The organism is Fontibacillus forbon, from assembly GCF_046559655.1.
Classification (GTDB): domain Bacteria; phylum Bacillota; class Bacilli; order Paenibacillales; family Paenibacillaceae; genus Fontibacillus.
Map to the genome: position 1 here is coordinate 57,672 of NZ_JBKGFV010000005.1, position 230,686 is coordinate 288,357.

Annotated in this window: 201 protein-coding genes and 2 riboswitches (2 of these 203 only partly in view); of the genes, 165 read left to right on the forward strand and 36 right to left on the reverse strand. The window is 50.0% G+C overall.

Going from position 1 to position 230,686, the window contains the following annotated elements:
- Nucleotides 1-2,436, forward strand: partial view of an S-layer homology domain-containing protein gene (locus ACLB09_RS19160; protein WP_410771458.1) — the 3' portion only. 1,893 nt of this gene lie to the left of the window's left edge; the window shows 2,436 of its 4,329 coding nt (coding positions 1,894-4,329); its start codon lies beyond the left edge, outside the window; it ends in the stop codon at nucleotides 2,434-2,436.
- A gap of 70 nt (nucleotides 2,437-2,506) precedes the next feature.
- Here ACLB09_RS19160 and ACLB09_RS19165 read toward each other — a convergent pair whose 3' ends face one another.
- Together ACLB09_RS19165 and ACLB09_RS19170 are read right to left on the reverse strand one after the other, a co-directional pair.
- Nucleotides 2,507-3,472 carry a hypothetical protein gene (locus ACLB09_RS19165; RefSeq protein WP_410771459.1) on the reverse strand — a complete coding sequence of 322 codons (966 nt, stop codon included), beginning with the start codon at nucleotides 3,470-3,472 and terminating at the stop codon, nucleotides 2,507-2,509.
- The gene (locus ACLB09_RS19170; protein WP_410771460.1) at nucleotides 3,433-4,038 is read right to left on the reverse strand and encodes an RNA polymerase sigma factor; all 606 of its coding nucleotides are present in this window, start codon (nucleotides 4,036-4,038) and stop codon (nucleotides 3,433-3,435) included. Before ACLB09_RS19170 ends, ACLB09_RS19165 begins: the two co-directional genes overlap by 40 nt.
- Before the next feature lie 224 nt (nucleotides 4,039-4,262).
- On the opposite strand from ACLB09_RS19170, the gene ACLB09_RS19175 reads away from it, so the two are divergent.
- Nucleotides 4,263-5,330, forward strand: a complete 1,068-nt coding sequence (locus tag ACLB09_RS19175) for a suppressor of fused domain protein (RefSeq protein ID WP_410771461.1) — start codon at nucleotides 4,263-4,265, stop codon at nucleotides 5,328-5,330.
- Nucleotides 5,331-5,400: 70 nt separating this feature from the next.
- On the opposite strand, the gene ACLB09_RS19180 is transcribed toward ACLB09_RS19175, so the two are convergent.
- Nucleotides 5,401-6,195 (reverse strand): hypothetical protein, encoded by a 795-nt coding sequence (locus tag ACLB09_RS19180; RefSeq protein WP_410771462.1) that lies wholly within the window; start codon nucleotides 6,193-6,195, stop codon nucleotides 5,401-5,403.
- Between the two features lie 187 nt (nucleotides 6,196-6,382).
- Here ACLB09_RS19180 and ACLB09_RS19185 point away from each other — a divergent pair, with 187 nt between their 5' ends.
- From ACLB09_RS19185 to ACLB09_RS19195, 3 genes are all read left to right on the forward strand, one after another.
- Entirely contained in the window at nucleotides 6,383-6,616 is a 234-nt protein-coding gene (locus ACLB09_RS19185) for a hypothetical protein (RefSeq protein WP_410771463.1), read from the forward strand.
- Between the two features lie 61 nt (nucleotides 6,617-6,677).
- The gene (locus tag ACLB09_RS19190) at nucleotides 6,678-7,349 is read left to right on the forward strand and encodes a hypothetical protein (RefSeq protein ID WP_410771464.1); all 672 of its coding nucleotides are present in this window, start codon (nucleotides 6,678-6,680) and stop codon (nucleotides 7,347-7,349) included.
- Nucleotides 7,350-7,373: 24 nt separating this feature from the next.
- Nucleotides 7,374-7,556 carry a hypothetical protein gene (locus tag ACLB09_RS19195; protein ID WP_410771814.1) on the forward strand — a complete coding sequence of 61 codons (183 nt, stop codon included), beginning with the start codon at nucleotides 7,374-7,376 and terminating at the stop codon, nucleotides 7,554-7,556.
- A gap of 118 nt (nucleotides 7,557-7,674) precedes the next feature.
- Here the strand turns inward: ACLB09_RS19195 and adhP are convergent, their stop codons facing one another.
- Entirely contained in the window at nucleotides 7,675-8,700 is a 1,026-nt protein-coding gene (gene adhP, locus ACLB09_RS19200; protein ID WP_410771465.1) for an alcohol dehydrogenase AdhP, read from the reverse strand.
- Nucleotides 8,701-8,982: 282 nt separating this feature from the next.
- On the opposite strand from adhP, the gene ACLB09_RS19205 reads away from it, so the two are divergent.
- The 3 genes from ACLB09_RS19205 to ACLB09_RS19215 all read left to right on the forward strand — a co-directional run bounded on the left by ACLB09_RS19205 (nucleotide 8,983) and on the right by ACLB09_RS19215 (nucleotide 11,306).
- Nucleotides 8,983-9,468: an RNA polymerase sigma factor gene (locus ACLB09_RS19205; RefSeq protein ID WP_410771466.1), complete on the forward strand. Its 486-nt coding sequence runs from the start codon at nucleotides 8,983-8,985 to the stop codon at nucleotides 9,466-9,468.
- 2 nt (nucleotides 9,469-9,470) lie between these two features.
- On the forward strand, nucleotides 9,471-10,160 hold the full coding sequence (locus ACLB09_RS19210) for a zf-HC2 domain-containing protein (protein ID WP_410771467.1): 690 nt from the start codon (nucleotides 9,471-9,473) through the stop codon (nucleotides 10,158-10,160).
- Nucleotides 10,161-10,622: 462 nt separating this feature from the next.
- Nucleotides 10,623-11,306 carry a hypothetical protein gene (locus tag ACLB09_RS19215; protein WP_410771468.1) on the forward strand — a complete coding sequence of 228 codons (684 nt, stop codon included), beginning with the start codon at nucleotides 10,623-10,625 and terminating at the stop codon, nucleotides 11,304-11,306.
- Between the two features lie 1,197 nt (nucleotides 11,307-12,503).
- Here ACLB09_RS19215 and ACLB09_RS19220 read toward each other — a convergent pair.
- Nucleotides 12,504-13,370: a sulfurtransferase gene (locus tag ACLB09_RS19220; RefSeq protein WP_410771469.1), complete on the reverse strand. Its 867-nt coding sequence runs from the start codon at nucleotides 13,368-13,370 to the stop codon at nucleotides 12,504-12,506.
- A gap of 187 nt (nucleotides 13,371-13,557) precedes the next feature.
- Here ACLB09_RS19220 and ACLB09_RS19225 point away from each other — a divergent pair, with 187 nt between their 5' ends.
- Nucleotides 13,558-14,481, forward strand: coding sequence for a DMT family transporter (locus ACLB09_RS19225; protein ID WP_410771470.1), 924 nt, complete (start codon nucleotides 13,558-13,560; stop codon nucleotides 14,479-14,481).
- 96 nt (nucleotides 14,482-14,577) lie between these two features.
- Here ACLB09_RS19225 and ACLB09_RS19230 read toward each other — a convergent pair whose 3' ends face one another.
- Nucleotides 14,578-14,790 (reverse strand): hypothetical protein, encoded by a 213-nt coding sequence (locus ACLB09_RS19230; protein WP_410771471.1) that lies wholly within the window; start codon nucleotides 14,788-14,790, stop codon nucleotides 14,578-14,580.
- 198 nt (nucleotides 14,791-14,988) lie between these two features.
- Between ACLB09_RS19230 and ACLB09_RS19235 the strand changes: the two genes are divergently transcribed.
- Nucleotides 14,989-15,582 carry a hypothetical protein gene (locus ACLB09_RS19235; protein WP_410771472.1) on the forward strand — a complete coding sequence of 198 codons (594 nt, stop codon included), beginning with the start codon at nucleotides 14,989-14,991 and terminating at the stop codon, nucleotides 15,580-15,582.
- On the opposite strand, the gene ACLB09_RS19240 is transcribed toward ACLB09_RS19235, so the two are convergent.
- Nucleotides 15,583-16,566, reverse strand: a complete 984-nt coding sequence (locus ACLB09_RS19240; protein WP_410771473.1) for a ketoacyl-ACP synthase III — start codon at nucleotides 16,564-16,566, stop codon at nucleotides 15,583-15,585.
- Between the two features lie 238 nt (nucleotides 16,567-16,804).
- Here ACLB09_RS19240 and ACLB09_RS19245 point away from each other — a divergent pair, with 238 nt between their 5' ends.
- The 26 genes from ACLB09_RS19245 to ACLB09_RS19370 all read left to right on the forward strand — a co-directional run bounded on the left by ACLB09_RS19245 (nucleotide 16,805) and on the right by ACLB09_RS19370 (nucleotide 44,397).
- Nucleotides 16,805-17,215, forward strand: coding sequence for a DUF4183 domain-containing protein (locus ACLB09_RS19245; protein WP_410771474.1), 411 nt, complete (start codon nucleotides 16,805-16,807; stop codon nucleotides 17,213-17,215).
- Nucleotides 17,216-17,442: 227 nt separating this feature from the next.
- Nucleotides 17,443-19,578, forward strand: a complete 2,136-nt coding sequence (locus tag ACLB09_RS19250) for a DNA topoisomerase III (RefSeq protein WP_410771475.1) — start codon at nucleotides 17,443-17,445, stop codon at nucleotides 19,576-19,578.
- A gap of 116 nt (nucleotides 19,579-19,694) precedes the next feature.
- Entirely contained in the window at nucleotides 19,695-19,832 is a 138-nt protein-coding gene (locus ACLB09_RS19255) for a hypothetical protein (protein WP_410771476.1), read from the forward strand.
- Between the two features lie 108 nt (nucleotides 19,833-19,940).
- Nucleotides 19,941-20,204: a DUF1294 domain-containing protein gene (locus ACLB09_RS19260; protein ID WP_410771477.1), complete on the forward strand. Its 264-nt coding sequence runs from the start codon at nucleotides 19,941-19,943 to the stop codon at nucleotides 20,202-20,204.
- A gap of 91 nt (nucleotides 20,205-20,295) precedes the next feature.
- Nucleotides 20,296-20,730, forward strand: coding sequence for a universal stress protein (locus tag ACLB09_RS19265; RefSeq protein WP_410771478.1), 435 nt, complete (start codon nucleotides 20,296-20,298; stop codon nucleotides 20,728-20,730).
- Between the two features lie 439 nt (nucleotides 20,731-21,169).
- Nucleotides 21,170-21,271, forward strand: a riboswitch (purine riboswitch).
- A 341-nt stretch (nucleotides 21,272-21,612) separates the two neighbouring features.
- Entirely contained in the window at nucleotides 21,613-22,119 is a 507-nt protein-coding gene (gene purE, locus ACLB09_RS19270) for a 5-(carboxyamino)imidazole ribonucleotide mutase (protein ID WP_410771479.1), read from the forward strand.
- Complete coding sequence (gene purK, locus ACLB09_RS19275) at nucleotides 22,116-23,354, forward strand: 5-(carboxyamino)imidazole ribonucleotide synthase (protein WP_410771480.1); 1,239 nt, start codon at nucleotides 22,116-22,118, stop codon at nucleotides 23,352-23,354. The genes purE and purK overlap by 4 nt, the downstream gene beginning before the upstream one ends.
- Nucleotides 23,351-24,652 carry an adenylosuccinate lyase gene (gene purB / locus ACLB09_RS19280; RefSeq protein WP_410771481.1) on the forward strand — a complete coding sequence of 434 codons (1,302 nt, stop codon included), beginning with the start codon at nucleotides 23,351-23,353 and terminating at the stop codon, nucleotides 24,650-24,652. Before purK ends, purB begins: the two co-directional genes overlap by 4 nt.
- 231 nt (nucleotides 24,653-24,883) lie before the next feature.
- Nucleotides 24,884-25,783 (forward strand): phosphoribosylaminoimidazolesuccinocarboxamide synthase, encoded by a 900-nt coding sequence (locus ACLB09_RS19285; RefSeq protein WP_410771482.1) that lies wholly within the window; start codon nucleotides 24,884-24,886, stop codon nucleotides 25,781-25,783.
- 62 nt (nucleotides 25,784-25,845) lie between these two features.
- Nucleotides 25,846-26,091 carry a phosphoribosylformylglycinamidine synthase subunit PurS gene (purS, locus tag ACLB09_RS19290; RefSeq protein ID WP_410771483.1) on the forward strand — a complete coding sequence of 82 codons (246 nt, stop codon included), beginning with the start codon at nucleotides 25,846-25,848 and terminating at the stop codon, nucleotides 26,089-26,091.
- Between the two features lie 3 nt (nucleotides 26,092-26,094).
- The gene (purQ, locus tag ACLB09_RS19295; RefSeq protein ID WP_410771484.1) at nucleotides 26,095-26,784 is read left to right on the forward strand and encodes a phosphoribosylformylglycinamidine synthase subunit PurQ; all 690 of its coding nucleotides are present in this window, start codon (nucleotides 26,095-26,097) and stop codon (nucleotides 26,782-26,784) included.
- Nucleotides 26,762-29,005 (forward strand): phosphoribosylformylglycinamidine synthase subunit PurL, encoded by a 2,244-nt coding sequence (gene purL / locus ACLB09_RS19300; protein ID WP_410771485.1) that lies wholly within the window; start codon nucleotides 26,762-26,764, stop codon nucleotides 29,003-29,005. Before purQ ends, purL begins: the two co-directional genes overlap by 23 nt.
- The gene (gene purF / locus ACLB09_RS19305) at nucleotides 28,990-30,468 is read left to right on the forward strand and encodes an amidophosphoribosyltransferase (RefSeq protein ID WP_410771486.1); all 1,479 of its coding nucleotides are present in this window, start codon (nucleotides 28,990-28,992) and stop codon (nucleotides 30,466-30,468) included. Before purL ends, purF begins: the two co-directional genes overlap by 16 nt.
- A gap of 697 nt (nucleotides 30,469-31,165) precedes the next feature.
- On the forward strand, nucleotides 31,166-32,209 hold the full coding sequence (purM, locus tag ACLB09_RS19310; RefSeq protein ID WP_410771487.1) for a phosphoribosylformylglycinamidine cyclo-ligase: 1,044 nt from the start codon (nucleotides 31,166-31,168) through the stop codon (nucleotides 32,207-32,209).
- On the forward strand, nucleotides 32,209-32,832 hold the full coding sequence (gene purN, locus ACLB09_RS19315) for a phosphoribosylglycinamide formyltransferase (protein WP_410771488.1): 624 nt from the start codon (nucleotides 32,209-32,211) through the stop codon (nucleotides 32,830-32,832). The genes purM and purN overlap by 1 nt, the downstream gene beginning before the upstream one ends.
- Nucleotides 32,833-32,923: 91 nt before the next feature.
- Nucleotides 32,924-34,471, forward strand: a complete 1,548-nt coding sequence (gene purH, locus ACLB09_RS19320) for a bifunctional phosphoribosylaminoimidazolecarboxamide formyltransferase/IMP cyclohydrolase (protein WP_410771489.1) — start codon at nucleotides 32,924-32,926, stop codon at nucleotides 34,469-34,471.
- Between the two features lie 208 nt (nucleotides 34,472-34,679).
- A complete protein-coding gene (gene purD / locus ACLB09_RS19325; protein WP_410771490.1) occupies nucleotides 34,680-35,948 on the forward strand; it encodes a phosphoribosylamine--glycine ligase in 1,269 nt (422 codons plus the stop codon).
- Between the two features lie 120 nt (nucleotides 35,949-36,068).
- Nucleotides 36,069-36,974 carry a helix-turn-helix domain-containing protein gene (locus ACLB09_RS19330; protein ID WP_410771491.1) on the forward strand — a complete coding sequence of 302 codons (906 nt, stop codon included), beginning with the start codon at nucleotides 36,069-36,071 and terminating at the stop codon, nucleotides 36,972-36,974.
- A gap of 121 nt (nucleotides 36,975-37,095) precedes the next feature.
- Complete coding sequence (locus ACLB09_RS19335) at nucleotides 37,096-37,317, forward strand: hypothetical protein (RefSeq protein WP_410771492.1); 222 nt, start codon at nucleotides 37,096-37,098, stop codon at nucleotides 37,315-37,317.
- Between the two features lie 169 nt (nucleotides 37,318-37,486).
- Complete coding sequence (ilvA, locus tag ACLB09_RS19340; RefSeq protein WP_410771493.1) at nucleotides 37,487-38,749, forward strand: threonine ammonia-lyase IlvA; 1,263 nt, start codon at nucleotides 37,487-37,489, stop codon at nucleotides 38,747-38,749.
- A 625-nt stretch (nucleotides 38,750-39,374) separates the two neighbouring features.
- A complete protein-coding gene (locus ACLB09_RS19345) occupies nucleotides 39,375-40,343 on the forward strand; it encodes an ABC transporter ATP-binding protein (RefSeq protein ID WP_410771494.1) in 969 nt (322 codons plus the stop codon).
- Nucleotides 40,336-41,100: an ABC transporter permease gene (locus ACLB09_RS19350; RefSeq protein WP_410771495.1), complete on the forward strand. Its 765-nt coding sequence runs from the start codon at nucleotides 40,336-40,338 to the stop codon at nucleotides 41,098-41,100. The genes ACLB09_RS19345 and ACLB09_RS19350 overlap by 8 nt, the downstream gene beginning before the upstream one ends.
- Nucleotides 41,101-41,139: 39 nt before the next feature.
- Complete coding sequence (locus ACLB09_RS19355) at nucleotides 41,140-41,514, forward strand: GntR family transcriptional regulator (RefSeq protein WP_410771496.1); 375 nt, start codon at nucleotides 41,140-41,142, stop codon at nucleotides 41,512-41,514.
- Between the two features lie 29 nt (nucleotides 41,515-41,543).
- A complete protein-coding gene (locus ACLB09_RS19360; RefSeq protein WP_410771497.1) occupies nucleotides 41,544-42,242 on the forward strand; it encodes an ABC transporter ATP-binding protein in 699 nt (232 codons plus the stop codon).
- Nucleotides 42,239-42,991, forward strand: coding sequence for a hypothetical protein (locus ACLB09_RS19365; RefSeq protein WP_410771498.1), 753 nt, complete (start codon nucleotides 42,239-42,241; stop codon nucleotides 42,989-42,991). The genes ACLB09_RS19360 and ACLB09_RS19365 overlap by 4 nt, the downstream gene beginning before the upstream one ends.
- A gap of 32 nt (nucleotides 42,992-43,023) precedes the next feature.
- The gene (locus ACLB09_RS19370) at nucleotides 43,024-44,397 is read left to right on the forward strand and encodes an erythromycin esterase family protein (protein WP_410771499.1); all 1,374 of its coding nucleotides are present in this window, start codon (nucleotides 43,024-43,026) and stop codon (nucleotides 44,395-44,397) included.
- 68 nt (nucleotides 44,398-44,465) lie between these two features.
- Here the strand turns inward: ACLB09_RS19370 and ACLB09_RS19375 are convergent, their stop codons facing one another.
- Nucleotides 44,466-45,167, reverse strand: a complete 702-nt coding sequence (locus tag ACLB09_RS19375) for a DUF1129 family protein (protein WP_410771500.1) — start codon at nucleotides 45,165-45,167, stop codon at nucleotides 44,466-44,468.
- Nucleotides 45,168-45,429: 262 nt separating this feature from the next.
- Between ACLB09_RS19375 and ACLB09_RS19380 the strand changes: the two genes are divergently transcribed.
- The 3 genes from ACLB09_RS19380 to ACLB09_RS19390 all read left to right on the forward strand — a co-directional run bounded on the left by ACLB09_RS19380 (nucleotide 45,430) and on the right by ACLB09_RS19390 (nucleotide 47,492).
- A complete protein-coding gene (locus tag ACLB09_RS19380; protein ID WP_410771501.1) occupies nucleotides 45,430-45,651 on the forward strand; it encodes a hypothetical protein in 222 nt (73 codons plus the stop codon).
- A 115-nt stretch (nucleotides 45,652-45,766) separates the two neighbouring features.
- On the forward strand, nucleotides 45,767-46,594 hold the full coding sequence (locus tag ACLB09_RS19385; protein ID WP_410771502.1) for an alpha/beta hydrolase: 828 nt from the start codon (nucleotides 45,767-45,769) through the stop codon (nucleotides 46,592-46,594).
- 106 nt (nucleotides 46,595-46,700) lie between these two features.
- Nucleotides 46,701-47,492: a DODA-type extradiol aromatic ring-opening family dioxygenase gene (locus tag ACLB09_RS19390; RefSeq protein ID WP_410771503.1), complete on the forward strand. Its 792-nt coding sequence runs from the start codon at nucleotides 46,701-46,703 to the stop codon at nucleotides 47,490-47,492.
- A gap of 20 nt (nucleotides 47,493-47,512) precedes the next feature.
- Here the strand turns inward: ACLB09_RS19390 and ACLB09_RS19395 are convergent, their stop codons facing one another.
- Nucleotides 47,513-48,022 carry a DoxX family membrane protein gene (locus ACLB09_RS19395; protein ID WP_410771504.1) on the reverse strand — a complete coding sequence of 170 codons (510 nt, stop codon included), beginning with the start codon at nucleotides 48,020-48,022 and terminating at the stop codon, nucleotides 47,513-47,515.
- A 153-nt stretch (nucleotides 48,023-48,175) separates the two neighbouring features.
- Between ACLB09_RS19395 and ACLB09_RS19400 the strand changes: the two genes are divergently transcribed.
- From ACLB09_RS19400 to corA, 4 genes are all read left to right on the forward strand, one after another.
- Complete coding sequence (locus ACLB09_RS19400) at nucleotides 48,176-49,255, forward strand: DUF3048 domain-containing protein (RefSeq protein WP_410771505.1); 1,080 nt, start codon at nucleotides 48,176-48,178, stop codon at nucleotides 49,253-49,255.
- Nucleotides 49,256-49,455: 200 nt separating this feature from the next.
- Nucleotides 49,456-50,070 carry a DUF47 domain-containing protein gene (locus ACLB09_RS19405; protein WP_410771506.1) on the forward strand — a complete coding sequence of 205 codons (615 nt, stop codon included), beginning with the start codon at nucleotides 49,456-49,458 and terminating at the stop codon, nucleotides 50,068-50,070.
- Between the two features lie 87 nt (nucleotides 50,071-50,157).
- On the forward strand, nucleotides 50,158-51,147 hold the full coding sequence (locus tag ACLB09_RS19410; RefSeq protein ID WP_410771507.1) for an inorganic phosphate transporter: 990 nt from the start codon (nucleotides 50,158-50,160) through the stop codon (nucleotides 51,145-51,147).
- A gap of 92 nt (nucleotides 51,148-51,239) precedes the next feature.
- Complete coding sequence (gene corA, locus ACLB09_RS19415; protein ID WP_410771508.1) at nucleotides 51,240-52,199, forward strand: magnesium/cobalt transporter CorA; 960 nt, start codon at nucleotides 51,240-51,242, stop codon at nucleotides 52,197-52,199.
- Nucleotides 52,200-52,215: 16 nt separating this feature from the next.
- On the opposite strand, the gene ACLB09_RS19420 is transcribed toward corA, so the two are convergent.
- The gene (locus tag ACLB09_RS19420; RefSeq protein WP_410771509.1) at nucleotides 52,216-52,704 is read right to left on the reverse strand and encodes a hypothetical protein; all 489 of its coding nucleotides are present in this window, start codon (nucleotides 52,702-52,704) and stop codon (nucleotides 52,216-52,218) included.
- A gap of 249 nt (nucleotides 52,705-52,953) precedes the next feature.
- Between ACLB09_RS19420 and ACLB09_RS19425 the strand changes: the two genes are divergently transcribed.
- The 4 genes from ACLB09_RS19425 (at nucleotide 52,954) to rlmD (ending at nucleotide 57,305) form a co-directional block, all read left to right on the forward strand.
- Nucleotides 52,954-53,244, forward strand: coding sequence for a YerC/YecD family TrpR-related protein (locus ACLB09_RS19425; protein WP_114498684.1), 291 nt, complete (start codon nucleotides 52,954-52,956; stop codon nucleotides 53,242-53,244).
- Between the two features lie 71 nt (nucleotides 53,245-53,315).
- Nucleotides 53,316-54,095: a sirohydrochlorin chelatase gene (locus ACLB09_RS19430; RefSeq protein WP_410771815.1), complete on the forward strand. Its 780-nt coding sequence runs from the start codon at nucleotides 53,316-53,318 to the stop codon at nucleotides 54,093-54,095.
- 63 nt (nucleotides 54,096-54,158) lie between these two features.
- Nucleotides 54,159-55,040 carry a diacylglycerol kinase gene (locus ACLB09_RS19435; protein WP_410771510.1) on the forward strand — a complete coding sequence of 294 codons (882 nt, stop codon included), beginning with the start codon at nucleotides 54,159-54,161 and terminating at the stop codon, nucleotides 55,038-55,040.
- A gap of 555 nt (nucleotides 55,041-55,595) precedes the next feature.
- Complete coding sequence (gene rlmD / locus ACLB09_RS19440) at nucleotides 55,596-57,305, forward strand: 23S rRNA (uracil(1939)-C(5))-methyltransferase RlmD (RefSeq protein ID WP_410771511.1); 1,710 nt, start codon at nucleotides 55,596-55,598, stop codon at nucleotides 57,303-57,305.
- Between the two features lie 199 nt (nucleotides 57,306-57,504).
- Here rlmD and ACLB09_RS19445 read toward each other — a convergent pair whose 3' ends face one another.
- Nucleotides 57,505-58,440 carry a ketopantoate reductase family protein gene (locus tag ACLB09_RS19445; protein ID WP_410771512.1) on the reverse strand — a complete coding sequence of 312 codons (936 nt, stop codon included), beginning with the start codon at nucleotides 58,438-58,440 and terminating at the stop codon, nucleotides 57,505-57,507.
- A 148-nt stretch (nucleotides 58,441-58,588) separates the two neighbouring features.
- Here ACLB09_RS19445 and ACLB09_RS19450 point away from each other — a divergent pair, with 148 nt between their 5' ends.
- From ACLB09_RS19450 to ACLB09_RS19480, 7 genes are all read left to right on the forward strand, one after another.
- Nucleotides 58,589-59,179 carry a TetR/AcrR family transcriptional regulator gene (locus tag ACLB09_RS19450; protein WP_410771513.1) on the forward strand — a complete coding sequence of 197 codons (591 nt, stop codon included), beginning with the start codon at nucleotides 58,589-58,591 and terminating at the stop codon, nucleotides 59,177-59,179.
- Nucleotides 59,180-59,731: 552 nt separating this feature from the next.
- Nucleotides 59,732-60,406 carry a response regulator transcription factor gene (locus ACLB09_RS19455; protein WP_410771514.1) on the forward strand — a complete coding sequence of 225 codons (675 nt, stop codon included), beginning with the start codon at nucleotides 59,732-59,734 and terminating at the stop codon, nucleotides 60,404-60,406.
- Nucleotides 60,403-61,773 carry a sensor histidine kinase gene (locus ACLB09_RS19460; RefSeq protein ID WP_410771515.1) on the forward strand — a complete coding sequence of 457 codons (1,371 nt, stop codon included), beginning with the start codon at nucleotides 60,403-60,405 and terminating at the stop codon, nucleotides 61,771-61,773. Before ACLB09_RS19455 ends, ACLB09_RS19460 begins: the two co-directional genes overlap by 4 nt.
- A 122-nt stretch (nucleotides 61,774-61,895) precedes the next feature.
- Nucleotides 61,896-62,885 carry an alpha/beta hydrolase gene (locus tag ACLB09_RS19465; RefSeq protein ID WP_410771516.1) on the forward strand — a complete coding sequence of 330 codons (990 nt, stop codon included), beginning with the start codon at nucleotides 61,896-61,898 and terminating at the stop codon, nucleotides 62,883-62,885.
- A gap of 314 nt (nucleotides 62,886-63,199) precedes the next feature.
- Nucleotides 63,200-64,189: a tRNA dihydrouridine synthase gene (locus ACLB09_RS19470; protein WP_410771517.1), complete on the forward strand. Its 990-nt coding sequence runs from the start codon at nucleotides 63,200-63,202 to the stop codon at nucleotides 64,187-64,189.
- 18 nt (nucleotides 64,190-64,207) lie between these two features.
- Complete coding sequence (locus ACLB09_RS19475) at nucleotides 64,208-64,777, forward strand: SF0329 family protein (RefSeq protein ID WP_410771518.1); 570 nt, start codon at nucleotides 64,208-64,210, stop codon at nucleotides 64,775-64,777.
- Between the two features lie 107 nt (nucleotides 64,778-64,884).
- On the forward strand, nucleotides 64,885-65,199 hold the full coding sequence (locus ACLB09_RS19480; RefSeq protein ID WP_410771519.1) for a hypothetical protein: 315 nt from the start codon (nucleotides 64,885-64,887) through the stop codon (nucleotides 65,197-65,199).
- An 83-nt stretch (nucleotides 65,200-65,282) separates the two neighbouring features.
- On the opposite strand, the gene ACLB09_RS19485 is transcribed toward ACLB09_RS19480, so the two are convergent.
- A complete protein-coding gene (locus ACLB09_RS19485) occupies nucleotides 65,283-65,639 on the reverse strand; it encodes a putative zinc-binding protein (protein WP_410771520.1) in 357 nt (118 codons plus the stop codon).
- 187 nt (nucleotides 65,640-65,826) lie between these two features.
- Nucleotides 65,827-66,753, reverse strand: coding sequence for a DsbA family protein (locus ACLB09_RS19490; protein WP_410771521.1), 927 nt, complete (start codon nucleotides 66,751-66,753; stop codon nucleotides 65,827-65,829).
- Nucleotides 66,754-66,920: 167 nt separating this feature from the next.
- Here ACLB09_RS19490 and ACLB09_RS19495 point away from each other — a divergent pair, with 167 nt between their 5' ends.
- The 5 genes from ACLB09_RS19495 (at nucleotide 66,921) to ACLB09_RS19515 (ending at nucleotide 71,800) form a co-directional block, all read left to right on the forward strand.
- Nucleotides 66,921-67,481, forward strand: a complete 561-nt coding sequence (locus tag ACLB09_RS19495) for a TetR/AcrR family transcriptional regulator (RefSeq protein WP_410771522.1) — start codon at nucleotides 66,921-66,923, stop codon at nucleotides 67,479-67,481.
- Nucleotides 67,482-67,606: 125 nt separating this feature from the next.
- Nucleotides 67,607-68,608 (forward strand): carbohydrate-binding protein, encoded by a 1,002-nt coding sequence (locus tag ACLB09_RS19500; RefSeq protein ID WP_410771523.1) that lies wholly within the window; start codon nucleotides 67,607-67,609, stop codon nucleotides 68,606-68,608.
- Between the two features lie 385 nt (nucleotides 68,609-68,993).
- Nucleotides 68,994-69,908 (forward strand): putative RNA methyltransferase, encoded by a 915-nt coding sequence (locus tag ACLB09_RS19505; RefSeq protein WP_410771524.1) that lies wholly within the window; start codon nucleotides 68,994-68,996, stop codon nucleotides 69,906-69,908.
- 297 nt (nucleotides 69,909-70,205) lie between these two features.
- Nucleotides 70,206-70,838, forward strand: coding sequence for a glycoside hydrolase family 11 protein (locus ACLB09_RS19510; RefSeq protein ID WP_410771525.1), 633 nt, complete (start codon nucleotides 70,206-70,208; stop codon nucleotides 70,836-70,838).
- A 119-nt stretch (nucleotides 70,839-70,957) separates the two neighbouring features.
- Nucleotides 70,958-71,800: a formylglycine-generating enzyme family protein gene (locus ACLB09_RS19515; RefSeq protein WP_410771526.1), complete on the forward strand. Its 843-nt coding sequence runs from the start codon at nucleotides 70,958-70,960 to the stop codon at nucleotides 71,798-71,800.
- A gap of 80 nt (nucleotides 71,801-71,880) precedes the next feature.
- Here the strand turns inward: ACLB09_RS19515 and ACLB09_RS19520 are convergent, their stop codons facing one another.
- Entirely contained in the window at nucleotides 71,881-73,029 is a 1,149-nt protein-coding gene (locus tag ACLB09_RS19520) for an SMI1/KNR4 family protein (RefSeq protein ID WP_410771527.1), read from the reverse strand.
- A 295-nt stretch (nucleotides 73,030-73,324) separates the two neighbouring features.
- Here ACLB09_RS19520 and ACLB09_RS19525 point away from each other — a divergent pair, with 295 nt between their 5' ends.
- Nucleotides 73,325-73,915 carry a 50S ribosomal protein L25 gene (locus ACLB09_RS19525; protein ID WP_410771528.1) on the forward strand — a complete coding sequence of 197 codons (591 nt, stop codon included), beginning with the start codon at nucleotides 73,325-73,327 and terminating at the stop codon, nucleotides 73,913-73,915.
- Nucleotides 73,916-74,207: 292 nt separating this feature from the next.
- On the forward strand, nucleotides 74,208-74,972 hold the full coding sequence (locus ACLB09_RS19530) for a hypothetical protein (protein WP_410771529.1): 765 nt from the start codon (nucleotides 74,208-74,210) through the stop codon (nucleotides 74,970-74,972).
- 222 nt (nucleotides 74,973-75,194) lie between these two features.
- Here ACLB09_RS19530 and ACLB09_RS19535 read toward each other — a convergent pair whose 3' ends face one another.
- On the reverse strand, nucleotides 75,195-76,841 hold the full coding sequence (locus ACLB09_RS19535; protein ID WP_410771530.1) for an AraC family transcriptional regulator: 1,647 nt from the start codon (nucleotides 76,839-76,841) through the stop codon (nucleotides 75,195-75,197).
- 130 nt (nucleotides 76,842-76,971) lie between these two features.
- Nucleotides 76,972-78,012, reverse strand: coding sequence for an ABC transporter substrate-binding protein (locus ACLB09_RS19540; RefSeq protein ID WP_410771531.1), 1,041 nt, complete (start codon nucleotides 78,010-78,012; stop codon nucleotides 76,972-76,974).
- Between the two features lie 284 nt (nucleotides 78,013-78,296).
- On the opposite strand from ACLB09_RS19540, the gene ACLB09_RS19545 reads away from it, so the two are divergent.
- On the forward strand, nucleotides 78,297-79,463 hold the full coding sequence (locus ACLB09_RS19545; protein WP_410771532.1) for a DUF4317 domain-containing protein: 1,167 nt from the start codon (nucleotides 78,297-78,299) through the stop codon (nucleotides 79,461-79,463).
- A 131-nt stretch (nucleotides 79,464-79,594) separates the two neighbouring features.
- Here the strand turns inward: ACLB09_RS19545 and ACLB09_RS19550 are convergent, their stop codons facing one another.
- Complete coding sequence (locus ACLB09_RS19550; protein ID WP_410771533.1) at nucleotides 79,595-80,158, reverse strand: TetR/AcrR family transcriptional regulator; 564 nt, start codon at nucleotides 80,156-80,158, stop codon at nucleotides 79,595-79,597.
- A 176-nt stretch (nucleotides 80,159-80,334) separates the two neighbouring features.
- Between ACLB09_RS19550 and ACLB09_RS19555 the strand changes: the two genes are divergently transcribed.
- The 6 genes from ACLB09_RS19555 to ACLB09_RS19580 all read left to right on the forward strand — a co-directional run bounded on the left by ACLB09_RS19555 (nucleotide 80,335) and on the right by ACLB09_RS19580 (nucleotide 87,053).
- Nucleotides 80,335-81,036 carry an ABC transporter ATP-binding protein gene (locus tag ACLB09_RS19555; protein ID WP_410771534.1) on the forward strand — a complete coding sequence of 234 codons (702 nt, stop codon included), beginning with the start codon at nucleotides 80,335-80,337 and terminating at the stop codon, nucleotides 81,034-81,036.
- Between the two features lie 3 nt (nucleotides 81,037-81,039).
- On the forward strand, nucleotides 81,040-84,624 hold the full coding sequence (locus tag ACLB09_RS19560; RefSeq protein ID WP_410771535.1) for an FtsX-like permease family protein: 3,585 nt from the start codon (nucleotides 81,040-81,042) through the stop codon (nucleotides 84,622-84,624).
- A gap of 212 nt (nucleotides 84,625-84,836) precedes the next feature.
- Nucleotides 84,837-85,154, forward strand: coding sequence for a DUF6442 family protein (locus ACLB09_RS19565; protein ID WP_410771536.1), 318 nt, complete (start codon nucleotides 84,837-84,839; stop codon nucleotides 85,152-85,154).
- A 1-nt stretch (nucleotide 85,155) separates the two neighbouring features.
- The gene (locus tag ACLB09_RS19570; protein WP_410771537.1) at nucleotides 85,156-85,365 is read left to right on the forward strand and encodes a helix-turn-helix transcriptional regulator; all 210 of its coding nucleotides are present in this window, start codon (nucleotides 85,156-85,158) and stop codon (nucleotides 85,363-85,365) included.
- A 162-nt stretch (nucleotides 85,366-85,527) separates the two neighbouring features.
- Nucleotides 85,528-86,166: a TetR/AcrR family transcriptional regulator gene (locus ACLB09_RS19575; RefSeq protein ID WP_410771538.1), complete on the forward strand. Its 639-nt coding sequence runs from the start codon at nucleotides 85,528-85,530 to the stop codon at nucleotides 86,164-86,166.
- Nucleotides 86,167-86,174: 8 nt separating this feature from the next.
- A complete protein-coding gene (locus ACLB09_RS19580) occupies nucleotides 86,175-87,053 on the forward strand; it encodes an alpha/beta fold hydrolase (RefSeq protein ID WP_410771539.1) in 879 nt (292 codons plus the stop codon).
- A 77-nt stretch (nucleotides 87,054-87,130) separates the two neighbouring features.
- Here the strand turns inward: ACLB09_RS19580 and ACLB09_RS19585 are convergent, their stop codons facing one another.
- Nucleotides 87,131-87,877, reverse strand: coding sequence for a glycoside hydrolase family 16 protein (locus tag ACLB09_RS19585; protein ID WP_410771540.1), 747 nt, complete (start codon nucleotides 87,875-87,877; stop codon nucleotides 87,131-87,133).
- Nucleotides 87,878-88,023: 146 nt separating this feature from the next.
- Here ACLB09_RS19585 and ACLB09_RS19590 point away from each other — a divergent pair, with 146 nt between their 5' ends.
- The 13 genes from ACLB09_RS19590 (at nucleotide 88,024) to ACLB09_RS19650 (ending at nucleotide 106,356) form a co-directional block, all read left to right on the forward strand.
- Nucleotides 88,024-88,944 (forward strand): ABC transporter permease, encoded by a 921-nt coding sequence (locus tag ACLB09_RS19590; protein WP_410771541.1) that lies wholly within the window; start codon nucleotides 88,024-88,026, stop codon nucleotides 88,942-88,944.
- 19 nt (nucleotides 88,945-88,963) lie between these two features.
- Entirely contained in the window at nucleotides 88,964-89,848 is an 885-nt protein-coding gene (locus ACLB09_RS19595) for a carbohydrate ABC transporter permease (protein ID WP_410771542.1), read from the forward strand.
- 88 nt (nucleotides 89,849-89,936) lie between these two features.
- On the forward strand, nucleotides 89,937-91,610 hold the full coding sequence (locus ACLB09_RS19600; RefSeq protein ID WP_410771543.1) for an extracellular solute-binding protein: 1,674 nt from the start codon (nucleotides 89,937-89,939) through the stop codon (nucleotides 91,608-91,610).
- Between the two features lie 158 nt (nucleotides 91,611-91,768).
- A complete protein-coding gene (locus tag ACLB09_RS19605; RefSeq protein WP_410771544.1) occupies nucleotides 91,769-93,607 on the forward strand; it encodes a sensor histidine kinase in 1,839 nt (612 codons plus the stop codon).
- Between the two features lie 3 nt (nucleotides 93,608-93,610).
- Complete coding sequence (locus ACLB09_RS19610) at nucleotides 93,611-95,182, forward strand: response regulator transcription factor (protein WP_410771545.1); 1,572 nt, start codon at nucleotides 93,611-93,613, stop codon at nucleotides 95,180-95,182.
- 326 nt (nucleotides 95,183-95,508) lie between these two features.
- Nucleotides 95,509-98,121, forward strand: coding sequence for a family 16 glycosylhydrolase (locus ACLB09_RS19615; RefSeq protein WP_410771546.1), 2,613 nt, complete (start codon nucleotides 95,509-95,511; stop codon nucleotides 98,119-98,121).
- Nucleotides 98,122-98,318: 197 nt separating this feature from the next.
- On the forward strand, nucleotides 98,319-98,945 hold the full coding sequence (locus tag ACLB09_RS19620; protein WP_410771547.1) for a nitroreductase family protein: 627 nt from the start codon (nucleotides 98,319-98,321) through the stop codon (nucleotides 98,943-98,945).
- A gap of 77 nt (nucleotides 98,946-99,022) precedes the next feature.
- On the forward strand, nucleotides 99,023-99,907 hold the full coding sequence (locus ACLB09_RS19625) for a hypothetical protein (protein ID WP_410771548.1): 885 nt from the start codon (nucleotides 99,023-99,025) through the stop codon (nucleotides 99,905-99,907).
- A gap of 117 nt (nucleotides 99,908-100,024) precedes the next feature.
- Nucleotides 100,025-100,612, forward strand: coding sequence for a TetR/AcrR family transcriptional regulator (locus ACLB09_RS19630; RefSeq protein WP_410771549.1), 588 nt, complete (start codon nucleotides 100,025-100,027; stop codon nucleotides 100,610-100,612).
- Nucleotides 100,609-101,112, forward strand: a complete 504-nt coding sequence (locus ACLB09_RS19635; RefSeq protein WP_410771550.1) for a flavodoxin family protein — start codon at nucleotides 100,609-100,611, stop codon at nucleotides 101,110-101,112. The genes ACLB09_RS19630 and ACLB09_RS19635 overlap by 4 nt, the downstream gene beginning before the upstream one ends.
- Nucleotides 101,109-101,747 carry an NADPH-dependent FMN reductase family protein gene (locus ACLB09_RS19640; RefSeq protein WP_410771551.1) on the forward strand — a complete coding sequence of 213 codons (639 nt, stop codon included), beginning with the start codon at nucleotides 101,109-101,111 and terminating at the stop codon, nucleotides 101,745-101,747. The genes ACLB09_RS19635 and ACLB09_RS19640 overlap by 4 nt, the downstream gene beginning before the upstream one ends.
- A gap of 253 nt (nucleotides 101,748-102,000) precedes the next feature.
- A complete protein-coding gene (locus tag ACLB09_RS19645) occupies nucleotides 102,001-102,906 on the forward strand; it encodes a GNAT family N-acetyltransferase (RefSeq protein ID WP_410771552.1) in 906 nt (301 codons plus the stop codon).
- Nucleotides 102,907-103,062: 156 nt separating this feature from the next.
- Nucleotides 103,063-106,356, forward strand: coding sequence for an endonuclease (locus tag ACLB09_RS19650; protein ID WP_410771553.1), 3,294 nt, complete (start codon nucleotides 103,063-103,065; stop codon nucleotides 106,354-106,356).
- A 102-nt stretch (nucleotides 106,357-106,458) separates the two neighbouring features.
- Here the strand turns inward: ACLB09_RS19650 and ACLB09_RS19655 are convergent, their stop codons facing one another.
- Both ACLB09_RS19655 and ACLB09_RS19660 read right to left on the reverse strand, forming a co-directional pair.
- On the reverse strand, nucleotides 106,459-108,234 hold the full coding sequence (locus ACLB09_RS19655; RefSeq protein ID WP_410771554.1) for an ABC transporter ATP-binding protein: 1,776 nt from the start codon (nucleotides 108,232-108,234) through the stop codon (nucleotides 106,459-106,461).
- Nucleotides 108,221-109,996 carry an ABC transporter ATP-binding protein gene (locus tag ACLB09_RS19660; protein ID WP_410771555.1) on the reverse strand — a complete coding sequence of 592 codons (1,776 nt, stop codon included), beginning with the start codon at nucleotides 109,994-109,996 and terminating at the stop codon, nucleotides 108,221-108,223. Before ACLB09_RS19660 ends, ACLB09_RS19655 begins: the two co-directional genes overlap by 14 nt.
- 287 nt (nucleotides 109,997-110,283) lie before the next feature.
- On the opposite strand from ACLB09_RS19660, the gene ACLB09_RS19665 reads away from it, so the two are divergent.
- The 3 genes from ACLB09_RS19665 to ACLB09_RS19675 all read left to right on the forward strand — a co-directional run bounded on the left by ACLB09_RS19665 (nucleotide 110,284) and on the right by ACLB09_RS19675 (nucleotide 114,924).
- Complete coding sequence (locus ACLB09_RS19665; RefSeq protein WP_410771556.1) at nucleotides 110,284-111,519, forward strand: GGDEF domain-containing protein; 1,236 nt, start codon at nucleotides 110,284-110,286, stop codon at nucleotides 111,517-111,519.
- 241 nt (nucleotides 111,520-111,760) lie between these two features.
- Nucleotides 111,761-113,716, forward strand: a complete 1,956-nt coding sequence (locus ACLB09_RS19670; RefSeq protein ID WP_410771557.1) for a GTP-binding protein — start codon at nucleotides 111,761-111,763, stop codon at nucleotides 113,714-113,716.
- Between the two features lie 26 nt (nucleotides 113,717-113,742).
- Nucleotides 113,743-114,924, forward strand: a complete 1,182-nt coding sequence (locus tag ACLB09_RS19675) for a YecA family protein (RefSeq protein ID WP_410771558.1) — start codon at nucleotides 113,743-113,745, stop codon at nucleotides 114,922-114,924.
- Between the two features lie 498 nt (nucleotides 114,925-115,422).
- Here ACLB09_RS19675 and ACLB09_RS19680 read toward each other — a convergent pair whose 3' ends face one another.
- The gene (locus ACLB09_RS19680; protein WP_410771559.1) at nucleotides 115,423-116,169 is read right to left on the reverse strand and encodes a GTP pyrophosphokinase; all 747 of its coding nucleotides are present in this window, start codon (nucleotides 116,167-116,169) and stop codon (nucleotides 115,423-115,425) included.
- Between the two features lie 191 nt (nucleotides 116,170-116,360).
- Between ACLB09_RS19680 and ACLB09_RS19685 the strand changes: the two genes are divergently transcribed.
- From ACLB09_RS19685 to ACLB09_RS19695, 3 genes are all read left to right on the forward strand, one after another.
- Complete coding sequence (locus ACLB09_RS19685; protein ID WP_410771560.1) at nucleotides 116,361-117,137, forward strand: NAD-dependent epimerase/dehydratase family protein; 777 nt, start codon at nucleotides 116,361-116,363, stop codon at nucleotides 117,135-117,137.
- A gap of 181 nt (nucleotides 117,138-117,318) precedes the next feature.
- Nucleotides 117,319-117,882, forward strand: a complete 564-nt coding sequence (locus ACLB09_RS19690) for a GNAT family N-acetyltransferase (protein WP_410771561.1) — start codon at nucleotides 117,319-117,321, stop codon at nucleotides 117,880-117,882.
- A 52-nt stretch (nucleotides 117,883-117,934) separates the two neighbouring features.
- Nucleotides 117,935-119,044: a hypothetical protein gene (locus ACLB09_RS19695; protein WP_410771562.1), complete on the forward strand. Its 1,110-nt coding sequence runs from the start codon at nucleotides 117,935-117,937 to the stop codon at nucleotides 119,042-119,044.
- A 10-nt stretch (nucleotides 119,045-119,054) separates the two neighbouring features.
- Here ACLB09_RS19695 and ACLB09_RS19700 read toward each other — a convergent pair whose 3' ends face one another.
- The gene (locus ACLB09_RS19700; RefSeq protein WP_410771563.1) at nucleotides 119,055-119,810 is read right to left on the reverse strand and encodes a GNAT family N-acetyltransferase; all 756 of its coding nucleotides are present in this window, start codon (nucleotides 119,808-119,810) and stop codon (nucleotides 119,055-119,057) included.
- Nucleotides 119,811-120,390: 580 nt separating this feature from the next.
- Between ACLB09_RS19700 and ACLB09_RS19705 the strand changes: the two genes are divergently transcribed.
- The 4 genes from ACLB09_RS19705 to ACLB09_RS19720 all read left to right on the forward strand — a co-directional run bounded on the left by ACLB09_RS19705 (nucleotide 120,391) and on the right by ACLB09_RS19720 (nucleotide 127,864).
- Complete coding sequence (locus ACLB09_RS19705; protein WP_410771816.1) at nucleotides 120,391-120,708, forward strand: DUF1806 family protein; 318 nt, start codon at nucleotides 120,391-120,393, stop codon at nucleotides 120,706-120,708.
- Entirely contained in the window at nucleotides 120,705-121,457 is a 753-nt protein-coding gene (locus ACLB09_RS19710) for a PIG-L family deacetylase (protein WP_410771564.1), read from the forward strand. Before ACLB09_RS19705 ends, ACLB09_RS19710 begins: the two co-directional genes overlap by 4 nt.
- A gap of 298 nt (nucleotides 121,458-121,755) precedes the next feature.
- Nucleotides 121,756-126,600 carry a S8 family serine peptidase gene (locus ACLB09_RS19715; RefSeq protein WP_410771565.1) on the forward strand — a complete coding sequence of 1,615 codons (4,845 nt, stop codon included), beginning with the start codon at nucleotides 121,756-121,758 and terminating at the stop codon, nucleotides 126,598-126,600.
- 142 nt (nucleotides 126,601-126,742) lie between these two features.
- Complete coding sequence (locus tag ACLB09_RS19720) at nucleotides 126,743-127,864, forward strand: DUF116 domain-containing protein (protein ID WP_410771817.1); 1,122 nt, start codon at nucleotides 126,743-126,745, stop codon at nucleotides 127,862-127,864.
- 59 nt (nucleotides 127,865-127,923) lie between these two features.
- Here ACLB09_RS19720 and ACLB09_RS19725 read toward each other — a convergent pair whose 3' ends face one another.
- The gene (locus tag ACLB09_RS19725; RefSeq protein WP_410771566.1) at nucleotides 127,924-129,171 is read right to left on the reverse strand and encodes a peptidase; all 1,248 of its coding nucleotides are present in this window, start codon (nucleotides 129,169-129,171) and stop codon (nucleotides 127,924-127,926) included.
- 150 nt (nucleotides 129,172-129,321) lie between these two features.
- Here ACLB09_RS19725 and ACLB09_RS19730 point away from each other — a divergent pair, with 150 nt between their 5' ends.
- Nucleotides 129,322-130,233, forward strand: coding sequence for a LysR family transcriptional regulator (locus ACLB09_RS19730; RefSeq protein WP_410771567.1), 912 nt, complete (start codon nucleotides 129,322-129,324; stop codon nucleotides 130,231-130,233).
- Nucleotides 130,234-130,325: 92 nt separating this feature from the next.
- Here the strand turns inward: ACLB09_RS19730 and ACLB09_RS19735 are convergent, their stop codons facing one another.
- Entirely contained in the window at nucleotides 130,326-130,517 is a 192-nt protein-coding gene (locus tag ACLB09_RS19735) for a hypothetical protein (protein ID WP_410771568.1), read from the reverse strand.
- Here ACLB09_RS19735 and ACLB09_RS19740 point away from each other — a divergent pair.
- From ACLB09_RS19740 to ACLB09_RS19820, 17 genes are all read left to right on the forward strand, one after another.
- The gene (locus ACLB09_RS19740; RefSeq protein WP_410771569.1) at nucleotides 130,504-130,632 is read left to right on the forward strand and encodes a DUF2804 family protein; all 129 of its coding nucleotides are present in this window, start codon (nucleotides 130,504-130,506) and stop codon (nucleotides 130,630-130,632) included. The genes ACLB09_RS19735 and ACLB09_RS19740 overlap by 14 nt on opposite strands.
- 127 nt (nucleotides 130,633-130,759) lie before the next feature.
- Entirely contained in the window at nucleotides 130,760-132,022 is a 1,263-nt protein-coding gene (locus ACLB09_RS19745; RefSeq protein ID WP_410771570.1) for an ATP-binding protein, read from the forward strand.
- A 72-nt stretch (nucleotides 132,023-132,094) separates the two neighbouring features.
- Nucleotides 132,095-132,442: a hypothetical protein gene (locus ACLB09_RS19750; protein WP_410771571.1), complete on the forward strand. Its 348-nt coding sequence runs from the start codon at nucleotides 132,095-132,097 to the stop codon at nucleotides 132,440-132,442.
- A gap of 89 nt (nucleotides 132,443-132,531) precedes the next feature.
- Nucleotides 132,532-132,635, forward strand: a riboswitch (TPP riboswitch).
- 161 nt (nucleotides 132,636-132,796) lie between these two features.
- Nucleotides 132,797-133,483, forward strand: coding sequence for a thiaminase II (gene tenA, locus ACLB09_RS19755; RefSeq protein ID WP_410771572.1), 687 nt, complete (start codon nucleotides 132,797-132,799; stop codon nucleotides 133,481-133,483).
- Nucleotides 133,484-133,531: 48 nt separating this feature from the next.
- On the forward strand, nucleotides 133,532-134,374 hold the full coding sequence (gene thiM, locus ACLB09_RS19760) for a hydroxyethylthiazole kinase (protein ID WP_410771573.1): 843 nt from the start codon (nucleotides 133,532-133,534) through the stop codon (nucleotides 134,372-134,374).
- The gene (gene thiD, locus ACLB09_RS19765) at nucleotides 134,371-135,315 is read left to right on the forward strand and encodes a bifunctional hydroxymethylpyrimidine kinase/phosphomethylpyrimidine kinase (RefSeq protein ID WP_410771574.1); all 945 of its coding nucleotides are present in this window, start codon (nucleotides 134,371-134,373) and stop codon (nucleotides 135,313-135,315) included. Before thiM ends, thiD begins: the two co-directional genes overlap by 4 nt.
- Nucleotides 135,316-135,329: 14 nt before the next feature.
- Nucleotides 135,330-136,043 (forward strand): thiamine phosphate synthase, encoded by a 714-nt coding sequence (thiE, locus tag ACLB09_RS19770; RefSeq protein WP_410771575.1) that lies wholly within the window; start codon nucleotides 135,330-135,332, stop codon nucleotides 136,041-136,043.
- 700 nt (nucleotides 136,044-136,743) lie between these two features.
- On the forward strand, nucleotides 136,744-137,073 hold the full coding sequence (locus ACLB09_RS19775; protein WP_410771576.1) for a WXG100 family type VII secretion target: 330 nt from the start codon (nucleotides 136,744-136,746) through the stop codon (nucleotides 137,071-137,073).
- A 50-nt stretch (nucleotides 137,074-137,123) separates the two neighbouring features.
- Nucleotides 137,124-138,308: a hypothetical protein gene (locus ACLB09_RS19780; protein ID WP_410771577.1), complete on the forward strand. Its 1,185-nt coding sequence runs from the start codon at nucleotides 137,124-137,126 to the stop codon at nucleotides 138,306-138,308.
- A 53-nt stretch (nucleotides 138,309-138,361) separates the two neighbouring features.
- Nucleotides 138,362-138,823, forward strand: a complete 462-nt coding sequence (locus ACLB09_RS19785) for a hypothetical protein (protein ID WP_410771578.1) — start codon at nucleotides 138,362-138,364, stop codon at nucleotides 138,821-138,823.
- Nucleotides 138,824-138,904: 81 nt separating this feature from the next.
- A complete protein-coding gene (locus ACLB09_RS19790) occupies nucleotides 138,905-139,129 on the forward strand; it encodes a hypothetical protein (protein ID WP_410771579.1) in 225 nt (74 codons plus the stop codon).
- Nucleotides 139,130-139,141: 12 nt separating this feature from the next.
- Complete coding sequence (locus ACLB09_RS19795; protein ID WP_410771580.1) at nucleotides 139,142-140,503, forward strand: Mbeg1-like protein; 1,362 nt, start codon at nucleotides 139,142-139,144, stop codon at nucleotides 140,501-140,503.
- A 110-nt stretch (nucleotides 140,504-140,613) separates the two neighbouring features.
- Nucleotides 140,614-140,985 carry a hypothetical protein gene (locus ACLB09_RS19800; protein ID WP_410771581.1) on the forward strand — a complete coding sequence of 124 codons (372 nt, stop codon included), beginning with the start codon at nucleotides 140,614-140,616 and terminating at the stop codon, nucleotides 140,983-140,985.
- A 125-nt stretch (nucleotides 140,986-141,110) separates the two neighbouring features.
- The gene (locus ACLB09_RS19805) at nucleotides 141,111-141,803 is read left to right on the forward strand and encodes a hypothetical protein (protein ID WP_410771582.1); all 693 of its coding nucleotides are present in this window, start codon (nucleotides 141,111-141,113) and stop codon (nucleotides 141,801-141,803) included.
- Nucleotides 141,796-143,799 carry an Mbeg1-like protein gene (locus ACLB09_RS19810; RefSeq protein ID WP_410771583.1) on the forward strand — a complete coding sequence of 668 codons (2,004 nt, stop codon included), beginning with the start codon at nucleotides 141,796-141,798 and terminating at the stop codon, nucleotides 143,797-143,799. The genes ACLB09_RS19805 and ACLB09_RS19810 overlap by 8 nt, the downstream gene beginning before the upstream one ends.
- Nucleotides 143,800-143,919: 120 nt before the next feature.
- The gene (htpG, locus tag ACLB09_RS19815; RefSeq protein WP_410771584.1) at nucleotides 143,920-145,800 is read left to right on the forward strand and encodes a molecular chaperone HtpG; all 1,881 of its coding nucleotides are present in this window, start codon (nucleotides 143,920-143,922) and stop codon (nucleotides 145,798-145,800) included.
- 109 nt (nucleotides 145,801-145,909) lie between these two features.
- Nucleotides 145,910-146,791, forward strand: coding sequence for a hypothetical protein (locus ACLB09_RS19820; protein ID WP_410771585.1), 882 nt, complete (start codon nucleotides 145,910-145,912; stop codon nucleotides 146,789-146,791).
- Between the two features lie 88 nt (nucleotides 146,792-146,879).
- Here ACLB09_RS19820 and ACLB09_RS19825 read toward each other — a convergent pair whose 3' ends face one another.
- Complete coding sequence (locus tag ACLB09_RS19825) at nucleotides 146,880-148,688, reverse strand: methyl-accepting chemotaxis protein (protein WP_410771586.1); 1,809 nt, start codon at nucleotides 148,686-148,688, stop codon at nucleotides 146,880-146,882.
- A 248-nt stretch (nucleotides 148,689-148,936) separates the two neighbouring features.
- Between ACLB09_RS19825 and ACLB09_RS19830 the strand changes: the two genes are divergently transcribed.
- From ACLB09_RS19830 to ACLB09_RS19865, 8 genes are all read left to right on the forward strand, one after another.
- The gene (locus tag ACLB09_RS19830; RefSeq protein WP_410771587.1) at nucleotides 148,937-152,005 is read left to right on the forward strand and encodes a hybrid sensor histidine kinase/response regulator; all 3,069 of its coding nucleotides are present in this window, start codon (nucleotides 148,937-148,939) and stop codon (nucleotides 152,003-152,005) included.
- Nucleotides 152,006-152,023: 18 nt separating this feature from the next.
- A complete protein-coding gene (locus tag ACLB09_RS19835; protein WP_410771588.1) occupies nucleotides 152,024-153,160 on the forward strand; it encodes a response regulator in 1,137 nt (378 codons plus the stop codon).
- A 99-nt stretch (nucleotides 153,161-153,259) separates the two neighbouring features.
- Nucleotides 153,260-153,757, forward strand: a complete 498-nt coding sequence (locus ACLB09_RS19840; RefSeq protein WP_410771589.1) for a CYTH domain-containing protein — start codon at nucleotides 153,260-153,262, stop codon at nucleotides 153,755-153,757.
- 221 nt (nucleotides 153,758-153,978) lie between these two features.
- On the forward strand, nucleotides 153,979-154,992 hold the full coding sequence (locus ACLB09_RS19845; protein ID WP_410771590.1) for an ABC transporter substrate-binding protein: 1,014 nt from the start codon (nucleotides 153,979-153,981) through the stop codon (nucleotides 154,990-154,992).
- Between the two features lie 24 nt (nucleotides 154,993-155,016).
- On the forward strand, nucleotides 155,017-156,027 hold the full coding sequence (locus ACLB09_RS19850; RefSeq protein ID WP_410771591.1) for a FecCD family ABC transporter permease: 1,011 nt from the start codon (nucleotides 155,017-155,019) through the stop codon (nucleotides 156,025-156,027).
- Complete coding sequence (locus tag ACLB09_RS19855) at nucleotides 156,024-157,013, forward strand: FecCD family ABC transporter permease (RefSeq protein ID WP_410771592.1); 990 nt, start codon at nucleotides 156,024-156,026, stop codon at nucleotides 157,011-157,013. Before ACLB09_RS19850 ends, ACLB09_RS19855 begins: the two co-directional genes overlap by 4 nt.
- 11 nt (nucleotides 157,014-157,024) lie before the next feature.
- On the forward strand, nucleotides 157,025-157,648 hold the full coding sequence (locus ACLB09_RS19860) for a nitroreductase family protein (RefSeq protein WP_410771593.1): 624 nt from the start codon (nucleotides 157,025-157,027) through the stop codon (nucleotides 157,646-157,648).
- Nucleotides 157,649-157,714: 66 nt separating this feature from the next.
- Complete coding sequence (locus ACLB09_RS19865) at nucleotides 157,715-159,313, forward strand: helix-turn-helix domain-containing protein (RefSeq protein ID WP_410771594.1); 1,599 nt, start codon at nucleotides 157,715-157,717, stop codon at nucleotides 159,311-159,313.
- A gap of 105 nt (nucleotides 159,314-159,418) precedes the next feature.
- Here ACLB09_RS19865 and ACLB09_RS19870 read toward each other — a convergent pair whose 3' ends face one another.
- Nucleotides 159,419-160,177, reverse strand: coding sequence for an SGNH/GDSL hydrolase family protein (locus tag ACLB09_RS19870; RefSeq protein ID WP_410771595.1), 759 nt, complete (start codon nucleotides 160,175-160,177; stop codon nucleotides 159,419-159,421).
- A gap of 285 nt (nucleotides 160,178-160,462) precedes the next feature.
- Here ACLB09_RS19870 and ACLB09_RS19875 point away from each other — a divergent pair, with 285 nt between their 5' ends.
- Complete coding sequence (locus ACLB09_RS19875; RefSeq protein ID WP_410771596.1) at nucleotides 160,463-161,452, forward strand: Gfo/Idh/MocA family protein; 990 nt, start codon at nucleotides 160,463-160,465, stop codon at nucleotides 161,450-161,452.
- A gap of 69 nt (nucleotides 161,453-161,521) precedes the next feature.
- On the opposite strand, the gene ACLB09_RS19880 is transcribed toward ACLB09_RS19875, so the two are convergent.
- From ACLB09_RS19880 to ACLB09_RS19890, 3 genes are all read right to left on the reverse strand, one after another.
- Nucleotides 161,522-162,676 carry a phosphodiester glycosidase family protein gene (locus ACLB09_RS19880; RefSeq protein ID WP_410771597.1) on the reverse strand — a complete coding sequence of 385 codons (1,155 nt, stop codon included), beginning with the start codon at nucleotides 162,674-162,676 and terminating at the stop codon, nucleotides 161,522-161,524.
- 151 nt (nucleotides 162,677-162,827) lie between these two features.
- Complete coding sequence (gene glgP, locus ACLB09_RS19885) at nucleotides 162,828-164,444, reverse strand: alpha-glucan family phosphorylase (RefSeq protein WP_410771598.1); 1,617 nt, start codon at nucleotides 164,442-164,444, stop codon at nucleotides 162,828-162,830.
- Between the two features lie 262 nt (nucleotides 164,445-164,706).
- Entirely contained in the window at nucleotides 164,707-165,273 is a 567-nt protein-coding gene (locus ACLB09_RS19890; protein WP_410771599.1) for an SLOG family protein, read from the reverse strand.
- A gap of 237 nt (nucleotides 165,274-165,510) precedes the next feature.
- Here ACLB09_RS19890 and ACLB09_RS19895 point away from each other — a divergent pair, with 237 nt between their 5' ends.
- Nucleotides 165,511-166,383: a DUF6612 family protein gene (locus ACLB09_RS19895; RefSeq protein WP_410771818.1), complete on the forward strand. Its 873-nt coding sequence runs from the start codon at nucleotides 165,511-165,513 to the stop codon at nucleotides 166,381-166,383.
- A gap of 442 nt (nucleotides 166,384-166,825) precedes the next feature.
- On the opposite strand, the gene ACLB09_RS19900 is transcribed toward ACLB09_RS19895, so the two are convergent.
- Nucleotides 166,826-167,323, reverse strand: a complete 498-nt coding sequence (locus ACLB09_RS19900; protein WP_410771600.1) for a hypothetical protein — start codon at nucleotides 167,321-167,323, stop codon at nucleotides 166,826-166,828.
- 170 nt (nucleotides 167,324-167,493) lie between these two features.
- Here ACLB09_RS19900 and ACLB09_RS19905 point away from each other — a divergent pair, with 170 nt between their 5' ends.
- Nucleotides 167,494-168,489 (forward strand): Gfo/Idh/MocA family protein, encoded by a 996-nt coding sequence (locus ACLB09_RS19905; protein WP_410771601.1) that lies wholly within the window; start codon nucleotides 167,494-167,496, stop codon nucleotides 168,487-168,489.
- Between the two features lie 88 nt (nucleotides 168,490-168,577).
- Nucleotides 168,578-169,573 carry a Gfo/Idh/MocA family protein gene (locus tag ACLB09_RS19910; protein ID WP_410771602.1) on the forward strand — a complete coding sequence of 332 codons (996 nt, stop codon included), beginning with the start codon at nucleotides 168,578-168,580 and terminating at the stop codon, nucleotides 169,571-169,573.
- 88 nt (nucleotides 169,574-169,661) lie between these two features.
- Here the strand turns inward: ACLB09_RS19910 and ACLB09_RS19915 are convergent, their stop codons facing one another.
- Nucleotides 169,662-170,492 (reverse strand): methyl-accepting chemotaxis protein, encoded by an 831-nt coding sequence (locus ACLB09_RS19915; RefSeq protein WP_410771603.1) that lies wholly within the window; start codon nucleotides 170,490-170,492, stop codon nucleotides 169,662-169,664.
- A gap of 278 nt (nucleotides 170,493-170,770) precedes the next feature.
- The gene (locus ACLB09_RS19920; RefSeq protein WP_410771604.1) at nucleotides 170,771-170,983 is read right to left on the reverse strand and encodes a hypothetical protein; all 213 of its coding nucleotides are present in this window, start codon (nucleotides 170,981-170,983) and stop codon (nucleotides 170,771-170,773) included.
- Between the two features lie 183 nt (nucleotides 170,984-171,166).
- On the opposite strand from ACLB09_RS19920, the gene ACLB09_RS19925 reads away from it, so the two are divergent.
- Together ACLB09_RS19925 and ACLB09_RS19930 are read left to right on the forward strand one after the other, a co-directional pair.
- Nucleotides 171,167-171,508, forward strand: a complete 342-nt coding sequence (locus ACLB09_RS19925; RefSeq protein WP_410771605.1) for a sigma-70 RNA polymerase sigma factor region 4 domain-containing protein — start codon at nucleotides 171,167-171,169, stop codon at nucleotides 171,506-171,508.
- Nucleotides 171,460-171,681 carry a helix-turn-helix domain-containing protein gene (locus ACLB09_RS19930; RefSeq protein ID WP_410771606.1) on the forward strand — a complete coding sequence of 74 codons (222 nt, stop codon included), beginning with the start codon at nucleotides 171,460-171,462 and terminating at the stop codon, nucleotides 171,679-171,681. Before ACLB09_RS19925 ends, ACLB09_RS19930 begins: the two co-directional genes overlap by 49 nt.
- A 101-nt stretch (nucleotides 171,682-171,782) precedes the next feature.
- Here ACLB09_RS19930 and ACLB09_RS19935 read toward each other — a convergent pair whose 3' ends face one another.
- The 3 genes from ACLB09_RS19935 to ACLB09_RS19945 all read right to left on the reverse strand — a co-directional run bounded on the left by ACLB09_RS19935 (nucleotide 171,783) and on the right by ACLB09_RS19945 (nucleotide 175,813).
- Entirely contained in the window at nucleotides 171,783-173,615 is a 1,833-nt protein-coding gene (locus ACLB09_RS19935; protein WP_410771607.1) for an Ig-like domain-containing protein, read from the reverse strand.
- Nucleotides 173,616-173,899: 284 nt separating this feature from the next.
- Nucleotides 173,900-174,838: an aldo/keto reductase gene (locus ACLB09_RS19940; RefSeq protein ID WP_410771608.1), complete on the reverse strand. Its 939-nt coding sequence runs from the start codon at nucleotides 174,836-174,838 to the stop codon at nucleotides 173,900-173,902.
- A gap of 105 nt (nucleotides 174,839-174,943) precedes the next feature.
- Complete coding sequence (locus tag ACLB09_RS19945; RefSeq protein WP_410771609.1) at nucleotides 174,944-175,813, reverse strand: LysR family transcriptional regulator; 870 nt, start codon at nucleotides 175,811-175,813, stop codon at nucleotides 174,944-174,946.
- Between the two features lie 141 nt (nucleotides 175,814-175,954).
- Here ACLB09_RS19945 and ACLB09_RS19950 point away from each other — a divergent pair, with 141 nt between their 5' ends.
- The 24 genes from ACLB09_RS19950 (at nucleotide 175,955) to ACLB09_RS20065 (ending at nucleotide 203,930) form a co-directional block, all read left to right on the forward strand.
- Nucleotides 175,955-177,730 (forward strand): ABC transporter ATP-binding protein, encoded by a 1,776-nt coding sequence (locus tag ACLB09_RS19950; RefSeq protein ID WP_410771610.1) that lies wholly within the window; start codon nucleotides 175,955-175,957, stop codon nucleotides 177,728-177,730.
- 29 nt (nucleotides 177,731-177,759) lie between these two features.
- Complete coding sequence (locus ACLB09_RS19955; protein WP_410771819.1) at nucleotides 177,760-179,505, forward strand: ABC transporter ATP-binding protein; 1,746 nt, start codon at nucleotides 177,760-177,762, stop codon at nucleotides 179,503-179,505.
- Nucleotides 179,506-179,694: 189 nt separating this feature from the next.
- The gene (locus ACLB09_RS19960; RefSeq protein ID WP_410771611.1) at nucleotides 179,695-180,138 is read left to right on the forward strand and encodes a hypothetical protein; all 444 of its coding nucleotides are present in this window, start codon (nucleotides 179,695-179,697) and stop codon (nucleotides 180,136-180,138) included.
- 284 nt (nucleotides 180,139-180,422) lie between these two features.
- Nucleotides 180,423-181,805, forward strand: a complete 1,383-nt coding sequence (locus ACLB09_RS19965; protein ID WP_410771612.1) for a helicase HerA domain-containing protein — start codon at nucleotides 180,423-180,425, stop codon at nucleotides 181,803-181,805.
- Nucleotides 181,806-181,808: 3 nt separating this feature from the next.
- Nucleotides 181,809-182,687 (forward strand): hypothetical protein, encoded by an 879-nt coding sequence (locus ACLB09_RS19970; protein ID WP_410771613.1) that lies wholly within the window; start codon nucleotides 181,809-181,811, stop codon nucleotides 182,685-182,687.
- The gene (locus ACLB09_RS19975; protein ID WP_410771614.1) at nucleotides 182,666-183,493 is read left to right on the forward strand and encodes a hypothetical protein; all 828 of its coding nucleotides are present in this window, start codon (nucleotides 182,666-182,668) and stop codon (nucleotides 183,491-183,493) included. The genes ACLB09_RS19970 and ACLB09_RS19975 overlap by 22 nt, the downstream gene beginning before the upstream one ends.
- Before the next feature lie 17 nt (nucleotides 183,494-183,510).
- Nucleotides 183,511-184,980 carry a CpaF family protein gene (locus tag ACLB09_RS19980; RefSeq protein ID WP_410771615.1) on the forward strand — a complete coding sequence of 490 codons (1,470 nt, stop codon included), beginning with the start codon at nucleotides 183,511-183,513 and terminating at the stop codon, nucleotides 184,978-184,980.
- On the forward strand, nucleotides 184,958-185,941 hold the full coding sequence (locus ACLB09_RS19985; RefSeq protein WP_410771616.1) for a hypothetical protein: 984 nt from the start codon (nucleotides 184,958-184,960) through the stop codon (nucleotides 185,939-185,941). Before ACLB09_RS19980 ends, ACLB09_RS19985 begins: the two co-directional genes overlap by 23 nt.
- Complete coding sequence (locus ACLB09_RS19990) at nucleotides 185,938-186,819, forward strand: hypothetical protein (RefSeq protein WP_410771617.1); 882 nt, start codon at nucleotides 185,938-185,940, stop codon at nucleotides 186,817-186,819. The genes ACLB09_RS19985 and ACLB09_RS19990 overlap by 4 nt, the downstream gene beginning before the upstream one ends.
- 30 nt (nucleotides 186,820-186,849) lie before the next feature.
- Complete coding sequence (locus ACLB09_RS19995) at nucleotides 186,850-187,065, forward strand: TMEM14 family protein (RefSeq protein ID WP_410771618.1); 216 nt, start codon at nucleotides 186,850-186,852, stop codon at nucleotides 187,063-187,065.
- A 35-nt stretch (nucleotides 187,066-187,100) separates the two neighbouring features.
- Entirely contained in the window at nucleotides 187,101-187,622 is a 522-nt protein-coding gene (locus tag ACLB09_RS20000; protein WP_410771619.1) for a hypothetical protein, read from the forward strand.
- Nucleotides 187,619-188,137: a hypothetical protein gene (locus ACLB09_RS20005; protein ID WP_410771620.1), complete on the forward strand. Its 519-nt coding sequence runs from the start codon at nucleotides 187,619-187,621 to the stop codon at nucleotides 188,135-188,137. Before ACLB09_RS20000 ends, ACLB09_RS20005 begins: the two co-directional genes overlap by 4 nt.
- 18 nt (nucleotides 188,138-188,155) lie before the next feature.
- Nucleotides 188,156-188,386, forward strand: coding sequence for an EsaB/YukD family protein (locus ACLB09_RS20010; protein ID WP_410771621.1), 231 nt, complete (start codon nucleotides 188,156-188,158; stop codon nucleotides 188,384-188,386).
- A gap of 14 nt (nucleotides 188,387-188,400) precedes the next feature.
- Nucleotides 188,401-189,219 carry a DUF5050 domain-containing protein gene (locus tag ACLB09_RS20015; protein WP_410771622.1) on the forward strand — a complete coding sequence of 273 codons (819 nt, stop codon included), beginning with the start codon at nucleotides 188,401-188,403 and terminating at the stop codon, nucleotides 189,217-189,219.
- A 7-nt stretch (nucleotides 189,220-189,226) separates the two neighbouring features.
- Entirely contained in the window at nucleotides 189,227-193,105 is a 3,879-nt protein-coding gene (essC, locus tag ACLB09_RS20020; protein WP_410771623.1) for a type VII secretion protein EssC, read from the forward strand.
- 29 nt (nucleotides 193,106-193,134) lie between these two features.
- Entirely contained in the window at nucleotides 193,135-193,467 is a 333-nt protein-coding gene (locus ACLB09_RS20025; protein ID WP_410771624.1) for a WXG100 family type VII secretion target, read from the forward strand.
- 30 nt (nucleotides 193,468-193,497) lie between these two features.
- Entirely contained in the window at nucleotides 193,498-193,794 is a 297-nt protein-coding gene (locus ACLB09_RS20030; protein ID WP_410771625.1) for a WXG100 family type VII secretion target, read from the forward strand.
- Between the two features lie 131 nt (nucleotides 193,795-193,925).
- On the forward strand, nucleotides 193,926-194,822 hold the full coding sequence (locus tag ACLB09_RS20035; RefSeq protein ID WP_410771626.1) for a copper amine oxidase N-terminal domain-containing protein: 897 nt from the start codon (nucleotides 193,926-193,928) through the stop codon (nucleotides 194,820-194,822).
- Between the two features lie 71 nt (nucleotides 194,823-194,893).
- On the forward strand, nucleotides 194,894-195,781 hold the full coding sequence (locus ACLB09_RS20040) for a copper amine oxidase N-terminal domain-containing protein (RefSeq protein ID WP_410771627.1): 888 nt from the start codon (nucleotides 194,894-194,896) through the stop codon (nucleotides 195,779-195,781).
- 8 nt (nucleotides 195,782-195,789) lie between these two features.
- A complete protein-coding gene (locus ACLB09_RS20045; RefSeq protein WP_410771628.1) occupies nucleotides 195,790-198,543 on the forward strand; it encodes a hypothetical protein in 2,754 nt (917 codons plus the stop codon).
- 77 nt (nucleotides 198,544-198,620) lie between these two features.
- Nucleotides 198,621-200,981: an NlpC/P60 family protein gene (locus tag ACLB09_RS20050; RefSeq protein ID WP_410771629.1), complete on the forward strand. Its 2,361-nt coding sequence runs from the start codon at nucleotides 198,621-198,623 to the stop codon at nucleotides 200,979-200,981.
- Between the two features lie 6 nt (nucleotides 200,982-200,987).
- On the forward strand, nucleotides 200,988-202,133 hold the full coding sequence (locus ACLB09_RS20055; protein WP_410771630.1) for a hypothetical protein: 1,146 nt from the start codon (nucleotides 200,988-200,990) through the stop codon (nucleotides 202,131-202,133).
- 307 nt (nucleotides 202,134-202,440) lie between these two features.
- A complete protein-coding gene (locus tag ACLB09_RS20060) occupies nucleotides 202,441-203,022 on the forward strand; it encodes a TcaA NTF2-like domain-containing protein (protein WP_410771631.1) in 582 nt (193 codons plus the stop codon).
- A gap of 137 nt (nucleotides 203,023-203,159) precedes the next feature.
- Entirely contained in the window at nucleotides 203,160-203,930 is a 771-nt protein-coding gene (locus ACLB09_RS20065) for a protein-glutamine gamma-glutamyltransferase (protein WP_410771632.1), read from the forward strand.
- 93 nt (nucleotides 203,931-204,023) lie between these two features.
- Here the strand turns inward: ACLB09_RS20065 and pdxR are convergent, their stop codons facing one another.
- Nucleotides 204,024-205,451 (reverse strand): MocR-like pyridoxine biosynthesis transcription factor PdxR, encoded by a 1,428-nt coding sequence (pdxR, locus tag ACLB09_RS20075; RefSeq protein ID WP_461729002.1) that lies wholly within the window; start codon nucleotides 205,449-205,451, stop codon nucleotides 204,024-204,026.
- Nucleotides 205,452-205,574: 123 nt separating this feature from the next.
- Between pdxR and ACLB09_RS20080 the strand changes: the two genes are divergently transcribed.
- The 18 genes from ACLB09_RS20080 to ACLB09_RS20165 all read left to right on the forward strand — a co-directional run.
- Nucleotides 205,575-206,534, forward strand: coding sequence for a DMT family transporter (locus ACLB09_RS20080; RefSeq protein ID WP_410771633.1), 960 nt, complete (start codon nucleotides 205,575-205,577; stop codon nucleotides 206,532-206,534).
- Between the two features lie 309 nt (nucleotides 206,535-206,843).
- Nucleotides 206,844-208,157 (forward strand): S-layer homology domain-containing protein, encoded by a 1,314-nt coding sequence (locus ACLB09_RS20085; protein ID WP_410771634.1) that lies wholly within the window; start codon nucleotides 206,844-206,846, stop codon nucleotides 208,155-208,157.
- A gap of 458 nt (nucleotides 208,158-208,615) precedes the next feature.
- Nucleotides 208,616-211,018, forward strand: a complete 2,403-nt coding sequence (locus ACLB09_RS20090; RefSeq protein ID WP_410771635.1) for an outer membrane protein assembly factor BamB family protein — start codon at nucleotides 208,616-208,618, stop codon at nucleotides 211,016-211,018.
- Nucleotides 211,019-211,055: 37 nt separating this feature from the next.
- A complete protein-coding gene (locus tag ACLB09_RS20095) occupies nucleotides 211,056-211,781 on the forward strand; it encodes a response regulator transcription factor (RefSeq protein ID WP_410771636.1) in 726 nt (241 codons plus the stop codon).
- 2 nt (nucleotides 211,782-211,783) lie between these two features.
- Nucleotides 211,784-213,223 carry a sensor histidine kinase gene (locus ACLB09_RS20100; RefSeq protein ID WP_410771637.1) on the forward strand — a complete coding sequence of 480 codons (1,440 nt, stop codon included), beginning with the start codon at nucleotides 211,784-211,786 and terminating at the stop codon, nucleotides 213,221-213,223.
- Between the two features lie 117 nt (nucleotides 213,224-213,340).
- Nucleotides 213,341-214,099 carry an ABC transporter ATP-binding protein gene (locus ACLB09_RS20105; RefSeq protein WP_410771638.1) on the forward strand — a complete coding sequence of 253 codons (759 nt, stop codon included), beginning with the start codon at nucleotides 213,341-213,343 and terminating at the stop codon, nucleotides 214,097-214,099.
- A 4-nt stretch (nucleotides 214,100-214,103) separates the two neighbouring features.
- A complete protein-coding gene (locus ACLB09_RS20110; protein ID WP_410771639.1) occupies nucleotides 214,104-216,515 on the forward strand; it encodes an FtsX-like permease family protein in 2,412 nt (803 codons plus the stop codon).
- 228 nt (nucleotides 216,516-216,743) lie between these two features.
- A complete protein-coding gene (locus ACLB09_RS20115) occupies nucleotides 216,744-217,748 on the forward strand; it encodes a LacI family DNA-binding transcriptional regulator (RefSeq protein WP_410771640.1) in 1,005 nt (334 codons plus the stop codon).
- A 332-nt stretch (nucleotides 217,749-218,080) separates the two neighbouring features.
- Nucleotides 218,081-219,502, forward strand: coding sequence for an ABC transporter substrate-binding protein (locus ACLB09_RS20120; protein ID WP_410771641.1), 1,422 nt, complete (start codon nucleotides 218,081-218,083; stop codon nucleotides 219,500-219,502).
- A 527-nt stretch (nucleotides 219,503-220,029) separates the two neighbouring features.
- Nucleotides 220,030-221,112, forward strand: coding sequence for a carbohydrate ABC transporter permease (locus tag ACLB09_RS20125; protein ID WP_410771642.1), 1,083 nt, complete (start codon nucleotides 220,030-220,032; stop codon nucleotides 221,110-221,112).
- Complete coding sequence (locus ACLB09_RS20130; RefSeq protein WP_410771643.1) at nucleotides 221,112-222,206, forward strand: carbohydrate ABC transporter permease; 1,095 nt, start codon at nucleotides 221,112-221,114, stop codon at nucleotides 222,204-222,206. The genes ACLB09_RS20125 and ACLB09_RS20130 overlap by 1 nt, the downstream gene beginning before the upstream one ends.
- Nucleotides 222,207-222,250: 44 nt before the next feature.
- Nucleotides 222,251-225,277: a beta-phosphoglucomutase gene (gene pgmB / locus ACLB09_RS20135; protein ID WP_410771644.1), complete on the forward strand. Its 3,027-nt coding sequence runs from the start codon at nucleotides 222,251-222,253 to the stop codon at nucleotides 225,275-225,277.
- Nucleotides 225,278-226,379: 1,102 nt separating this feature from the next.
- Entirely contained in the window at nucleotides 226,380-227,330 is a 951-nt protein-coding gene (locus ACLB09_RS20140) for a LacI family DNA-binding transcriptional regulator (protein WP_410771645.1), read from the forward strand.
- A gap of 77 nt (nucleotides 227,331-227,407) precedes the next feature.
- Complete coding sequence (locus ACLB09_RS20145; RefSeq protein ID WP_410771646.1) at nucleotides 227,408-228,031, forward strand: HAD family hydrolase; 624 nt, start codon at nucleotides 227,408-227,410, stop codon at nucleotides 228,029-228,031.
- A 99-nt stretch (nucleotides 228,032-228,130) separates the two neighbouring features.
- Nucleotides 228,131-228,529, forward strand: coding sequence for a BlaI/MecI/CopY family transcriptional regulator (locus ACLB09_RS20150; protein ID WP_410771647.1), 399 nt, complete (start codon nucleotides 228,131-228,133; stop codon nucleotides 228,527-228,529).
- A gap of 6 nt (nucleotides 228,530-228,535) precedes the next feature.
- Entirely contained in the window at nucleotides 228,536-229,528 is a 993-nt protein-coding gene (locus ACLB09_RS20155) for a M56 family metallopeptidase (protein ID WP_410771648.1), read from the forward strand.
- Nucleotides 229,529-229,723: 195 nt separating this feature from the next.
- Entirely contained in the window at nucleotides 229,724-229,924 is a 201-nt protein-coding gene (locus tag ACLB09_RS20160) for a hypothetical protein (protein WP_410771649.1), read from the forward strand.
- Nucleotides 229,925-230,020: 96 nt separating this feature from the next.
- Nucleotides 230,021-230,686: the 5' portion of a radical SAM protein gene (locus tag ACLB09_RS20165; RefSeq protein WP_410771650.1), read on the forward strand. Its footprint extends 801 nt past the window's final position; only the first 666 of its 1,467 coding nucleotides appear in the window; the start codon lies at nucleotides 230,021-230,023; its stop codon lies beyond the right edge, outside the window.

The following is a 230,686-nucleotide window of genomic DNA, read 5'->3' on the forward strand; positions in this document are numbered from 1 at the left end:
AATGCCCCGGTAATCGGCAAGGAAGTGACCTTGACGGGGCAGAACGGTAACCCGGTTATTCAAACCATCCAGGGGACGACGGATTCCGATGGAAAAGCCATCTTCCGGATCTCCAGCACGAAAGCGGACCGCGTGACCTTTCGTGCGACTAATGTAAGCGATCAATTCGTTTTAACGAAGACGGTGACAGTCACCTTTACGGCGGGGCCGGCGGATGCCGCGCAATCCGAAGTAATGGCATCGTCGTCAACCGTTTCCGCCGATGGGGTTGCGTATGCTGAAATCACCGTTACGGCAAGAGATTCGTACCGGAATCCCGTAAGCGGGACCGGGTTGCGCATAAAGGCAAATGGCGGCAACTCCGTTATTGCCACCGATAACGCGATTACGGATGACTCTGGGAAGGCCGTGTTCCGCGTATCCGACCTGGCGGCTGAACAGGTGACTTATATGGTGGAGTCGGTACCGGATCAAATCGTTCTGTCTCCGGCGGTTACGATTTCCTTTATTTACGGAACGCCTCCGTCTATAGCCGTTCAAAGTACTCCAACAGAGCCTACGTATGGCCCTGTGCGCGTATCGGTTACGGCAGCGGTTTACGGCGAATATAACGGGATTGCCGAACTGAAATGGGCTTCCGGCCAACAGTCCGCGGATTATTTTCATCAAGGCGGCAACGAATTGATCGGGGATGAATTTGAAGTAACGTACAATGGAATATATACGGTTTATGTCAAGGATACGGCCAATAACGAAAATTTGACCGCGTTTGAAGTTTCGAATATTTTGCAGGCGAGCGATCAGGCTGATTTAAGCGATCTGTTTGTGGTAGGGATGGCATATCTTTTAACGCCTGCATTTACGCCGCAGATCACGGAGTATACGGCAAGGGTTTCTCATTCGATATCTTCGGTAGTTATTCGTCCGACGGTTTCCGACCCGCATGCCTCCGTTGTGGTGAATGGGGTGCCCGTCTGGAACGGCGGACCGTCGGGCGAAATTATCTTAACGACCGGCAATAATACCGTAACCATCGTAGTAACGGCTCAAGATGGGGTGGCGAGCAAGACGTACCGGATTACGATCACGAAGGAATCGGCTCCTTCTCCGGGAAATCCGCAGCCGGAGCCTCAGCCACCGACATCCGGTTCGGGGAGTTCTTCATCTTCTGCGGTTACGGTACCCGTACCCGTGAATGAGCCTCAGCCGCAAACGGAAAATTCCTTCTATACCAAAACGGCTTCCAAGGATGGAGGGAAGTCCATCCTTACGCTAACCGTCCATGCGGACAAGCTGAAAAAGCGGCTTGAGGAATTGGGGAAACAACCGAATCTTGTTTTCCCGGCCTTGGAGGAAGCGGATCAAGCCGCCGTGCTGCTGGACGGAAACAGCATCCGGTACTTAATGGATAGCCAGGCAGTACTGCTGTTCCATACGACAAAGGGAAGCTACAAACTGAGAGCGGATCAACTGGAATTGAACCAAGGTTCGGGGAAGGTCGGGAATATGGCGGATCTTTCTTACCGTCTGGAAATCTCGGGAAGTTCTTCCGACAGCATTTCCAAACTCGAAAAGATCGCAGAACAACAAGGCTTTGCGCTCATCGGATTGCCGTTAGATTTTTCGATCCGGGTTCAAGCGGGCGATAAATCCAAAGAAAGTGACGCTTTCGCTTCCTATGTGGAAAGTACTTTGACGATTCCGGCCAATATCGATCCCCGTACGGTAACGACGGCGGTGCGGATCGATAAGGGCGGGAGAATCCGCCACGTTCCAACGTTCGTGACTTCGCGTGACGGTAACAACGTTGCTATCGTCAACAGCTTATCGAACGGTTCGTACGTTTTGATCTCCAACGAGAAGTCCTTTGCCGACATGGCCGGCCATTGGGCTGAAGCTGCCGTGAACGATCTGGGATCGCGGATGATCGTTACCGGCACGGACGATAAGCGCTTTGCTCCGGACCGGTCTGTGACCCGGGCCGAATTTACCGCTATTCTCGCCCGTGCGGTCAGCTTGGCCGGGAAAGAAGCAAGGAATAACTTTAACGACGTTTCCGTTTCCGATTGGTTTTACGACGATATTCGGGATGCCTTCGTATATGGCATCGTATCGGGGTATCAGGATGGGTCGTTCCGGCCGGAGCGGAGTATTACCCGCCAAGAGGCCATGGTCATGATTGCGCGTGCCATGGAGCTTGCAGGGATCGAGGCGACCGATAAAGTCGATAATCAAGGAATGACAAGCTCGGAGCAGGCAGGCGGCGAAGCAAGCCCTTGGGCGATCGAGGCGGTAGAAGCGATCGCGGAGGCTGGTCTTGTGCAAGGGGATAACACCGGAGATCTCGCCTTGAACCGGGAAATTACGCGCGCGGAAACCGCAGTCATCGTGAGCCGGATGTTAATTAAGGCGGGAGTGATCAGGCAAAATTTTTAGGGATAAGAAAATCAAAAGCCGATATACACCAGAGCTTCTGAGTGTTTATCGGCTTTTCTTATGACGTCCCTTACTTCAGTAACTCCTCGGCCAATTGTAAAAATTGTTCTTTGGTTAATCTTTTGTCCCCAAAGCTGGAAAGCGTGTAATAGGCATCTTGCTTTTCGTTGTACCAATTCAGGTAATGATAGGTTATGGAGTCTTTATTTACGCTGTTAAAGACAACTTCTGTTCCGGCGACCGTAACCTTGTCCGTCGTATTGTCTTTCTCCTGCTCCACAACCATATTTCCGCCATGCATGAGGGTAGCTGAAATGCCGATATGGGCATTGCCTTTTGAATATATTCCGTTTATGCTTGACGGTTCCGACCATGGTATGGTCTTCATGAACACCTTTTCCCCCGAAGAAGCTTTGGCCGCTTGATCCTTAAGATCGCTATACACTTCCCGGTAGAAGGAGTCTTTCTTTTGCTCATCACTGGTTGGAAACTTGGGGCTCACCTTTCCGTAATCAAAGGAATAATCCATGGCGGTTTCAGGAAGGTCAGGCGCCCCCGTTCGTTTGATTTCCTTCATGAAGTCGGAATAGGAAGATATCCGCTGCTCTTTATATTCAAAACGCAAATCAGGCTCCGGACTTCCGGAGATGCTGCCGCTTTTGATATAATAAGCGATTAATTGTCCCGGCTGGGCAAAGTTTTGAGCCTGTACTGCGTATTTATCATATGCCGTTGCCGTGCCTGCCGCAGTTTCGCCCGATGCGACATGCTGAACCTTAACTACCCCGTCACGATTACGGAGTTGGATATATTCCGATGCGGCATAGGCGCTAACGGAGACCAGCAGAATCAAGGCGAGTACGCCTCCCAACGCCGTAGTTCCCCTCAGTGTTTTTTTCAAGAACGAATGCCGGCGGTCCTCAATTTCTGTGATACGGTTCATCACTTGACGAGTGACGTCGATTTCAGGCATCACTTCGTTAATCGAGGCTTGCTTTATATCTTCGTATTCATGGGCAATTCGGGTTCGTTCCAAACGATTTCCTCCTTCGATTTCATGGATTTTCGCACCTTCTGCTGGATCCGCTTCATTCTCTTTACAAGCGCATTAGGACTAACCTTCAAAATGGTACCGATCTCCGCAAAGGTTTTCTCTTCAAACACCCGCAGAATGAGCAAGTTTCGTTCCTCCAGCGATAGCCGGGACAGTGCCGCTTCTAATGAAGGCTTATACAATGCGTTATCCAGTTTCTGTTCAGGGCTTGTCGCGGTAGTTTCAGGCCGAACGATCGTCATCACCTTATGATGAATGCGGCGTCTTCGCACCAGATTCAAGCAATGATGATAGGCGATCCGATACAGCCATGCCGAAAAACGGTCCGCTCTCTTGTATTGGTGCAGCGATTGATAGGCTTTAACCAAAATATCCTGCACGGCATCCTCCGCATCCTGCCTGTTGTTCAACATACGGTAGCAATAGCGGAAAATCGGCTGCTGAAATATCCTGACGATCGCTTCATACTCGTTTGTGTTTCCTTGTTGGATGCTGCCAACCAGCGTTTCCAGTTCCTCTGAGTCCATGTATTCCTGCGGCGATGTCAAAACCTCCTTTAGCCTTTTATCCCCTATAACACTTGATGATGAAAAAAAGTGCCTTCAACAAGATAATTTTGATTTTTTTATTCATATTCTGGTTTTTTAGTAGGACAAAAGCATTAAATTTTACTACAACCACCCGCGAAACGCCCGCTTTCCAAAATTTCCTTTATAATGGCATTAATCATAATTCATTTGGAAGAGAGAAAAAAGAAATAGGAGGAACAATAATGAGTGCGGAATCAGAAGTAACAACAGGCTGGGATGCCATTGATCAGGAGTTGGGCAAAATTTACGGGGACCAGGAGCCAAAGCATTACGGGACGCTTATTTCTTATGCGTTAGGGGGGCCGGATCCCTTGGACGGAATTAGTGCGTATAAGGCGGAAGAGCCGGTTCCCCATTGGCATTTCGTGACATATGGATTTTCGGAGTTGTACGAAAAAGAATCGGAGCATGCCGAGGACAGCGGATATGGGTTTGAATTGACCTTTCGGCTGGTCCGGGAGAACGAGGAAGAAGAGCCGCCTGCATGGGCGCTGAATCTGCTTCAAAATATGGGAAGATACGTGTTTAACAGTGGCAATGTCTTTAGAGCAGGGGATTACTTGGACGCTAACGGCCCCATTTGCATGGACGCCGATACGGAACTGACGGCGCTGGCTTTTGTGGAAGATCCCCAGCTTCCGGCAATCGATACGCCGAACGGCCGCGTGGAATTTTTGCAGATGGTTGGGATCACGGGTGATGAGTTGGCGGCGATGCAAACCTGGAATACCTTGGGTGTTCTCTCGACCGGATTAACGTATCTGCCTAAATACATAACCGATCTGACACGGGAATCGCTTCTCGAGGTTCCTGCCATTTCTGCGGAAGTCCAGGCGGGGATGGAACGAGACGGCTCGAATACCGGCTTTCTGTTTGTGGACCAGCTTGCTTTCGAGCCGGCGAAAAAAGGCTTCTTAAGCAAGACCCCTGCCACGCTGAAAATAGGGGCCAAACAAGCCGAAATCGTCGGTAAACTGCTCCGCGGCCGTATTTTGAAAGGAAAGAATTTGAGTCTTGTCGGCCGCGACGTCCGGGTCGTATTCACGCCCGGAGATGAAGCAGGCTACGAAACCGGCACCGACAACGAGACCACTTTCAGGCTCGACGATAAGTCGGCCGCGGAGCTCTCAAGCAAACTGATTCCCAAAGAAAGCCGGTTTGAGCTGACCTCGTTAAGGGGAGTAGCCGTTCATATCCTGAAAACGCATATTACCGATCAAGAAGGGAACGTAGTTCATACTATCGGGTGAGGTAGCTTGATCACGGGCCGAATGTACTAAGGATATATTCAGGTATGCCGAATCTAAGGTATAGCGCCTTTTACTCAGGAAGCCTGGATTCCGCAAGCTTCAGGGTGTTAGCGATAGTTTGCTGCCAGGCAAAGATTTTCTGCTGTGAAGCCTGAATTTGAGTCAGCGCATCGACCATTAGCTCAAGTTCGGCCGCCGCTGCTACGGCATTTCCTTGCTTTACGGCTGTTTTATAGCGCTTATCCGCCGCCGATTTGGTTTTGTTTATCTCCGAAATATGTTGGTTTTCTGCCGTGATTTGCTTCTTGAGGCTTTGTACGCCGAGTAAAGTATCTTTTACTACTTTAGCTTTAGCCGTAGCTTGTTTCCTTGCAGAGGCTAAGACTTTCTTCTTGCCGGCAATCTCCTGGCGAGCCTGATTAACGGAGGTTTTGATAGCGTTCCGTTTGAGATCATAGAGTAGGGCCGATTTTTGGTCCTTGCGTTTCCTTGCTTCGGCCGCTTTTTTTCCAAGGTTGGTATATTCCTTGAGCAGCGGACCATATTTCTGCTGAGCCTGATCCGATATCGATTTTAATTGATCCAGTTTAGACTTATCTATGAGCTGCACGTTTCTATTGATCTCTTTTAACTTGTCATTATTCTCTTTGCTCAAGGACTGGATTTGTTGTTTTTCTAATGCATTGGCTGTTTTCAGGGCCGTGAAGTCGTCATACAACCGGTCGATATTGTTTAATGCGGTATTCCATACGATATCTGAGGCTTGGACTAAGGAAGGCCCGGTTATCCCAAAGATAAAGCTTAAAATAAACATAAAAATGATGACTCTCAAACTGAAAGATTTACCACGACGTGGATTCAACAACTAGATCAACTCCTCAGCGACGAAAGCACAAAAAAGCACCTGCAAGAAAGGCCGATCGGCCTGTCCTGCGAGGTGCTTCTCTCGCTTTTTCGTTCATTTTGATATTAATATTATATTTGATCGAAAGGAATGTCAATACCTTTCGGGAACATTTGTTCCTGTATAGATTGTTAAGGAGGAGAAATTCATGACCGAACGTCTTCCCTGTAAAAGCGAGGGCTGCAAAGCAACGATTTTGCCTGCGACGGCGGCCAAAACAGGCGGGTACTGCATGCCCTGCGTTCAAGAACAAGAACAGAGAAAACGGCAGGCTTATATTGAAGCGCACCGGAAAACGGTAAATCTATTCGAGGGTCTAACCGACCCCGTGGAAATTCTCAAACTGAAGCATGCTCCCAGGCGACATGGAGACGAGCCGTGATATTTTAACCTCACTGGTTTGTTATAGAAACCATAATATTGCTGGTGGCTTGCCGAAGCTTATGGAATGCGGAATGTTCCATCCCGGAGTGTTGTACAAAGATGCCGACGCTCCAGTCAGGGAACAATTGCTCCTGAGGTTGGATTGGGACTCGGATAACCGGAATACCATTCTCCTGGCTTTAAGCTGGATCGGAGACGAGCAGGTCGTGAGCCGGCTTGGGGAATGGCGGGACAACCAACCGTCGTGGGCGGAGCGGTTATATGTCGCACCGGAGATGTACGCCCGGGAAGCAGGCTGGGAACTGACGCCGGAAGGAGAGCGCCGGGATTTGTTCCATAGTCTTGCTTATGCCATCGAAAAAAGCGAGCAACCGTCCCGCTCAGAAGTGGAGGGGGGAGCTCTCTTCTTGAATCCTGCCGACAGCAACTGTCCGTGGTGCGGCGGGAAACTGGATACGCTGATGGATGTGGATACGGCTCATCCGTCGCTGTCTTATTTAAACTTGGCCGAAGATCGGCTTCAGATACAAACCTGTGTGAGATGCGGCTGTTACGGCGTAATTTACATGGAGTACGATTCCAACGGTGTTCCGGGCTGGAGCCGATTTAACCGGATTCCGGATTATCTGCAAGACCTCAGTCCGGAGGAATATGACGGAGAATATTTGGAGGCAGGCCCATTACTGACGCTATCTTCTCAGCCGCGTTCCGCGTTTTATACGACAGAATGAGGGTTATCGCAGCATAATTCCCAAATCGGGGGACATCCAAGCTGGGTTCAGGATGCGGAGTATCCGGCTTGTCCTTGCTGCGCAAAAAGCATGGTCTTTATCGGACAACTGGACTGGGAGGACCTCGAAGAATACGGGGAAGGTATTTATTATATGTTTCTTTGCCATGAGGACAGATTGACCGCCACGGTGTATCAGCAAAGCTAACCCCATCCAATTTAGGCTAGGATCAGGGTCGGGCTGTAATTTTGCTTTAGCGCGCAGGAGAAACACCAAGAAGAAACAGGCTATGATGCCTGGAAGCATCATAGCCTGTTTCTTTCTTCTATCGGGAAGAGGAGGTGAAATCAATGACCATGCGGCCCTGGATTTTGCCTTCTTCCATCTCTTCGAAGATATGGTTGATATCCTCGATCGGACGTTTGCTGACGATCGGCACGACTTTGCCTTCCGCCGCGAAGCGGAAAGCTTCCTTCAGGTCCTCGCGTGTGCCGACCAGGGAGCCGATGACCTGAATGCCGTCAAGAACCAGACGAGGAATATCCAGGTCCATTTTGTCCGTCGGGAGGCCGACGGCCACGACCCGTGCTCCGGCCTTGACTACGTCGATCGCTTGATTGAACGGTTTCTTGGCCACGGCCGTCACGACGGTGGCGTCCAGACCGGCTCCGTTGGTCAGCTCCTTGGCCTTGTCGGCCGGATCTTCCCTCAGGCTGTTCACGGCATAATCCGCACCGACGCTCAGTGCCAGCTCCAGCTTCTCGTCGCTGATGTCGAAGGCAATCACCTTGGCGTTGAACACGTGCTTGGCATATTGCACGGCGAGGTTGCCCAAGCCGCCGATCCCGAAGATGCCGATCCACTGTCCCGGCTGAATGCCGCTAACTTTGACCGCCTTGTAGGTCGTAACTCCGGCGCACGTGACGCTCGTCGCTGCGGCCGGGTCGAGCTGCTCCGGCACTTTAACCGCGTAATCCGCGGTGACGATGCATTGCTCAGCCATCGCGCCGTCTACGGTGTATCCCGCGTTCTTAACTTCGCGGCAGAGCGTTTCCCGGCCTGTCAAGCAATATTCGCACCGTCCGCAGCTCTCGAACAGCCATGCGATGCTAACCCGGTCGCCAACACCGAGACTGGTTACCCCTTCGCCCAGTTCGATGACTTTGCCGATGCCTTCGTGGCCCAGCACTCTTCCCGTCACGTCGCCGAAGTCCGCGTTTTTGACGTGCAGATCGGTGTGGCATACTCCGCAATATTCCATTTGGACCAAGGCCTCGCCGTGCTTCAGGGGACGAAGCTGCTTATCCTCGATGTGAACGTTTTGGTCCTTCGTGACAATTGCTGCTTTCATGGTAGTGGAACTCTCCTTTGACTGATATCATTGGAATCACTGCTGCTTGCATAGGCTACCCCATATCATTCGAATTCCGCATTGGAAATATACCAAGGGCAAAATCAATCTCCTTGCCAGAGGAGAACGAGCCGGTAGCAACGTTGTTTCAACAAGCTAAGGTACTACGGGTTGGGAAAATCGAACAGTAGAGCCGTTATTCGGGCTCTTCTTTTGGATTTTCCTCAGCTTATGTAACGAATTCCGGTTAAGCGGGTCATATAGTCGTGAGGATGTGAAAGCGTGGCTGACTTTGAACAAATCTATAATGAGTATTTTCGCGATGTGTACCAGTTTGTGTATTCCTTAAGCCGGAACGAAGCGCTTTCGGAAGAAGTCACCCAAGAGACGTTTTTCAAGGCGTTAAAAAGCATCGACAGCTTCAAGGGCAACTGCAAGCTCAGCGTCTGGCTCTGCCAAATCGCGAAGAACACCTATTTTACCCATCTGGACAAGCAAAAACGGTATGCACCGGAACAAGAGGGGACTGTAGCGAGCGGGGGAGGAAATCCGGAAGAAGCATTGCTGAAAACGGACGAGACCATGAGAGTTCATCGGGCGCTGCACAAGTTGAAGGAACCTTATAAAGAGGTATTTACCTTGAGAGTGTTCGGGGAGTTGTCTTTTGCGCAGATCGGCGGATTGTTTGAAAAAAGCGAGGGCTGGGCCAGGGTGAGTTTTTATCGTGCGAAACAAAAAATCCAGGAACTGCTGAAGGAGGAAGCATGAACATGAGCAAAATCCATGACAACATCGTCAGGGATCTGCTACCCTTATATATCGACAAGGTGTGCAGCAAGGAAACCATAGCCATGATCGAGGCTCATTTGGAGGGTTCCGAATCTCTGCGGGAAGAGCTCGCTAAAATGCGGGCTGAGTTGCAGATTCCCCGGGATGAGGGGCAGGAGAACCGCAAAGATGCGGAGGCGATTAAAGAGATTTCGCGGTTTTGGAACCGTTCGAAATGGAAGTCTTTTCTGAAGGGAGCGGTCATTTCCGTATTGGCTTGCGGCGTATTGCTGATAGGTTATATCGGCTTATTCAGATGGAGTATCGTTCCCGTTCCTTCCAAAGTCATTGCGATTTCGGACGTAAGCAGGCTGGAGAATGGCAAGATCGCTTATCATTTTAAGCTGACCGATGGTTATGAATCCAACTTATCCAAATTCGAGATGGACGAGGAGGGTAACTTTTACATTGTTCCGTATCGTCCCGTCATTAAATCGAAGGCGAAGGTGGATATTGCAGTCAGTTATTACAGCGCTTTGGATTATGAAAATTATATGTACGGCGAGAGATACGACGGCAAAGAGATCAGCGCCCTATACTACGGCAAGCCGGGGGATAGCGTACTGGTCTGGAAAAAAGGAAGCGATGTTCCCGCTGCCAGCGAAAAGGTGGAGGCTTGGTTTCAGCCGTGAAAGTTGTTGGTGGTCAATTAACCGCAGCCAGCGATTCGACAAGCACCGTAAAGGGAAAATGGAGGTTTACGTCCAGAACAATTGCACCACCAGGACCTATTCTGCTCCTAAGGCAAGGAAAATCTCGATCGTGATGACTGCTCCTCTTTTAGTTCACGGCGATCGTTCTTGCTGTAAAAAAAGAAAGGCTTTCGTGAGGGCTTGGTGGAGAGGTTTCTCGGTCCGCAGCTGCCTAGTTTTTGGCTCACCCTGTTTTTTCCTCTCTCTTTTTTGTGGCCTTTCTCTTAGCTCGGACTGAAGATCCTGCCGATTTCCTATTGTGCCATCCGATGAAAATGTGGCACACTATGGATAGACAAAAGCAAACGTGGCAAAGAATGCCCCGTCTCCTTTCCCATTTGGAATGGAGGCGGGGTTTTGTGGTATTGGAACCATATTCGTGCACAGCGAGGGGGATAGGAAATGGGTTTTGAGCAGGAGCATGATCAATGGTTATGCCATCATCTTAAAAGAAGGAAGGGAGAGCGGCTCGATGCGCTTAATCGCGGTCATGGCTACGGAAACCGATTGTTTGTCGAGCAGGTATGGTGGCCGCTTGCCGGACATTTTCACGGATTGCACCCGGAATATGAAGTTAAGGACTGGCGCGGCAGATCGTACTTTGTGGATATTTTGTGGGAAATCGGAGCGTCGCGCATTGCATTTGAGATCATGGATTTTGGCTCGCATGGCAAGGACCGCAGCAAATACCGTATGGACTTGAACCGCGGCCTTTTTTTGCAGTCACAGGACTGCATGGTGCTTTATATTTCGCTGGATGAGCTGAAAGAAAATCCATCTTTTATCCTCTCTGCTCTGAGGAACATTCTCTTTCCTTATTTGTCAGCGGGAAAATCTGTGAAGACAACCGCTGAGAGAGCCTATTCCAAAATCGAGCGCGATCTGATGCGGTCAGCCATCCGGCACCACCGCGTCCTTCGCCCGGCCGATGCCGCGAGGGAGCTGGAACTGCATACGATGACGGTCATTAAATACTGCCGCATATTAGTGGATAAAGGTAAATTCCGCCCGGTGGCAAGAGGGGCATCTCAGCGGGTTGTATACTATGAATATATTGGTACGCTCCAAAGTCCGGATCTGGTTTGATGATGATGGGAATAGCGGGAAGGTAAACGAGCCGAATGTATGCGAAAAAGCGAATGCAATGTGCCGGCGGGAAGGTAAACGAGCCGATTGTATGCGAAAAAGCGAATACAATGTGCCAGCGGGAAGGTAAACGAGCCAAATGTATGCGAAAAAGCGAATACATTGTGCCAGCGGGAAGGTAAACGAGCCAAATGTATGCGAAAAAGCGAATACATTGGGCCAGCGGGAAGGTAAACGAGCTGAATGTATGCGAAAAAGCGAATACAATGTGCCGCAGGGAAGGTAAACGAACCAAATGTATGCGAAAAAGCGAATACAATGTGCCAGCGGGAAGGTAAACGAGCCAAATGTATGCGAAAAAGCGAATACATTGTACCGCAGGGAAGGTAAACGAGCTGAATGTATGCGAAAAAGCGAATACATTGTGCCGGCGGGAGGGAAACGAGCTGAATGTATGCGAAAAAGCGAATACATTGTGCCGGCGGGAAGGTAAACGAGCCGAATGTATGCGAAAAAGCGAATACATTGTGCCAGCGGGAAGGTAAACGAGCCAAATGTATGCGAAAAAGCGAATACATTGTGCCGGCGGGAAGGTAAACGAGCTGAATGTATGCGAAAAAGCGAATACATTGGGCAGTCGGAAAGGTAAACGAGCCGATTGTATGCAAAAAAGCGAATACATTGGGCAGTCGGAAAGGTAAACGAGCCGAATGTATGCGAAAAAGCGAATACATTGTGCCAGCGGGAAGGTAAACGAGCCAAATGTATGCGAAAAAGCGAATACAATGTGCCGGCGGGAAGGTAACGAGCCGAATGTATGCGAAAAAGCGAATACAATGTGCCGCAGGGAAGGTAAACGAGCCCACGTGTTTGGCCATGCTTCTCCTGGATTTATAATATTTGAATCCGCAAGGCGCGCAGGCCGCGGCAATCCTGGAACAACATTTTCGAAAAATATCCTTGCCGGTTGGATGATCTGCCATATCGGTTCATCTCCGTTTTGCTTATTATGTCTACCCTATAAAGGGCATGACGACACAGAAATCCTTCTTTGACTCCAAGCCCATGTATTGCTGCGAAAAAACAGGCCTGGGGTTCCGATTTCTTTCCTCGCCGTAAATTGCAGGCATAACAAAAAACCGCCCGAAGCCCTTCGACTCCAAGCGGCATATCTACCAAGCTATCCTTGTATAAGGCTTAGCTGCAAGGCTCTTCATTCCCAGTCGCCACCGGATTGTCCGGGTAGCTAACCCAGTCGCTCCAGCTCCCCGCATAGAGCTTCGCCTGCGGGTAGCCCAGCCGGTGCAGCGCCAGCACGTTCGGGCAGGCGCTGACGCCGGAGCCGCAGTAGACGATGGCTTCGCGGCCATCGTCGAGCGCCCGGATGACCGGGGCGAGCTGCTCGCGGAGCGCAGGCTCCGCCAGCCAGGCCCCCTGGTCATCCAGCACGCCCTTCCAGAACCGATTGACCGCGCCGGGAATATGCCCGGCTTTGGCGTCAATCGGTTCTTGTTCTCCCGCGTAACGCGAAGCGTCGCGGGAGTCCACCAGCAGGACGCCGGGATCGCCTAGCGCCCGGCGGACCTCGTCCACGTCCGCGAGCATGCCGCTGCGGACGTTCGGCACGAACGCGGCAGGCACCAGGGTGCGCTGCGCGTCGGTCACTGGAAAGCCGCCGGCCTGCCAGGCGGCGAAGCCCCCGTCCATGACATACACATGGTCATGGCCCAGCCAGCGCAGCATCCACCACAGCCGCGCAGCATACAAGCCGCCCTGGTCGTCATAGGCGACGACGCGGGTGTCGTTGCCGATGCCCGCACGTCCCAGCCGGGCGGCAAGCTCCTGCGGGTCGGGCAAAGGATGGCGGCCGCCGTGGAGCCCGACCGGCGCCGATAGGTCCTTCTCCACATCAAGGAAGACGGCGCCGGGAATATGGGAAGCAAGATACGATTGTTTGCCCTCATCCGGGTTTCCGAGCGCGAAGCGGCAGTCGACGATGACGAGATCCGGCTCGTACATCCGGGCGAGCAGCCATTTTGGCGATACAACAGGATCGATATTCATAAATAAAGCCTCCTTGATCAAAGGTGATGATATGATATTGATTCTGGCCTCAAATTACTCCCAATGTAGCACACCCCGCGAAACTCTTCAAAAAACATTGAATGAACTCGCCGCAATAGTCTATAATTAGGGGCGGTTTGTCAGAACCGCACAAATCTTTTGACTATACAAGACAGGGAGCAGCATCATGAACCCCAAATCGAAATCATTTCTCTCTTACGAGTTTCTTTATATCATCGGGATTATCGCAATTTCATTCTCTTCGATCTTTATCCGCTGGTCGACCGCCGAGGTTTCCGTCGTCGGCATGTACCGTCTCTATCTGACGAATTTGCTGATGCTTCCGATGGTGTGGAAGTACCGGAAGGAGATGTTCTCCTTAACTTCGAAGCAATGGAAGGGATTGTTGTTAGCCGGGGCGATGCTCGGGCTTCACTTTCTCTTCTGGATGGCTTCCCTGCGTCTGACCACGGTGGCAAGCTCGACCGTAATCCTCACGCTGGAGCCGATTCTCGTCATGCTCGGTTCTTTCTTTCTGTTCGGCGCAAAAGTAAACCGGGCCATGCTGGCGGGAATGGCTTTGGCTCTGATCGGTTCCGTGGCTATCGGCTCGGGCGATTTCAAACTGTCCGGTACGGCGCTACAGGGCGACTTGCTGTCTTTGCTGGGCACGGTCGCGGTAGCGGCCCATATGCTTGTCGGGAAAAAGCTTCTTTCGAACATGAGCGCATTCGTCTATAACTTCTGGGTGTTCTTCACCGCAGCGACGTTACTTGCGGGGTATAACGCCGCCCGCGGATTTGAGTTTACCGGTTATGCGCCGAGAGAATGGGGGATATATTTGCTTCTGGCCATCGTGCCGACCCTGTTCGGCCATTATTTGTTCAACTGGCTGATGAAGTTTATCAGCGCCTCCGCCGTCTCCATGGCTGTTCTGGGCGAGCCGGTATTCGCCTCTTTGCTGGCGTGGATGCTGCTTAAGGAAAGCTTGACCTGGTTGCAAATGATTGCAGGGGTCGTCATTTTGTGCGGGGTGTGGATTTTTATCCGTTACGGAAAAGAAACCCCGGCCGCAGAGCCGGAGCTTGGCACGCTAAAAGAATCGGCTTAATCAAGTCCGGTACTACCCGAGAATGTGATAGATAGATATGCCAAAAAAAAGACGCCTCTAGGCGTCTTTTTTAATGGACCGGGTCACAACCCGCATTTATTTTTTTAACTCGAAAAACTGGCTATCCCTGCGGGAATGGTATGTTAATTCACTTACGCCCGTTTGCGTAATCACGGTCTCATCGGTAAAGCGGATGATCAGCGTGTCGTTATCCACCATATGGTCGTTGCGGAAAACGCGGATGCGGAGCTGCCGGTCCAGCGCTTCCTGAAAATCCTGTTCGGTCAATAAACGTCTAATCGTTGGCACGGCGTTTGAAATCTCCTTTTCGTTTGGCTCGTTTAGCGATAAGCATACCAACGTTCAAATATATTTGTCCAGTCACGAAAGATGTGATTCGAAGCCGATATGGACAAACGCCCACCCCCGGAAGCGGGCGCATGCATACGATGCAATAAGGAATTGCACATAGGAGCACGTCCAAGCTTCCAAAGGGAGAGGATAAATATGCAGAAGTACAGGATTTGCAAGCGGAGAATTTCGCGGCGCAGGTTGAAAAGACGGCTTCCCACAGCAGGGCTTTTGCGCAAGGTGGCGTTCGGAATGCTGCCGTTTTATAAGGCGATAGTTAGCAGTCAGGGGTTTGCCGACGCTTGGAGCCATGCGGTGATCGGCGCCGATTTGGACCGCATGCGAAAGTTGTTATGCAGGGTTGATCCGCGGATTGCAGACCACGGTATGGGGACCAACGGGATCGGTTACTTTATATCTTTTAAAACCCTAGGGTCTTACTATTCTTGCGGAATTACGATTCCGCCGGGGAAAGTACAGTTCAATTTCAATCCGAAGGTACATCGGCTGATTGCCCGCGCACTGCTTCCTTTTTTCCGGGAACTGGTCTGCCGGTCACGATATGCGCCTTCACTAGCCAGCGCGATACGCCGGCATGACCGGCGGGCCGTCTCCCGCCTGGTTCACTGCCGGATCAAAACCCCCGCCTTGAGATCGGTAAAAATTGAGGACGCGGGTTTGGTGCTGACCTTCAAGTATCCTTTTAGCAAATATGAGTATACATTTGTGTTGTTCCGGGAGTTTAACTAGTTAGCCCCAAGTGACGATCAGACCGCAGTGCGTCAAGCCGCTGCCAAACCCGTACAGTAAAATCCGGTCGCCGGGGTTTAATTGTTTTGCCTGAATGCCGGCCTGAAGAGCGAGCGGAATCGATGCAGAGGAAGTATTGCCCATATCCTGCACGCTTTGCAGAGTTTTGGCCAAAGGAATGCCGCTTTTTTCGCAGATCGACTCGATCATTCTCAAGTTTGCGCTGTGCGGAACGAACCAGTCGATATCGTCCAGCGTGACTCCAGCTTGCTCAAGCAGGCGGTCAATGCCGGCCGATACGGTGCGAACCGCCCATTTGAACACTTCGCGTCCGTTCTGGACGATCCGGCCTTCGCCCTCCAACTCGGTACCGTCCATTCGGGACGACAGGCCGGAACGGTAAACTTGGATGCCGCCGCTTCCCTGGGTTCCCATGATGGCCGATTCAAACCCCGGCTGATCGGGAGCGTATTCCACAAGGGCGGCTCCGGCTCCGTCGCCGAACAAAATGCAGGTGCTGCGGTCGGTGTAGTCCGTAATTTTGGACATCGTTTCTCCGGCGACGACCAGCACCTTCTTATGGAGGCCCGAGCTGATCATTCCGTTAGCCATGTGAAGTGCATAAGTAAAGCCGGCACAGGTGGCATTCAGATCAATGGCCCCGGCGTTTTCCATTCCGAAGTGTTTCTGGATCCTGCAGGAAACGGTAGGAAAGGAATAGTCGGGCGTCGTTGTTGAAGCGATGATGAGATCGACGTCATCCAGGCTAACGTTATGCGTATCGCGCAGATTTTCAGCGGCCCGAACACATAAATCCGACGTAAACTCATTATCGGCGGCGATATGCCTCTCATTAATGCCGGTGCGTTGGACAATCCATGCATCATTCGTATCGACGAGCCGCTCCAGATCTTCGTTACGGAGTATCTTCTCAGGCACATACGTTCCAAGTGCGGTAATCCGGGCTTTTGAAATCGGGGTCAAGGCGTATCGCTCCTTTATTAATCGATTTAGTACCTGTTACTAATACCAGGTGTTATTTTGAATTGTAACAGCATTCCGAACTTTTTCCAAGCGGTATTTAAACGTAATAGGGATTTAGGTCGACAGGGAGGGAGTTCGGCCTTTTTTGCGCGATGTGTCCAAGCAATTAACGGATGGCTCCATACAGTATATTAAACGCTGCGACACTATTCGAAATGGATGAAAAGGAGGAATCCCCATGCCGGTGATCAAGCTGCATTTAAATGCTCAGAGCATCGTGACCGGTACATTGAATACTTCGACGAACACAAGCACGGTTCCGACGGTAAACCGATACACGGCTACGGTCGTGTTGGGAAATATCCTTGGTAGCACTACCGTGATCCCGGCGGCCAGCTTTACGAATGACAGCGGAGCAGCCGTTCCTGCGGGCGGGCTTGTGGTGCCGGGACCGAACGGATATTACAACCTTTATATTAACGGCGTATTGCAAAGGGGCGGATTGAGCTCGTTAAGCGCGGCGAATTTAACGATCAACAGCGCGCTTGTCATCGGGGTGACCGTGACGATTGAGGTCGTTAATTTTTCCTCCGCTTCCACCTCGGTCACGACGAACGGCTTGTCCGTATCTACGTCGATTCAATACTGACTCCGGTTCATATTCGGGTGACAGTAGTATTATTGCACTTCCGCCTCGGTCTCTATGTGGGGCCGTGAAGCTATGACGGATGGATGCAATACATAGGTTGATATGACTTTTGCTATCGCATTGATCTTTTAAACAGAAAGATGATACGCGAATGTCCGGGCGAGGGCAGGGAGCCTGCGGGGATGCTATAATGTAGGCAGGAAAGAAAGGAGTGCATCATTACATTTATGAAAACGTTGGTATTGGCGGAGAAACCGTCCGTTGCAAGGGAAATCGCACGGGTGATGGGAAGCCGCGATAAGCATAAGAGTCATTTTGAGGGACCGAAGTATGTAGTGACCTGGGCGCTCGGCCATTTGGTCGGACTGGCTGAACCCGAGGATTATGACGGCAAATTCGGGACGTGGTCCCTGGAGGATCTCCCGATTCTTCCCGGAAAAATGAAACTGAAGGTGCTGCGGGAGAGCAGCCATCAGTATAAAGCGGTACAGCAGCTTATGCGCCGCCAGGACATCGGCGAGCTGATTATCGCAACGGACGCGGCGCGGGAGGGGGAACTGCTCGCGAGATGGATTATGGAGATGGCGAAATGGAACAAGCCGTTCCAACGCCTTTGGATCTCTTCGCAAACGGACAAGGCGATCAAGGAAGGTTTCGCTTCGCTGAAGCCGGGCGCGCAGTTCGAGCGGCTGTACCATTCGGCGCGCTGCCGGGCCGAGGCCGACTGGATGATCGGCCTGAACGTGACGCGGGCGCTGACTTGCAAATTCGGCGCCCCGCTGTCGGCCGGACGCGTGCAGACGCCGACGCTGGGCATGATCATGCAGCGCGAGCGCGAGATTCTCTCCTTCCAGTCGGAGGAGTATCAAGTGGTCCGCGCCGATTTGGGCTCCTTCGAAGCCGTATGGCGCGGAAACGGCGGCGACTCCCGCATCTTCGATGCGGACAAGGCCGCGAGCTTGCAGCGGAAGCTGGAAGGCCGCAGCGGCAAAATTCTCAAGCTGAACAAGAGCGAGAAGCAGGTGCCGCACCCGCAGGCATACGACTTGACCGAGCTGCAGCGGGATGCCAACCGTCTGCTGGGTTTTTCGGCAAAGCAAACGTCCAATGTGCTGCAGCGGTTGTATGAACAACACAAGCTGGTTACTTATCCGCGTACGGATTCGCGTTATCTGACCACGGATATGGTCGATACGCTGAAGGAGCGCTTGACCAGCGTTGCCATCGGGCCTTATGCCCCGCTTGCGAGACCGCTGCTAAGGAAGCCGCTGCCGGTAAGCAAACGGATCGTGGATGACAGTAAAGTCAGCGATCACCATGCGATTATCCCGACGGAGCAGACCGTCATATTAAATGCTTTAAACACGGAAGAACGCAAGCTGTATGACTTGATCGTACGGCGTTTTATCAGTCTGTTCTATCCGCCGGCCCGGTTCGACAGCGTTGCCGTCGTTCTGGACGTTGACGGGGAGAAGCTGCATGCCAAGGGCGTTACCGTCAAGGACAACGGATGGAGAGCCGTTTATGACGGGCAGGCGATCGACGAGTCGGACGAGGACGATGACCGGGAAGACCGGGAGGAGAACGGCAAGGCTTCGCTGCCGGAGCTGAAGGAAGGCGAAACCGTCACGGTAAAACGTTGCCGCATCCAAAGCGGGCGAACTCAGCCGCCGAAGCGGTATACGGAGGCTGCACTGCTCACCCAGATGGAGAAACACGGGCTCGGCACGCCGGCGACGCGCGCGGACATCATCGAGAAACTGGTGAGCTCCGACACGATCGATCGTCAGGGTTCCGCCTTGCATCCTACGGGCAAGGGCAAGCAGTTAATCGAGCTGGCTCCCGCCGATCTCCGGTCGCCGGAACTGACGGCGAAATGGGAGTCGGAGCTGGAGCGGATCGCCCGCGGGCAAGGCAAACCGGAGCCGTTCCTCGGCGGGATCCGGGAAATGGCCGTGAGCCTCGTGCGTGGAGTCAAGAACAGCGAGGCTTCGTACAAGCCGCACAATGTATCGAACAGCCATTGTCCGGATTGCGGGACGCGCCTGCTCGAGAAGAAATCGAAACGGGGCCTGCTGCTCATTTGTCCGAGCGAGGACTGCGGCTACCGCCGGTCCGGAGAAAAACGTCTCTCCAACCGCCGCTGCCCGCAGTGCCATAAGAAGATGGAGCTGAAGGAAGGCAAGGCCGGGCTTTACGTCCAGTGTCTGCCTTGCGGCATTACCGAAACTGTAAATAAGGATTCCAAGCACGTGAACAAGCGGGAGCAGCAGAAGCTGGTCCAGCAATACGCAAAGCAGGAAACGCTCGGCTCCAACCTGGGAGAATTGCTTAAGGCCGCCATGGAGAAAAAGGGAGACTGATGATCCCTATAGCGTGAAAGGAGGCCGGAGACCTGCTTCCGCATGCGGTATCCGATACTTCCATTCCGCATAAAAGGCGAAAGCGCTCGGGATGCTAAAACCCGGGAGGTGATCTTATGCCGTACAACAAAGCAGAGAAGACCCAAAACCGGCAGAATAAATCAAGTATTCTGGAGGAAACCGTTTCGCTGAAGCCCAAGAAGCAGGCGGATCGGCCTCCGAGCCTGAATGAGATTTCGAAGCAGGAATCGTAACTGATTGTGAGCTCCCCGGGAGGGGAGCTTTTTTAATACAAGCATTAGCAGTATAATAGAGTCAGTAAGGCTGATGCCAAGGAAGCCGGGTATGAGGGGGCGGTCGACATGAGGACGGGGCTATTGGTCTGGTTTATTTTTATCAATGTTGTGGCATATATCGTCATGTCCGACGACAAACGGCGCGCCAGGCAGAGGAAAGAACGCATTCCCGAAAAGACGCTGTTCCTGCTCGCCGCCATCGGCGGAGCGCTGGGGATATTGCTGGCCATGAACATGAAACGCCACAAAACGAAACACGCAAGTTTCCGGATCGGGGTTCCGCTGCTGCTTCTTTTGAACGCCGTGCTTTACGGTTATTTTTTAACCTGAACTTCATCGACATTCAGTACAGCCTTCGTTTCATTCCGGATTTATAGGGTTTAATGGTGTACATACTTTTAGAGAAGAGGGGTGCTTTCCTATGTTATTTTCTAAAATTGTAGCCGCCTATGACGGTTCCAAAGCTTCCAACAAAGCGCTTGATAAGGCGATCGAATTGGTTAAGGTCTCGCCGGGAGCGAGTCTTGAGGTGTTGCACGTGTTTGATTTTCCGCGGTTTTATGTAGCTGAGGGGTTCGCGCCTGTGCCAGCTTCGGTTAATCAGGATTTTTACGAATTGGCCGAGAAAACGGTGGAAGAAGCGAAAAACCGCCTGGAAGCAGCTGGCGTAACCGCCAAGGTGGAGCTGATCCAGGGAGCTCCGGCGGAAGGAATTCTCGATTACGCGAAAAAGCACGACAACGACGTCATTATCATCGGCAGCCGCGGCCTTGGCGGCATCCGCGAATTCGTGCTCGGCAGCGTTAGCCATAACGTCGTTCAGCATGCGCGCATTCCTGTGCTCGTCATCAAATAAATATCAAAGTCGGAAGGAACGCCGGTGATCGGTGTTCCTTTTTTTGTAGTTTTGCGGCAGCATAGCTTATGTAACGGACATGGAAGCCCTTAAACAGCACGAAAATGTTGATTTCATAATCTAACGGACACCAGGGCTCTTAAGTTAGGGAAATGAGCGCTATTTTGGGCTCGGAAAGGCAATTAAGGTCCTCTGTGTCCGTTAGCGCAGGAAATGTGGTTTTTTTTGCGATTTAACGGCTCCTGTGTCCGTTAGAATGGAGGGAGCAGTTTCGGCGGCAAATAAGACAAGCTGGTGGGCAAGGGTAACAGTCTTTAAGTCACCACCATGAGCTAAAGACGAACATTCGGATTTGGCATTATTTTAATGTTCGTGTTTTAGTTGACATCCTTTGTCCGGGATTGGTACACTAGAGGAGAACGGCGGGAAACCGCAATATCAGTTGAATAGTTAGTTATCTCGTATAAAGCCGGGGATAAGGCCCGGAAGTTTCTACCTGAGAACCGTAAATTTTCGGACTACGAGTGAATACGTCATTTTGAGTGCAGGTTAAAAGTCAGGACTTGCGGCACTAAGCATAGATGACTTTTAAACATCCATTTCAAGATAAGTTGCTCCACGCGGACACCTTATTTGACGATGACCCCAGTGAGTGAAAGTTTTGGGGGATCGCAGGTCGAAGCGGCAACGGCGCGTTCACACCCGGGTCCGGATCTTTGAAAATACATGTTATTTTCATGGTGTCCCGGACTTTTTTTTATTGGAACGAAGGAAGCAAATTGCAACGTATTACGCCGCTTAACGGCGGCTGTGGAGTTACTTGTTTGCCCGGGCCGGGATAGTTTCCGGAACGCGATTAAATATAGAAAGTGGGTTTTATCAATGTCAGCACAGGTTGCGGTAATCATGGGGAGCAAATCGGACTGGGAGACGATGTCCCACGCATGCGCGGTATTGGAGGAACTGGAAGTCCCTTATGAAAAACAGGTGGTGTCGGCTCATCGCACGCCCGATCTCATGTTTGAATTTGCGGAAAACGCGGCCGGACGCGGGCTGAAGGTCATTATCGCCGGCGCCGGGGGAGCGGCTCATTTGCCCGGCATGGTTGCAGCGAAAACCGTACTTCCGGTCATTGGCGTTCCGGTCAAATCGGCGGCGTTGAACGGCCTGGATTCGTTGCTCTCGATTGTGCAGATGCCAGGAGGCATCCCGGTGGCGACTGTGGCGATCGGCAAAGCGGGTGCGATTAACGCCGGATTGCTGGCGGCTCAGATGCTGGGCGCGTTCGATTCGAAGCTGGCCGTCCGGTTGCAGGAGCGCCGCGACAACTTGCGCGACGCGGTGCTGAAAAGTAGCAGCGAGCTGGTGCTCGGAGCGGAGGGACAATGAGCGCGGCAGAACGGCGGAATGGGCCTGGCATTGGCGGGGGCGCTCCGAAGAAAGAGGCCCCGGTGATTGCTCCGGGCTCCACGATCGGCGTGCTCGGCGGCGGCCAGCTAGGCCGGATGATGGCTTTGGCCGGTAGCAACCTCGGCTACCGCTTCATCGCGCTGGATCCGACGCAGGAGTCGCCGTGCGGACAAGTCGCGGATCAGATCGTTGCGGGATATGCCGACAAGGAGGCAGCCCGGGCACTGGCGGAGCGTGCGGATGTCATCACGTACGAGTTCGAGAACGTGGACGCCGGTGTGGCCGCGCTGCTGGAGGAGCAGTCGTACGTGCCGCAAGGCAGCCGCCTGCTTTATACGACTCAGCACCGGCTGCGCGAGAAGCGTGCGGTCGAGGCGGCTGGCGTGAAGGTGGCGCCGTATGCGGAGATCGGCAGCGAGGCGGACCTGCGGGCCGCCGTGTCCAGGCTGGGCCTGCCGGCCGTGTTGAAAACGGCAACCGGCGGTTATGACGGCAAGGGCCAATGGGTCCTCCGGTCTGAAGGCGAGATCGGCCCGGCCTATGCCGAGTTGAGCCGGGCTGGGACGGAGCTGGTGCTGGAGCAGTTCGTTCCGTTCGTGAAGGAACTGTCGGTCATCGCGGCCCGCAGCCCGCGCGGCGAAATCGTCACGTTCCCGGTTGCGGAGAACATTCATGTGGATAACATACTGCATGTGTCCATCGTTCCGGCCCGGGTGGACGAAGCGGTGCAAAGGGAAGCGGAGCGGCTGGGTGCCCGGATCGCCGAATCGATGGAAGCGGTCGGACTGCTTGCGGTGGAGATGTTTTTGACGGAAGACGGCAAGCTGTACGTCAATGAATTGGCGCCGCGCCCGCATAATTCGGGCCACTACACGATGGAGGCGTGCGCCACCTCGCAGTTTGAACAGCATGTGCGGGCGGTATGCAATCTTCCGTTGGGCGAAACGTCGCTGCGGACGCCGGTCGTGATGGTCAATGTGCTCGGCGAGCATATGGAGGCGGTGACGGAAGCCGTGGCAAGCGGCGATTGGTTTGGCGGGACGGAATCTTCGGCAATGACTGGATTTAACGTGATCCCGAAAGTACACTTATATGGAAAGAACGGCTCGGCCCCCAAACGCAAAATGGGGCATATTAATTTACTGTGCGGGGATGTACGGGACGGACTGGATTTTATACAGCAAACCAAGATTTGGAGGAATCAAGACTCATGATCGAACGTTACAGCAGACCGGAAATGAGAGCCATTTGGACCGAGGAGAACAAGTTCAAAGCCTGGCTCGAAGTTGAAATTTGCGCATGCGAAGCTTGGGCGGAACTGGGCATTATTCCAAAGGAAGACGTAGCGCTGCTGCGGCAAAACGCGACTTTTGACATCGACCGGATTTATGAAATCGAACAGGAAACCCGCCACGACGTTATCGCGTTTACGCGGGCCGTATCGGAGAGCCTGGGAGCGGAGCGGAAGTGGGTGCATTACGGCCTGACTTCGACCGATGTCGTAGATACGGCGCTGGGTTACTTGCTGAGACAAGCGAATGAAATTCTGGAAAAAGATATCGTGAACTTTATCGAAATACTACGCGACAAAGCGCTGGCTTATAAAGATACGCCGATGATGGGACGCACGCACGGGGTACATGCGGAACCGACCACCTTCGGGCTCAAAATGGCGCTCTGGCACGAAGAAATGAAACGCAATCTGGAGCGTTTCCGCCGCGCGGCGGACAATGTGCAGTACGGCAAAATCTCCGGCGCGGTCGGCACCTACGCAAACATCGATCCGTTCGTCGAGGAGTTCGTTTGCGCCAAGCTCGGCACAAGCCCGGCGCCGATTTCCACGCAAACGCTGCAGCGTGACCGCCATGCGGAATACATGGCGACGCTGGCGCTGATCGCCACGTCGCTCGATAAGTTCGCGACCGAGATCCGCGCCTTGCAAAAGAGCGAATTCCGCGAGGTGGAAGAAGCTTTCGCGAAGGGGCAGAAGGGTTCGTCCGCAATGCCTCACAAACGCAACCCGATCGGTTGCGAGAACATCTCCGGCCTCTCCCGCGTCATCCGCGGCCATATGATCTCGGCTTACGAAGATGTGCCGTTGTGGCATGAGCGCGACATTTCGCACTCCTCGGTGGAGCGCATTATCTTGCCGGATGCGACGATGTTGCTGAATTACATGCTGAACCGCTTCGGCAATATCGTGAAAAATCTGACGGTGTTCCCGGAAAACATGAAGCGCAATATGGGACGTACGTTCGGCGTACCGTTCTCCGGCCGCCTCTTGACGAAGCTGATCGATAAAGGCTTCAGCCGCGAGCAGGCTTACGATACCGTACAGCCGCGCGCGATGCAGGCTTGGGAGACTCAGCGCCAATTCCGCGATATCGTCGAAGAGACGCCGGAAATCACCTCGGTACTGAGCAAGGAAGAAATCGACGACGCTTTTAACCCGGCATGGCATTTGAAGCATGTCGATACGATTTTCCGCAAGCTGGGATTGGTTGAAAAGTAGGAGCGCGAGGACAGCCTGAATCGGGGGGATTGCTATGGATCCCCTCCTCGGCCGTCCGGCTCTGTGTTTTTGAAATAGCGATAAAAAATATCGTTATTTTGCCCGATGCAGCGTTTTTGATCGGCGTTAGGCCCAAACGGCCGTTAAGTTGAGAAAAGGCTTGAAGTAGGGATATTTTTTACCGTTATCTCTTGAACTTATGGGAGAAGAAGGAGACAGGAGGAAGCGAACATGTCAACACCGGCAATTTCCACGGCGGCCGAACTGATCCAGGCTCCGTTGCTTTACAAAGGCAAGGTCCGGGAACTCTACGATCTGGGGGAATATTATTTGATCGTGGTGACGGATCGAATCTCCGCATTCGATTACGTGCTGGAACCGGCCGTACCCGACAAGGGCAATGTGCTGAATCGGCTCAGCGCGTATTGGTTCGAGCAGACCCGGGATTTGATGGACAATCACGTGATTAATACGGATGTTGAACGACTTGGCGATATCGTGCCGAAAGAGCATCGGGACGCGCTTAGAAACCGGGTTATGGTGACCCGCAAAGCGCAGCGGATCGATATCGAATGCGTCGTCCGCGGATACGTCACCGGGGGAGGCTGGCGCCAGTATGAGAGCAGCGGCGAAATCAACGGGATCAAGCTGCCGGAAGGACTCCGCAAGAACAGCAAGCTGGAGCGGCCGATTTTCACCCCGGCGGCCAAAAACGATGTCGGACACGACGAAGATATTTCGTTCGCGGCGATGTCGGAGCTGGTAGGCGCGGATTTGGCCGAACAGCTTCGCGACCGAAGCTTGGAGCTGTACGGCTTCGCCCGTGATTACTGCGAGAAACGCGGCATTATTTTGGCGGATTGCAAACTGGAATTTGGCCTGATTGACGATAAACTGATCCTGATCGACGAGATTTTTACGCCGGATGCTTCCCGCTTCTGGGCAAAAGAAAACTATGCGCTCGATATCGAAATCGATAGCATGGACAAAGAACCGGTTCGGACTTATCTGGCCGGTTCGGATTGGGACAAGAACAGCCAGCCTGATCCGCTGCCAACGCAAGTGGTCGAGGAAACAACCCGGCGTTACCGTGAAATTTTTAGCCGGTTGACCGGCCAGGAACTTAAGTAATCTTTTGTATTAATCATTCGCGGCATCGCCGCTCAATCCAACACTAGGAGGAACACGAGGAAATGATGAAAGCTCGCGTTTATGTCACCATCAAGCAAAGTGTACTTGATCCGCAGGGGGTTGCCGTACAAGGCGCGCTGCATTCCATGGGTTTCAGGGAAGTGGACAGCGTCCGGATCGGCAAGTATATGGAAATTCAGTTGGATACCAACGACCGTTTCGAGGCGGAAGCCCGTATCAAGGCGATGTGCGAAAAGCTGCTTGCCAATACGGTGGTAGAAGATTACCGCTTTGAATTGGAGGGCTGATATATGAAATTCGCAGTACTCGTATTTCCCGGTTCCAACTGTGATATCGACTGCTATAAAGCGGTGGAAGATACGATCGGGGAGCCTGTCGACTACGTGTGGCACACGGCCACGGATCTTTCCGCTTATGATTGCATTCTCGTTCCTGGCGGTTTCTCTTATGGCGATTATCTCCGCTGCGGCGCCATTTCCCGGTTTGCTCCGGTCATGGCGGAAGTCGCGAAAGCCGCAGAGCAAGGCAAATATGTGCTTGGCATCTGTAACGGATTCCAGATTTTGACCGAAGCCGGACTGTTGCCGGGTACGCTGCGGCGCAATATGTCGCTGAAGTTCCGCTGCCACGATACCGTGCTTCGCGTAGAAAACAACGGCAATCCGTTTACGACGCAATACGCTGCGGGGGAAGAGATTACGATTCCGATCGCGCATGGCGAAGGCAACTATTATTGCGATGAAGCCACGCTCTCCCAATTGAAGAAAAATAACCAGATTATTTTTAAATACGTGAATAATCCGAACGGGTCGGTCGATGATATCGCCGGCATCTCCAACGAACGCGGCAACGTGGTCGGAATGATGCCCCACCCGGAACGTGCGGTGGATAGCCTGCTTGGCTCGGATGATGGCAAAAAGATGTTTACTTCGATATTAAAGGCATGGAGGGATCGGCATGAGTCAGCAAGTGTCCGCTAAAGAACCGAATGCGGAGCAAATCGCAGAACAGCAAATTTACAAACAGATGGGCGTTTCGGATAGCGAGTATGAACTGATCTGCGGATTCCTCGGCCGGAAACCGAACTATACGGAAATCGGCGTGTTCAGCGTAATGTGGTCCGAGCACTGCGCTTACAAAAACTCCAAACCGCTGCTGCGCCGTTTTCCTACCAGCGGCCCCCGCGTATTGATGGGTCCAGGTGAAGGTGCGGGGATCGTCGATATCGGCGACAACCAGGCGGTTGTATTTAAAATTGAAAGTCACAATCACCCTTCGGCGGTAGAGCCTTATCAAGGCGCAGCGACGGGCGTGGGCGGCATTATCCGTGATATTTTTTCCATGGGTGCTAGACCGGTCGCTTTGTTAAACTCTTTGCGGTTTGGCAAATTGGAGAGCGAGCGCGTGAAGTATTTATTCGAGCATGTCGTTTCCGGTATCGCCGGTTACGGCAACTGTATCGGTATCCCGACGGTAGGCGGCGAGGTTGTGTTCGACGACAGCTATGACGGCAACCCGCTGGTTAATGCGATGTGCGTCGGGCTGATCGATCACGATAAAATCCAACGCGGCGTCGCTAAAGGCGTAGGTAACCCGGTATTCTATGTTGGTCCGCCGACGGGCCGCGACGGTATTCATGGCGCGACGTTCGCTTCGGAAGAACTGACCGAGGAATCGGAAGCTAAACGGACGGCAGTGCAGGTCGGCGATCCGTTCATGGAGAAGCTCGTCATGGAAGCTTGCCTCGAACTGATCGACACGGGCATCGTGCTCGGCATTCAGGACATGGGCGCGGCCGGGCTTACTTGCTCCAGCGCCGAGATGGCGAGCAAAGCGGGCAACGGGCTTGAGTTGTACCTGGATCAGGTGCCGCAACGCGAAGAGGGCATGACGGCTTATGAAATGATGCTGTCCGAATCCCAGGAGCGGATGCTGTTCGTCGTCGAGCCGAAGGATGAGGCGCAGGCGATGGAGATTTTCGAACGTTGGGGCGTCATTTGCTCTAAGGTCGGTAAAGTGACGGACGATGGCCGCCTGAAGCTGTTCCATCATGGCGAAATCGTAGGCGATATGCCGGTAACGGCGCTGGTCGACGAGTGCCCGATTTATGAAAAACCGTCCGCTGTACCAACTTATTACGAGCAAAACGCGGCCGTGGATACATTGCGTTACGCGGAGGTCTCCGACCTTGGGGAAGCGCTCGAAAAAGTGCTGGCATCGCCTTCGGTGGCGAGCAAAGCCTGGGTTTACGACCAGTATGACTACATGGTCCGCACCAGCACGGCGGTTCGTCCGGGCTCGGATGCTGCGGTCGTAACGATTCGCGGGACCCGTAAGGGCCTGGCGATGACGACGGATTGCAACGGACGATTCGTCTATCTGGATCCGGAAGTAGGCGGCAAGATCGCGGTCAGCGAAGCGGCGCGTAATATCGTTTGTTCGGGTGCGGAGCCGCTGGCGATTACGGACAACCTGAACTTCGGAAGTCCGGAGAAGCCGGAAATCTTCTGGCAGATGGAGCGGGCGGTCGACGGCATGGCGGAAGCTTGCCGCGTGCTGGACGCGCCGGTTATCGGCGGCAACGTCAGCCTGTACAACGAGAATGCCAAAGGCGCAATTTATCCGACGCCGGTCGTCGGGATGGTCGGACTGGTACACGATACCGACCATATTACGACGCAGGGCTTCAAAGCCGAAGGTGACGTCATCCTGCTGCTCGGCGAGACGCGTGGCGAGCTTGGGGGCAGCGAATTCCAGGCAACCGTGCATGGCGTGACGGAAGGACGCCCGCCGCAGTTGGATCTGGCGGTGGAGAAGAAGCTGCTGGATGCCGTTCTTGGCGCAATCCAAAACGGGCTGGTTGCTTCCGCGCACGACTTGTCGGAAGGCGGTTTGGCGGCAGCGCTGGCGGAATCTTGCATTAGCGGCGGCCTGGGCGCCATTGTCGAGTTTGATTCCACGCTGCGTCCCGATGTGGCCTTGTTCAGCGAATCACAGTCCCGGATCCTGCTTTCCGCCTCTGCGGAACAAGCGGAGAAACTGCAGGATTTCATCGCTTCGCGCGGTGTTCCGGTACAAAGAATCGGACGGGTGGCAGGCGAGAACCTTGTCATTCACGTAGGCGGAGTTTCCGCCCTGAACAGACCGGTGGAGGGACTCAAGCGGGTCTGGGAGGACACCATTCCATGTCTGATGAAATAATACCGCAAGGGCTTTGGACAGGCGATTATTATAACGAAGGCACGGGACGAAGCGATATATTCGATACCTTAAAAGAAGAGTGCGGCGTGTTCGGCGTATTCGGCCATGGGGAGGCCGCCTCTCTTTCCTACTACGGGCTGCATGCTTTGCAGCACCGGGGGGAGGAGAGCGCCGGGCTGTGCGTAACGGACGGGAAGTCGTTCAACTACCACCGCGGCATGGGGCTGGTCAAAGAGGTGTTTGACCGCGACAAGCTGGCCTCGCTGGCCGGGAACCGATCCATCGGCCATGTGCGGTATTCGACGAGCGGCGACAGCCGCTTGACCAATGCGCAGCCGTTGATCTTCAAATACCGCGACGGCGACCTGGCGGTGGCGACGAACGGTAATATCGTGAACGCGCCGAAAATCCGCCGCGAGCTGGAGCAAAGCGGCTCGATCTTTCAGACGACGAGCGACACGGAGGTGATCGCGCATTTGATCGCGCGGTCGCCGAAGGATTTCGTCGAAGCGGCGAAGGACGCGCTCCGGCAGCTTGTCGGCGGCTTTGCCTTCCTGCTGCTGACGAACGACAAGCTGCTCGTCGCCAGCGATCCGAACGGCTTGCGTCCTTTGACGATGGGACGGCTGGGCGACGCCTATCTGTTCTCGTCCGAAACATGCGCGTTCGAGGTGGTCGGCGCGGAGACGATCCGCGACATCAAGCCGGGCGAGATGCTGGTGCTTGATGAGAACGGGCTACGGGAAGACCGGTATACCGAGCCCGAACGCAAAGCGCTGTGCGCGATGGAGTACATTTATTTCTCCCGTCCCGACAGCGATCTAAACGGGTCGAACTTGCATGCCTCGCGCAAGCGGATGGGGCAGGTCATGGCGCAGGAGTCGTTCGTGGACGCCGATGTGGTCACCGGCGTGCCCGACTCCAGCATCTCGGCCGCCATCGGCTACGCGGAGCAGACCGGCATCCCTTACGAGCTCGGTCTGATCAAAAACAAATACACCGGCCGGACGTTCATCCAGCCGAGCCAGGAGCTGCGCGAGCAGGGCGTGAAGATGAAGCTGAGCGCCGTCCGCCGCGTGGTGGAAGGCAAGCGCGTCGTCATGATCGACGACTCGATCGTCCGCGGCACGACGTCGCGGCGCATCGTCAATCTGCTGCGCGAAGCCGGGGCGACCGAGGTGCATGTGCGCATCACCTCGCCGCCGTTCAAGAACCCGTGCTTCTACGGGATCGATACGCCGGATCGGGGCGAATTGATCGCCTCGTCCAAAACGGTCGATGAAATCCGCCGGGAGATTAATGCGGATTCGCTGCAGTTTTTGACGCCGGAGGGCCTGGTCCGAGCCGTTGGTGGCGACAATCGGGACGACTATAAAGGCGGCCTGTGCATGGCCTGCTTCGACAACGATTACCCGACCCGGACCGATTTCGACGGCGAAGAGAAATTCGGCTGCACCTGCTGATTTTTCACGACATTTGTATTTCATGGGATGAAATAATGCCGGGTCTCGGGCCGGAAGTCACGGATTTGGACCCGTCTGGACGGAGCAAAGAGGTGGCTCCGGAGTTGAATCAGCGTTCGATGACTGAGCTGGCTCAGGATAGATGAATGTTCGGAAACAGGAGTAGAGAGATAAGTTCGGAGTTAGTGCCGGGGTTCGGCAACTGAGCCAGGTTCAGAAGATAGAGTAGAGTTGCGGACAAAGGCAGAGTAAATAAGTATGGTGTGAGTAACAGAAATCGGCGGCATAGCTAAGTTCAAGGTAGAGTAATTTTTTTCTTTCGAGCGCATCGAGTAATGCCTGAAGCCAAGTTAGTGCCCAAATGTGGATGTCATCTGAAAATTAACTGTATTTTCTCCAGCTAATTTTCCCGGTTTTGACCGTTATTCTTAAATAGCTGGATTTTCTCCAGTTAATTTCGGGTTTTTTGGCCAAGAGGGAGCTTTTCGAGCAAAATAGCTGGAGGTTTTCCAGTTAATTTGCATGATGAAGCGTTTATCGAGAATTTACCTGTAGGTTTTACAGTTAAATTGAATTGATGCCATAAGAAGCGATTCGGTACTGTTTGATGTAAAACGACGGTTCCGTGCAATTCAACAAGTACGGCTGCAAGTGTTGGGCGTGTTCAATAAATCCATTTTGAGGAGTGTGTCCTTACGTGTCTGAAGCTTACAAAAACGCCGGTGTGGATATCGCGGCAGGCAATGAAGCGGTAGAGCGGATGAAGAAGCACGTCAAACGGACGTTCCGTCCGGAGGTTATGACGGATTTGGGCGGTTTCGGGGCTTTGTTCGGGCTGAACAAAGACAAATATGAGGAGCCGGTGCTGGTGTCGGGAACCGACGGCGTAGGCACGAAGCTGAAGATCGCGTTCGCGATGGATAAGCACGATACGATCGGAATCGACGCGGTCGCGATGTGCGTGAACGACATTGTCGTTCAAGGGGCGGAACCGCTGTTCTTCCTCGATTATCTGGCTTGCGATAAAGTGGTGCCCGAGAAGATCGAGTCGATCGTGGCCGGGATTGCCGAAGGATGCCATGAATCGGGCTGTGCCCTGATCGGTGGCGAAACGGCGGAAATGCCGGGCATGTACAGCGAAGGCGAATATGACATCGCCGGGTTTACGGTCGGCGTGGTCGACAAGAGCAAAATCGTCAACGGCAGCACGATCGCAGCCGGCGACACGGTGATCGGCCTGGCGTCGAGCGGCGTGCACAGCAACGGCTTCTCGCTGGTGCGGAAGCTGCTGCTGGAGCAAGCCGGTTACGGCTTGCACGACAGTCTGCCGGAACTCGGCGGCGACAAGCTCGGCGAGGTGCTGCTGACGCCGACCAAGCTGTATGTGAAGCCGGTGCTCAGCCTGCTGGAACAGGTTAAGGTCAAAGGGATGGCTCACATTACCGGCGGCGGATTCATCGAGAACATTCCGCGCGTTCTGCCGGAGGGAGTAAACGTCGAAATCGACTATGGCTCATGGCCGATTTTGCCGATCTTTTCGCTGCTACAGCAAAAGGGCAACGTCAGCAACCGGGATATGTTTACGACGTTCAATATGGGCATCGGCCTTGTCATCGTCGTATCGGAACAGGAGGCCGAGGCTTCCTTGGCAGCCCTTCGCGCCGTGGGAGAAACGCCTTATGTGATCGGAAAGGTAACTTCCGGCGAAGGCATCGTTACGTTTAAGGGAGCGGAAGTGTAATGGCGTCGTCTTCCTCATACCGGATCGCGGTGTTTGCTTCCGGCCAGGGAACCAATTTTCAAGCGCTGTTGGAGTCCTCGCGAGCAGGCGAACTTGGCTCCGCGGAAATTGTCCTGTTAGTTTGCGACAAGCCGCAGGCTCCGGTGGTAGAGCGCGCACGGCAAGCGGGCATAGATACTTTTCTTTTTACGCCTAAGGCGTATGCCCGTCGTGAAGATTACGAAGCGGAAATTGTCGCGGAGCTCGAAAAACATGAGGTAGATCTCATTGTGCTTGCAGGATATATGAGGCTCCTTACGTCGGTTCTGGTGGAACCTTATGCGGGGAGAATGATCAACATTCATCCCTCGCTGCTTCCGGCGTTTCCGGGCAAAGATGCGATCGGACAGGCATGGGAATACGGCGTGAAGGTAACCGGCGTTACCGTGCATCTGGTGGACGGAGGCATGGATACGGGCGCGGTTGTGGCGCAAGCGGCGGTTCCTTTGCTGCCGGATGATAATATTCAGACACTGGAAGACAGAATCCATCAAGCGGAAAAAGAGCTGTACCCGCAAGTCGTGTCGTGGTTTGCAAGCGGCCGAATTACGGTGGAAGGCAGAAAAGTCACTGTACGACAGTAAAATGCGTCTTTTTCAGCCGGACAGATGAGGTTTCGATATTTCCCGAGAAATATCGGGGTCAGGATTACTCAATTTAAAGGAGGAGCGAATCGTGGGAATCAAAAGAGCGCTCGTTAGCGTATCTGACAAAACAGGCGTCGTGGAGTTTTGCCGTGAATTGTCACAGTTGGGTGTGGAGATTATTTCGACAGGAGGCACCAAGAACCTGTTGTCGAAGGAGGGAGTTCCTGTCATCGGGATTTCCGATGTGACGGGTTTTCCGGAAATTCTGGACGGTCGTGTCAAAACGCTCCACCCTGCCGTTCACAGCGGCTTGCTCGCCGTACGTGACAGCGCGGAGCATCAGGCTCAAATGAAGGAACTGGGGCTGGATTACATCGATCTGGTCGTCGTAAATCTATATCCGTTCCAGGAGACGATCGCCAAGCCGGATGTTACGTATGAAGATGCGATCGAGAACATCGACATCGGCGGGCCGACCATGCTGCGTTCGGCGGCCAAGAACCACGCTTTTGTCAGCGTAGTTGTCGATTCTGCCGATTACGGCGCCGTTCTGGAGGAGGTCCGCGCAGGCGGAGACACATCCCTGGAAACGCGCAAGCGGTTGGCAGCCAAAGTATTCCGTCATACCTCGGCCTACGACGCGCTGATCTCCGATTATTTGTCGAACGTGACCGGAGATCCGCTGCCTGAGCGTTACACGGTAACCTATGAGAAAATTCAGGACCTCCGTTACGGCGAAAATCCGCATCAAAAAGCGGCATTCTATCGCAAACCGCTGGCTGCAGCGGATACACTGACGACAGCCGAACAGCTTCACGGCAAAGAATTGTCGTACAACAATATCAATGACGCAAATGCGGCGCTGCAAATCGTGAAGGAGTTTGAAGAGCCGGCCGTAGTGGCCGTAAAACATATGAATCCTTGCGGGGTCGGCGTCGGCGAGAGCATCTACGAAGCTTACCGTAAGGCCTACGATGCCGATCCGGTATCGATCTTTGGCGGGATCGTCGCAGCCAACCGGATCATTGACGAAGCAACGGCGATGCTGCTGAAAGAGATTTTCCTTGAAATTATTCTGGCGCCTGGTTTCACGTCGGAAGCCCTGGAAGTGTTGACGAAGAAGAAAAACATTCGCCTGCTCAAGCTTGGCAGTTTGGAGTCGGCAGCCAGCCGGAGCAGCCAGTTTGTCGTCACTTCAATCGAAGGCGGCATGGTCGTTCAGGAAAGCGATGTTCACTCTTTGACCGAAAGCGATCTTCAGGTTGTAACGGATCGTAAACCGACAGAAGAAGAGTTGAAACAACTGCTGTTTGGCTGGAAAGTAGTTAAGCATGTGAAATCCAATGCCATCGTGTTGGCGAAGGATGACATGACGGTTGGCGTCGGGGCCGGTCAAATGAACCGGGTAGGATCGGCGAAGATCGCCATCGAGCAAGCGGGAGACAAATCCAAAGGTAGCGTGCTTGCGTCCGATGCGTTCTTCCCAATGGGAGATACGCTTGAGATCGCCGCTAAGGCGGGGATTACCGCGGTTATTCAGCCGGGCGGTTCCGTTAAAGACGAGGAATCGATCAAAGTGGCCAATGAGTACGGTATTGCCATGGTATTCACCGGCGTAAGACATTTCAAACATTAAGCTAAGGCCTGGACGGCAGGACCGCTGCGGCGGCCCTGCCTTTTTTTTACGAGGTAAAGTTGAGTCGCATGTTGAATGAGCAACATGTTTGAGAAGCTGACCAATTTAATGTTGGAACTCTTCGATTCGGAAACGGATCGGGTCGTTAATGCATTAACATATGAATCGAATCTACGGGATTAGCCCGGAGACACGTAGGAGGAGCTGTATGGATATTTTAGTAATCGGCGGTGGCGGGCGCGAACATGCAATTTGCTGGGCCTTGGCCAAGAGTCCGAATGCCGGCATCATTTATTGCGCGCCGGGAAATGCCGGAATCGGGCAAATCGCGGAGTTGGTTCCGATTCAGGTCCATGAATTCGAACGGCTGACTGACTTTGCGAAGGAGAAGCAGGTTGGGCTTGTTGTTGTCGGACCGGATGATCCGCTTGTTGACGGAATTGTCGACGCCTTTGAAGCGAAGGATATTCCGGTGTTCGGCCCACGAAAAAATGCGGCGCTGATCGAGGGCAGCAAAACCTTCATGAAGGATCTGTTAAAAAAATATCAAATCCCGACGGCGTCCTACGAAAAGTTTGACGATTACGAAGTTGCGCTGGATTACTTGCAGGCCCAACCTGTACCGATCGTCATCAAGGCGGACGGGTTGGCCGCGGGGAAAGGCGTAACGGTTGCTTTTACCCGGGAAGAAGCGGAACTGGCTTTGAAGCAAATCATGGTCGATAAAGTATTCGGTGAGTCGGGCAGCCAGGTTGTGATCGAGGAATTCCTGTCGGGTCAGGAAATGTCGATCCTGTCGTTCGTGGACGGAGAGACGGTGCGTCCGATGGCGGCCGCCCAAGATCATAAGCAGGTATACGACGGCGATAGGGGACCGAATACGGGGGGAATGGGCACTTATTCTCCGCTGCCGCATATCGCGGACAGCATTATAGAAGAAGCGCTGGAAACTATCATCAAGCCGACGGCGAAAGCGATGGTTCAGGAAGGACGGCATTTCCGGGGTGTCCTTTTTGCCGGGCTGATGATCGGGCCGGACGGAAAGCCGAAGACGATTGAGTTCAACGCCCGCTTTGGCGATCCAGAGACCCAGGTGGTTCTGCCGCGGCTGAAGAGCGATTTGCTGGAGATTTTTTTGGCGGCGGTTAACGGTACGCTGGCTGATGTGGAGATCGAGTGGAGCGAAGAAGCTGCGGTTTGCGTTGTGTTGGCCTCCGGCGGATACCCTGCATCCTATCCGAAGGGCCTGCCGATTTCGGGGCTCGACGACGCGGAGAAGAATGGTCTCGTATTCCATGCGGGTACGGCCAAGAATGAATCCGGCGAGTGGGTCACAAGCGGCGGACGCGTACTTGGCGTCGTCGGACTGGGCCGCGATATCGCCGAAGCCAGGAATCATGCGTATGCGTCGGCGGACCGCATTGCTTTCGAAGGCAAGCATAACCGTACTGACATTGCTGCCAAAGCATTGGTATAATGAATAAACGAACTGTTAATCAAGGCCGTCCATAATCGGGCGGCCTTGGTTATTGCAATTCAGATCAAAAGCGCTAAAAAGGATCGTGGTACATTGTAAATGAAAGGAGAAATGCCGGAAATGTACGAATGGAACGAGATGGTCCAGAAGATGATCGACTGGGTGGATGAACATTTGGATGAGACGCCCTCGCTGTTAAAAATGTCGCAACAACTCGGTTACTCGCCGCATTACTGCACCAAGCAATTTCATTCGCTGACCGGGATGACGCTACGTGATTATGTCCGGATGCGCAGAATAAGCCGTGCCGCCCTGGAGCTCCGCGATACGGATAAGCGCATGTTGGATATTGCCGTAGAGTGTGGTTTCTCGTCCCAGGAGGCGATGACCCGGGCGTTTGTCAAAGCATTCGACATAACTCCGGGCGCCTATCGCAAATCCAAACGTCCCATTCGGCTGGCAATCCGGCAGGAAGTATTTTCTCCTTATCATTATGCGTTGAGGGAGCAATGGAACATGAACTTTAAATCCGTTATCCAGCCTATCGAAGTGAAAGCGGAATGCATTCCGGCACATCAATTTATCGGGCTACGCGATATTGAGGTATCGAACTACGGCTCGTTCTGGTCAAACGGGCATGATTGCGATCAAATATGCGGTACTTTGGAGAGCATGTCATCCCGAACCTTACCCGGACAATTGGGACAAACGGCCGGCTGGTTTTATGAGAACGGGAAGAAAGGGTATCTCTATGGCATTCCCGTTCCCGTCTTCGATAAGGGTACCATTCCGGACGGAATGGAGAGCAGACTAATTCCGGAATCCGAGTATTTGGTGTTTTACCATCCCCCTTTTGACTATTTAAAGGACAATGGAGCCGTGATGGGTGCGGTCGAAGCGTTGGCATGGAATTTTAAGCCCGAAACGCTGGGTTATGTTTGGAATGAAGAGAATATGCAAGATTATCAGCGTCATTTTCCCGAAGGATACGGGTATGCGGTACTTCGTCCGGTAACAAGAATCTAAGGCGGCAGACGGGATGAACTTCCCGCATGATAAGCCTCGCCGACAAGGAGTTTGTAAGCGTCTTCCCCTATGGATAAACGATTTGGCCGGGGAGATACTATCCTTGAGGAGGCGATCTATAGTGAGCAAGGAGAAAAAGGACATGCTTCCGGTTTCACGCGAAATTGTGGAAGTGGAAGGGTTGTATACCGACGAACTCGGACGCGAAAATTATCTGCAAAAGGGAGAAGAGTTTCCCGCCGATCTTGTGCTGGGCGAAACGGAATGGAAGTTGACCGAGATCGCCCATGTCAACAAGGTTGAGGTGCAACCCAAGCCGAGTCTCGTTCCTAAAAAGCGCTAAAGATATTTATGCAAGCGCCCTTTGGCCGAAGCTGATCCGCAGCCGGGCCAGGGGGCGTTTGTCTGATTTTTTGCGATGAAATCGTTATTATGAAGATACCTCTTGAACCCCGGCCGATTCAGGTGTAACTTTAGAAGAATGAGAGAAATGGTAAAGCGAGGAGATAGAGATGAATCATACGGAAAGGCATACAGTCGGAATGGAAGATATCGTGCGTGCGCACCATGTGCTGAAGGAAGTGGTGAGACGCACTCCGCTGCAGTTGGATCCAACCCTGTCGGCAAAATACGATTGCAAAGTCTATTTAAAACGGGAGGATTTGCAGGTTGTCCGCTCTTTTAAAATTCGCGGCGCATATAATATGATTCGTAGCTTAAGCCAGGAGGAGCTTGCCAAAGGCATCGTGTGTGCGAGCGCGGGAAACCACGCTCAAGGAGTAGCCTTTTCATGTAACGCGCTGGGCATTCAGGGCAAAATTTTCATGCCGAGCACAACGCCGAACCAGAAGATCAAGCAGGTGAAGCGGTTCGGAGGCAACTCGGTGGATGTTATCCTTACCGGAGACACGTACGACGATGCTTTTGAAGAAGCGATGAAAGCTTGCAATGAAGGGGGAATGACGTTCATTCACCCGTTCGACGACCCCAAGATCGTGGCCGGAAACGGGACGATCGCGATGGAAATCATGGAGAGTTTGGATGCCCCGGCGGACTACGTTTTCGTTACGATTGGCGGCGGCGGATTGATTTCGGGCGTAGGCACCTACTTGAAGACGGTTAGCCCGGAAACCAAGTTGATCGGCGTGGAGCCGTCGGGAGCGGCCTCGATGACGGAAGCGATCAAGCGTAAAAAAGTCGTTACGCTGGACACGATCGATAAGTTTGTTGACGGAGCGGCTGTAAAGCGCGTGGGTGATCTGAATTTTGAAATATGCGCGGGAATGCTTAACGATATCGTTAAAGTACCCGAAGGCAAAGCGTGCACAACGATCCTGGAACTGTACAATGACAGCGCCATCGTTGTCGAGCCGGCGGGGGCTTTGCCGGTGTCGGCACTGGACATGTACAGGGAGCAGATCAAGGGGAAAACGGTCGTCTGCATCATCAGCGGCGGCAATAACGACATCGACCGGATGCAGGAAATGAAGGAACGCTCGCTCATTTACGAAGGGCTAAAGCATTACTTCCTGATCAACTTCCCGCAACGGGCGGGCGCGCTGCGGGAATTCCTTGAGCATGTACTAGGTCCGAACGATGACATCACGCGGTTTGAATATACCAAGAAGCACAACAAAGAGAACGGCCCTGCCATGGTCGGCATCGAACTAAGCGACAAAGAAGACTATCAGGCGCTGGTCGGCCGGATGGCATCCAAAGGAATCGCCTACACGGAATTGAACCGCGATCTGAATTTATTTAATTTGCTGATTTGATCTGAACGGGAACTGTTCCGGCCAGTTCCGAACGGACTGAACTGAGCAGTTTTGATCCGGCATGACGGGCCCGACCTTAACTTACGTGACCTTAACTTACGTGATCTGAACTTGCGTGATCTGAACTTGCGTGATCTGGACTTACGTGACCGGTGCTTACATGACTTGATCTTCATGACGTGACCTGACCCCACCTGATCCGAATCCGCCTTGGCTGGCTTAATTCTAACGGACACTAGGGACGCTATTTGCAGCTAAAACGCTCATTTAAAATTCTAACGGACACCAGAGCCCTTAACCGGGAGAAATATCTCTGTTTTGCCCTCTTTTAGAGTAAATAAGGTCCGCTGTGTCCGTTAGAATGATCAAGTTACTGATTTTGGCGAATTAAGGTCCCTGGTGTCCGTTAAAGAAATTTTCCACGGCGGAGAGTAAGGTTCTGAGGGGAATAGGCGTTACTCAACAGCGGGAGTTGACCGCGCATCCCTGCATTTCAAAGCATATGAAGAAACTGAGGCCAACGAGCCTCAGTTTTTTTATTGTAAAAACCGGCTTTACAAGTTTGAAATACTAGTGTACTATTCAACTATAACACTAGTACGAATGAAGCTAAGGAGTGAATATGATGAACGAACGTTCTTTACATGAAAACACGGACAATGCACCCGTGCTTTCTGTTAAAGGAGTAACCAAGCGGATTAAAAACCGGAACATTGTTGACCGGCTTTCTTTTGAAATGCATAAAGGAGAAATCGTCGGGTTGCTCGGACCGAACGGGGCGGGGAAAACGACGACGATCCGGATGATCGTGGGTCTGATCGGAATGACGGAGGGAGACGTGCTGGTTAAAGGGAAGAGCATCCGGAATGATTTTGCCGGAGCGATTGCCCATGTAGGCGGGATCATCGAGAACCCGGAATTTTACCCCTATATGACCGGTTACGATAACCTGAAGCAGTATCAGCGTATGACGGAAGGAATTACGGAGGAACGAATCCGTGCGGTAGTGAAGCTGGTCGGGCTTGAAAACGCGATGAAGAAAAAAGTGAAGGCCTATTCGCTCGGGATGCGCCAGCGGCTGGGGATTGCGCAAGCGTTGTTGCATGATCCGTCGATCCTCATTCTGGATGAGCCGACGAACGGGCTGGATCCGGCGGGGATTCGCGAAATGCGCGATTACCTGAAGCGGATTGCGAATGAAGAAGGCATTTCGGTGCTCGTGTCCAGCCATTTGCTGGCGGAAATGGAACTGATGTGCAGCCGGGTCGTGGTGATCCAGGAAGGCAAGCTGGTCACGGTTCGAAGTCTTGGAACTTCGGGCGAAGACGGGACGCCGGCTGAACGGGTTAATGTCGCTTTCCGGGTGGATGACACGGAACGGGCGAAGGCACGGCTGGAACGGATGGAGGAAATTTCGATGCTGAAGGTGTCGGAAGAAAAGAACGAAGTGATCGTTTCAGTCCGGGATGCTTATATTCCGAGGGTGGTAGGTGCGCTTGGCGCCGAAGGAATCGCCTTGTACCGGATCGAGGAAATCAAGGAATCGCTCGAAGATGAGTTCTTGAAATGGACGGGAGGGAACCGCATTGCTTAGTTTCGGAAAATTGGTGACGAATGAATGGCTGAAAATGTTCAAGAAACGCAGTTTCTTTATCCCATACGCGGCAATAGCCGTTGTTATTGCATTGGTAGCATTTATGATGAAACAATTCGGTTCGGCCGAAGCGATGCCTACAGGCCTGGAATTGACCTCCTCTATGTTCACGAAAAACGGCATGGGGCAGTTGCTTACGTTCCTGGCGATCATCGGGACGGCCGGTTCCGTGCCCAAAGAGCATAGCCTGGGGACGATTAAGCTCCTTCTGATCCGGGCGCAGAGCCGAAGCAAGATTTTGGCCGCCAAATACGTGTCCGTGCTGGTGTACATTTTGTCCTTATCCCTGTTTGCGGCCGTATTCTCGCTTCTCGCGGGAGGATTGTTGTTCGGTCTCCAGACCGGGGAAATCGGATGGAATGACGTTCTTCTATCCATGTTGGTTCAACTGACGTATAGTCTGATTTATGTTACGGTCACGTTTATGATTGGCGTCTTGACCCGTTCAACCGGGGCTACGATCGGCGTCGGGATGATTCTGGTTTTGATCGAGAGCCTGGTCGTCGGTTTATTATCAAGATACGACATTATTAAGTACGTACTCTTCACGAACGTGGACTTGTCGGTATATATGGAAGGCGGCACTCCGCCGATTCAGGGCATGACGCTGGCGTTTTCGCTGATCGTGCTTGCGGTATATATGGTCTTGTTTCTTGGAGCAAGCTTTGTTACGTTTAAAAAACGGGATGTCGCTTAATAAATGGCCTGAATACGGGCGGAAAGGAAGGGCCCGATTGTGACTGTGGAATTTGACAATAATCTGCCGATATATATGCAAATTATGGATTACATCAAACGGGAGATTGTAACCGGAAGACTAAAAGCGGGAGATAAGATTCCCTCCGTACGGGAGATGGCTGCCGAACTACAGATCAATCCGAACACCGTGCAGCGCACGTTTCAGGAGTTGGAACGCGAAGCGGTCGTAGAGACGAAACGCGGTCTCGGAAGATATGTGACAAGTGAGGAAAATAAAATTATGACGATAAAAAAAGAGATGGCCGGCGATCTGCTGGAGCGGTTCATTAAAGGGATGCAGGAGCTTGGTTTTTCGAGCGAGGATATCGCGGCGATCGTCGCCGAAGCCGTCAAATCGGAGGAACGGCGGTAATCAGACTTCAAAGGAGACGTGAAACAAAGGTGGATAAACTACTGGAATTTAAGGGCGTGTCGAAGTCGTACCGTTCCAAATTGGCGCTGAACAATATATCTTTCGGCATTGAACCCGGGAAAATTATCGGGCTGCTGGGCACGAACGGCAGCGGTAAAAGCACCCTGATGAAAATAGCCGCAGGATTGATGCCGGCATCGGCGGGAACGACCACCATTATGGGCGTACCGGTCGGACTGTCTACAAAATCGGTGGTATCTTTTATGCCGGATCATCCGTTGACGGAGTCGTGGATGAAGGTCCGGGATGCGGTGGGGTTTTACCGCGATTTTTACTCCGACTTCGATGAGGAAAAAGCAAGGAAAATGCTCGAGTTCATGAATTTGAATGAACGCGACCGGGTAAGTTCGCTATCGAAAGGCATGAATGAACGGCTGCAATTGACGCTAACGCTATCGCGCCAGGCCAAGCTTTATTTGTTGGATGAACCGATCGGCGGGGTCGATCCCGTGGCTCGGACCAAAATTCTGGATGCCATCGTGGAATTCTATAGCGAAGACAGCAGCCTGCTGATCTCGACTCATCTCGTCCGGGATATTGAACGGATTTTTGACGAAGTGATTTTTATCCGTGACGGTGAGGTCGTGCTACAGGAAGAAGTAGAGGATTTGCGGCTTAAACACGGAAAAAGCGTGGATGACATGTTCAAAGAGGTGTTTGCGGAATGATGAAACTCCTGAAATACGATTGGAAACGGAATGCGAATACCTTTTCGGGCATAGCGGTGGTTCTTGTAATCGTTCAAACCCTGCTGTCCGTCATCGGAAACGTCAAGGGCTGGGACGAGAGGCTGATTATCGTCTTCTCGGTGATGTTGTATATATCGGCAGGCATTATCCTGCTGGTTCTCGTTTGCAAAACCTTTGAAGCGAATATCAAAGCATACAGCCGCAGATTGCTGCCGGTTCACCCGGCCTGGACCTTACTTTCTTCGCTACTGCTCGGCTTAATTACGGCAGCCGTGTTTGCGGTCGTAATGCTCGTTCACGCCCTGTTATACATCTGTTTTTCGGGTATGTCGCTCCATCTGTTTATGGACCTGGCAAGCTGGTGGGAATGGGTTCTGCTTGGGTTGGCTACGGCATGGAATTGCATTTTTATATTATTAATCCTGTTCACGTCCATCATTATCGGTGCAAGCATCAGCATCCGGGGAAAAGCCGGTACATGGATTGGAATTTTCTCGTTTTTCGTAATTACCACCTTGATGACCTGGTTTGAGGGTCTGCTGTTTGGAGATAGCGACTCCTCTATTCTAGGCTATAAAGTATTTCAAGCGGGTACGAATGATCAGGTTGTTCGGATAACGAGCGGCAGTCCTATTTTGGATTGGGCACCCTTCTTGCTGGAAGTCATTTATGCGGGGATGATGTTCTACGCCGTTACTTATTTGTTGAGCAAGAAAGTGAAAATATAGATATAGAATTTTGATTGGGAGATGTGAGTTGGATGAAGACGGGTTTAAATAAACTGCTCGGGGCAATGTTAGCTATCATTGTCGCCTGTTCCATGCTGCCTGCCCCCGCCAAATCTTCGGCAACGGCTGAACGTGGTCAGAAGGAATGGTTGCGGCAAAACGCTCATGAACTGAAGTCGCTGGAGTCCGAGGATTTTAGCGACCTCGCCTTTCTAAAACCGCTGTTGAAGGACAAAACGGTGGTGAGCCTCGGGGAGAATTTTCACAACGTGGCTGAATACAGCAGCATAAAGACAAGATTGATCAAATTTTTGCACGAAGAGATGGATTTCGACGTCATCGCTTTCGAATCGGGGATGGGGGATGCGTTTGCCGTATTCGAAACCAGGGACTCCCTATCCCCGGAGGCGATGATGGGGGCTTCGATATTTCCGATCTGGCATTCTCGGGAAACCTTGGAGTTGTTCGATTATATCAAGGAACAGGGGAATGGGGACGACCCGCTGTACCTGGCGGGATATGACAACCAGTTTACGAGCGCCTATTTGACCCAGTTTATTGGCGAGGGAATCGCAAAGCTGAACTTCGACAAAGGGAAAGCCTTTTTTCAAATGGAACTGCAGGCGGTCACGGATTGGTACGATGTCCTCAATAAATACCCGGGCGCCCCTTTCAGCAAGGATCCGGCTTATATAAAGGAAATGGAGGCCGTGATCGACAAGTATGTGCCTCAATATAAGGAAGTCATCAAGTATGTTGAGCAGAACCGTAAGGAACTTAAGGCATTTTATCCTAAGCAGCCTCATATGGACGAGATTTTCCTGAAATCCTTAAGCGACCATGTCGCATTTTTGGAAAGTGGGCTGGAGGATGTAAAGGACGCTTACTCCTCCCGGGACCGGCTAATGACCGAAAATCTGGAATGGGTGATGCAGAGTTTGTATCCCGGAAAAAAAGTGATTCTGTGGGCTCATAATGACCATTTGGCCAAGAACACTTCGAAAATGCTGGTTAAGGAAGACGGGAAGTGGATTAACAGTTTTACGAGCATGGGGGAATTAATGCACCGAAAGCTAAAGGATAAAATGTACGTGATCGGGCTTTATATGAATCGAGGCTCATCGGCGACCATTACTTCGAATCAGCCCTTTACCATCCAACCCGCGATAAAAGGAAGCCTTGAGCACCTGGTGATGCAGAGCGGTTATGCGAACTCATTTATTGATTTGAGTACTCAACAAGCGATGAACCAGCAGAATTCATGGATGTTCAGGCAAATCTACGCTTCCGAGGACGGAATGACCACAGAGCAGGTTCTGCCGAATGTGATGCGATTCACCCCGAAGGAGCAATACGACGGAATTATCGTCATCGACAAGGTTAAAGCGCCAACACCTATCAAATAAATGTGCAGCAAATAAATAGAAAGGGCCCGGCAACCATCCCATGGCTGCCGGGCTCTTTGACTACTGCGTTATGACTTGGTCCGCCGCCCGAAAATGAATTTTTGCCCAAGGATCCCGATGATAAAGATGATCAAGCTGTCCCAGGGCGACACGGTAAAGGATGGCATGATCCGGCCCAGAAGCAGTCCTACGGCGACCAACCCGACGGCGACGGCGAGGTACATGGCGAAAGCCTTCGGATCGAATTTACGAGAGACGGGCTGCTGGGCTTGTTCCTCTTCGTGTTTTCGGGATGCGGGACCGAGAAATCGGGTGACCAGCTCCATCAACACGATGGAAAGCCCGGCTATCAGTAGTAATGAAGCGCTGCTGATCAGGGTGTATTCCAATTCCCCGCCGAACCACTTGCTGAAAAAACCGGTAATCATGTAGATAAAGAACACCCAGGTCAAGGCGACCCAGGGGATCATCGTATAATACTTGATTTTATCTTTAGTACTGCGCGGTTTACGCATGTTGACATCATCCACGAGTTGTTCGCAATAGGCGGCTGCGTCTGGCCCAAAGAGGTCTGCGGCGGAAATGCCCTTATCCTGATTTTTAATGATTTGCTTGGCCAATCCCAGCAGTACTTCTTCTCCTTTTGCTTCCGTCAAGGAACTCGAACCGGATCGGATGTACATGACCATTTCCCCGAAATAGGACTCATTGGCCGGGTTCATTTGTTGTCTCAAAATTTTCGTTTCATGAATCATCTCATGAATGTACAATGATTTCCTCTCCTCCCAAGCTGTGCAAATCTTGATTGAATCTCCCATTTTGCAATTAATTTTCCGATTTTCTCCAGTAGTATACTGCAAATTTTGTCACTTTCGCAAGGGTCCTCGGAAGTGACCGCACATGGTTGGCTATATATGACTGAAGAATCAGGCTCCAGGAACTTTGCGGAAGTATGTACATTTTTTGAACAGGGAATAAAATATCTTCGTCTCCGTCGAAACTACAGCAAAAGTAGAAGGAGGTAATATAGGCATGGACAACGACAAATATGAATCGGAACTGACTCGCCGCTATTTATTGAACAGCCATTCGCGGGGGAGCCTGGAGGAAGTCGTGAGCGAAGAAGAAATGATGGATTCCGGTTCGGGAGAAGAGATGTCTGCGGATCCGGGCCGCCCGGGGGACTACCTCTTTATGAATCAATGGGAGGGGAATGAACTGACCCGGAGCTATTTTAACCAATCGTATGAGTGAATAGGAAGAGGATTGACACGCTGTTGGGGCGATGCTAATATAAGTTTAAATATTATTCATATTAAACTTATCGGATTAATATAAAATTAGCATCGCAAGAACAGGGGGAATCGAAATGGAGCGGCAAATCATCATTCATCATGGCGAAGAACAGATTGCGGCCAGCGTACATTATGCGGCTGCGATTAAGTCTACGGGACGGTGCAAGGATCGTGTTCCGCTCGTTGTCATTTGCCACGGATTTGTCGGGAGCCGGATCGGGGTAGACCGATTGTTCGTAAAGACTGCACGGGATCTTGCGGAACAAGGTCATCTCGTCGTCAGATTCGATTATATCGGTTGCGGAGAGAGCAGTGGCGAATACGGGCGGGAAGGGATCGATTCCATGATCGCACAGACCCGTGCCGTGCTGGATTACGCGCTCGGTATCGGCGACATTGATCCGACCCGGGTGACGCTGATCGGTCACAGCCTTGGCGGTATGGTCGCGCTGCTCACAGCCGCCCGGGACCGGCGGGTTAAGAACCTCGTTCTCTGGTCCGCCGTCGGATACCCGTTTAACGATATCGTAAAAATTACCGGACGCAAAGTGTACGACCAGTCGATCAAGGAAGGATCGGCCGATTATTTGGGCTATGAACTTACCCCCGTATTTTTCGAATCGCTCGGCACCTATCAACCGCTTCAGGAAGCGGTCAAATTTACGGGCGATGTATTGGTCATTCATGGCACTTCCGACGATTCGATTCCGGCCGATTATGCGTTCCTATATCAGAAGGTGTTCTGGATGCGGCCTGAAGGTCGCTGCGACAAAGAGATTATCTTTCAGGCTGACCATACGTATTCCTCCGCTGATACCCGGGAACAACTGCTCCGGAAGACGCGCGAGTGGCTTGGCGGAATTGAAGCGCAGCAAAGCGACTGGCAGCATTGGATGATTTAAGAATGAAAATGGCCCCGCCAAAATGCTTTTTTCATGAAAGTGGTAAATGACTTCCTTTCAGGATAAAATGGAAGTATACCATTTGCATTGACGGGAGGCCGAACATATGGCTCAGCCTGCATTGTTTATCGCCCATGGGTCCCCGACCCTGGCGACAAAGGACAACAATTACACCACATTTCTTCGGGAATTGGGACAGGAGAAGCTGAAGCGGCCGCGGGCGGTGATTCTTTTCTCGGCGCATTGGGATTCACCGGTTCAGCGGGTCACCGAAGAGAGTTTGCATCGGACGGTTCACGATTTTTACGGATTTCCGGATGAAATGTACGCGATCAACTATCCTGCCCCCGGAGACCCGGAGCTAAGCCGGGAGATCGGCTCCCTGTTCAAGTCTAACAATTTGCCTTATCAATCCGTCTCGGGAAGAGGTCTGGATCACGGGGCCTGGGTGATCTTGCGCGCCATGTTCCCGGATGCCGACATCCCCGTAGTGGAGCTCTCGGTGGATTCGAAGCGTTCCCCCGCAGAGCAATACGCAATCGGTAAAATGCTCGCTAAACTGCGCGATGAAGAGGTGCTTATCATCGGCAGCGGCGGGCTTGTTCACAATTTGCGGCTGCTCGGGACAGAAGGGGCTTCGCCGTCATCCTGGGCCGTCCTTTTTGACGACTGGATCGGGGAACGACTGAACCACTGGGATCTTCGCGCCTTGTTTGACTACGACAAAAAAGCTCCCCACGTCAAGGAAGCTGTTCCATCCTATGCTAATGAACATTTTATCCCGTTACTATATGCCATGGGTGCCGCGGACAATGAGCGGAAAGCCCGCAAACTTTACCAAGACTACGAGTATGGAAGCCTGAGCTTAAACTGCTGGATGTTTGGCGGCCAGGACTAAAGGGTCGAATGACCCTTTAGTTACCGGGTTCCGGGGAAAGAGCCGTAATCGTTTTTCCGGCCAAACAGCCGACGCAAATAGGGGAGCACAAAATAATCGAGTCCGATTCGTCCGGCGTTTGCTCCCGCAACGGCGATGAAGATCTGCAGCAGAAGCAACTGCGGATTCGTACTGACTGTTCCTGAGAACAAGAAAGCAAAGTTCATGATCATGCCGAACAAGGCGGCCGCCCAGGTAAAGAGCCCCAAAATCAGGCCAAGTCCGACCAGCACTTCCCCCACGGGTACCAGCACATTAAACAATCCTACGCCCGGCAGGGCAAAATGCTCAAGGAACGAAGCCCACCATCCTTGCACTGCAGGGTGCTCACCGCCGCTTTTTTCAATTGCTCCGGTCAAAAACCCTTTGGCGTCAAATCCGCCCGTTAGTTTTCCCCAGCCTGAAGTCAACCACTCAAAACCCACATAGATCCGGATCGCGGCGAGCAGCCATGAAGCGATCGCGTTGTTTCTCAACCAATGGACAAACATCTGCATTCCTCCTTCTATAATTACTTAATTACACTATAATTAAAATTTTAAATAATTGCTCGCTTTTTCTTGAGCTTTAGTTACAATTATTTCTTTTCGGTGCGACTTTATTCGACGTATAATGAATGTAATACATAGTCAGACGGAGGAATTATGAAATTATCCATCAAGAAAACAAGTTTTCTTTTCCTGCTGTTGTCGGCTTTCCTGTTGCTTCTTTCGGGTTGCGGCCAGAATCAAGGAGCCTCGCTTCCGGCGGACGAGCCTTCGGTCCCGGTGTTTAGCGAAAATAATGAACCGCCTGCGGAGCCAGAAGAAACCGCGGATTTTGCATTTACGGCACCGCTAACGGGCATGCCGCTGGAGGAGCCATTGACCCGGCGTCCGCTGGCGATCATGATCAATAATGCCCCTGCCGCACGGCCTCAATCGGGTTTGGGCGGAGCGGATATCGTTTTTGAAGTGTTGGCGGAGGGCGGAGTGACCCGGCTGGTGTCAATTTTTCATAGTCATGCCGAAGAAGCCAAAATCGGTCCGATCCGTAGCATCCGTCCGTACATGATTGAGTTGGGCGAAAGCTACCACGGGGTTCTGGTCCATGCCGGTGCAAGCAACGACGCGTACGCTGTCCTACAGCAGCAGCATAAAGAAGATCTGGATGAAATCACGAATGCCGGAGCTTATTTCTGGCGGGATAAATCGCGGAAAGCACCGCATAATTTATACTCGAACGTTGAGAAGCTGCTAGAAGGCGCGGCCAAACGCAATTATGATACCGAGGATCCCGAGGTTCCGGCTTACACGTTCCGGGAGAAGGACGAACACATCACCGGAGAACCGGCAAGTTCGGTGGAGATCAAGTTCCAATTGGACAATTATAAGGTAACTTATGAATACGATACGGAGACTCAATTATATAAAAGGTCCATTAACGGCAGTCCGCATACCGATCTGGATTCGGGAGAAACGTTAACCGCCGCCAATGTCGTCGTGTTAGGCGCGGAACATAAAGTGCTCGACGATGTCGGACGGTTGGCTGTCGACCTCAATCTGGGAGGAGAAGCGCTGTTGTTCCAGCAGGGCAAGGTGATCCGCGGACAGTGGATTCACCGTCCGGATGACGTGATCCGTTTCGTGAAAGACAATGTGGAGGTTCCGTTTGTTCCCGGAACTACTTATTTTAATGTCGTTCCGGATCATCCGGATTTCGACAGCCATGTAACGATTCAATAGGCAGTCCGTGTCTGAAAATCTTGTATGATCTTGCATGATTGTGGAGGCTCAAGGATAAGAATGGGAAAGATAGGGTAAATATAAGCAAATGAACATGAAATGTTTGCGACATTATTTCCTATAGGATGACGAGTTGTGTTAGAATATTCAAGTGTGTTACAGGAGTGTAAAATTGACACGTAGAGAAAAGGGGAACCAAGATGAGAGTGAAGAAAAAGGATATCTTTTTCCAAACTTTAGAGAACATGGCGGATACGATTGTGCATTCGGCGGATTATTTCGCACAGCAGGTGACGGAATTTAAGGATGTGGCTCAATTTGCCAAGCAAATGAAGGAATTTGAGTCCAAATGCGACGAATACACACACACCATTATTGTCGAATTAAACAAGACGTTTATTACTCCGATTGAACGTGATGACATCATGAACCTCACGACAACGCTGGACGATGTCATGGATGGTTTGGAAGCGACGACATCCCGTTTTTACATGTATCATCTTAGTGAGCCGGACGAGCATATCGTCCAATTTGCGGAAATTTTGCGCAATTCGGCTTATGAAATTCAAAAGGCGATCCATCTGCTGTCCCAAAAGAAATTGCTGGCCATCCGCGAATATACGATTCGCTTGAACGACCTGGAAAATCAAGGCGACGAACTGCTGCGGATTTGCATCAATGAGTTGTTTGCGAAAGTGACGGATCCGATCGTTCTCATCAAAAAGAAAGAAATTTATGAACGACTGGAAACGACGACCGATGCTTGCGAACACGTAGCGAATATGCTGGAATCCATTATCATGCGCAATTCATAAGTTAAGCCAGGATTTACAATCGATTTTCGGGAGGTTGGGATTGCGCGGATTCATATATAGAGAAACCAGGGTCTGTGCAAAAAAGATATGGATACGAGTCTACTAATTATTCTCATCGTTATCATACTGGCGCTCGCTTTCGACTTTATCAACGGGTTTCACGATACGGCTAATGCGATCGCTACTTCGGTCTCTACGCGGGCTTTGAAGCCGCGGACGGCAATCATGATGGCGGCTGTCATGAACTTTCTCGGGGCGATCATGTTTACCGGGGTGGCCAAGACGATCGGCGGCAGCGTGGCGGACCCCGCCAAGCTGGACAACGGGCTGGAAGTGTTGATTGCGACGCTGCTCGCGGCGATTATCTGGAACCTTATTACCTGGTGGTTCGGGATTCCTTCTTCTTCGTCGCATGCGCTGATCGGCGCCCTGGCCGGAGCCGTTTATGTCGGCGCCGGACCGGACAAGCTGAACATGAGCGGTTTTACGAAGATTATCGAAGGTTTGATCTTCTCCCCGCTTATCGCCTTTGTTGTCGGTTACATCATTATGATGATATTAAAATGGATTTTTGCCAAACGCAGTCCGCATACAGTAAATAAAGGCTTCCGTACGATGCAGATCATCACGGCGGCGATCCAGAGCTTTACGCACGGGACCAACGATGCCCAAAAGGCGATGGGGATTATCACCTTCGCGCTGGTTACGGCCAAGTATCAGGACCATATGGAAGTTCCGCTGTGGGTTAAGCTTTCCGCAGCAACCGCCATGGCTCTGGGAACTTCGATCGGCGGCTGGAAAATCATCAAAACGATGGGTACGAAAATTTTCAAAATCGAACCGATCAACGGATTTGCGGCTGACCTGACGGGCGCATCGGTAATCTTCGGCGCGACGCTGCTCCACTTGCCGGTCAGCACCACGCACGCCATCACCTCGGCGATCCTCGGCGTAGGGTCGGCGAAGCGGTTCTCCGCCGTCAAATGGTCACTTGCCGGGCGGATCGTTATTGCCTGGGTGATCACGATTCCGATCGTGGCCGTGCTTGCGGGCTTGATTTATAAGCTGTTGTTCTAAACCTGTGAATTATTCCCAAGAATACAAAGCCAATCTGACCTAGGTTGGCTTTTCTTCGTATTTAAGCTTGAAAAGTGAGAGGAGAAGTCGCCGTGATTCGAGTGATGGGGATTACGCATGACCATAAGGTGGAGACGGATATCCCGCTGGAGGCGATCGGGGATTCGAAATACGGTTGGATTTGGGTGGATTTTAATGAGCCGAGCGCTGAAGAAGCGGAGAAACTGGACCATTTTTTTCATTTTCATCCGCTGGCCATCGAGGATTGCCTGCACATTTTACAGCGGCCGAAAGTAGACTACTATGAGGATTACCAGTTTCTTGTTCTCCATGCCCTGGACCCGGAGACACTGGGAACGGTTGAAGTGAATCTGTTTATCGGACCCAAATATCTGGTTTCGTTCCATCATCAGAGGCTGAAAGAAATCGATGAAGTATGGGACAGTATCGCGATAAGGACGCAAAACCGGAAAGCCTGGGCGCGCGGTCCCTTTGCCGCGGCCTATATGGTCATTGATGCGTTAGTGGATCAATATTTTCCTTGCGTGTATGCGGTCGAGGACGAACTGGATGAACTGGAAAAACGGGGAAGCCGCGAGTCCGTCGAGCTCCTGATGAATCAGGTGTTTGATCTGCGCAGCAGGCTGCTCAAGCTTCGCCGGACGATCGTGCCGATGCGGGACTTGATGTACCGCATTTTGAATTCGCAGCATATTCAAGGGGAAAAGGAGCCGCGCGCCTATTTTGCCGATATCCATGATCATTTGCTGAAGCTGGGGGAAATGATCGAGAGTGATCGGGAGATGACCGCCGATCTGCGCGACTCCTATATTTCGCTGAATTCCAACCGCATGAACGGAATCATGAAGACATTAACCGTCATCACTACCGTATTTATGCCGCTGACTTTGATCGCCGGAATTTACGGGATGAACTTTGTACATATGCCCGAGTTGCAATGGCGTTACGGCTATTTTGCCGTTCTGGGGATAATGGCCTTACTAAGTGTCTGGATGATTCTCGCGTTTCTGAAACGCGGTTGGTTCAAGTAAAGACGCCGCCGTTGATTTAGCGGCGGCGTTTGACCGTCTTTTTGCGGCTGCGGGAGCCAGAAGTACCCTTGCGGCCTTTTTTGCTCCGGCGCCGATGTTGTGGCTTATACTCGTCGAGCTTTCCGCCTTGCACCTTCGGCCCCTTGCTTCCGGGGAGCAAACCGGCGAACATTTTGGCCATTGGGGCGAACTGTTGAACGGTCTGCATCACTTTTTGCACTTTTCCCATCGTAGCAATAATCCCTTCGATGCCGCCCAGCCGTTCGATCATGCTGCCGATATTGGCCAAGGAGAATCCGCTGGCGGTACTGGCTGCCGTATCCGCTGCCGCCGTGGGCAGCGTAGTCAGTGAGCTTCCGGCCGCCGGAGAGAAGGGGGCGAGTGCGGAAGCCTCGGCTTTGATCGGCAAGTCTGAGGCTTCAAAAGGGTTAATCCCCGGATAAAAGTCGCTGTATGGATAGGAAGGCGGCGTCGCGCTCCGGTGGGGAGATCGGTAATGTGGCATTGTATCACTTTCCTTTTTTTAATATTTTGTTGAAATTTGAACCCGTAAACCCGCCTTTTTAGGCGTTTGTTTACTATACTGTATGTGCCCGGAGGCAAAGGCGTATAGACGAATGTCCCGGTTTGATAGGCAATTGCCGGATTTGGGCGTTCTTTCTGTGATGCGTGAAATCGTTAATGCTTGAAAAGGGGGACTCGGCTACAGTACAATGGGAATGTGGTTACAGTAACATTAGGGGATGATTATCTAGTGCAGCTTAAGAAATTGAATGATAAAACGATTGATCAATTATTCGAAGCGATTCTTACTCTGAAAGACATCGAGGAATGTTATATCTTTTTTGACGATTTGTGCACGGTCAATGAAATCCAATCGCTATCCCAGCGTCTTGAGGTAGCGAGAATGCTTGGCAAGGGGAATACGTACAACCAGATCGAGGCCGAGACCGGAGCCAGTACGGCGACGATTTCCCGGGTCAAACGCTGCTTGAACTACGGCAATGACGGTTATAAAATGTCGCTGGACCGTCTGGGACGCTAAGCATGAATTTTTTTAGCCAACAGGGACGGGAGGAGACTCTGTCCGGGGGGAAGCATGCCCGAAATGCGGACATGCCGTTCAAGCCCGGCGTGCTGGTCATTAGCCATGGCTCGCCCGACCCCGAGTGGGTAGGTCTGGTGGATGAAGCCGTCGCTGCTGCGGCGGCTGATCTGCCGGATACTTTGCCGGTCGAAGCCTCCTTTCTGGAAATCGTGGAGGGCAGGCTTATTCAGGATGGAATCGACCGGCTGGAGGCGCAGGGAGTGAGCGATCTGATCGTCATTCCCTTGTTCGTATCGTCCGGAAGCACGCACATCGATGAAATTGCATACGCCCTTGGCGTTAAGAACACGCCGGAGAAAGAGACCGATATGGAGCGTCTCCGCATCTCCGCTCGCGTGTTTTTTGGCGATCCGGTCGACGACGATCCCGTCATCGCCGAAATGATCTGGGACAAGGTCAAGGCCTTGTCGAGCAAGCCGGAGCGGGAGGTATTGCTGCTGGTGGGGCACGGCAGCATTCATGAAGGTTTCCTGCAACGCTGGGAGCGGGGCATTTCCTCGCTGGCGGCGCGTACGGGCAAACTCAGCGGCTTGGCCGGCGCCGACTTCGCCCTGCTCAATCCCGACAGCGTGCGCCGTAAAGTGAGCTACTGGAGCGAAGAGCGCGGCTATGACGTCATCGTCGCACCGCTCTTCCTGAGCGCGGGATATTTCACGAAGACGGCCATTCCTTCCCGGCTCACCGGCTTATCCTTCCGTTATTCCGGCGACGCCCTGCTGCCTCATCCTTTCCTGGCCCGCTGGATGTCCGGGCAAATATTGAATATAATGAAGTCATTGAGATTATAATGGGAGTTCAGGTGTTTAATAGGTACTGAGCAATCATATAAAAAAACAGGTGGCGTTAATGGAATGAAGAGAGCTAGGTTAATATATAATCCGACATCCGGGCGGGAAGAAATGCGACGGCTTTTGCCGGACGTCCTTGACCGTCTGGATAAGGCCGGAATTGAAACCTCCTGCCATGCTACGGCAGGGGAAGGGGACGCCACGCGCGAAGCGGCGGATGCGGTGGAACGCGGATACGACATCATTATCGCAGCCGGCGGCGACGGTACGTTGAATGAAGTCGTAAACGGGATGGCCGGGAAGGACAATTTGCCCCCGCTGGGGATTTTTCCGCTCGGTACGACCAACGATTTTGCGCGTGCGATGAAGATCCCCAAGCGTTGGGAGGATTATTGCGACCTGGTGATCGAGAACAAAACCCGGCCGATCGATATCGGCAAGGTGAACGGGCGCCACTTCATTAATATTGCCGGCGGAGGCTCCCTGACGGAGCTGACTTATGAGGTGCCGAGCCGGCTCAAAACCCTGATCGGCCAACTGGCTTATTACATGAAAGGGATCGAGAAGATGGCCAGCCTGTCGCCGACCCATCTCATCATCGACGCCGAGGATCATGAGCTGATGGAGGGGGATTTCATGCTGTTCCTGATCGCGAACAGCAATTCCGTAGGCGGCTTCGAGAAACTCGCTCCCGGCGCGGAAATTGACGACGGACTACTCGATGTCATCGCCGTAAAGAAATGCAATTTGGCGGAGTTTATCCGCCTGGTGACGATGGCGCTCCGCGGCGATCACTTCAATGATCCGCACGTTATTTATTTCAAGACGAAGCGGATGGAAGTGACCTCCCCCGATAACGTGCTGCTCAACCTCGACGGCGAGCTCGGCGGAGAACTGCCAGGCGTGTTCGAGATTCTGCCGCAGCATTTGCGGATCTTCGCTTAGCGAAGAGGATCGGCGTAAAAGGTGATCCATGCTAGAAGTGTCTGGTATTCGGCGAAGGAGACTCTTTGTTAGTTAAACTAACTAGAGCTGTGCGGATGAGAGGTGGTTCTCATCCCCGAGGTTTGCCGGCCGAGGCCGATGATGGCAGTTGAGGCTGGTTAATGGGTGCTTTGTGTCCCATAAGCCAAGTAGGGCGACATTTAACTGGATTTTATACAGGTAATTTCGAGAAATCGGCTAAATGTGAAGCATTAACTGTAGAACCTACAGCTAAATTGAGGGATCCACGCGCAAAAGTCCTTTTTTCATAAAAATAGATGTAGTTTTTCCAGTTAATTAGCTTATGTACGCGTAAGTTGCGAAATTAGATGTATGAAATCCAGTTAGTTGAATTGAACATGTCGTGTATTTGCTGATCCCCTGCCCGCCGGCGGGGGTTTTGTGCGGATGGAAGTTTGTGCGGTTAGATGCGGCGGGATAAAAACGAGCAAGTTCCGGTTAAGATGAGAGTAAAGCAAGCGCGGAATTAAAGCGGATAGAAATGAGGCAATGAAAATGACGAAACAGCAGGGGCAAAACAGGCAGAATCAGGCGCGGAGGGACTCGAAAGGGAAGCGGACGGAGAGCGGGCGGCAGGGGCAGAACGGGGAGAGCCGGCGGATCCAAGCCGGAAAAGGGACGAACGGGGAGAGTCAGCAGATGCGCTCTGGGAACGGGCAGAAAGGTATTATACGATCAGGAGCAGTGGCTAACGGTGGCGGCCGGGGACGAAATGGCGCTGGCTCCGCACCGAATAGAAGAAATCGCGAGGGAAATTCGAGTCAGACGCAAATCGAGGGCTTGCCTGTCACGAAAAATGACGAGGTCGTTATCGAGATCATCGGCATGAATCATGACGGGGAGGGCGTGGGGCGCGCGGAAGGGTATACGCTTTTTGTGCAGGGAGCCCTACCCGGCGAAAAAGTCCGGGTTAAGGTGCTCAAGACGAAAAAGCAGTACGGCTACGCCAAGCTGGTGGACGTGCTTACGCCGAGCCCGGACCGCGTGGCTGCGCCCTGCCCGATCTACGACCAGTGCGGCGGCTGCCAGCTGCAGCACTGGAGCTACGCCGGGCAGCTCGCCTGGAAGCGGCAGCACGTGGCCGATGCGCTGGAGCGCATCGGCAAGCTGCACGTGGCGGGCGAACCGCAGGCGGCGGCGGGGGCGGAAGAAGGCGCCGAAGCCGCTGAGCGCGGCCCCGGCATCACCGTGCTGCCGACGTTGGGCATGGCAGAGCCTTGGCGCTACCGCAACAAGGCTCAAGTGCCTGTCGGCGTCACGGACGGCGCGCTGGTCGGCGGGTTTTACGCCCGCGGCAGCCACCGTATCGTCGATATGGAAACGTGCTTAATTCAGCACGAGCATAACGACGATGTGGTGGGCCGCGTGAAGGCCATCGCCCGCAATTTGGGCGTCACCGCCTACGACGAGGAGACCGGGCGCGGATTATTGCGCCATGTCGTCGTGAAGAAGGCGTTCCGCACGGGCGAGATGATGCTGGTGCTTGTGACCAATGGCCGGGATATCCCGCACGCCGATGCCTGGATCGGCCTGATCCGGGAGCAAATCCCGCACGTGGTCAGCATCTGCCAGAACGTTAACACCAAGCAAACTAACGTCATCTTCGGGGACGAGACTCGTGTCCTCTGGGGTCGAGACGTTATTTATGATTATATAGGCGATGTCCAGTTTGCGATCTCGGCGCGTTCTTTTTACCAGGTGAACCCGGTTCAGACCGAAGTGCTATACGGAAAAACCGTGGAGTACGCCGGACTGACCGGCCACGAAACCGTCATTGACGCTTACTGTGGGATCGGTACCATTTCGCTGTTCCTGGCCCAACATGCCGAACGCGTATACGGTGTGGAAATCGTCAAAGAAGCGATAGAAGACGCCCGCGCCAACGCTAAATTGAATGAAATGAAGCATGTGACGTTTGAGGTGGGCGCATCGGAAGATGTCATCCCTCGCTGGAAAGAGCAGGGCATCGAAGCCGACGTCATCGTCGTAGACCCGCCACGCAAAGGCTGCGATCCGCGCCTGCTTGAGACGATCCTGGAGATGAAGCCGGAGCGGGTGGTGTACGTCTCGTGCAATCCTTCGACATTGGCGAGAGACTTGCGAATCCTGGAAGATGGCGGATACCGGACGGTGGAGGTGCAGCCGGTGGATATGTTCCCGCATACGGTGCATGTGGAGTCAGTGGCGATGTTGGTTAGGGTGTAGTGTTTTTGAAGCTACATTACCTGTTTTAATAAATAGCTACTTTGCCCGAAGCTTCTAAAGCTCGGGCTATAATTGTTACAACCAAAGTAATTCATTCAGCGAAGGGCATTTGATGAGGCTTCCGTTCGTCGGATGATAGTTTTATATAATCATTAGTAGAGTTGATGTTGGTCTGAACAATATCAAGTTTTCCAGTTTATCAGTTTTCAATAGCTTTGTGTTGTTCAGTGTTTTCTAATGCCACAGTAAGACGTGGCAAAGGTATACCTAACTTTTTTGCTTCTCTCACAACTTCAAGTACTGCAAAACCGGCTTTACTATTGTTGTATTCAATGAAAAGTCGTGGTAAGCTGCCCTTTGCAAAAATAACCTTGTTAAACAGCGTGCCGAGAAGTGCCGATGGAATCTTGGTCAACAGTAGAGTAATCGCGTCCGTCTTTGCGCCTCTTGCTTTAAGTACAGGGGTCATTTCCCGCATACTCTTACCGACATTTGCGAATGAGTCACTATGATTCATGAGTGCTGGGAAACTTCCCCGTTTTAACACCTCGGTCTCCATCGCCGCATTCATGGCAAAGTGATTCCATAGCCAGCTTTGCATATCCTTTATCCAATTGATTTTAAAATGGGCACTTTCAAATAGTTCTTTGACCTTGTTGTTTATCTGTTCAGTGCCTACCCGTGGTTTTTCCAGAAATATCATTTTTAAAAAGCCGCCCCTAAGCTTATTGTCCTCAATGCCGCCTCCTGCTCCTGGGAACCCAAAGACAACATTGTTCATAGACAAGGGCAAGATCGATGATTTTAAATCTTGCCAAATATTATTGAATATTAGGATCGGGGTGTTACCAGCGGTAGTCGATAGTAATTGTGCTGCTTCGGGAAGTTGCTCCGTGTTGACACTCGCAATAATGAGATCGTAATTTGGGCTTATCTCCTCATGCAGCTTGACTTTCCAGCTTTCTTGGATTAACTGTTTCCCTCTTCGTGCGTCCCACATTTCAAGCGCTATATGACTTCCGAAGGATTCTTTTCTCCCTTTTCTAACGTAAAACTCAACGGTATGCCCTGCCTTTTCTAAAGCCCACGCGTATTGGGTCGATATTACACCTCTACCGAAAAATAAAATTCTCATCTTAGCCTCCTAAATATCCATATTCATCCTTGTTGATGATCAAACAACGTGTTGTATAATGTATTGTATAGATTCACTATCCGGTCATCAACCATCAGATTTTTAATATCTGTCGTATAATCAATTGAACAGAAAATGGAGGTAAATAATGAAAAAGCAACCTGAAATTACGGACAAAACAAGGCAGACATTCATAAATGTATTCTGCGATTTATATAGCCGAAAACCAATTGAAAAAATATCCATTCAAGAGATTGCTAACCAATCAGGATATAATCGGAGTACATTTTATCAATACTTTACAGATATCTATGAGTTGTTGGACTGCGTTGAAGATCGTGTTTTGAAATCCATTAACGAGGAAATGGCAGGCAGAGAGTTTTCTACACATACTTTCCAAGATGCACTTCAATGTTTGGAAAATGCAGAGGAAATTTCAGTTCTTAAAGCTATCTTGGGCGACTATGGTTCTGTTCATTTTGTGGAACGCTTGAAAAAAGAAATTCCCTTTGAGCGGTTGATTGTCGATTTTCCAACAGATGATGTCTTGGCACCATACATCATCGAGTTTTACATATCAACATTAATATCTATGTTTCGTCTTTGGATACGCAGAGGCAAAGATCTATCTTCGGAAGAATTGATCAAGCTGATAGATAGTCTATTTGCAAAGGGGATAACACCGTATCATATCTTTGGCACGGTCAATCCGCAGCGTTCTGATTTGAATAAAAAGTAAAGGGACGAGGAGAAAGAGAATGAGGGACTTACTGTAACAGAATCCCTGATACTAGGGTCTCTTCCCTAATCATTTTGGACATCTAAGGATATGGTAAAGTATTCAACAATCGGAAGACTGAGTAAGGATGCTTTACAGGATATATATCCGCTAATTAAAGAAATGGGGAATTATGAACAATTACCTTGTCACGTAAAAGCGGCTGATATAAGATTGCTTGAATAGGTGAATGCAGCCACATCGTATTAGGTTATTGTACCGTCAGCACTCATCTCATGTGGAAGCCGTATGTTCTTTAGAATATAAGGTTTTTTGATCTCTTACTGATCGAGAAAGTGAACTCTTCCTCAAAATTCTTGGCTAAATTGGCCGAAGATCTATAGAATGTTGTTTCAAACTGTCGCAACATGAAGGATATCGAAGGCACCTGATCGGGTGCCTTTTGCTATTACCCTAGAGTCGCTGTAAGATTGTACGCCTTATATCTCGGTGGTAATATAGTTTTGATTAGCCCTTTGGTGAATTCAATGTAGGATGGAAAAGAGGGATAAGATGCCTACTATACTAGTTGCTGATGATGATGCCAACATTCGCGAACTTGTCTGTTTATTTCTGCGCAACGACGGATTCCAAACAGTCGAAGCCACGGACGGCAAGGAAGCACTGACCGTTTTTGCCGGGGCGCATATTGATCTTGTCGTGCTCGATATTATGATGCCGGTAATGGATGGATGGACGTTATGCAAGGAGCTCCGAAAAGCCAATCCTGATCTTCCGATACTGATGCTGACTGCGAGAGGTGAAACATGGGAGAAAGTGATGGGATTTGAACTTGGGACGGACGATTATTTGACGAAACCATTCGATCCGTTAGAATTGACGGTTCGCGTCAGATCATTATTGAAACGATATCGGATTGGCTCCGCACAGACAATACAATTACGCAACATCCTACTTGATCGGCAGACTTATAAAGTGAGGATAGGTACGGAGTCGCTCACATTGCCGCTCAAGGAGTTTGAATTGCTGTATAAGCTCGCCGGAACCCCCGGGCAAGTCTATACGCGCGAGCAGTTGATCGATCAAATTTGGGGGATCGATTACACCGGAGATGATCGAACTGTAGACGTTCATATTAAACGCCTGCGCGAACGGTTCGCGGCGACGCCCGATTTTCGGATCGAAACGGTGCGCGGGCTTGGCTACCGTCTTGAGGTATATGAATGATCAAATCTCTGTATATTCGTGTTGTCCTGACCTTTCTTGTCTCGGTCATCGCGGGCACATTCATTTCTTTCTTTGTGACGACCCGGATCTTCGAAGAAAAATTGAATGAAAACGCTCAAATCAATCTGCGTAATTTCGGCCAAGACGTTGTAGGGATTTACAATGCTCTTCCGTTACGCGAAGCGGACTTATTCTTAAGTAAAATGAAGCAACTCGACGCCTATTATATTCGGATTTACGAAGCAACGGGGCAATTCGAGTCCTATGGAAATCTAAAGGGGCACAAGCCTGCCACTGTGACGACGGAGCAATTAAAGAAAGTAATAAATGGAAGCGTTGTTCAAGACAATCCGAATGGTATTGCTGCGATCCTCTTAGGGCTGCCGTTGCAAACGGAAGGGGGAACGAAGGCGATGTTCTTGGAGATGCTTCCACCTCCTTCCGCCTCTTTTGTCTTCAAGTGGGCATGGATATTTGCAGCCTGTTCGTTGGTTGCAGGAAGCATGTTGATTCTGGTTGCCTCTGTGTTTTTGGTAAGTCCGATCAAAAAGCTGACCATAGCGACCAGGCGTATAGCAGCTGGAGATTTCAACATCAAGCTGAATATTAAGCAGGAGGGTGAACTAGGTACTTTAGCTCGCAGTTTCGAAGAAATGATGCGCGATCTACAACAGCTTGAACAGATGCGCAGGGAATTCGTTGCGAACGTGTCGCACGAGGTTCAGTCCCCGCTCACCTCCATATCAGGCTATGCTCTTGTGCTTAAGCAAGATGGTCTCTCAGATCAAGAACGAAGCCGTTATCTAGACATTATTATTGCTGAAGCAGATCGGATGTCCAAGATGAGCGACAGCTTGCTCAAACTGAGTTTACTTGAATCGCAGTCACAGCAACTTCGGCCAGCCATGTTCGGCCTTGATGAACAAATCCGGCGGGTCATCGTGGCACTCCAGCCGCAATGGTCTGCGCGCAACATCTCCTTCGAACTCCATTTGAAGGCCGTTCAGTTCATGGCTGATTATGATCTATTGAATCAAGTATGGACAAACGTAATCGGCAATAGCATCAAATTTTCACAGAATGGCGGCGTTATCGCCATCAGCATGAAACAAGATACCAAAAATGTGACAGTCCGAATATCCGATTCAGGAATCGGTATTTCCCTGGAGGATCAGAAACGTATCTTCGAACGTTTTTTTAAAGCCGATCGTTCCCATAGTCGCCAGTATAGCGGCAGCGGCATGGGGCTTGCCATCGTTAAACAGATCGTATCGCTTCATCAAGGAGATATCCAAGTGGAAAGCGAGCTTGACCGAGGAACGACCATTATTGTCACCTTGCCAAAAACGACACCAACCGAAAGTTAGATTCCTGGAATGTTTGCTTAGTTCATATTCAGTTCATATTGTCGTCATGGAAAGGACATCTGGATTGGTTAGACTTGCATTAGCGGTCTGCTACGCCATGAAACGGATAACGACAGGAGTGGATGAGTTTGACACAAGCAGCAGGAAAGGAAATACGGAGCGTTTCAAAAACAAAGAGAGTACTACGCATTGTGCTTAAAATAATCGTCGCAGTTATTATAGCCATCCTGCTTTTTGTTGCCATCGTGTATACGGTTAACAAAATCAGCAGTCATTCGGAACAAAAAAGAATGGAGCAATACGGTCAGCTAGTATCTGTAGATGGGAAGCAAATGAATGTTTCCATTCAAGGTCAAGGAGAAGAAACCGTTGTGATTCTACCCGGTTTTGGAACAGCGGCACCCGCACTTGACTTTAAGCCGCTCATAGCAGAGTTATCCCCGAATTATAAAGTCGTCGTGATTGAGCCTTTTGGTTACGGATTGAGTGATCAGACCGGGAAGGAGCGCAGTACGGCAAATATCGTAAGTGAATTTCATGAAGCGTTGCAGAACCTCGGTATTAATCGTTATATCCTCATGGGTCATTCCATTTCGGGGCTCTATAGTCTGAGTTATGTGAACCAATATCCAAACGAAGTGAGGGCGTTTATTGGGCTGGATAGCAGTGTTCCATCGCTAAGTGAACAGAAGATTGATTCGTCAGTAACAGAACCGATTAAATGGTTCCGCAACCTGGGCTTCGCCCGTTTACAATTGAAACTGAGTGCAGACCCTTATACCGGGCTGCCCTATGATGAACAAACTAAAGAACAATTGGATATTCTGATACGCAAAAATATGTATAATACAACTCAATTAAATGAGGCAGAGAGTATGTATTCCAACTTTAAAGCTGCTGAACGGCTAACCTTTCCACCCAATTTGCCTGTCCTTTTCTTTGTCCAAGCGAATCACCCTGTGACGGACCAATGGATCCCTGAACATGAGAAGCAAATAGAGGAGTCTTTATATGGAGAAATGGTCTTGTTGGACGCGGGACATTATCTATATCGTTCCCATTCGAAGGAAATCGCTGAAAAATTCAGGGGGTTTATGCAGGGAATCCAATGATTTCTTCCATTATGGCGGGTAATATGGATGTTAGAATTTAGCGAATAACAGCCTATATGAACAGAAGACACCAGGAAATTCCTGCGTGTCTTCTGTTTTATGCTTATGCAGAATCAGATGTACAAATCGATCGCTACTGAAGTTGAAGGGAACAGTAAAGAGGGCGTCCCGGTTTTTTTGAATTTATTGGGTAAGTGTACTTCACCCGGGGGTATGATATACTCGTTTAGATGTCTACCATTAATAGACAGGTTGATTTTACCACTTCGGGATAAGGATTATTCATTCCCGGCATTTATAGAGAGGTTTATAATATGACAAATAATTTCTGGCGTGAATTGCCACGGCCATTTTTTATACTGGCTCCTATGGAAGATGTGACGGATGTTGTGTTCCGCCATGTCGTAAGTGAAGCGGCCAGACCGGATGTGTTTTTTACGGAGTTTGCGAACACGGAGAGTTATTGCCACCCGGAGGGCAACCATAGTGTGCGCGGGCGGTTGACTTTTACGGAGGATGAACAGCCCATGGTAGCGCATATCTGGGGAGACAAGCCGGAATACTTCCGTCAAATGAGCATCGGTATGGCAAAAGAAGGCTTCAAAGGCATCGATATTAATATGGGGTGCCCTGTAGCGAATGTAGCGGAGAACGGGAAGGGGAGCGGCCTGATCTGCCGTCCTGAAATCGCAGCGGAGATCATCCAGGCTGCCAAAGCCGGGGGATTGCCCGTCAGTGTAAAAACAAGGCTCGGTTTTAGTGACGTAGACGAATGGCGCGGTTGGCTAACCCATATTTTGAAGCAAGACATTGTAAATTTGTCCATTCATCTGCGCACCAGAGAAGAAATGAGCAAAGTGGATGCTCACTGGGAACTGATTCCGGAGATTAAGAAGCTTCGGGATGAGGTGGCGCCGGATACCCTTTTGACCATTAACGGGGATATCCCTGACCGTCAGACCGGCCTCAAGCTCGCTGAGCAATACGGAGTGGATGGGATCATGATCGGGCGCGGTATTTTTCATAATCCGTTTGCATTTGAGAAGGAGCCGAAGGAGCACAGCAGTGAGGAATTGCTTGATTTGCTGCGTCTGCATCTGGATCTCCATGATCAATATTCAGAACTGCAACCACGTTCGTTCAGACCTCTTCAACGCTTCTTCAAAATATACGTCCGCGGATTTCGAGGGGCAAGTGAGTTAAGAAATACGTTAATGAACACCAGGTCTACAAGCGAAGTGCGTGCGCTGCTGGATGAGTTTGCAAGCAAGGAACAGGATGAGGCCGAGGAACACGGGGAATAAGCAACTGAGGGGGATATCATGTCCTGGAGTAAATTGAAGCAGCAACTGGAGGGCTTTCTCAGTCCTGCGTTAAATGGAAGGGTCGAATACCGCGCGCCAGGGTACCGTTATCTGCCTGATAAATCAGGGATTTGTTATATTTTAGTAGATAAAAAGAATGTACTCCAGATGAGTGATAAAACGAACTCCATCCGATGGTATCAATCCGAGCAGGAAATTAAGAATGATCCGGATATCCAAGTTCCTGTCAGCAGTGACGAAATTGAAGCCGTCAGACAAGGCACCAAGGGTCCAGTGCCGGAGGATCGTTTAATAGTGATGGCCAGAAGCAGAAAAAGTACGGAACATGCAAAAGAGCTTTTATCAGCACAAGCTTCATTAAGTAAATCCAATTTTATCGCGGTGGCTAATAAGTTTTTAACAACTCCTATAGAGGAAAGCCTGGAAAGCAACGATATTTTGCTGAATGTTCTAGCCTTGGTGGACAAAAGAGTCGGTAAAAAGCGGATCATAAATATGTCCGACAAGATTAAGTTAAAGCATCCGATTGTGCAGTATTTTTATGAAATGCGGCGTAATGTATTGTGAAGTGTGGCTATAAGTAAGTCTCAAATATTTGGATTTCGATGAGCAAGGCTGTCGAGCAAGTGGATAAAACAAGAAGTCACAATTAGATTTCATTAAGGAGTGGTCAATTGAGAAAGCATAAACCGATGTCGTTTGACGAATTGTTGAAGGATCTGCAAGGACAAAACAAGACCGAGGGAGATCACAATTTTGTTGAGCTAGACCAGTTGTTCACGGACTCGTTCATGGCGAAGCATTCCGGTTCTATGAATTTTGCGGCTTTTTTAGAGAAGGGGAACTTTCAAGTCAAGACATATGAAGATATCCGCAACATACCTGACGAACTTTTCGACCGGTATATCGATAGAGAGACGGATTATGCGAATTGGGAATCAATGCTTGAAGCGGCGAACAGAGAGTATGCCGGGCAAGAGAAGAAATAGAATGTGAAGTTGCAAAGCCAGCAGTAAATAAAATCCTGTCCGCGATATGCGAACAGGATTTTTTGGGGATGAGATCTTTTGATTTACTTGATGTGTTCAAGAATTTGATTATAGGCGTTCTGGACATGCTGGGGGTTAGGATCTTCTCCAAGACGTTTGGGCACATCGAAGTTCGATAAGTCAAAATGATGCTTAGGTTGGACGTTATGCCTAGCTAAACAGCTCTTGCAGCAGGCCAACGGGCAACCGTCAATGGCTATGATGTCACGTCCCGACTTTGCTGTTCTGACAAGCGGTTTTACATCACCTCCGACACCGGCGATGCAGGACATTTCGGCGATCTTTTCCCGATCCATTTTAATCGCAATCCGGTTAGCGGTCTGTGCAGCCGAGGAACATCCGGAACATGAATAGACAAGAGGCAGATCATTTTTTTTCATTGGCTATCCCTCTCCATTTCAACAAAGTAATTGTCAGTATAATCCGAGATTACGGATTGAATTGTGAGGCGGGTCACTATTGGTTAGGAGAACCTCGGTTGCCACACAAGTATGGTGCTCGGGATAGTAAAGCCTTTCTCGCAGCTTCGCCTCTACGGAACTTGAAGTTCTGGATCTGCTTCTACCGTTACTTTTGTTTTAATGTGAAATAGGACTCCCCTAAAATTTCATTCGCTTGATAATGATCTGGCGAAAGCTCTTTCTCTATAAGATTGTGGACTTCTGATTGTTCAACATCATACATGACTTCAATTTCTTTGGAAAATAGAAGTTTTTCCTTTTCAATCAAGCTGGAAAGGGAAGGGAGTGGTTTGGGTTGCAGTTCTTCCCCATTAAGAACTTGTTTTAAACCGTTAATATAGTAGTCCAACGGACGACCGCCAACGATTTTCACGCCTTTATTCTCCTCATTGGTCATGATAATGGTCGGAAAGCCTCTGACCCCTAAGCTCCTGGCTTGCGCAAAATCTTCCTCCAATAATTGTTGACTAACTGGTTGCTCGGCTTCATTCACAATAGTTTCTCCATCAAGACCAAGTTTGTTTACGATTTCAATCATAACGGGTTTATCAGAAATATTTTGATTGAATGCGAAGAGCGCTTCTCTTGAGCGGCGCAAATATTCAGACGCAATTGCATCGGAATGATATTTTTGGATCACCTTGAATACACGTGAGGGCGGGTAGGAGGACTGAACCGGATTATCAATCATCAAAGTCCCGTCAATGGGCATTCTGTAATGTTCCCCAACTTCTCTCCAGTGAACGGCAACGTCGGCTGGTTTATAAATTCCGTTGGCAGGATCGATGGGTCCATCATGCCATTTTTCGAGCAACCCACCCATAACGGTATGAAACTTGAAATAATGTCCATATTGATGTTCAAAGCGACGAAGAACCGGTTCCAGAGCCCAGCAATGAGAGCAAATCGGATCGGTTGCATAATAAAGATGAACGGCTTTGGGAGGTTGATTAAAATCAATAATCTCCATGACTTCCTCGCCAACTTCTCCGCATACTCCTGTTTTGATATCGCAAATCATATTATTGTTCATGTCATTTCCCTCATCTCTCATTAATCCCTTTCAAAGGTGCTTGCATGCAATTTGCCAGTAATTGAAGCTTATATCATAATTAAAATAATCAACACCAATAGTTCCGTGGATTTGTCGTATACGCAACACATTATGAAATTTGTAAAAAAAGTAGGTGTATTAACTTAATGACGCAATCAAAGACGGACCCCCGAGTGCTGCGTACTCGCAAATTAATAATGGATTCTTTCATTGAGCTTTCAGGGAAAAAGGAATTCAAGGATATTACCATTAAGGATATAACTACAGAAGCCATGATTAATCGTGCAACTTTTTATTATCATTTTGAAGATATCTACGACTTATTAGAAAAAGCATTATCGGAAGTTTTACTCGTTCAATTGAATTATGACTTCTACCAACATGAAGAGCTAAATGAGGAAGTCCTCGTCAGTATCTTTAAAGCAGTTACCAATTTTCAAAAGTCGTTGTCCAATCGTTGCCATAGAGCTTACGAAGATTCTATTGCCCGTATTATACGGGAACAGCTTGAAATCATTTTTTACAAAATGTTGCGCAAACCAATAAATAGAACTGAAGAGGATGAAGCGCTAAAAGTTACAGCTGTCTTATTAAGCTGGGGAATTTACGGGGCTTCTGTAGAATGGAGAAGAGATAGTAAGGAGAAGTCTCCCGAAGAATTTATTAGATTAGTCATTCCTTATATTCAGAAGGGGATCGGAGAGTAGCTCCAAAACAATATTTATGGAATTAATTTAAAATGTGGAAATAAAATGGAATAGTAGTACAGTTAAAACCTGTGGCATGTCTAAATAGGCGGGCTGCAGATAAACCAAAACAAGGAGGTTTGAAAATGACTAGTAACAGGCATTCATTTAAACCCTTATCACTTTTGGTCGTTTTAGCAGTATTTCTATCCACATTTTTCGCAGCCTTACCGTCAGTGAACGCAGCCGCTAGAGGAGCATGGGCTCCAAATACCGCTTATGCAGTAAATGACACAGTAACCTATAGTGGAAGCACTTATACCTGCCTTCAGGCACATACTTCCCTCGTAGGTTGGGAGCCGTCCAATGCCCCTGCTTTATGGCAGAAAGGCGGAAGCGGCGGAACTACGCCGCCGGCAACAAACGGAGCGACGTTTTATGCAGATATAAACTATGGTGGAAAGGCAGTAACGCTCGGAATAGGCAATTATACACTGTCTCAGTTGAACGCAAAAGGAATTCCGAATGACTGGATGTCCTCTCTCAAGGTTCCAGGCGGCTGGACGGTTGACGTATATGAGAATGATAATTTTGGAGGAACAAAGTGGTCTTTTACTTCAAGTTCTTCCTGGGTCGGCAACACGATCAACGACAAAATGTCATCGGTTAAGATTTATACGGGTTCACCATCTACAGTAACAAAACCTTCCGAAGTTCCAAGCCATATATGGACGTATGTAATGAACGTGGACAATAAATTTGGTAAAGGCGGGGATTTTGCTTTATTGCTAAGTGCCGTTATCAAAAAAGAAAGCAGTTTTGGAGCAGGCTTACCGGGTAGCCCGTCAGCCGGCGACGGATTGATGCAGGTAGAACCAAACACACGCAATGCTTATTTATCTCAATTCAGCTCAAAGTTTGGCCGCGCGTATAATCACGGCAGCGAACAAGATCAGGTATGCATGGGCGCATTGATTCTGGATGAGAAGATTGTGAAGTTCGGAAATATATACAAAGGGTTATTACACTATAACGGAGGAGATAACTGGTATCCGGGAGCTACAGATTCTTATGGCCGTCCTATATTGGCAGATCAATATGCAAATACAGTTTATGCTACTTATAAGGGCTATGGCGGTAAGAATTAAGGTACAGCGGCTATGTTAATTTAAATGAGCATGAGTTACCAAGCAGATCATTGCTTGTCTAACCCATGCTCTTTTTTCTTTATTGAGGCAGATTGTAATCAAAAAATATAGAAGATGAGACCTTTGCCCTCGGCAGCAGTTTGGCCGTAGAAACGGCGGGGTATTCAAACAATCCCATTCTGTTTATACTTAAAGATGGTGCTGTAACGCCATTCTTTGATCATTGTTGATAGGAGATGTTATTCATGATCATCAAATTCATTCGTTTACGTTAATGAAAGGTACAGTCTTTTAAGCTCATGTCATTTTTTTGAAATGATCGTTGGGTTTATTTAACTGTGCCTTTTTCATTTACTCAAAACGAATGAATGAGGTGTTTTTTGTGTTGTCCGAAAACAATGAAAAAAATTCAAAAGCACGTATTCTCTCTAAGTATGAGGACATTTTCTTATGCCCCGTATGTTCAAATCCAATGAAGGCAGTAAATTTAAAAAGCTTGATTTGTTCCAATCATCATTGTTTCGATATCTCTAAACAGGGATATGTAAACCTATTGCCGCATCCCCTTAAAACGAAATACGATAAACAACTGTTCGAAGCTCGAAGAGCGATTAGCCAAAGCGTTTTTTTTGATCCGTTGCTGGCCCGGATTTCCGAGATTATGATAGAACAGTTGCCACCAGCGAGCAAACCGATAAAAATATTGGATGCCGGATGCGGCGAAGGTTCACTTTTGTCCGGAATACGGCAAAGGATTACGGATCAGTCCAAGCGTAACTTTTTGGGGATAGGTATAGACATTTCTAAAGAAGGAATCCATATGGCCTCAAGAGGAACTTCCGACAAAACGATCTGGTGCGTAGCGGATCTCGCAAAGTGTCCATTTGTTGATCAACCATTCAATTTCATACTGAATATATTATCGCCATCCAGCTATTCCGAGTTCCAAAGAATGCTTGCGGAGGATGGAACGGTTATCAAGGTGATCCCCGAAAGTAAGTACCTTCAAGAGTTAAGAGGGATATTTTACAAGCAAAGCGATAAAACTGTTTATTCAAATGAAAATACCATAGAGCTTTTTAAGCGTAATTTCGATCTGGCGGACCTCCAGCGCGTTCAGTACGGTGTAACTATGGAAAACAATTATATTGAACAGTTGGTCCGGATGACCCCATTGTCTTGGGGAGCTTCGGAAGAACTTAAACAACGGGTTCTAGGTAAGGACAAGTTAGAAATCACTTGTGACTTTGCAGTCTTGCTTGGGAAGAAAATGAGTGCCTATAGAACCGATCCCCATTAATAAATAATGTTAGAACGATTCGCCAAGCTAAGTTTGGCGGGTCGTTTATATAGCCGTCCTTTATGGGGCGGCTTTTGCTTAATTGTGAATTGTGTATTTATGTAAAAAATAGAAGGTAAAACCTTTAATATGAGAAGTTAAATGTATGCGTTTACATTCTATAATTTTCTATGAAAGGAGGTAAAAGGAAAGATAGAGTTAAAGTTTTAAGCAGGATTAGTATGTGCCTCAAGAAAACACACGGCAAGAAGGAGTAGGTAGGTTAAGTAGTGACAAAAAAATTTAGGAGGTAAAGGCATGAACAAGTTTAATAGGAAAGTCTTGTCGGTATTATTAGTAGTTGCAATGAGTTTTAGTATGTTTGCAGTAACCGCAAGCGCGAACACCTATTGGCAAAATTGGACCGACGGCGGCGGGACGGTAAATGCGGTCAACGGGTCCGGCGGGAATTACAGTGTTTCATGGCAAAATACCGGAAATTTTGTTGTCGGCAAAGGCTGGGCTACCGGATCGCCATCCAGGACCATCAACTACAATGCCGGAGTCTGGGCACCGTCCGGTAATGCGTATTTGACTCTTTATGGATGGACGAGAAACTCGCTTATAGAATATTACGTTGTCGATAGCTGGGGCACTTATAGACCTACCGGAACGCATAAAGGCACCGTGACCAGCGATGGGGGTACCTATGACATATATACCACGATGCGGTACAATGCACCTTCTATAGACGGCACACAAACCTTCCAGCAGTTCTGGAGCGTAAGGCAGTCGAAAAGGGCGACAGGGAGCAACGTAGCCATCACTTTCGCCAACCATGTTAACGCATGGAAGAGTAAGGGCATGAATTTGGGAAGCAGTTGGGCTTACCAAGTGTTGGCGACGGAGGGATACCAGAGTAGCGGAAGTTCTAACGTAACGGTGTGGTAACCGGTTGATCTTTGATCTTGCCGGGGCCGTCCGGTCTCACGACCGGCGGCCTCCATCCATTAGCAAAAGTAACCTTGCCTACTTACAACCGGAATATTGCTTTTAAAGGAGATCTGTCGATGAGAAAGCCATTCTTTTTTCTTCTGATCGCCATAATGCTTGTTGTTAGCGCTTGTTCCCCGGAAAAGCAGGATAAGAACAATACCTTGGTATTCGTAGAGGGCGGAACTTTCAAAAACACAAAGTCCAACTACTATGGAAAAAGCATATCCTTATCGAACTTTTATATCGGAAAATACGAGGTGACCCAAAAAGAGTGGGTGGAGGTCATGGGAAGCAATCCATCTCAATTCATAGGCGAAGATTTGCCGGTAGAAATGGTAAGCTGGTATGACGTTGTGGAGTATTGTAACGCAAGGAGCATAAAAGAAGGCTTAAAACCTTATTACAATATAGATAGGAACAAAAAAGACCCGAACAATATGAGCGAAAACGATAATATAAAATGGACCGTAAGCATCAATGAGAAAGCTGACGGATACCGTTTGCCGACGGAAGCGGAGTGGGAATATGCCGCAGGCGGAGGTCAAAGAAGCAAGAGTTACACTTACAGTGGAAGCAATAAGGCGGATGATGCGGCTTGGTACTGGAGAAACGCCGGGGATAAATACCTGAAAGGAGATTGGAACTGGCCTGTCATAGAAAACAACCATAACCAAACGAAATCCGTCGGGCTCAAGAAACCCAATGAATTGGGGCTTTACGATATGTCAGGCAATGTTAGGGAGTGGTGTTGGAGCTGGTACGAAGACGACCTGGATCCTAGCGGCGGTTCTTTCCGGAGTGTAAAGGGCGGCGGTTGGATCGGTGACATTGGCAGTAGCGAGCCGGCTTTTCGGGGCAAGTTTGAAGCGAATGGATTTGGGCCTGATCAAGGCTTTCGCGTGAGCCGGAATGAGTAGACGGTATCGGCGTACATTCGGGTCCATTGCGAAGCCAAGGGGGACTGCCGGGCCCCCTCTCCCTTTACAAGTCTCATAAATCATCGCCGAATTTGATACACCTCTCCGCACAACCTGCCCTGAATCTGCAGCACGTCTCCTACCGCCAAATCGGGAATATCCAGACCCCGGATCAGGATTTCTTGCTCAAGTCCCTCCACATACAGGGGGAAGGCGAGCTCGCCCGTATTATATCTGAATAATCTTTTGACCTGCCCAATCACGATATGCTCTGACCTGCCTCCTATAAGCTCCAAATGGCGACCGGAAGAGTTGCCGGGATGAAGCGGGGTCAGGCTGCCTGCGCTTCTTTCCAACTTCTTGTACTCTAGCGGACTATAAGATTCATTTTTCATATAAAGGGAGACGACCAATCGGTCATGAACCCGGGTCAGATCCGTAGTATCCTCTTCACGGGCAAAATCCCCGGGACAAAAAAATTCAAATTGAAACTCGTAGGAGGATTCTGTTTTGGTAACCGTCAAATCTCTGACATTGCCGCCAAGCTTGACTTGGGTGATCACGCAGTCAAACTTATCATTTTGCTCCAGATTGGCTTGTCTTTCCAGGATTCGGCGCTCAAGCCATTTCAAATAGTAGTCGGCAAAAGAGTCGCTGACTTTATGTATCCCTTGTCCATGGCAGGTATCGATATAATACAACTGCCCGGACAATTCACCGGAAACGGTCATCACGATGTAGTAGCCGCAACCGTCGTTATGCAGGGTGATCGTGCCTTGCAGCGCTTCCCTATAGAGCCGATTATAATACTGCTCTGCCGCGTCATCGTCCATGTCTTCATCGATCTCTTCATAATCCTCATGGAACGCCTTGTTGCAGCTATCCGCGCTAAATGGACGGCCTACATGCTGTAGTCCCGTTTCCTCCTGCAAACAAGATTCCAGACAATCTTTGGCATGGGACAGGGATAACGGAAACTGCCGCTTCTTTGCGGCGCCGTCTCCAATATGGATCAGGAAATCCCGATAGTCCTGCGGGAGCTTGATGCCCGCCGCCGATTCAAACTTCTCAACCTCGCTCTTCGATAGTTTTTCATTAAGAACATAAGGCCCCTGTCCTTGATACAAGCTTCTATACTCATCCAGCAGCCTAGTTACTTTATGGATAAATTCGCTGGCTGGCGATGCCCCGGCGTTTTTTCGGAAGAAACTTTTAAAATGATCCATCATCTTATTATTTGCTCCTACGAAAGTATTTTTCGGTTCTTATTTTACAGGATAGCCTCATTCCGGCATAACAACTGTCAGTTGTCGACAGGCTACAGGGTTTATGCTATGGTCAATTCAAAGGCATTTCACTCCCGGCGGAGCGAGATGCCTTCAATACTATCATTATTACGTACCAAGGCGGTGATGTCATGGTGCTCTTCATATCCCCCTTGCAGGGGGACGAAATCAATGTTCAATGGCGGATAGGGATTTTGGGAGCACAAAATATCAGGGTTGAATGACAAGGAGAGTCGGAATGATGAGAGCCAGTTTTGCGGCGGAACAAAGAGTATCCATGAACAGGTCGGGCCTGAAACGCCTGCGCCAAAGCGGACGCCTTCCGGGCGTGGTTATGGGATTGAACCAGAAAAGCGATATGATCCATATTTTAGCGAAGGAATTTGAACGTTGGATCAGAGGCGGCGGATCGGGACTGTTGGAGATTCAGATGGGAGATTCGGAAACAATCCCAGTACTGCTTGAAGGATTGCAGCGGGATGCTGTGACACGCGAATATATTCATGTGGACTTTCTCCGCGTAAAGAGAGATGAACTCGTTCGTGCGAATGTAACGCTTGATTACGTCGGTATTCCCAAAGGGACGAAGCTGGGCGGTATTTTGCAGACGCAGAGCACGTTCATCGAGGTTCAAGCATTGCCTCACCAATTGCCGTCATCCATCAGGGTCGATATCGGCAAGTTGGACATCGGCGATTCACTTCTAGTCGGAGATATCGGGATTCCGTCCGGAATAACCTTGCTGTCTTCGGAGAACGAACTGCTTCTTTCGGTTGTCACTCCAAAAGTGCAGTCGGAGGAGAACGATGGCGAGTCGGCGGGACAATAACCATAGATGTTTTGATTAAAAGGGTCCATCCTTTAAGCAGCTAAATCTGCTTGAGGGATGGACCTCCTTTATGTCGTTGGAGAGCCTCCGACGGAGGAATAATCCAAGGGTCCTTAAGAACGGCATCTTACGATCTCTTTCCAACTTAAGACAAACGTTTGCCCAACATAATCTTGCATTCAAAATCAAAACTATTAAATTTTCAGAAAATTACAGAAAAATTGTTTATTTTTGGGAAATTATATGCTATTTTATTAGTGTAATATATCTAAAAAATAGGAGATGGTAGAGAATGTTAAGAAAAATGAAGAAGTTGGTTTCGGTTTTTTCTTTAGTAGCGATTTTTATGCTAACGTTTGCGCACTCTGGTTTTGCAAATGACCAGCCGGTTCAACTGATTTCGGCCAATCTCTATACTTACAAGTTTGGCTATGTGGGATTCAGCGGCAAAGTGGAAGTCAGCAACCTGGGGCCCCAAAAGAACGTAACGATTCACTATACTCCCGGAAATGGGCAATGGTACGATACGAACGCCTCCTATGAAGGTCCAACCGACGCTGCACATGAAGCATGGAATTTCGCCATTTCCACGAACAGCATTGAGAATACGCACCCCGAGCTCGTAAATGCCCAAACGATCCAATTCGCCATCAAGTATGAGGTCAACGGGCAAACGTTTTGGGACAATAATAACGGCCAGAATTACTCCGTCAGCCGCTATACTGAAAGCTCCACCATTCTCGGGAAACCGAACGTCCTTCGTGCCTACGATGAATTGATTCAGGACACCTTCCGGGGAGGCGTTTATGTAAAAAATGCAGGCTACAGCAAACAGGTCAAAATCGTATATACAACCGATAACTGGGCAACCACGAGGGAAGGGGACGCCACCTATTCGATGCCGGCGAACACCGACGACAGTGTAGAGGCTTGGCATTTTACTTTCAATCATATTGCCACCAGCGTATCGCAAATTAAGTATGCGATCTCTTACACGGTCAATGGCCAAACTTACTGGGATAACAATAACGGGCAAAATTACACCGTAAACCGCTAAGCGAAGAGCATCATCTTCGCCGACTGACCTTCAATCGCTCTCCAGTAGCCTTCCCGGCCATATGGAGGGCGGTTTTTTCTTGCATTTCCCACCATGATCTCGGCCGGGGTTCGGAGTATGAAAGGTTGAGGTTGCATACTCCAGGTATACGAGAACTATGGGGCTAGAACGGGAGGGAACGTCCCGGCTACTTCATCCGGGCAGATTCGAGGAAGGCCGCCGTCATGCCCTTGAGTCATGCCCTTGAAGCAGCCGGGTTACCGTATCGTCCAAATGCTTGTCCAAGGTGACCGGATTGTAATTGGCTAACCGGTCTTTAACGACGTAGCTTTTTCCTTGACGGACGGCGGGCAAGCTTTCCCAGATCGGATGCCGCAGGATTTCCCGGCCTATTCCGGCGTCTTCTCCTTGTTCGGGAAGGGCGAGGAAGATGCGGTCCCCGGCATACTCGGGGAGATCCTCCATGCGAATTTTCTGCCACTTGGCATTGCGGTTCCGTTCCATGAGCGCACGGATGCCGGGAGAGGGCTCGAAGCCGATCCCTTGGTACAGCGTATGGCCGAAATGATGCCCTGCGTACACAAACAGTCCATCCATATGGACGATGAACGCGGCCGCGGTCTCGCCCTCGCAAACGGCGTTTTTTAGCAGAGCTTTCGCTTGGATTGCTTTTTCCTTGTAGCGCTCAATCCACTCATCCGCTTCTTTGGCTCTGCCGAGCAAACCGCCGATCTCCTGAAGCCGGGTATAGACATCGGCCTCCCAATCGATTTCGACGGTCGTTGCCACCCGGGACAATTGTCCGGCAATTTCGGCAGGCAAGTAGCTGGGATAGAGAATCAGATCCGGTTCCAGCTTCAGAAGCTGCCCGACGTCGAGCGGCTCGTCGACGGGACTGACGTCCGCGCACGCCTCCGGCAGCGCGCTCAGCATGGAACGGTTCGTCCCAATCGGCCGAATCCCCAAGGCGAGCAGTTCGCCCAAGTACTGGATGGAGAAAATTCGCGGTGTTCGTCCGTAATGTTGAGCAAATCGGGTCGGGGACATCCCGGTCGTCTGCTTGAACCGGCGGCTGAAGTAGTATTCGTCCCGAAATCCGACTCTGGCGGCGACATCGCTCACGCGTGCGGATGAAGTCGCCAGCAGCCTTTTGGCCTGCTCGATTCGTAAATTGTTTAAATAACGCACCGGAGTCTGTCCGGTCAGAGACTTGAAGAGACTCCCGTACTGCCAGCGGCTCATGTTGACTTCCTGGGCAAGCCGTCCAATCCCGATGTCCTCCCGGTATGCGCGGTGAAGATAATCGATGCTCCGTTCGACGGCTTGGCGGTCGTTCTTTCCGCCCTGAAGCTCGGCCTGCAGCCGATACAACACTTCATAGAGCATGGTTTGAAACCGGATATGACGATGGAAGCTTTTCAACGAATGCAATCCAGCCTCATCCGTTGGAATAATCGGGTCGGAGACACCCCTGTTTAGTAGAAGAATTGCCGGGTCGCCGGAGGCGGACAAGAGCTCATGCAGCTGGTCTTCCAAGCGGGAAAAAGGCTCATAGACAAGGGCGGTGTTGCGGGCGAACAGTCCGCCAACGTCTTGCCGTACGGAGAAGGAAACCAGGAAATAAGACAGCGCCGGGGATTCTCCGCCCCGCAGATGAAAGGCCTGTTCCGGCTGAAGCAGGAAGCACTTGCCGCGTGCGGCATGCTGTGGACAACCGTCGGCCGAGACTTCGCCGCTTCCGCCGGTTATGACAATCAGCGTATGCGACTCAAGCCAGCAGGAGGCTTTACCGTTATTCAAGGTGCAAAGCTCGATCCGATTCAGCAGGACGAGCGGGGGAAAGTGAGGCGAAAATTCTATCTCGGACACGGCGTTCAGCCTCCAGTGAGAATCATTATCAATTATTCTTCTCATTATAGGAGATTCAAGAACGAAAAAAAAGCCCCCAACGCCGATAGATACTCCGTGAGGGCTTCGATTGCGAGGCTTCAAAATACAATTAAGGGGCGAGCAAGGACACCATCTCGTCCAGGAGCCAGTCGAGCGTGAGAGGGTCGTTCATTGCCCAACGGCTTTCAACGACATAGGCTTTCCCGTTCTTGACGGCGGGTAGGTTTTTCCAGATCGGACCTTGAATGAGCTCCTCTGTCGCCTTCTTGGCTTCTTCGGTATCGCTTTGGATCACCAGAAAAACACGGTCTGCTGCATAATCCGGCAGCTTCTCCAGCGAGATGGCCGCCCACAGCTCATCCGGCTTGTCCTTAAAGAGCTCGGCTACTTTCGGAGGAATCGCGAAGCCGAACGCATCGTATAGCGTGGGACCGAGCCGCTGCTTGTTATACACGTAAAACTGTTTATTGGAGTGGAGAATGAAGGCGGCAGCCGTTTCTCCGTCTTTTATGGACGACTGAACGAGTTGGCGTTTCTCCTCGGCTTTCTTGGTATAGTCCGCAATCCATTTCTCCGCTTTTTCGGGCTGCCCGAGCAGATCGCCAAGCACGCCTAAGCGGGTGAAGGCGTCATCGCCGTAAGCGATCGCGACCGTCGGGGCGATCTTGGACAATGCCTCAAGATCCGAGGCCTGAAGGAAATCAGGAACGATAATCAAGTCGGGATTGAGGCTAAGCGTTTTTTCCAGATTCGGGACGATTCCTTCGCCGCCGATATCTTCCACGCCCTGGAGCTGTTCGTCCGTTAACGTCAGCTTTGCGTTTAAGAAATTCGTCCCGACGACAGCGAAGTCCAGCGCCTTCATCTCGGCGGCATAATAGTGGGCAACGATTCGTTTGGGAGCGGCAGGAATTTCGACGGATCTGCCGAGCGCGTCTTTGTAGGTGCGGACCGTCGATTCACTCGGTTCGTTCGCCGCCGGGGCTGCCGATTCCGTCGTGTCTTGCGACGTAGTCCCGGACTCCGCAGAGGTAGACGAAGACGACGGGGTGGCGGCGTTATTGCCTGATCCGCAGGCGGACAGCAGGACTGCCGACAACAGTATAATCAGGAAGGGGATCATCGGTTTTTTCAGATAAGAGGGTAGCATGAAGTGAATCTCTCCTTATAAATGATAATGATTCTCAATTGAGTCAATTAACATCTTAACTTCTTCGAGGAAGAGGCGCAATGGACTTTTTTTAAATTTTGGATAGACAAATTTTGCGAAGCGTCGTGATACGCTTTTCTTTTACTTAAAGAATGATAAATCTGATAGTATGAATCTTGGAGCGATGTTCACGATACTTCATGGTTAAAAGCCCTTCTGGACGAAGGGCTTTTGTAGCGTTTAAACTAAAGAGACCAATCTACTTAGGAGTTGTCTAATATATTATGTTAAAAAAAGAAGTCGCGTATATTCGAAAACAGTTTAAGCTGGATCACGAAAGACTTACCATTTTCGACATTCTAAATGTGTATATTATGAAGGAAACGAACGAGATTTATCATTATGAACGTCAGCCGTTCGCCATGCTGGAGCGGGAGAAGCAGGAGTTACATATGGGTAATTTCAAAAAACTGCTGGCCGGTGAACTGGATCATAAACTGTTCGAGTTAAAGCTTCAGGAGGAAGCGGAGGCGACGCCTACACGAGAGCTTCTCCATCAAGGCTTGGTGACCGGGGATGCGGAGGAATGGCATGATCTGATGCTCCTGTTAGTGGAGAAAATGCTGGCGGATACCAAATATGAACGGGATACGGTAATTACTTTCGTCCGCGGACAATATTATCAGCCGACCAAGACGCGGAGCGAAGAATCCGAGGAGAGCGAAAATGACGAGATGTTTGCGAATCCGTTTATTCTGTGCAGCATAAATTCCACGGAGCAACAACGTAAAACGCTTATGTTCGATTATGTCGAGCGGGAATTTAAGTACAATGTCATCGTAGATCCGATCATTAAGTTAAGCTCGCCGGAGCAGGGCTTTTTCTATCCTAGCGTGACGGACGGCTATTCCGATGTGAATCGTATTCTGTATTGCTCGGGAAAATCAAATGATCCGAACGGGCATTTCATCGAGGAAGTCCTGAATGCGGAGAAGACCGTGACGGCGCTGGAAGAGAGAGCTATTTTTGAGGAAATCGTAAAGGAAGTGGCGGGAGAGCAAATTGATGCCTCCACGATCGCTCAAGTGTACGAGGAAATCTATCAAGTCCTTGAAACTCATGAGGAAGAGGAACCGCCGACGCTGGATTATAAAGATGTTGAACGCATGCTGACGGTAAGTGGCGTGGAGAACGTAACGGCGGACAAGGTCGAACGGGCGTTTGAAACGATCGTCGACGACAGAAACTATGAAATCAAAGCGAGCAGTGTGATGCCGAAGTTCACTTCGAAATCGATCAAGATCGATACGAAGGTCGCCACGATTTCGGTCAGTCCGCAGGATCTGAAGTATGTGAAGCAGGTGAATTATCACGGTAAACGCTGCATCTTGATCGAGGTGGATGAAGATGCCGTGATTGAGGGATTTACGCTCAATACGGAGACGTTGTAGACCGGGAGTGTTTTCATAGATGTGATCCGGAATTTTAGATTCGATATATTCATATTTATATTCTGCAGGTCCCACCACGCCGCTTAACAATGCGTACCAAGGTGGGGCTTTCTTTTATAACACGGACCCATTCAATCTATAAACCACTGCGAAGTCATGGTATAAATAATCTCCGCCATTTCTTTCGCTGATTTGTTTAACCCGTTTTTCAACCACTGCTGAATGAGACCGACGCTTCCGGTCACAATGAAGATAAAGTAATATTCCTTCGTGTCCATGTTTCCGTTAGGCTCAGCCGAAGGATCGATCCCGCATTGTTGGTAGATCAGCGTAAATAGCTGCTTCTGAAAATGAATATCGCCTTGTTCACTCATCAGAACTTGAAGATGGCTGCTGTTTTGGACAAAGTACTGGAAAACCTCCTCTAAAACTTGCATGGCTTCGTGTCTGCCTGTTTTGATGAGAGTGGCAAGAATTTCTTTTGCCCAGGAAAGGGTTTCGTCCTCAATCTTTCGGAGAAGATCATGCTGGTCCTTGTAATGTGCGTAAAAAGTCGTCCGGTTGATATCCGCATTTTCGCACAGTTCTTTAATGGTTATTTTGTTGATAGGCTTTACTTTCATGAGTTCAATCAGACTATCCTGCAGCACCATCCGGGTATAACGCGTTTTTCTGTCCAGCTTCATTTCTTTCATAAACGATAATCTCCCCTTTTCGACAGGCGCTGCTGAGTTGATTTGAAATCGACATTTCCGATGCAATTCGTTGTGAACCCAACGTTTTGTACTCATCTGAGGGTTGTAAAAACAACACGCTGTCTTTAAGCTTTTATATTAGCGAGAAAAGTCAAACCCTGCAAGGAGAGAATCAGATGGCATATATCGAATTCAATCAGGTGATAAAAGAATACGCATCCGAAGGTGTGGCAATCCGGGCGCTCGACGACGCAAGCTTTGCGATCGAAAGGGGCGAGCTGGCGGTTATTTTGGGGGCTTCCGGCGCCGGTAAGACCACGGCCTTGAACATATTGGGCGGGATGGATACCGCCTCTTCAGGCGATGTTATCGTGGACGGTGAGAACATCTCCAAGTACAGCCACAAGCAGCTGGCGGGCTATCGCCGTACGGACATCGGCTTCGTGTTCCAGTTCTATAATCTGGTGCCGAATTTGACGGCACTGGAGAACGTGGAGCTGGCTGCACAGATTTGCGAGAACTCTCTTAACGCAGCCGAAACGCTGAATAAAGTGGGGCTTGGAGATCGTATGAACAATTTCCCGGCGCAACTGTCCGGCGGCGAGCAACAACGCGTATCCATCGCCCGTGCCCTTGCGAAAAATCCAAAGCTGTTGTTGTGCGATGAACCCACGGGCGCACTGGATTACAATACCGGGAAGCAAATTTTGCAGCTGCTGCAGGATACTTGCCGCCGGGAGAAAATTACCGTACTACTTATTACACATAACTCCGCCTTGGCACCCATGGCCGATAAGGTCATTCACTTTAAAAGCGGCAAGGTTGTAAAGACTGCCACAAATGAGCAGCCTGTACCCATTGCGCAGATTGAGTGGTAAGGCATGAACAAGGCATACCAAAAAGATATTCTGCGCTCCATCCAAAAGGGATGGAAACGGTTTTTATCCATTATGTTGATCACGGCACTGGGCGTGGGCATGTTAACAGGTTTGTACGCAGCCTGCCTCGATATGTATTACTCGGCGGATAGATTTTATGACGAACAAAAGCTGTTTGACATCCGGGTCCTGTCTACCCTGGGGCTGACGGAAGAAGATGTGAAAGCCTTGGCGCAGGTAGATGGAGTCGAGACTGCGGAAGGCGGGTACAGCGAAACGGCTCACACGGATGTGGATGGAATCCGCAAGAGTACGGAAATAAACGTGCTGAGCACGAAGGGGCTAAATGCTCCTTATTTGCTGGACGGATCCTTGCCAAGTAAAACAGGAGAAATCGCCGTTACGCAAAAATACCTGGACGAAAGCGGCAAATCCATAGGCGACACCTTGACTATAAAAGAAGACGTTGAGGATGACAACGATGTTCCTGCCGGAGAGACACCGAAAGCAATTGATGCCAAAGACGTTCCGGACAAGAGCGGCGGCCTTGACCCGGATACGGATTTAGATATGGAAATGGACCTGGATGAAAAGAAAGCCCCGACCTTCGCCAATACAAGCTATGTCATTACTGGCGCAGTATTGGACCCTATGGACATCCAGGGGAGCGGCGCCGAAAATATATTCCGTTCTTCCGCATCCACGGACTATACATTTTTTATAACTCCCGCGGACGTGAGCAGCGATATTTTTACCGCGGCTTATATTGTCTTGGATGGAACGCGGGAGATGGACAGCTATTCCGATGAATATGACCGGGAGGTCCAGTCCGCCATCGGCCAAATAGAGAGTCGAATCAAAGCACAGCGTGAACAAGAACGTTACGACGCTGTATTGCAAGAGGCGCGAACGAAAATCGAAGATGCCGAGACTACCATGGACGACAAGTTTAAGGAAGCGGACAAGAAATTTGCGGATGCATGGGACGAAATCGCCCAGGCCAGAAAGGAACTGGCGAATGGCGAGGTTATGCTTGCCGATGAAGAGAAGGAAGCGGCGAAGAAAATTGCGGAGGCCCGTTCGAAAATCAACAGCACCAAGCAGAAACTGGCGAAGGCCGAGGAACAACTGGCAGAGGGCGAAGCGCAGCTAAGAAAGGGCGAAGCCGAGCTGAAGGCGAATGCCCAAAAGATAAAAGAGGGCAAACAGCAGTTGGCTAAAGAGCAGCAGCAGGCTGAAGCAAAGTTCGCTGAAGCCGGACGGCAGCTGGATGAGACCCAGAGACAATTGGATGTGGCACGGGCACAACTGGAGCCTCAAATTGCGGGGTTAAAAAGCTCTTACGGCGACTTGTGGCCCGAAAAAGAATGGACCGCACTGGTAAATGCGGCGGCTGCTCTGGCAGCAACCGGTGCGGCTGACAGTGAGATCGCGGCGGGAACCGGGGCCGAAAGCGCTGCTCTTGCAAGTGCGCTACCGGGGCAGGGGGATGCCGCTGTGCAGGCTGCGCTGGGCATGGGCAAGGTAATCGGCGGCCAGCAGGCGCTTGATCAACAGAAAAGCGCCTTTACGGAGCAAAAGGAATCGGGTTTGCGACAGTTAGCCGAAGCCGAAGCGGAGCTGTCTGCAGGAGAGGCGCAGATCGAAGCTGGCCGCCGGACCATAGCCGCCCAAAAAGCGGAGCTTGAAGACGGCAAAGCCGAATTGGCTGACGGAAAGGCCGAGCTTTCCAAAGGCGAAGCGAAGCTGAATGCGGAAGAGGGGGAGGCCAAAGACAAAATCGCCGATGCCCGGAAAGAGATGACCGACGGCAAAGAAGAACTGGCTGAAGGCGAAGCGGAGTTAAAGAAACAAGAGCAGGAGTACGCCGGCAAAAAGGAAGAGGCCGAGCAAAAACTGAATGATGCGTACGCCGAGCTCGACAATATGGATATGACCCAGTGGTATGTTCAGGACCGGACCTCGATCGACAGCTATTCCAGCCTTACCAGCGACTTGTCGTCCATCGAAGCGGTTGGAAAAGTTTTTCCCGTGATCTTTTTGCTTGTAGCGATTCTCATGAGCCTTACGGCGATGACTCGAATGGTGGAGGAAGAACGCGGACTGATCGGGACTTATAAGGCATTGGGATTTGGAAACGGTGCGGTCTATCGTAAATATATCCTGTTTGCCCTTATGGCTTGCCTGCTCGGCGGCGTTTTGGGCGATTTGTTCGGCTTTGTTTTCATGCCTAAATTCATTTCGGTTGTTTTGGAGGAGCTATACAACCTCCCTCAAGTTTATCTGCGTTTTGACCTGCTTTATGGCGTGGGAGGTTTGTTGCTGTTCATCGCGGGGATCGTTGGGGCCACCGTGCTCGCCTGCCGCAGCGAGCTGGTAAAAATGCCTGCAGCTCTCATGCGTCCAAAGGCGCCGCGAGCAGGGGCCCGCGTATTTTTGGAGCGAATCCCCGGGATCTGGAACCGCCTGAAATTCTTGAACAAGGTAACCGTTCGGAATTTGTTCCGGTATAAAAAGCGGTTATTCATGACGATTGGGGGGATCATGGGCTGTACCGCTCTGATTCTCTGCGGTTTTGCGATTAAGGATTCCATTGTGGACTTGGCGCCAAAGCAGTACGAGAACATATACCATTATGATTTGATGACCGTTTTTGAAGATGAGGATAACGATGAATTTATCCGGCAGATGTCTGCCGACAGCCAGATCGATGATTACGTGAACTTGCGGATTGAAAGCGTGAAGGTAATCAATGGTAATGAAAAGGGTGAAAAGGTGCAGTTGATGGTGATCCCGGAAGGAGCCGCCTTGAGGGATTATATTAGCATCGAGAATTTGGACGGAAAGCGGATTGATCCGGATGACGAAGGCATCTTGATAACGCGGAGCGCGGCGCGAAGTCTCGGCCTCAAGCCGGGAAATACCGTATCGTTGCAGGATATGGGGCTTGTGCAGCGCGAGGCGGTCGTATCGGATGTAGTGCAGAATTATCTGGGCAATAACGTTTATATGACGCAGAAATTGTATGAAACCATGTTCGGGAAGTATGCCCCGAACGGCGTGCTTGCGCATCTGTCAGATGCCGGCATGGATCAGGCCGCTTATGCGGAAGATCTTCTGGAGAACGACTCCGTGCTTTCCGCCGTCAGCACGGAAGCGCTGAGGGCGGATTTCGGATTCGATCTGATCAACGCGGTCGTATTGCTGATCACGGTCATGGCAGGAGGCCTTGCGTTTGTGGTGTTGTTCACGCTGTCGAACACGAATATCTCGGAACGCAATCGTGAGCTCGCCACCATTAAGGTGTTGGGGTTCTATGATAAGGAAGTGCACCAATACGTTAATAAGGAATCGCTGATATTAACTTTAATAGGCATCCTCATTGGATTGCCGGTGGGACGGATCTTAAGCAGATTCCTTACCACCGCGCTTAATATGCCGGCCATGTATTTCGCCGTGCACGTAGAGCTTGTCAGCTATCTGATTTCAGCCGCGATCACGTTCTGCTTTGCGGTCATTGTCAATTGGATGACCAATCGCACGCTCAACCGGATCAACATGGTGGAGGCGTTAAAGAGCGTGGAATAGCCGTCAGCCGTCATATTAGATACACCGAAGTAAGCCTCCATAGCCAATGGAGGCTTTTTGGCGCTCGTTTTTGATGTTCGGAATAACTTTTGTCATTGTTCTATTTTGCAAAGAAAACTTTGCAGAATTTGTTGACAAGAAAACTTTGCATGTTAAAATATAGATGACAAGTTTTGTTGTCAACACCTTATCAAATTGAGGGGAGACCTTTTATGAAAAGGGAAGAGATATTAGAGAAAAGCAGACAAGAAAACAGAGACGAAGGAAAAGAATTTGTTTTTAATAAAGGCAGAAAAAGCGGAGTCATCGGCATGCTGGTTATGTTTTGCGTGCTGGCTATTTTCAATATGTATAATACTCTCCAGGAAGCAAATTACGCATTAATCGCCTTGATGTTTGGATATTTGGGCAGCGAAGGTCTCGGGATGTATTCTATAACTAAAAAGAAAATGGATTTATTCAAATTCATAATAGGGTGTGTTGTAAGTGTTTCTTTTTTAGTGGTATACATTTATGGGGTGAGTAAATAGCATGAGTGAGCCACTGGTTCTAAAAAACAACCTGCGCGAAGCCAGAACAGAACAAAAACTATCTCAAGCACAATTGGCGGAAATGGTGGGCGTTTCAAGAAATACAATCAGTTCTATTGAAACGGGGCAGTTTAATCCGACCGCAAAATTAGCTCTGATTTTATGCATTGCATTGGATAAAAAATTTGAAGAGCTTTTTTATTTTGATTAACAATATCAAAAAATGAAAGCCGAGAAAGACCGCAGCTGGATTGCGGCATTTCTTGGCTTTTTGCAGTTTATATCGGCAGTTTTCTTGCGCAGATTTGACAACCTAACAGTTGTTAGATAGACTTGAATTACCTAACAACTGTTAGATAGATTGAGGAGGCCTATGAGACAACCTGAACAAAGTACAAAAGATAGGATTATGGACGCCGCTTTGGACCTGTTTTGTGTAGACGGTTATACAACCGTTTCCATTAGGGATATAGGGAAAGCGGTGGGGATCAAGGAAAGCTCGATTTACTATCATTTCAAGAACAAGGAGGACATTCTGCATTCCCTGTTCGACCAGGCGGAGCAATGGACGCAGATACGCAAAAGTCAGTTTGTCCGAGCGTTGGAAGCTGCTTCGAGCATCGAGTGCGAGAGATTTATTTTTGCCGGGGTTGCTTATATGGAGGGCTATTTGCTGGAGGAGAAAATCCATAAAATGATTATGATGCTGACGATGGAAAAGCAAAGAAGTCCTAAGGCGGCCGAAATTTATCGGCAACTTCTCTTTACCGTTCCCCTTGAGCACCATAAGAATGTGTTTGCTCTGATGATGGACAAAGGGTTTATGGAAGGAGACGATCCGGAGTTTCTGGCGACTGAGTATCAGTCCATTATTCTGTATGTGTACCACAAATATTTTTCAGGCCCCAGCATGGCTCCGGATGAGGAAAGTGAGGAAAGAGCAGCGGCACGGCTTGAGTTATCGGGGCTGTTGAGACGCTTTTTCACTCGGCATATTTGTAAGGAGGTATAGTCATCATTATGAAAATTTACAAATCGTCAAAGGCAGAAGAGAATATCTTAAGAACTTATGATCGCTTGCTTGAAGCATGGGGCACCGAGGTGTTGCCGACTAAGGTTCCTACTCGCTACGGCGTTACTCATGTAAACGTGTTTGGTAAAGCGGATGCACCTCCAATTATGCTTTTTCATGGCGTAGGGGATGATTCTGCCTTGATGTGGATTTACAATGCCGCCGCACTGGCGCCTCATTTTCGATTGTTCGCGGTGGATACGCTGGGCGGGCCCGGGAAGAGTGTACCAAATGAAAATTATAATAAAGAGTTTGACAACGCGTATTGGATCGACGACTTATTGGATGGACTCGGGCTTGAACGGGCCGATCTGGCCGGTGTTTCGCATGGGGGATACCTCGTTCAATATTACGCGATCCACAGACCGGAGCGGGTGGGTAAAGTCGTTTCCATGGCCTCAAGCGTGCCTGCCGGAACAGCCGGAAATCCGATGAAAACAATGCTCCGCATATTCCTGCCGGAAGCCCTGTTCCCTACAAAACGGAATGTGATCAAATTATTAACCAAACTTACCGGGAAAAACAGTGCGGCCTTTACCGGTAATCCGTTGCTTCTGGAGCATTTTACATACTTATTGCGGGGCTACAACAATATGGCCATGCGATTTCATAAAACTAAAGGCTTTGAGGATGAGCAGATCGACAGCATTCGCGGCAAGACGCTCTATCTGGTGGGAGAAGCCGATCCTTTTTCCATCCTTGGGGGGAATGCGGCTCTGCAGACATACAAGATGAACAGTCGCATTTTCGAGGACACGGGGCATGGAATCAATCATGAAATTTCCGATGAAATCAATCAAATCCTCATTGATTACTTTACCCGTTAATGACCGAAAGCCAAGAAAGACCGCAGGATTCATTGCGGTCTTTCTTGGCTTTTTGCCGAATTATAGCGGGACTTCTTTCATTCTCCATACACCCATATCCCCGAAACCGTCATGACCGCCGGTAGGGCGGTTTCATCCACCGGCACATTATCGTACCAGCCGCCCACGGCCAGGTTCAACACCAGGTAGAACGGAACATCGAACGGCATGAGACCCGGCAGCAAGCTGCGCTCGGCGTAGCAATGTCCGTCCACCAGCCAGCGCATGGAGCTGGCATCCCATTCCAGCGCATAATCATGGAATTCGTTAATGGTCCCCTTTTCGAACCGGTAAGTGAACTCCTCGGTAATTTTATGGTCCCAATCCTTCCCGTGGTGCAGCGTGCCGAATACTTGCTGCGGTAGGCGGCCTTTGGCCTCAACCATGTCGATCTCGCCGGAGGCCGGCCAGGAGCCGTAAGCCTGATGCTGCGGAAGCAGCCAGATGGCCGGCCACAACCCCTGACCTACCGGCAGTTTTGCTCGTACGATGAGCTTACCGTAGCAAAAGGAAAAGTGGTCCTTTGTGTCTATACGGGCGGAGGTATATGCGAATTGTCGTCCGTCCGCCGAGAGATTTTCACGGCGTGCACTCAGATTTAGTCCGTTTTCATCAATATACAAATTCCCTTCATTCCCCGTATAAAACTGCTGCTCGCCGTTGCCCCATCCCGGGGCCAGGATATTGCCGTGATCATCCGGCAAATCGTTGCCAAGGCGAATATTCCAAGCGCTTAAATCAGTCTCGTTATGTATAAAATCCTGCTGCCACACTAGTTTGTTCATCCCTTGCACGCTCCCTTCATTACTCACAGCATACTTGATTTAGGCTATGGGTCAAACGAATCTAAAAAAATGGGATAGGGTCAAAAATCATGGCCTTTTTTTCCTATGTGTATTTTCTTACGATGAAATGGAAGGGGGCAAGGCATATGTTCCAACACAAAAATGGACAAATCAAAACCTTTTTTAGACAGTGGCAACTGCAAAGCATGGTCATCCCCGGGATCGTCTGGATGTTTATCTTTTGTTACATCCCCATGTTTTGGCTGATCATCGCATTTATGGACTATAACATTGCAAAGCCCATGATGGAATCGCCTTTTGTAGGGTGGAAGCACTTTCAGGACTTTGTGACGGATGACCGTTTTTGGCGCTCGATCCGAAATACGCTGGGGATGAGCACCATCCGGCTGGTGCTGGGCTTTCCGATCCCGATTTTATTCGCCCTGCTGCTGAATGAAATCCGGAGTCTTCGATTTAAGCGTACGGTACAGACCATTTCGTACTTGCCGCATTTTATCGCCTGGACGATTTTTGGCGGCATTATGCTCAACTGGCTGGGCGAGGGAGGCGTGATCAACCAATTGATGATGGCACTGGGACTTCAGGAGCGCGAAATATTGTTTAACAGTGACCCTAAATACTTCTGGTGGATTACCTTTTTCTCCGATACGCTCAAGGAGACGGGCTGGAGCGCCATCATTTACATAGCTGCCATATCCGGCATTGATCCCGGGCTGTACGAAGCGGCGGAGCTGGATGGCGCAAACCGCTGGCAGCGGATGTGGTACATCACCATTCAGAGCATCCGTCCCACCATTGCCATCTTGTTCATCCTTGCTGTCAGCGGGCTGCTCGGCAGTAACTTTGAACAGATCTTTATGTTGAAGAACAACATGAACATGAAGATGGCGGAAAGTCTGGATCTGTATATCTATAACATGGGTTTGGTTTCAGGGCGTCACTCCTTCTCGACAGCCGTCTTGTTTGCCCGCTCCATTGTGGCGCTGGGGCTGTTGTTCCTGGCCAATTTCTCATCCAAAAAACTCAATGGCGAAGGCATTTTTTAAGAAGGAGGAAGGATGACCCATGGAAAAAAGCAGAAGATTCCGGCGCATCGGCGTGTTCACTATTTGCAATACCCTGCTGATGCTGGCGGTTTGTTTTATAACGCTGTACCCGATGTATTTCGTGCTCATTAACTCCCTGAATGCACCGGAGCAGGCATTGCTCGGCACGGTCAACTGGTTCCCCAAGGCGGTTTCGCTGGACAGTTACCGCGTGGTATTCAATGATGAAAATATGATGAACGGTTTCTTGATCACCACCCTGCGTACCGTGATCGGGACCGTGGTACATGTGTTGTTTACCGCCATTGTGGCTTACGGCATGAGCAAGTCCAACCTGATTGGCCGCAAGGTATACATGAAAATCGCCTTGATTACGATGCTGTTCTCGGGCGGGCTGATTCCCACATTTATTCTCATGACCAAGCTGGGCCTGTACGATAACTTTTTGGTCTTCATCATTCCGGCGATGTACACCTTTTTCGATATGGTCATTTTCATCAGCTTCTATCGCACGATCCCCGACAGCCTGGAGGAATCGGCCAAGGTGGACGGCGCTTCGGATTATGGGGTCCTGTTCCGGATCGTACTGCCCAACAGCATGGCTGTAATTGCGACCATATCGCTTTTTGCAGCCGTATATCATTGGAACGATTACTATCAGGGCGTGCTGTACATCCGCTCGCAGGATAATCTGCCGCTGCAAACGATGCTGTATAAAATCATAGCGGAGAACTCCATGTCGTTCATGCAGCAGCAAGCCATGGCACAGTTCGGTGCCAAGCTGCCCGGCAACTCCATCAAGTTTGCCTCCATGATGGTGGCCACGCTGCCTATTCTTGCGTTCTATCCTTTTATCCAGCGCTATCTGGTCAAAGGCGTGATGATCGGAGCAATTAAAGGGTAAGCGTCATTTGCCTGACTAAGCCAAGGTTTAGATAGGCGGATGATTCATATACAAAATCCATTGGAAATAAAGAAAGGATGATCATGCAATGAAACACAAACGTATGAAGAAAAGCATGGCGGTCATGTTGGCTGTAATCCTGATGCTGAGCTTGGCGGCTTGCTCGGGGTCCAAGAACAACGCAAGTACGTCTAACTCCGAGCCTGCGGACAACAATGCCAAACCCGAGAATACCGCGGTCGAAGCCAAGCTTAATCCGGAGGAACCTGCCTGGAAGCTGGATACCAGCCCTGTGGATTTATCCTGGTTCGTAGGCGCTTCCTGGTACGGCCGTACTTGGGGAGAGAGTCTGAACTCTAAGTATATTTCCGAAAAGACAGGCGTGAATGTGAAAATCGAGGTTCCCTCCGGAGAAGCTAACGAGCACATTACCCTGATGATGACCTCCGGCAAGCTGCCGGACTTGATTACGATGGGCTCTTGGGAAACCGCTGTCAAAAAGCTGTGGGAAGGCGATCATGTGTATGCCTTGAATGAACTTGCGGATCAGTATGATCCCTACTTCTTCAAGGTAGCCGGCGATGGTACGCTGAAGTGGTATAAGCAAGAAAACGGCAACACCTACGGCATTCCGAACGACTCCTACAGCCCTAACCTGATGCATGAAACCGGTATGACTGCCGCCAACCAAACCTTTTTGGTACGGAAAGACCTGTATGAGGAGATGGGAAGCCCGGATTTAACCACGCCGGAAGGCTTCCTGAACGCCCTGCAATTGTTAAAGGATAAGTATTCCGAGTATAAGGGCCAGCCGATCAGCCCCTTCTTCGCCCAAGGCAATGTGCCTTACGGGATGACCGAGTACCTGCAAAACCTGCTGGCTGTTCCGCATGAGCAGGAGGGCAAGGTATATGACCGCATCACCGATCCGGATTATGTTACCTGGTTGAAAACTTTCCGTACCGCCTACGAGCGGGGGTTGATCAATGTGGATTTTCTGGTGGACTCCGATACCCAGGTAGAAGAAAAAACGAACAACGCCCGCTACTTCATGATGGTTCGCGAGTGGACGGGGATGACGGCGGTCAACCCGATGCTGGCCGCAAGCGCTAACCCGGATTCTTACTATATCGCGGTAGATGGGCCACAGAATAGCAAAGGCGACACCGCCAAACTGTTCCCGGGCAACATGGACGGCTGGATGGTTACGATGATCAGCAAATCGTGCGAAAACCCTGAGCGTGCGATCCGTTTCCTGAGCTATTTGGCCAGCGAAGAAGGCCAACGGGATTTATTCCTTGGCAAGGAAGGCGAAACGTGGGAAATGGCGGGCGACAAGCCGCAGCTTAAGGCCGATATGGTCCAATTGCTCGAATCCGATATTGAGAAGCTGGAAAAAGAAGTAGGTATCATGGATACTTACTGGATGATGCGTAACCCGGTCATCGTTAACCAGTGGAGACCGGAGAAAGCCCCTGTCATCAAGCAAATGGAGGACTTTGCCAACGCGCAGGCCGATATTGACGGCGGCATCTACAAGGGCCTCGATCCCCTCGGCGATTCCGATGCAGCCGTAACCTGGTCGCGCATCTCTCAAAACTGGGAAGAGGTGCTGCCGGAGCTGATTACCGCGAAGGATGAGGCCGCTTTCGATAAAATTTTCGAAAATTTCCTGGCCCGCCGCGGAAGTTACGGTTATGACCAGGTGATGGAATACCGTCAAACCGAGCTGGATGCAAGAAAAGCAAAAATGGCGGAGTAACCAACCAAACCCGAATATAATTTGCTTGTGCCGGTCACCGAAAATGGTGGCCGGTATCCCTGCTTTTGCGGCTTTGGATTATTTCGCGACAGTGAGTGGTTACCTGCCGGCCGGGTTGTAATATATGGTATATTACAGAGGTGGGGAGGGCACACGAAATGAAGATTCTACTGACAAAAACAAGAAAAATCTACCGCAATTCCCGCATCTCTCAAAAGCTGTTTCTGGCGTTTAGCATGCTGATTGCCATCCCTGCCATCGTGGTATCCTTTTTGTTTATCCGCATTCAGGAAACCCAGCTATATAAGGACGCAATGACCACCGGCAGCAGCCATGTCTCACGGATTAACGAGAAACTGCGCGGTAAAATGGACATTATTGAAAACGCTTCCTCCACGGCGCTGACTCAAAAGGCCTTCGTGGATTTTATTCATTCCAATATGCTCGGGGACGGCCTGCGTCTGGTGAAATTCAGGCAAAACCAATTTGAGCAGATGCATAACATTATCCAGAGCAACGAGATGATCAGCGAGCTCAGCTTCTATGTCGATAATCCGAACCTGTATGAAATCTGGCCCGAAATCTATCATTATGACAAGTTTTCGCCGCAGGATTACTGGAAGAATCTACGGGAAGAAGGCGGCGCGGCATACCGCGTTTTTGCCTTTAAGGAGGGGGAGCATACGCTCTCCTATTATCGGCTGGTACGTCTTCAGGGCCAGCAGCACAAACGCCCCAGCATTATGGAAATCCGCACCTTGCACAGCGTATTTTTCAGCGATCTGCTCGAGGAGACGGGGGGCGACTTCTTTTCAGTCGTGATGGAAGGAAGCAATCCTTCCCGTTATATTTACAATCCCCAGCATACATTTCCGCAAGCGGCCGGGGAGGAACTGGACCAGATTCTGGGCCGGATTCATCGGCAATTGGATGCATTGGAGCAGGAAAGCCCCGTGAAGGTCAAGGTAGGAGATCAAACCTATTATGCCGTGTACCGCTACATTGCTCCGCTCGACGCCTATGTGGTGGATATCGCTTCCCATCAGGCGCTGATGAAGGGCCCGCGCAGCTGGTATGCGCTTGTGGTAGTGATTACATTGTGCGTGCTGCTGTTGATGATGCTCCTGGTCTCGCATACCACGCGGCGCCTTTTCCGCCGATTGGACAGTGTATTGTCATCGATGCGCAAGGTACGGAAAGGACAACTGGATGAGAAGATCGATACCGGACTGGATGAAGACGAAACCGGCGATGAAATCGACGAGGTGGCTGTCACTTACAACAAAATGCTGGATGAGATCAAGCAATTGATGACCCAGGTGGTGGATAAACAGTTGATCGCCAAAAATGCGCAGCTGCACTCGCTCCATTCGCAAATCAATTCGCACTTTTTGTATAACGCGCTGGAGGCCATCCGGATGCAGGCGGAGGTAGAGCGCCAGCCCGTGATCGCCGATGCGCTGGTGTCGTTAGGTTCGCTGCTGCGCTACAGCATGAAATGGAATGGCGATACCGTAGCCCTTGGAGAGGAACTTGCCAACATCCAGAGCTATATCAAATTCATCAATTTCATGGAAGGCGGCAACTTCGTATTGACAGCGGATCTCCCGCAGGAGGTACATCGTTATGCGATTCCGAAAATGTGCATGCAGCCCATCGTTGAAAATGCCGTTCATCACGCTGCGCCCCCGGGGGGCAGGCTGCATATTCAAATCACCGTATGGGTGGAGAATAACAGCACCCTGATCATCGAAATTTTCGATGACGGCGTGGGCGTTAACCCGCAGACGCTGGCCGGCTTGCAGGTAGTGCTCCAGGGGGATTCGGACACGCCGATCATTGCCGGCAAAAACGGATTGGGCCTCGAAAACGTACACAAACGATTGCAGCTTCACTATGGCAAAGGCTACGGTCTGTGGATTGACAGCGTGCAGAGGTCCTATACCTGCGTAACCATACGCTTGCCTTGGGAAAATGTGAATTTTGGAGGGTGGTAAGGGATGATGAACATTCTGATTGCGGACGATCAAAAGCACATCCGTGACGGTTTGCAGGCTATGCTGAGCCAGTTCCCTCTGCAGCTTGACCATATTTACTGTGCCGCTAACGGGATTGAGGCCTTGCAAATATTGCGTCAGCACAGCATCCAACTGGTGATTACGGATATTCGAATGCCGGATATGGATGGGCTGACGCTAATGACCCACACAAGAGAAGAGCGCATTAAGGTGGATTACCTGATTATCAGCGGATATAGCGATTTTGCCTATGCCCAGAAGGCCATTGGTCTCGGGGCGAAGGGCTACCTGCTCAAGCCCGTGAAGCGGGAGGATCTGCAAGCCTCCGTAGAGCATGTATTGCAAGAAGTAAGAACCCGGCAGGCGCTCTCGCAAAATATGAAGCATGTTTCCCGCCGGGCCAAAGAGACGGACCGGAAAGAGCTGCGCATGTTTATGCAAGGCGCGGTAAGCGATGAGACATGGATTCGCCAGACCCAGCAGCAAAATCCGGAGCTGTGGCAGGGCTACCGTCTGTGCCTCTTGCGGGAAGAGGTATGGATTAATCAACCGGGAGCCAGCAGTTCCCATCGCATGGAATCCATTGCCTACCGCGTATATGGCAAGCGGGGGTGCATATGCCTGCAGCGCAGCCCACATCTGATTTTCGCTGTGGATAGCTCCGTAGATCCGGGCGCTCTGCCTGCCGTACTCCAGGCGGAGCAGATTCATGCCATCACGGCCATGACGAGTCCGCAGCAAGGATTAAAGGGCTTGCCGGACAGCTACGCCCAAGTGATGGAGCTATACCGCCACAGCTACCTGTTTCCGGAGAAGCGCTGCATTCTGCCAATGCAAATTGCGGGACTAGAGCAGCAGTGGCAGCTTCCTTATGAGGAGCTGTATCTCCTCTTCCAGTTCATCGGCACCAAGAATAGCAGCAAGATCACCGAAGGAATATCCAGGATATTCCACAAGGATGTGCTGCAACGCTATCACATCCGCTATACACAGCAGTTATGCCGGGCCATGGTACAGATGCTGGAGGAATATGAACGCGTGATCCGTCCTTACATGGGGGAAGAAACGCTGGATATGGAATGCCTGCGCAATATTTTCGATCATCCGGGCATTCGCGATTATATTCAGGCGTTGCAACAACAGTTGCTTCGGCTCAACCAGTTCTATTATGAATTTAAATGCAGCTATCGCAACACGCAGGACTTGAACGAAGCCATCCGCTATATCCACGAAAATTATCATAAGCCGCTGGATCTGGCGATGGTATCCAACCACGTGTCCTTGAATTATGCTTATTTCTCCAACCTGTTCAAGAAAAATATCGGCAAAGGCTTTGCGGAGTATCTGCGCGATGTGCGTCTGGATAAAGCCAGGAGGCTGCTGGCGGAGACGGAGTATAAGATCATTGAGGTGGCCGCCATGGTAGGCTATGAAAGCTACAAAAGCTTTACGCGGACATTCCGGGAAGTGATGGGCATGCAGCCCACGGAGTACCGGCAACGGATGCGGCGGAAGCTTGAAAGGGAGGAAAAGAACCAGGAAACCGCGTTATGAGTTGGCAGATACCGCTTTGATCCTTGCCTGCCCGCCTGACCAAGTCCTGACCAAGTCCTGTCCAGACATCAGCACAATCAATAAAGGCTCCCATCGCCAGGTGGGAGCTTTTTGCCGCTCATTTTAGATATTCAGGATAGCGTTTTCTGTAGCTTGATTACACAAATTCCATTAAAAGCCAAAATAATGGGTCATAACAAAAATTATTGCACCTTTTCACCCCATTCTTTTGTTCGATAGAATAAAAGTGTCTACCACCACTGTTTCCGTCAGAAGTCGGTCGTTTATTTTGCTTCTACTCACTAATTTATTGAGGGAGGGTAATTATGAAACGGTTTAGGCAAAGGGTGCTGTGTTTGGTCTTGGCGGCGGTTTTGTTGGTTAGCGTAGGACTCATGCCTACAGCGAAGGTGCAGGCAGATGGGGAAGCAACTCTGGCAGGAACGACAATTACATCTATGTCTTACTTTTCGGCAGCAGACGGGCCCGTCATCTCCAAATCAGGGGTTGGACAAGCCAGTTACGGGTTTGTCATGCCTATTTTCAACGGGGGCTCCGCTACCTGGCAAGATGTCTCCGGCGACTTGGGCGTAAAAGTTAAGGTCAATGGCAGTTGGGTTGATATTGATAGTGCCGGCGGTTATATCTATAACCAAAACTGGGGGCATTGGAGCGACGGCGGCGTGAACGGTTTTTGGTTCACTCTCTCCGCAACGACAGAGATTCAGCTATATTCCAAGGCAAATGGGGTTACGCTGGAGTATAATCTCGTTTTTCAAAACTTGAATAAAACCACCATCACTGCAATGACGCCTACGCAAGGACCGCAGATTACCGCGGGCTTTACAGGTGGAGCTGGATTTACCTATCCGATTTTCAACAACGATCCTGCAATCACCTATGCCGCCGTTGCGGATGACTTGAAGGTTTTCGTGAAACCGATAAATAGCAGCACATGGATTGACATCGACAATAATGCGGCCAGCGGCTGGATCTATGACAGCAATTTCGGCCAATTCACCGACGGCGGTGGCGGCTACTGGTTTACCGTAACGGAGTCCATTCATGTAAAATTGCAATCCAAAACTTCTTCGGCAAATGTAGTATATACCATCACTTTCAATGAACCGGTAAGAAATTCATATACGCTAACCCCCTATGAAGGTACGACCTTTACGGCAAATGAAAGCGGTTCTATAGGGATACCCCTGCCTAAGATTGACGGAGGCGCGGCTATAGGTTCCGAGCTTGGAAACTTTGTATACCAGATTAACATCAACGGACAATGGGTCGATTTGAGCAACTCCGGTCAGAGCGGCTTTATTTACTCCGGCAATGGCTACAATAACATGTCAGCCGCCAACCAGTGGGGATACTGGGCCGATTATATCTACGGGTTGTGGTTCCAGCCCATCCAGGTAGATATGCAGATACGCATCGGCTATCCGCTGAACGGGCAGGCGGGCGGAAATGTCGGCAGCAATTTCGTCTACTATAATTTCATAGGCAATCCGAATGCTCCCCGTCCGGATGAGACCGATCATGAAGATATTCCTATCGGAACCCCGAGCAACCCGGCCATTGAAGGCACGACGCTCGTCTGGCAGGATGAGTTTGGCGGAACCCAGCTCGATGCGAGCAAATGGAATCATGAGCTAGGTTATTATATCAGCGATGACCCTAACAGTTGGGGTTGGGGCAATGCGGAGCTGGAGCATTATACGAATAGTGCGCAAAATGTATTTTTACAGAACGGTGTTTTGAATATCAGAGCCTTGAACGATCCTAAAACGTTCCCGCAGGATCCGAACCGGGTTGCGCAGTACTCCTCGGGCAAGATTAATACGAAGGATCACTTTTCCTTCCAGTACGGAAGAGTGGATTTTAGAGCCAAGCTGCCTACAGGCAACGGCGTCTGGCCGGCGCTTTGGATGCTTCCCGAAGATGCCGTTTATGGCGCATGGGCAGCATCCGGCGAGATCGATGTGATGGAGGCGAAAGGACGCTTGCCCGGCACGACCAGCGGCGCGGTGCATTTTGGCGGCCAATGGCCGGTGAACCGTTATATCGCTGGCGAGTATCATTTCCCGGAAGGGCAGACCTTTGCAAATGACTTCCATGTCTACACTTTGATTTGGGAAGAGGATAACTTCAAATGGTATGTGGACGGCAAGTTCTTCTTCAAGGTCACCAGGGATCAATGGTATTCCGTAGCGGCACCGAACAATCCGAATGCTCCTTTTGATCAGCCTTTCTACATCATTATGAACCTGGCAATCGGCGGGCATTTTGACGGCGGCCTGTCCCCGGATCCTTCGGATATTCCCGCAACCATGCAGGTCGATTATGTGCGCGTGTATAATTCGGGCGGAACGGGCGGAGAGAACCCGGGAACCGTTCCCGTTACCGGGGTAACCTTAAACCAGACGACAGCCCAGATTGAAGTGGATCAGCAAGTACAGTTGAATGCTACTGTTGCACCGGCTAATGCGACAAACAAGCAAGTAACTTGGGCCGTTTCCAACGCCGCTGTCGCTTCCGTGAATCAGGCGGGGGTGGTGACGGGGCTGACCCCGGGTACGGCAACCGTGACGGCTACGACCGTTGACGGCAATAAAGCAGCCTCCAGTATAATCACCGTTGTGCCGAAGGCTCCCACCGTGATCATCATCGGGGATGATGTGCGCGGACTGAAGAAAACCGGCGATAACTTGCTGTTTTACGTAAACGGCGCAACCTTTGCGGATTTGCACTATAAGATAAACAACGGCGTACAGATGAACGTAGCGATGACTCCGGCAGGGAATGGCAACTATACCTATCCCGTAAATAACCTTCAAGCCGGGGATACCGTCGAGTACTTCTTTACCTACAATCCGGGGCAAGGCGCGCTGGATACCCCGCCGCTCACTTATATCCACGGGGTTACTATGGGGTGACGGCAGACTATTTTGAGACGTAACAATAATTAAGTAATGGAAAAAGCAGCCCGGTACGTTTGCCAACGTCCGGCTGCTTTTTTTGACGTTCAATGCTTGACGGGAAAAATCCCCTATACTCAATGTCTAACTATTCAAATGTTCATGAACTGCTAACATGAAGGTAATTAAGTCAAAGATGAAGGTAGGGATTCAAAATGGACTTTATGGATGCGGTGAAAAACAGAAGGTCGGTCCGCTCATTTAAAGAAACGACGATTGAGGAACACATTATCGAGGACATGCTGGCATCGGCCCGGCTTGCGCCTTCCGCCGGAAACGGGCAGAATCATCTATTCGGGGTTGTGAAAGAAAGTAAGCTGAAACTGGCATTGGCCAAAGCTGCCGGAGGGCAAGTGTGGATTGCGGATGCACCTGTGGTGATCGCCTGTTGCGCCCGGCTGGAAACGGACCTGAAGGACTTGCCGGAGAATGATTTTGGCTTGATCGTTAATCAAACCCGTTTCGGCAAACCGTTCCTGGAATATTTGAATGCCTATGAAGACAGGAGCATGGTAAGGGCCTTGTTTGCTAATGCGACTCCGCTGATCCCTGCCGAGCATATGTTTTTGACGGCGGCGTCTCATGGCTTGTCGGCTTGTTTTGTGGGACATGTGGACATCATGGAAGCAAGCCGGATTCTGCGGTTGCCGGAAGATATCGTCTGTTTGTTTCTGCTGCCGGTCGGATATCCCAATGAGGAGCCAACAGCAAAACGGCTTAAGACGATTGAGGAGATATCGTTTTTAAATGTATTCAACGGCAGCGGGGAAACAACTTGCTGATCCTGTTTTTAAAGCGTATTGTTGTATTGAAGATTTATGAAAAGCAAAATTATAGCGCTTAGAAAACAGGTGAGGAAATGGATAGCAAGCAAGTATCGGATCAAATAGTAAACGAAAATCGCAAAGTCTTTGCCTTACTAAGCAATTACTTGAATAATGCCCCCGACTTCGTCAACAAAGATGAAATCGATGAGATCGTTTCTTGCGGGGTATCTTATGAATATGCTTTTGTAGCCATACTAACGGCTGCTTTCGGACTGGATATTGTTGAGCATGCAGAGGATAAGGCCTTGTTCAATAACTATTTTAGCCGCATGGTTCATAAACTTGAAGCCAACGAATATTATGACAATCCTTACTATAAGAATATCAAGATCCCTACGATAAAAATCGGGAATGCTGAATTGAAATATGAGAACTATAAACCTTTCGAAGGGTTTGTTTGCGATGATATCGTCCAAACTCAAGAGGGGAGACAAATCCCGCAAATCGGATTTTTTGAAACGGAATTCAGGTTTCCGGCCATTTTGGAAAACGGTCGAATATGGATGACCATTACGCCAAACGAAATAGAAACGATGAAAGAAGCGGTTGATCAAGCGTTTGGCAACGTGCTTACATTTGGACTCGGGCTTGGCTACTATGCCTATATGGCTTCCGAAAAAGATGAGGTCGAAAGCGTTACGGTCGTGGAACTCAATGAAGATGTTATAAATTTGTTCAGCCGATACATATTGCCGCAATTTAAAAATGCTCATAAGATCAAGATTATTCAAGCAGATGCTTTTGAATATGCCCGCACGCAGATGCCTAAGGAGAAATGCGATTTTGTGTTCACGGATTTATGGCATGATGTGTCCGATGGCATCGACATGTACTTGAAAATGAAAGAAGTGGAAAAACACCATCTCGATAAGGTTTTTTCGTATTGGATAGAGAAGTCTATTTTATGTTATTTATAAAAGTATTTTGAAGCCTGATCTATCAGGCTTTTTTATTTTACCTAAATCTTGACAATGTAAAGATATTCCATTACAATCTTTACAGTGTAAAGATTTGGGAGAGGAGAGTAGCTGTCAATGAAAGAAGGGAAGCCCTATCACCATGGAAACCTGCGGAACCAGCTTATAGAAGCAGGGATTGAACTTATTAACGATGAGGGGCTAAAAGGGTTTTCCCTGCGCAAGGTCGCGGGCAAATGCAATGTCAGCCATGCCGCGCCGTATAGCCATTTTAAGAATATCGATGAGTTGATTTCCGCCATGGGAGAGCATGTGACGGAACAATTTATGGAGAAACTGCATGCATCGGTAAGAGGGAGGGAAGACAGCGACGAAGCCATTTCACGGCTTGGGCAGGCCTATATTGAATTTTTCATGGAACATCCGGAGTATTTTTCGTTTCTTTTTGATCACTCCGGATTAACCATTGATTTGGACAACGAGAGCCCGGATGACTATCCGCCATTTGCTTTATTCCGAACAACGGCCTATCGAATGTTCCGCAGGATGGGCCTACCGGAAAAAAACGATACCCGGCAATTAATCGGGCTTTGGTCCATGGTTCATGGCATCGCTTCGCTGTTTACCACGAACGGAGTCCGGTATTCCGGGGATTGGGTTGAAGTTTTCACAAAATTAATCGGTGTGAAGGAGAGCGAAGCATGAAAATGATAATACATGATTTGCCGCCGCAAGATTTTGCCGCTTTGTACGATGACAAAAAAGAAGACGTAACGGTCATCTCGGACAATGGTACCATTCGGAAATGCACAGGCTGCTTCGGGTGCTGGATCAAGACCCCCGGAGTGTGCGTCCTGAAGGACGGATATCAAAATATGGGCGAGCTTCTTGCCGGATGCGATGAACTCGTCATCATCAATAAGTGCGTCTATGGAAGCTACAGTCCTTTCATCCTAAGCGTGTTGAACAGAAGCATCTCTTACATACTGCCTTATTTTGTAGTAAAAAACGGAGAAACGCACCATCGAAAACGGTATTCGCATTATTTTAATTTATCCGTGCATTTTTATGGCGACGATATCACAGAGGCCGAGAAAGAAACCGCAAAGGCTCTGGTTGCGGCGAATAGCGTGAATTTCTACTCCCCAAGCTATAAGGTGAATTTTCATAAAGAATTACAAGCGGTTAAGGAGGCTTTGAAATGAAAATCGCAATGATAAACGGAAGCCCCAAATTAGGGAAAAGCAATTCATCCATCCTGCTTAAAACCCTCGAGACGCTGATCCACGACGGTCATGAAATCGCACACTATATCCTTAACAAAAAAGATCTGACCCCAGAGCAGTATAGCGAACTTTGCCGTATGGACACCTTCGTGTTGGCTTTCCCGCTATATGTGGACGGAATCCCGTCCCACTTGTTCAGGATGCTTATTGCCCTTGAGGAATATATGAAAGCGGAACGCCAAAATGATATTTACGTTTATGTTATGGTGAATAACGGCTTTTTTGAGGGAAAGCAGAATCACATAGCCATTGAAATCATTAAAAACTGGTGCCTCCGCTCGGGTCTCCATTTCGGGCAGGCCATCGGACATGGAGCCGGCGAAATGATGGAATATATCGAAAAAGTACCCCTCGGCCACGGCCCGCTAAAAAATTTAGGCACGGCCATGACAACACTCGCAAATCATATCCACACTCATTCAAGTGGTGAATCCATCCTGATCAGCCCCAATTTCCCGCGCTTCGCCTGGCGATTTGCTGCGACACACACGTTTTGGAATGCAAAAGCAAAAAAGAACGGCCTGAAGAAGAAAGATATCCTCAAAAGGCTATAAGCGGCTTGGGGGTATGTAAATATCCCCCATTCCCTACTTTGTTCATCCCTCCCACAAAACGCTTATATTCAAAGTCTCCCTTGCTTAACTCGCATGCTTCTTCCATGATTAACCTGGAAAGAGAAAAAATCTCAACCCGGATTTCAAAGGTAACGATCGGCACGGGAGAGGTTTATACCTATAACCGATAGCCTTCTCCTGTGCGTATGGGAGAATTAGAGATATTTATAAAGATGGGAGACGATCATCGTTCATGGAAAACTTCGTTATCAGAAATCCGAAAGAAGAAGACACGGAACAAATCGATCAGTTCGATTTTATCTTTAAAATGCTTTATCTGTATCATGGCGATCTGGACAAGAACAATTTGTTTTTTGCGGTAAATGAAGAAGACAAGATTTTAGCTACAGCCCATTTGATGCCCCACGATACGTTTGATGCGGTTGGACATGATGAGGAGAAGGACTTTGTACGTTATCTTACCTATGAAATCACTTTTGTTGAAGATGTCGAGGATGAAAAAATAAAAGACGCGCTGACCAATGCGTTGATCGGACGTGCCAAAGAAATTAAAGCCCGACAACGGAACAAGCGTATTGTGATGGCTCAGTATGTAGATAGTGATGATCTCAAGGAATTGAGTTATTGTTTGAAGCGCGGATTTACGATCTACGATACGATCGTCGTTTTCAAATACGATTTGAGCCGTGACCTTCCTCAGTATCCTTTACCGGAGGGCGTGGTAGTGAAGCCATTTGCGCTGGATAACGGCGAGGCGTTGGGAAAATACCATCAAGCCGAACTGGCTTCGTTCGACGGAGTGGCGTGGAGCATGAACCAATTGAGTTGGATGCAAGGCGCGGCGGAAATGACTAATTTTTGCGCGTTCAGCGGTGACGAGTTTATCGGCAACACCTCAACATGGCGGATTACCGATGAGCAAAGCGCAACGGAAAACGTGTTCGTAACCCCGGAATGGCAGAAGAAGGGCATCGCCCGGAACATCATCTGCACCGCTCTGGATCATCTGAAGCAGCAAGGTAAAACTATCGCCACCTTGGGAACGCACGGCACTAATCGGAAAGCCATACGTCTGTATACCCAAATCGGCTACGAATTATACGGGTTCAGGCTGACGATCGGATATGAAATCGAGTAACGGAATAACTGGAGGTATAAGCTGGTAGGGTGACAATCACGCCATACCGGCTTATGCCCTTTTTTATTTTCCCCTTACATATCTTAGGTTTTCCACTAATATTCCCATGGCAAAATGAGGGTGTTAAACTAATCTTTAACACATGGGAGGAAAATCATGAATAAGTGGTTTGCTCGCAAGGGAGCCAAATGGCTGAGATCGGCAATAGCTTTGTCTTTAGCTTTATCGCTTCAAATGGGATTGGGTTTGGAGACTCCGGCTATTCATGCCGAAGGCCCGAGCGATCCCGCGCCTTACATTCCTGCGAAAGTGGTCAATGAGAATGCGGGAAAGAAAGTTCTGTTCGACAACAGTCATGGACAGACGGCCGGAGCAGCCGATTGGGTCATTGACGGCGGATTTTCGGATTTTGGACATGCCCTGGCGGGCGATGGGTTTGAAGTGAAGGAACTGCGAAAATCTTCCCCCATAACTTACAGTGACTTGAGCAGTTATGAGGTTTTCGTAGTTGCCGAACCGAATATTCCTTTCAAGCAAAGCGAACAGGCCGCGATGAAACAATACGTCGAAGAAGGCGGCAGCATTTTCTTTATCGGCGATCACTATAATGCCGACCGCAATAAAAACCGGTGGGACGGCTCCGAGTCCATCAACGGCTATCGCCGGGGGGCATGGGAAGATCCCGCGAAAGGCATGAGCACGGAGGAGAGAAATTCGGCCGCCATGCAAGGGGTGGTCAGCTCCGACTGGCTCGCGGACAATTTCGGCGTCCGGTTCCGTTATAACGCGCTAGGCGATATTACGGCCAATCGCATTGTGGCGCCGGATCAGGCTTTCGGCATTACGGAAGGCGTATCGGGAGTAGCCATGCATGCCGGTTCTACCCTGGCGATTACCGACCCTAGCAAAGCTAAAGGAATCGTATACCTACCGGAGACTAACGATGCCTGGGGGAATGCGGTGGACCAGGGCGTATATAATGGCGGAGGCGTGGCGGAAGGTCCGTATGTGGCGGTATCCAAAGTTGGACTTGGCAAGGCGGCTTTCATTGGAGATTCTTCTCCGGTCGAGGATGCTTCCCCTAAATATTTGCGCGAGGAAACGGGAGCCAAGAAGACTACTTACGATGGATTTAAAGAGCAGGACGATGACGTCTTGCTTGTGAATATGGTGAATTGGTTAGCGGACCAAGAAGATTATACAAGCTTGGATCAAGTGGCCCAGTTACAGTTGGATGAGGAGACGGTCCTGCATCCTTTTGAAGCCCCGGAAGCTTCCACGGAGCCTCAGGCTGAGCCTTGGTCAGCACCGGCGGCAGGTTATAAATGGTGGGACCCGTCTACTTTTAAAGCCGGTTCTTACGGCGGGTTAACGGTGAACGGGCAAGTAACCTACAGTTTCGTGCATCAAGCTACGCTTCCGAATGCGCAGGATTTTCAAATTCGCGTCGTCGTGGATAACCTGCCCGCAAATGCGACGGTATCGGGATTCGGCACCGGGGTTTATCTCACCGGAGGCACGCAAGTCGCGAAGATCCAAAATTCGAACGGAACTTGGCCTACCGCTTATGGCTATAGTGAAACATTCAGCTTAACTGCCAACAGCCAAGGACGTGCCTATAAAGATCTCACCGTACGGATCAAGCCGGGAACGACGGGGACTGCGAATCTTAGATTAAGACAGAACGGCAACAATCTCTTAACAAAAACCGTGACATTGGCTAACGTACCTGCCGAACCGCTTCCGGATGAACAAAATCCGATTCCGGCTCTGATTACGATTGCCGAAGGGCGAAATAAACCGGAGGGAAGCGTGGTCACGCTTCAAGGTACGATCACGACGGAACCGGGGGCGTTTGGCGGACAGGCTTTCTATTTGCAGGACGCAACGGGCGGGATTTACGTCTATCAGAGTACGAGCGGCTTTCATCAGGGAGACATCGTGAAAATAACCGCTCCGACAGCTTTTTACAATACGGAGCTTGAGCTGACTACTCCGGTTGCGATCGAGAAGACCGGGGTAGCGGCATTGCCTGAACCGAAACCGGCGGTATCGGTGAACGACGGAAATCAAGGGCAGATTATCGAGTTAAGCAAGGCGGAGATTAAGAATATCATCACGGCTGCCCCGGCGGGTTCATTTGAATTCGATGCCGTTAGCGGCGGTGTCAGCAATCATGTGCGCGTGGATGCCCGGACGGGCTTAACGCTTGCCGACTTTCCTTATCAGGATGGGCAGACGGTAAACTTGGCGGGCGTCTCTTCCATTTTTAAAGGCGTATATCAGTTGAAGGTCCGGGGATTAAGCGATATCACGCTTTCGCAGGTCGCTGCTCCTCCCGTAACTACGGCTACGCTTTCCGGGTCGCCTAACGAGCAGGGATGGTTCAACCGTAGTGTGGTGCTTACCTTAACAGCTGCCGCTCAGGGGACAGACAACGTAGCTACGAAATATGCCATCAATGAAGGGCCGGAGGTTGCCTATACGGCACCGGTTACCATCGACTTCGAAGGAACAAGCTTGATTCAATACTATTCAATTGGTACTGATGGCGGTAAGGAAACTGCAAAATCGATGGAAGTAAAGCTGGATACCATTGCTCCAAGCGTCACTTTAACCCAATCGGGCAAAGTGGTAGGAGATGTCTTGGAACAGGATGTCTTGAAGTTTGAGCTTGCCGGTACCGATACAGGATCCGGAATTGCTTCGCAAAAACTGTCGGTAGACGGGCAAGACATTGAACCGGGTCAACCGATTAACGCGAAAGACCTTGGAATCGGTAAGCATACACTGCAATACGTTGTGGCGGATTTGGCGGGAAATGTGTCCCAGGACAGCATTCCATTTCAAGTCGGCCGTACGCTGGTTGCCGGAGCTCCGGGACAGCCGGTACTTTCGGATAATAACGGGCACGATACCGGACTCCGGGACGGCAATTATGTCATCGCAATGAATATGTGGTGGGGGATTAACGGTTCCGAATTCAAGTTGTATGAAAATGACGTCTTGATCAAGACTGTAAGTTTATCGGATGCTTCTCCGTCCGCCCAATCGCTGTCCATCGATATTGCCGGAAAAAGCAACGGATCGTATGCCTATGTCGGCGAGCTGATCAACTCCCAAGGCACAACGAAGTCGCAGCCTCATGTCGTCACCGTCTCGGACGCGAATCCCGGCAAACCGGTCTTGTCGCATGACAATTGGGACTTGGACGGGAATTATCAAATCTCGATGAACATGTGGTGGGGAACCAACGGTGTTGAGTATCGGCTTTACGAAAACGGGGAATTGATCGATACCCAGGCCCTTTCCGAGGTTACGCCTCAGGCGCAACGGGCCGCGTCGACATTGAACAACAAAGCCGCAGGCACTTATGATTATGTTGCCGAAATTATTAACGCAGCGGGAGTTTCCAGAAGCGAGAGCATCACGGTCCGCGTTGAAAAATAACTGGCTCAGACCCAAAACCGGTCCAAGTTAAATGAAATAAAACAAGCCCCCGATTTCTAACTGTCGGGGGCTTGCTGTTATATTGGAGGCCTAAGCTTTTAATTAAGCTTCCATCTTCTGAGCTGTATAGAGCCGGTAGTACAGGCCGCGGCGGGCCATCAACTCGTCATGCGAGCCGGATTCCGCGATGCCTTTGTCGGACACGTACATGATGCGGTCGCAGTTCTTCACCGTGGACAACCGGTGCGCGATGATGAACGAAGTCCGCCCTTTGAGCAGTTCGTTCAGGCCTTGCTGAAGCAGCCGCTCGGTCTTGGCGTCGATCGACGAGGTAGCCTCGTCGAGGATAAGGATGCGCGGGTCGGCCAGAAGCGTCCGCGCGAACGAGATCAGCTGCCGCTGTCCTTGGGACAGCTTGGAGCCGCGTTCGTTGACCTCCGTCTGGTAGCCCTGCTCAAACTCACGGATGAACTCGTCGGCGCATACCGTTTTCGCGGCGGCGATGATCTCTTCTTCCGTGGCATCCAGCCGGCCGTAACGGATATTGTCGAGGATCGTCCCCGAGAAGATGAAGCTGTCCTGCAGCATAATGCCCATTTGGCTGCGCAGGGAATTCAGCGTCACCCGGGAGATATCGTGGCCGTCGATCAGGATCTTGCCGCCGGTAATATTATAAAAGCGCGAGATCAGGTTGACGACCGTCGTTTTGCCTGCGCCGGTAGGCCCTACCAGAGCGATACTTTCCCCGGGCTTTATATCGAAGGAAAGATGTTCAAGAATATTGTTGCCCGGATCATAGGCAAAGGTGACATCGTCGAACGTCACTCTTCCCTGAATCGACGGCAGTTTCTTCGCATCTGGCACATCGGTGACGGTTACCGGTTCGTCGAGCGTCTCGAAAATCCGTTCCAGATAGGCAACCGCATTGATGAAGTTGTTATACAATTGCGACAGGTTCAGGATCGGCTGCCAGAAACGCGCCGCATAGGCACCCATCGCGAGAATGACGCCGAAGGTCACATCAGCCGGACTCAAGGCGAGCAGACCGACAAGATAAATCAACGCGGTGACGATCGTCGCCAGATTATCGACCGTGAACGGAATCAAGGCGTTGTATCGCAGGGCGCGCATCCATTCCGTCCGGAAGTTGGTGGCAAGGCGCGTAAAAATGCCCTCGTTGCGCTGCTCGCGGGAGAAGATTTGCGTTACGCGGATACCGCTGATGCTTTCCTGCAAGTAGGCGTTCAAGTTGGAACTCTTGTTGGATACGGCCTGCCATGCCCGCCGCTGGCGGGTCTTGATTAACAACATCACGCCCAGGAAGACGGGAAGTCCGGCCAGGATGACGAACGAGAGGCGGACGTCCACGGCAAACATAAACGCGGCGATAAAGATCAGGTTCACGATTTCAAGAATAAAGTTGATAATACCGTTGGATAACACGTCCGATACCGAGTTGACATAGTTGACGACCCGGATCAGAATTTTGCCCTGCGGGCGGTCATCGTAATATTTGAACGGAAGCTGCTGCAGATGCTTGAACAGATCCGTACGGATGTCAAAAATAATATCCTGCCCGACGCTCGTCATCATTCGCGAGCGGATCGTGGCCAAATATACGCTGACGACAATCGTAACCAGCATCAGCGCCGACCAGCCGATCAGCGCGCCGCTATCCTTGGCCGGGATCGTGACGTCGATGACATGCTGCATGATCAGCGGGGCGGAGAGCGAAACTGCCGCCGAAATGGCGCTTAGCACGAAGGCGATAATCATCGGTTTCTTCTGCTTCTTGATATAGACCAGCGCACGCCGGAAATGCTTGATATCAAAAGGCGATTCCAGGTTTTCGTCGATGTCGAATTTATTCCTTGCCATGCTCTGTCACCTGCCTTCCAATGCCCTCGTTCTGCAGCATAAACACTTCGTAGTAGTAACCCCGTTTCGCCAATAGCTCGGCATGGGTGCCTTCTTCGATCAGGCGGCCTTCGTCCAGGATGAGAATCCGGTCGGCCTCCGCAGTAGTGGACACGCGCTGGGCGATAATGATCTTCGTGCAGGGGTATTGTAGTTCCCGTAAACTTTTTTGGATATGCTCTTCGGTTTCCAGGTCGACGGCGGAGGTCGTATCGTCCAGAATCAGGATCGGACGCCGTACCGCCAATGCGCGGGCGAGCGCGATACGCTGTTTCTGTCCGCCGGACAAGCCGACGCCGCGTTCCCCTACGATGGTGTCATACCCTTCCGGCATCTTGGTGATGAAATCGTGCGCGGCCGCGAGTTGGGCGTAACCGATCGTATCCTCCTCTGGCAGCTCGGGATCGCCGTAGGCAACATTCCCGTCAATCGTGTCGGAGAACAGAAGGACGTCTTGGGTGGCCACGCCGATGTTGCCGCGGAGCTCGTCGAGCTCCAGCTTGCGCACGTCGGTGCCGTCGACCAGCACCCGTCCCTCGGCCACGTCATAGAAGCGGGGGATCAGGTTGACCAGCGTCGTTTTGCCCGATCCTGTGGAACCCATGATGGCAACGGTTTCACCCGGTTCAATCGTAAAGCTTACATCATGCAGTACTTGTACGCCGCCGTATTTGAAGTCGACGTGGTCAAACTCGATACGGCCGTTATAGCGGCGTTTGTCCACGAGACTGTGCTCGTTGACGATCCCGGGACGCGCGTAATATACCTCAATAATTTTGGTCAAGCTGGCAAAAAAGCGCTGAATATCGTTGATGATAATGCCTATGTTGCGCATCGGGTTGGAAATGGCCCAGATGAGCGAAGAGAAGGCTGCGAATTCACCGAAGGTGATCCGGCCGTTCATAACGAACAGGCCGCCTGCCAGCAACAGAATCACGTTGAAGGCTTGCGCGAAAGTTTCCAGGTAAGGGAAATAATCGAGCCATACGAGTGCTGCGGTCTTATTCGCCTTGGAATAGTTGACGTTCTTGTCGTTGAACTTCTCCACTTCGTATTCTTCGCGGGCAAATGCTTTAACCACCCGGTTGCCGGAAATGTTTTCCTGGGTGGTGGTGTTGAGCTGGGACAGCCGTTCACGCAGGTCGATATACATCGGACGTACGCGTTTGGCAAAGATATAGGCCACCACAAAAATCGGCGGGGACAAAATCAGGAGCCACAGCGTCAGCTCTACGTCGATCGTAAAAAAGTAAATCACGGCGGCGAGGAAAATCGTGAGCGACTCGATGATCGTCTTGATAATCCATGCCATGGAGTGCCGCACCATGTCCAGATCGCCTGTCATCTTGGTCATAAGGTCGCCGGTACGGTTGTGATCGTAATAGTTCATGTCTTGCTCTTGAATCTTGTTGTACAGATAAACGCGGACCCGGTAGAGCATATTCTGCGAGGACCATTCGTACTGCATCGTCGTTAAATAAGCAAGGCCCGTGCGCAGCAGGGAAAAGCCGATCATGCCCAGGCAGAGCATAATGAGCAACCCACGCTCTTCCGTTAAATTCTGCAACGCGTTGTCGTTAGCTATAAACGTATCGACGATGCGCTGGCCGATGTAAGGATTCACGATCATGAGCGAGGAGCCCACCACCGAGAGGCAAAGCGCCAGGATATACCGCGTACGGTCTCCCTCCAGGTTCTTCCAAAGCCACTTTAGTTCAAACATTTGATCACCTGATTTCTGTTTGTTCTCATATTCTTGTTGAAAAAAATGCATTGCCTCAATCAACAAACTAACGTGATTATACCACTTGGGCAGGTAAGATCAATGCCTAATTCTACGTGTCGCGCAAAATCGAATTTTGTCATAAATATCGAAAGAAATTGTGTGAAATTTCGAAAATATTAGTTTGAAATTCAGCTATAAGCTGACACCTTATACCAGCCGATAATAAAATAGATCGATATAAAATACATAGAGTAGAATCCCACCCGTGGAGGGACACCTATATTTTGAAGACTACAGCAAAAACCATCTTGAAACTCGTACTTCCATTTCTCCTTATACTGTTGGCCTATATTTTTTCCAAAAAGACAGGCGACATGTCGCAGCCGCAATTGGACATGGTGACGAGAGTTCCTTATGTCGTCCTGCTGATCGGGACAGTAATCTCCTGGAAATTCAACCGGAGCCGGGAGTTTTTTATCCTGATCGTACTCGGTCTTTGTTTGGCCGCCGCTACCTATTTGCCCGTGTTACCCGGGAGAGCGGTTCCGATCCAACCGGCTGATATTTATGCCGTGATCTGTCTGCTGATTCCATTTAATATCGCGCTGTTTTCCTTTTTCAAAGAACGGGGAATATGGAGCTTGTGGGGAGGGCTACGCATCGGGATACTTCTCGCCCAGGTTTTGGCTACATTCTGGCTGATGAAACCCGAGCAAGAAAATCTCCTGGCCCTGGTTCGCAAAGATTTTCTGCCAGGCCTTCATTCTCTGACGCCTATTCCGCAACCGGCGCTAATTTTCTTTATAGCAGCATTAATTATTCTTATTCTGAGACAGGCAAGATACAGATCTTCTCAGGATATTTCATTCATAGGGGCACTTTGCGCACTGTTTTATGCATTTCACGATAAGACGGATCCATACCTGTATCCTATCTTTTTTGCGGCTTCCGGGATAATCATGATCACTTCGATCATTCAGGATTCGTATTCCATGGCGTTCTCGGATGAATTGACCGGTTTGCCTTCGCGGCGGGCGCTGAAGCAGGACATGATGAAGTTAGGCATCAACTATGCCATGGCCATGCTGGATATCGACCATTTCAAGAAGTTCAACGATACCTACGGGCATGATACGGGGGACGAAGTGTTAAAGCTGGTAGCATCCACGATCAAGGATGTCACGGGCGGAGGGAAGGCTTATCGTTACGGCGGAGAGGAGTTCACCATTCTTTTCCCAGGAAAAAGCATCAATGAGGTCATTCCCCATCTGGAAGAGTTAAGAGAAAAGGTATCCAAACGGGCTTTTACGCTGCGAAGAAGCGGCAGGCAAAAGAACAAGTCGAAACGCAAATCGCGCAGCAGTTCCAGATCCGTTAAGCAAAAACAAATATACATAACGATTAGTATCGGCGTCTCCCAAAAAAGCGAAAAAAACAAAACGCCCGATACCGTAATGAAATCGGCGGATACGGCGCTATACCGCGCCAAGAAAAAGGGCAGAAACTGCGTTAGCAAGTAAACGGAGAATTCAAACACAGGCATATAAAAACAGGGTCTCCCTAACAAGATAGGGGCCCTGTTTCATTTTCAAGCGATGGATGTCATGGGATGCCTATTCTTTACCGGGTAAAGATGGGCGCCGTCCGCTCTGACGAATAAACCGCTATGTAAAATCGTACTCTCCATCCTCATCCCCGGATCATCGGGCGTTCCGGCTGTGATATAATGGGGAGCAGCAGTTTCGCGACCGGAGGATAGAAATGAACAAGACGATCGGGATTTTGGCGCATGTGGATGCCGGGAAGACGACCTTCTCGGAACAACTGCTTTACTATACCAAGAGCATTAAACAGCGTGGGCGGGTCGATCATCAGGATGCCTTTTTGGACAGCCATCAAATCGAGCGGCAACGGGGAATTACCGTGTTCGCCGATCAAGGGGTATTCACTTACGGGGACACGAGCTATTTTTTGATCGATACGCCGGGGCATATGGATTTCTCTCCCGAGACGGAACGGGCGATTCAGGCGATGGATGTCGCCGTTATTATCGTTAGCGCCGTGGAGGGGATCGAAGGCCAGACGGAGACCGTGTGGGAGCTTTTGAGAAAACATCGCATCCCCTGTTTCTTCTTTATAAATAAAACGGACCGGCCTGGAGCCGATGTGGCCCGGGTTGTGCAAGAATTGAAGACGAATTTCACGGGAGACCTTTGCGACATTGCGGACTCCATGGTAGAGGACGGCAAGATGAACGTGGAACTGGCCGACTTTGTCGCCGAACGCGATGAAACTCTGCTGGACTACTATATCGAGCATGGCTACAACGAAGACAAATGGCTTCAGGCGATGCGAAGCCTAATCCGGAATAAGGAGGCGTATCCTTACGCCTACGGTTCCGCCTTTCAGGGGGCCGGGATCGAAAGCTTCCTGCAAAAGCTTCATCTGCTTACGGCTACCGGCTATTCAAGCGAAGGCCCCTTTTCGGGCCGTGTGTACCGCATCCGCCATGATGATCAGGGAACCCGGATCACTTTCATCAAGGCGTTAAGCGGAACGTTAAGCGTGAGGGACAGCATTACTTACGGCGATGCAACCAATTCGTTTACCGAAAAAATAACGCAAATCCGCAGGTATAACGGATGCGAGTTCAAAGCGGTGGATCGGGTGGAAGCGGGTGAACTGTTTGCGGTAACCGGGTTATCCCGGGCCGTCGTCGGCGACGGGGCAGGGACTTTACAAGAGAGACCGGTGTTCGAGACGGTCCCTACATTAAAGTCCAAGGTGATTTTTGAACCGGGCATCTCCGTCAAGGAGGTCCTTCCGTATTTCAAAATGTTGGATGCCGAAGATCCGACCCTTAATGTGGTCTGGGAGGAAAGATTGCAGGAGATACACCTTCACGTCATGGGAAAAGTCCAGCTGGAGGTATTGGAGCAACTCGTGTTGGAGCGGTTTAATCTTAAGGTGTCCTTTGACCGGCCGGAAATTTTATATAAGGAAACGATATGCACGGAGGTCGTCGGGTACGGCCATTTCGAGCCGCTCGGGCATTATGCCGAGGTGCATCTTCAGCTGCGGCCGGGGGGCCGAAACAGCGGGATTACTTTTCAGAATGCTTGTCATGCCGATGATCTGTCGGTCGGGAATCAGAATTTGATCCAACACCATCTGTTTGAGCGGGAACATCATGGCCTGCTGACCGGTTCGCCGCTAACCGACGTCGCCGTAACCTTGTTGACCGGCAGGGCTCATAATAAGCACACGACGGGCGGTGATTTCAGGGAAGCGACGTATCGGGCTTTGCGGCAGGGGCTGGAAAAAGCGTCAAACATTCTCCTTGAACCGTTCTACCAGTTTAAAATCAAAGTGGAAACCGACCAGATCGGCCGGGTTATGTCGGATATCAGCAAGGCTTACGGAAAATTCGAGGCACCCCGGACAGAAGGAGACAAAGTCATTTTGACGGGAAGCGTACCTGTAGCTACCTTTATGGATTACGGCAGCCAGTTGGCGTCGTTTACCCAAGGAAAAGGCGTGCTAAGCCTGACGTTTGCCGGTTATGACAGTTGCCACAACGAACAGGAGATCGTTGAGCGAATAGGCTATAATAAGGAAGCCGATCCTGAGTACACATCCTCATCCATCTTTTGCGCCAAGGGGCAAGGGTACTCCGTATCCTGGGAAGATGCGGAAAGCAAAATGCACGCGTTGTAATCAATACATTATTAAAAGGAGTTTCTATGGCTACCGATTTTGAAGAGATACTGGAACAAACCAATATTCAATACGCGATTGTGGGGGAGATGAATACGTCCCTGCGCGGCATTCTGGGAGAACTTACGAAAGCAAAGACTTCCTCGCTTGCAAAAGCTCATGACATTTCAGGAAGATCGAAAATGAAGCAGGATGAGCTGGCGAAGGCCGTCCTGGAGCAAATCACAAATCCCCGCTTTATAGAGTCGGTCTTGTTGATGCTGGATGCAGAGGAATGGAAGGTGTTTGAAACGCTTTATGCCAGTCCTTTTGTGCAGGACAATTACTATCCATATGGCTATTACCGGTTTTTGATGGAGCGCGGGTTGGTATTCACCTTCTTTCAACAAGGAAAGCTGTATTTGGTCATGCCGGATGAAGTGAAGGAGACCTTTGCGCAGTTAAATACGGCCGTTTTTGAAAATGCCCGCAGCAGACGGGCGCTGGTATATGAATATATACTGGCATTGACAAATTTGTATGGCGTTTACGCACAAGACAAGCTTGAGGAAATTTTCAACGATCAAAACGCATCTCAGCCTCTTGCCGCAGGGGAGTTGGATGAATACCTGGAGCATTTTCTGCAAAGAGAGCAGAAGTTCGTTTTGAATGAGGATGAGGGCTACCTGATGGATGCCGGCCTCGTGGATCACGGCGAGGAAGGCGAATTGGAATCTTTGCTGCGGAGCATTCAAGGGAAGCCGTACTATGTCCCGGAAAAGGACGAACTGCTGAAATACGCGGATGACGGATATTTTGAAATGACGCCGCAGCTTGAAGCCTTGGCTAGCTATGTCGTAAACCAAATGCACCAGGACGAGGAAATGGTCCAATACCTGATCGACGACATTCAGCTTGCTTGTTCCATGGGGCAGCCGCTGCAGGAACTGATTTACGAATTCGAAAGACGGGATCTTGTCTTCGACAATCCCAAGCAGGCCCAAGAGGTGATGAGACTGGTCGTCGAAGTCCAAAACAACACCAGACTATGGTCCAATTGCGGCCATACTCCGAAAGAACTGGGTAACGCAAGTAACCGGCAAGGCTCTACGGCCAATGGATCTGTCCAGTTCGGCGACATTCCCCCGGTTAAAGCAGAGAAGGTGGGACGTAATGATCCTTGTCCGTGCGGCAGCGGGCTAAAGTACAAGAAGTGCTGCGGAAAATAAAGTAGTGCGGTATTGAGGAGTGTAATGGGGAGTAGTTCAAATAGTGGACACTCTCACGAAAAGGTTAGATGTTCATATTAGTCCCTTATGTCTGTATACAGTGGGTGTTAATCTGTAAAAAGTCTAAATATAGACAAAGAGTGGAACGAACGGGAAACCTTGTTTTGTCCGCTTTAAGGTGGACATTTATTGGTTATTTGCCCATTGGAGGAGTACTTTGTTACGATGAGTTTCCCGATAAGAGGCATGGCCTAAGGATTACAACAAAGAAGCCCAACCTGGGTAATTGGAAGCGTAGTGCAACCATTCACCAGGGAGGGGCTTTTTTGTGGAAAAATATATCAATATTTAGATGCGGAAGATTTGTATTCCTACTACATACAGTCATTACGTCTGTATTGAAGTAATTGCCTGCTGAAGGAAAGTGTCCACTATTTGAAAGACATTTTTAAATAAAGTCCACATCAAGAGGACATTGAAGATATAAACTCGTTAAACCTAGGCCTGCCCCAGTCCCTCCGAGACTAATTTGAGCAGGTTATCGGGAATTCTGAATTTTTCGTTGCTAATCAACAATTGGAGATCGAGACTGGACTCCGTTTGATGAGCCAGTTTGATTTCTTCCATCTCTTGTTGGAGCTGCTCCATTTTCAAATCCAGTTCATAGGCGGTGTCGGCCGCAACTTTCAAGTCTTTGAGCAAGCGATCGGGGACAGCTTCATTGTATTTGTAAAAAATTTTGTGCTCCAGACTGGCCCAGAAATCCATGGCAATCGTGCGGATTTGGATTTCGACGCAGATCAGTTCCTCGCGGTCGGACATAAATACGGGAACTTCGACCAACAGGTGAAGACTTTTGTAGCCGTTCGGCTTCGGATTTTTAATATAGTCTTTGACGGATACGATCTTTAAGTCTTTTTGGCTTTGCAGCATTTGACTGATCCGGTATATGTCCGAGATAAAAGAGCACGTGATCCGAATGCCCGCTATATCTTTGATATTGTTTTTGATGTCGGAAAGTGAGCCTGCCCCGCCTTTGCGGTATAGCTTCTTCATAATGCTCTCCGGAGACTTTAATCTCGATTTCGTATGTTCGATCGGATTGTAATCGTGCAGCAATTGGAATTCTTCCTGCAAAATTTCAATTTTCGTTTCCACTTCATGCAAGGCGAATTTATACATCATCATGAAGCGTGTTAAATTTTTTTGAATAACCTTCATTTGTTCAATGGGATTGTCTGTCATGTTTACCGTCCTTCTTGCAAAAAAGTATGGAATGCTGTCGGTCCTCCTAATTATAGCCTATATTAAAGCCCGCTTTCCAACTCCGGCTTTGTTCCGCCGGTATATTTCCTTTCTCCAACGGGTAATAACTAACAGAAATACCCATCACGTAATACCAGTGACGATTTGGATGGGAAAGGAGTTGGTGACCAATGAAACGCAAACTGTTGATTACGGGAGCGTCCGGCACCATAGGAAACGTAATGTACAAGGGTTTACAAAAAGATGGCCGGTACGAGGTTATCGGAGCGGATATTCAGGAGGATGATGAGCAAGGCATTTTGAACATAGACATTGCGGATGAAGCAAGGTTGTCGGAGTTGACGGAGGGAATCGATACGGTGCTCCATTTCGCGTGGATTAAGGATAACGGGGATTTTTTGGGCAAGGTGCTCGCGGGAAACGTAAGCGGTGCATACAAGTTATTTGAAGCGGCGGTGCAAAATGGCGTGCGGCGCATTGTATTCGCCAGCTCCAATCATGCAACCGGTTTTTACAAGACGGACGAGAAGATAGATCCCGAGGATCCTTACCGTCCCGATAGCTTTTACGGGCTAAGCAAATGCTATATCGAACTGCTGGGCCGGCTTTATTCGGACCAAGGCAAAATCTCTTCTTTCAATATTCGTATCGGCAACTTTCCGGGAGACGATCGCCCCCATTCCGAGCGTGCGGGACATATCTGGATCTCCGAGCGTGACATGCTTCAACTGATCATTTGCTGCATTGAAGCTGACGACGAACTGCCGTATTTGAATTTATACGGCACCTCCGCCAATAGCGACAACTATTACAACATTGACTATTTGGAGGACTTGATCGGATATAGACCGCAGGATGACGCTACCAAGCTGCTTGAGCAAGCAAAGGCAGCCGGGCGCAAGGTGCGGCAGGATGAAACCGCCTACCAGGGAGGTCAACAAGAGTAGCAATTCCGGGTCAATTTCTAACCCAAAGCACCTTTCTCTAATTATGGGAAAGGTGTTTTTATTGTCTTATGAGAAAAGTGGAAGAAGACCATGATTGTGTTGTGGTATCCTATATTTAACATTTATGCTTGAGTCAGCGGACACATCAATTTCAAAGAAAGGATTCGGTGAGATATTTCCTATGATTATGGACGCTATTTTCAAGGAACAGTTGCCGGTGTTGCAGTCGGAGCGGATTCGGATTCAAAAGATCGAAGAAGAGCACTTGGAAGGCGTATTCGCCATCTATAGCAATGACCGGGTATTCGACTATTGCGGGATTCTGCCGAAGCACAACAAAGAGACCGTGAGAAACATGATCGGACACTTTCAACGGGATTATTTGAAGAAAACGAGAGTCAAGTGGGGAATATTTGCCGGAGATGATATGGTCGGCATTCTCGAAGCATGCGATTTTGATCAGAAGGTGAACATGGTGACGATCGGTTACTTTTTGGCGGAAGGTTATTGGGGCCGGGGAATCGCTAGTGAAGCTGTTGCACTCTTGGTAGAGTTTCTATTCAAGGAAGCGGGAGTCAACCGGATTCAGGCCGAAGTCATGCCTGCAAATGAAGCCTCGAAAAAGGTGCTGCTCAAGAACGGTTTCCTTAAGGAAGGAACTCTGAGACAGGCGAAAGTATGGACGGGTAAGGGCATCGTTGATTTGGAGATCTACGGGATATTGCAGCGGGATTATTTTGCTTGAACATTTTAAGCGTGATTTGCTGAAATGAATAAAATTACAGGGGGCTAAGAGGATGACTCATTTAAAAGAGGTGCTTCACTTGTTAGCGACAGAGCATGTCCCGCAGGAACATTCGGCACATAGCCGGATGTTCAAAATCAGCAATCCTTACGGGCTTAACAGTCATGGCGTAACGTCAACGCTCCATGGCAGCACGGTTCATGCGGTATACGTCTATGATTCTAATCAAAATTATGAGGTTGCCTATATCGAACTTGATATGGACGGCACAATTAGACACGCGCTGGCGGAAACGGAAGGGGTGCTTCCCAGCCTGTTCTTAAGCCCGGACGGCGTTCCCTTCGTATGCATTCAGGACCCTATGAAAACCGGCTCGGACATCGTTCTCCCCGTACTGGACCGAAGCGGCGTTGACCAGCCTAAGCCGATTCGGAATATGGTCGGTGAATACGTGGGGAATGTGGGGGAAAGTTCCGTTTTCCATAACCGGGATATTTTCAATCCGAAAAAAGAGGACAAACTGGAGATTCTTAAATTTGCAGACGGTACTTTTAAGAAGCGGGAAACCGTGAAAATACCACTGCCGCAGTGCGAGCATGTAGTTATCGATGAGGATCATGAGAGGATGTACGCCTTCTCCTACGCCGATGGGAATCTATTGATCCGAAAGATGGATATCGACGGAAATATCGGGCAGCAAAGCACCGTCCACCTGGATTGCGATCTCTTTTCCGTTGTTTCCGTTTCGCAAGGTCCATGGGTTCAACTCATCGCGGTAACCGATAACTGCCTGAGTCGGGTCACGATTGAGCCCGCTGGTAAGGTACAAAGCGCGCCGTTAGCGGAATTGGAATCTCCGTTGTATTCGCTTTGGGCTCCAAAAAGGTTGGGAGAGGAGCGGTATGTCTTCCGCTTTACCCATGAGTACGGGAATGGATGGGCTACCCTGGATAAAGGGAAGTTAAAATCCTGTTTTGTTAACTCCGGGAACAACGTATATTCCGATTCGATATCAGGGGAGTCCATTGTTTGCGAGAAGGAATCTCCCATTTTGTCAGGGATGGCCGCCTTGGATGCTGACAGCTATTGCGTAGAGCTTTATACGCAGCCCTCCAACAGGACAAAACCCACGGATCTTTTTATTTTGCAGAAAAAATTTTGAGATCAGGTCGTCAGCCTTTCGCTTTTCCTTGAACTCTATACCAGTGTCTGTACGCTTCGGTGAAGCCGATTTTGGAATACAAACGCAGGGCGGGATCATTATTTGCGACCACGGCCAGATAACTGTCTCTCGCCCCATTGGCTTTGCCCCATTTCAGCAGGTTTAATATCATCTGCTCTCCGAGTCCCTGATTCCGATGGGCGGCATCCGTGACGATGTCATACAATCCGATACACCCCCGCTCAATGACTCCCAGGCCGCAGGCAACAACTTGACCCTCGTGATACAGGAGGATAAACCCTTTTGGGGTTTTGATATTGGAAAGCATTCGTCTCATGGTGTCCAGTTTCTGGTCTGAAGCCTGGTCCAGCCTGCCGAATTGCTCCAGCCATTCCTCATCCGCATGCTCCACGATCCTGATGTTATGAAGCCGGGGTTCAGCAAGGCTGTCCAGATGCATTGTTTGCATGCTGGTAACATCGATTAATTGGTACCCCTTTTGTTCCAGTACGGTATCCAGATGGGCAGGGTGGATAAACGGGGTGATTTTAAAAATGGCGGGCAACTGATTGGCGGCATAGATCTTTTCGCATTCTATGATTTTCTGTTCCAGATCCAGCGTAGAACCGAACAAGGGGCTGACCGAGTTAGCCCGTTTTGTGCAACCCTCGGCGAAACGCAGCACCCATCCGTCATAGAGCAGGGTGGACAAAGCGGGCCAGTTGTTTAAGGCCAGTTCTTCTATCATTTTATGATTTGGACCCATAAGGGTAGGCAGCCTCCCGGGAAATTAGTCGATTGTATAATTATACAGTTATAGAATATGAATTCAATTAAAACTAATGGGTACGACGATTATGCGTTTGAACAATCCTGGCTTCTTACATTAATTTATTGGGCTGCCGGGTTTATATCGGGAATGCTGGTAATCGGCTTCGCAGAAATCATAGAACTATTACATAGGATAAATTCAAAAATGGATAATAAATCAGAGGACGATGACTTGGAATTAATAATCGATTAATTTTGGGGCTATTATGCGAATCAAATTGGATAAAATATAAGTTGATGGCTGGATACGGCGAAGATAAAGAGAGGATTCTTATGTCGAGTTAGGTGAATTTAATGAAAAGACTATGGAGCAGGTTATGAGGCTTCTTGGGGAGCCAACCAAGAAAACCGAACAAGGGTGCTACTATTCCAATTTTTTTCAGCTTCTTAATTTGGAGCAGATCCATTCGCCGGATAAATTCAGAATACAGATTATGAATTCCGATATTCTTTACTCCTGATATATAATAGAATAGATTTCTTAATTATTCTATAGAAGAAGGTAATCTAACTTGATGGTAAACATCGACAGAATGCAGGCGGAGGCGGAACTCCGCAAATTTGTGGGAGCGGCCGCTTTTATTCACAGCGAGGCGACTTCGTATGTATTTGTCCGCAATTTCAAGGTAGAAGTAACGGATGCTTTTATTGCCGGGGACGGAGAAGGCCCGTATCGGGCGGCGCTCCGGTTTGACGGACACGGATGGCTGCGGATGGAAGGGCTCACGCATTATGAGCTCGATCCGGCAGGCCGGCTGCTGCTGGCCGGATTTGACGACAGGGGACGCATGGACGTTGCGCTCCATTTGGGAAAGGAGCCGTTCCCCGAATGAACGATATGAATCAGAGCAAGACCCGTAAGCTGTTGGCGGTGTTCGCGCACCCGGATGACGAAACTTTTATTTGCGGCGGGACATTGGCTAAATATGCCGCGGAGGGCGTCGAGATTACGCTGGTTAGCGCTACGCGGGGCGAGATGGGGCGCCGAATGGGTAATCCGCCTTATCTTAACCGGGAGACTATCGCCGCGGCACGGGAAAAGGAATTGCAGGCTGCATGCGATTCTCTTGGAATCGGACGGCTCATGTTTCTGGATATTCGCGACAAAACCGTGGAATTCATCGACGAGGAGAGCTTAACCACGCGAATCGAGAACTTGATCCGGGATATCGCTCCCGATGTGCTATTGACCTTTCATGAAAAACTGGGCGGTCACCCCGACCACTGTTCTATCGGGAAGGCAACCACCGCTGCTTATCATCGGGCCGGGTGCAAAGGAGCGCTGTATTTTATTTCTTTCGGGGACAGGATGGAGCACCCGGAGCCTTACGGATATGCTCCGGAAGATATCCTGAAAATCGACGTGTCCGACCACCTGGAGTCAAAGCTTGCCGCATTCCGCGCTCACCGCTGCCAGTCGGAAATCGATGAATGGGTGTGGCTGCCGGATCGGGAAGCGCTTGGCCGGTTTGGAAAGATTGAATATTTCATAAATGGAGATCTCTCTGTCCCGATTTTGAATTCCGGCGACTTATTTCAATTAGATGGCAGTTGTCTGGTGACGGCAGGAGCAAACCAATAGATGCCTGACTAAAATTATTTCTATACAATGGAAGTCCTTATGTTCAACCCTTTGGGTTGCGTAAGGGCTTCTTTGTGCTGTCGGATGCTGTTCTTTTTTGTTTTGTGACTTCGAAATAAGGCGATCCGGTTAGAAAAAAATAGTCTATCGTCGAAAAATGTAATATTTAGTATTTTTACAAAAATAATCATTTTTTTATAAATTTTAAGAGGTAATTTTACAAACCCATAGAATAGATATAGTACGGCAGCTTGATTCGGCACATTAAAAATTAAATATACCAAAGGGAGATGAGAGTTTGAGTAGGAGAGTAATTAGGAGAACCATCGCCGGACTATTAAGCTTTATGCTGAGCTTTACCCTGCTCCTTCCGGCTGCAGGAGCGCAAGAGAGCGCAGCGCTTGGCGTGGATGGAACCAGCACCAGCCAAGTGGTATCCAGACTTGACCGTGATGCCGTATCGCTGGATCAGGCTATTCTGAATTCGGGCGTCACGCTGGAGAAAAGTCGAGATCAAGCTTTCAGCAAGTCCGCGAAGAAAGTGATTACGAATGATGGATTGACACTTGAAAAGCAAAATTCCTCTTTGTCATCTTCGATAGAGCCTCAAAATTTCGTACCTCTGACAGACAGCAGCGAACAAATATCCGTGATCGTGGAACTGCAGGAAGAGCCGGTGAAAGTTTTCGAAGCCGGGCAACTGCAAAGCAAGGCGCGTTCCGGCGCTTCTTCGCTGTCATCACATCAACTGAAAGTCGATCTGGAACAGCAAAATTTTAAAAAGTCCGCGCTCGGCAAACTGAACGTGGACATCGGGCGCGAATATTCCGGCATTTTTAACGGTTTTTCATTGACCATTGCGGCCGATCAGGTGGATGATCTGCTTGCGCTTCCCGGAGTAAAAGCGGTATACCCCAACAATACGGTGTATGCAACGGCTGAAGAAGCCGATACTCTGGTAACGCCGGAAGGCAGCGTTCCTTTCATAGGCAGCGATTCCTTCTGGGACGCTGACATAAAGGGCAGCGGAGTTAACGTCGGCGTAATCGATACCGGGGCGGCCAAAGACCATCCCGATCTGGAAGGCGCCATCCCGGACGGGTATTGGGGCTATGACTTCGTAAACGATGATAACGAACCGTACGAAACGACGAAGGAAGACTTTCTGAAAGCCCGGGCTCTTAATCCGAATACGCCGGAAGTCAGCGCCACAGGTAGACCGTACTGGACTTCCCATGGTTCCCATGTTTCGGGCATCGTGGCCGGTCGGGGTATTGGCGTGGACGGCAAGGAAGGGATCAAGGGCGTAGCACCGGAAGCGCAAATTTTTGCTTATAAAGTGCTGGGCCCTTACGGCAGCGGGTCTACGGAAGATGTGATCGCAGGTATTGAGCGCGCGGTGGCAGACGGGATGGACGTTGTCAATCTGTCGCTTGGCTCGGATACCAATAACGAGCGATCTGCGGATTCCGTCGCGATTAACAATGCCGTCCAAGCGGGGGTTATAGCGGTAGTATCCAGCGGGAACACCGGTCCGAACGCAGAAACGGTAACGGATCCGGGCTCGGCCGAACTGGCGATCACGGTAGGGGCGTCCAAACCTCCGTTAGATACGCCGATCTTGAAGGTTTCGGGATTGAGCGACGAGTTCTTCATGGAGACCTTCGATAAATCCAGCGGGATCGAGAACTTGACGGAGTCCTATGGACTCGTTGACGTCGGGTTAGGCAAGAAGGCCGATTATGACGGCAAAGATTTGACCGGAAAAATCGCGTTCATCAAGCGCGGCGAAATCTCGTTCGTGGAAAAAGCCGAAAATGCGATTCAGTCCGGCGCCATCGCCGCCCTGATCTATAACAATTCGCCTGAAGCGCTGGAAAGCGGGACGCTCGGAAACGCAAACGTTACGATTCCGATTTACGCCCTTTCCGGAGTCTACGGTAATCGTGTGAAGGCGGAACTTGCCTTAAATCCATCGCTGAGCGTTTCCTTTGGATCCACGGTAGAAGAGGACATTATGGCCGGCTTCAGTTCGCGCGGTCCTGCCCTGCCTTCCGGCGACATCAAACCGGATATCTCCGCGCCGGGGATAGGCATTCTGTCGAGCGTACCGGAGTATGAAGGATGGTATGAAGCGCAAAACGGCACAAGCATGGCCGCCCCGCATATCGCAGGTGCCGCAGCGCTGTTGAAGCAGAAATATCCGGATTTAAGTCAATATGTGCTTAAAGCTTTGCTGATGAACAACGCCGTAAAGCTATATGATCGGACGGGGAACCGGTATACGCATATGGACCAAGGGGCGGGCCGCGTGGCGCTCGATAAGGTGCTGGAAGCGAAGGCGGTTGCCATGACCGAGGAAAGCACGGTCTTTGTGGGCAATGGAGAACTGGAAACGTATTATACGGGCAGCCTTTCGTTCGGTCAGGTCAATTATGGCACAACCGTCAAGCGTGAAGTCACTGTCAAGGATATCGTCGGAGAGTCTTCGTCGTATTCGATAGAAGCCAAGTGGTATGGCGATGCTCCAATTAATGTAGTTCTTTCTGACGTAATTATTTCCGTTCCTGCGGGAGGGGGAAATGTTCTGGACGTCACTCTGGAAGTGCCGAATGATACAGACAAATCCTACTACGAAGGCGAACTGATATTGACCGAAGCAGGAAGCGGACACGTGATTCAAATGCCGATATCGGTCCATGTCGGGGAATATGATGTGGTCACGGATCTGATGGTTGTACCGGATATTTTCTCGCCGAATGGGGATAGCGAAACCGACCTGGCGGATCTTTCTTTTAACGTGAACAAATATACACCGTACTTCTCGTTGGATTTATTCGCTTCGGATGGAACATGGCTGGGTCCACTGATTGAGAGCGATGGAGGCATAGACCCGGGTATCTATATTTTGAGAGAATGGGACGGATCGGAGCTCGAAGATGATTTGTACAATTTGGTGCCTTTTGTCGGTAATTCCTCGGAAGAAGCAGAGCCGTTGGTGGATCAGGTCACTGCATTCATTATAGATAGGCAGGCTCCGATTGCTGAACTTAACGATCCAGCGATAATCTTGAATGAGTTGGGGATGACAGGTACCATTTCCGGCAAGGTAAGCGGTGATCTGCTTTACGATTTGTTGGGTCCTGAAGGAGTGAAAATCGGCCAGGTTATCGGCGTTGCGGCGAAAAACAAGAAAAATGGTTTGCAACTTGACGGAAGTGTCGACGACGCCGGTAACTTCGCGATCGAGGTTCCGGTTTATCCGGGAGACAACGCCTACGAGGTGTTCGTCTATGATTTGGCAGGAAACGGATTGGCGGAACCGCTCTCTACGGCTACGTATACATTGAATGATTTTGTAGCTCCTGTAGTTGGATCCGAATATGTACTGCCTAATGAAGTGTTCCCGCTGAACGTGAGTTTTGCGGTTACCGACGCTGTCTATTCCGCACAATTCGATTTGCTGTACAGCAACCGGCTGAAACTGGTTTCATTAGCGTCCAGTAATGAGCTCAGCAACCATCAGGCGCTGCATAATCCATCCGAGCCGCTGACGGTTTCGGATGCCGTATACGAATACGATGAGCATACAAGCAGGCATGAGGTATTCATCAGCTTGAACGGGACGGACGGCTATTCCGGTAGCGGCTCTCTGGCTAGCTTTGAATTCGCCGGAGCCGAGCTTGGGCAATACGAGTTCGAGCTTGCCAATTTGAAGCTGCTGGATGGCGAAGGCAATGAAATCGCCGTGAATGTGAAACCGAGCGTTCAGGTCTCCGTTCAGGAACAGCCCGTTCTTACTGTCACACCTCAATCCATCTCCGTTCAAGAGGGGGCCGATAAGCAACTGACGGTTACCTACAAAGGACCGGATGGCAAGATGGCGGACGTGACGGAAGTAGCTCAATATAAGGTAGCCAATGCTGGTATAGTCACAGTAGCGAAGGGGCTGGTGAGCGGTAAGAAGGCTGACCGTACTACTGTGCAAGTGAGTTACGAAGGATTGACCCAAAGCGTGGATGTCACGGTGACGAAGGCTCCTTCTACAGGCGGAAATGGCGGAACCGGCGGCAGTAGCGGAGGTGGCGGAAGTACGACTTCTCCAACCACTCCGACGCCAAAACCGGAACAACCATCCGTAAATGGAGCCGTCAAAGAGGCAATTAAGGCTAATGAACCTACGAAGGTTACATTGCCTAACGGTTTTACGTTAACGCTCCCGGCAGGCTCGGTTACTTCTGCGGATGCGGCGTTTGTCCAAGTAACTCCTGCAACCGAAGAAGAGACCAAGAAGCTATTGGCCGATTTGAGCCTGGGCTCGATCAAGCCGCTGGGCACGTATTTTGATTTCGCGATTTTGGATAAGAGCGGAAAACCGCTGGAAGGGCTGACCTTCAGCAAACCGGCCGAATTGTCCATTCCGCTTAGCGCACTTGCCGCTGGGACCTTGAACGGGGAGAAAATCAGCCTGTTTAAGATCGGCGAAAAAGGGCAGCTTACCCAACATGTCGGGCGTTTGATCGACGGTAAAATCGTCGTCACTCTGAACGGTTTCAGCCGGTACATGTACATGGCCAAGAATATCTCTTTTACGGACGTAACCAGCGCGAACTACGCCTGGGCGGTCAATGAGATTGAAGTACTCGCCGCAAAAGATATCGTAACCGGCCAGAGCGCGGATGTGTTTGCGCCTAAGGCTCAGGTGACCAGAGCCGAATTCGTTTCGCTCCTCGTCCGTGCATTAGGGCTTGAAAAAAGCACGGGCGGTGAAGTACGGTTCAGCGACGTTTCGGACAGCAGCTGGTATCATAACGATGTTCAAACCGCTGTGGCTAAAGGCTTCGTAACCGGATATAGCGATCAGAGCTTTGCTCCGGATCAAGCTATTACACGCGCGGAAATGGCGGTCATTTTGTCCAGAGTGCTGGAGAGTCTGGGAAATAAGGATCTGGCGGTTGAGCAAGCATCCGGATTTGCCGACGACGAAGCCATCCAGGATTGGGCCAAAAAAGCGGTGGCCCAGGTTGCCGGGCTTGGCCTGATGCAGGGCAGAGGCGATAACCGCTTTGAAGCGGACGCCTTAACAACCCGTGCGGAGGCGGCCGTAGTGATTTACCGGATTTTCAAGAACTATACCAAGTAAGCCTGAAGTATATAACCAGCTGCCGGTCCATAATCCGGCGGCTGGTTTTTCGTGTGGCTGGAAATATCACTGATATTGCCTCGGCAAAGATGTTATGATTTTCGCAACTGAATTGCAGCAGCGAGGTGATGGCTTGGAATCGGTGACCTATTCGTTATATGGCAGTGATGCAACAGGAACGGATAAGTATTATGAGGATGTGGCACGAATCACGGATGAGGTGATCCGCAGGCTGGAGAAAGAAGCGGCAGTGAGTCAGTTTAGCCGCTATGTTGCGATCCGGCAGAGCGATAGCGGAGATCCGCTTATTCATGGATTGGAATTTTTAATGCTGGGCGTGCTTTGGATCAGTTACGGCAGCCGGGCGGCATTCCTTCATAAATACGGAGGCAAAATGCTGGCTGGGGTTTACAGCTGGAAGACCAGAGGTGGCCGCATCAGAACCCTTATCGAACGAATCAAAGGGATGTTGAATCCCTTTCTCCTGCGGGGCACGCAGCAGATAGATCCGAAAGTGAGCGTGAACCGGTTCGCTGATCTGATCGGCTGGCTTCAAGCCACCGGCGAGTTTGAGCAGGAAAGCCGCAGAATGGCCGAGTGGCTTGCTTTCTTGAAAAGCAAATCCCGGGAAGACGGCAGACGAACTCTAAACCAGGCGGTCGACTTGGGGAAATGGTTTGAAGCCCGAAGCCGGGACGCCTTGGGACGATACACAGTTCATGTGGAGCGGTACATCGACCAGCACGCTCAGCGTCTCAAATGGAAAGAAAACATGATCTTTTGTACCCGTGGCCGGGTGGAATATCATCTCAATATGGTCGGTGCGGAAATGATGAACCGGGCGTTTAGGGAGAATTTTTTGAATACGGAACAAAAGAGAGTGCTCCTTCCGATCTGCATGCGGCAAAAAGGAGAGTCAGGCTGTAAAGCTGTTGCAACGGATAACGGTTATGTTTGCCGGAGCTGCAGCAAGGACTGTCAGGTCAAACTCATCACTGACCTCGGTAAGAAACATGGCTTTCAAGTGTTCATCATTCCGCACGCATCGACGGCTTTCGGCCGGCAGCATATTCAACCAGGGAAGGTCGGCATCGTCGGCGTGGCATGTATCCTCAACCTCATATCCGGCGGATATCAGGCCAAACGACTGGGATATGAACCGCAATGCGTGCTTCTGAATAATAGCGGCTGCATCAAGCATTGGCATGAGACCGGATTGGTTACGGACATCGATCTGAGCAGATTACTAAATCGTATGCAATAAAACAAAGAACCTTCAATTCCGCGCCGGGCGGATTGAAGGTTCTTTTATTAAACCCGTTCTTATCGAGGAGTTACGGCATCCTTGTCATCCGTAACGATGATGACTTCAGCGTTGGTCATGCCAGGCAACGAGCGGGTCATCATCGGCGAATGGTAGGCGACGATCTTCGTGCCGGCTCTCAAAGCCGTGTCTCCGCCCAACGTCGGGATGATTACCGTTTCTTCAGTGATATTCAAGATTACATCATTGTCCGTCGAATCGTCCGAACCGACATTGACATAGATTTTACCGTCCGAAGTCAGCTCGGAAGCCTTAACCGTTCCAACTACTTTTGGAGCTTCCGCGGCTTGCACTACGATCTTATCCGCATGGGATTGAGCCGGGTAAATCATGGTCATGATTTCAGGATAGTATGCCTTAACGCGCAGATCCGTTTTCAGGTCATCTTTCGTCAGCACTTTCCCGCTTTCATCCAGAATTTGCGTGCTTTCATCCACGGTCAGAATAATGTAGTTGGTACCGCCCTGTTCCAGCGAATTACCGATTACGGTGATTTTGTTGTCCGCAATATTCGTAATGACTCCGTTCGTACCGGGTGCCTCCTCACTAGGCGTTTGCGTTTCCCCTTCCGCACTTTCCGTGTTTACAACAACATAGTTTGTCGTTGATTGAGCAGGGAGGCTCATCATTACGGCCGGGCCGTAGAAAGCTCTAACCGTCATTCCGGCTTTAATGTCGGCCGCCGTTACGGTTTTGCCGTTTTGATCCACAAGCTGGGCTTTATCGGCAAAATGCAGAACGATGCTGTCTTCGATGCCGGAGTACAATTCGGTTCCCTTAACTAAAATGCCGTTATCTCTAACTTCGGTTACCGTGCCGTCGATCGCCGCAAAATTTTGGTCCTGAACGACCAGCGTCAAAGCGGTTCCGCGGGCTGGCAAGCTCTTGGTAATGTTTGGGCTATAGAAAGCTTTAACGGCTTTCTTTTCATCCACGATCGTTTTCAGAGCAACTTTTTTGCCTTTGGAGTCAACGATTTTGGTATCTTTCGTGATGGATAAAATAATTTCGCTTTGGTCGGTTTGTGACAATCCGCGACCTGTGACGGTGATGAATTTACCGGTTTGATCATTGACGAAGTCGGTGATCTGTCCCAACGTGCCCGGAACTACTTTGGCCTGGTTCAGAATCAGAGCTCCCGGATGAGGGGTAGTCGCTGGCGGCACATCTTGCGCGAATGCGGCCAACGGGATAGCGGTCATAGCCAATAGGGATGCTGTAGCGATTGCTTTGTTCATCTTTTTCATCGAGTAAGTCCTCCTGCATGTTGGTTAGTTAGTGTGATTCTCTTTGGCTGTTCTCATATACCCCAGACGGGATATCCGCCGAAATGTTGCACAAGCCGTGTATTCATTTCTAAAATAGGAGGATAAGACCAATAGAGTGGGGGGAAATCCATGACCTTGCAGCAACTGAAATATGTCATCGAGGTCGCGGGCCGCGGCTCCATGAATGAGGCGGCCAAGCGGCTGTTCATCTCCCAGCCCAGTCTATCCAACGCAATCCGGGATTTGGAGGAAGAGATTCGGATCACGATATTTGAACGTACCAATAAGGGGATTACCTTGACGAACGAAGGCTCCGAGTTTTTAAGCTACGCCCGTCAGGTCGTTGAGCAGGCCGAACTTTTGGAGAACCGCTACCTGAACGGCAAGCTTCCTCCGCAGCACTTTTCGGTGTCCACCCAGCACTACGCATTTGCCGTAAATGCCTTTGTTAATCTGGTACGGGAATACGGGCATGAAGAATACGAGTTGGCGTTGCGGGAGACGAAAACGTATGAAATCATCGAGGACGTGAAGTCACGGCGAAGCGAGATCGGTATTCTTTATTTGAACGATTTCAATGCCAAAGTCATCAACAAGTTGTTAAAAGATGCCGGCCTCCAGTTCAATAGTTTATTCGTGGCTAAGCCGCATATTTTCATCAGCATCCAAAATCCGCTTGCCAAGCAAGCGATCGTCACGATTGATCAATTGCAGGAATATCCCTATTTATCGTTCGACCAGGGGGAATACAATTCATTTCATTTTTCCGAGGAAATCCTCAGTACCCTGTCCCATCCGAAAAGCATCCGGGTTAACGACCGGGCGACGCTGTTCAATTTGCTGATCGGGCTGAACGGATACACGATTTCTACGGGGGTTCTCAGTTCGGATTTAAACGGGAACGAGATTATCCCGGTTCCGCTTGATTGTGGCGAAAATATCAATGTCGGATGGATTTGCCACAAAAATGCGGCGCTCTCCAAATTGGCGCTGGCTTATGTTCAGGCTTTGGAGGAGTCGGTGGAAAGCACGAAGGGTTGAAATGACCATATCGCAAAACGGCCCAACGACTCAAGGTTGAATAATTCCAAAACATGGATTATCAAAACAGCTAATATGGATTAGAATTGCTATTAGAAACCCAGAAACGGAAGGGTGTCATGCAGCATGAAGAACAAGCCGGCTGGAAAGCCGGAGAGGGGCTGAAGACCCGGGTGGGGAAAAGAGATGGATCCGCAGCGGGTGCTGCCGGAATATCCGCGGCCCCAGATGGCAAGGAACGAGTGGATGAGTCTGAACGGATTATAGCTGTTGTTCGTAGACAATAAATGCCACCAGTTATTCGGTACATTTACGGGAAAAGCCGTACTGGACGACGGGCGGGTTATCAAAATTGAGAACTTGGTAGCTTTTATCGGACATGCGGTGAACAACTGGTGATGGGAAAGCGCCGCCTTCACGGAGAGATCTGTCATGGTTAGCCTGGGGATTAAAGGGTTTAACATATAAATATGGAATTATTATAAAAAACCTAATTTTTATGTCCAGAGATGAAGGGTGACTTCGGATGACCGTTCTAAAAGAGATAATTCTCCAGTTGTTTTTTGCGCTGATGCCCTTTCTGATGTTTAATGTTTACTACCGGGATCAGCCCCGGAACTTTACGAAGAAGTTTATAGTCATCACTAGCGTAATCAGTCTGTTTCTTTCCATGACCTTCGGAGCGAGTGCGGTGAGCGGGTACTTATTTGACATCCGGTACGTCATAGTCTTCTTTGGACTTATCTTCGGCGGCTTGCAGACAGGGATCATTCTGATTTTGGAGTTTGTGCTGTACCGTTTGTATCTGGGCGGTGACGGAACAGGCGTAGCGATGCTGCTAATGACCATTATTTTTCCCTTGTCCCTACTTCTCCGGAAGCTTTATCTGAATTCGCGGCGGAAGATGCCCGTTATTTTATTGGCCGGCTCCGTTTTCTCCCTCATTTCACTTCTTCTTGTGTACTTGCATAATCCCAATTCATTTGAAGACAATTTAATGTTTCATATTATCGTTATTCCGGTTCAAAATTTTTTCGGTAACTGGTTACTGATCTCGTTATTTCAAAAGGCGGTCATCGAAAAGAAAGTTGTTATCAATTATGCGCAAAATGAAAAGGTGGAAATGATCAGCCAGGTTGCGGCATCATTGGTCCATGAAGTGCGGAATCCGCTAACGGCCGTGAAGGGGTTCTTAAAGCTGATCCGTGAGTCTGCCCTGGAACGGGACCGTGTTCACCGTTACATCGACATTTGCGTAAGCGAATTGGAACGTACCGAATATATTCTCTCCGAATATCTTTCCATGTCAAAACCCTTAAAGGATCATCAGGAACCGACGGATTTGCGTCATCTTCTACAGGTTACTATGGAGGTAATGCGTCCCTATGCGAATATGCACAATGTCGGGTTGGATGGCCAATACGCTGCCGGACCCGTCTGGATTTTGGCAAATCCCGAGAAAACCAAACAAGTGCTTATGAACTTGATAAAAAATGCGATTGAAGCCTGCTACGAAATCCCGGGCGGAAAGGTTTCCCTGGATCTTACGGCTGCGGGCGGCAAAGCTACCCTGATCATTGAGGACAATGGAATCGGGATGACGGAGGATCAGATCGAACGGCTCGGCTCCGTCTTTTTCTCCACCAAATCGAAGGGAACGGGGCTGGGGCTGTCCTTCTCGTACCAGGCGATTCAGGCGATGGGAGGCACGGTATCCTTGAAAAGCGTTCATCGGGCGGGAACCCGGTTTACGATCAAGCTACCTCTGTCCGAACAGGCGGCGGGCTAATTATCTGTTCCGAAAATGGGCCTAAAAAGGCCCGCTCCGGCATATCCATGGATATAGAGGAGCGTGAGAAGCTTGGACAAGATCGTGGAACGATATTATCAAGTGAAGCAAAGCCAAAAGGAGCTGGAAGAAGAGCTTACGGAGCTGCGGCAGGCCATTCTGGACTATTGCCGGGAGCGGGAGACGGTGAATCTGGACCTTGGCACCCATGTGGTGAAGCTTGTTTCCCAGAACCGCAGGGAATACGATGAGCAGAAACTGTACGAGGCACTGCCGGACCTGGAGCTTTGGCGCATGCTATCCAAACCGGATTCCGCCAAAATCGCGAGCCTGGTGAAATTGAACGTGATCGCAGAAGAGAAAATCAAGAATACCTATACGCTTAAACCCGTAATGGTGTTGCAGGTCGATAAGAAGTAAAGAAGCAGGAAACGCATTGCTAGGCCTTGAAATTTCAAAACGTTTGACAGATCTTGTAAACCTGAGTACAGTTATAAACAATAGAATAGGAAGTCCACTAGGGGAGCCGTGTTCGGCTGAGACAAGAATCAATCTTGGACCCTTTGAACCTGATCTAGTTCGTACTAGCGTAGGAAAGTGGAGCCGGCCTTTTACATCTTCATGCAGATTGGTTGTTTAGTTCACGCAGATGAAGCCGCTCCGTTTCCGGGGCGGCTTTTTTGGTGCTTATTGGGCTCCATAATAACGAATGTACGGACCCGCTAGCGGTACTTTCGGTTCTTAATGTCATTTATTCAATCGGAGGTGGGAAAGGTGAGTTTCTCTGAAGAGCTTCGCCGTGAGGCGGACGGCTTGTTCCAGGCAATCTTTGAACATCCTTTTGTACGGGGCATCGCGGAAGGAAGGCTGAGCCGGGAACAGTTGATCCATTACGTCAAACAGGATTACGAATATTTGAATGCCTATATGCGGATTTACGGCATTGCGATTTCAAAATGCTCACGACGCGAGGACATCGCGATGTTTCAAGAGCAGATCCATTTTATTTTGCATAGCGAGGTTCATCCGCATCAAAATTTCTGCACGGCTGCCGGGGTGACTTACGAGGCATTGCAGGGTTATCCGTTAGCGCCGTCCGCACACCATTACATCCGGCATATGCTGACCGTTGCTCATGAAGGCAGCCTTGGTGAAATTATGGCGGTGCTGCTGCCGTGTCCCTGGACGTATATGGAAATCGGTCAAACCTTGATGGAGGAAGTACGCCCCGATGATTCGCATCCGTTCTGCGACTGGATCTCGTTTTACGGAGATCAGGCAGGCGATGCTACAACAAAAATGCGGATGCAAGTGGATGCGTGGGCGGAAGCGGCTACCGCTGCTGAACGTGCGCGGATGAGGGAACATTTTATGCATAGCTGTCAATTGGAGTATATGTTTTGGGACATGGCTTATAAGCAGGAGGTATGGCCGGTTCCGATGCAGGCAGCGGTGCTGTGAGCTTAAATCTTTGACGCAATATTAAAGCTAAGTGAGAGGTGGATGAACATGAGTATGCTGGAAAAAGAGTTGTCTTTTCTCCTAACGAAAATGCAAAAAGCAAAACCGCTGGTTCATAACATGACCAATGTGGTTGTAACCAATTTTACGGCAAACGGGCTTTATGCGCTGGGCGCCTCGCCGGTGATGGCCTATGCTCCCGAAGAGGTTGCCGATATGGCCAAAGTTGCGGGAGCTCTGGTACTGAATATCGGAACTTTGACCGCCGAACTGGTGGACGCGATGGTGATAGCCGGGCTCTCCGCCAACGCAAACGGGGTGCCGGTGTTACTTGATCCCGTTGGGGCGGGAGCAACCCGGTTCCGGACGGAATCCGCGCTGAGGATATTACGAGACGTCAAGATTTCGCTGGTACGCGGCAATGCGGCGGAAATTGCCCATCTCGTCGGTGAAGCCCGCGAGATCAAGGGCGTGGACGCCGGGGAGAGCGGAAGCTACGACAATGCCGTTCTGGCCGTACGGGCCGCGAAGGAACTGGGAACCGTCGTAGCCATTACCGGGCGCGAAGATGTTATCACCGACGGCAAGCTGTGCCGGGTGATCAGCGGCGGAGACGCGCTGATGACTCAGGTAACCGGCACGGGATGCCTGTTGACGTCGGTGCTGGGTGCTTTTGCGGCGGTCGAGCAGGATTTGCTGCTTGCCGGAACGGCCGGGCTGGCCTTCTATGGCACGGCGGCTTCCCGCGCTGCCGAGCGAACGGCCGCATTCGGGCCGGGCAGCTTCCAGACCGCCTTCCTGGACGAACTGGCGAAGCTGCATCCGCATTCGCTGAAGGGATACGCCGCCGTCCGGGAAATCCAGACGACGGCTGCCGGAGGCCTGTCGTGACCGGCCTCCGCATTTCAAAGGCGCTGACGATCGCCGGATCGGACAGCGGCGGCGGAGCCGGGATCCAGGCCGACCTCAAAACGTTCCAGGAACTGGACGTTTACGGGATGTCGGCCATTACGGCGATAACGGTGCAGAACACGCTCGGAGTCAGCGGGGTTTACCCGCTGCCGCCGGAGGCGGCGGCAGAGCAAATCCGGGCGGTAGGCTCCGACCTCGGCGTCGATGCGGTGAAGACGGGCATGCTGTTTGACGCCGGCATCATCCGTGCCGTCTCCGCCGAAATCAGAAAATTCGGCTGGGAGCGGGTCGTCGTCGATCCGGTGATGATTGCGAAAGGCGGCGCGGAGCTGTTGCGGCAGGAAGCGGTCCTCGCGTTAAAAGAGGAGCTGCTTCCCCTGGCCCTGGTAGTCACGCCGAATATTCCGGAGGCGGAAGTCCTGGCCGGGATGACGATCAGCACGATGCAGGACCGGAGGGAAGCCGCGAAAATCATTAGCGCCATGGGACCGAAGCTGGTCGTGATCAAGGGCGGACATGACGGGGGCGACGGGAAAGCGGGGAAAGTTGCGAATGCGATGAATGCGGTGAAGATGGTGAACGGAGGGGAAGACGGGAATGCCGGGGGAAATGTGCATGAGGGAATTTATCAGCATGGACTCCACGGTAGCATGGAAGTCGTTGATCTGCTATATGACGGCAGCGGCTTTACGGAATTGAGCGGGAAGAGAATACATACGGTCCATACGCACGGAACGGGCTGTACCTATTCCGCCGCACTAACCGCGGGACTGGCCAAAGGCTTGCCTGCGCCGGAAGCGATATCCCTCGCAAGGGATTTCATTCAGGCAGCGATTGAGGACGTATTGGAGCTGGGCCATGGACACGGTCCGACCAATCACTGGGCTTACCGCCGGAGAATGGCGGTGTCCGCAAGATGAGTCGGGAGGACGGCATGAGCGATAAGAGTGGCAAGAACGGCAGGAGCGTCAATAGCGTCAATAGTGGGAGAATCTCTCCTGCGCGAATGCGGGAATTATTGCGGATGTACCTGGTCATCGGCAGCACGAATTGCGTTGCGGAACCGCTACGCGTAGTGGAGGAAGCCTTGGCCGGCGGCGTTACCCTGGTCCAGTTCCGCGAAAAAGGACCCGGCGCACTCGTAGGAGACGCCCGGCTGGCGCTGGTGCTCCAGCTTCAGGCGGCTTGTCGCCGGGCTGAAGTTCCGTTCATCATCAACGACGATGTGGACCTGGCCCTCGAAATCGGGGCCGACGGGATCCATATCGGGCAGGATGATGAAACAGCGGACACGGTCCGCTCGAGGATCGGGGACCGGCTGCTTGGCGTGTCCGCCCACACCGTCGAAGAAGCGCGGCTCGCGGTCCGTCAGGGCGCGGATTATCTGGGCATCGGCCCGATCTATCCGACCGTGTCCAAAGCCGACGCCCATGCGGTGCAGGGGCCGGGCATTCTTCGCGAGTTGCGCGGCCAAGGGATCGCGCTGCCGATGGTCGGCATCGGCGGAATCACCGCCGAGCTCGCCGGAGAAGTCGTCCGCGCAGGCGCGGACGGGGTCGCCGTGATCTCTGCGGTCACCGCGGTACCGGCGAACGAAATCCGCATGGCGGTGCAGCGGATTAGAGAACAGGTGGATACCCGCCGCTAAGCATTAGTGGGACCACTTTGCTCTAACGGACATGAGAGCCGCTATTTCTCCGAAAAACGGCATTTTCAAAATCTAACGGACACCAGAGCCCTTAATGGGGCTCAGATGTCCAGATTGCCGCCGATTTTTCCAATTTAACGGCTCCTGTGTCCGTTAGATTTCCACAACCCCATATTTCGCGGGATTAAGGTCCGCTGTGTCCGTTAGAGTTACTGAGATTCACCAAAGCCAATTCGAACGCCTTAAGTTGCTCCGAACACTTCAAATTACTCTGAACCCCCAGTTACTCCGACTCACCAAAGTTACCTCGACTAACCGAAGTTACTTCGACTCACCAAAGTTACTTCGACTCACCAAAGCTACCTCCACTCACCGCAAGTTACCTATTATGCATACCCAAGTTGCGCCTGCTCGCCACCCCAATCAAGCCGCACGCATAACAAGCACGCTTCTTCATACTCGGCATATTCTCTAAGCATACTAGGTTCTCGCTGCACACTCATTGTAGATTTATACTTTTCAGGCGTTGCGTTGAGAACGTCGGTTGGACAGTGGACAAAGGCGATATGGTTGAAAAGAATATTTTTCGAGATTAATCCCATGGATGGTAGAGATTGGAACGAAAATCAGGTAGTATATTTGGTAAATAGTTCTATTCCGTGTACGAGAAAATCATTTTTTTTGCAATGGGGGAATCGTCGTGTACTCAACGAGCGAAATACGTTCCACGGCAAGGAGAGCGTCGCAGGGTGAGGCAGATTTGAAAAGAATGGAGAAACAGATGACGTCGGCAGTGCATGATGCTGCAAGCTGGTGGAAGGGCAAAGCAGGGGAAGCTTTTAAGCAGGACTATCTGGGAAAAACCCGTACTGAAATCGACCGCCTGTATACCGAGATCCGCGATGTGGAGACCGGTCTTGAAAGACTGGCCCGAGAAGTTCAGATTGCGGATGATCGGCGTCGGGCTGAAGCGGCGAGAAAGGCGCTGGAGTTGCAGCAACAGCAGCAGAAACAGAAGAGCAGAAAATAGGCACACCCAAAAGAAGATCCTATTTTATCCTTATAAGGGAGAACGAAAATATGTTTAGTGATAAGGATTATTTGTTGCTGTGCGAAATGGCAAATACCGGTTTGTTGAACACGCAGCATACAGGCGGATTAATGGAGATTGTCCGAAGTTTGCGGCAAAATCTCGCAGACCGGAAGCAAGGAGATCTGGCCCAATCGATTTTTAACTCTGCCCATTTTGTTGATGTGGAGTTGCGGGAGAAGCGGAGCGCAGGAAGTAAACTTGAATGGTTTACGTTTATAAATGAAAGTTATAACAGTAGCGTTATTGTGGTTGCCGAGCTATCGGAATCTGCTGAAAATCATACATATCAGGTTAATATTGACCATATTGCGCAGACCCTCCTCGATACATTACCGGCAGGGGTGATCTGTTCATTTACCGGTTTAGGCCAAGGCGGCTGGAGAGCCGCGCAATTGGCAGAAATGCTGGATGCGGAGGCGATTGTTTTTGGTGCACCAAGTATGGACCCTCTACCGGGGAAAGCCGTCAACTACGTCGGAGAAGACGACCCGGTGGGCAATCATACGGAAAAAGTGGCGTTCGTTAAGCAAGTAGCTGATCTGGACGAAGAAGACGAGGACTTTTTCTATAAAAAGCTGGAGTTCGATACTCATGGGAAAGCCATCGTAACGGAGCAAAGCGATTTTTCGCGGTTTGTGGGCTGGTTCTACAATGTGGCGGGGGAAGTTGAGCCTGACATTTGGGAGCTGTTTTTCCCGGGATCGAAGGATGAAGCTGAAGCCTCCGTACTAGCTGACCTGGGCGTTTATTCCGTGTTCTTGAAGGTCGGTGAACTGAGCAAAGAGGGAATTGTACGATCGATCAACGATACAGTACGATATGCCGCCAGACGTTTGGAAACCAACCGCAATGAAATGACTGCCGAATTGGCAAAAATCTCCGATGAAGATTTTGAATCCAGGGTGACAGAAACCGCAGAGGACTATGCCATGAAAGCTTCCGATATCGTTGTTCGAATATTCGAGAGCGTTCAGACGTTGTTTCTGGGAGTCGCTCTGTTTACGCTTGAACAGGAATCGAATGATATGGTTACACCAATGGATAGCTTCAAGGTGCAAATTTTCGATTTGCTGGATCAGGAACTGGAACGGGTCAAGGAATGCCTCGATCAGGCTATTGCTTGTCGTATGGAGAGTTTTTTCAAACTTCCCGACTTCAATCTGGAGTGGTAAGGGAAGGCCGGTGCCTCAATAAAAATGATTTTCCTGTGTGGAGGGATACGATATTGAACCATCTTTCGAAACGGTTGCTGCTGATCATTTTAGCGGCAGTTTTGATTGCATCTGGAGTGAGCGGGTGTATGAAGAAGGAACAACCACGGCTTCACGAGAGCGGACAACAGGAGCAAGAAGAGGTCAAACCGGATCCGGAGATCATTAAAGAGCAAGTACTGTCCTATTTGGAGGAAAAGTACGGTGAGGAATTCGTGCCTATGACGTTCAGCGACAGCAATTGGGCATACAGTTACAAAAGTATGTACCTCTATCCTAAAAACGGTTCGGAGGCGGATTATTTCGAAGTTCGGGGCACCAAGAAAAGTGACGGAACCTACCGCTTTAGCGATGGGTATATCGGAAAATATATCAGTCAGGAGTACGCAGAGGTTGTTTCCGGATTTGTTAGAGAGTTTTCGAGGATTTTAAATTCTCGGTATCGTTTGGCGAAGGCGTGTTTCCTGACCGGTTAAACAAGGACACCAAAATTGAGGAGATCTACAGTAAAGACGAATATTTTAACGCAAACGTAGATATTTACGTGAAGGAAGATATTGCAAAAAAATATGATATCTATGGTGGTGCAAAAAAAAAATGCAGCAAAAATGATAGATAAAAAGCTCGTTTCAAATATCTCAATTTATATTGTGTTTAATGATAAATTTGACTCTTTTACAACGGATGTAATTAAGAATTCAAAAACTAGAAAAGAATTTCTAACGGGAGAATATAAGGTGATTATGATTGGTAAAGATTTAGAAATATTTCACGAAGAGTAGGAGGAGAGAAGCTTGGCTGAGCTTACACATAGCCAAATAATTCTACTATATAATCTTATATATCTTGATAATGTAGCAGAGCAAAATGGAAAGACAGTCGGTGTAATTATTAACAACCTTTTAAAGGGCGAACTTGATAAAAGCATCGAAATTAATGACGATGGCGTATCAGTATACCCGGGTCAAATGGAAAGAGAAGAATGGATTGCCGTTTTAGAAGCAATACAAAAGGACTCTCAATTAATGTCCTTAATCGTTGAAAATGGCGACCCAGGTATTACTCGCGACAAAAATGGCCAGCCCGTTTGGGATGGTAAGAATAATAGAATATTGCAAAAAAGCGCACGGATGGCAACCTTTGTTTCGCCTGACGGAAAGGAAGCGACCGTCGTTTTCCGCGGAACAGCCGGGGACTATGAATGGCATGATAACGGTACGGGCGGGTATTTGTCCGATACGGAGATGCAAAAGGCAGCCTTGGAATATGTTGAAAAGCTGGATTATGACAAGATCACGGTAACGGGGCATTCCAAAGGGGGCAGTAAGGCTCAATACGTCGCTATTCTGTCCGATAAGGTTTACCGGGCGGTATCTTTAGACGGGCAAGGCTATTCCAAGGAATTTACTGAGAAATATAAAGACGAAATCAAAGAAAATGCACATAAAATTACATCCATCTCAGCCGAGTATGATTTTGTGAACGTCCTGCTTCACACGATTGCCGAAAAAGTAATTTATATTGATACGGAAAAGCAAGAAGAATTGATACAAAATCACAAACCGAATATCGTGCTGAATGAACTGGGTCAACTACGTGATCCCGTTAATCAGACGGCTTTCGCCAAAACGGTTAATGACCTAACGATTTATCTCAGCGAAAACATGGAAGAGCCTGATCGAAGTTATGTGATCGACGGATTAATCGCTATGCTGGAGGAAGGGGATCAGGGATTCCTCAAGGAAAGCGATGAACAAATGGAGAAGAGCAAAGAACTTCTATACCCCTATGTAAAAGAATACATACTACAAAAACTTTCAGAGGGAAGCACGGATTTTGCAGGGCTTTTTTCTTTCATCGCACTCCGGCCTGGAGGTCCTTTTACCCTTGACGAGTATGCATCTCATATTAAAGAAAACACAGAAAATGCCTCGTATCTTAAAGCGTTATGGAATGATCTTGGATTGTTGTTCGGAGATATGATTAAAGAAATGGTGTCGGAGTATTTGCATGATTTAGCGGAATATATCTCCGAAAAGGCCCAGCATGTCGCAGCAGGAATTGTTGAATTTATACAAAAATCAACAAAAGCTGGAATGACCTGGTTGCGAAGGTCAGTGGCTTCATGGAGAAACTCGCGACTGCCGGCGCGCTAGCTATTAAAGGAGCCCGTCAAATTATGCAAAGCCTGAATGGGTTCTGGAACTAGCCGGCGGACGGTACCCGGAAAGCGATCAACGCAGTCAAACAGGCCTGGAATGATGCGATGAATAAGGTATCCGGATTTTTTAACCGGACTAAGAATAAAATTACGGAGGGCTATAACGATTTTAAAACTGTAGTAACGACGATCGTAGCGGTGACCAAAGAAGGTGTTAACAGATTCATTGATGCTTCGGTTAAAAAGATCCGGGAGACCGGGGATTGGATTGTGAACAGGATTAACCAGACTTTGAATAAAGCCGGGGAAATTGGGGCCATGATTTCCGCCGGATTTATAGCATTCGTTCAGAAAGTAAATGAAGGCTGGGAGCGCTTGAAGGCTAGAGTAATGGAAATAGCCAATACGGTTAAAAAAACGGTCATTGCAGCCAGCGAAGCGATGTTAAAGAGCGGGAGCCGCCACGGAATTTTATAGGGTGTGGTCGCAAAATTGATGCGTAAGGGTGGGAGATGATATTGAATCACCTGGTTAAGCAAACGTTGTCGAGAACGATTTTGATCCTGTTAGCGGTAATCATTTCATGGGGAGTGAGCGGGTGTATGAAAAAGGAAGCAGAAGCGAATCAGAACAAGAATATTAATCCGGAAGCCATCAAAGAACAAATGCTGGCCTATTTGCAGGAGAAGTATGGAGATGAATTTGCTCCTCTGACTTTGAGCCCCAGCGGTCTGGCTTACAGTTACGACACTTTGGTGGCCTATCCGAAAAACGGGAATAAAGGGGATTCCTTTGAGGTATGGGGAACCAGAATGGACGATGGCTCCTACAATATGAGCGATGGTTACTTCGGCATCTATATCAAACCGGAATACGAATCGGTGCTCTCCGAGATCGTCGGCGGAATTTACAAAGATTATAAATTGTATACCGAATTCGGCGAGGGTGTTTTGCCTGACCGCTTGAACAAAGATACCAAACTTGAAGAGATTTATCGTGAAGACGAGAACTTTTCTTCGGAAACCGTAGTGTTTGTGAAGCAATCTTCCGTAGAGGGCAAGAATGTGGAGGAGGGACTGCTAAAGATTGCGGAACAAATGCGCGGTAAAAAAATGGTCGGCTTTGTCCGCCTGTTCGTTGTCTATGACGATAAGTTCGAATCTATCGATCCGGGCGTTTCGAATTTAACGACTCTACGCGAGAATGGATACTTCCTGGATAATTATAAGTCGGTTAGAGTCAGATACAATTTGGGAATCAAGCTGAACGGCCAGGAGGTAGAGAGCGATGGCTGAATTGAGCGAAAGTCAGCTGATTTTGCTGGACAATTTAATCTACCTTAAGGATGTCGCCAATAAGAACGAAATGACCGTCGGAGACATCGTCGATTACATGCTGGAGGAGAACGGCCTGGAAAAGAGCCGGAACCCCTATAAAGCCGGTACGGCCGACGAATATCCCTGTAAAATGTCCAAGGGAGAATGGCTTACCATCCTGAACGCCATCGATAAGGATCCGCAGTTAAAGACGCTTACGGTCACCCATGGGGAGATCGGCAAAGTGTACGACAAGAATGGTCAAGTCATTGTGAACGATAAGGGGGAACCTATAGAAGTAGGGATGCGTGCCGCCACATTCTATGATCCCGCCACCAAGGAAGCGACGGTCGTATTCCGGGGAACCGGCGGGGATTATGAATGGCATGATAACGGGACGGGGGGTTATTTGTCCGATACCGAGCAGCAAAAGGCCGCTTTGCAGTATATTGAAGGCTTGCCGTATGAGAACATTACGGTAACCGGCCATTCCAAGGGCGGCAACAAGACGCAGTATGTAGCGATTCTTTCCGATAAAGTCGATCGGGCCGTTTCTTTTGACGGGCAAGGTTTTTCGAAGGAATTTCTTGAAAAGTATAAAGATCAGATTGAAGCGAATGGTCATAAAATTGTTTCGATATCCGCGGAAAGTGATTTTGTGAATTGTCTCCTCAACCCGATTGCCGGAACGATCAAGTATATCGATACGGAGAAGCAAGAAGAATTCATTTTCAACCACAGACCGAATATCGTGCTGGATAAGAACGGCCAGTTGCGGGAAGTGACGGAGCGAAGCGCCATATCCAGTCTGATTAATGATCTGACGATCTACCTGAATGCCAACATGGAGGAGCCTGACCGGAGCTATGCGATCGACGGGCTGCTCGCCTTAATGGAGAGCGGAGAAGAAGGTTTTTTGAAGGAGTCCGATGCGCAGACGAAGGAAAGCATCAAGCTGGTGCTTCCTTACTTAGGGGATTATCTTGTTGAACATGCCGTTGATGCCGGAAAGGATTTCGCGGGTCTGGTAGTAACGAGGTTCCTTGCCTTAGTGTTCCCCCGATATTTTATGGACGATTATTTGCGTTCTCTTGCGATCAACGCGAACAATATAAAATACCTGGTGGATTTAGGGTCCGAAATCGGGGAGTTGCTCAAGGACTTGATTGTGGATAAGCTGAATGAATTTTTGTCCAATATCGCGGTTAAAATTGCAAATACGGCCCAACATATCAGCGCGGCGATCATGGGCTTCGTCCAGCAGATCAAGAACGGATGGAATCGGCTCGTTAACGGCATAAAAGAGATGGCCGGGAAGATCAAGGACGCGGCCGTGAATGCCGCCGAAGCGATAGTAAGGTTCAAAGACAAGGTGGTTCAATCCGTACAGAGCTTTTGCAACAGCATTGCCGAGGGCACGAAACGGGCGATGGATGCGGTGAAAAATGCCTGGAACAAGGCCGTTGATAAAGTTTCCGGCTTTTTCAACCGGGCCAAGGAGAAAATTTCGGAGGCCTACGACGATTTTAAAACCGGCGTACAAACCATGGCGAAACTGACTGCGAAGAAAATAAAGGATTTTGGCAAACAAGCCGCGTTTTCGGTCAAAAGCTTCGTGAACAAAGTGGCCAAGGGGCTGTCCTCCGCTTCAAAAGGTCTCCTGCTCGTAAATATGGCACGGTTAGACGATTTACAGAGTAAGCTGAAAAACCTGGACTCGGACATCGAAACGAGAAGTAGCCAAATCGTCAACGAGGCACAGCGCGTGGCCTCCGGGGTGTCGCGATCCTATAGCGAAGCCAATGTCCAAAATCAGGTGCGGCTGGTACAAAAGTCATGCGATGAGGTCAGAGAGCGCAGCAGACGTATATCGGCGGAATTAGGCCGGAAAATCACTTCGCTGACCGTCGCCAGGGAACAGTACATTAAACTTGAAGCGATGATTAAAAGCGGAATTCACCACGGAAAATTATAGGTTCGGAATCATATCGTATTGACATCAAAAATCAGGATAATTAATATAGAATTATGAAATTAGCACTCTGAACGTCAGAGTGCTAATATAATGTTTAGCTAAAGAAAGGAGAACTAGTCAATGGCAAAAAAGCAGTTTAAAGCGGAATCGAAACGATTGCTGGAAATGATGATCAACTCCATATACACGCAAAGGGAAATTTTCCTGAGGGAACTCATTTCCAACAGCAGCGACGCCATCGATAAAATATATTACAAGGCGTTGACGGACGAAAACCTGACGTTTAACAAGGACGATTATTTCATCAAATTGACCGTTGATAAAGAGAACCGTACATTGAGCATTTCCGATACGGGGATCGGCATGACGAAGGAAGACCTGGAAAACAACCTCGGCATTATTGCCAACAGCGGCTCGTTCGCCTTCAAGAACGAGAACGAGGCGAAGGACGGCCACAACATCATCGGCCAATTCGGGGTCGGCTTCTATTCCGCTTTCATGGTGGCGGACACGGTGACCGTAATCAGCCGCGCATTGGGCAGCGAAGAGGCCTATAGATGGGAGTCCACCGGGGCGGACGGCTATACGATAGACGTTGCCGATAAGGATACCGTCGGGACGGACATTATTTTGACAATCAAGCAAAACACCGAGGACGACCAGTACGACGAGTATTTGGAAGAGTACCGGTTGAAATCGATCATCAAGAAATATTCCGATTTCATCCGTTACCCGATCAAAATGGATGTGACCTCCCATCGCCCGAAGGAAGGCAGCGAAGGGGAATTCGAAGAATTCCGCGAAGAGCAAACCGTCAACAGCATGGTGCCGATCTGGCGTAAAAACAAAAGCGAACTGACGGATGAGGATTACGAGAATTTCTACATGGAGAAGCGTTACGGTTTTGACAAGCCGGTATCGCATATTCATATCAAGGCGGACGGGGCGGTCGTCTACAATGCCATTCTGTTCATTCCGGAAAGAACGCCATTCGATTACTACACCAAGGAATATGAAAAAGGGCTGGAGCTCTATTCCAACGGCGTGCTGATCATGGACAAGTGCGGAGATTTGCTCCCGGACTATTTCAGCTTCGTTAAAGGGATGGTCGACTCGGAGGACCTGTCGCTGAACATTTCGCGCGAGATGCTGCAGCATGACCGTCAGTTGAAACTGATCGCGAAGAACATCCAGAGTAAGATTAAGAGCCAACTACAGACCTTGCTTAAAGACGATCGCGAGAAATACGAGCAGTTTTACGAGGCGTTCGGCCGGCAGTTGAAATTCGGCGTTTACAATGACTACGGCATGAACAAAGAAGTATTGCAGGACCTGCTGATGTTCACCTCTTCCAAAGAGAAAAAGCCGGTTACCCTGGAAGAATACGTCTCCAGAATGCCGGAAGACCAGAAATACATTTACTACGCGTCCGGCGAATCCGTGGATCGGCTGGAAAAACTGCCGCAAACCGAAATGGTGCTCGACAAAGGCTATGAAATTCTGTACTTTACGGATGATATCGACGAATTTGCGATCAAGATGATCCTGAACTATAAGGAGAAGGAATTCAAATCGGTTTCCAGCGGCGATCTTGGCATTGAGTCCGAGGATGACAAGCAGGAAGATAAAGAGGCTGAAAGCGCGAATAAGGATTTGTTCGAAGCGATGAATTCGCTGCTCTCCGGCAAGGTAAAATCGGTTAAGGCTTCCAAACGTTTGAAAACCCATCCGGTTTGTCTGTCCGCCGAGGGCGAAGTATCGATCGAAATGGAAAAAGTGCTGAACGCCATGCCTAACGGTCAAGAAGTCAAGGCGGATAAAGTGCTTGAAATCAACGTGCATCACGACGTATTCAAGTCCTTGAAACAGGCGTTCGAGAACGACAAGGATAAACTGGGCCTGTATACCAGCCTGCTGTATAACCAGGCTTTGCTGATCGAAGGGCTGCCGATCGAGGATCCGGTAGAATTTACGAATAATATTTGCAAAGTGATGGCCTAGGCCGCGCAAAACGATTATATTAGTAATAACCCGTCACGGGCTTGTCCATGACGGGTTATTTTTTTACATACATACATAGATTACTAGAGAGAGTTGGAGCGAACGAACGATGTGGACAATCATAGCAATATTAGGCCTTGTGCTGTTTTTGATTTGTATTCCGGCTTTTGTTTATGCTTTGAAAAAAAAGAAAAAGGGCGGCATCGCAATGTACGCCGTCTTGGCGGGAATCAGCTATTGCATTCTACTGTTCGGCGGGCTTGAAGCCGTCAGCGAACATAAAGCCGCACTGGCCGGTGAAGCGAAACCGACTACGGCTACGGCTGAGGAAGAACCGGCCGGCAACGCTATAGACAACACGGAGGAAGAGGCCGCGGAAGAAGCCAAGCCGACACAGTCGGCCAGTAAGCCATCCGGCGCAGCTAAGCCTGCCGATACTCCTGAAAAATCGGCTGAAAAAATGGTGGAGCTGGAGTCACGGCAGGCTGACCCGGAAAATAACCCCGGCGTACCGGACGAAATCATTGGCGACGAAATTCCGGATGAGGTGGAACCAGCAGGGGAGAGCTCGTCCTTGCCGGAGCAATTGACGGCATCGGGCGGCATCGGCGATACGCTCTCCGTTTTGGAAGACGAGTACGGATACAACTCGGGCGACGAGAAGCAGGCGTCATTTAAAAGAGGCGAAGTGATCGCGGATATGCATCCTCCTACAAAGCGGGCCTACAAGATCGAGTACGGGTTTGTCGGCGATGTCGCAGGGGCTCTTTCCGCCATCAGCGACATGATTCCCGCCGATTCCGAACAAATGGATATGGGGGTAGGCAGCGACAAGGTAATGATCAGCTATCGCAGCGAAATGCTGTCCCAAGCGATTCAGCAGGGCGATTTCGTGGCGTCGTTTAACGTCCGTAAAGTCGGTAATGACAAGTTGGCGAGTTACATCAGCATAAGTCCAGGAACATTTACTCGTACCAAGACCGCAGAATAAAGCAAACATGTAAAGCTGGTCCAAAATCAACTTAATGATTTCGGGCCAGCTTTTTGTAGTTCATATTCAATTGTCTTCCTCAGGGGGACTAAACCGTAAATCCCGCGGTCATCTCCTTCAGTTTCTTCGCCATTTGTGCCAGATGATCGGCGGTGTCGTCGATTTCGGTCATCATGCCGAGCTGCTGCTTGACACTATCGTTGATTTGTTCGGTTCCGTCCGCGATTTCCCCGGTGGAGCAGGCGATATTCTGAATCGCCGCGTCCATTTCCCGGGCACTCAGAGCCTGACGGTTGTTGTCGTATTCGATCTGTTCGATCTGAACGGCGATCTCCTGGATGCTGTTTAAAATATGCCCGATGCTTTCGCCCGCTTCGGCGGCTATGTTCGACCCGAGCTTTACTTTGCCCGTGACGTTCTGTGCAGACTTCACGGCCGTTGCGGATTTCAGTTGGTTGTCGCTCACCAGTCCGGCGATTTCCTTCGCGGCGCTATTGGCCTCGTCCGCGAGCTTTCGGATCTCGTCCGCCACGACCGCAAAGCCTTTGCCGGCTTCGCCCGCATGGGCCGCTTCGATGGCTGCGTTAAGCGCCAGCAGATTCGTTTGCGCGGAAATGCCGGAGATCAATGCGGTGATTTCCCCAATTCGGCCGGAAGAGTCATTCAATAGATGAATCGTGTCCGACACCAGATTGGCGGAAGTATCAATTTCCTGGATAGAGCCGATAATCTCCTTGATCTTGGCCGCGCCGTCCTGTGCGGCCAGTCTGGCTTTTCTGCCGCTCTCCGTCGTTTTTGTGCTGGCCAGGGCCGTCGATTCCGAATATTTGGCCATTTCGGCCAGGCTAGCCGACGTTTCTTCAGCCACGGCTGCATTTTCGCTTGTCCCTTCGGAGATTTCGCGAATCGTCGTTGATATGCCCTCCAGCGTGGAGGTCGTTGTTCCGGTTGCCTGGCTCAGCCGCTCGCTGGAGGCATAAATCTTCACGGAAGAATGTATCATTTCCGCGATCATGGCTTGGAGCCTGGCAATGAAGCTGTCGAAGCTGCGGCTCAAGTCCCCCAGTTCATCCTTGCTCTGATACGCGAGACGTCCGGTCAAATCTCCGTTCGATTCCGCTATGTCCCGCAGCTTTGCCGTCACTTTGGTCAACGGGACCACAACCATTCGCGTGATAAACAGGGTCAATATGGCCGTGATAACCGCACCGATCAGAATCAGCGCGGACATCGTGATCAGGGTGGAACGGAAGACCGTTTTACTGCTTTCATAGGTTTGTTGCGCGGTTTTGATATGGAGATCAATCCAGGAATCCATGGTTGTGATGAGGTCGCTTTTCGTTTGATCCAGTGATGTCATTTCCGCCGGAGGCCCGCCGACCAGAGTCCCTGCGGGCTGATTTCCGTTCTCAGGGATGTCGCCGCTCGCCGCGCCTTCGTTATTGGCGGCTCCCGATTCCGCAGGAGCGGGAGCTTCCCCGCCCTCGGGACCCAGTGCATTCGTGGCGAAGCGTTCCAGGAATTGATCCATGGCGGTGCCGTAAGCGTCGTAAGCAGACAACACATTTTTTACGGAAGCATCGGTATGATAGGCCTCCAGGGCCTGTTGGATCGAAGTGCGGTAAGTAGTGATTTCCGTTTGGATCGAAGTCCGTTCTTCGTCGCTGCTTGCATCCATATAGGTGCTTGCGAGCGTTCGGGTCGCTTCCATATCGGACTTGATTTGCTCAAGTTGGACGATGGGAATTAGCCGGGAATTGTTCAGTTCCTCCAGCTTATCGTTCACGTTGGAGATTTGCAGCATGCCTATAATGCCGGTCAACAGCAGAAAGATAAATAAACTGGCGGATAGGAAGCTGATTTTGGACGCGATTTTCAAGTTTTTAATGAATTTCAATGGATTGTCCCCCTATGTACTGGTCAAGTGAAGTTGATATTTAGGAGTATAGTAACCTCGACTTAAGCGGACATGAACCGGCGCTGAAAATATGCTGAATGGCTTGCGGGATAAATAACCGGTATTTCTTAAAAAATGGATTTACTTTTCCTGAATAAGGCTATATCTTTTTTAAAGGACTTTATCGATTGAAAATTGAAATACCCTGCAAGCAAGCGACATCTGGAAAGACATGGGAGCGAAGAGGAATGAGCAAAAAATGGCTTGTATTTATCGTAGGGGCGACCCTGCTGATTTTTTTGTTTCCAGCTTACAGGGTAGTGCATGAGTATGCCTATTCTTCCCAGCCCGAAGCGAACCGCGGATGGCTCGATCTTAGCAAATGGGATTTTTCCGAAGGCGGTGTGGTTGAGCTGAATGGGGAATGGGAATTTTACCGTAATCAGCTGCTGACCCCGGGAGATTTCGCCGGGGACGCTACGCCTGAGTCGGACACGCCGCAGCTCACCGGAATCGTTTCTTTGCCGGGAAAATGGAATAATTATATACACCCGGGTGGTGAGCCAACCGCCGAAGGCTATGCAACGTTCCGTCTGAAGGTCAAGGTTGCTGCCGGAGGAGAAAGTAATAAGCTTTACGGGATCCATACCGGGAACATCCGGTCAGCGAATCGTATTTTTATCGATGGACAAGAGGTAGGTACCAGCGGAGAGACGGGACGTTCCTTAAGCGAAGAACGCTCCAACAACATTCCTTACGCCGGGTTTGCCTCCGTTTCGGGGGACGAAATACAAATCCTTGTCCAGGTTTCCAACCATATATACTCGTCCGGCGGCGTGTTTACCCCGATATTGTTCGGGGATCAACATGCCCTGATGAGCGAAAGAGATCATGCGCTGTTATCCGATTGGATCACGATAGCGGGATTTCTTATTCCTGCGTTGTTTTTTGCAGGCCTGTATTGGCTTCGAAGAGAATCCTCCTTACTTTACTTGGCGCTATTCTGTATCTCCGCCATGATGCACGTGTTAACCCACGGCGAAAAGCTGTTGTCGACAGTATTACCCGACCTGCCTTATGCGTGGTTTTTGAAAATGCAAATGTTTATCTCGGCCTTTATCTATTTTTTTCTGCTGCACTATGTAGCTGCCGTCATTCCGAATGCGGTACATAAAATAGCCCTCCGGTTATGCAATGTGATTACCGTTTTGACCGTAGTCACTGCGCTGACTGTTCCGCCGATCCTGTTTTCGCGGCTGGAGCCGGTCATACTTTTGTTTTCCATAATCGGTATCGTCTACACCTCTTACGTACTGTTCCGTAGCATTATGGAGCGGCACGAGGACAAGGCGTTTTTCCTGGTCGGCGTGATGAGCCTGCTTCTGACGATCGCGGTTTATTTATTTAGCGTGTTCGGTTACGAGAGCCTGGTCTTTGTTCCTAGCCTGATGCTGCTGTTCGTGATTACGCAAGCGTTGCTGATTGCCAGGAGGTTTGACAGATCTTTTACCGAAGTGGAAAGCTTATCCCGAAAATTGCTGATTGTGGACGGGCTTAAAGATGAATTTATGGCGAATACCTCGCTCGAGCTCCGGACACCATTGCAAGGAATGATCAATATAGCGCAGTCCCTGCTTGAAGGAACGTCGGGCAAAGTAAATCCGGAGCAAGCCAACGATCTGTCGATGATCGTTACGGCCGGGAAACGTCTGTCGGTGCAGATCAACGATATTCTCGATTTTGTGAAGCTCAAGCACGAGGACATTGCGCTCAGGCGGGAGCCCGTCGATCTGAAGGCCGTGACCCGCTCGGTCATGGAAGTTATTTATCATATTTCGGGATCCAAAAATATCGTGTTTGAGCAGAATTGGCCGGACAATTTGCCTTGGCTGGATACGGACGAGGACAGGCTCCATCAAATTTTGTACAACTTGCTCGGGAATGCCTTCAAATTTACCGACCAGGGCATTGTACGGGTCAGCGCTTCAGCCGCAAACGGCCAAGTCACCGTCTCTGTGGAGGATACGGGAATCGGCATTGCCAAAGAGCGGCTTGACGATATTTTCAGGTCGTTCGATGAGACGGCCGCAGGCCAAGAAGAAAGAGGATTGGGACTCGGCATTTCCAAGAAGCTTGTGGAACTAGCTGGTGGCGTGATTTGGGCCGAATCGGAGCTTGGCAAGGGCTCGGTGTTTTATTTTACCCTCCCTTCGATTCCGGCTACCCGGCCCCCGGTTCAACAAGGCGGACCGGATCGGACCAGCGAAGTTGTAATAGCGGAACAGAATGAATTTCATGAAGAAGTTAAGGCGGAACAGTTCGTCATTCTGACGGTCGATGATGATCCGATGAACCAGAAAGTGCTTCACCATTTATTGTCCATGGACAACTATTCCCTAATCGAGGCCTACAACGGCACCGAAGCCTTGGAACAGCTGCGCAACGGAAGGCGGGTTGATCTGGTCATCGCGGACTGGATGATGCCCGGTATGACGGGGGTTGAATTGTGCAGGGAAATTCGCAACAGGTATTCGCTGTTTGAAATGCCCGTGCTCCTGCTGACCTCAAGAAGTTTGCCGGAGGATGTTCAAATCGGCTTTCAAGCCGGGGTGAACGATTTTTTGCGGAAACCGGTCGATGCCAACGAATTAAGGGCAAGGGTCCGTACTTTGCTGGAATTACGCAAATCGGTTCAGACGGCGATATCTTCGGAAATGGCCTTTTTGCAGGCACAGATCAAGCCGCATTTTTTGTTCAATGCTCTAAATACGGTCTTATCCTTTCTTCCTTCCGAACCGGATGCCGCTTCACGGCTTTTGTTCGAGTTAAGCCGGTATTTGCGCGGCAGCTTCGATTTTCAGAACAGGGATCAATTGGTCACGCTGGAGAAAGAGATGACTTTAGTTCAATCCTATTTACGGTTGGAGCAAGCTCGGTTTCAGGAGCGACTGGAATTAAGACTGGAGCTTGCAGCCGACATGACATCGCTGATTCCCCCGCTCAGCATCCAGCCCATCGTGGAAAATGCGGTGAGACACGGCATCATGCAAAAACCGGGCGGTGGCCTGATTCATCTCTCGATCCGGGAGCAGGGAGATCTTATTTGCGTCAGTGTACGGGATAACGGAGTGGGAATCCCGCCTGACGTGATCGACTTCCTGTTATCAGGGACAAGCGGTCGGGGAGGCGTGGGACTGCGGAATATCCACACCCGGCTGCTCACGTTGTACGGAGAAGGGCTGACGCTTGAAAGCCGCGAAGGGGTAGGAACCCAGGTCCGTTTCGAGGTGAAAAAATTGAAGGAAAGCTTCAGGTAACCAGTCAGGAGAGGGGGAGTGGCGGAATTGAAGGCGATATTGATCGATGACGAAAATCCGGCGTTGATGCAGTTGGAGCGATTGCTCATGGCCGACGGGCGTGTCCGGGTTGCAGGCAAGTACACGCGGGCTCAATCGGCTTTGGATCATTTGGAGACCGAGAAAGCCGAAGTGATCTTTTTGGATATCGACATGCCCGAAATGAATGGCCTGGAAGCGGCGGAAGTGCTGAAAATGATCGATCCCGATGTGCTGATCGTGTATGTAACGGCATATAACCATTACGCGGTAGAGGCATTTGAACGAAACGCGCTGGATTATTTGTTAAAACCGGTGGAGCCGGAACGATTGACCAAAACGGTCAGCCGGCTGGAAGTGCAGCTTCTGCTTCAAACGAACGCTGTTCGGGAGAATTATTCCAACGAATTAATGGTTCTTTGTTTTAAGCAATTGTCCTGGAACGAGGAGGATGGGGCGGGCGGCCAGATCAAATGGAGGACCCAGAAGGCCCAGGAATTGTTCGCCTTTCTGGTGCACCATCGGAACAAGCGAGTAACTAAGGAGGTCATTCTGCAAACGCTGTGGCCCGAACTTCCGGTCGACAAGGCCGTGACCCAGCTTCATACTTCGGTCTATCAGGTTAGGAAAATATTAAAATCCAAAGGCGGCGGGATAAGGGTGGACTATGCCTACGACAGTTACCAGCTTGTCATGGGTAGCGTGAAGACAGACGTAGACATGTTCCGGCAGGTTGCAGGAAGGCAAGAAGTTGCCACCCTTCGGGAATGGGAAAGCCTGGACCGGGGACTGTCTTTGTACCGCGGAGATTATTTGGAGGAACATGATTATTTTTGGGCCAAACCGCTTGCGGAGGAACTGCGTCTGATGTACATCAAGACCAGTCTACTGGCCGTGGAGTATGAGCAAAGAACCGGAAGAGAGTTGCGGGCAGTACAGCGTCTTGAGGCTCTGACCGCCATTGACCCATTTTCGGAAGAATTATGCCGGATGCTTATCTCGTTATATGCAAAATTGGGTGATTACGTCTCCCTTGTCCGTTATTACGAGGCCTTTGTGTTGTTTCTCAGGGAAGAATTGGATGCATATCCGGAAGAGCGCACTATGCAACTTTACAAGAATTTGATGGCTTATTAGCAAAGCAATCTGTGGAAAGAGCAAGTCTAACCGTTCGCCTGCCCATGCCCGCCTATGGTACACTGGGATAAGAAACCATCAGCAAGGAGAATGAATAGCATGCCGCTTGAAATTGAACGGAAATTTTTGCTTCCGGAATATCCGAAAGCGCTGATTGAAGAAGGCGCCATTCTCATTACCAGGGAACAGGTTATTGACCAGACCTATTTGGCGCTGGACGGCGATCAGGAATTGAGGGTCCGCAAAATCAAGGATCTTGCCACTGGCGACATCAAGTATACTCATACCTTCAAGCGCGGATTCGGTTTGGCCCGCGAGGAAGTGGAGTACGACATTTCGGCTGGACTGTACGAGCAAATGATCCATATCCGCCGCGCGGTGCCGCTGGTCAAAAAACGGATCACGGCAAACTGGAATGATGTCTCGATTGAGATCGACGATTACCGCCAAATCAACATGCTGGTGCTGGAAGTGGAGTTCGATTCGGAAGAAGAAGCCCTGAATTTTGACCCGCCGGGATGGTTTGGTCCGGATATCAGCACGGATAAACAATACAGTAACAAGAAAGTTTGGCGGGACCTTCAAAGCAAGTGGTGAAGATGCAGGGCCAAGCTGATCAAGCCTATGGTTAATAGAATCAGAATCAGAATCAGAAGCAAGAAAGTCCGTTCCCGGCCGGGGACGGGCTTTTTTTACGGAGCAGAGGCAAAATTGGTAATGGAATGGGACAAAATCGGTCATGTACAATCTTATTCCTGGAGTATATATTGATATCGATAATCATTATCAATAAATTCTCATTAGCGGGAGGTCAAGAAATGAAAAGCTTCAAAATGATCTTTGCGTTGATTTTGGCGTTGGCCGTAGCGGGCTGCGGCGCCAATTCAAATAGCGCGGGAACGGAAAACCAGGGAACGGGAGGCAATACCGCAAAGTCCGTTCAGGCTGCGGAGGACACAACCGGGGGTGATAGCGGTCAAGGCCCGAGAACGATTGAGCATGCCCTGGGAACGGTGACGCTGGAGAAGAAGCCGGAGCGGATCGTAGTTCTGTTTAACGGGATGGTGGATATCACGGCCGCTCTCGGCGTCAAACCGGTAGGCGCGGTAGAATCATGGGAGCAAAAGCCTTGGTACGAGTTTTTACGGGATAAAATGGAGGGTGTGAAGGATCTGGGCGAGGAAAACCAACCGAACCTGGAAGCGATCGTGGCATTGAAGCCGGATTTGATCATCGGCACCAAAACGCGCCATGAGAAAATTTATCCGCAGTTGAAAGATATTGCGCCAACGCTGATTACGGAAGAGATTTTCGACTGGAAAGACAATCTGCAGATCGGCGCCAAAGCGCTGTATATGGACGAGGAGGCGGCGAAGCTGATCGGCGACTGGGACGCCCGCGTAGCCGACTTCAAGGAGAAAGCCGGCGATCGCCTGAAGGATACGGAGGTATCGATCGTCCGGTTCGAGAAGGACGGAAGCGCGCGTTTCTATGTAACTGGGTTTGCCGGAACCATCTTCGAGGAGTTGGGCATCGGGCGGCCTGAAGCCCAGCGGGTAGAGGGCAAGGCGGTGGTCAATCTGACGACCAAGGAGCAGATGGCTCAGTTGGACGGGGATTATATTTTTGACATTACCCGAGTCAGTCCGGACGATCCCAGCACGGAAAATACAAGAAACGACTGGACGTCCCATCCATTGTGGAGTACCCTGAACGGCGTGAAAAACGGGAAGCATATCGAGGTCGATGTCATTACCTGGAACTTGAGCGGCGGAGTGCTGGCGGCCAATTCCATGCTCGATGATGTATACGCCTATTTCGATATCAAATAAATGATGATCGGAGAGAGTACAATCATGAAGCCGGAGGCTCTGCGAGGATGGAGGGCAGCGGGCTTGGGATTGGGGGTTGCTGTGCTGCTCTCGGCCATGATGGCTAGCATCATGCTGGGGGCTACGAACTACAGCTTCGGCACCGCATGGAATTCTCTGTTCCATTATGATGCCGGCATCACGGAGCAGATCATTGTCCGCACGACCCGGGTTCCAAGAGCCCTGATCGCTGCGGTCATAGGCGCCAGCCTGGCGATAGCCGGCGCACTGATGCAGACGCTAACCCGCAATCCGCTTGCTTCGCCAAGCGTGTTGGGCGTAAATGCCGGAGCCGGATTCTTTGTCGTCGGTACGGCGGTCTTGTTCTCCGTGTCCAGCCTTCCCGTTTTGATGTGGGCGTCTTTCTTGGGTGCGGCGGCGGCGACGGTTACCGTTTATATTCTCGGTTCCGCCGGCCGGGAAGGATTGACCCCGCTCAAGATCGTACTGGCCGGTGCGGCGTTGACCGCGCTGTTCTCTTCGTTCACGCAGGGGATTTTGGCACTGGATAAGCAGGGGCTGAGCACCGTGCTGTTCTGGCTTACCGGTACGATCGCGGGCCGCTCTCCCGAGATGCTCGCCACCGTGGCGCCGTATATGATGCTCTGTTGGACGGTGGCCTGGATGCTTGGCAAAAGCATGAACGTGCTGCTTATGGGCGAGGACACCGCCAAAGGATTAGGGCAGCGGACCGCCGCCTTGAAAATCGGGATGGGAGCGATCGTGGTCGTTCTGGCCGGCGGCTCGGTCTCCATTGCCGGCCCGATCGGTTTTATCGGCATCGTCGTGCCGCATGTTGCCCGGCACATCGCCGGTATCGATCATCGCTGGCTGATTCCTTATTGCGGCGTGCTGGGAGCGATACTGCTATTGCTTGCCGATATCGGGGCTCGTTTCATCATGATACCCGAGGAAATGCCGGTCGGCGTCATGACCGCGGTCATCGGCGCTCCGTTCTTTATGTACCTTGCCCGGAGAGGAATTGGCAAATCATGAACAAGAGAAGATGGATTCCGGGCGGCATCCTGTTTGCCTGTCTAGTTATAGCTGCGCTGGCCAGCGCTTGCCTGGGGGATACATTCATCTCGCCCGGAAGCGTGCTGCGCAGTCTGACCGGGGCCGGCCCGGAAGCGGATGCGATGATTGTGCAGAAATTACGGCTGCCCCGGATGCTGATTGCCATGCTGGCCGGAGCTTCCCTGGCGGCTGCCGGGACCTTGTTGCAAGCGGTGGCCCGCAATCCGATGGCCTCGCCGGAAATATTGGGGATCACGGGCGGAGCCTCGGCGGCGGCGGTCGCGTTCCTGACCTATGGAGTCGGCGTGATCGGCATCCGCTGGCTGCCGGTATCCGCACTGGCCGGAGCCGCGGCCGCCGCGTTCATCCTCTATGTATTCGCCTGGAAAAAGGGAGTGACCCCTTTCCGCCTTATCCTTATCGGCGTAGGGATGTCGTCTCTGATGTCTGCGGCCACGACGATGATGATCGTCTTTAATCCGCGCAATGATGCAGGTCAGGCGTATACCTGGCTTACGGGATCCGTCTACGGGGCGAACTGGCAGCATGTTTTGCTGCTGTTACCGTGGACCGTCCTTTTGCTGCCGCTGTCCATGCTCCTTAGGCGCCATGTCAATATTTCGCAATTGGGCGATGAGATCGCAACCAGCAGCGGGAGCCGGGTACAACTGACCCGCTTCCTTCAGATTCTGCTCAGCGTCGCTTTGGCCGGTTCGGCTGTATCGGTCGCCGGGGCGATCGGCTTCGTCGGCTTGCTTGCGCCGCACATGGCCCGCAAAATCGTCGGCGCCGATTTCGGAGCGGTACTGCCGGTTTCCGCGCTGCTGGGCGCCCTGATCGTCATGCTGGCCGATTTGGCGGGCAGGACGCTGTTTCTCCCGCTGGACGTGCCGGCTGGGGTATTTACGGCAGCTATCGGAGCTCCGTTCTTCATTTATTTGCTTTATAAGGGCAGAAATCAATAGGAGGGGATGGCATGGCCCAAGCAAAAGACATTCAAATGCGGGAAGAAAGACCGGGATCGGGGCCTGTGACGCGGCCTATGACGGAATTGATTATGGCTCGCCGGTCGGTCCGGATATTTAAGCCGGACCCGGTGATGCGTGAGGACATTATCGACCTGTTGAACGTGGCCGTCTGGGCGCCCAATCACGGGAACCGGCAACCTTGGCGATTCATACTGGTCATGGATGAGGCACGGACAGCATTTGCGGATGCCGTCCTTCAAACCTACACCGCCGAGGAACGGGAAAAGGTCGGTGCCCAGAGGCACGCCTATTTGTCCGGTGTTCCAGCACAGCTTATCGTTCTGCAGGAGGAGGATCCCCGGCCGAAGCAAAGGGAAGAGGACTTTGGCGCCGTGTGCTGCCTGATCCAGAATTTTCAGCTGGCTGCCTGGGAGCAAGGGATCGGCGTTGTGTGGAAAACCAATCCTTACATTCATGATCCGCGTTTCCGCTCGGCATTTGGGATCACGCCCGGAGAAAAAGTGATAGGCGTCCTGCTGGTGGGCTATGCGGATGCCGTTCCCCCGGCAAGACCCCGGGAGGCGGCGGAAACCAGACTAACGGTCCTGGACCGTTTTCCACTTTCCAAATGATGTGAAATCCTTTAAAATCATTGATAATCATTATCAATGATTTTTTTATTCTGGAGGGCTTTGGATATGTCATCGACATCGAAACTCAGGAATAGACAGCCGGGATCGCCCGGATGGCCTATGTTGTTGTTTTCCTCGATCCATAAAAGAACCTGCCCGAAGCATGTCCCGTTCTCCGGCCAAAACATCATTATTCCGGCTTACATGCTTTGTCTGGTCACGGAGGGCAGCGGATGGGTAAATATCGAGGGAAAGATTCAGAAAATCTGCCGGGGGGCTTGTTATTTCCTTACGCCGGGCTTGCCTCTGGAGTTGAACCTGAATTCGGAGGTTTTGCAATATCAGTTGATGCTGATCCGGCCCTTGCAGCTTCAAAGATACGGAAAGCGCTGGGTGGCGGATTCGGGAAATTCAGACGGTCTCCGGGTTGTGCCCGGCATGCTGGATCTTGATCCGGAACGGCCGTTTTTCGAGAGGATATGCCAATTATATGAGGATAGCCGGTCACCCGGAGCCGTACGGGAAGAACTTCAATTGCGGGGCCAAAGCCTGATTTACGATGCGCTGAATTCGCCGCAGCTGAACCAAGATGCCCCTGCCGACAGCGGGTTGGAAGAAAGCATCGGCTATATGCTCCGCCATTTTCGGTCGAAGGTCGGTCTGGATACTTTGGCGAATATCGCCGGGCTTACGCCCAGCTCTTATTCCAGACGCTTCAAGCGTGAGAAAGGCCTCACCCCTGTGGAGTATTTGAGTCAGATCCGTATCACCCACGCGAAAAGGCTGCTGTCCCGCCCGAATATTTCCGTGAAGGAAGCGGCGGGGGAGTCCGGCTTCGGGAACGAGTTCTATTTCAGCCGCCTGTTTAAGCGGGAGGTGGGGGTATCCCCGACGATTTACATGAAGCGCAAGGAATTGCGCGTCGCCGTAGCTTCTTGTTACCACTACCAGGAAAACCTGCGTTCCTTGGGAACCGGAGCGGTATATGTCATGAACGGGGCCAAGTATCCGGATCAGAGCGAGGAGTTCAGCCGCAATTGGATTGCGCAGCAGTTAAGCGAGCTTCGGAGCGAGACTCCGGATTTGATTATCGGAGATCACAGGCACCGCCATCTTCAGGCCAGCCTGAAAGAGATCGCGCCCGTCGTGTTCCTGGAATTCTCCTTGGATTGGAGGAGAAACCATCGAATCATTGCCGAACTGGTGGGACGCGAAAACGAAGCGGAGCAGAACTGTCGCAGGTTGGAACGCAAGTCGGCTTATGCCCGCCAAGAGCTGACGGACCTAATCGGCAATGACTCCGTATCACTGCTGAGACTCTATAACCGGAAAATCCGAATCCAAGGCTGCGTCAATCACCCGCTGAACGACCTGCTGTACACCGAACTGGGACTGAAGCCCGGTAGCTGCGTGCCTCTGGACGAGCGGAACTTCGAGTACCCGCTTCACAATCTGCCATTACTGGAGAGCGATTACTTGTTCATTTATAAACATAAAGTGATGATGGAGGAAGATCAGGTGTTTGACCGTGTGCTGGAAAGCAGCGCTTGGCAAAACAGCCAGGCTGTCCGGAATAACCGCACCCGGGTAATCCCCAACTGGATCGGTATGAGCTGGTCCCCGGTTGGCCGCGAAGCGATTATCGATGATTTGCTGGAAATGTAGGTCTTATGCCATGGCATGAGAGGGGCTAGCTTTCAAAATAAAACCCGGCGAAGTTCGTATTCGAACCGGCCGGGTTTTTCAATTATGGATAGTTCCGCAACTGGATTAGTCCAGCGCAAGTCCGCCTTGATGATCGAGCAGTAAATGCTGATAGTTGTTTTTCACAAACTCCAGTACCTTGTCGCAAATAATCTTATGGCCGGCCTGGTTCGGATGAATACCGTCGGAGCAAAGGAATTTTGTATAGTCGGGATGCTCCAGAAAGGCTCCCCGTACATCGATATACTTCGTCTTCGTCATTTCCGATACTTTCAGGATGGTGGAGTTGTAACGCTCCTGCCACCAGTAAATTTTCGTAACGCTGCCGAGCCATTTCAGGATGTTCTTTTCCGCCTCCGGATTGTTTTTGCTGACCCATTTGAAATAGTTATCCGCATTCAAAGGCGGCAGACTCATCAAGACCGGAGTGATCTGTTGGCTTTTCAGAAAGTGAATCGCTTCGGTAAGCATCTTTTCAAACATATTGAAATCCGTCTTGGGGTTGTGTTCCCCATCGGGATTATCGGCAATTTCATTCCAGTTGAAATCGCAGTCATTGCCGCCATATTCGATCAACACGATGTTCGGTTTATCTTTGAGGACGTCTTTTTTCAGGTTGGACATCCCTTTGATCAAGGTATTGCCGAATCTGGCTGTATTTCGAACCGCTCCCTTAAGTTTATTCTGTAGAAGGGAAACGTAATTGTCCTCTAGAAGCACGTATTTATTCCTTACTTCGTCAAGAATGACCCCCTTGGAAATCGAGTCTCCCGTGATCATGTATTTTGCTGACGCATTACTTAACTCCTGGTTTTCCCAGTTCACTTGGATCACCTCATTCCATTCAGCTATCGCATGCTTTTATTTTAGTTTAGTTGATGGCCGAAACGCAAGCGTAATACTGAGCCGGGAGCTTTCGGACGGTTGCATGGCCTCCATAAATATGGAAATAATAATTAGTTCATAGTATTGGGAGGAAATCGCGTTTCTGAGGTTATCCCGCTTCAAAAATTGAGAAGTTTGACGCATTTTAAGATAGCATGTGGACATGGAGTGTCACCTAATGAGAGAATACATTAGAGAATATTTAGAAAAAGGGGGATGAATTCAGTGCTTCGATTTGGAGTTATCGGAACGAACTGGATCACGGAACGCTTTATTCAAGCGGCGGAGGAGACGGAACATTTTATCCTGGCTGCCGTATATTCACGCACGGAAGAGAAGGGCAAGGCATTTGCCGCTAAATATAGTAACAGTCCTGAAGTGTATACCGATCTGGAAAATATGGTGTCCGGCGATAAGATCGATGCCGTGTATATCGCCAGTCCGAATTCTTTTCATGCGGAGCAAGCGATCCTTTGCATGAATCATGGCAAGCATGTGCTATGCGAGAAGCCGCTCGCTTCCAACGTAGCGGAAACCCGGCGCATGATTCAGGCAGCGCGTGACAATGACGTGCTGTTGATGGAAGCGATGAAATCCACGTTGATGCCCAACTTCCGGGTCATCACGAATAATTTGTACAAAATCGGGCGGGTACGCCGTTATTTTGCGAGCTACTGCCAATACTCTTCGCGTTTTGATGCGTTCAAGCAGGGGAATGTGCTTAATGCGTTCAATCCGGCCTATTCGAACGGCGCATTGATGGATCTGGGAACCTATTGCATTTATCCAATGGTAACCTTGTTCGGAAAGCCGGAAGCGATCCAGGCGACCGGCATTATGCTGTCTTCGGGCGTAGACGGAGAGGGGAGCATTATAATGCGGTATAGCGATATGGATGCCGTTGTCATGTATTCCAAGATCGCCGATTCGTATGCCCCTGCCGAAATACAAGGCGAGAACGGCACACTCGTGATCGATAAGGTAAATCAGCCGTATGACGTAAAAATTCTGTATCGGGACGGTACCGTGGAAGATCTCCGGCAACCGCAGATGCAGGAGTCGATGTTTTACGAAGCGCGGGAGTTTATTGAGCTCGTGCAATCCGGCAAGCGGGACAGCAGCGTTAACTCGCTGGAAAATTCATTAATCGTTGCGGAAATTATGGAAAACGCCCGGCGTCAGATCGGACTCAAATTTCCGGCGGATGAATTCTAAAAAAATGAATGTGGACCCCAAAAAGTCGATCCCTTTAGAGCAGGGATCGACTTTTTGGCTATTATTACGCTATTGGTACGTAATTACAAGCGCGTTGCTGATCTTCCTTCCGGGCGTCGTCAAATACTTCCCATTGTAATAAAGACCGCTGGAAGCGCCGCCGTCCAGGTTCATGGCCTGATAAGCTCCGGCTTGCTTCATGATTTCGGCGAGCTGCGGGATGGTGGCTCCGCCGGTCGTCAGCAAGATCAGCTTATGATCGCGTGTAATACCCAGAGCGCTTCTGGCGCCGCCCCCGGTCAGAATTTTCGGATCCTTGAACCCTTCCGCCTTGACGTTGAGGGACACCTTGCCGTTGACCAGCAGACGGGGTCCGGCCTGCAACGCGCCTTGGACGGTACCTTGAGCAAAACGCTCATTGAAATCTCCGCCCGGGATCAGATCGGCCAGCAGGTTTTTATCATAAGTAAAAATCGTGCGCTGGTCGCCGGAGGCTTTCATTTTGATTTCCCCGCCGCTCACTATGTATCCGTAAGGTGCTTTATAGGTATCTTTGGTATATGCGTCAAAAAAAGTGCCGTTAATGGCAACGGTTGCCTTGCTGCGCTTGGCGATGCTGCTCAAATCCTCCACGTTACCTGCTTTGTTTCCCGCTAGTACGACATCGAGTCCGATCTTCGGATGCAAAAGCGATACTGTGATCATTTGGACTGAGAATGACTTGCTGCCGACTTTGAAGGTTTTGCTGGTACTAACGATTGGTTTGGTGCCGTTCGAAAACGTTCCACGCGTCACGGCCGGCAGAACGGCCGTATTGCCGTCGCGGCTGATACTGACCACGGAGGGGTTCTTGCCCCATTCCAGCGAATATCCCAGCGTTTGGCTTACAAACTGCAGGGGGACGTAGGTCGTTCCGTTCTCGCTGAACGGCGCGTCGGTTAAACTGACTGGCGCCTCATTTACTTGCGCCGTCGTTTTTCCGGTGAAGAGAGTAAGGCGGTTTTCTCCATCAGCGATATCGATGCGTTTCTCCGCATCGGTCCACTGAACCTCGGCACCGGCAAATCCTTTCAAAAATGAGATCGGCGCAAAGGCTCTGCCGTTCTTGGCATCAATCAGCACTACGCTCTTTGGCGCTGCTGAGGGTGCTGCTGCAAGACTGGATGGGATGAGGCAAACAAAAGCGAGTAGCGCCAACAATCCCGGGATGACTGTTCTTTTCATGCTGGTAAAGTTCTCCTTTTTCTTTGTTGTAGTTTTCTAGTGTAATATCGGAACAAGCGCCGGTTTCGTTAAATCGTAAAGCCAGGCCGCGGATTCCATAAGGAGCCGCGGCCTGGCTATCGTTATAGGCATATGATTTTGAATAAATGGATTAGGCCTTGATATACATTTTATTGAAGTATTCTTCCAGCATCCGTTTGGTAGCGAAAGCTTCCCGGGTAGTCTCGATGCTCTTGCTCATCATTTGCACCCATTTGCTGCGGTTTTCGTAATAAGTAGGCAGAACGCGGTTCAGCAGCGTGTCGTACAAGGCATCGCTGTCGTGGCGGTCGAGGACTTCGAAGTCGGTCGTCTCGAAGCCGTCGCCGATTTGCCAGCCGTTTTCTCCGTCTATGCAGGCTTCCGGCCACCAGCCGTCCAGGATCGAGCAGTTGAGCACTCCGTTCATCGCGGCTTTCATGCCGGATGTGCCGCTTGCTTCCAGCGGTCTGCGCGGATTGTTAAGCCAGATGTCCGAGCCGCGGGTCAACTGGGCACCGATCGTCATATCGTAGTTTTCCAGGAAGACGACGCTCTTCGGATATTTTTTCATCATCGACACGAGGTTGCTGACGATTTTCTTACCCGTGTCGTCCAATGGATGCGCTTTGCCGGAGAAAACGATCTGGATTTTGCCGGACTCCAGGTAAGGTTCGATGATTTCCGGTTGCGAGAAAATCAAGTCGCTGCGTTTGTAAGGGGCCGCTCTGCGGGAGAAGCCGATCAGCAGGTTGTCCTCGTTCAGGGAAATGCCGGAGCGTTCCTTAATAAACTGAATCAGTTCCCGCTTGATCTCCATGTGTGTAGCCCATAAATCTCCGCCTTTCTCGTAGGCGGCGGTCATTCGCTCATCTACCCAGGTCGGCGTGTGAATGGCATTCGTAATTCCGATGATCTCGGAACGGCCGGAAACTTCTTTCCACATTTTGTTGGAAGTGTCGGCGTGAAGTTCAGCTACCCCGTTGGAGATGCGGGAAAGACGTAAGCCGGCTACCGTCATGTTGAACGGATTGCCGCCAATGCGTTCCATTTGATCGCGCGTCAATCCATTGTAAGCGGTCATATACTCAAGCCGGTCGAGCGGGTGGGTTTCATTGCCTTCCTTAATCGGCGTATGGGTCGTGAAGACGACTTCTTCGCGCGTAGCCATCCACGCTTCCTCAAACGTTTTGCCGGCGCACATTTTTTCGCGGATCAATTCCGTAGCGGCCAATGCGGCATGGCCTTCATTGAAGTGGTACACGTCGATCGGGATCTGCAGCGCACGCATGGCTTTCACGCCACCGATGCCGAGCACGATTTCCTGAGCAATCCGTTCTTCGCCGAACCAGCCGTAAAGTTGGCCGGTAATCCAGGCGTCGCCATTCTCCGGAATGTCCGTATCAAGCAGATAGAGCGGGTTGTTGCCGAATTGTTCGGTTTTCCATACTTTGCAGACAACATCCGTGTTGCGGACTTTGACGGTAACTTTTACGCCGGTATCCTCAAGAAAATCGTAAACATAGTTGTGGTACGTGTCATAAGGTTTTCCGTTTTCATCAATTCTTTGATCCGTGTAACCCTGTTTCCATTTGATTCCGATTGCTACAATCGGCGCGTCTATATCTTTTGCGCCCTTGATGTAATCGCCGGCCAGTATTCCCAGACCGCCCGCGTACATTTTAAAATCGGAATGAAGTCCGTACTCCATGCTGAAATAAGCTACAGTAGGCAATTTCTTCTCGTTCATTCGGTAAGCCTCCTCGGATTATTCATGGATACATCGGCAGTTTCTTTTCAAATGAAGTAGAATGCATTAGTGCAAACGTTTGTCTTTTGGAAAAGAGAGTCCCGATGTGAAAGCGATTTCGAGAAATATTTTACCATATGTTATTCAAAAAAGAAGCTATAATTGACAAAAAAATTGACGAAATCGAAAAATTAATGGGTAATTATCGATAATTCGCAAATCAGACCTCTCAAAAGTGATCAAACGTTTGCATTTCATAGGACTATTCCAGTGGAAAATCATCCAAAAGCCGTTCCTCGTCTGCTACCGCCTGAATTTCTTCGGGACCGATCTGAATGTAAACATACCCTTCCTCCATCTGTTTTTTCAGGGCGCGCTCCTTGACGTATTTCGGGCTGGCTTCGCCGGCTTCTTCATCATAAACGAGCAGAATGCCGTCCGTTTTGCGGAACAACAGCTCATCACGGGCGTGGAATTGCCAAACGCCTTGGTAGCATTCTTTACTAATGGAACCAAAATAATCGACACTGCGGATCAGTTCGCGAAAATACGATTGCTTCTCTTCATTCCATTGTTCTTCCGGATTGCTGAAGGCGGTGATGATGGAACATTTCAGCTGAGGATAAGTTTCTTTCAGTTCAAGAACGGCTTCGCAGGCCCACAAATCCACGCCGTATTGGCCGGGAGTAATAACCCATTCCAGTCCTTCTTCGATCAAGGGGATCAGGCGTGCGGCGATGGCTTGCCGAATATATGGAATTCCCTGGTGCTTATTGTTGTATATGCCGAGTTCGTGCGCACGGTAACCGGTGACCAGTAAATTTTTCAAAGCAAAGCTCTTCCTTTCGTAACCGATCCCGGGAAAGCCGGGGTAAGCAGCGTTTTTTTCATTATAGCGCAGTCTTCGGGGGACTACGATATTTTCGGAATCAATAGGTCGATTTTACCAATTGTAATATCATTAAAATTTGTGGAATTGAGGCTTTTTTCCCTGTTGCTGATTGGTATGTTTTGGGTAATATCAATGGGACTACATAATATTAGGAGGAACAATCAGTTGAAGAAAATGACAGCAGCATTATTGGGAGCAATTCTGGTACTAGGTATTACAGCATGTGGCAAGGAGAAGGCAGCCGATGGCGGAGAAGCGAACGCGGCGGCTAACGGATCGGCGAATCAGGCAGTAGCGGAAACCGGGGCAAAAGCGCCGTCGGAAGTAGCCGTGCCTACAGTTGATGAGATGATTCAAAAGGCGACCGAAGCAAGCGAAAAGTTGAAGAGCTTTTCCATGGATGCCAAAGTCAATCAAAATATCGTAATTGCGCAAGGCGATCAGAAGCAGGAACAAAAGGTCGACATGACGATGAAAGTTGACATGGTAAAGGATCCTCTCGCCATGTATCAAGTGATGGATATGAATATGGGAGAACAAGGAAGCCAGAACGTGGAGCAATATATTACCCAGGAGGGTATCTACTCCAAGGTAGATGGTACTTGGGTCAAGCTCCCGGACGAAACGCGTGACGAAATGTTGGCAAGCATGGAGCAATCGGCCAGTCCCGAAGCGCAGCTCGAGCAATTCAAATCCATTGCCAATGAAGCCAAGGTAGTTGAAGAAGGAGACGAATTCGTCCTTTCGGCAGACCTTTCCGGCGATGGTCTGAAGGAGCTTGCGAAATCCCTGATGAGCCAGTCCGGCGGGGAAAACGAACAAACGGCAGCTATGCTTGAGCAAATGGATATTAAAAACATTAAAATTTCGTATGCGGTAAATAAAGAGACGTTCTTGCCGAGTAAATCCACCGTGGCCATGGTGATGAACATGGATGTCGAAGGGCAGAGCGTTTCCCTGGATATGACCATGGACAGCACGATTTCGAAATACGACGAAATTGACAAAATCGAAATTCCTCAAGAAGCGCTGGATAGCGCGCAATAAACGAGTTCGAACAGCGGCTGGACCCGGAATGTACCGGGTTCAGCCGTTTTTGTTCCGAACCGCCGTCTTTAAAGGAGCATGCAAAAAAGCCTGCGGCAAAGGCCGCAGGCTTATCAAATTCAATCTTGTGACAACGGTTACAAGAAACCGGGTTTATTGCCCGTGAATCGAGTATAGGGTGAACACCGTATAGAAGACCGCATAGAAGATACCCAGTGCGATAATCCAGCCAAATGCGCCGCTCTTGAACTTGCTGCTTCCTGGTTCCCACATGTGTAGTCAGCTCCTTTAATTCGCAGTGGTTAATTGTGAACAATTTGTGTCTTACTTAATTATTGAACATTTTGTGACGAAAATCAAACATTTTTTTGAACAATTTAAAGAAATTTAATTTTTAAATAAAAGAAAACGCAGCACCGGCTTGCCGGGCTGCGTTTCGTCGTTATTTTTTTAGAGGCGTGAATCCTTCTTCCGCTAAGTATTCTCCTGCTTCCTCACGCGTTTCGAATACCATCTCAAGATTGATGCCGGAGTAAATATACCATAGATCATCTTCATATTTCAGGGTCAGCACTCCGCCGCTAGAATCGGTCCAGATCCCGCCCGGAGAATCACTGCGCGGGATGTCCGGCTTGGCGGCCGCCGTTTCGGGAACTTCTCCGCCCTCAGATAGCGAGCGAATACTCTTGTCGAGCAGGCTGCGCAATTCTTCTTCGGAATAATCCCGAATATTTACATAGCCTTTATCATCACAGTTATAGTCCTGAAGCAAGCCGGCATAAATGAAGCCGTTGCCGTTAGGGTGGAGATGATAAGCCACCGTTTTCTTGTCGTGCACGCTTTTATCATACTGATAGTTCACCCGGCCGAGCGATACATTTTTCCGCTCCAGTTCGGGATAAGAATCCAATAGGTTTAATTTTTGTTCAAAGGTAAGCATGATCCGCCTCCGGCACATATTATCGAAGCAATGTTCAGTATCTTCAGTATAAAGGATTTTACCTTGGTGAATCAAAGAAAGTAAAAGTGAGAACGCAGAGCGGCGGAGCTATTTCACACTTGCCGATAAAGGGTACAAGTTTTAAGAACGCAATCTAAGGGGGAGGGCTTATGAAAGAGGCAGGACACAGACCGATAAAGTGGGGGATTATGGGGACGGGAACGATCGCGGAACAATTTGTATCCGATTTGTCCCATACCAGCAACGGGTTGGCCTATGCGGTAGGTTCCCGCAAACCCGGAAATGCGGCGTTGTTTGCCGCTCAATTTGGAATTCCTCGCGCTTACGGCAGTTACATGGAATTGGTGAACGACCCGGAGGTCGATGTTATTTATGTCGCAACGCCGCATCGCTATCATTTGGAGAACGCGCTGAACAGCCTGCGGGCCGGAAAGGCGGTGTTGTGCGAAAAGCCGGTTACCGTAAACAGCCGGGAACTGGAATTGTTGATCTCCACCGCCCGGGAACGGGGGTTATTCGTGATGGAAGCGATGTGGATGCGCTTTTTGCCGCCGATGCTTAAAGCCAAGGAATGGATACGGGCCGGAAGGATCGGAGAGGTCCGTCTCGTCCAGGCGGAGTTCGGGATCATGACGGACTGGGATCCGGAAGGAAGGCTGCTTAGTCCGGATCTGGCCGGCGGGGCGCTGCTCGATGTGGGCATTTATCCGTTATCCTTTGCCTCGATGGTTTTCGGCACCCAACCGCGGGAGATTTATAGCCATGCACGAATAGGCAGGACCGAGGTCGATGAACAGTTTTCGGCCCTCTTGACCTATGAATCGGGGCAAGTGGCGTCCCTGCACGGAGCAATAAGGCTGGGAATGCGCAATGAGGCCGTCATCCATGGAACCAAAGGCTGCATCACGATACCTTCGATGAATAAGGCTCCCTCGGTATCGCTTTACGAGGGCGGGGAGCTCGTGGAGACCTACGCTGATGATCGTCTGGGAAAAGGATACGAGTACGAGGCGGAGGAAGTCGGAAGATGCCTTCTCGCCGGGCAAACGGAAAGCGGGATTATGCCGCTGGATGAATCGTTGCGGGTGATGGAACAACTGGATACGATGCGCGCGCAGTGGGGGCTTAGGTACCCTTTTGAGTAACGGCGGCGAAGACATTGGTTTTTGACCTGCTTCATTTGGTAAAATCAAAACAGGTGAGAATATATATACTCAGGAGGCAATGCCAACAATGGGAGAGTTCACGGGTAAGAAAATCAAATGGGGAATTATGGGGACTGGCTGGATTGCCGAGCAATTTGCCAAGGATTTAGTCCATGTAGGTAATGGCGAAGGTTTGGCTGCGGGATCGCGAACGCTGGAAAGCGCGGCAAAGTTTGCCGGGAAGTTCGGTTTGGAGCGTGCTTACGGCAGTTATGAGGAACTGGTGAACGATCCGGACATCGACGCGATTTATGTGGCGACTCCGCATCCCTATCACAAGGAGAACGTTCTGACGGCTCTGAACGCCGGTAAAGCCGTGCTGTGCGAGAAACCTTTTACCGTAAACAGCCTGGAACTGGAGCAACTGATTTCTTCGGCCAAGCACAAAAATCTGTTTTTGATGGAGGCCATGTGGACCCGTTTCCTGCCGCCGATCGTGCAGGTGAGAAAATGGCTGGAAGAGGGTCGAATCGGTGAAGTTAAACTGCTTAAAGCCGAATTCGGGTTTCGCAGCGACTGGAACCCGCAGGGACGGCTGCTGAACCCTGAGCTTGGCGGCGGGGCCCTGCTGGATGCAGGAATTTATCCGGTTTCTTTTGCCTCCATGCTATTCGGCAGTAAGCCGGACAAAATTTGGAGCACCGCTGAAATCGGAGAAACCGGAGTGGACGAGCAATTCTCCATCATGATGGACTACGGCCAGGGCAAAGTAGCTATGCTGAATGGGGCCGTTCGGCTGGATTTGAATAATGATGCTTATATTCACGGCACGGAAGGAATGATTCATATTCCTTCCTTCCTCAATGCCAAGGAAGCCGTCCTCCGGGTGAAGGGGAAAGAAGAAGAGAAGTACAGCGACGGAAGATCATCCACAGGGTATGCCTTTGAAGCCGAGGAAGTGGGCCGTTGCCTGCTTGAAGGGCTGAAGGAAAGCCCGGCCATCCCGCTGGAAGAGTCCCTGGGTATCATGAAGCTGCTCGATGGGATCCGGGCGCAATGGGGACTAAAATATCCGTTTGAGTAAGAAGTGGCATCATATCAGTGAAAGCGGCAACGGCAGCCTGTTCTGTCCCTGTTCGGGATGAGGACGGCTGCCGTTTCTTCTGTCGTTACTATTCGGATTGATGCATGAACGCCTCCACAAAGGCTTTCATCTGTTGGGTGGACGTGTTCAACTGATCGATGACGGTCATAAAATCCGTTACCAGTTCAGCTTGCTGTTGAGAAGAATGAACGATTTGCGAGAAATCCGTCTCCAATTGGCGGATCGAATTTTGGATATTCGTCAAAGTTGAGGAAATATCCGTTGTCGCTTCCCGCGTACTGACCGACAACTTGCGAACTTCCTTGGCTACGACCCCGAAACCGGCCCCAAGATCGCCGACTCGGGCCGCCTCAATTGCGGCATTCAGGCCAAGCAGGTTGGTCTGTTCGGAGATTTGCTTAATGAATTCGATCGTTTGGTTGATCTCCGATGAGTTCTCAACGGTTTGCTTGGTGTTGGCCAGCATATTTTCACTGGTCGCCGTGAGTTCCTCCGAATGAGCGGCGACCGTCTGCACCATGTCAACGAGCTTCCCGGTGATTTGGTCCATAATCATCATGTTTTCTTCCAGCTTCAGTTGGCTTTCCAGGGATTGGGCTGTAGCGAGAGCTCCCACGATCTTTCCTTGCTCATCCCGGACCGGAATCGCGGAGGCCAGAATAGATATGCCGTAAATATCGGCAGGCAGTTGGGTGGATGAGATCTGTCCGGCAAGAGCGGTGCGAAGATTGCGGTCGTCCTCCGGGATGGGGTCCCCGGGCCGGATTTGAAAATCGATAGTTCGGGAAGGTTCATAGAGCAGGAATTTATCCAGATCGGTGATTCCGATCATGATATCTCCCTTGATCATTTTTTGCATGTAGGGTACGGAAGCAATAAGGCTATCCAAAATACTCATCTGTGATCAACCGCCTATATCAAATTTTAAATAAATTATATAGCGTGTGACAGGATATAACAATATATAGCAAAATTCGACCGAACTTTTCATGCAATTTTAATAAGATTTGGTTATAGGACAAGGGCGAAACGGAATAGGATAATAGGGGAACCTGTTTAAGCGGGTCGTGAAAAACCGGAAGCAGCCGGAAAGGCCAGGAACATGTATGGAACGGGGCCGGGCTGCCTCCGCGTTTCCTGTAACATTATCGGTGTGGACTCTGGGATGACTTATGCTCATCTTTTGTTAACACCGGCCTGATCTGCCGAGCCGGGTCCGTCATTGTTGTCTTCCAGGCTTTTAATCTCCCGGGTCAACTCGCTTATAGTAGAATTCATATGATCGAGTTTCTCTCCGACCGTTTGCAGCACATATTTGATCAGGATAAAACAAAGCGTAACGGGAAAACCGACATTCGCGACCATCGATACGATATCCGTGACCTGCATGTTCAAGGACCTCCTTTCTCTGAAAATTCCCTTTCACTTATATAGAGAAAAAAGGAGTGAAAATAACAACCAATAATTAGAAAAAATGTTATAATTAAAATCAACTCACATATTAATGGTTGTAAGACGAACCTTCACATTTCCCTATACATAGAAGATGAAATATGGAAGGGGGAGGTAATTTTGAAGGAACAAACAACCGCGTACGAGCAGTATCGGAGGGAAGTTTACCGGATCGCCTGGAGGGTACAGTACAAAGCCAAAGTCGTGAAAAAACGGGAATGTTCATTCAACGGATTCGAACCGGCCATATCCAGCTTTGCCTCATCTTCTGATAACAAAATGTTGATCCGCCAGTTGATCAACGCCCTGCCGTCCAGTACGGGGCGAACGATCATTTATGAGATTTATCTGCAAGACAAGACCGAGCGAGAAGTTGCCCTGGAATTGAATATGACTCAGCAAGGGGTGAACAAATGGAAACGCAAAATGATCCAAGAGTTGTCCCGGATGATGAGTTCCTGAACTTGCTGCAAAAAGCGAAACAAAACGATCCCGATGCCGTTTTAAAACTGATTGAGCTGTATAAAGGAGATATTATGCGGGTCAGCAAATACATCCACTCGCCAACCGAGGATGCCGTTTCCGATATCATTCTGGAGTTTCTGGAACTGATCAAGGAAAAGGAGGAGGAGTGAAGGGAGGACATACCAATATCCCCTGAATCGAGACCAGGGGATTAAGGCTGCCGGGATAGTTCCCGGCAGTTTTTTTGTGCTTTTTGATTTCAAATTGTATTTTACTCGTCTATTCCAGCCGGTACATAAGGCCGTACCACCCATACGCTTGCGGTATAAGTTCTGCCCTGATATACGGCGGTCACGGAAGTCAGCCCGGGGGCGATGCCCGTAATTACGCCTTGTTGATTGATGGAGGCGACATCGGGGTTGGAGATCGCAAATTCCGTTTCCTCGTTTACGAGGCGAGAATTCCCGTGTACATCCGCAAACCAGGCTTGGATATCGAGTTCACTGCCTATGGAAAGCGAGTAATCTTCGGAATCAAGATAGAATTTTTCGGTAATCGGAATAGGTCCGCTGGGCCCGTCCGTTACGCGTACATGGAGTTGTGCCTCAAACCCGCCATATCCCGCGGTAATTACCGTAGTTCCCTCGGACAGGCCGGTGATCACACCCGAAGCGTCCACGCCGGCTATTTCGGGATCCAGCGAGGTGAAGGAAGCGGCTGCCGTCACATCGGCAAAGGTGCCGTCAGAATAGACGGCGGTAATTACACTCGGCCTGAGTTCCCCAATGCTTAACTCGGTTCCTTCCGCAGCGCCGAAGCGGAGTTCCGTGATTTCGGGATCTGTTGGCGATCCCGGGTCATTACCTGAGACTTTGATGACCTGCATCCGGTAACTATCGTTCTCCTTGATTTGCCCGGTCAGTACAAAGCCGCCATCCGATGCAACCGATCCTTTGCCTGTTACGGCCAGGTTGTAATCTTTAAACTGACGCTTAGTGATCATTTCCCAGTCCGAATTAAGCGTGATGATCTGATATTCCATCCTATGATCGGGATAGCTGCCGTAAGCATGACGTCCCAACAACGCATATCCATCCTCCGTAGGGAGAAGTTGGGTCATATAATCATTATTGTCGGAGCCGAGGTTGTATGTCTTTTCCCAATGTGTCTCCCCTTCGCTATCTATTTTCGCAACATAAGCCTGCTGTTCATTCCCTTGCTGCTGCATACCATTGACCAGGTAACCGCCGTCCGGGGACAGTTGGACGGAATGCGCGGAACGGTTGGAGCCGGGCAAAGGTTCCCGTTTCTCCCATTCCACTTCACCGAGGTCATTCAGCTTAACGATTACGGAGGCGTCCTGTTCGGGACTCAGCATGCTCTCGATGGTGCCGACAGCTACATACCCTCCATCCGGCGACGCGATGAGTGCATTAAAATATTGGTTGTCGTCGCCGAAGCGAAACGTCTTAAACCAGACTTCATTTCCCGTCCCGTCCACCTTCAGTACATAGGCAGAAGCCATGGCATACGAGTTGGCACTGAAGCCGGTAATGACAAATCCGCCGTCCGTAGATTCGGCGATGGATTCTCCGTAAAGATCCGTAGAAGGAGACAAAGTGTCATAGTTTTTCTCCCATTCGAGCATGCCTTGGCTGTCCAGCTTGGCCAGAAACGGTACTCTTAGCGGCTTGCCGGAGTAATCGGTAACCGCCCCGCTGACCAAATATCCTCCATCCCGAGTCTGGAACGCGTTGTACGCGGAACCGTTTGCTTTGCCCGAGTCCGCACCGATAAGCAGCTTTTTCTCCCAGGTTGTGCCTCCGCTTTCGTTTACCTTAACGACGTAGATCTTCTGTTCGGCGGCATAGCCGGAGGGATCCGACTCCACAACCTCTCCTACGGCGATATAACCGCCATCGTTCGTGGAGATTACGGAGCGTCCATTCGAAGAAGCGGCGTCCGTTCCGTACAGAGCGCTCCACTCCGGTACTGTCCCTGCGGCTTCCGAAGCGGTAGCGGCCGCACCTTGTCCGGTTCCCCCGGACCAAATTAGAATGCTTGTCAGACATAGTACAACCAGCTTGGACAATTGCTTTAACACCAGCAGCTCCCCTTCCAAAAATGTTTTCTTCAGGAAACATTACCCCATTTTATTATTGCGGAAGAGGAAAGGGCGGAAAATCCAGCTTTATCCTTAATTAGCTGAGGCTGCTAGGGCGGTGTGCCCAGGTCTAAATGTCCGGGAACGGATAAAAAATCTACTTCAAATGAGTTGGGTTGTCGCGGGGGATCGAATAAAAAGCCCCTCTCCAAAATGTTGTCTATTATAGACAATCTCTGGGGAGGGGAACAAGAGCTTGCTCGTTTTTATTGCTTCAACCTTATTTAATCCTGACGGAAGATTCGGTCTATGCTCGTAATTTCTTCGGCCGTTAAAACGACGTCGAGCGTGTTCAGGTTGTTCAGTACCTGCTCCGGTTTCTTGGCTCCGGGGATCAGGGCATCGATCGAATCACGGGTCAAATACCAAGCCAGTACCACATGCGCCACCTCGGCGTTTTTGGCTTCGGCAATGCGGCGAACTTGCTCGACTTTTTGCAGGTTCCGGATAAAGGCTTCCCCTTGGAACAGGGGATTCCGGGCCCGGCCGTCCGCAAAGGTCGTGTCCTCGTTGTATTTGCCGCCGAGCAGGCCTGCGGCCAGCGGAAAATATGGAACGAAGGAGATGCCGTGCTCTTTCGTGTAAGGGAGAAGTTCTTTTTCCGCATCGCGTTTGAACAGATTGTATTCCGCCTGAAGCACGTCGATATGACCGTCCTTGTTGCCTTCCCGTATTTGCTCGATGCTGAAATTGGAGACGCCGATCGCGCGGATTTTGCCTTCGTCTTTCAATCTTTTAAGCTCGCCGACCGCTTCGTCCTTGGGCGTCGATTCATCGGGAAAATGAATGTAGAACAGGTCGATATAGTCGGTTTGCAGTCTGCGCAGACTGCTTTCTACCGATGCCCGCAAAAACGCGGGGGAGTTGTCCATGACTACCTTGCCGTCCACGAATTTATGGGCGCCTTTCGTGGCTACGACTACCTCGTCCCGCCGGCCGTATTCCTTCAATACCTCGCCGATCAGTTCCTCGGATCGTTCCGGCCCGTAGATAAACGCCGTATCCAGAAAGTTGATGCCGTTCTCCAAAGCGGTGCGGACCACTTGCCTTCCGACTTCTTCGCTCAGGTTCGGATAAATGTTATGCCCGCCTACCGCGTTCGCTCCCAATCCGATCGGATTGACGTATAAATCGGTTTTGCCCAGTCTGTTTTTTGTGGCCATGTGTTCCACTCCTTTTTGGTTGATGGTAAATAGTATAGCAAAAGAATCGTTCCGAAGCTGACCGCTCTATTAGCGGTCGTTGATCGAAGGGAACGGCTTCAGTCCTCACCCCTCCCCGAAACTCTCAATAAACTTTTTCGCAAGAGTTGAGAGATACCGGTCCTTAGCCCAAACTGCCGCGATTCGGGTACGCAGCGCCTCGCTCTTAATTTCCTTGTAGATCAGTTGATTGTGGCTGGCCAATTTCAACGCCGATTTGGGGATGATTCCGATTCCCATGCCGGCATTAGCCCATAGCAGGGTTGTCCGCGCATCGTCGTTTTTGCAAAACACGTCCGGTTCAAAATCCGATTTCCGGCACGTATCCCGGATCAGTTGTTCGAACCTGCGGTATATAATGAGCGGACGGTCACGCAGTTCATGAATTTTTATGCTCTCCTGGTGCGGGTTCAAGTCATAATCGGGATGCATGACGGCAATCATCGGCTCGGATTCGGCATATTTGATCTCCAAATCGGTCGTATGGAAAGGCGTTCTGACGATGCCCACCTCAATGATTCCGCTCATAAGGAGTTCAATGATCCGAAAGGTGTTGCCTTCGTGAATTTCGAATTTGACCCCGGTGTAAGTTTTATGGAATTCGGATAATCTATCCGTTAGTAAAGTCGCCCCCGAGGAAGAGACGGTGCCAATCGGGAGCGTCCCGTTTAATCCTTTGCCAAAATCGCTGATTTCCCTGGAGGTGGAATCGGCAAGTTCGATAATTTGCTGAGCTCTTCGCCGCAGCATTTCGCCCGCGTCGGTAAGATGAATGCTTCGGGGACCGCGTTCCACCAATTTGACGCCAAGCTCTTCTTCAAGCTGCTTCAATTGCTGGCTTAGCGGGGGCTGGGCCATTTGCAATTTTTTGGCTGCCGAAGTGATCTGTCCTTCTTCCGCAATGGCCAGGAAATATCTTAATTGTCTAATATCCATAGAAGCCAACGACCTCAATTCTTTGGTATATCTTCTCGATATGGAAGGGATATGAAAGCAATATTATTAATATGGGAATGGGTATGCCATAATCATATACGTTAGTCTTTGAAAGTCAATTGTACATAAATACTTCAAGTAATGGGTGATCGAGCTTTGTTTAGACTCGCTATTTATTTAAAAGCTTATAAGAAAGAGAGTATCCTCGGCCCTCTGTTCAAGTTGCTGGAAGCGATCCTCGAACTGCTCTTGCCGACCCTCGTGGCCCTGATCGTCAATCATGGAATCGGCAACGGTGATATATCCTATGTTATGAAGATGGGCGGACTCATGGTGGTCATGTCCCTGCTCGGCTTCGGGAGCTCGCTAATCTGTCAGCATTACGCCGCCCGTGCTTCGCAAGGATTCGGAACAACGCTGCGCAATGTAATGTTTAAACACGTATCCAGTTTGTCCTATGCGGAGCTCGACCGGTTCGGGACGCCGTCCCTGATCAACCGGATCACGAACGATGTGAACCAGATGCAGGTTGCCGTAGCGATGCTGATCCGGCTCGTCATTCGTGCGCCGTTTATTTGCATCGGGGCCATCATTATGGCGATGCTGCTCGACTTCAGGCTTTCGCTTGTATTGATAGCGGCCACGCCCGTGTTCGCCGTTATTTTGTATTTTATCATCACGAAATCAGCTCCGTTATATCGGCTATATCAGAAGAAGCTGGACCGAATTGCGGTTGTGCTTAGCGAAAATTTGACCGGAGTCCGGGTCGTTCGCGCGTTTGCCAAACGGCGGGCGGAAAAGGAGCGGTTTCGTGAAGCGTCGGATGATATTACCGCTACCGCAATTAAAGTAGGCAGGGTATCCGCTTTGCTCAGCCCGGTTACCACGCTCGTGGTCAATGCCGCGATTATTGCGGTCTTATGGGCTGGCGGAATTCATATCAATGCGGGTACGCTGTCGTCAGGAGAAATTATTGCGTTTATCAACTATGTCACGCAAATTTTGCTGGCCCTGATCGTCGTATCCAATTTGATCATTCTTTTTACCAAAGCGGCGTCTTCGGCGGCACGCATTAATGAAGTATTGGATGCGACTTCATCCATAGCGGACCCGGGCGAGACAGGATCGGCAGCGAACGAGCCGGAACTTTACCGGGACAATTCAATGCCGGATGCACCGTCCATCGTTTTTGACCATGTGACCTTCGGCTATAGCGCAACGGGCGATCCCGCCTTGAGGGACATTTCCGTGGAAATCCGACGCGGCGAGACAGTAGGAATCATCGGGGGTACGGGTTCGGGGAAATCGACGTTCGTCAACCTGATTCCAAGATTTTATGATGCGCTTTCCGGGGAAGTTGTGATCGACGGGCTTGATGTGAAAACATACGGCTTGCGTGAGCTGAGAAGCAAGATCGGGATCGTGCCGCAAAAAGCGCTGCTTTTTACCGGGACCATCGCCCAAAACATCCGTTGGGGGAACGAACAGGCCTCGGAGGAGCAAGTAAAGCAGGCTGCGATCATCGCCCAAGCGGACGAATTCATCTCGAAGCTTCCGGAAGGCTACGAAACGCCCGTGGCCAGAGGCGGGCTTAATTTGTCGGGGGGACAGAAGCAGCGGTTGACCATTGCTCGGGCTCTTGTCTCAAGACCGGAAATTCTGATTCTCGATGACTCCTCCAGCGCACTTGATTTCGCAACCGATGCGGCGTTGAGAAAATCGATTAGAGAGAATAGCGGGGAAATGACCGTCCTGCTCGTTTCGCAACGGGTCAGCACGATTCAACAAGCCGATAAAATCATCGTGTTCGAAGACGGCCGAATCGCCGGAAGCGGAACGCATGACCAGCTCCTTCGAGAGTGCGGGGCCTATCGGGAGATTTGCGATTCCCAACTCTCAGAGGAGGAGGCGGGATAATGATGAGAGCAATCCATACGCTAGATAAAATGAGTACGAAACAAACCTGGCAAAGACTGCTGAAGTACGCAGGGAAATATAAAAAGTATGCGGTATGGGCTGTCGTAAGCGCGATGATTAGCGTTACCTCTAGTCTAATCGGTCCGTACATGATCGGTCGGACGATCGATCAGATGATCGGGAAAGGGGCCGTCCGGTTTGAGGAAGTATTCAGACTGCTTACTCTTCTGGGGCTCATATACGCTGTCGGAAGTCTGTTCGGATGGTTCCTCACTTATTTGACCAATCGCTTGGCCTATCAAACCGTAAACGATCTGCGCGGCGAGATGTTTGATCGCATGAACGTGCTGCCGTTAAAATATCACGATAATCACCCGCAAGGGGACAGCATCAGCCGCTTCGTCAACGACATGGATGCGGTGTCGGACGGACTGTTGCAGGGATTCTCCACGCTGCTTACCGGCGTGATCACCATTGTCGGAGCGATCGCCCTCATGCTGTATACCAGCCCGTTAATGACCTTGGTGGTGCTGTTGTCAGCACCGGCGGCTTATTATGTGGCGAGGTTCATTACGAAGCGTTCCCAGCAGTTATTCCGCGATCAGGCCCGGATCCTGGGTTCGCTCAACGGGTATGTAGAGGAAATGGTCGGCGGGCAAAAAGTAGTCCAAGCATTTCACTACGAAGACCGTTCCTTTGCCGGATTTTCGGCCAGAAACGAAGAGTTGTACCAGGCTGGCGTAAAATCGCAATTTATCAGTTCGCTATCCAATCCGGCGACCCGACTGGTCAATAATGTGACTTTTTCGATCATAGCGATGATCGGAAGCGTGACCGTCATTCTGTCCAGAATAACGGTAGGGGACTTATCCAGTTTTCTGCTTTACGCGAATTTGTTCGCGAAGCCGTTCAATGAAATCACAGGGGTAATAACGCAATTGCAGTCGGCGACCGCTTCGGCGCAACGGATTTTTCAGGTGCTGGACGAACCGACGGAGTCTACGGATCGGGAGGATGCGCTCAATTTGAAGCCGGAACAGGGAACAATCACTTTCCGTCATGTCAAATTCGCCTACCAGCAGGAGCGACCACTAATTCATGATCTGAACTTGACGGTAACCCCGGGGACAAGGATTGCCATCGTCGGGCAAACCGGGGCCGGCAAAACAACGCTGGTTAACCTGCTGATGCGTTTCTATGAAGTAGACGCCGGGGAAATTGCTATCGACGGTATGAATATTAACCGTATGACTCGTGATAGCCTTCGCCGTAACTTTGGCATGGTGCTCCAGGATACCTGGCTGTTCGGAGGGACGATCCGTGAAAATATATCCTACGGCAAGCCGGATGCCAGCGAAGAGGAAGTCATTGCGGCCGCCAAGTCGGCGAATGCGCACGGCTTCATCAAACGGCTGCCTTACGGTTATGACACGGTGATCAGCGGGTCCGGGGACAGCTTGTCCCAAGGACAGAAGCAGCTGCTTACGATTGCGCGCGTCATGCTGGTTGATCCGCCGATGCTGATTTTGGATGAGGCTACCAGCAGTATCGACACCTTGACCGAGATCCGTATCCAAAAGGCTTTTCTGAACATGATGGAGGGAAGAACGAGCTTCGTCATCGCCCACCGGTTGTCGACCATTCGCGAAGCCGACTTGATTCTCTTCATGAAAGACGGCGATGTCGTGGAAAGCGGAAGTCATGACGAATTGCTTGGCCGCGGAGGGCATTATGCGGGACTTTATAATAGCCAGTTTGCTGCGGCGAACGGGTGACTTGTTTTGAATATGATCTGCAGCTAGAAGTTCTGCGAATTTTTAGCTGCAGATTTTTTTTATTTGAAAATAAGTAATAATTACCCTATTAAAGGAATATAGTGATAGATTGCAGAATAAGTGTATTCATACATAGTTTTATGTAAATTTTGGAAGAGCAGTTAGAGCTGCAAGGAGGATTCAAATCAAATGCATTCGGAAAAAAGTTCAGTAGTTGTACCCGTCTTGGCGGCCTTGGCCGCGGCGATCATTGGAGGAGCCATTTGGGCGCTGATCGTAGTATTGACGGAATATGAAGTGGGCATCGTCGCTTGGGCGATAGGAGGACTAGCCGCATTTGCGGTAAGCAAGTTCTCCCGAAAAGTCACGGCCGTACACCAGCTTGTAGCTGTCATCGCCAGCCTGTTAGGCATCTTGCTGGGCAAGTATTTCGCCTTCGCCTATTTTTTGACGAACGGGATAGACGGAATTTTTAACAGTGCCATTTTTACGGTCTTTAAGGACAATTTCATCGATATGTTCAGCGGAATGGATATCGTTTTCGTGGTGTTGGCCGTAGCTACGGCATGGCAGCTGCCCGCAAAAATGAAAGCCAAGCAACCTGCAGCCGAAAACGGAATGCCGGCGGAATAAGCCGACAGGTAACGGCTCAATAGGATCGGGTTCTCCCCTTAACCGGGAGAATTCGATCCTTTTTAATTCCTACTAAAGACGCGATTCGATAAAATCCTACTTTTTCCTCAGTTTCAAAAAAAATGATCCGGAGGACCTCCCTTATTAGGGATAAAGTCTATCTTTAGGGTTAATTATCCATATAAGGTATTGTGTGATGTAGTAGGTTACTAGTATAATATCTAGCGAATAGAGAGGTAAATATTACTAATTTAATGGAAACTATTTCTTTAGCAGGTGAACTTATGGAATTGCTAGTAGTGTCCGGAGGATTTCATGGCATGGTTCGGGGCTATTTCACTCGAAAAATGGAACCCATTAATTCCAACGGACTAGAACTGCGGGATCTGGCGGACTACCTGCAGCACGAAAACCCGGTAATGGATGGCGTACTCATCACGGATGAGGCGTTTGCCCAACGGCCAGGGCAGGATCGGGATCATCTGACTTTACTGCTGGAATGGATTGAAGCCGGGAGGAAGCCGGGGCTACCCGTCCTGATTGTGACGAGGGACCATTTAAAACCGCAAGAGTTGGCACCGTTAATGCAAAAATTCGGAAATTTGAAGCTGGTAATTTATCCCAAGTTACGGATTCCGCCTGAAATTTTTCAGGATGCTCTCGTGCAGTTAGGCAAAAAAGGCAATGACGATATACATACTTCTTCAAAGACAGAACATAAGCGATACACTGAAACGTTGGAGCAACCGGATGCCGGACAACCGGAGAAAAAGAGATCTTTTTTTGACCGATTTCGCGCCAAACCGGAAACCGGAGGGGAGCCGGAAGCGACAGACCGCTTGACGAGAGACCTGCTGAATGTCAGCCGGGGAATCAGCCGGGTGGTTGCCGTCACGGGACACCGGGGCAGCGGCCTGACCACGACGGTCGTCAATTTGGCGCATGAAGCCAGCAAGCGGGGACTCAGCACGATCATCATCGATATGGATACGGAATACCGCAGTACGAATATGTATTTCGACCGGTTCCACGAGCGCACGAACAAGGATGAGCAAATGAGTGCTTCGCTGATTCGGACCCTTGCCAGGCCCCAGGAGTATATGACCACTGCATTTAATATTAAGGACAACTTTTGGCTAACCGGATTAGGTTATTCGTTTCATGACCGCAAACTGATGGAGCAATTCTATACGACGGAGAAATTGATCGGCCTGATTTCCGTGCTGAGAAGCAAGTTTAATCTCGTTCTGCTGGATATGCCGCTTGATTTGTTCAGGAACTTCAAGGAAGTCATGATCCATATCGATCTGTTCGGTTTATGCGTGCCGAATAATTTGTATGCGGTGCTCAGCACGATTCGGAACGTGGAGGTCGTTCTGGATCCGGACAAGGCCTCTTACCTCAACGCCAAATCGAAAGTGATCGTCACCAAGTACAACGACCGTTCCCGTTTCCAGGATAGCCTGTTCGAGCCGGATAAAGTAAGCGAACTGCTGACGTCGGGCTTAAGCGATTATTTCCGGTATGAAATGAAGACCGCGGGTGCCGTCCCTTACAGCCCCGGTTTCGATTCCCAAATCGAGAGTGATATCGCCTTAACGAATGCGGGAGCGGAATACGAAAAAGCTTTCGGACAATTGCTTCTACGATTAATGGAGGGTGCGTAACGCATGGACCTAAGTACTGTAAAAAGTGTCTCCCCGAACAAAAAACTTTTCAAAAAGATACTGGCTTTGCTGTTCAGCATCGCCGTCATTATTATTTCGCTCATCGTTTTGAATAACGCCAACGAGGCCGCCAAGGACACGGTGGAAGTGCTCCGGATCGACAAGGACGGAGGAATTCCGGCCTACGTCGCTTTAAGTGACAAAGAGATAGAGAAATACTCCATCATCCGGAAGGAATATACCGACGATATGATCCTGGCGGAGGACATGGATTCCGTAACCGATAAATTCACCAAATATTATTTGCGCGACAAGAGCTTTTTGTACAAGGACCAGCTGATGGAGGAAAAACCGAAGCAAAACGAATGGTTGTACGAGCTCGGAGAGGATCACGAGGTCCTCACGTTGCCGTATAACTTCCTGGAAGCCGGCGGCGATATCCTGATGCCTGGGGATAATGTGCGGATCCGCGTTTCCTATGAAGACGAAACCGGCAGCGGAGCCGCAGGAAACCCGAATGGCGGTTTTACGTCTCCCGGAACCAAAATGCGCACGGAAATTCTGTTCGAGAGCATCGAAATCCGGGACATGCTCAATTCCAGCAGCCACTCGATCTATGAAGTATATAAAGAAGTACTCAAACTAAGCGAGGACAAACGGCAGGAAGTCATGAAGAGCGAAGAATTCCTCAAGAGCATTCAGCCCCGTTCGCTCCTGCTGGAGGGGAGTCGGGAGCAGATCAATAATTTTGCCAAATACAACGGGTATGACGGGAAAAAGTATCTGATCACGATTCTGAGCCGCAAAACCAGCCAGGTGATATTGGATGAGCTGCCTACCTTGCAGAGAGAGGTGGAGTCATGGATCGAAACCAAGGACTGAAGCTCGATGATGTTTTAAACAAGATTTCGGCCAAAGACCTGGTCGGGACCGAGATGCAGGAAAGCAAGCTGATTTACAGCGTGGTCGGTTTTATCCCGGCCTGCGACATGGTCGACAATGCGTTGATCATCAGCAATCTCGGATATTTGCTGGCACAGAAGGGCTTAAATACTTGCATCGTCGATCTGAAGGTATTCAATCCTAACCTGCACAATTACCTGGATGCCAAACCAAGCAAGCGGTCCAGCGGTCTGATCCGGGTGTTAAAGAGCGACAAGGTCGATTTTCGTGAAGAAATTCAGGCGACGAAATATGAACGGTTGTATCTGTTGTCTCCGAGTCCTCACGATCTGATCGAAGAGTATCTGGACTTCGAGTTCGATCACTTGGAACGGGTCATCGACACGTTAAAAGGGATGTTCGACATTATCCTGCTGGACATCCCCAACAATCCGCCATTGGAGTTTTGCCTGGGGGCGATGAAATTTTCGCATATCGGCTTTTTTACGGCGACGGAACGGATCGAAGCTTCCAGTAATATGGTCCGGATGCTGGATTTTGCGTCATCGGTCGGAATCAGTACGGCGAAGTTCACCAGCGTCATCCTGATGAACATGCAGGATATCAACTATGACTACAAGGGGCTCAAAGAGTTCGGCTTCAATATCGTTGCGGCTCTGCCGCTCGTCAAGGCGGCTTACGCTTATTCTCTCGAAGGCAAGCTGTACGTCAGGGATAACCCGCTGGTCAACCGGCATTTTCTTAAGGGAATGCGGCGTCTTGCGGATATTCTCGGCAACCAGTAAGGGGGGAGGACAAGGACATGCTCACTCGTGCGAAAATCAGCGATATGCAGCAAAAAGTAAGCCATCAGATCACCAAAAAAGAAGATATGGAAGATCTGAAGAACAAGTATACGACGATTCAATTCGAAGAAGCATTGGAGCTTTGCCAGAAATACATTACGAAAGTAGCCACGCACGCTTTCCGACGGGAACATGACCCCGGGAGAAAACGGGAAATGACGAAGTCGTATATCTATGAATTCGTAGATTCGCAGCGCCCGGTCGTCGAAGGTTATTACGAGCTTGTCGATTTAAAACGGGCTCTGATCGACGAGATTACCCACTACGGACCGATCACGAAAGCGATGGAAGACCCGGCGATCGATGAAATCCGGATCAACGGAACGGAGCAGATCTTTGTCGAGACAAGCGGGAAGACGCTGCCGTGGGATCAGCATTTCATTGACCGTGAGCACCTGGAACGGATCATTTCCAAGCTGCTGGGGGTTTCCAAAGTACGGCTGACCCCGAAAATCCCGATGGTTAACGCCAGAACGATCGAGGGGTACCGGGTCAACGCCACGCATGCGGACATATCGCCTTACGACATGCCGGCGGTGGTGATCCGGAAGTTCAGCAAGAAGAGTATTACCCCGGAAATGATGATCAAGAACGAATCATTTTCGGTGAATATGTTCAAGCTGCTATCGCTGTTACCGAAGGCGGACTTGTCCTGGATTACGGTCGGCCCGACCGGGAGCGGAAAGACGACGCTGAACGAAATGATGGTAAAGGAGATCAATCCGTTGTCCCGGATCATCACGATCGAGAATCCGTCGGAAATGCGGCTGCTGCGGCGGGAAGGGAACAGCGAGCATGGAAGAATCATTAATGATGTGCTGCAGTACGAATCCGTTCCGGATGACGATGACGCCAGCCCGGCCACGATGGAGAACCTGCTGATCAATGCGATGCGGCAGTCGCCGCACTGGATCGGTCCGGGGGAGCTCCGAACGCCGGGGGAATTCGCCACCGCGCTTCGGGCGGCGCAGACGGGTCACTTTTTCTTCACGACGCTGCACGCCGAGGGAGACCGGGAAGCGATCTACCGGTTCCTGACCGCTTACCTGATGGCCTCGAACGAACCGGCCGAACTGGCTTTGCGCAATATCTGCAGCGCCGTCAAGTTCGTCGTGTTCCAGGAAAAACTGGCGGACGGCACCCGGAAGGTGACCTCGATTTCGGAAGTGCTGGGCTCCGAAGGGCTTGAGCCGATCGTCAACCCGATTTACAAGTTCATTTCGGAGGATGTTCTGGAGGAAGAAGGGACGCACCGGGTCGTTAAAATCGTCGGGAAGCACAAGCGCGTCGGAGTGCTGTCCGAGAAGGTACAGCAGACGATGATCAAGGCGGGGATCAAGCGCAGCCGGTTCGAATTCCTGACGACGCCGCCCGGGGACGATGACGTAGAGGAGTACGGATTCCATGGATACAACTTCAATCATTAGTCTGTTCTTCGGCATCACCGCTTTTATCGTGTTCAACGCCGTGTTCGAAGTCAAATTTTTCGAGGGGACGGGGCGCTTTTTCCTGGGTCTGCTCGACACGCTGGCCGAGCATCTGGGCAGGTACAATACGAAGCGTTACGTGGAGCGGATCAAGAAAGAACGGATCGTGAAGCGGAAGGAAAACGTGTATGCCAAGTACAACCGGCTCGTCGAAGGCTTGATTTTGGACTTTAATCTGCCGCTGACCCTGGAAAGCTTCACTTCCTTGCTTTGTATCTGTTTTGCGATCGTGGTGCTGGTCGTCGTGATTTTTATGCAAAACGTAACCCTGGCCGTAGTCGTTACGGTGGCGATCTTTATCGGGCTGCTTACTTATTTCGTGATGCAGTCCAAGGCGATCAAGGCCGAGAAGCTGGAAAGCATTATGGATGCCGAAGACATCATCTGCCCTTTGGCGAGGGAAGGGGTGCTGGTCGCGATCAAGAAAGTCATGGAGAGCGACGAATACATAAAACCCGGCATCCGGCCCTATTTCCAGCAGTTTATCGATAACTGCGAGAACAACGGATATTCCTTCAAACAAGCGATCACCCTGCTCAATCGCCAGCTCGGTCCGAAATTCGATAACTTCACCAAGAAGGCGATCGTGTTTGAATACAACGAGCGTAAGGGGATGGCGGACATTTTCCTCGATATCGTGGACGAGAACGCGGTGCTCAGGGAAATCAACGCGCGGAAGGACCGGATTTTCCGCAAAATGAACCGGGATTTTCTGCTGAAAACGGTCATTATCGTGCTGTTCTTTTTATATGCTTTATCGGTTGGGGATTTTCGCGATTTCATGCTGCATAGCACTTTCGGCAAGCTTATTAACACCCTGATGATCAGTATTATTTGCCTGAGTTTCGCCCGCACGCAGGCGCTTCAAGGCAACCTGGGCCCGGGAAGTGATGCCAAATGAGTTTTCTTGCCAAGCTGGCCGCCTTCATAGCGATAATTTATCTGGTGAAAGTGTTTATTTATCCTTATTTCCGGCCCGTGCACGGGAAGCAGAAGAAGCGCAACCGAAAGTATATGAAGGAACGGAAGAATGCGCAGTTCGATGAGAAGTTTAAAAAATTTAAGCGAAACTTCTCGGCCAAATATGTCAGCAAACTGCTCGGCAATGCGGAGCGGATACGGTTCCAGAAAATGATCGACCGGCTGGATCTGACGATGAAGCCGGAGGAACTTCGGGCGGAGCAGATATTTTATGCCGTAGCCGGGCTGATCGCCACAATGGTGCTGATGACCGCGAATCAACTGCTCGGCTTTGTCACCGCAATCTTTATCATTCTGGGCTGGATGTATCCGGTCAACGAGATGGAGAAAAAGATCGAGAAAAAAAACAAGAACATCGCGTTCGACTTTCCGGCGTTCTACAGTATGGTGTATTACCAGTATTCGAAGTCGGTCAACATCTATCTGGCTGACGTGATCCGCGACTATTTGCCCAACGCGAACAAGGATATGCAGGAAGAACTCGGCGTCATGCTCGACAATATCGAGTACGGCGAGGAGTATGCCTTGAAGCAGCTCAAAAAGCGGGTGCCGATTCATTACATCATCAAGTTCTGCGACCTGATGGAAACTCGCTTGAAAGGCTACGACAACATCTCGCAAATGGTCTATCTCAAAAACGAGGTGGACAGCTACCGGATTCTCGCGCTGGAGGAGGATTTGGTGCGAAGGCAGCGGACGAATTCGCAGATCCAGCTGGTGTTGATCGGGGTGTTGGGGATTTATATTGTGATTTACTATTTGTTCACCATTTTGGATTCTATCAAAATGTTTCAATAGCAATCAGAAATTATAAGGAGGATAAGAAATATGGAAAACAAGAAGCTTGAAAAAGTAAAGAAGCGTTCGTTTTGGAAGGATGAAACCGGGGATATCGGGATCAAGCAGATTGCTATTACTGTGGCAGTTATTGTACTTGTAGGGGGTGTAATTAGTTTTATGAAAGATGGCTCTACGATATCTGGTTGGATTTCGAGCGTATGGAACTGGTTATTTGAAGATATTCTTAAAAAAATGGTGAAGTGATTTTGGTTCATTCAACTTATCCTACAGGTGATTAAATGCGCGGTATAGCAAAGGCGGTCCTGATTTCTATCATCGTCACCATCTCATTCATGATCTTTACGAACTTCATTTACTTCTTTCCATGGTATACAACCTTAATCGTAGAAACGTTCAATGTCACTCAGCAAGTGGCGAGCGATAACTACCTTCAAAAAGATTATAAGGATAGGGTACTGAAAAAATTAAAAGATCGTCCTATTTATCGGGATAAAGCCGATGAAATCGAAATTTTTGCAAAGAAGAAAAAGGACGATTTAAACGAACATTCCGCTGAGGGCGGCGATGCTTCTCTTTACGAAAATTTACCTCCGGAAAGAGAAGACGAGAAGCCATACCGACAGCGGGGAAAACCGGTAACAGTGACGATCAAAGCAACTTATCCACTAAGCGTCACCCTGTGGGGGGAGAAATATGAGAAAGACATCGATCTTTCCTTTTCCCTGACGACGACCGGGCTTAAGCATTATAAAGATTTGGAGTATTATGTAGACCACGACGACTGGTTTGATGATCTATGAGAAATATTGCGATTGGCATTTTAATGATTATCTTGTTGTCCATTCTTCTGGAGCCAATGAGGGAATTGGTCAATCTGATGAGAGAGCAAATTGCGGTGGGAACTGCGTTATCGAACGCGGCGCGCATCGCCAAGGATGGCGGGCTCGAATACGAGTCCCAAAGAAAATTGGATGCAAAGATCAACGAAGAGAGATTCGCCAAGTATTTTGCCAGAGCTTTTTCGGATGCCATGGATCTCACTTGGACCAACAAAGCGGACAACAATCCTCGTTATCTTAAATTCAAGTCGAATGACGGAAGGTACAATGACTTTACCGTGGAGTTGGAATTCGAAGAGAAAACGGATTACGAAAATTATGATTCTCCACACCTAGTAAAAACAATCGTAGATATGAAAGCCGAAACCGAATACAAGTTCAAAACCAAGTATTTGAAACTGGCCGAGGATGCGGGCGAGGATGTGGCAACGAAGCTCACTTCGGAACGTACCCTCATCCTCACCATCAAAAACTAACCAAAAGGATGTGACGGCATGGACTATATTTTGGTGACTTTCCAGGCCGGTCCGCAAATGAGAAAAGAGCTGAAGATTCCGGTGTTCGTCACCCCGGAAGAGCTGCTGTCCATGCTGTCCGAAGCGCTCGGCTTGTCCATAGGACCTGAGAATCGGCTGCAGGCCGAGCCTTTGGGCCGGATTCTGGATCACTCCCGGAGTCTGGAGGAAGAGGGCGTGGTGGATGGAGCGCTGTTAACTCTCGTTTAGAAGGGATGGATACCGTGAACGGCAACATTCATAGTGGCGGATTGGCTTTAAAGAAGGAAGGTAACCTGTTCCTCACCGATCTGCGGAATTATTCCGGTACTTTTTTGCAAAAGGAAGAAACCGGAGATATGACGCTGGTTGACGGCGTGTTCTGGTTTATGAACCCGTCCTACGATGCGGTTTACTACAGCGATCAGGCGCAGGGGAATCGCCTCTGCAGATGGAACATGGCTTCGCAAACCTCCGAAATGCTGCTGGATCGTCCGGTGTATGGGCTGATTCGCAGCGAGGATTGGCTTTATTACGTCAGCGAGACAGATCAGAAAATCTATCGCTGCCTGTTGAACGGCAAGAACGAATCCCGGATTACGGATGAGCCGGTGGAAGCTTTCGTCGTGGAAGGGAATCTGGTCTACTATGCCACGCAGCAGGGGATCCGAAGTTGTAGTCCGACGGGAAGTAACCGGGAATTGGTATCGGAATCGGCAGCCGTTCATTTGATCAAGATGGGACACCGATTGGCTTTCGCGGATAAAAAAAACCGGTATCTACTGTCCGTATTTGACCTGCATACCGGGGAAACGCAGGTGTATGAGGATATTTCGCCAAGCAGCCTGAACACCGACGGGCGTTATCTGTACTGCGCTAACCGTAGCAATGAAAATTCGATCTACCGCATCGATCCCGAAACGGGAAGCAAAATCCGTATTTGCGGAGAGAGTGCCGATTACCTGCATATTTTGGATGACTCGATTTATTTTTGCAGCCGGCTGGAATGGTACAGGATGTCGCTGTCCGGTGGCCAGGCTGCCAAAGTCCTAACGATGTCGTGAGGTATTTATGATCAACGAAAATAATGAATTCAGCCGTCAGCCCCGATTTCTGCCGGAAATGCCGGGCGGTGAGATCGAAATTCCGAATCCGCCGCACGCGTACGAAAAACCGGAGATATCCTGGTTCGCTTTGCTGGCTCCACCGGCGGTCATGCTCGTCATTACGATGCTGATTGCCCTGACCTCGCAGTCGAAGTACATGATGCTCTCCATCGCTATGACGGTCATGACCTTAATCGTCTCTTTGACGAGCGCCGCATCGCAGATCAGAAAGTACAAGAAGAAGAAAAAGGAACGCGAGAAGAAATATCTGCAATTTATCGCGGATAGCCGTAGCGAGCTTCAATTGGCAAGGGAGCAGCAAATCAAGGCGATGAACGAGATGAGCCCGGATCCGGCGGCCTGTTTGCAGCGAATCCAGGAGATCGATAACCGGCTTTGGGAAAGAACGCCTTCGTCCCCTGACTTCCTGTCGCTTCGACTGGGCGTGGGCAGCGTTCCGGCTGCGCTCAAGATTAATTACACCAAGCAGGCGATCATTATGGAGAGCGATCCGCTAATGATGGAGCCGCAAAGACTGGCCTTGGAATTTCAACGGGTGCAGGGTGTTCCGGTATCGCTTAATCTGATCGAATCGGAGATCTGCGGCATTGCCGGAGATGAAGAAAGAACGTTTGCCGTAGTGACGCAAATGCTGCTGCAACTCGTAACCCATCATGGGTACGACGACGTTCGCATTGTCGTACTTGCCTCCGAGGAAGGACTAGAGAAGTGGAATTGGCTGCGTCAACTGCCGCATCTGTGGACCGACGGCTTCGACTTCAGGTTCCTGCTTTGCGGAAGGGCGATGGCCCATGCGGTGCTTGGGGAATTGAACACGGTTTTCAAAGAACGCGAGAAGAAAAAGATCGGCGGGCTCCTGCTTCCGCATTATGTATTTATTGTGGAAGATCCTACGCTGCTTGAGGAGGAACCGATCAACAAGTATTTGTACAACAAATGCGCTTCGCTTGGACTATCGTCCGTCTACTTGGCCAAAAATCAGGCCTATCTTCCGATGAACTGCAAACAGGTTATTCTGGTGCAGGGGAAAACCGGGGAATTGGCCGACCGCGAAACGGGCGAAAAGTCGGCGTTTAACCCGGACAGCGTAAATGTTCAGCAGCTTGAACTGGCGGCCAGGAAAATGGCTCCGCTTCGCATCAAAAATTCCGGCGGAAATTTCTCGCTGCCGTCCTCATTATCGCTGCTGGATATGTTGCAGGCCAAAACGACGGGGGAAGTGGATTTGCTCTCCCGCTGGACCCGGAATAAGCCTTTCATGGGGATGAGCGTTCCCATTGGGGCAAAAGCGGGCGGCACGCTTTTCCATCTCGACATGCATGAGACCGGGCATGGTCCGCACGGATTGGTCGCCGGGACGACGGGCTCGGGAAAAAGCGAATTGCTCCAGAGCATCATCATTTCTCTGGCGATCAATTACCATCCGCAAGACGTAGTTTTCGTCCTGATCGATTATAAGGGCGGAGGGATGGCGGATATTTTTCAGGGCATGCCTCATCTTGTGGGGACGATTACGAACCTGGGCGGAAATCAGACGACAAGGGCCTTGTTATCCATCAAAAGCGAGCTAATGAGCAGACAACGGATTTTCTCGGAATTCGGAGTCAATAACATCGATAAATACCAGAAGCTTTACTATAGCGGCAATAGAGACCGGAAAATGCCGGCAATTCCGCATTTGATCATGATTGCGGATGAATTTGCGGAATTGAAGCAGGATCAGCCGGAGTTCATGAAGGAACTCGTCAGTGCTGCGCGGGTAGGGCGAAGCCTTGGGGTTCATCTTATTTTGGCGACGCAGAAGCCTGCAGGCGTGGTGGATGATCAAATTTGGAGTAACTCCAAATTCAAGATTTGTCTCAAGGTTCAGGACGAAAGGGACAGCAAGGACGTGATCAAGCGCCCGGATGCGGCGATGATTAAAGAGCCGGGGCGTGCCTTTATCCAGGTAGGCAATGACGAAATCTTCGAATTGTTTCAGTCTACTTATTCCGGAGCGGATTATGATCCCGAAGGCGAAATGCAAAAGAGCGAGAACAAGGTTAAACGTATTTACGAAGTCTCCTTGAATGGCCGAATGGAGCAAATTTATCCACTATCGGAAGAGAAAATCGTGAAGCATGAACTGCCTTCCCAGCTGGGAGCGATGGTTCAGCATATCACTAATACGGCGAACCGGTCCGGAATCGCACCGTTAAAGGGCCCTTGGCTGCCTCCACTTCCTGAAATCGTAAATTTTGATAGTATTCTAGAAAATAATTTTTATGACGGACGTTGGCCGAAGCGGGAGCATTTGTTAAAAGTGCCTGTAGGAAGAATGGATGATCCCAGAAATCAAAGCCAGGAAGTTCTGGAAATCGATTTTGCCAATGAAGGTAATTTGTTTGTTTATGGCGCGCCGGGTACGGGGAAAACGGTATTCCTGAAAACGCTCTGCATGTCGATGGCTCAAACCTACTCCCCGGAGGAAGTGAATGTCTATATTATCGATTTCGGCGGCAATTCGCTGCGGGCGTTCGAGAAGCTTCCTCATGTTGGCGGAGTTATGACTTTGGAGGAAAAGAGCAAGATCGACCAGTTCGTTCTGTTCCTGTTCAGGGAAATCGATCTTAGAAAAGGTTTGTTTGAGGAGAGCGGAAGCGACGGCTTTAACTCCTACAGAAGTGCAGGTAGAACACTCCCGGCCATTGTTTTGCTGATCGATAACTACTTTGCTTTATCGGAGTCCTACGAGGATCTCGATTCCCAGATGATGCTGCTGGCGAGAGAAGGAACGAAGTATGGGATTTATCTTGTGGCCACCGCAACCAACGCCACCTTTGTCAGATATAAACTATCCGTTAATTTCAAGCTCGCCATAGCTTTTCAGATGACGGAAAAGGGAGACTACGACGGGGTGGTAGGCAGAACGGAAGGGCTGGAACCGATGAAGGTAGCCGGCAGGGGACTAGTTCGCGGCAAGCCGCCTTTGGAGTTTCAAGCTTCGTTGCCGGAGTTCGAACAAGCCGGACAAGAGCAACTTCTGGAGATGTTCGCGGGAATCGAGTCGCCGAAAGCCAGACCGATTCCGGTGATGCCGTCGACCATCGATATCCAAAGCCTCAATCAAGCGGCTAAACCTGGCCGGCTTGCCATCGGCCTCGGCAATAATGATCTCCAGCCTGTGGTTATCGATCTTTATGCCACGCCGGTTCTTATGATCGCAGGCGAAGCGATGTCCGGAAAAAGCACGATTCTTCGCTCCTGGATTCATCTGCTTGAGGATGCGGAAGTATACGCTCTCGATTCCCATGGCATGGGGTTGTTCGAAATCATGAACAAATCCCACGTTACCGATTTGGCGGAAGCCGAAGACGAATTTATCGATGAAATGAAGGCGCTCTTGGAAGATCGCCGGAAACAGATGGCGGAATGCAGACGGGCAAATGGGGATATGAACGGTCTCATTGCTTCCTGGAAGCAAGTTGTTTTTGCCATCGATAAGCTTAGCGAATTTACGGACGGGGATAAATATGCGTTAAAAGAGTTGCTCGAACGCATCGTTAAACAAGAACGCGGCATGAAAGTGGCGGTCATTGCAGCCGATAATATTTCGGATTTTTCCGGCAATTGGGACAGTCTCGGCAAAGCGATCAAGGAAGAGCAGACGGGATTATTGATAGGAAGCATCAAGGAGCAGGGACTATTTACGGCACGGCTGCCTTATGGTTCAGCAGAGAAGGAATTGGAAGCTATGGACGGCTATTTCATTGTTAAAAACAAGTTCACGGGCTTAAGGTGTGCTGCTCTGGTCACCAAGGGTGCTTTGGCAACCGTCGGCTAAGATCCTAATTTTCCGGGGGAGAAATGAATATGTCAGTACCTTCAGAAATTAAATACAAGGCAAGCCGGGTTTACGAAGTGAAAAGCGATCTCAGCAGAGAACAAACACAGTGCCAAGGCCAGGTTGAAAATTCAAGTACATGGTGGCAAGGCGAGGCCGGAAAGAGCTTTCGTACCGGTTATAAAGAATTTCGGCCTGAGATCAATGCATTGCTCAAAAAAATGGACACCCTTTCTTCCTTGCTGAACAAGCTGGCCGGCAAAGTCCAACAAGCCGACGACAAACGGAAAGCAGAAGCCGAGGCTGCGGCAAGGGCGGCGGCGGAAGCTATGAAGAAACCGGCGAAGCCGATTCGTTATTAGGAGATTCTATGAAAGGAGGTGAAACTAAATATGGCAAACCAACAAAAGTTTGATTTTGACCAAGCGGAAGGGCTGAAAACAAAACTGCAATCCGAAATCGGCAAAATCGAAGCCGACCTCAAACGGATGACAACCATGGTTGAAGGCTGTAAATCCTGGTGGTCCGGCGGTTCCGAAGAAGCATTCATCTCTAACTTCCAAACGACCAAGGCTCAAGTAGTTACAAGTTTGAACAAATGGATCGAAGACTATAAAACGCTCATCGGCCAAATCGCTGACGTTAAACGTCAAAGCGATGCCGACCTGGCTAGCAAGCTGAGACTTTAATTCCAAACGTAGACGTGGTGGCAGTTGATGAGTCGCCACGTCTACATTTTTAAGATGAAAATAATGAGAATCCGCAGCGGAGCTATTAACTATACATATTATCTATTCAAGAAAATGAAGGAGCGGTGGAAGTGAAAATAAGGAATGCAGGAATGTCCTTCATATCCTTCATCCTAATGCTGACCATGATACCCATGATGCCCGCCTTAACGTCAGCAGCAAATCTAAAAGTCGAAGTAAACGAGCAAAAGATATCTTTTCCGGATACGCAGCCTTTTGTGGATATGAGCAACCGGGTCCAGGTTCCCGTTAGATTTGTAAGCGAAGCGCTAGAGGCCAAAGTAGGATGGAACGGCCAAACCCAGAAAGTAACCGTAGAGTTAGGAGAAGATGTCATCGTTCTTACATTAGGGAAGAAGTTCTTCACGGTAAACGGCCAGACGAAGCAAATGGACACGGTGGCGCAACGGAAACAAAGCAGAACGTTCGTACCTTTGCGTTTTGTTAGTGAAGCGCTTGGAGCTAAAGTGAAGTGGGATTCTGAGCTATACACCGTGGGAATTACGACTGGAACAGGCGCGGATGGGACAGATAAGTTGGCAGATTTAACAAAGTCCGATGGGACGTTTGATTGGGATGCTTGGGAAGCTTCTCGGAACGAGGAAGGTAAGAGTGAAAAGCTAAAAACACAGGGATTTAGCTATTATGGTGCTTATAAATCAGGATTAACGGCAAATGCATTTTATGATGATTATGAAGGTGAGGTAAAGAAAAAAGCAATTATCATTCAACTAAATATCGATTTTGGACGCGAAGGCGTAGATTACAATCAGCAAGTCAAGGACTTGGAGGAAGTATTGCGTCAAAGAATCGATAGTGACGTTGTAGATTCCATCATGAAATATGTAAAACAAAAGGATGAACGGGATGAAGTGCTGGAAGATAAGGAGTTTCAGGATGATACATTTAGAATTGAAGTCGGATCTAGATATTGGGATGACATTCTTGTAGCGGTTTGGTACAAGTAGGTGTGTTCTTACGATACCCCAATAACATGTAAAAATGATTATTTATACTAAAACAAAGGAGATGTATACCCATGAAACTAAAGAAAACAGGAATTATATTTATGTCTTTTATCCTCATGCTTACCATGATACCCGCTCTATCTTCAGCCGCTAAGCTTTCTCTAAGAGTCGAAGTAAACGGAAATAAGATCTCTTTTCCAGATGCGCAGCCTTTTGTGGATAAAAGCAATCGAGTCCAGGTTCCAGTAAGATTTGTAAGTGAGGCATTAGGGGCAGAAGTGGGATGGAACGGCCAAACCCAGAAAGTAACCGTAGAATTAGGAGAAGATGTCATCGTTCTTACATTAGGGAAAAAAGCTTTTACCGTAAACGGCCAGACGAAGCAAATGGATACCGTAGCGCAACGGAAAGAAAGCAGAACGTTCGTACCTTTGCGTTTTGTTAGTGAAGCACTCGGGGCTAAAGTTAAATGGGATTCCGAGCTCTACACCGTAGAAATTACGACTGGGCTTGCGGCGGATGACACAAACGAGTTGAACGATTATACCAAGCCTGATGGGACGTTTGATTGGGATGCTTGGGAAGCTTCTAGAAACGTAGAAGGAGAAAGCGTCCAAAAGACAAGTGAAGGATTTAAATATAATAATCTTTATAATTCCGGATTAGTTGTAAGTGACGGGTATCGTAAAGAAGATGGAAATAAAGCTGTAATATTCAATTTTATAATCACAGTTGGAAATGTTGGAGGAGACAATATTGATCAACAAGTAAAGGATGTCGAAGAGATTTTACGACAGAGAATAGATGAAGCTACTGTTAATTCAATTATTGAGTATATAAAACAAAAAGATGATCGGGAAGATAAATTGCAAGAGAAATCCTTTGAAGACAATACCTTTAAGGTAGTTGTTCAATCAAAGTATTGGGGAAATATCAACGTTGATATTTGGTATAAATAGGTGTGAGTATGAAAAAGGGGATAGCAATACTTTTCGTTGTCGTAGTTATTTTTAATCTATTACCTCAGTACAAAGTGCATTCTCAAGTTGAAAATGAACTGAGAGAATATTTGAAAACTCTTACCCCAGAAATTGTTCGAAAGATGGCTAATGAAGATATGAAAGAAATATACGGAAAAGATAATTATTTTCCGGCAAAATCAGAAAATGGGGCGTTTAATTCTGGACTTATACAACAACAAATTGAAGAAGGAATAAGAAATCCTGATGAATTTAAGGGTTTTGACATCGTTTATGGAGGAAGTCATGGAACAAAGATTATTCATAAAGGAAAAGAGATGTTCCGGTATTCTGGATATAACATTGAAGGGGATCACGTTTCAACTAGAGAATTTCCTTGGGATGCGGGTTGGAGCGGAACGCAAATTCACAATTTTAGAATGAAGGAGAACCCATGGAAAATCGGAAAAGTAAGTCCAAGTGAGTTTGATGATTTTCCAAATAACTTTAAGAAACCAATCCCAGAAAAACTAAAAGAATATTTGCCGAAAGGTAATTTTGAACAACAAATAATCAAAGCATTAAACAAGGAATATGCGGGACAGCCTTACTCGAAGTATATGTATAATAATCAAAATTCCACTCTAGCAACAAAAAGTGTTTATTCTAAGGATGGAGCACCAAAAGGAGGATGGGTTAAATATGTTCATATTATACAACCCCCCACGTATCTATCACAGGGGATGGGAAGGATATATATGACATCTACCTATAAGGATATTCCATTAGCTCCATTTATCCAAACCGAAGCTAGCGACATCTCGGCGGAATTTGCAGACCTGCCGACGGGTGCTTTGGTCGGGGAGGATGTTACGGTTTCGGTATTTGTAAGGTCAAGTTTTCCTAAGTCAGAAACTTCAACGTTTTCATGGACAATTACTCGAAAAAGTGACGGGATGCCCCTGAACCATGCAGAAAACCAATTAATGTTCAGCGGGGCTGCCACAACTGCTTCGGGATCATTAAGTATTGCGACCAATGGCAAAAGGCGCTTGAACGTTTCTTTTACGATGCCGGAAAGCGATGTGCGAATTCAGTTTAAGATTAATGAGGACGGAGAGTCTCCGAAAGAGTCAATACTGACAAACAATGTTCTTGATTCTGATCCGAATGCCGTTAAATTGCTTACGCCACAGCCTTTGCCTTATGATCTGCTTTCCAAAAGGGTCCAGCTTGATTTGCCGAGTAATACGGCAACTTTAACGCTACCCGCTTTGCAGGATGCGAGATGGGTTGGATACGCTACTGGGAAACTAGAAGTTACTAACCGCACTCCCGACTTGCTTAGATTATTTGATGTTTCTAATAATCCAGATGTTAATGAACCTAGTGAAAGCATCACGCGTTCCCCAATAACGCTTTTTACGATTAAGAGAGAGGACTTTGGGGACGATCCAGTAAATAAGAAGTGGCTTAATTTGGATAACCCTGGAACACCTTTAACTAAAACAGGTGAAGTACACTATGAAGGCTCGGTAAGCAGAGATTATGAATATACTTATTCTTGGTCTGAATGTACCGGTGAAGGAGAGGATAAGGTCTGTACGACCAAGTCAAGGACCGAATCCGGGGTCGAAACCGCGAATTTCGAAAGCAATTCGGTCAAGGAGCCCTATGAAATGTATGTTTACAATGGTCGAAAAGAAGTTCCCAGACTGACCTATAGAGACGAAATTGAGGAGAACCAAAATGACTCTCTGAAGAAGAACTTGTTCTGGACCAATGAGCCGTATATGTTTGACGTGATCCGATGGATGTATGACCAGGAATTAAACGGGAAGAAGAACTGGAGACAAGTTCCCGGCCAGTACCCAAGAGAATTTATCCAGCAGGCAAGCGGAGTCGTGGACTGGGATATTGAAAGCTCCTTGAGTACTGAATACAGCCAGTCGAGAAAAGCGGCCTCCGATAAAAGCAATAAGAAATCCCTTTATGACAAAGCGGTTTTTCCAACAGACCGGGAATTGCAAAAATATGATTACCCGATCAAATCAGGATACTATTTCAACCCGGCGGGTAGCTACACATTTACGGTCAAAACCGTACTGTTTCGGGATCAAAAACCTGTGGATATGACGAAAGATCATAAGGATTTAGTGGAAGGTCTGATTCATTCTTTCCGGTATGAGTCCGATCTCATGTATATCAACAATAACAAAGAAGCCGTCAATGTCCGAAACGAAGAGCTTGCCAAGAGAGGCGGGGGATTTGAACGGAAGACAGGCGTCTTGTCCGTCGAAAACAACAAAGGGGTTAACGGAGAAGTACTTGTTAACGTATTGGATGGAAGCAAGGAACCGTCCAGATTCAACCAGGAAATTGATGAGATACCTTACAAGAATACACGCGGAGGTGACTCCCATAAGTTCTGGAAGATGATTCTGGAAGGCTACGGCGAGTCGTATACCGAGACCAGTAATTCGTATTACAATTACCGCGAATACGTGAAATCCGGTCAGCATATTTACAAGATTACGGAAACGTCAACAATCACTATCGTAGTCAATCCCGATAATAAGATGCTTTACACTCATGCAAACATGCCTGACGGAGACTACAATATTAAGGTATGGTTCGATGATACCGACCTGACGAAAGGGAATCATACTTATAAAATTCTGAATACCTTAAAAGGAGTCGAAGAACTGGATTCCATGCAAATCACCGTGATCGGCTCGATGTTTGATGATTTGAATAACTAACCTTCGGACGTGGCGACAGAATAAGTTTGTTGCCGCGTCTTTTTTATTAAGAAAGACAATTGGAAAGGGTCGGTTTGATGAGCAGCATTAAAGTAGATCCGGCAAAGTTGGAAGAACTGTCAGCTGTGATTAAGAGATTCAGTGGCTCTATCGAAGGCGGGGAAAAATCCGTCAATGAACTCGTATCCCAACTTGTCCGCGATATACGAAGTCAATATTCCGAGTGGGAAGTACAAAGCGTTCTGAATGAAGTGGAAGACCAACTTAGACAACTGAGAAGACTGGCCGAGTCCGTTACCGTAGAACTCGAAAAAAAAGCGGGAGCGCTGTCCGAAGCATCGGCGATCTACCGGCAGGACGAAGAAAAAACCAAGAAGATGACGCAACAAAAGTACGAGCCGCCGACGCCTTCGTCTTTTTATGCCAAAGGCGGTGAACTTTCGGGAGAAGGCCTTTCGGATTATTTGGCGGACCCGTTATTCGATGATCCGGTGATCCAAAAGCTGCATGAACAAGCTCTTCACGGCACGGAAGAGGAACAAGCCAGAGCTAAGGAACAACTCGACGAGATATTCAAGGCAAGAAATTCGATAGCTCGCGCCCAAGTGGCCCATGCCGTGTATAAAACTTTTGGAAATACATACTTAATGGACAACGCACATAAAGAAGCAATGAAACAGCGCGAAGTTTTGAAACAACATGGCATCAGTGACGACTTATATAAAGAAGGAGTCAACTTAAGCCATCTTTATAAGGGGAACCGGCTTCAGGCCTGCTCCTATGATCCTTCTTTTCAGATCACCAAAGACGGGAAGCAAATATCAATACTCATGCCGCAGGATAATCAATATCTTTATCTGCTCGGATTAATCCTGGAAGGCGGACCTAAGGGAGCCTGGGCGCAAAAGCAGCTTGACGAAATTCACGATCAAATGAAGGAAATCGGCCGTGCTCAGGTAGCCTGGGGTGAATATAAAGCCAAAAATATGAAGGACGAAATGGATGGAGCCCACGCTTACGCGGAGAAGCTTCGGACCCTATTGAAGAAAAAGTATTCCATATCCTCTGAAATGGTTGACGATGTGGATTTTAAGTACTTATGGACGGGGACTGGGGCTGCTGGGAAGCATTTGGATGTGGAAGAAGCAGAGATCAATCCTGTAAGCAATTTGAGTTCAGCAGATGAATATAGGCAAGCGTTAATTGATGAAGCTAAATATTGGGTTGGTAAAATTCCTTATTGTATTGATGGTGTTATAACTACTCAAATATTAGATCGTAAAAATCCACCTAAATATATGGATTGCTCTGATTTTACTTCTTCAGTCTATAAAACAATCCTTGGGATTGATATTGGTATCAATACTAAACAACAAATCAACCGGGGAGTAGAGGTGAAATACAATGATATGAAACCTGGAGATTTGATTTTTTTTGATTGGGGAAAGAATGGAAGTGTAGATCATGTGGGCATTTACATTGGTGATGGGAAGTTCATTCATGAGACAGGTAGTAACGATAATCCTAAAAAACTTGATAAAAATCAAAATGTAAAAGTTGAGAGTCTAGATAAAAACTGGGGCGGCAGATATGGTGTTATTAGTTCAAATATATACACTATAAGAAGGATTATTAATAATGATAATACCTATTTGAATATCGTAAAGGATGGTGTAAAACCATTACCTACTATTTTTCCACCTGATAATGTGCCTCGTCAAAGCAATCTAAATTGGATTCCAAAAGAAATGAGTTTAAGTGGTACATCAAAACAGGAAAAATATCTAGCGAAAAGTCTGAAGAAATTTACAAAACTAAAATGGGATCAAAAAAAAGTGCATGAGTTATGGGTAGCGACGGAACAAATTAATAATGAATATGGTATCCAAATAGATCCTCGTTTATTACTGGCAATAATTATACAAGAAGGGACAGGAAGTTTTAATACAAGTAGTACAAATAAAGCTGCAGATGGACAAAATGGAGTAGAGGTAGATTATGCAAAGGATTTATTAAAAGCAAATAATTTATTATTTGGTAAAATTTTAGGATATGTATATTATGGAGATGACTTTAAGTCAGCAGCTGAAAATAATAATAAGCTTCCAGGTATATCTGGAACAAGTGGTGGCATTTTAGAGTACATGAATTGGAATACCCCTATTATAGATTTAAAACAAAATAAAGTTAGAGAAGGTGTGTATGCCGGAAATGGAAATTGGTATAAAAGTGTGAGCATAATTTATGATGACTTAGCCTATGAAGGAGCTTCAAAGGATTATGATCAATATATATCGGGGATTAATAAACAAACTGTTGCTAATATTTCCAAGGGGATAAAATTACCATCCTTCAATTTTTACGCGGATAAGGATGCACAAGATGACCGAGGAAGACCAAATGGGGAGTTTACTATTAATTCAAAGGTAAGGAAGTAGATAAAAATGAAAAGACAAAAGAAGCGGAATAACGAAATTATATATGTTCAATCTACCAAGATCGCTATCATACTTACCTTGTTCATTATAGTATGCGCTTGTACATCTATTGGGAATAATTCGAAATTATTAAACCCCGATTCTGTTCAGAATAATATCGAGGAAAAAGTAGATACCATATACAAGAACAGTCTGATTGGATTCGAAATAACGTTACCCGAATCATGGAATGTAACTAAGTATGAAATTGTAGAAGTTGAAGATGGAATTAAAGTGTTTTATGTCCCTCAGAACAAGAAAATCGAGAAGGCTATTTTATTTGAACTATACAAATATGGAACTGAGGCAACATGGGATGAATGGTGGGAGGGAGGCGGAAAAACTGCTGGTGTGCCATTTAGAAAAATTGGAGTGAGTAGGGGACAGGTTATTGTTATAGATGGGCCTACCGAAAATATTTACAAAGGACAAGAAGAGGCCGTAAACGAATCACAAGAATACATCAAAATGATGGCAGATACCCATGATATCGCTGAAAGCTTTAAATCATTAGAACAATCGGGCTCTAATTTAGAACAAAATAGAAGTAGCATTGATTATACAGGAATCAGGGAGTTTCTGACTTCCTTCATAGATAATATAGACAATAGAGACAACAGAAATATGGATGCTTTTAAGGAATGGATTGATCAAGATGGATTCTATTCAATAACATATTTCGTAGATAAGAGGGACATTAATACAGTAGTACATTTATATGCCAACGAGGTCAGAGGGGATCTGGTTTTAGCAAATGAAGAAAAAATGGGACTAACGTTGTCTAGTATGTTTAGTGTTTCGCATGAAGAAATTCAGGATATGCCTATACATGTTTCAGAAGAGTTGAAGAAAATATCTTTTAATGTCGATTGGCGTATCAATGATGAACCCGCTATAGAGATGGGTCTAGAAGATATACTGAAAGCATGTGAGGCGATGAATCTTGTAGATAATGAATATATTCCACAAGTATTTGTACTCAAAGACAATATGTACGCTTTTGCTATTAGTTCTGTTAATTTAGAAACTGTTACTGAAATAACTGGAGAGTGGTTAGTTTTTGAGAAGCAACATGATAAGTTCAAGATTAGGGCAGTTATGGAATTCCAGTAACACAAATCCTTGAATAGTTTTGAGATTGAAAGACTATTCAGTATGTTAGCGATACATAAAACACAATAATTAATTTGATAGTTACATTTGGTAACCTTGAAGGGGATCACATTGAGCAATAGTACAACGATGTTGAAGAGATTTTGCGTTAGAGAGTAAATGAAGCTACTGTAGATTCTATCATGAAATATGTAAGAAAAAAAAAGACCGCGAAGGTGAGTTGCCAGTGTAAATCACTACCTAATATAAAATTGTTTTGATTTTTTCAGGGAGAATTTCTGCAATTAAAAAGGGCGGGAATCATAAAGTGAGAGTAAAAAAGCTGTTATTAGTATGTTTATTATTAATTCTTACTATTACCTTGTCTTCATGTGAGTCGGAGTCAGCAGAGAGAACACTAACTCTTGAACCAACTACTCAGCCAATTATTGAGCAGGATTTTGATGATGGGAGCTTGGATCTGAGTGAAGCGGAAAACGACAACAATATTTCCCTAGGAGCTGCACCTGCCGATAGCTATTTCTCGGAGATGATCCTGAGAGCTTATGAAGAGTCTGTGTATGATGCAAAAAATAATAAAGATTTCAGTATGGTTGAAAAATATTTGATTAAGGATAGCGAGTTTTTTCGTGAAATGAAATCTTTTATTTCAGAACAAAGTTCCGAGGAGGTAATTTATACTCTTATATCATATGACATAGAAGATATGGTGCAGCATGATAACAGTAGTGAAGAGTATGATCTATATGTTAAAGAAACGATTGCACTTTATGATGAAAAACAAAGCGAAGGTATAGAGAAAACAGATTACTGGATTTATACGATAATTTCAAACGAAAATCATGTAGAAGGTATTAGTAACAGGGCTGTTTGGGAGAAAAATCAATAGTTTCAGGTTCCCGATTTGTAAGGCAATTTTCTTTAATGAAATAAAATAGGCACGCCCCGGCTCCTCCCCGCGTACAATAACCCAAATAGAATGATGCTCGAAGTCAGGTGCTTCCGGCAATCTGCGAGGTGGACCACATGATTATCCTACCGCCGGGTGAGGCTGAACAAATGGGGCGGCTGAGGCTGACCGGGGTGGAGCAGGAAATTCTGCGCTACAAACAGCAAAGCCCGGTAACTTACCGCTACGGTTCCATAGGCGAACTGGAGTTTGAATTAAAAACGAGGAGCGCGATCGTGGAGGCGGCCAGGGCACTGCATGCCAGCGGCGCTAAATTCGCGACGTTCAAAAATTCGCGGTGTAATGAGGCGCTTTGGATCCGGGAACAAAACGGGGGTTTCAGGCTGCGGAACGGGGTAACGCCGGCCGAAGGAATCCGCGATATTTTCCGGAACGGCAGGGCATATGCCTTCGAATGCGCAACGGCCATGGTGATCGTGCTGTACAAAGGCGTTCTGGATTCGATCGGCGAGCCTGCGTTCAATGCTTATTTTGCCGGTCTTTTTCTATACGATTGGAAATATGACAGCGATCTTCGGATTATTTCGGCGATGGAAGCTTATCCGGGCGATGTCCTTTATTTTAAAAACCCCGATTTCAACCCTATGACGCCGGAATGGCGCGGGGAGAACGGAATTCTGCTTCCGGGCGGAACCATTTTTGCCCATGGCATGGGAATCCGCACGCCGGAAGAGATCATTGCATTGCTCAATACCAGACGAAGACCGGGAAGCATGACATCGGCGTATCAGACGGACGATATAGAGACGCTGGACTTTGCCTACATTCAAAGATTGAAAACGGTGATTGCGAGGATCGGAAGCCGGGTTTATGCCTTTGGGTGGTAGAATCGCGTGTGTGTGCGGAAAAAAGATGAACAGCCTAACCTAATTTCGTTAATTAGGGAAGGCTGTTTTTTATGTGCTTGGATATAGTCATCACTATATGATGCTTTGCCGCCAGTAATCGTGCAGCAGGGAGATGCCCACCCGGATTTCATCGGGTTCGAGATGACCGTAACCCAGGAGCAGTTTATCTGCATGCTTTCCTGCGGTAAGGGAATATTTTTCGATGGTCGAAATACGGATTCCGCGATCACTCGCTTCACGAATAAAATTCCTGTCAAAATGCCCTTTCGCAAACTGCAAAGCCAGATGCAGTCCGGAGGTGTCCCCCCAAGTTTGTACCACGGCCTGTCCGAATACCTTATCCACCTCTTCCAGCAAAACCTGACGCCGTTGCCCGTACAATTTGCGCATGCGGCTAATATGACGATCCATTTTTCGGGTTCGCAAAAACTCCGCCAAAGCAGCCTGTTCCGCGACGGGGCATTGCACATCGGCATATAGACGCAAATGCTTCCACCCGGCATGCAACGCTTCCGGCAAAATGGAGAAACCGAGACGCAGCGCGGGGAATACGGTTTTGCTGAACGTTCCCACATAGATCACCCGCTCCGGATCCAGCGCAAACAGCGGAGTTACGGGTGCCCCTTGATAGCGGAATTCGCTGTCGTAGTCGTCTTCGATGATGTAAAAAGAATCCCTCCGTGCATGCCGGATCAGCGCGGTCCGGCGGTTCGCCGGGAGGATGCCGCCGAGCGGAAACTGATGGGAGGGAGTCACGTACACGGCGGATATATCCCCGGTGTCCCAGTCGAAGCAGGTCTCTTCCACCATCAGGCCGTGCTCATCTACGGGAGCAGGCCGATAAGCATACCCCCGATTGCGAAGCAAGGTAGGTACCGCCGTGTGACACGGGTCCTCCAGGACAAATTCCCGGTCATCCCGGTGCAGCAAATCCGCTAGCAAGCTTAACGACTGGGTAGCCCCGGCGGTAATAAAGATGTTTGCCGGATCCACCCGGAGCCCCCGGCTCCGAAAAAGCCAATCCGCGATTTCCTTCCGCAGCGGCGGGAATCCGTCCGGCCCGCTGTAACCGAGCAGATCCGGAGGCAATTGGCTAAACGCATCCGAATGGAGCCGGCCCCAAACATATTTGGGAAACGGCCGCAGGTCCGGCTGTCCGGTTTTGAAATCGGCAGCATACCCAGAAGCGGGAGGGTGGAATATTCCCGGTTGGACAACCGGCTCCGGCTGAGAGGAGCCGGGACGGTCCAGACAGAGATTCCCCGTCACTCGGGTCGGTGCCCCCTGACGGCTATTGACATAGCCTTCCGTAATGAGCATGTCGTAGGCTTCGCTGACCGTATGGCGGGACACGGCAAGCGCTTTGGCAAGCTCGCGAGTCGATGGTAAAGCCTCATCCGGCAGAAGAGTTCCGTCCAGGATGGAGCCGCTGATCTGCTGAAAAATTTGGCGGGCCAAGGAGGGACTCCCCCCGCCACGCTGCAAAACAATTCCCCACATCGTTTAGTTTCTCCTCCGAACTGGACTGGTATTAATAGGGTTAAAGCGGCACTTGGATAGATCCAGTTATCGGATATCATTATACCATGATCCATTCCCCCAGTCTGGAAAGGAGAGGAAATCATGAATCTAAATCAGGGGAAAGTCTATTTATTCCTGGCTTTTTCGTTGGCGGGCACTTCCGTCATTGCCGCTCGACTCGTATCGGATCATATAGGTCCTTTTACGATTACCGCGCTCAGCTTGTTGCTCGGTATGCTGCTCCTCGTTTCGCTTTACCGTGTTCGGCTGATTGCAACAATCAAAAGAATGACGTTCACCGATTGGAAAATGGTTGTTTTGCAAGCTTTTTTCGGGATTTTTTTGTTCCGGGCTTTGCTTTTAGCAGGCCTTCATGGAACCAGCGCAGGGGAGGCCGGCTTGTTAACCGGAGCGGCTCCGGCGATTACGGCCTTAATGGCCTGGTTATTCCTTAGGGAGCGGTTAACTGCCGGAATCCTGGCGGGCATGCTGTTTACCGTAACCGGCATCCTGCTGATTCAATGGTCGCCATCTTCCGGGCATCTCTTTGTGACCGAACACTTTGGAGGCAATTTGCTGGTACTCGGGGCTGCGGCCAGCGAATCGCTGTTCAATACTTTATCGCGTGCGGGGAGCCGAGACCAAACGCGCCGGAATACTTCGGTTGACCCTATCGTACAAACGACGCTGGTCACGATCTCCGCCTTTATATTCGCCGTGATTCCCGCACTGACGGAACAACCGTTTTCCGGCTTATCCGCTCTCGGGCCGACAGGGTGGGTGGCATTATTGTGGTACGGGTGGATCGTGACCGCTTTGGCTTTCATTTGCTGGTATGCGGGAATTAAGCGCACCTCGACCTATACGGCGGCCGCTTATTCCGGGATGATGCCTTTAACATCGATGTTATTGTCGCTTTGTTTGCTGAATGAGAGCGTGGGCTATGCTCAAGCGGGCGGTGGTTTAGCCGTGATTCTTGGCATGTGGTTTATCGGGCGCAATCCCCGGAAAGACGTTTCTCGAGGTCTTGAGGCAGATGACAAATTACGCGAAGCTGTGTGAAATTGAGTCCTTGGCCAAGCGGTGAGAATGGGACAAAAACGTAAGGAATATGGACAAACAATGAACTGAAATGGATGGAGACAACGGTTTAGGTAATAAGTTATGCTTCCTCCTGCCCGATACTGGGAATCCGATCCAGAAAAACAAGGCGTTCGGACAGGGGGGAGGGCAATTTAGCGGGATTTCCTGGGGCGAAATGCGGCCGCCGCCCGGCCTATTCACAACCTTCGCAAATTGTGGTTTTCTGGATAATGGTAACTATATTGCTGCGCTTGCAGCTTGCCATTATATAATGCAGGAGGCTAACAAATGAAAGGAAAACATGAAAATCATCAGGGTCTGGTTCGCGTTGCGTTCCGGATTTTTCTAGCGATTTGCTTGCTTGGCGGCTTAACCGGACTGACCGGCGGAACCGTGACGTATGCGGAAACGGCTCAATCACAATCCAAGCCCGCATTTACAGACATTGGAGGGCATTGGGCTAGGCCGGCGATCGAGGAAATGGTACGCCAAGGGATTCTGGACGGATATCCCGACGGCAGTTTCCGGCCGGGTGAACCGGTCAAAGTGGATCAATTCGTTAAAATGCTGATCCTGTCCTACAGCGAGCAGCATCCCAACCAGGAAAGAAGCTGGCGGAGCAGCTTCCTGGATTCGCTGACGGAGGAAAACCGGACGATTTTGAAGCAGGATTACCGCTACTTTGATTTCAAGCCTTCATTGACCGGATATTGGGCCAAGCCATACATAGACGTCGCTAGCGACCTAAACTTCCTCAACAAAAGCCGCTACAGCGATTTCCAGTCGGACATGACCCGTGAAAATGTGGCAGAAATTCTGTTTTACACGCTGCAGGAGACGGAATATTTGGAGGACGCGGATTTTAGCCGCTCCGTGGCGCAGGCGTATGGAGATCTGACCAGCGCCAATGAGCGCGAACAGAAATTCATCGCGGAGTCGCTCATCAAAGGCATCATGGAGGGCTACCCGGATGGTAACTTCGGCGTGGGCCGGTACGTTACGCGGGCTGAAGCGCTTGTCATCCTGAACCGGCTGACGGACAAGGAGAAGCGGCTTCCGGTTCAGCCGGAGAAAGAAAAGCTGCAACGTCTCGTGCCGACCGTTGGCGGCGGTCAAAAAATCGTCGCATTTCCGGATCAGAAAATGTGGGATGCCTACGATACGTTGAAGCAGGCCGGACAGCTTCGCGGCACCAACTACGACTTGCTCGATACGACGCTACGCCTGTTTAAGGACGAGAAGGAGAAGAAGGCCGTTCAGCAGGCAGCCAGCGCAGGGGCGCTAGGAGCCGGTGCAAGCGCGAACGCGGCAACGGAGGAAGTCGCAATCTGGCTGGATCCGACTTACAACACTTACGGCATCACGGTCCGGCTGCGGGAAGGAACGCTGGCCCGCAACAAAGAGCCGATCGAGCTGTTTGCGAATCAGCTGTTTACTTACGATGCCATCGCCTTCAACCGCTGGTTCGACGCCATCTGTACGGAAGTGGAGGCGGGCAGGCCGCTGGCTTCCAAACAGGCTGCCTTAGGCGACTACACGGTGAACGTCCTCGTGGACAACGCGGCCAAAACCATCGTATTCTCCGTAGCGGCAACCAAATAGAAGGGGACTCTCGGATAACGCAGTACGAAACGCTAATTTCAAAGCATGATGCATCAGTAATAACCGTTAGGGCAGATATTTATCGCCTTGGCGGTTATTTTTTATTGATTTTCGGTCCTCTCCATCCTCTAACGGACATGAGAGACCTTAATCTTCGAAAAAACGCCCTTTTCAAATTCTAACGGACACCACGGCCGTTATTCGGGCATGGGGAGTCAAAATAAAGCCAAAACTCTGAGAATAACGTCTCCTGTGTCCGTTAGCAGTGAGAAAACAAAACTTAACGCAGTTTAGCGTCTCTGGTGTCCCTTAGAATGTCGACGATCAAACGACTCCAAGTGTGACTGACCCACACCCCCTTCACTTGGATGAAGAGCCGAGGCTATTTTAAAAACTTTCTGCAAATTTAAACGTCTATTAAATTAAGCGTTTATGGAAAAAAGAGGAGGATTGCAGTGATGAGAGCAAGTGAACGGATACAGAAGGTGTCCGAGACCATAAAGTTAAGAAATAGAGCTAAACGGTACGGATGGATCCACCGTTTTAGTTTGGGCGGTTTCGCTGCAGCCGGGGCTATTCTTCTGTTGACTTCAGCGACTACCGCTGAGGCTAATGCGGAATTTTCCGCGGCACCAGAACGCACCATGAAGGACATGTTGCTAATCCCCGCTTCATCTGAAGCTGCCGGAAGTGCCGCGACACAATCCGGACTCTATCGCACGTTGCCCAAGCAGGGTGACTCCATCGCGATCCGGTACGCGGCGCCCTTATTTTCGGAACCCGTAAGGGCTACAAGCGACCCGCGAGCCTTGCATGTCACGTATTTCGGGCAGCCCGGGGAAAAAATGACGGTCAAAACCTTATCCGGTGAAATGCTATCCTTTCATACTTACGATAAGGGGACACTCTGGATTCCGCTCTGGTATGTTTCTGAAGCTTCCGCAAATACCGTGAGCCTAGCACCGCAATACGTAACACTCAGTCCTGAAGCCAAGCTGTCGCTTGCACCGTCCAGTTCGGTGAAGTGGGCTCAGGATAAGGTTGTGGAAGCAAGCCAAATGGTGGCGATGGCCAAATGGAACGACTGGTACGGGGTCATCGTGACCCCTCCGGTTTGGCATGAGGGCTATGAAGTGTACCGTCCGACACTGTTATGGGTCCGGGACAAAGATGTAACCGGTGTGACGCCGGTTCCGACCCCCTTATTGGGACCCGATTCCCTAGCTTCCCTGGATACGATTCGCGGCATTACCGAGCTGTCCCTAAAGCTTGGCGATGACAAGAAAACGGTAGAGAAGCTGCTTGGCGCACCAATGTTCACGGAAACTTCCGACGATTTGCAGACGGTGGTCGGAGACCCGATGATCCTGGGCGAGGCCTGGAGATACGAGCGTAAAGATGCCCATTTTACGGTGACATTTTCTCCTTCGGGAAAGCTGGTCCGTACGCATTGGATTATTCCCGCTGAAGGAGAGCCGCCATGGAACCGACTATATTCCGGAGACGATTATTTGTTCTCTCAGGATTATTACGTAACGCCGCTTCCGCAGACTCTGGATATTAAGCCCAAGTGGAGAAACCAGGGAACCCTTGGTTTTACCTATTTGCTAGGCGCGGGAAAAGATACGCTGCTCATCAAAGGGGATGACGGGGGCTTCAGCGGCATGCACTATGCTTCCTCCTTGTATGCCGTCGGCCGTTCGGACGGAGAGACGCGTTGGCAAGTGGATGCGGGATTCGGCGTCCTGAGCGCAGCGATGGAATCCTCCGGCGATTATGCATTCGTCTATACTTCTTATAATCCCGCCGAACAGAAGTATGTGAACCAGGTCCGGCGCATCCGGATGTCCGACGGCAAAACGATGTGGGAACGGAATTCCGGTGACGAGAACCAAATGGGGATGTGGGCGGCAAAGAAATCGGTCATTTTGGTGACCTGGAAGGATACGGGGCAGGAAGACGCCTCCGTTCCATCGGTATTAAGCGTGCTCGACAGTGAAACAGGCAAGGAGCGATGGCAGAGGAACGTGGCCGGGGAGACTCAGATTCTGAACCAAGGTGCCGAGGACCCGTATGTGTTGATTCGCGACAATAACAAGCTTGAAGCGCTTGATCTCATGACGGGTGAACCGGCATGGCAGATCAAGGTCAAGGCTGACGGTGGCCTATTGGAAGATCCCGGCTTCGAGCCTTATTTTGCGGGCGGGCCTCAGATCGATCCGTTCACGGGTCCCGATTCCGATAAGCGTTGGATTCTAGCCGGTGATGCGTGGCAGTTGCTGGAGTTGAAAACGGGCACTTCAACCGGCGAATACAAGGCATCCCCCGGTGAGCGGTTCGAAGTGCTGAATGAGCGGTATTTGCTTGTTCAGCATCCTTTGGACAACAGCGATTATTGGAGTGCGACGCAATTCGAGACAAGGCTGTACGACGTGGCGGCTGAGAAGACGAAGCTTACGATTCCGGGAAAAGGCTCCAAGGGTGCGATCAAAGACGAGACGCTTTATCTAGTCGTAGACGGAATACCGGCTGCCATCGATATGAAAACGGGAATTTACCTATGGCGCATGCTCAATACCGCAGCGGAATACGTGGATTTGTCGCGTTATACGGCCGGGAGCTTTGCTGTGTTGGATCATGCAGTGCTATTTCCTTACGGTTCGGACTTGCTGATTCTGGGCAAGCATGACGGTTCCGTACTCGGGCGACTCCGGGACGTAAGAACGGGATATGCCGAACTGCGTGAACTGGACCACAGGAACGGGACCTTGAACCGGCACGGCGACGAGCTGTATGTCGGTACGGCAAACGGTGGCTTTTTCAAGTACGATGTTGGCGTATTTACCGCTGTGGTACAATAATTTTATATTTTGACGGCAAGCGGTGGAGGAAGTAGTTATGGAAGCTAAACGAAAAGTACTGGTGGTCGAAGATGAAGCCGATATGGCCAGGATCATGCAAGATTATATTCAAGTTCATGGATACGAAGTTCATGTAGCTGGTGAGGGCAAAACAGCGATACATTTGATCGAGGCGGTGCAGCCGGATTTTATCATTTTGGACATTATGCTTCCCGATGCGGACGGCATCGAGTTGTGCCGGCAAATCCGGGAAAAGCTGGACACGCCGATTCTCATCCTCAGTGCCAGAGGCAGCGATACGGACAAGGTGCTGGGGCTCGGGTTCGGTGCCGACGATTACATGACCAAGCCCTTTTCCCTCAGTGAGCTGGTAGCCAGAATCAGCGCGCATTTGCGGAGAAACGAGCGCTTGGTCCTTGCCGCGGCCCGGCAAGAAGAATTATTGACCTTTGGAGACCTCGTGATCGACAAGAAAGGGTACCGGGTCGCCATTGCGGATCGGGAAATCTCGCTTTCGGCCAAAGAGTTCGAGCTGTTGTTCTTTCTTTCCAGCCATAAAAATCAGGTGTTTTCCAAAAGCAGATTATTGGATGAGCTGTGGGGATATGGGGCATACGGCGATGAAAATACGATCACTGTATACGTCCGCAGAATCCGCGAAAAAATCGAGGCCGACCCGGCTAGTCCTGTCTATATCAAGACCGTTTGGGGCGTGGGCTACAAGTTTAGCGACGATCAGGTTGCGGGAGCGAGTGAAACATAATTATGGATTTGAAGAGTTGGACAAAACGATGGATCACCGCCGCGGTGGTATGTATTGTGATCATTACCGCATGCGGCGGTTATTTTCTTATGGAGCTGCTGCGTTCGGGCAATCCCGGCGCGACCTCGGCCATTAATCAAGCCCGATTGACCGTCAGCGATTTGATGGTTTATCTGGAAAAGAATCATGAACAGCTGTCCGAGGACGAGTCGGTTTGGAAATCTTTGCGCGACTTATCGACCCAGCGCGGAGTGAGCCTTCTGTTTGTCGGGCTGGACGGCAGCGTGATTTTTAACTCCTCTCAGAGCGGATCTCCTACCCGCATTAATCCGAAAACTTCGGTTCATTTTGATTTATCCGCTGCCCGGAGTGGGCATGGCACCTACAAGATCGCTTTCCCGGTCGTGGACCCCGACAGACAAACTCAAGTCGGCAATGCCATATTTGAGTTGCAAGCGCATGAAGCCTTACTTACGAAAAAGGTCTCGCACGCGATACTGCCCGGCGTAATAATGCTGCTGGCTTTTATCGTACTGTCAAGCCTGCTGTTTGTATTACATAGAAAAATAAATCGCGGAATGATATCACCCGTGACCAGGCTGAAGGATTACAGCGAAGCTATTCTCAGAGGGGACTATAGCCAAAAGGTGGAGTATAACCAGGCTGATGAAGTCGGCAAAATGTATGCGGTATTTGATCAAATGCGCCTGGAGATTATGGACCTGCACCGCCGAAGGGACGAGGGGGAACAGTCCAGAAAAGAATTGATATCCAATATCTCGCATGATCTGAAAACACCGCTGGCTACCGTGAAAGCCTATATCGAGGCCATCAGGGACGGGGTCAGTCCGGATATGGAAACCGTACGCGAATATGCTGATGTCATGCATACCCAGAGCGATAAAATGGCCAAATTGATTGACGATCTGCTCCTCCATGCCTTAAGGGAGCTGGGTCAGATCTCGATCCAACTGACAGAGCAATACAGCAGGCGAATGTTTGAAGAGATTTTGCAGCCCGCCCGGCACCTTGTTGAAACGCGTGGTATCACGTACGTTGGTCCTGCAACGATTCCCGACGTTCTGATTTCGGCGGACGCCCGCCGGATGGAGCAGGTAATCTCCAATCTCATGGTCAATGCGCTAAAAGCTACCCCCGCAGGCGGCCGGATAAGCATAAGTATCGAGCACGAGCCCGGACAGCTGCGAGTTTCCGTAACGGACACGGGAGATGGTATTCGGCCGCAGGATATGCCGTTTATATTCGAACGTTATTATCAAGGCAAGAGCGGGCAAGAGGGAGGCCAATATAGCCGTACGGAAGGCGCAGGGCTAGGTTTGTCAATCTGCAAAACGATTGTGGAAGCGCATGGGGGGATCCTTTCTTTTCGCAGCAACAAAGGACAGGGGACGGAGTTTCATTTTACCCTCCCGGTGGATTAGGAAGAGGCAGTAATACTTTATTCATAAATCGATAAGAGGATGGTAAGAAATGCCCTCTACAATGGTTGTATAACCACGAAATAGCAGTTGTTCGTAGCAAGATTGGGAGGGTGTCTATTGAAGAAGCAAGCGATTATTGAAGCGGTGAATTTATGCAAAACCTATTCCACCGGAAGCGAACAATACCATGCTATCCGCAATTTAAGCCTGGAGATTTACGAAGGCGACTTTACGGTGATCATGGGCAATTCCGGATCGGGGAAATCCACGCTGTTGTACATGCTCAGCGGACTTGACACCGTGACCGCCGGTGAGGTTCATTTCCGCGGAGAGCGGATCGATACATTTAACGAGAAGAAAATGGCGGATTTTCGCGCCAAAAGGATCGGTTATATTTATCAAAGCATCAATTTGGTCCCGGATTTAACCTTGTTCGAGAACATCACTCTGCCGGGACATATCTCGGGAAATCCCCCAAAAGAAGTAAATGGCAAGGCAGAGACTCTCATGGACGCGATGGGCATCGGAGATTTGCGGGGCCGCCTGCCTTTCCAGACCTCGGGGGGACAGCAGCAGCGCGCGGCGATTGCAAGGGCGTTGATCAATGCTCCGGAAGTGGTTTTTGCGGACGAACCGACAGGGAGTCTGAATTATGAGCATGGCGTCGCTGTGCTGAACATCTTGACGGAATTGAACCGAAAGGGACAATCGGTAGTCATGGTAACTCATGATATTCAAGCGGCTTGCCGCGCCGACCGGCTTATATTCATCCGGGACGGACAAGTCGGAGGATTGCTGGAATTCGGTAAATTCGATGAACGGGACATGGAAACCAGAGAGTCGGTCATCTTTTCCCTTGTTTCGGGAAAGGGGTGAGCAAATGAGGCCTGTCTGGATCCTTTGCCGCTCCTATTTGCGCAAGAGGAAAATTCAAAACTTACTGATCGCCCTGCTCATTATGCTGTCCACGTTGCTATTGACGACGGCGGCCCTTGTTTTTGCCAACACGGGGAACCTATATACGGATATGCATCAAAAGACAGCCGGCGCCCATCAAATACTAACGATGGGAGATGAGCTTCACGATCCCCGGCTGATTCAGAAGTGGTGGGATGAGCAGTCCGATGTTCAGGCGACCGCACTGATACCGTTTCGAAATCTTGACGGATTAACCTATAACGGACAAGAGATTTCCAATATCTATATGTTTATGATGAATACGCCGGAGCAACCCGCTAATGTGGATAAATTGATTTTTGCCCAAGGTACCGAAACAATGACTCCCGCCCAAGGAACGATATGGATACCTACCTCCTTGGCCTACACTCACGGCATTACACAGGGAGATACCTTGACCTTTCAGTCAGGCAGCCGCAACTTCGAATTGTCGGTGTCGGGTATCGTGGTTGACCTGGCATATGGTTCGCCGTTCACGATAAATGCCCGAATTTGGATGAACAGCGAGGATTACGACCGGGAACTGGCTTCTCTGCCCGGGAGCGACCAATATATGATGGGGCTGAGATATGAGGATTACAGTCAAAGTTCGGTGATCTGGGAACGGTTCGAAACCTACCTCGGCACGCCCTATCTGGAGACCAAAAGCGAATTCGAGGAACTATCCTCATTTTACCTGATTATTAATAAGGTCATCGGATTTATCATGATATTTCTCGGATCGGTTATGATGCTCGTAGCCTTGTTTACGGTCGCATTTACCGTTTCGGAGGCGATTATGACCCATTATCGGACGATCGGCATTGTTCGTTCACTGGGTCTGACTTCGAAACAAACCGTAGGGGCTTACGTGCTGCAATATGGCCTGGTTGCTTTGGCGGCCGTTATACCCGGAGTTTTGATCAGCAGGCTGCTGGCAGTCGGCATTGTGAGTAGATCGCTGCAGTATTTGAAAACGGGGGATGACTTATTACAAATACAAGGATTGTCCTTGGGATGGGCTGTCGGTTGCTTTATTTTCCTGCTTGTCTTGATCAGCGTATGGTTATACGCCGGGAAGGCCCGTAAGGTACAACCGGTCCAGGCAATCCGGTACGGGATGTCCGAAGCAGAATACAGCCGGATGGCAAGACGCCTGAATCCCCGGAACAAGAACTCCCGGCTCAGTTTCGGAAGAATACCGGTGACCGGCGTAATTGCGCTGCGGAATTTAAGCGGCAACCGAAAGGCAGCTGCGGTGATGCTGCTGCTGACGACCGTTAGTTCAGCCGTGCTTGTATTAGGGTTTGTCCTTCTGTATAGCATTATTAACATCGCACGGACCTCAGCTTTGTGGGGATATGACGATGCGCCTGCCGTTGTTACGGTGTTTAATCAAGCCGCATTCTCCGGGGAGCGTTTCGAAGCGGATATGAAGTTGGACTCCAGAGTGAAATCGATCGGCTGGAACGACGATATGACCGGGGTATTTCCGCTGGAGGACTCGGGGGTGAAGGATGACCCTTCCCGGTCGCTGAACGTTTATGTCGGCGTACTTGAAGGCGGGTATGAGGAGTTCGGCTTCGCCTCGATTCAGGGAGATAACCCGCGCAACGGGAATGAAATCGCCCTAGGTTTCAACTTGGCGAGAACTCTGGGGAAAGTGCCGGGAGACATGGTCGAGATTTACCTCGAAGGACACAAGCTCACGCTTACGGTGAGCGGGATATACCAAGCGATTTCCAATATGTCGTTTTCCGCCAGAGTAACCGCGGATACGGTGAGAAGTTACCGGCCGGATTACCGTGAAATGGAGATGGGTTATCTAAATCTGTACGACAAGTCGCAAGCCGACGAAATCGTGCAGGACCTGAACCGGAAGTATGGCGACTCGTTGTCGGCCGTGACCCAACAGACGCTGCTGGATTCGGTTTACAAAGAGGCGGAGGTTGTTTTGATCGCTCCAATGGGCTTTATGGGACTGCTGTTTTGTCTGGTCACCTTTCTGATCATTTATAGTTTCTGCCGGATTCAAATCAGAAAAGAGAGCAAAACGTACGGAATTTACAAATCGCTCGGCATGACTTCCCGTAAAATCAGAGCCGCCGTCAGTCTGGGGATTGGGGTCCTTTCACTGATCGGAGCATTTATCGGCTCAGTATGCGGCGTATATCTGCTTCCTCGGCTGCTTGAGCAAATTCTGGTCTCCTACGGCCTTGTCCGCCTCCCGCTTCTGTTGAATGGTGGAGGAATTGCCGTTGTTGCTCTCGTGAGCGTAATAGTAGCCCTCCTGGGATCTTGGTTGTCATCAAGAATTGTAGTCACTACTTCAGCTAGGGATTTGGCGGCCGAATAAAAAGATCTGAAGCTTGAAATAAATGCATGAGCCCGCATCGCCGTACCGGCGGTTATCCGTAATTGGTGAACCTCAGGTAATGGCGATGGGGCTTTTTTTGCACTATAAATTTCGGAGAAAGTTTTAGATTTCTACTTTTGTGTAAGCGCTTCAAAAAAATGCTTGTGATATAAAAACAGGTTTGTTATACTGCACTTGAAAAGCTTTTCAAAGAAGGAAGTAGACAGAATGAAACCAACCATTCGGGATGTTGCCAAGATGGCGGGAGTCTCCATCAGTACGGTATCCCGCGTTATGAACGCACCGGAAACCGTAGTGGAGAGCAAGCGTCTGAAAGTACTCGATGCGATCGAGGAGCTGAAGTATCAGCCGAACTCTTTTGCACGAGGTCTTATTTATCGAAAGTCTTTTACGCTCGGCTTGCTTATTCCGGATATTGAAAACATGTATTACGCCGGCATGATCCGGGGGATGCAGGATGCCTGTATCAAGCTCGGGTACAGCCTCATGATCTGTAATACGGATCGGGACCCGGAGCGCCTGTTGTCGTACATCGATGCTTTTCATGAAAAGCAGGTCGACGGCATCGTGTTCGCCAGCGATATGCTGTTTCCCGAATACTACGACAAGCTGGTGGGATGCCGGATTCCGTTCGTGATGGTCTCGTCGCACTCCGACGAGTACGACATTCCCAGCGTCGAAGTGGACGACGAAGCCGCCGCCTACGATGCGGTCAAGTTTTTGATCGAGCTGGGTCACAAGCAAATTGGAATGATCGGCTTCAACGATGTGAATTCAATTGCGGGACCGCCCCGTATTGAAGGGTTTGCCAGAGCGCTTAAGGAATTCGGTTTGGAGCACAACCTTGAGAAGGTCAAATATGCGAGTCACCGGTTTGAACATGCTTATGAAGCGTCCCACGAACTTTTTTCAGAGTATCCCGATACCACCGCCGTATTCTGCGTCGCCGACGAATTTGCTATGGGTGCGATTTCGTACTTGAAGGATCGTAATGTGCTTGTACCCGGTCAAGTATCCGTCGTCGGATTCGATAATGTCCGCATGGCCGGCATGTTCATTCCAAAGCTCACGACGATCGCCCAGCCCATTTACGAATTGGGCTACCGTTCCGCGGAACAGCTGCATGAACTGGTTACGACGGAAAGCGTGAAGGTCACCCGGGAAAAGATGAAGCATAAACTGATCGTAAGAGAATCCACCAGGGAAAGATGAGCGGCGCTCCTCTCTTTTCCGAAGAGTTTGAAAAGCTTTTCACAAAGGTGCCGGATATATGTCATAGGCCGGAGGAAGAGCGGAGAAGCTTTTAGGAATAGACCGTTTTGCAAACGCATACATAGTATGTGGCAGCAAGACGAAAAGAAGATGAAGGAGTAGAAATTCGCCATTCTTCATGAAGAATATAGCCCGTTTTGGAATTTTGAAAAGCTTTGCAAACTTGTTAAGGAGGTGATTCGCCCTAGCATTGCCGGGACAACAAGACCCTCAGAGGAGGAAGACTGGAAAGAAGGAACTGCTTCTAAAAAATCAAAGGGGATGTTGAAAAGATGAAAAAGACTTCTGGACGCAAATGGTCACTGCTGCTCGTACTTTGTCTTTCATTCACGATGGTGCTCAGCGCCTGCGGGGGCGGAAACAATGCCTCGAAAAGCGAGCCGCCTGCTCCGGCTCCGAGCAACAACGAAGCCTCGGGCAACAATCAGGGCGGAGCGAATAACGGCGGCGACGGCGGCGGTTCCCCGCTGGATTTGGCAATGAAGGGCGAATATAAAGGCACCAAGGTCACGATGTTCGGTCCGTTTGTGGATGCCGACCAGGTGAAGTTCGAAAGTAGCATTAAAGAATTTGAAGAGAAAACAGGCATCGATATTCAATATGAAGGCTCCAAGGAGTTTGAAGCTACGATCAACATCCGGGTTGACGGCGGCAATGCTCCCGATATTGCGGACTTCCCGCAGCCGGGGTTGCTCGCTTCGATTGCCAAGACCGGCAAAGTCATCGATCTGACCACAATTCTGGATCAGGAGAAATTGAAAGCCAACTACAATCAAAGCTGGCTGGACATGGGGACGATGGACGGCAAAGACGGCAAAATCATGGCCGGCATTTGGAACCGCAGCAACGTGAAGAGCTTGGTATGGTATCCGAAAAAGCAATTTGAGGAAGCCGGTTACGAGGTTCCCGAAACTTGGGACGAACTGATGGCTCTGACCGAGCAAATCGCCAAGGACGGGGACGCGGCCTGGAATATCGGCATCGAAAGCGGCGCGGCCACGGGCTGGCCTGCTACCGACTGGGTGGAAGACATCATGCTCCGCACCACGTCGCCCGAAAACTACGACAAATGGGTGAAAGGGGAACTTCCTTTTACTTCTCCTGAAGTGAAGCATGCCGTAGAAGTGATGTCCGAGATCTGGATGAACAAGGACTATGTATACGGCGGCACCAAATCGATCGTAACGACCGCTTTCGGCGACGCTCCGGCTCCGATGTTCGACAATCCGCCGAAATCCTGGTTCCACCGTCAAGGTAACTTTATCACCAGCTTCTTCCCGGAAACGGCTAAAGTTGACGTGGACTATGACTGGTTCTACCTGCCGCCGATCGATGAGCAGTACGGCAAACCGGTGCTCGTAGCGGGCGATATTTACGCGATGTTCAATGACCGCCCTGAAGTTCGCGCGGTAATGGAATTCTTTACGACCGGCGAATCGATCAAGACCTGGGTGCAATCCGGCGGCGTGATCGCGCCGATGAACGACGCATCGCTGGACTGGTACAGCTCGGAATCCGACCGCCGCATGGCTAAGCTCGTACAGGAAGCTTCCACGTTGCGCTTCGACGGTTCGGACCTCATGCCGGGCCAAGTAGGCGCAGGGACGTTCTGGAAAGGCATGACGGACTATGTGAGCGGAACAGCGACTTTGGATAAGGCGCTGGAACAGATCCAGGCGGGCTGGAAGAACTGATTTTTGCGCGCTAGGGTTCGTTGAATGGTTTCGTTCGGCGGTTGTTCTCGGCCGGCGATCGTTCTGATCTGGTGGTTGGTCTCGGCTAACGGACACCACGGACCTTAAAACGCCGAAATCACGGCATTTCAATTTCTAACGGCCATGACAGCCCTTAAATGCTTGTTGAACGCCTATTTTCGGGGCAATGGAGTGAGTTAAGGGCCTGTGTGTCCGTTAGGTTTGCAAAGCAGCCTTTTTAGATCTAATAACGGCTCTGGTGTCCGTTAGATGGGTCATAGGGGAATGGAACTGCCGAAAGGCACCGAAAGTGCTGTAATGCACCGGAACAGGAGAGGGGCTGAGTTAAACGCGAACTGGCCCCTCTTTTTTCATCGGAGCCAACAAACTTGGCGAACGCTTACGAAGTCAGAAGTCGGTTTTGCTCCGCAAAACTAAGTGAACGCTTACGAAGTAGTTTGCTCCGCAAACTTAGCACATGCTTACGATGTTAGTTTTGCTCCGCAAAACTTTGAGGAGGAGCCATTATGAGTGCACAAGCGAAGCAGGGAGTTAGCCTAAAAGCCGTGTTATTGTCGGTTGTTATCCTTTTGGGCAATCTCGTGGTTCATGGCGCGATCTTTATGTTTTTCCGCGATTCGACGTTGAATCCGCTGGTGACTGCCGTGCTGGCGGTCATTTGGGGCGTGGTGGGCGTCTATCTGCTGTACTTTACGCTGAATCTCGCGGCCGAACAATATCCCGAACGGGTCCGCAGGAGAATTCTGCCGTACATTTTCATCGGGCCGGGGGCGATCTTGCTGGGTTGGCTGCTGGTATTACCCGCGCTACGGACGCTTTACCTGAGTTTTTTCAATGCATCCTCGGAAAAATTCGTCGGCTTGGCGAATTACGCCGCCATCTTCAGCGACCGATTGATGGGCATCGCGCTTCGCAACAATCTGCTGTGGGTGTTTGTCGGTACCCTGGCTTGCGTAGGCCTCGGTTTGCTGATCGCGATATTGGCGGACCGCAGCAGCTTCGAGAAACTGGCCAAGTCGATCATTTTCATGCCGATGGCTATTTCCTTCGTGGCCGCCGGGGTAATCTGGAAATTTGTTTACTACTACCAGCCCGGCGATGAGCAAATCGGTTTGCTCAATGCGATCGTTACTTTTTTCGGGGGCGAGCCTCAGGCCTGGACGAGTATGCTCCAGCCATGGAACAATTTTTTCCTCATACTCATTTTGATTTGGATGCAAACGGGCTTTGCCATGGTGATCTTCTCCGCAGCGATTAAAGGGGTTCCCGAGGATATTTTGGAGGCGGCGCGCGTGGACGGGGCGGGGGAAGTCAAAATCTTTTTCGGCATCATGATTCCTTACATCTCCGCGACGATTCTTACGGTAACCACTACGATTATCGTCTTTACGCTGAAAATATTTGACGTCGTCATGGTTATGACAGGCGGTCAATACGATACGGAGGTTGTTGCCACGCAGTTTTACCGGCAGTTTTTCATGTACCGCAATTTCGGGTACGGTTCGACTCTGGCGATCGTGCTGCTCATTGCCGTCTTGCCGGTGATCCTCATTAATCTGCGTCAGTTCCGCAAACAGGGGGGATTTTAATGGTCGGCAGAAAAAAGCGAAAAGGCAGCAAAACCGTCGTCAATCTCGTCCTTGGTTTCATTTGCCTGATTTGGCTGATTCCTACGCTCGGCTTGTTCATTTCTTCCTTCCGGCCTGCGGCGGACATTCTGCAAACCGGCTGGTGGAACGTGTTTCCCCATCAGGATTGGAAAAAATCCGGCGAGACCATCCAGTTGTCCAAAGAGACGGATTTGCGGCAGCCGATCGAAGTGGGCGGCAAAACGTTTACCGATGACCAACTGAAATCGGGGGTGACCGTGGACGGCGACCGCCTGATGTGGGAGAACCGCAGAGCCCGCACGTTAAGCGTGATGGAGCAGGGTTGGGAGTTTAAGCCGGCGCTGACGCTGGACAATTACAAAAACGTGCTGTCCGGCAAGGAGTATAAACTGAAAAATGCCGACGGCAGCGAAACGGTGCAAAAAGGCAGCGGCTTGTCCCAGGCGTTCTGGAACACGCTGACGATCGCGGTTCCGGCCACGGTGATTCCGGTGCTGATCGCTTCTTTTGCCGCTTACGCGTTTGCATGGCTGCGTTTCCCGGGCCGCAAGACGCTGTTCGTCGTCATTATAGCCATGCTCGTCATTCCGCTTCAGGTGGCGTTGATCCCGGTCCTCAAAGATTATACGGCGCTGGGGCTCAACGGAAGTTACCTCGGAATCTGGCTGGCGCACACGGCCTTCGGCTTACCGCTCGTCATCTATTTTATGTATAACTTCATCAGCCAGTTGCCCAAGGATTTGTTCGAATCGGCTTTTATCGACGGGGCAAGCCATTTTACGATCTTCTCGCGGCTGATTCTACCGTTGTCCGTACCGGCGCTGGCTTCCATCGGCATTTTTCAATTCCTTTGGGTATGGAACGATTATCTCGTCTCGCTCATCTTTATCGGGAACCAGCCGGACGTGCAGGTCATGTCGATGAAAATCGCCGATCTCGTCGGCTCGCGCGGCAATGACTGGCACTTGCTGACCTCGGCCGCTTTCATTTCAATGCTGATGCCGCTCGCCATCTTTTTCCTGCTGCAAAAATACTTTGTCAGAGGGTTGATGGGCGGATCGGTGAAAGGCTGAGTTCGCTGTCTTTGGGAGACCAGTTTCGTTTCGGGAGGAGCCTCATGTCTATGAAAACACAGATCAAGATGGAGCAGGGCACGCATCCGGAAGCTTTGTATCCTTACGAAGCGTGGCGTATCCGGGAAGAGGAGTATTCGGAAATAAATCATCAGAGAAACGAGAGCGTTTTTGCGCTCGGGAACGGCTATATCGGGCTGCGCGGCAACTTTGAAGAAGGGTACCATGGAACGGAAGGATCGTCGGTTACCGGCAACTATTTGAACGGATTTTACGATTCGGAGCCGATCCATTATCCGGAAGGAGCTTACGGATATCCGGCACGCAACCATGCGATGCTGAATGTGCCGGACGCCAAAATCATCCGGCTTGAGATCGAAGGCTATCCCTTCAGCTTACAGAGCGGAACCGTCCACATGCACAGCAGGGAGCTGGATATGAAGGGGGGACTGCTGCATCGGCAGGTGGAATGGGAATCGCCGGCCGGTCACCGGGTCATGATCAAGATCCGGCGTCTCGTCGCCTTGGAACGCAAGCATCTTGCTGCGATCTCTTATGAGGTTACGGCCCTCAATTTTGATGGAGAGCTGAGATTGATCTCGCTGATTAACGGAGAGGTCGCGGGAGCGGAAGGAGGTTCTCCGGGCGATCCGAGGGTAGGGGCGCGGCGTCTGGAGCCGAGCCTGCTGCTGGAACAGAGCGGCAGGGAGGCGGCCGGATGCTGGATGAAGCACCGGACGAGGAACACCGGATTTTCGCTGGTGACGGGAATTAGACACTCCATGGATGTCCCGGGAGAGGTGGAAAATAGAGTGGTCGCCGATGGTCCCCGCAAAGGAATACAGTATGTGTTTCCGCTCGAAACCGGGGAGACGGCGCGGCTCACCAAGTATATTGCTTACCACACCTCCAAGGACTACCCGGAGGAGGAACTCGTCCCTCGTAACGTCAAGGTGCTGACGGACGCCGAGCAAGCGGGTTTTGAGGCGCTAGCTGCTGAGCAGCGTGTCTTTTTGGACCGGTTCTGGGGCCGGGGAGATGTGGAGATTGAAGGCGACCCCGCGCTTCAGCAGGGAATGCGGTTCAATGCTTTCGGCTTGCTGCAATCGGTGGGGCGGGACGGGGTCACCAATATCGGGGCCAAAGGGCTGACCGGCGAAGGGTACGAGGGGCATTATTTTTGGGATACGGAAATGTACATGCTGCCTTTCTTTACGTTCACCCAGCCGGAGATTGCCCGGGCATTACTGGAGTTCCGCTATGCGACGCTGGACAAAGCGCGGGAACGCGCGGCGGAGATGTCGCAGAAAGGGGCGCTATATCCTTGGCGGACGATCGCCGGTGAGGAGAATTCGGCCTTTTTTCCGGCGGGAACGGCGCAGGCGCACATCAATGCGGATATCGCATACGGAATCCGGCAGTATGTGTTGGCGACAGGGGATTCGGATTTCCTCGCCGAAAAAGGCGCGGAGATTCTGTTCGAGACATCCCGGTTCTGGGTTGATCTCGGCCACTTTAACCCGGCACGGGGCGGGGCGTTTTGCATCGATGCCGTAACCGGACCCGACGAGTACACGGCCATCGTCAATAACAACGCCTACACGAATCTGATGGTTCGGGAACAGCTGAATTATGCCTGCGAAACGGTAGCCCTGCTGCAGAGGACCTATCCGGAGCAATACGCTCGTCTGGAGCGGGAAATCGGGCTTACGGAGAACGAGGTGACGGAATGGAAAAGAGCGGCGGACCTTATGTTTGTTCCATTTGATGAAGAGCTCGGGATTTACGCGCAGGACGATACGTTTTTGTCGAAGAAAAAATGGGATTTTGCGGGCACGCCGGGAGATAAATACCCGCTGCTGTTGCATTACCATCCGCTCGTTATTTACCGCCATCAGGTATTGAAGCAAGCCGATCTTGTAATGGCGACGTTTTTGCTCGGGGACCGGTTCTCCCTGGCCGAAAAAATTCGGAATTACCGGTATTACGAGCCGTTGACCACGCACGATTCCTCCTTATCGCCCTGCATTCACAGCATTATGTCTGCGGAGATCGGCGATCTGGAGGGGGCGTACAAGTATTTCAACCGTACGGTACGGATGGATCTGGACGACGTCAACCGGAATGTAAAAGACGGCCTCCATACCGCCGCGATGGCGGGTTCTTGGATGTCGGTCGTAAACGGTTTTGGCGGTCTGCGGCTGTATGGGGACGGCATACTTTCATTCTCCCCCGCCCTGCCGCCGCAGTGGGAGAGCTGCCGGTTCAAAGTGGCGAACCGCGGCAGATTGCTGGAGGTTTGCATCGGGCGCGATGAGGTGGCGTACACGCTGCTTGAAGGCGATGCATTTACGATACGGCACAAGGGAGAGCTGGTCCATTTGGCGCCCGGGAAGAAAATTGCAATGTCCCTGGCTTTGCGGCTGGAGGCTGTAATCTTCGATTTGGACGGCGTGATTACGGACACGGCGGAGTATCATTACTTTGCCTGGAAGGAGCTTGCGGACGAACTTGGCATTCCTTTTGACCGGAACGTCAATGAGCGGCTTAAGGGCGTTAGCCGGAGCGAGTCGCTGGAAATTCTGCTGGAGAAGAGTCGCCGTTCCTGGACCGCCGCGGAGAAGGAAGACCTCGCTGCGCGGAAGAATGACCGCTACCGCCGGTTGATCGGCCAGTTGACGCCGGGCGATGTGCTGCCGGGCATCCGCGAGCTGCTGGCCACGCTGCGCGAGCGGGGGATCGCCGCCGGGCTGGCATCGGCCAGCCACAACGCCCCGCTGATCCTGGAGCGGCTGGACGCCGGCTCCTGGTTCCAGGCGGTGGCGGACCCCGTCGGCGTCGCCAAGGGCAAGCCGGACCCGGAGATATTTCTCCGGGCGGCGGAGCTGCTCGGCGTGCCGCCTGAGAACTGCGTCGGCGTCGAAGACGCGGCCGCAGGCATCGCGGCGATCCACGCCGCCGGGATGAAGGCGGTCGGCATCGGCAGCGCCGACCGGCTCGGCGGGGCCGACTTGCTCCTCGCGTCGACCGCCGAGCTGAGCGCGGAACGGCTGCTTGCGCTGTTCCGCTAGCGGCCTCACGGGCGGTGCCCGGGTCGCGCTGCCTGTGCGGCGCGCGAGCTGCAGCCCAACGCTGAGCCCAGACCAGCTCAGCAGCTTGCAGCTCGGCACTAGCCACGCATGCCCGGTATACCTCCGTGCACGGATAGCTATGTGCAAACCGCATTACCAAAGGCCGCTTCGTCCGCCGACCACATGTCGGACGAAGCGGCCTTTGACCTTTTTTCGCGAGATTGTTGGATATCGAAAGAATATAACTGTAAAACCTCCAGCTAATTTGCCCTAAACATACATTTTGAAAGAATTAACTGGAAAACCTCCAGCTAATTGAGCCGATTTGGGCACGACAGGAGAAAATCGCGGTAATTAACTGTACTATTTCCAGTTAAATGCTCGAGCAACACTCTAAAGTCAAAATTAGCTGTAGGTTTTCCAGCTAATTTTCCGCATCCCTGTTTATGAGGCTAAGGAGGCCATTCGCGCCAAGTATCGTCAGTAGGAGGGAGGAAGCTTTACTCCGTAACAATACTTATAGATTCCTCCAACATACCCGGTTACTGACAACCCTCCTTAATCCATCCATCTCACACACTCAGCAACCAGCAGTACCACGCACCAGCTTCCTCCACACCCCAAGTTACTCACAAACCCTGCATATTCATCCATCTCTCGCACTTACCAAACAGCACCTTGCATCAACTTCCTCCCGCTCCCAGTTACTCACAATCCTCCTTATTCCAGCCATATCCACTCACCTCAGCAACCGGTAGCCCACTCGCACCAATTATATCCACCTCATTTACCAGCAATCTTGATGCGTCCGGTCCGTTCATTGCGGCCAGCAGCGAAATGGAGACTGGTGTACGAAATAAGATGGAAAGTAAGTTCTCTGGTAATATGAATGTCTTAGGGGGTGTCATCTTTCTGGAATTCCCGCAAGGTTCGTGGCGAGTTAATAAGACGAGTTAATTGCGAACAGGTTATTCCCGAAGTATCTACGCGGAAGTGACTATCGCAGAAAGTAAACCGGCGGCATACTAAAGCGGAGCGTCAGGTTAAGGTATACTAGGTTTAGCGATGGAAGTACAAATATGCGAGTGGGGAGAACAACCGTATGGCAAATATCAACGAAATCGCCAGGCTGGCCGGCGTGTCGGTATCGACCGTATCCCGTGTGCTGAATCATCATAAATATGTGTCCGAAGATAAACGGGCCGCGGTTCAGAAAGTCATCGATGAGATGAATTACACGCCCAACCGGAACGCCGTCGATTTAATCCGTGGAGAGACGAAGAAGATCGGGGTCATTATCCCGTATACGAATAATCAGGCCTTCGATCAGCTTTTGCATGGGGTGCTCAACCGGTCTGTGGAGAAAGACTATGCGATCATGGTACTGCCAACCAAATACGATCGCGATAAGGAAATCGAACACCTCTCCATGCTGAAAAACAAATTGCTGGACGCGATCATTATCACGTCGCGGGCCAATCCTTGGGAAGATATTATACCTTTTACCGAGTACGGTTCGGTGATTTCTTGCGAGTATACGGAATGTCCCGAAATCGGCTGCTCTTATCTGGACCGGTATGCCTCTTACCTTGAAGTTTTTCAATTGCTTAAAAAGAAGGGGCATCGTAAAGTCGCCTTTACTACGGCCCGGGGAACCGAAAGCGTCAGCACTCTCCAAACGATTGCAGCTTACGAGAACGTGTTCGGCAAGTTGAATCCGGCTTACCATCATTCCGATTGCTTCAGTTTTGAAGACGGATGTTCGGCGGGGCGGCAGCTGTTGAGCTTAGATCCAAGACCGACGGCGGTATACGCGAACGGGGACGAGGTTGCCGGAGGGATTTTCAAGTATGCCAAATCGCTGGGACTGACTATCCCTGCAGACCTGGCCATTATCGGGCAAGAAAATCAGCCGGTCGGCACCGGGCTCGATCTGTCCACGATGGACCATCAACTGGTGAAAGTAGGGGAACAAGCTTTTGACCTCGCCACGGCCAAATCCAAAGAAAAGGTGGAAACGCCTTATAAATTGATCCTTCGCTCCTCGATTTAGGGGTTGACCTGAAATCCATTTCATCTTTTATGCTGGAATCGGTTCGAAGGCATGCCAATAACGGGAGGTTAAAAGAAATGTACACATCCATTATTTATGATGTAGACGGCACATTGATCGATACGGAGCGTGCCGTTCTGGGATCGCTGCAAAAAATGCTGAACATCGATTACGGGATGGCGATGGAAAAGCGGGATTTAACTTTTGTGCTTGGTATCCCCGGGGCTGTGGCGCTACCTCAGCTGGGCATTCAAAATGTTGAAGAAGCCAATGACCGGTGGAATGAATACATGAAGGATTTTTATTCCACCGTGAGCGTATTTGACGGGATTACTCAAGTTCTACAAACGCTGAAACAAAGGAATCTCAAGCAGGGAATAGTCACCTCCAAAACGGGCGAGGAACTGAAGGATGACTTTATACCGTTCGGGCTTATGGAGTATTTAACCTATAAGGTCATTGCGGAAGATACCGCAAAACATAAACCTCATCCTGATCCCCTGTTAAAATACCTGGAGATTTCCGGCTCGGATCCCAAAAACTCCATTTATATCGGCGACACGATATATGATTTTGAATGCGCAAGAGAGGCGGGAGTCGATTTTGCCCTGGCCCAGTGGGGCTGCAAAAATCACGAAACCATTCCGGCCAGGTACAAATTGGCGCGACCTGAGGCACTTTTGAAACTGATCCAACTGTAAATATTGATAAAATTTTCCTAAAGAGATAAATTATTGTTGCATTTTCCCAACTACAACTGTAGAATGAAATTACGAACTACAACTGTAGAACGAAAGGCGGTGGTTGTTATCAAGCATGAAGTGAACATTACGGAAGCGGAACATATCGTAATGGAAGTCATCTGGGGGAAGAACCCAATCTCGTTTCCTGATATCTTGGAAGCAGTGAAAGAGACCGAGTCATGGAGCAGCACCACCGTGCATACTCTTTTATCCAGGCTAGTGAAAAAAGGCGCAATCAGCGTCGATAAAACGACATCCAAATTTTTATACGCCCCTCTGATCAGTTTCACGGAATACAGAAAGCAGGAGACGGATTCTTTCCTGAAAAAAATGTACAAGAACTCGTACAAGATGTTCATGGCGAATTTTATAGAAGAAGCGGACCTATCCCGGAAGGAAATCGAAGAACTGCAGAGCCTGCTTGATCAGTATAAAGATAAAAACAAAAAGGGGTGATGGCTTATGGTAGCACATCTTTTTTATGTGATCGTTTTCTTTTCCCTGGTGAGCGTTTTGGTGATTGGATTGATCACCGGAACGAAGCGGCTGTTCGGCATACGCATGTCAGCGGAGTGGAACTATTATGTTTGGTTGATTCTGATGCTCCAGCTTCTGTTTTTTATCAACCCGTCCGCAATTATCAATCAGTTTGGCAGGGTTCAAGGTGTTTTTGGACAAACCGGAGATGCAAGCCAGTACGAGTCGTTTCTTCCGGGATTTAAAATAGCTTCGGTCATATGGTGCTTCGGTTTCCTGCTAATGTTCCTGTACGCGGGAATCGCACTGATCGTCCTTCATATAAAGTTTCGTCATGCTTCCCGTTGTACGGATCCCGCGGTGATGGAGCTGGCTAATCGATGCCGGCTTATGCTCCGGATGAAACGCCGGGTGCAGATTCTGTGCGTATCCTCCAATATTCCGCCTGTCCATATCGGATTGTGGAAACCCAAAATCCTCTTATCCAGCTCTTTACTAAACTCCTTATCACCCGGTCAACTTCAGCATGTCCTGATGCATGAGCTTGTACATATCAAACGAAGAGATTTATGGCTTCAAGTCACTTTTGTCATTCTAAGGTGTACTCATTGGTTCAACCCCCTGATTTGGTTCGCCATGCGCGATATGAAAAATAGCGGAGAAGTAGCTTGCGACGCAGCGGTTCTTAAATGTCTGGGAAACGAAGCGAGATCGGAGTACGGGCAAACCTTGATCGACTTGCTCAGGTTATTTCCGAAATCTTCATCATCGGTCGGAACGCTCGGCATGCATAGCAAGAAGATTCTGACCCGTAGAATCCGGCAGATTGTTCAAGGATCTCCCAAAGGTGTCCCACGGGTTTATGGTTTAATGTTATCGGTTTTGTTGATCCTGGTAGTCGCTTTTGCCTCGGATCTGTTTCAACATGATTTTTTTGGGAGCAACGGCTACGCTTCTACTTCGGAAAGAGTCAAATAAGTTCAATCACTTGAGGATTGAGTGACGATTTATCCCATTGTTTTTTGTGTCTGGCAGAGACATAGCAACTTATAAAAATTACTAAGGGGACTTTTTATCTTTTTGATTCCAAATATAAACATAAAAATAAAATGCTGTAAATACGCCTTGGTTGGAAAAGAGAGATTGTCCACCTAAAAAAAGGAGTGTTTAACTATGGCAAGTCATATTAATCTTTTGAATCGTAAACCGAATCAATTTCTGGATAGTCCTCTTAAGGCCTGCGGCTGGTGGGCAAGCGATATTTGCGGTACGGACCCTGATGGCTGCGGAGCTTGGTCAAATGACTGTTGTTCCGTATCCGACGGCGGCGCATGCGGACTTGGAGCTTATGATTGCACCGACGCCAACGGCTAAGGTGGCGGCTTAATCGTTCCATTCTAATGTGATGCAATATTCTCTGCCAGGCTCTTTTTTATATAAAAAATATCTTCTAAATAGGAAGTGATTTCAATGATAGAGTACCCGCGAATTGTTGAGAATCATGTATTCAAAATGAACGATCAATCTCTTTTGTTTGATGTGAACCGCTGCAAACTGTTTAGCATTGATGACCCGACGTCCGTTGTGGCCGAATTGTGCGACGGGAGACATGTTCAGGCATTAAGAGAGACGGCAGCAGATATTTTGAGTCTCCGTAAGGAAGAGATAGACCAATTATTAAGCGAGCTCGATGAGGCCGGCCTGCTTAGCGAGGCTCCTTCGGTCATCGGCAGTAAATTTGAAGAGTTGGGAGTTCCCACAAATTACTCGGTTTCCGCCTTGGCTCTGCATGTTATTCATGACTGTAACCTGCGGTGTGCCTATTGTTATGGTGGAGGAGGGGATTTTGGCGGCGAGCGCGTAGCCATGTCCGAAGAAGTGGCGTTAAAGGCCGTTGATTTTCTGATTCGGGAGAGCGGGGACCAGCAAAGTTTAAACATTACTTTCTTTGGCGGCGAACCGTTGATGAACTTGCCGTTAATCAAGAAGGTTACGGAATATTGCCGTCAGAAAGAACGGGAGACCGGTAAAACCTTCAATTTGGGCATGACCACGAATGGAACGCTGCTGACCGACAAAACACTGAAATATTTGAACGAAAACCGGATATCCGTAGGAATCAGCATTGACGGCCCG

Excerpts from the sequence above, each read along its gene's own strand:
- ACLB09_RS19175 (WP_410771461.1), top strand. The coding sequence starts at position 4,263 with ATGAGTGCGGAATCAGAAGTAACAACAGGCTGGGATGCCATTGATCAG.
- ACLB09_RS19185 (WP_410771463.1), top strand. The coding sequence starts at position 6,383 with ATGACCGAACGTCTTCCCTGTAAAAGCGAGGGCTGCAAAGCAACGATT.
- ACLB09_RS19190 (WP_410771464.1), top strand. The coding sequence starts at position 6,678 with ATGGAATGCGGAATGTTCCATCCCGGAGTGTTGTACAAAGATGCCGAC.
- adhP (WP_410771465.1), bottom strand. The coding sequence starts at position 8,700 with ATGAAAGCAGCAATTGTCACGAAGGACCAAAACGTTCACATCGAGGAT.
- ACLB09_RS19210 (WP_410771467.1), top strand. The coding sequence starts at position 9,471 with ATGAGCAAAATCCATGACAACATCGTCAGGGATCTGCTACCCTTATAT.
- ACLB09_RS19215 (WP_410771468.1), top strand. The coding sequence starts at position 10,623 with ATGGGTTTTGAGCAGGAGCATGATCAATGGTTATGCCATCATCTTAAA.
- ACLB09_RS19220 (WP_410771469.1), bottom strand. The coding sequence starts at position 13,370 with ATGAATATCGATCCTGTTGTATCGCCAAAATGGCTGCTCGCCCGGATG.
- ACLB09_RS19225 (WP_410771470.1), top strand. The coding sequence starts at position 13,558 with ATGAACCCCAAATCGAAATCATTTCTCTCTTACGAGTTTCTTTATATC.
- ACLB09_RS19235 (WP_410771472.1), top strand. The coding sequence starts at position 14,989 with ATGCAGAAGTACAGGATTTGCAAGCGGAGAATTTCGCGGCGCAGGTTG.
- ACLB09_RS19245 (WP_410771474.1), top strand. The coding sequence starts at position 16,805 with ATGCCGGTGATCAAGCTGCATTTAAATGCTCAGAGCATCGTGACCGGT.
- ACLB09_RS19250 (WP_410771475.1), top strand. The coding sequence starts at position 17,443 with ATGAAAACGTTGGTATTGGCGGAGAAACCGTCCGTTGCAAGGGAAATC.
- ACLB09_RS19255 (WP_410771476.1), top strand. The coding sequence starts at position 19,695 with ATGCCGTACAACAAAGCAGAGAAGACCCAAAACCGGCAGAATAAATCA.
- ACLB09_RS19260 (WP_410771477.1), top strand. The coding sequence starts at position 19,941 with ATGAGGACGGGGCTATTGGTCTGGTTTATTTTTATCAATGTTGTGGCA.
- ACLB09_RS19265 (WP_410771478.1), top strand. The coding sequence starts at position 20,296 with ATGTTATTTTCTAAAATTGTAGCCGCCTATGACGGTTCCAAAGCTTCC.
- purE (WP_410771479.1), top strand. The coding sequence starts at position 21,613 with ATGTCAGCACAGGTTGCGGTAATCATGGGGAGCAAATCGGACTGGGAG.
- purK (WP_410771480.1), top strand. The coding sequence starts at position 22,116 with ATGAGCGCGGCAGAACGGCGGAATGGGCCTGGCATTGGCGGGGGCGCT.
- purB (WP_410771481.1), top strand. The coding sequence starts at position 23,351 with ATGATCGAACGTTACAGCAGACCGGAAATGAGAGCCATTTGGACCGAG.
- ACLB09_RS19285 (WP_410771482.1), top strand. The coding sequence starts at position 24,884 with ATGTCAACACCGGCAATTTCCACGGCGGCCGAACTGATCCAGGCTCCG.
- purS (WP_410771483.1), top strand. The coding sequence starts at position 25,846 with ATGATGAAAGCTCGCGTTTATGTCACCATCAAGCAAAGTGTACTTGAT.
- purQ (WP_410771484.1), top strand. The coding sequence starts at position 26,095 with ATGAAATTCGCAGTACTCGTATTTCCCGGTTCCAACTGTGATATCGAC.
- purL (WP_410771485.1), top strand. The coding sequence starts at position 26,762 with ATGAGTCAGCAAGTGTCCGCTAAAGAACCGAATGCGGAGCAAATCGCA.
- purF (WP_410771486.1), top strand. The coding sequence starts at position 28,990 with ATGTCTGATGAAATAATACCGCAAGGGCTTTGGACAGGCGATTATTAT.
- purN (WP_410771488.1), top strand. The coding sequence starts at position 32,209 with ATGGCGTCGTCTTCCTCATACCGGATCGCGGTGTTTGCTTCCGGCCAG.
- purD (WP_410771490.1), top strand. The coding sequence starts at position 34,680 with ATGGATATTTTAGTAATCGGCGGTGGCGGGCGCGAACATGCAATTTGC.
- ACLB09_RS19330 (WP_410771491.1), top strand. The coding sequence starts at position 36,069 with ATGTACGAATGGAACGAGATGGTCCAGAAGATGATCGACTGGGTGGAT.
- ilvA (WP_410771493.1), top strand. The coding sequence starts at position 37,487 with ATGAATCATACGGAAAGGCATACAGTCGGAATGGAAGATATCGTGCGT.
- ACLB09_RS19345 (WP_410771494.1), top strand. The coding sequence starts at position 39,375 with ATGAACGAACGTTCTTTACATGAAAACACGGACAATGCACCCGTGCTT.
- ACLB09_RS19365 (WP_410771498.1), top strand. The coding sequence starts at position 42,239 with ATGATGAAACTCCTGAAATACGATTGGAAACGGAATGCGAATACCTTT.
- ACLB09_RS19370 (WP_410771499.1), top strand. The coding sequence starts at position 43,024 with ATGAAGACGGGTTTAAATAAACTGCTCGGGGCAATGTTAGCTATCATT.
- ACLB09_RS19380 (WP_410771501.1), top strand. The coding sequence starts at position 45,430 with ATGGACAACGACAAATATGAATCGGAACTGACTCGCCGCTATTTATTG.
- ACLB09_RS19385 (WP_410771502.1), top strand. The coding sequence starts at position 45,767 with ATGGAGCGGCAAATCATCATTCATCATGGCGAAGAACAGATTGCGGCC.
- ACLB09_RS19390 (WP_410771503.1), top strand. The coding sequence starts at position 46,701 with ATGGCTCAGCCTGCATTGTTTATCGCCCATGGGTCCCCGACCCTGGCG.
- ACLB09_RS19395 (WP_410771504.1), bottom strand. The coding sequence starts at position 48,022 with ATGTTTGTCCATTGGTTGAGAAACAACGCGATCGCTTCATGGCTGCTC.
- ACLB09_RS19400 (WP_410771505.1), top strand. The coding sequence starts at position 48,176 with ATGAAATTATCCATCAAGAAAACAAGTTTTCTTTTCCTGCTGTTGTCG.
- ACLB09_RS19405 (WP_410771506.1), top strand. The coding sequence starts at position 49,456 with ATGAGAGTGAAGAAAAAGGATATCTTTTTCCAAACTTTAGAGAACATG.
- ACLB09_RS19410 (WP_410771507.1), top strand. The coding sequence starts at position 50,158 with ATGGATACGAGTCTACTAATTATTCTCATCGTTATCATACTGGCGCTC.
- ACLB09_RS19420 (WP_410771509.1), bottom strand. The coding sequence starts at position 52,704 with ATGCCACATTACCGATCTCCCCACCGGAGCGCGACGCCGCCTTCCTAT.
- ACLB09_RS19430 (WP_410771815.1), top strand. The coding sequence starts at position 53,316 with ATGCCGTTCAAGCCCGGCGTGCTGGTCATTAGCCATGGCTCGCCCGAC.
- ACLB09_RS19435 (WP_410771510.1), top strand. The coding sequence starts at position 54,159 with ATGAAGAGAGCTAGGTTAATATATAATCCGACATCCGGGCGGGAAGAA.
- rlmD (WP_410771511.1), top strand. The coding sequence starts at position 55,596 with ATGACGAAACAGCAGGGGCAAAACAGGCAGAATCAGGCGCGGAGGGAC.
- ACLB09_RS19445 (WP_410771512.1), bottom strand. The coding sequence starts at position 58,440 with ATGAGAATTTTATTTTTCGGTAGAGGTGTAATATCGACCCAATACGCG.
- ACLB09_RS19450 (WP_410771513.1), top strand. The coding sequence starts at position 58,589 with ATGAAAAAGCAACCTGAAATTACGGACAAAACAAGGCAGACATTCATA.
- ACLB09_RS19455 (WP_410771514.1), top strand. The coding sequence starts at position 59,732 with ATGCCTACTATACTAGTTGCTGATGATGATGCCAACATTCGCGAACTT.
- ACLB09_RS19460 (WP_410771515.1), top strand. The coding sequence starts at position 60,403 with ATGATCAAATCTCTGTATATTCGTGTTGTCCTGACCTTTCTTGTCTCG.
- ACLB09_RS19465 (WP_410771516.1), top strand. The coding sequence starts at position 61,896 with ATGAGTTTGACACAAGCAGCAGGAAAGGAAATACGGAGCGTTTCAAAA.
- ACLB09_RS19470 (WP_410771517.1), top strand. The coding sequence starts at position 63,200 with ATGACAAATAATTTCTGGCGTGAATTGCCACGGCCATTTTTTATACTG.
- ACLB09_RS19475 (WP_410771518.1), top strand. The coding sequence starts at position 64,208 with ATGTCCTGGAGTAAATTGAAGCAGCAACTGGAGGGCTTTCTCAGTCCT.
- ACLB09_RS19485 (WP_410771520.1), bottom strand. The coding sequence starts at position 65,639 with ATGAAAAAAAATGATCTGCCTCTTGTCTATTCATGTTCCGGATGTTCC.
- ACLB09_RS19490 (WP_410771521.1), bottom strand. The coding sequence starts at position 66,753 with ATGAACAATAATATGATTTGCGATATCAAAACAGGAGTATGCGGAGAA.
- ACLB09_RS19495 (WP_410771522.1), top strand. The coding sequence starts at position 66,921 with ATGACGCAATCAAAGACGGACCCCCGAGTGCTGCGTACTCGCAAATTA.
- ACLB09_RS19500 (WP_410771523.1), top strand. The coding sequence starts at position 67,607 with ATGACTAGTAACAGGCATTCATTTAAACCCTTATCACTTTTGGTCGTT.
- ACLB09_RS19510 (WP_410771525.1), top strand. The coding sequence starts at position 70,206 with ATGAACAAGTTTAATAGGAAAGTCTTGTCGGTATTATTAGTAGTTGCA.
- ACLB09_RS19515 (WP_410771526.1), top strand. The coding sequence starts at position 70,958 with ATGAGAAAGCCATTCTTTTTTCTTCTGATCGCCATAATGCTTGTTGTT.
- ACLB09_RS19520 (WP_410771527.1), bottom strand. The coding sequence starts at position 73,029 with ATGATGGATCATTTTAAAAGTTTCTTCCGAAAAAACGCCGGGGCATCG.
- ACLB09_RS19525 (WP_410771528.1), top strand. The coding sequence starts at position 73,325 with ATGATGAGAGCCAGTTTTGCGGCGGAACAAAGAGTATCCATGAACAGG.
- ACLB09_RS19530 (WP_410771529.1), top strand. The coding sequence starts at position 74,208 with ATGTTAAGAAAAATGAAGAAGTTGGTTTCGGTTTTTTCTTTAGTAGCG.
- ACLB09_RS19540 (WP_410771531.1), bottom strand. The coding sequence starts at position 78,012 with ATGCTACCCTCTTATCTGAAAAAACCGATGATCCCCTTCCTGATTATA.
- ACLB09_RS19545 (WP_410771532.1), top strand. The coding sequence starts at position 78,297 with ATGTTAAAAAAAGAAGTCGCGTATATTCGAAAACAGTTTAAGCTGGAT.
- ACLB09_RS19550 (WP_410771533.1), bottom strand. The coding sequence starts at position 80,158 with ATGAAAGAAATGAAGCTGGACAGAAAAACGCGTTATACCCGGATGGTG.
- ACLB09_RS19555 (WP_410771534.1), top strand. The coding sequence starts at position 80,335 with ATGGCATATATCGAATTCAATCAGGTGATAAAAGAATACGCATCCGAA.
- ACLB09_RS19560 (WP_410771535.1), top strand. The coding sequence starts at position 81,040 with ATGAACAAGGCATACCAAAAAGATATTCTGCGCTCCATCCAAAAGGGA.
- ACLB09_RS19565 (WP_410771536.1), top strand. The coding sequence starts at position 84,837 with ATGAAAAGGGAAGAGATATTAGAGAAAAGCAGACAAGAAAACAGAGAC.
- ACLB09_RS19570 (WP_410771537.1), top strand. The coding sequence starts at position 85,156 with ATGAGTGAGCCACTGGTTCTAAAAAACAACCTGCGCGAAGCCAGAACA.
- ACLB09_RS19575 (WP_410771538.1), top strand. The coding sequence starts at position 85,528 with ATGAGACAACCTGAACAAAGTACAAAAGATAGGATTATGGACGCCGCT.
- ACLB09_RS19580 (WP_410771539.1), top strand. The coding sequence starts at position 86,175 with ATGAAAATTTACAAATCGTCAAAGGCAGAAGAGAATATCTTAAGAACT.
- ACLB09_RS19585 (WP_410771540.1), bottom strand. The coding sequence starts at position 87,877 with ATGAACAAACTAGTGTGGCAGCAGGATTTTATACATAACGAGACTGAT.
- ACLB09_RS19590 (WP_410771541.1), top strand. The coding sequence starts at position 88,024 with ATGTTCCAACACAAAAATGGACAAATCAAAACCTTTTTTAGACAGTGG.
- ACLB09_RS19595 (WP_410771542.1), top strand. The coding sequence starts at position 88,964 with ATGGAAAAAAGCAGAAGATTCCGGCGCATCGGCGTGTTCACTATTTGC.
- ACLB09_RS19600 (WP_410771543.1), top strand. The coding sequence starts at position 89,937 with ATGAAACACAAACGTATGAAGAAAAGCATGGCGGTCATGTTGGCTGTA.
- ACLB09_RS19605 (WP_410771544.1), top strand. The coding sequence starts at position 91,769 with ATGAAGATTCTACTGACAAAAACAAGAAAAATCTACCGCAATTCCCGC.
- ACLB09_RS19610 (WP_410771545.1), top strand. The coding sequence starts at position 93,611 with ATGATGAACATTCTGATTGCGGACGATCAAAAGCACATCCGTGACGGT.
- ACLB09_RS19615 (WP_410771546.1), top strand. The coding sequence starts at position 95,509 with ATGAAACGGTTTAGGCAAAGGGTGCTGTGTTTGGTCTTGGCGGCGGTT.
- ACLB09_RS19620 (WP_410771547.1), top strand. The coding sequence starts at position 98,319 with ATGGACTTTATGGATGCGGTGAAAAACAGAAGGTCGGTCCGCTCATTT.
- ACLB09_RS19625 (WP_410771548.1), top strand. The coding sequence starts at position 99,023 with ATGGATAGCAAGCAAGTATCGGATCAAATAGTAAACGAAAATCGCAAA.
- ACLB09_RS19630 (WP_410771549.1), top strand. The coding sequence starts at position 100,025 with ATGAAAGAAGGGAAGCCCTATCACCATGGAAACCTGCGGAACCAGCTT.
- ACLB09_RS19635 (WP_410771550.1), top strand. The coding sequence starts at position 100,609 with ATGAAAATGATAATACATGATTTGCCGCCGCAAGATTTTGCCGCTTTG.
- ACLB09_RS19640 (WP_410771551.1), top strand. The coding sequence starts at position 101,109 with ATGAAAATCGCAATGATAAACGGAAGCCCCAAATTAGGGAAAAGCAAT.
- ACLB09_RS19645 (WP_410771552.1), top strand. The coding sequence starts at position 102,001 with ATGGAAAACTTCGTTATCAGAAATCCGAAAGAAGAAGACACGGAACAA.
- ACLB09_RS19650 (WP_410771553.1), top strand. The coding sequence starts at position 103,063 with ATGAATAAGTGGTTTGCTCGCAAGGGAGCCAAATGGCTGAGATCGGCA.
- ACLB09_RS19655 (WP_410771554.1), bottom strand. The coding sequence starts at position 108,234 with ATGGCAAGGAATAAATTCGACATCGACGAAAACCTGGAATCGCCTTTT.
- ACLB09_RS19660 (WP_410771555.1), bottom strand. The coding sequence starts at position 109,996 with ATGTTTGAACTAAAGTGGCTTTGGAAGAACCTGGAGGGAGACCGTACG.
- ACLB09_RS19670 (WP_410771557.1), top strand. The coding sequence starts at position 111,761 with ATGAACAAGACGATCGGGATTTTGGCGCATGTGGATGCCGGGAAGACG.
- ACLB09_RS19675 (WP_410771558.1), top strand. The coding sequence starts at position 113,743 with ATGGCTACCGATTTTGAAGAGATACTGGAACAAACCAATATTCAATAC.
- ACLB09_RS19680 (WP_410771559.1), bottom strand. The coding sequence starts at position 116,169 with ATGACAGACAATCCCATTGAACAAATGAAGGTTATTCAAAAAAATTTA.
- ACLB09_RS19685 (WP_410771560.1), top strand. The coding sequence starts at position 116,361 with ATGAAACGCAAACTGTTGATTACGGGAGCGTCCGGCACCATAGGAAAC.
- ACLB09_RS19690 (WP_410771561.1), top strand. The coding sequence starts at position 117,319 with ATGATTATGGACGCTATTTTCAAGGAACAGTTGCCGGTGTTGCAGTCG.
- ACLB09_RS19695 (WP_410771562.1), top strand. The coding sequence starts at position 117,935 with ATGACTCATTTAAAAGAGGTGCTTCACTTGTTAGCGACAGAGCATGTC.
- ACLB09_RS19700 (WP_410771563.1), bottom strand. The coding sequence starts at position 119,810 with ATGGGTCCAAATCATAAAATGATAGAAGAACTGGCCTTAAACAACTGG.
- ACLB09_RS19705 (WP_410771816.1), top strand. The coding sequence starts at position 120,391 with ATGGTAAACATCGACAGAATGCAGGCGGAGGCGGAACTCCGCAAATTT.
- ACLB09_RS19710 (WP_410771564.1), top strand. The coding sequence starts at position 120,705 with ATGAACGATATGAATCAGAGCAAGACCCGTAAGCTGTTGGCGGTGTTC.
- ACLB09_RS19725 (WP_410771566.1), bottom strand. The coding sequence starts at position 129,171 with ATGAAAAAGATGAACAAAGCAATCGCTACAGCATCCCTATTGGCTATG.
- ACLB09_RS19730 (WP_410771567.1), top strand. The coding sequence starts at position 129,322 with ATGACCTTGCAGCAACTGAAATATGTCATCGAGGTCGCGGGCCGCGGC.
- ACLB09_RS19745 (WP_410771570.1), top strand. The coding sequence starts at position 130,760 with ATGACCGTTCTAAAAGAGATAATTCTCCAGTTGTTTTTTGCGCTGATG.
- thiM (WP_410771573.1), top strand. The coding sequence starts at position 133,532 with ATGAGTATGCTGGAAAAAGAGTTGTCTTTTCTCCTAACGAAAATGCAA.
- thiE (WP_410771575.1), top strand. The coding sequence starts at position 135,330 with ATGAGCGATAAGAGTGGCAAGAACGGCAGGAGCGTCAATAGCGTCAAT.
- ACLB09_RS19780 (WP_410771577.1), top strand. The coding sequence starts at position 137,124 with ATGTTTAGTGATAAGGATTATTTGTTGCTGTGCGAAATGGCAAATACC.
- ACLB09_RS19800 (WP_410771581.1), top strand. The coding sequence starts at position 140,614 with ATGAATAAGGTATCCGGATTTTTTAACCGGACTAAGAATAAAATTACG.
- ACLB09_RS19805 (WP_410771582.1), top strand. The coding sequence starts at position 141,111 with ATGAAAAAGGAAGCAGAAGCGAATCAGAACAAGAATATTAATCCGGAA.
- ACLB09_RS19810 (WP_410771583.1), top strand. The coding sequence starts at position 141,796 with ATGGCTGAATTGAGCGAAAGTCAGCTGATTTTGCTGGACAATTTAATC.
- htpG (WP_410771584.1), top strand. The coding sequence starts at position 143,920 with ATGGCAAAAAAGCAGTTTAAAGCGGAATCGAAACGATTGCTGGAAATG.
- ACLB09_RS19820 (WP_410771585.1), top strand. The coding sequence starts at position 145,910 with ATGTGGACAATCATAGCAATATTAGGCCTTGTGCTGTTTTTGATTTGT.
- ACLB09_RS19830 (WP_410771587.1), top strand. The coding sequence starts at position 148,937 with ATGAGCAAAAAATGGCTTGTATTTATCGTAGGGGCGACCCTGCTGATT.
- ACLB09_RS19840 (WP_410771589.1), top strand. The coding sequence starts at position 153,260 with ATGCCGCTTGAAATTGAACGGAAATTTTTGCTTCCGGAATATCCGAAA.
- ACLB09_RS19845 (WP_410771590.1), top strand. The coding sequence starts at position 153,979 with ATGAAAAGCTTCAAAATGATCTTTGCGTTGATTTTGGCGTTGGCCGTA.
- ACLB09_RS19850 (WP_410771591.1), top strand. The coding sequence starts at position 155,017 with ATGAAGCCGGAGGCTCTGCGAGGATGGAGGGCAGCGGGCTTGGGATTG.
- ACLB09_RS19855 (WP_410771592.1), top strand. The coding sequence starts at position 156,024 with ATGAACAAGAGAAGATGGATTCCGGGCGGCATCCTGTTTGCCTGTCTA.
- ACLB09_RS19860 (WP_410771593.1), top strand. The coding sequence starts at position 157,025 with ATGGCCCAAGCAAAAGACATTCAAATGCGGGAAGAAAGACCGGGATCG.
- ACLB09_RS19865 (WP_410771594.1), top strand. The coding sequence starts at position 157,715 with ATGTCATCGACATCGAAACTCAGGAATAGACAGCCGGGATCGCCCGGA.
- ACLB09_RS19880 (WP_410771597.1), bottom strand. The coding sequence starts at position 162,676 with ATGAAAAGAACAGTCATCCCGGGATTGTTGGCGCTACTCGCTTTTGTT.
- glgP (WP_410771598.1), bottom strand. The coding sequence starts at position 164,444 with ATGAACGAGAAGAAATTGCCTACTGTAGCTTATTTCAGCATGGAGTAC.
- ACLB09_RS19895 (WP_410771818.1), top strand. The coding sequence starts at position 165,511 with ATGACAGCAGCATTATTGGGAGCAATTCTGGTACTAGGTATTACAGCA.
- ACLB09_RS19900 (WP_410771600.1), bottom strand. The coding sequence starts at position 167,323 with ATGCTTACCTTTGAACAAAAATTAAACCTATTGGATTCTTATCCCGAA.
- ACLB09_RS19905 (WP_410771601.1), top strand. The coding sequence starts at position 167,494 with ATGAAAGAGGCAGGACACAGACCGATAAAGTGGGGGATTATGGGGACG.
- ACLB09_RS19910 (WP_410771602.1), top strand. The coding sequence starts at position 168,578 with ATGGGAGAGTTCACGGGTAAGAAAATCAAATGGGGAATTATGGGGACT.
- ACLB09_RS19915 (WP_410771603.1), bottom strand. The coding sequence starts at position 170,492 with ATGAGTATTTTGGATAGCCTTATTGCTTCCGTACCCTACATGCAAAAA.
- ACLB09_RS19920 (WP_410771604.1), bottom strand. The coding sequence starts at position 170,983 with ATGCAGGTCACGGATATCGTATCGATGGTCGCGAATGTCGGTTTTCCC.
- ACLB09_RS19930 (WP_410771606.1), top strand. The coding sequence starts at position 171,460 with ATGGAAACGCAAAATGATCCAAGAGTTGTCCCGGATGATGAGTTCCTG.
- ACLB09_RS19940 (WP_410771608.1), bottom strand. The coding sequence starts at position 174,838 with ATGGCCACAAAAAACAGACTGGGCAAAACCGATTTATACGTCAATCCG.
- ACLB09_RS19945 (WP_410771609.1), bottom strand. The coding sequence starts at position 175,813 with ATGGATATTAGACAATTAAGATATTTCCTGGCCATTGCGGAAGAAGGA.
- ACLB09_RS19950 (WP_410771610.1), top strand. The coding sequence starts at position 175,955 with ATGGGTGATCGAGCTTTGTTTAGACTCGCTATTTATTTAAAAGCTTAT.
- ACLB09_RS19955 (WP_410771819.1), top strand. The coding sequence starts at position 177,760 with ATGAGTACGAAACAAACCTGGCAAAGACTGCTGAAGTACGCAGGGAAA.
- ACLB09_RS19960 (WP_410771611.1), top strand. The coding sequence starts at position 179,695 with ATGCATTCGGAAAAAAGTTCAGTAGTTGTACCCGTCTTGGCGGCCTTG.
- ACLB09_RS19965 (WP_410771612.1), top strand. The coding sequence starts at position 180,423 with ATGGAATTGCTAGTAGTGTCCGGAGGATTTCATGGCATGGTTCGGGGC.
- ACLB09_RS19970 (WP_410771613.1), top strand. The coding sequence starts at position 181,809 with ATGGACCTAAGTACTGTAAAAAGTGTCTCCCCGAACAAAAAACTTTTC.
- ACLB09_RS19975 (WP_410771614.1), top strand. The coding sequence starts at position 182,666 with ATGGATCGAAACCAAGGACTGAAGCTCGATGATGTTTTAAACAAGATT.
- ACLB09_RS19980 (WP_410771615.1), top strand. The coding sequence starts at position 183,511 with ATGCTCACTCGTGCGAAAATCAGCGATATGCAGCAAAAAGTAAGCCAT.
- ACLB09_RS19985 (WP_410771616.1), top strand. The coding sequence starts at position 184,958 with ATGGATACAACTTCAATCATTAGTCTGTTCTTCGGCATCACCGCTTTT.
- ACLB09_RS19990 (WP_410771617.1), top strand. The coding sequence starts at position 185,938 with ATGAGTTTTCTTGCCAAGCTGGCCGCCTTCATAGCGATAATTTATCTG.
- ACLB09_RS19995 (WP_410771618.1), top strand. The coding sequence starts at position 186,850 with ATGGAAAACAAGAAGCTTGAAAAAGTAAAGAAGCGTTCGTTTTGGAAG.
- ACLB09_RS20000 (WP_410771619.1), top strand. The coding sequence starts at position 187,101 with ATGCGCGGTATAGCAAAGGCGGTCCTGATTTCTATCATCGTCACCATC.
- ACLB09_RS20005 (WP_410771620.1), top strand. The coding sequence starts at position 187,619 with ATGAGAAATATTGCGATTGGCATTTTAATGATTATCTTGTTGTCCATT.
- ACLB09_RS20010 (WP_410771621.1), top strand. The coding sequence starts at position 188,156 with ATGGACTATATTTTGGTGACTTTCCAGGCCGGTCCGCAAATGAGAAAA.
- essC (WP_410771623.1), top strand. The coding sequence starts at position 189,227 with ATGATCAACGAAAATAATGAATTCAGCCGTCAGCCCCGATTTCTGCCG.
- ACLB09_RS20025 (WP_410771624.1), top strand. The coding sequence starts at position 193,135 with ATGTCAGTACCTTCAGAAATTAAATACAAGGCAAGCCGGGTTTACGAA.
- ACLB09_RS20030 (WP_410771625.1), top strand. The coding sequence starts at position 193,498 with ATGGCAAACCAACAAAAGTTTGATTTTGACCAAGCGGAAGGGCTGAAA.
- ACLB09_RS20040 (WP_410771627.1), top strand. The coding sequence starts at position 194,894 with ATGAAACTAAAGAAAACAGGAATTATATTTATGTCTTTTATCCTCATG.
- ACLB09_RS20045 (WP_410771628.1), top strand. The coding sequence starts at position 195,790 with ATGAAAAAGGGGATAGCAATACTTTTCGTTGTCGTAGTTATTTTTAAT.
- ACLB09_RS20050 (WP_410771629.1), top strand. The coding sequence starts at position 198,621 with ATGAGCAGCATTAAAGTAGATCCGGCAAAGTTGGAAGAACTGTCAGCT.
- ACLB09_RS20055 (WP_410771630.1), top strand. The coding sequence starts at position 200,988 with ATGAAAAGACAAAAGAAGCGGAATAACGAAATTATATATGTTCAATCT.
- ACLB09_RS20065 (WP_410771632.1), top strand. The coding sequence starts at position 203,160 with ATGATTATCCTACCGCCGGGTGAGGCTGAACAAATGGGGCGGCTGAGG.
- pdxR (WP_461729002.1), bottom strand. The coding sequence starts at position 205,451 with ATGTGGGGAATTGTTTTGCAGCGTGGCGGGGGGAGTCCCTCCTTGGCC.
- ACLB09_RS20080 (WP_410771633.1), top strand. The coding sequence starts at position 205,575 with ATGAATCTAAATCAGGGGAAAGTCTATTTATTCCTGGCTTTTTCGTTG.
- ACLB09_RS20085 (WP_410771634.1), top strand. The coding sequence starts at position 206,844 with ATGAAAGGAAAACATGAAAATCATCAGGGTCTGGTTCGCGTTGCGTTC.
- ACLB09_RS20090 (WP_410771635.1), top strand. The coding sequence starts at position 208,616 with ATGAGAGCAAGTGAACGGATACAGAAGGTGTCCGAGACCATAAAGTTA.
- ACLB09_RS20095 (WP_410771636.1), top strand. The coding sequence starts at position 211,056 with ATGGAAGCTAAACGAAAAGTACTGGTGGTCGAAGATGAAGCCGATATG.
- ACLB09_RS20100 (WP_410771637.1), top strand. The coding sequence starts at position 211,784 with ATGGATTTGAAGAGTTGGACAAAACGATGGATCACCGCCGCGGTGGTA.
- ACLB09_RS20110 (WP_410771639.1), top strand. The coding sequence starts at position 214,104 with ATGAGGCCTGTCTGGATCCTTTGCCGCTCCTATTTGCGCAAGAGGAAA.
- ACLB09_RS20115 (WP_410771640.1), top strand. The coding sequence starts at position 216,744 with ATGAAACCAACCATTCGGGATGTTGCCAAGATGGCGGGAGTCTCCATC.
- ACLB09_RS20120 (WP_410771641.1), top strand. The coding sequence starts at position 218,081 with ATGAAAAAGACTTCTGGACGCAAATGGTCACTGCTGCTCGTACTTTGT.
- ACLB09_RS20125 (WP_410771642.1), top strand. The coding sequence starts at position 220,030 with ATGAGTGCACAAGCGAAGCAGGGAGTTAGCCTAAAAGCCGTGTTATTG.
- ACLB09_RS20130 (WP_410771643.1), top strand. The coding sequence starts at position 221,112 with ATGGTCGGCAGAAAAAAGCGAAAAGGCAGCAAAACCGTCGTCAATCTC.
- pgmB (WP_410771644.1), top strand. The coding sequence starts at position 222,251 with ATGTCTATGAAAACACAGATCAAGATGGAGCAGGGCACGCATCCGGAA.
- ACLB09_RS20140 (WP_410771645.1), top strand. The coding sequence starts at position 226,380 with ATGGCAAATATCAACGAAATCGCCAGGCTGGCCGGCGTGTCGGTATCG.
- ACLB09_RS20145 (WP_410771646.1), top strand. The coding sequence starts at position 227,408 with ATGTACACATCCATTATTTATGATGTAGACGGCACATTGATCGATACG.
- ACLB09_RS20155 (WP_410771648.1), top strand. The coding sequence starts at position 228,536 with ATGGTAGCACATCTTTTTTATGTGATCGTTTTCTTTTCCCTGGTGAGC.
- ACLB09_RS20160 (WP_410771649.1), top strand. The coding sequence starts at position 229,724 with ATGGCAAGTCATATTAATCTTTTGAATCGTAAACCGAATCAATTTCTG.